This is a genomic window from Pseudomonas sp. FeN3W, assembly GCA_030263805.2.
GTDB lineage: Bacteria > Pseudomonadota > Gammaproteobacteria > Pseudomonadales > Pseudomonadaceae > Stutzerimonas > Stutzerimonas stutzeri_G.
This window is the reverse complement of the sequence record CP136010.1, coordinates 1336854-1562802: the sequence shown is the minus strand read 5'-3', so window position 1 is coordinate 1562802 and position 225949 is coordinate 1336854. Positions and strand designations below refer to the sequence as shown.

The following is a 225949-nucleotide window of genomic DNA, read 5'->3' as shown; positions in this document are numbered from 1 at the left end:
GTGCTGTGCTGTCCCAGATGCTTCATCGTTCTGTCACTGTAGCCTAGCCGGCTGCCCGCCCACGCGACGCTCTTCCTGCCATTCGGCCAGCGACGGCGCAGCCTGCTCGCCGGATAGGCGGTGGACGATTTTGAAATAGTCCTGTTTGAAGCGATCCTTGAGTACCTCTTCGCGTGGCTTTACCTGAATGGCGTAGACGGTCTGCACGTTCTGGTGGTCGAACTCGCGCCACTGCTGCTGACCCTTGAGCAGGTTGTAGCTGTGGTTTTCCAGGGCCATGATGACCTGCTCACTGCCGATGCTCTTGGCGCGAGTGGCGGCATCTGCCCACTGATAGACGATGCTGTAGGCCGAAGCGGCAGAGCTCGAAGGGTGCGTCTGGTAACGCTCACCGAAGTCGCGAACGAACGCCTTGCCGCGTTCGGAACCTTCGAGTTCGGGGACACGCCAGGTCCAGGGCTCCGTGCCGAGCACACCGCGCATGATGTCCGGGCCGGCGAGTTCGACCATGGACTGCGTCAGGTTGGGAACGGCAATCTGCATCTTCTTGTTCAGGTCGAGTTCGTCTGCGATGCGCATGGCCCGCACCATGTCTTCGCCAAACAGGACCAGTACCAGGACCTCGGCACCGCTGTTGGCCGCCTTTTCCAGTGCCGCGCGGTAGTCGGACAGTCGTGCGCCGGGGAAGGCCGTTTTGACTCCTTGATGCTTGCTCTGGTCGACGGTGCCGGTCGCCTGGCGCAGCGAGCTCTCGCTGGTGTGGCCCCAGGTGTAGTCGGAGGTGATGTAGAAGTAGGTCTTGCCGGGCATTTTCTCGTTCAGATACTGCCCCAGCACCCGCGCGCTCATCCATGCGTTATTGCACTCGCGGAACATGTAGCGGTGGCCATCCTTGCCAGTCGTATCGTTGGAGTAGGTCAGGGTGCCGAAGTAGAGCAGCCCACGCTCCTTGGCGCGCTTGCTCGCGGCGATGGCCACCGCGCTGGATACGCCGCCGAACAGCATGGCAACGCCTTCATCCGCCATCCTGTCTACGTTGGCAACGGCTTTTTCGGGGCGGGATGCGGTATTGCGGCTGATCAGGCGCAGCGGGCGGCCCCGAACCCCGCCCGCCTCGTTGATCTCATCGATTGCCAACAAGGCTCCGCGCATTTGCGCAAGGCCTTCTTCCTTGTAGCTGCCGGTACGGGGGTAGTTGAGGCCGAGCGTGATGGGGTCAGCAGCCTGCGCCGTAAGACAGAACCCTAGCCCTAGCGCCAGAAGGGTGATCCGGTTCATAGCATGTTCCTTGTTATAGCTTTTGTTATTGGTTTATTGGCAGTTAGCTTTTTTACCTTGCCACCGATGCGTGCGTCACTCTTTATGTGCGGCTCGAAGGCGGTGCCGGCATCAGTACGTGAGCCAGGTGCGATTATGACTAAAGGAGGGAGGGTCGAACTTGCGGTAGCGCAGTGATTTGGGGCGTTTTGCGGTTGACAACCATGAAGCCGTTTTCTAGGGTTCGGCGGCTACGCCATCCGGAAACAGCTCATGACTCAAGACGATCGCATCAGGCTGGAGGCTGGCTGGAAAGAAGCGCTGCGCGAGGAGTTCGACAAGCCATACATGCTCGAGCTTGGCGCTTTCCTCCGGCGAGAGAAGGCCGCGGGCAAGGTGATATTTCCGCCGGGTCCGATGATCTTCAACGCGCTCAATTCCACGCCGCTCGATCAGGTCAAGGTAGTGATCCTTGGGCAGGACCCTTACCACGGTGCCGGTCAGGCCCATGGGCTTTGCTTTTCGGTACAGCCAGGCGTGGCGCCTCCGCCGTCACTGCAGAATATCTTCAAGGAACTCAAGCGCGACTTGAACCTGGAAATCCCTCGACATGGCTATCTGCAGCATTGGGCAGAACAGGGCGTGCTCCTGCTCAATACCTCGCTCACCGTGGAGCAGGGTGTCGCTGGTTCGCATGCCAAGGCGGGGTGGCAGCAATTCACCGATCGAATCATCGAAGTGGTCAGCGAGCGGCGTCCGCACCTGGTGTTCATGCTTTGGGGCGCCCATGCGCAATCCAAATCGAAACTGATAGATGCCACGCGGCATCTGATGCTGAAGTCGGTGCATCCTTCGCCGCTCTCGGCGCACCGCGGATTCATCGGCAACGGCCACTTCAGTCGAGCCAACCAGTTTCTCAAGCAGCAGGGGCTGCAAGTGATCGACTGGCAGCTTCCGGCTGAGGTTTAGCCCGACACTCGGACGGTATCGGGCTAGGCTTGGGGTCAGTCGTTGGCGCCGTGCTTGGCCTGGAGGTCCTTGGCCTGCTTGAGATGCTCTTCCAGCTTCGGCAGCGTTTTTTGAGCGAACTGCTTCAGATCGGCGTTCTCGCCACCTTCCACATAGTCCTGATACATCTCGATGGTCTGCTCGTGAGCGACGACCTGGTTGTTGGCGTAGGCTTCATCGAAATTCTCGCCATCACGCAGCTTCAGGATCATGGCTTTGGCCTTGTCCATCAGCGTGGCTTCATCGGACATTTCCAAGTCTTTGGCCTGGGCCAGTTGCGCAAGCTCCTGATTGGCCTTGGTGTGATCGTCGATCATCTTCTGGGCGAATTGCTTCACGTCCTCCGACGTACCCTTGTCCAGGGCCATCTTCGCCGTTTCGATTTCTGCAATACCTTTGGCCGAAGCCTCGTCGACGAAGTTTTCGCCTTCGGCGGCAAGCGCCAGGTTAGCCGCTACTCCGAACAGCACGGCGAATGCACCCGAGAAAATTGTTTTGGTTGCTCTGGTCATTGCGTTCTCCTTTCTTCACCTGACTTGTGTTGGCCGCGAGGCAGGCACAAGGCACGATGCGGCGAGATTGCCGTCCCTTTTTGTGACTAGGTGCCACACGGGCGGTTCCTCGCTTTCGGGCGAACGGTGATGGCGCTACTGAAGCATGCTCATCGCTGCGTCCATGGCGGCTGACAGGTCCTCGTCTTCCTGCATCAGCGCGCTCGGGTCGAGCCCCAGCTTGGCGAAGGCCGGAACCTCGTTCCAGTTCAGCTGCGTATAAGGGTGCTGGGTGCCCATATAGCTCTGCAGGGTGGCGACTTGCACCACGTCTACATAATCCACTGCGGCCGAATTGCGCTGGAAATCGGTGTACTGACCAGCCACCGACACGATTGCCTCCGGGAAATCCCAGGTGCGCAGGATTTTTTCACCCACCATCGGATGAATCTTGTCGATGACGTGATTGAGGCTGAACGAGTCCGATAGCAGGGCGCTGTGCTCTTCTGCGTAGGTCAGGATCGGCAATATTCCGATCTGATGGACAAGCCCGGCCAGGGTCGCCTGGTCAGGCATCAGTCGTGTGTAATGACGGCAGAGCACATGACTGATGGCGGCGACTTCGGTGCTCTTGTTCCAGACCTCACGCATCTTGCGATCGACGACATCGGTGGTCGCTTGGAACATCTGCTCCATCGCCAGACCTGTGGCCAGGTTGCAGGTGTAGTTGATGCCGAGACGGCTGACCGCCATCTGCAGATCGTCGATCTCGCGACTGGTACGCAGCAGCGGGCTGTTGACCACCTTGATGATGCGGGCTGCCAGGGCTGCATCGGCGCCGATCACCTTGCTCAGTGCCGGAATGCTGATGTCCGGATTCTCGGCCGCCTCGCGGACGCGCAACGCCACCTCCGGCAGGGTCGGCAGAACCAATTCATCGTTCTCGATCGCGAGGGTCAGATCACGCTGGACTTTCTCGGCAAGGGTGCTCATGTCATTCCTTTATGGTGTCGGTCAGTGTCGCTAGGGCGCTTCAGGTCATGCAGGCGCTTCGCTCGTCGCCCATGGTGCACCTCTGAGGTGTTCTCTTTCTGGCTCCGGTTCGCACTAGCGCTGAATTTCCAGATCCGCATTCAGGCTATAGGGAAGCTCGAGCAGACTCATCGGCAGTCCGTCCGGTGAGCCCAGATGCAGGCGACCGTCAGCGGCGGCATCCTCCTGCAGGACGGCAAGCAGTTCGATTCGGTCGGTGTCACTGGACGCCAGTACGACCTCGCCGACACTGGAGCCATGCACCGGTGAGAAAATCTCAACGCCGGGGGCTGGCAGCTCGTCCTGACGGCCTTCGATCACCAGACGCTGCAGGCGGCGCTTGAGTTTGCCCAGGTACTGCATGCGCGCGACGATTTCCTGGCCGGTGTAGCAGCCCTTTTTGAAGCTCACGCCACCCAGCGCCTGCAAATTGATCATCTGCGGGATGAACAGCTCGCGAGTGCTGCCGAACACTTGGCCGATGCCGGCGCGAACCTGGTCGAGCAGCCAGCGATTGACCGGCGTTTCCTCAAGCTGCGCGGCCAGGCGCGTGCGGACCTGCTCGGCGTCGGCGCCAGGGGTCCAGAGTTCGACGCGGCCATCGGGCAGGCGGATCGCGATCATGCCGTTGCTCCGCACCACGCTGTCGGGGGTCTGCGGCAGATCCAGGCCCAAGCTGACCAGCGAGCCGTCTCCGCCCGCAAGGCCGAATCGGCACCAGTCGCCACTCTCGTCATTCAGGCGGGACTTGGAAAATACGGCGTACTTGTTCAGGTCGGCCTGTTGCAGTTGTAGCAGTTCGCTGGCCATCGCCAGCAGGTAGCCGTCGCCATCGAGCACGATGCGAAAACTCGACTGCATGCGCCCCTTGGGCGTGCAGCGTGCGCCGAGACTGGACGTCTCGGCGGTGAGATAGTTGAGGTTGCAGGTCAGCTGACCCTGGAGAAACTTGCTGGCATCCGGGCCGCGTACGGCAAGGACGCCTTCATGCGACAGAACGCAAAAATAAGCAGTGTCGGTCATGATCGGTCGTCGTCAGAATCCGGGTGGGCATCATAGCAGCCCGGCGGAAACGGTTGCGTGATGACAGGTTTGCAGCGCGACGAAAAAAGCGACTGATGAGTTCGGTGCAGTCGTTATAATGCGCGCCTTCTCAAAAGGAGCCGATGTATGGGCGAGCAATCCGAACTCAATCGTCTGTTTTGGCAGAGCCGTCGCGGTATGTTGGAACTGGACGTGCTGCTGGTGCCTTTCGTCAAGGAGGTCTACCCAGGTCTCGATGAGGAAGATCAGCGTCGCTATCGCAAGCTGCTGAATTGCGAGGATCAGGACATGTTCGGCTGGTTCATGCAGCGCGGCGAACCCGAGGATGAGGACCTGCGGCGCATGGTTCGCATGATCCTCGATCGTGTCCAGCCCAAGTAATCAATCATTCGAGTGTCGCTGGCAACCGTCCAACTGGTTGTTGGCACTCTATCTCGCGGTTCAGGCGCTCGCCTTGGCCGCCGTCTTGCTGTCGGCTGCGCCATTATGGTTGCAGCTGATAGCCCTCTTGTTTTCTCTGGCTCACGCACTGTGGGTGTTGCCGCGCGGGATCCTGCTGTCCACTCGGGATACCTGGTGTGGTCTGCGCCACGATGCGGCGGGTTGGCATCTGTGGAACGAGCGGCAAGGTTGGCAGGCAGTTCAGTTGCTGCCTGACAGCCTGGCCTTGCCGCTGATAGTCGTGCTGCGTTTCCGTGTGCCGGGTCGGCGGCTAGCTAGCAGCATCTGCGTGCCACGCGACGCACTGCCGCCAGAGCAGCATCGTCGGTTGCGGGTGCGGCTCAAGTTCAGTCGACGTAGGTGGGCGGCGCCAGAATAGTGTCGACCGCTTGCGGCAGCAGCTCCGGGTAGTCGAGGGTGTAATGCAGTCCTCGACTCTCCTTGCGTTGCATGGCCGAGCGAATCATCAGATCTGCAACCAGCGCCAGATTGCGTAGTTCGAGCAAGTCGCGACTGACCTTGTAGTTGCTGTAGAACTCGTCGATCTCGCTCAGCAGCAGGCGCACTCGGTGCTGCGCGCGCATCAGTCGTTTGTTGGTGCGCACGATGCCGACGTAATCCCACATGAAACGCCGCAGCTCGTCCCAGTTATGCGCGATGATCACGTCTTCGTCGGAGTCGGTCACTTGGCTGGCGTCCCATGCCGGTAGCGTGGCTACGTTGGTGACGTGAGGCAGTTCGCGCAGGATGTCCTGAGCGGCCGCCCGGCCGTAGACGAAGCATTCGAGCAGCGAGTTGCTGGCCATGCGGTTTGCGCCGTGCAATCCCGTGAAACTGGTCTCGCCGATGGCGTAGAGACCCGGGATGTCGGTGCGCCCAGCCTGATCCACGACTACGCCGCCGCAGGTGTAGTGCGCTGCCGGTACTACCGGAATCGGCTGGCTGGTGATGTCGATGCCGTATTCCAGGCAGCGCTCGTAGACGGTTGGGAAGTGGCTTTTGATGAACTCGGCAGGCTTGTGGCTGATATCGAGGTAGACGCAGTCGATGCCCAGTCGCTTCATTTCGTGGTCGATCGCGCGGGCGACGATATCGCGCGGGGCGAGTTCCTCCCGGGCATCGAAGCGCGGCATGAAACGCTCGCCGTTCGGCAGCTTGAGCAAGGCGCCTTCCCCACGCAGGGCTTCGGTCACCAGGAAGCTCTTCGCTTGCGGGTGATAGAGGCAGGTAGGGTGGAACTGGTTGAACTCCAGGTTGCCGACGCGGCAGCCCGCTCGCCAGGCCATGGCAATGCCGTCGCCGCAGGCGCTGTCCGGGTTGCTCGTGTACAGGTAAACCTTGGCCGCGCCACCGGTAGCCAGTACCACGAATCGTGATTGGAAGGTCTCGACCTCGCCGGTGCTGCGATTGAGCACGTAGGCGCCCAAACAGCGTCTGCCCGGCAGGCCAAGTTTGTGTTCGGTGATCAGGTCGACTGCAACGCGCTGCTGTAGAAGCTCGATATTGCTCTGCTTTCTGGCCTGGCCGAGCAGCGTATTGAAAATGGCTGCGCCAGTGGCGTCGGCTGCGTGAATGATACGCCGATGGCTATGGCCGCCCTCGCGGGTCAGGTGAAATTCGAAACTGCCGTCTTCGCGATCCGGGGCATCGTCCCGCGTGAAGGGCACGCCTTGCTCGATCAACCATTGGATGGCCTCGTTACTGTGCTCGACCGTGAAACGGACGGCGTCTTCGCGGCACAGACCTCCTCCGGCGATGAGGGTGTCGGCGACATGTGATTCTACGGTGTCGGTCGTATCCAGTACTGCGGCAACGCCACCTTGGGCCCAGTAGGTGGAGCCGTTGGAGAGATCGCCCTTGCTGAGCACGGCGATGCGAAGATCGGTCGGCAGGTTGAGCGCCAAGGTCAAGCCGGCGGCACCGCTGCCGATGACCAGCACGTCGTATCGTAGAACCTGGTTCATGTCCAATTCCGGCGGGAAAAACGAGCTCTAGTATATAGACGGTATGTAGCGCCAAAATAGGTGACTGTGTGTTTGTCTTCTAACGAAGGGAACTTTTCCTTCGTGGGGCGGCTCAATAGGCAGTTGTGAGTGCAAACCAGCTGGCCATCGTGAATGGGCGGTGCGAGTTTGCTATGGACACCAGGACGGCGTTGTCAGCAATCTGGCGTAACGCTGTGGTGCAATCGCCGTCAGGTATTGCAGGATAGCTTGCTAGGAGGGGGAGAACTTTTGCGTAAAGCCCGGGTCTATTCTGGCAGGTCGGTTCACTGGTGTGAGCGACGCTACTCCGCTACCGAGGAGGAGCGTTCATGCTGACTCAGGAGCAGGACCAGCAACTGGTTGAACGAGTGCAGCGTGGTGACAAGCGGGCGTTTGATTTGCTGGTAATGAAATACCAGCACAAGATCCTTGGGTTGATCGTGCGGTTCGTGCATGACTCTCATGAAGCTCAGGATGTCGCCCAAGAGGCTTTTATAAAAGCCTACCGTGCACTCGCCAATTTTCGCGGTGACAGCGCTTTTTATACCTGGCTGTACCGCATCGCCATCAATACGGCGAAGAATCATCTGGTGGCGCGCGGCAGACGCCCGCCAGATAGTGATGTGAGTTCCGAGGATGCCGAGTTCTACGAAGGCGATCACGCTCTCAAGGACATCGAGTCACCGGAACGCTCGCTGCTCAGGGATGAGATTGAAGATACCGTTCATCGAACCATCCAACTTTTGCCAGAAGATTTGCGTACGGCTCTAACACTGCGTGAATTTGATGGTCTTAGTTATGAAGACATTGCAAGCGTCATGCAGTGTCCGGTGGGCACAGTGCGTTCTCGGATCTTCCGGGCACGTGAAGCCATAGATAAAGCATTGCAACCCTTGTTGCATGAATCCTGAGACAGCGGCGACAGCCAAGAGAGGAACCGCCATGAGTCGTGAAGCCCTGCATGAATCGCTGTCCGCGGTGATGGATAACGAAGCGGACGAGTTGGAATTACGTCGCATGCTCGCAGGCGACAACCCGGAGCTGCGTGCTACCTGGTCGCGTTATCAACTTGCCCGTGCCGCTATGCACAAGGAGTTGATCGAGCCGCGCCTGGATATCGCTTCTGCGGTATCGGCTGCGTTGGCTGATGAAGCCGCGCCGGTCACGGCGCAACGTAACGGCTGGAAAGGCCTTGGCCGACTGGCAGTGGCTGCTTCGGTTACAGTCGCTGTTCTGGCCGGCGTACGTCTGTACAATCAGAACGAGGTTGCTGGTCCGCAGCTTGCGCAGCAGGCTCCGCAACCAAGCATTTCGGTGCCACAGACCAGTCAAGGGCCGGCGGTTCTGGCTGGTTACAGTGAGCAAACCGAAGCACCTGCACAGGCAACGGCAGATGGCGCTCCGGTAGAGCGGTGGCATGAAGAGCGTCTGCCTTCATATGTTCGCCAGCATGCGCAGCAAGCTGCCTTTGGTAATGGATCGGAAAGCGCGCTGCCTTACGCTCGCGCGGCCAGCATGGAAGAACGTTAGGGAGAAACATGCACGTATTACCGCTGTATGTGGTGATGGGGGGCTGGCTATCGATGCCGGCCCTTGCTGCTGATGCCGAGTCCTGGATGGAGCGACTAGCGGCGGCAGAGCAGAAACAGAGTTATACAGGTACGTTCGTTTACGAACGCAATGGTAGCTTTTCCAGTCATGCTGTTTGGCAGCAGGTTGAAGGTGCTCGGGTGCAGGAGCGATTGCTTCAGCTCGACGGAGCTCCGGCTGAGGTTCTGCTGGTAGATGGCCAGATGCAATGCGCGACTGATGACCTTGCGGCGCAGGTGCGTGAGGCGCAAGCCTGGCACGGGCAACGCCTCGATCCGAAAGCGCTCTCCGAATGGTACGAATTCCGTGAGATCGGGGATTCCCGAGTTGCGGGCCGTTCTGCCGTGGCGCTGGCTGTCGTGCCGAAGGATCAGCACCGTTACGGCTTCGAACTGCATCTCGACCGTGATACCGCATTGCCTCTCAAGTCGCTGATGCTGAACGAGAAAGGACAGCTGCTCGAGCGTTTCCAGTTCACCCAGTTCACGGCTGACAGTGTATCTGCCGAGCAGCTGAAGCCCGGCGCTGATTGCAATCCGGTGAGCGTAGACCGGCGCGAGGCGAATCCAGCATCGCCCTGGCGCTCCGACTGGTTGCCTTCGGGCTTCACGCTGCTGGATGCCAACGAACGACCCAGTCCCGCGTCCTCCGAAACTGTTTTCTGGTTGTCCTACGGTGATGGCCTGGCGAAGTTTTCCGTGTTTCTGGAGCCTCTGCGCGGCGCCTTGGTTGAGGATGCGCGAAGCCAGATGGGACCTACCGTCGCGGTGTCCAAGCGCATCAGTACCGCGGATGGCGATGTCATGGTGACCGTGGTGGGCGAGATTCCACTTGGTACGGCTGAGCGGGTCGCGCTGTCCATGCGAGCCAGTGCGGAACAGGCACAACGATGATCGAAGAGCCTGGGCGGGTAGTCGCGCTGGATGTCGGCGCCGTATGGGTCGAGACTCGGCGCAAAACTACCTGCTCTGGTTGCTCCGCGAAAAGTGGCTGTGGCCAAGGCTTGATGGATTCTCTCGGCGTGCGCGAACAGCGCGGTCTCATCAGGGCGCTCTGCGATCTCCACCTGCAAGTCGGTGACGGTGTCGTCGTGGGCATCCGCGAGGACGTGTTGCTGCGCGGTGCCGTCCTTGTCTATCTTCTCCCTCTGATCGTGCTGATAGCGACCGCTTCGCTGGCCGCTCAGCTGTCGACGCGTGAGCCGATTGTCATTCTGGCTGGTCTCGGGGGCTTCTTCATTTCCTGGCTATTCGTGCGTATGCGAAGCCGCCGTACCGCCGCTGACCCGAATCTACAGCCGGTGGTTTTGCGCGCCATGCTCGCGGGGCCTGCGAGTCCCTGAGCGTCCTTGTTTTGTCAGTGGGGAGACTTGTAGTCATGTTCAATCGAAACAGCTGCTTCGCCTTCGTGGCGGGCCTGGCATTGCTGGGCCATGCTGTCGTTGCCCAGGCGGAATTGCCTGATTTCACACCGCTGGTCGAAAGTGCCTCGCCAGCGGTAGTCAATATCAGCACCAAGCAGAAGGTGCAGAGCCGCGGTGCGACGGCGCAGATGCCGGAGCTCGAAGGGCTGCCGCCGATTTTTCGCGAGTTCTTCGAGCACAGCATTCCGCAGATTCCGGGTGCCCCGGGTCGCGGTCAGCAGCGTGAAGCGCAATCGCTCGGTTCGGGTTTCATCATTTCCGAAGACGGTTATGTTCTGACCAATAATCACGTGGTCGCCGATGCCGACGAAATCATCGTTCGCCTGCCGGATCGAAGCGAGCTGGAAGCCAAGCTTATCGGCGCCGATCCGCGTTCCGACGTGGCGGTGCTGAAGGTCGAGGGCAAGGGACTTCCGACCGTCAAGATTGGCCGTTCTGATGAGCTGAAAGCAGGGGAGTGGGTGCTCGCCATTGGCTCTCCGTTTGGTTTCGATCATACGGTGACCGCCGGTATCGTCAGCGCGACTGGCCGCAGCTTGCCCAATGAGAGCTATGTGCCGTTCATTCAGACCGACGTGGCGATCAATCCGGGCAATTCCGGTGGTCCGCTGTTTAACCTCGAGGGTGAGGTAATAGGCATCAACTCGCAGATATTCACGCGCTCCGGTGGCTTCATGGGACTGTCCTTCGCCATTCCGATCGATGTGGCAATGGATGTCGCCAATCAGCTGCGTACCGAAGGCAAGGTGAGTCGGGGCTGGCTTGGCGTGGTGATCCAGGAAGTGAACAAGGACCTGGCTGAGTCCTTTGGGCTTGAGCGTCCAGCGGGCGCCCTGGTGGCTCAGGTGATGGATGGCGGTCCGGCCGCTCGTGGTGGTCTGCGTGTCGGTGATGTGATCCTGAGCCTTAATGACAAGCCGATTGTCATGTCTGCTGATTTGCCTCATCTGGTCGGAGCGCTCAAGCCCGGCAGCACGGCACGAATGGAAGTGGTGCGCGACGGTGATCGCAAGATGCTCGACGTCAAGATCGGCGCCATGCCGGAAGAGGGCGAAGCAGTGGCAGCTTCTGGCAGCGGCCAGGAGCGCAGCGATAATCGTCTGGGTGTCAAAGTCACTGAATTGACCGAAGAGCAGAAGAAGAGCCTGGATTTGCCGGGCGGTGTGGTCATCACCGAGATTCTCAACGGGCCGGCTGCGATGATTGGGTTGCGCCCGGGCGATGTCATCACCCACCTGAATAATCAGGCTATAAATTCGGCGGCAACATTTGCCCGAGTGGCTGAACAATTGCCGAAGAATCGATCCGTTTCGATGCGAGTGCTGCGTCAGGGACGTGCGAGTTTCATTACTTTCAAGCTCGCCGAATAAGGCGCTGGCTGGCGAATGACGAAGGGCGGTTATTACCGCCCTTTTTCATTTTCAAGACGTAGCAGAACGTCTGTTGCGTTGCTCATCAGCTGCGGATGGCTTGTGCGTGGCACTGCAAGGGTTGATCAGTTACACTTCGCGGCTATTTTCGGCGGGCAATCGGCCCGCGACTTTTCCGAGTGTTGAGCTGTGAGTGACCTGAGTCATATCCGCAATTTTTCCATCATCGCCCATATCGATCACGGTAAGTCGACCCTGGCAGACCGTTTTATCCAGATATGTGGTGGTCTGACCGAGCGTGAAATGGAAGCCCAGGTGCTGGATTCGATGGATCTCGAGCGCGAGCGCGGGATCACCATCAAAGCCCACAGCGTCACGCTTTATTACACCGCGCGCGATGGCAAGACCTACCAGTTGAATTTCATCGACACGCCCGGTCACGTCGACTTCACCTATGAAGTCAGCCGCTCGCTGGCCGCCTGCGAGGGTGCGCTGCTGGTTGTCGATGCTGGCCAGGGCGTCGAGGCGCAGTCGGTCGCCAACTGCTACACGGCGATTGAGCAGGGCCTGGAAGTGATGCCGGTGCTGAACAAGATGGACCTGCCGCAGGCCGACCCGGATAAGGTCAAGGAAGAGATCGAGCACATCATCGGTATCGATGCGACCGACGCCGTGGCCTGCAGCGCCAAGAGCGGCATGGGCGTGGACGAGGTGCTCGAGCGCCTGGTCGCGGTGATTCCGCCGCCGACCGGCGATCTCGAAGCGCCGTTGCAGGCGCTGATCATCGACTCCTGGTTCGACAACTACCTGGGCGTCGTCTCGCTGGTACGGGTTCGCCACGGCCGTATCAAGAAGGGCGACAAGGTGCTGGTGAAATCCACCGGCAAGGTCCACCAGGTGGACAGCGTTGGCGTGTTCAACCCCAAGCACACCGCCACGGCAGACCTCAAGGCTGGCGAAGTGGGCTTCATCATCGCTGGCATCAAGGACATTCTCGGCGCTCCAGTGGGCGACACGCTGACACTGTCGAGCACGCCCGACGTGGAGATGCTGCCCGGTTTCAAGCGCGTCAAGCCGCAGGTCTATGCCGGTCTGTTCCCGGTCAGCTCGGACGACTTCGAGGATTTCCGCGAAGCGCTGCAGAAGCTGACCCTCAACGATGCCGCGTTGCAATACGAGCCGGAAAGCTCCGACGCGTTGGGCTTCGGCTTCCGTATCGGCTTCCTCGGCATGCTGCACATGGAGATCATTCAGGAGCGCCTCGAGCGCGAGTACGACCTGGATCTGATCACCACTGCGCCAACGGTGGTCTACGAACTGCTGTTGAAGAACGGCGACACCATCTACGTCGACAGCCCTTCGAAGCTGCCTGACATGTCCTCTGTCGAGGACATGCGCGAGCCGATCGTGCGGGCCAACATCCTCGTGCCTCAGGAACACCTAGGTAACGTCATCACGCTGTGCATCGAGAAGCGCGGCGTGCAGCGCGATCTGCAGTTCCTTGGCAGCCAGGTGCAGGTACGTTACGACCTGCCGATGAGCGAAGTGGTGCTGGACTTCTTCGATCGCTTGAAGTCGTGCAGCCGCGGCTATGCCTCGCTGGACTACAGCTTCGAATGTTTCCAGTCGGCCAACCTGACGCGCCTGGACATCCTCATCAACGGCGACAAGGTCGACGCGCTGGCACTGATCGTCCACCGCGACAATGCCCACTACAAGGGCCGCATCCTCGTCGAGAAGATGAAGGAACTCATCCCGCGTCAGATGTTCGATGTGGCGATTCAGGCTGCCATCGGCGGCCAGATTGTCGCCCGCAGTACGGTCAAGGCGTTGCGCAAGAACGTTCTGGCCAAATGCTATGGCGGCGATGTGAGCCGTAAGCGCAAGCTGCTGGAAAAGCAGAAAGCCGGTAAGAAGCGCATGAAGCAGGTAGGCAACGTCGAAATCCCGCAGGAGGCGTTCCTCGCCGTGCTGAAGGTGGACAGCTGATATGTCGATCAATTTCCCGTTGTTGCTGGTTATCGCCGTAGCTGTCTGCGGCCTGTTGGCGCTGAGCGACCTGTTGTTCTTCGCCCCCCGTCGCCGGGCTGCGATCGCCAACTACGAAGGACGCACCGGGGAAATCGATCCATCGACCCTTGAGGCGTTGAACAAGGAGCCGGTGCTGATCGAGTACGGCAAGTCGTTCTTCCCGGTGCTGGCCATCGTGCTGGTGCTGCGCTCGTTCCTGGTCGAGCCGTTCCAGATTCCCTCTGGCTCGATGATCCCCACGCTGGAAGTTGGCGATTTCATTCTGGTGAACAAATTCGCCTATGGCATCCGCCTGCCGGTAGTGGACACCAAGGTGATCGAAGTCAGCGATCCGAAACGTGGCGATGTCATGGTGTTCCGCTATCCGAATCAACCAAGCATCAACTACATCAAGCGGGTCGTCGGCCTGCCTGGCGACACCGTGCGTTACAGCAGTGATCGTCGGCTGTTCATCAACGGTCAGCCGGTTGCCGAGACGCTGGTCGGCGAAGAGCCCGGTAGCCTCGGCAGCGCCGTGCTATATCGCGAGAAGCTTGGTGAGGTCGAGCACCTGATTCGCAAGGAAATGGGCCGCTACCGCATCGAGCCGAGTCGGCAGTGGACCGTGCCGGCTGAGCATTACTTCATGATGGGCGATAACCGCGATAACTCGAATGACAGCCGCTATTGGCAGGACGAGTCGATTCCCGCGGAGCTGGCTGGCATGGTTCCGGACCGTAACATCGTCGGCAAGGCGTTCGCCGTATGGATGAGCTGGCCTGACCCGAAGCTCAGCAATCTGCCGCATTTCTCCCGCGTGGGCCTCATTCACTGAAAGCTGTGAATTGCGGCCGTCGCTGAGCGAACCGGGCTCGCTATATTTGTCCTGCCCCGATCGGTGGGTATCGTAACGACATAGAGGTCGACATGAGTTTTGCGCGTTCGCAAAAAGGGCTGTCCATGCTGAGCTGGATCATGGTCCTGGCAATCGTGGCGTTTGTGGCCAGCACGGGATTCAAGATGTTCCCGCATTACTTCGATTACATGTCCATGGATAAGATCATCCAGTCCGTGGAAACCGACGAAGCGCTTGAGATTCAGAGCGTCGGGGAGTTCTATAGTCATGTCAGCAAGGGGATGCAGGTAAACGGCATCCAGAACATCGACCTCAGGGAAGCGCTGAAGGTCGAAATCCAGAACAACGAATTCAGGGCGCACCTGAAATACGAAAAACGCGAGCCGCTGATCCGCAATCTCGATCTGGTGGCGAACTTCGATAAAGAATATCGCCTAAGGATGCCGTGAGCACTTCGTTAGCCCGTCTCGAGCGCAGGCTCGGTTATCAATTCAAGGACCAGGAACTGATGCTCCTGGCCCTGACCCATCGTAGCTATGCCGGACGCAACAACGAGCGTCTGGAGTTTCTCGGCGACGCCATTCTCAACTTCGTTGCGGGTGAGGCGCTGTTCAACCACTTTCCGCAAGCCCGTGAAGGGCAGCTGTCGCGTCTGCGCGCCCGTCTGGTCAAGGGCGAGACGCTGGCGGTGCTGGCGCGTGGATTCGAGCTCGGCGAATATTTGCGCCTGGGCTCCGGTGAACTCAAGAGCGGGGGTTACCGCCGCGAATCGATACTGGCCGACACCCTCGAAGCACTGATCGGCGCCATTTATCTGGATGCGGGCATGGACGTTGCTCGCGAGCGCGTCGTCGCCTGGCTGGCCAACGAGCTGCAAGGCCTGACGCTGGTCGATACCAACAAGGATCCCAAGACACGCCTGCAGGAGTTCCTGCAATCACGCGCCTGTGAGCTGCCGCGTTACGAGGTAGTGGATATCCAGGGTGAGCCGCACTGCCGCACGTTCTTCGTCGAATGTCAGGTGGCCTTGCTCAACGAGAAAACCCACGGGCAGGGCGCCAGCCGCCGAATTGCCGAACAGGTTGCCGCGGCAGCCGCTTTGATCGCCTTGGGCGTGGAGAACGGACATGACTGACGAACAGCTGCAATCCGAAGATGTCAGCCGTTGCGGTTACGTGGCGATCGTCGGCCGGCCGAACGTTGGCAAGTCGACGCTGCTCAACCATATCCTCGGGCAGAAGCTGGCGATCACCTCGCGCAAGCCGCAGACGACGCGGCACAACATGCTCGGCATCAAGACCGAAGGCGGCGTGCAGGCGGTCTATGTCGATACCCCGGGTCTGCACAAGAATGGCGAGACCGCGCTCAACCGCTACATGAACCGCACCGCGGCCTCGGCGCTGAAGGATGTCGACGTGGTGATTTTCGTCGTCGACCGCACTCGCTGGACCGATGAAGACCAGGCCGTGCTCGAGCGTGTGCAGTACGTCACCGGGCCGCTGATCGTCGCCGTCAACAAGACCGACCGCATCGAGGACAAGGCCGAGCTGCTGCCGCACCTGGGCTGGCTGGCCGAGCAGTTGCCGAATGCCGAGATCGTGCCGATCTCGGCGCAGCACGGACAGAACCTGGAAACGTTGGAAAAACTGGTCGCCGATCGTCTGCCCGAGGGCGAGCATTTCTTCCCGGAAGACCAGATCACCGACCGCTCCAGTCGTTTTCTCGCCGCCGAGCTGGTGCGCGAGAAGATCATGCGTCAGCTTGGCGCCGAGGTGCCGTACCAGATCACCGTGGAGATCGAGGACTTCAAGCAGGAAGGCCACGTGCTGCACATCCATGCGCTGATTCTGGTCGAGCGCGATGGGCAGAAGAAGATCATCATCGGCGACAAGGGCGAGCGCATCAAACGCATCGGCCAGGAAGCGCGCAAGGACATGGAGGTGCTGTTCGACTCCAAGGTCATGCTGCACCTGTGGGTCAAGGTGAAGGGTGGCTGGTCCGACGACGAGCGTGCGCTGCATTCGCTGGGTTACCAGTAAGCGCCGACCCGCAATCAATGGTGCGCATCGCGCACCTTCTGGGCTGCCATGCACCAACCTGCGTTTGTTCTGCACAGTCGTCCGTACAAGGAGAGCAGTGCGCTGGTCGACCTGTTCACCCCGCAGGGCCGATTACGTGCCGTCATGCGTGCCGCACGCGGCAAGGCCGGCAGCCTGATCCGCCCCTTCGTATCGCTGGAAGTCGAGCTGCGCGGCAAGTCCGAGCTGAAGACCGTTGCCCGTCTCGAAAGCGCCGGCCCTGCGCACTGGCTCGATGGCCAGGCGCTGTTCAGCGGCATGTACCTCAACGAACTGCTGATTCGCCTGCTGCCCGCCGAAGACGCGCACCCCGCGCTGTTCGATCATTACGTCGCGACACTGCCGGCGCTGGCCGAGCATCGGCCGCTGGAACCGTTGCTGCGGGCCTTCGAATGGCGGTTGCTCAGCGAGTTGGGCTATGGTTTTGCCCTCGATGTGGATATCGCCGGCCAGCCGATCGACCCGCAGCGGCTCTATCACCTACTGCCCGACGCCGGCCTGGAGCCGGTCGCGGGATTCCAGCCGGGGCTGTTCAACGGCGCGGAACTATTGGCCATGGCCGAGGCCGATTGGCAGGTTCCGGGGGCGCTGGCCGCGGCCAAGCGGCTGATGCGCCAGGCCCTGGCGCCGCATCTGGGCGGTCGACCGCTGGTCAGCCGCGAATTGTTCATGAATCTGAAGGAGGCCCCGCGTGACTGAAGCCAATCGAATTCTGCTCGGCGTCAACGTCGACCACGTCGCCACACTGCGTCAGGCCCGCGGCACTCGCTATCCGGACCCGGTCAAGGCTGCGCTGGATGCGGAGGAGGCCGGTGCCGATGGCATCACCGTGCACCTGCGCGAGGATCGCCGGCATATCCAGGAGCGCGATGTACTGATGATGAAGGACGCGCTGCAGACACGGATGAACTTCGAAATGGGGGTCACCGAAGCGATGCTCGCATTCGCCGAGCAGCTGCGTCCGGAGCACGTCTGCCTGGTCCCGGAAACGCGTCAGGAGCTGACCACCGAGGGTGGGCTGGACGTGGCCGGGCAGGAAGCACGCATTCGTGAGGCCGTCGAGCGTCTACGTGGCTGCGGTGCGGAAGTCTCGCTGTTCATCGATGCCGACCCGCGGCAGATCGAGGCGGCCGCTCGTGTCGGCGCACCGGCAATCGAGCTGCACACCGGGCGCTACGCCGATGCCCATAGCGTGGCCGAGCGGGCCTGCGAGCTCGCGCGCATTCGCGACGGTGTCGAGGCCGGTCTGAGTCATGGCCTGATCGTCAACGCCGGCCATGGCCTGCATTACCACAACGCCGAAGCCATCGCGGCGATCCGTGGCGTCAACGAGCTGAATATCGGCCACGCCATCGTTGCCCATGCGCTATTCGTCGGCTTCAAGCAGGCGGTCAAGGAAATGAAGCACCTGATCCTGAGTGCGGCGGCGCGGGGCTGAAAGAATCTGGGGTGTTTCAGTCGCGAGGACCCACGGCGGGCAGCAGGGTGCCCTCTGCGGGCAAACCCGCTCCCACGATAGTGCGGGGCACCGTATTCCACCTCAGCGGCGCAGCAGGTTGATCAGTACGGTCAGCACAACGCTGAGGATCACCATCGAGGTGATCGGGATGAACACCCGGCTGCGTTCGGACTCGATGCGGATGTCGCCGGGCAACCGACCGAACCAGTTCAGCAGCCAGGGAAAGTAGTGCCAGGCGAGCCCGAGCAGTAGCAGCGCGGCGCCGGCCACGATCATCCAGCGTGCCATCTGATCTCCTCGTTTCGCTCCAATCGCTTGGCCGGTCGTGCGCGGTACTCGGCAAAGGCGGCGATCACCTGTGCGGCCAGCACCTCAACCGCTTCGCTTCGATTGCTGCCACGTAGCAGCTTGATCTGATACTCGCCCAGTTGCGGCAACCCATACTGCCCATCCAGACGTTGCAGGGGCGGGCGAATCAGGCTTGATGGATAGGGCGCGATGGCGAGATCGGCAATCATCGCGGCCTCCTGTCCCGAAGCCTGTTCGCTTGAGTAGGCTACCCGGTAGCTGCGGCCGATGCGGCCGAGGGCATCCAGTGCCTGCCGTCGCCAGGCGCAATCAGGGCTGGCCAGCGCCAGCGGTAATGGCGTGCGCAGCGCGGCGACACCACCGCTGCGGCCGGCCCAGACCAGCGGTTCGCTATGGATCGGCTCGCCCCGCGAATCGTCCTGACCGAGGTTGCCGACGGTGATCAAAGCGAGGTCCAGTTCGCCTGCGTCGATGCGCTCGATCATGTCGACGCTGCGCGCGACCGACACATCCACTTCGACTCCGGGATGGCTGCGGGCGAATAACGCCAGCAGACCGGGCAGGATGCGCGTCCCGACATCCGCCGGCGTTCCGAAACGCACGCGACCCTGCAGCGCTGGCTGGAGGAAGTGCGCGATGGCCTCTTCGTTGAGCTTGAGCAGGCGTCGGGCATAGCCGAGCAGCGTCTCGCCGGCCGGCGTAAGGCGCACCTGCCGCGCTTCGCGGACGAACAGGGAGCGCCCGAGGGTTTCTTCCAGGCGCTTGATCTGCATGCTGACGGCCGAGGTGCTGCGATAGATCTGTCCGGCAGCACGGGTGAAGCTGCCGCTCTCGGCGATGGCAACGAAGGTGCGCAGAACATCGCTTTCCAGCAGGGGCGTCGTCGAGGGGCTAGTGGATCGCTCAAGCGGTTCGGGCATAGGCGAGGCTTCAGTTTTTCTGAACATAGGCTTTTATATTAGTCGTTTGTTTGAACGACTGGTGCCCGCTCATCCTGTAGGCAACCGGTGGCGCCACAACCCGTGGCCACCGTGAGCGAAGCGGAGGTGAGCATGTCTGGTGAACGACGCGATACCTGTGTACGGCAACCATCCGAGCCGCAGATGCCGGACTTCTATCTGCCGGCCATGTGGCCGCTGGGTCTGCAGCGCAGCCTGCATGACTGGTTTCGCGCCTGGCGGCAGCGGCGTCTGTATCGGCGACTGCTGAAGCTGGATGATCGCCAATTGGCGTCGCGCGATCTGGATCGGCGCCGGCTCGGTGAAATGGCTCAGGCACCGTTGCGCCAGTTGGTAGCGCAGCGGCGCAAGCGTTGCAGCCCTGCGTGCCCCGCTCGTTGAGCGGCAGACAGGCCGTCAGGGCTTTCGGGCGAGGAGCACGGCGCGCATGGGGGCCGGCAGGCCTTCGACCGTTTTGCCGTGGTCCTGCGGGTCGAGGAAGTCGGGCAACGACTGGTAGCGCATCCATTCGGTGCTGCGCTGTTCCGCGACGCTGGTCACGCTGACGTCAACGCAGCGCACGTCGACGAAACCGGCGCGGCGCAACCAGCATTCCAGCGCCTTCACCGAGGGCAGGAACCAGACGTTGCGCATCTGCGCATAGCGGTCCTCCGGCACCAGGGCGGTATTCTCGTCGCCCTCGACCACCAGCGTCTCCAGCACCAGCTCGCCGCCGCGGACCAGGCAGTCCTTCAGATCGAGCAGGTGATCGATGGGCGAACGGCGATGGTAAAGCACGCCCATGGAAAACACCGTGTCGAAGCCCTCGAGCCTGGCCGGAAGCTCTTCCAGGGCGAACGGCAGATGCCAGACCGGCATTTCCGGCAGGTAGCGCTTCATCGCATGGAACTGGCAGAAGAACAGCCAGTTCGGGTCGACCCCAACCACGCTGTCGGCGCCGGCACCGAGCATGCGCCACATGTAGTAGCCGTTGCCGCAACCCACGTCGAGGATGCGTTTGCCGGCCAGATTCAGGTGCGGTGCGACCCGGTCCCACTTCCAGTCCGAGCGCCACTCGGTATCGACATGCACGCCGAACACGTCGAACGGACCCTTGCGCCATGGCGAGAGCCCCATCAGCGCATCGTGGGTGGCCTGGCGCGTGGCGTCGTCACAGGGCGCGTCGAGGCGGAAGCCGTCACGCAGTTCGACCTGCTCGGGCGCCAGCGCAGGCAGCGCGTCGACGGCGCGCCGCCAGCGCGGCAGATCACCGTGACCGACCGCGAGTTTGCCGTCCAGCTGCTGCTGAACGCCGTTGGCCCAGGCGGCCAGCGGGGTGCCGGCCAGGCGCCAGGCGAGGGGAGTGAGGTCGAGGTTCATGGCAGGGCGATCAGCGAGGCGAAATTCAGGCATTGGAACCAGGGTACGACCTTGGAAAAGCCGGCATCCAGTAGCCGTTGGCGATGGGTTTCCAGACTGTCCGGTTTCATCACGTTTTCGATGGCGCTGCGCTTCTGGGCGATTTCCAGTTCGCTGTAGCCATTGGCGCGCTTGAAGGCGATGTGCAGGTCGGTCAGCAACTGTTGCTCGTCTTCATCTTCGAAGCGCAGCTTTTCCGACAGGATCAGCGCGCCACCGGGCACCAGTGCCTGGCGAATGCGGCTGAGCAGGGCCGGGCGCTGCTGCGGTGCGATGAACTGCAGGGTGAAGTTCAGCGCCACCAGCGAGCTGGGCTGGAACTGCAGAGCCAGGATGTCGCCCTCGATGACCTCGACCGGCAACAGCTCCTGGAACATCGAGTCCTGTCCGTGGAGGTATTCGCGGCAGCGCTCGACCATCGCCGCGGAGTTGTCCACGGCGATGACCTGGCAGTTGTCGGCAGTCACGTGGCGGCGCAACGCCTGGGTCACCGCGCCCAGCGAACAGCCGAGGTCGTACAGGCGGGTATTGGGCTGGGCGAACTGCGCGGCGATCACGCCGATGTTCTCGACGATGGTCGGGTAACCGGGCACAGAGCGCTTGATCATGTCGGGAAACACCCGCACCACGTCCTCGTTGAAGACGAAGTCCTGAATGCGGGGCAGGGGCTGGGCGAACAGACGGTCGGGATCGTGACTCACGGTGTCGGGCGGCGTGTGTGAAAACGGGGCGGCATTGTAGCCGAAACCACGCTCGCCGCGGGCTCCGCCCGACTCAGCGTACCTCGATACGGCAATCGAACATGCCCGCTGGCTCGGCGTCGGCCTCCCACGGACGTTGATAGGTGAGGTACAGCCGGCCGCTGCCGGACTCCTGTGCTTCGAAGCGCCAGGTCGACAGGCCATCCCCGCCGATCATGTCGGCTTTCGGATTGCTGAATACCTCGGGGCCGAGGCTGCGCAATTGCTCCGCGGCGGCTTCGTGCAGAATCCAGCGATAGCCGGTGGTCGGGTTGCTCGGCAGGCTGACGATGAGTTGCTGGCCGCTCTGCAGCGTTTGCGGGCAGCGGTTGTCGTCGCTGAGCACGACGCTGGAGGGCGTCTTGTCGTTGCTTGCGCAAGCCACGAGCAGGGCGAAGCTGGCGGGCAGCAATAGACGAGGGATGTCGAAAGGCATGATCGGCACCGGTCGGAAATGAGTTGGGAAGGATAGCCCAAAAGGGGGCGGTCGCAGGCGCGCACTCCGTCTGCGCCGGCCCAGGGGTGCAAGTGCAGCGCGACTTCCACCCCACGATTCAGCTGTTCTGCATCTTGTCCCGCGTCAGAACAGCACCTTGGCTACATCGGCGAAGCGCTTGGCGAAATGCACTGTCAGGCCTTCCTTGAGATAGTCAGGCAACTCTTCGAAATCGCCGCGATTGGCTTCCGGCAGGATCAGTTCGAAGATCTTCTGCCGCCGCGCCGCGATCACCTTCTCGCGCACGCCGCCAATCGGCAATACGTGGCCGGTCAGCGTCAGCTCGCCGGTCATGGCCACGCCTTTCTTCGGCGGCTGGTTGCGCGCGAGGGAGAGCAGCGCGCTGGCCATGGTGATGCCGGCACTGGGGCCGTCCTTGGGCGTGGCACCCTCCGGCACATGCAGGTGCACGAAGGCTTCGTCGAAGAACTCCGGGTCGCCCTTGAAGGCTTTCAGGTTCGAGCTGACGTAGCTGTAGGCGATCTCTGCCGATTCCTTCATCACGTCACCGAGCTTGCCGGTGAGCTTGAAGCCGCGGTTCAGCGTGTGGATACGCGTGGCCTCGATCGGCAGTGTGGCGCCGCCCATGCTGGTCCAGGCGAGGCCGGTGATCACACCGACGCCGGAGAGCACCTGTTCGCTGCGGAACACCGGTTTGCCGAGGTAGCTTTCCAGGTCCTTCGGCGTGATCTTCAGCTCCGCTTGCGGGTCTTCCAGCAACTGCACCACGGCCTTGCGCACCAGCTTGCCCAGTTGCTTCTCCAGCTGACGCACACCGGCTTCACGGGCATAGCCTTCGATCACCGCTTTCATGGCGCTGTCGCTGATGGTGAGGCGTTGCTTGGGTACGCCGGTCCTGTCCAGCAGTTTGGGCCACAGGTGGCGCTTGGCGATGGCCAGCTTTTCCTCGGCGATGTAGCCGGACAGGCGGATCACCTCCATGCGATCCAGCAGCGGGCCGGGGATCGAGTCCAGGGTGTTCGCCGTGCAGACGAACAGCACCTTGGACAGGTCCAGGCGCAGATCCAGGTAGTGGTCGAGAAATTCCACGTTCTGTTCCGGGTCCAGTGTCTCCAGCAGCGCCGAGGCCGGATCGCCCTGGTAGCTGCTGCTGAGCTTGTCGATCTCGTCGAGCATGATCACCGGGTTCATCACCTCGACATCCTTGAGCGCCTGCACCAGCTTGCCGGGCAGGGCGCCGATGTAGGTACGCCGGTGGCCCTTGATCTCCGCCTCGTCGCGCATGCCGCCGACGCTGAAGCGATAGAACGGCCGGCCGAGGGATTCGGCGATGGACTTGCCGATACTGGTCTTGCCCACGCCCGGCGGGCCGACCAAGAGCACGATGGAGCCGGCGATCTCGCCCTTGAAGGCACCGACGGCGAGAAATTCGAGAATGCGGTTCTTGATGTCGTCGAGGCCGGCGTGGTGCTTGTCGAGCACCTTGCGCGCGCGCTTGAGGTCGAGTTTGTCCTTGCCCAGCACGCCCCAGGGCAGGGCGGTGGCCCAGTCCAGATAGTTGCGGGTGACGGCGTATTCCGGCGAGCCGGTCTCGAGGATCGACAGCTTGTTCAGCTCTTCGTCGATGCGCTTCTGTGCGGCGGGTGGCACTACCTTGCCTTGCAGTCGCGCGCGGAATTCGTCGGCGTCGGCGCTCTTGTCGTCCTTGGTGATGCCCAGTTCGCGCTGGATGATCTTCAGCTGTTCCTTGAGGAAGAACTCGCGCTGGCGCTCGCCGATCTTGCGATTCACCTCGCCGGTCAGCTCCTTCTGCAGTCGGGCGACTTCCACTTCCTTGCGCAGCAGCGGCAGCACTTTCTCCATGCGCTTCAACACCGGCACGGTATCCAGCACTTCCTGCAGCTCTATGCCAGGCGCGGTGGTCAGCGCGGCAGCGAAGTCCGACAGCGGCGACGGGTCGTTGGGGCTGAAGCGGTTCAGGTAGTTCTTCAGTTCCTCGCTGTACAGCGGATTGAGCGGCAGCAGCTCCTTGATCGCATTGATCAGCGCCATGCCGTAGGCCTTCACCTCGTCGCGTGGGTCTTCATCGCTCTTCGGGTAATCGACTTCCACCAGATACGGCGGTTTGCGCCGCAGCCAGCCGCGGATGCGCACCCGCGCCAGGCCCTGGGCGACGAACTGCAGCTTGCCGCCCTCCTGCGACGCGTGGTGCACACGGACCATGGTGCCGTGCTCCGGCAGGCTGTCCGGGTCGAAGGTGGCCATGTCCAGCACTGGCGAATCGACGAAGAACAGTGCCACGCGCTGGTGCGGCGTCTTCGCCACGCGCTCCAGGGTCTCGGCCCAGGGATCTTCGTTGACGATCACCGGCAGCACCTGCGCCGGGAAGAACGGCCGGTTGTGCACCGGGATGATGTAGAGCTTGTCCGGCTGCTGTTGATCGGGCAGTACGAGACCGTTGGAGGAGATGATTTCCTGCTCGATATGATCCTGATTGACGTCGTCGTTCATGCGGCACCCGTTGCGAATACGTGCACCTTAGATGGGTGGTGGCGCGGATGATTTCAATCCCGTCGCATGGGGGTGTGCACCGTGGGGTGCGGTCCGGTAAAGTGCCGGCGGTCTGTTCCCTTTCGGCATGGCCTCCGAACGACGCGGCGACAGACTCAGCCTCAGGTGCCAAGCATGCTCAACGCCCGTCTGCTTCGTCTGGATGATCGGACTCACCAGCACGCCCACGACTATCACCAGCTGGTGATGTCGCTCTCCGGGCGCGCGGAATTCGAGGTCAATGGCTCGGGTGGCGAAGTCTGCCGCATGCGCGCCTGCCTGGTGCCGGGCGATGCCGACCACGGCTTCGCCGGCATGGGCGACAACCGCATGCTGATCATCGATCTCGACGAGCAGGATGTCGGCACCGATGACCCTGCGCTATTGGCCCGCCTGTTCGAGGCGCCGCGCTATCCCGCGCTGGATGCCGATTTCCAGAATCTGCTGGCCTACGCCGGTGCCGAGCTGGCGCGCTACGGCAGCGACCCGCTGCTGGCCCGCGCGCTGGGCGGCGTGCTGTTGCGGGCGCTGCACCTGCGGTTGTTCGGCGAATCCCAGCAGCGACCGGCCGGTCCGCTCGATCTGCAGCGGCTGGACAGCCATATCCAGGACAACCTGGCGCGACGCATCACCGTCGCCGAGCTGGCCCAGGTGGTCTGCCTCAGCCCCAGCCACTTTCACGCCCAGTTCAAGGATTGCGTCGGCCTCACGCCGCACCAGTACCTGCTCAAGACCCGCCTCGACCGTGCCGCCCGCCTGCTGCGTGAAACGCCGCTGCCATTGGTGCGGATTGCCGAGGAGTGCGGCTTTTCCAGCCAGAGCGCCTTGACCACGGCGACCCGCCGCTACCTCGGTCTGACTCCTCGCGGATTGCGCAAGTCGGATTCCTGAGCGTTCTTCTGAGCGCCCTGTTTTCGGGCTCTTCAGCTACCCCCCGCGCAGATTCCTGAGCCATTCTGGTGCGCTTTTATTGCCGCCGCGTTGCCGCATTCGGCTTTCGGAGTTTTTCGTAAAACTTCCGTAGCTTTGCGCAAGAACGACGCGTCTTGCTGCCCCTACATTCCGTGTCCCGACCTGGCTCTTCGTCTTGTGCTGCACCATCAGCCTGGCCGTGGACTAGACCTATAAGCAGACACAATCACAAGAGGAGCGGCGCATGTTCAAGGCCGGTCACGTGCTGGAAGGCGCCTTCGCCAACCAGAAAGCCGCGGAATTCTTTCCCGCCATCAGCGCCAACTACGCCGTTGACGAGGCGCAATATCTCACCGAACTGCTGCAGCTTGCCGATCCCGGCGAGGCGGGCATTGCCGCCATTCGCGAGCGAGCGCGCAGCCTGATTGAGGCGGTGCGCGGGCGTGACAATGCCGTCGATACCCTCGATGCGCTGCTGCGCCAGTACAGCCTGGACACCCAGGAAGGGCTGATGCTGATGTGCCTGGCCGAGGCGCTGCTGCGGGTGCCGGACTCGGCGACCGCCGATGCGCTGATTCGCGACAAGCTCAACGCCGCCGAATGGGAACGGCATCTCGGCCAGAGCGACAACGTGCTGGTCAACTTCGCCGCCTGGGGGTTGGTGATGACCGGCAAGGTGGTCGATCCGGAAACCGCCGACGGCCGGCCGAAGAACGTCATCGGCCGCTTGCTCAAGCGCTCCGGCGAACCGGTGATCCGCAGCGCGATGAACCAGGCGATGAAGCTGATGGGCAAGCAGTTCGTGCTTGGCCGTACCATCTCCGAAGCGCTGAAAAACGGCCGTCCCGAGCGCGAGAAGGGCTACACCTATTCATTCGACATGCTCGGCGAGGCCGCGCTGACCGCCGAAGACGCCGCCAAGTACATGGCCGACTATCGTCAGGCCGTGGAAACCGTCGGCGCCGAGCCGCAGGTCGGCAAAGGGCCGCGGCCATCGGTGTCGATCAAGTTGTCGGCGCTGCACCCGCGTTATGAAGTCGCCCAGCGCGAACGCGTGCTCACCGAGCTGTTCGCCAGTGTGCGCGAACTGGCCGTGCTGGCGCGTCAGCGCAATGTCGGGATCACCATCGACGCCGAGGAGGCCGACCGCCTCGAGCTGTCGCTGGAGCTGTACGAAAAGCTCCTGCGCGACCCGGCCATCGCCGGCTGGGGTGAGTTCGGCCTGGTCATCCAGGCGTACTCCAAACGCTGCTTGCCGGTGCTGGTCTGGCTGACGCTGCTCGGTCGCGAACTGGGCGAACGCATTCCGCTGCGGCTGGTAAAGGGCGCCTACTGGGACAGTGAGATCAAGCAGTGCCAGGTCCAGGGTCTGGACGGCTACCCCGTCTACACGCGCAAGGAAGGCACCGACACCTCCTACCTTGCCTGCGCGCGCTACCTGTTGTCCGAGCACACCCGTGGGGTGATCTACCCGCAGTTCGCCAGCCACAACGCGCATACCGTCAGCTGCATCCTGGCCATGGCCGAAGAAACCTCGCAGCCGCGCGAGTTCGAGTTCCAGCGTCTGCACGGCATGGGCGATGCGCTGTACGACACGGTGATCGAGAAGTACGCCCGCAACGTACGGATCTACGCACCGGTCGGCGCGCACAAGGACCTGCTGCCCTATCTGGTGCGGCGCCTGCTGGAGAACGGTGCCAACTCGTCGTTCGTCCACCAGCTGGTCGACCCGCGCGTGCCGGTCGAATCGCTGATCGATCACCCGGTGAGCCAGCTGCGCAAGTTCGCTGCACTGGGCAACCCGCGCATTCCGCTGCCGCCGGCGCTGTTCGGCAATCGCAAGAACTCCCAAGGGATCAACATGAATATCCAGAACCAATGGAACGACCTGGCCAGCGCCTACCAACCTTTCCTCGAGCGCCAGTGGCAGGCGGCGCCGGTCATCAGCGGGCAGCGGCTCGCCGGTACGCCGTCCGAGGTGCGTTGCCCCTATGACCTGAACAAGGTCGTTGGCCAGGCCCAGTTCGCCAGCGCCGAGCAGGCGCGCCAGGCCGTCGATCGCCTGGCGGCTTACTGGCCAATCTGGAATGCCACGCCGGTGGAAGCCCGTGCTGCGGTGCTGGAGCGCCTGGGCGATCTGCTGGAGCAGCACCGCGCCGAGCTGATGGCGCTGTGTACCGTGGAAGCCGGCAAGTCGCTGCAGGATGGTATCGACGAAGTACGCGAGGCGGTGGATTTCTGCCGTTACTACGCGCAGCAGGCGCGGCAGAAGCTCGGCCGCGAAGAGCTGAAAGGCCCGACCGGCGAGCGCAACGAGCTGTTCCATGAAGGCCGCGGTGTGTTCGCTTGCGTCAGCCCGTGGAATTTCCCGCTGGCGATCTACCTCGGCCAGATCAGCGCGGCCCTGGTGGCCGGCAACACCGTGCTGGCCAAGCCGGCCGAGCAGACCAGCCTCATCGCTGCGCGTGCGCTTGAACTGCTGTTCGAAGCCGGTCTGCCGAAAGAGGCGATCGCCTTCCTGCCGGGCGACGGCGCCACCCTGGGCGGCGTGTTCTGTCGCGATCCGCGGGTGGTCGGCGTGTGCTTCACCGGTTCGACCGATACGGCGCGCATCATCAATCGCCAGCTGGCCGAAAAGGAAGGCCCGATCGCCACGCTCATCGCCGAGACCGGCGGGCAGAACGCGATGATCGTCGACTCCACCGCGCTGCCCGAGCAGGTGATCAAGGATGCGGTCGGTTCCGCCTTCACCAGCGCCGGCCAGCGTTGCTCGGCGTTGCGCGTGCTCTATGTGCAGCGTGATATCGCTGATCGTGTGATCGAGTTGCTCAAGGGCGCCATGGCCGAGCTCAGAGTTGGCCCGACCCATCTGCGCGAGAACGACATCGGCCCGGTGATCGACCAGGAAGCTCGCGAAGGTCTGCTGGCGCATATCCAACAGCTCAAGAGCGAAGGGCGCCTGATCGCCGAGGCGACATTGCTGGCTGGCCTCAACGGTCATTTCGTGGCACCGGTGGCCTTCGAGATCGACGGCATTCACCAGCTCAAGAAGGAGCAGTTCGGCCCGGTATTGCACGTGGTGCGCTACGACGCGGCGGACCTGGAAAAGGTCGTCGCGGCGATCAACGGCACCGGCTACGGCCTGACCCTCGGCGTACACAGCCGCAACGAGGAAACCGCCGAACGCATCGAGCAACTGGCGCGGGTCGGCAACCTCTATGTCAATCGCAACCAGATTGGTGCCGTGGTCGGCGTGCAGCCGTTCGGCGGCTGTGGTCTGTCGGGCACCGGTCCGAAGGCGGGTGGCCCCAGCTATGTGCTGCGCTTCGCCAACGAGCGGACCACCTCCACCAACACCACTGCGGTGGGCGGCAACGCCTCGCTGCTTTCGCTCGGAGACGACTGAACGCATTCACGCTGTACCACCGGGTGAATGGTGTTGATCGTTCACCCGGCGCATCACGCTAAACCTCCCGACCGCTCAGGCAGCCGGAACACAACAACAATTGGACAGTCGGCGGACGCTCTTCCGCCACTGACGGGCCCGGTTGGGCCTGTCACAGGTGATGGCCTTTTCGCTATCGCCCTCTGCCAAGGTGCTGCGTGGGTCTTCTCGCGTTGCGCCGAACAACAACTAACGAGGGACACACATGAGCATCAGTACACCCACGCTGATCACCTTTCTGATCTACATCGCGGCGATGATCCTGATCGGTTTCATCGCCTACCGCGCCACCAAGAACTTCTCCGACTACATCCTCGGCGGCCGCAGCCTCGGCAGTTTCGTCACCGCGCTGTCGGCCGGTGCCTCGGACATGAGCGGCTGGCTGCTGATGGGCCTGCCCGGTGCGATCTTCGTCGCCGGTCTGTCGGAAAGCTGGATCGCCATCGGCCTGATCGTCGGCGCCTGGCTGAACTGGTTGTTCGTCGCCGGGCGCCTGCGCGTGCATACCGAGCACAACCACAACGCGCTGACGCTGCCGGATTACTTCTCGCACCGCTTCGAGGATGAGAGCCGCATGCTGCGGATCTTCTCCGCGCTGGTGATCCTGGTGTTCTTCACCATCTATTGCGCCTCCGGCGTCGTCGCCGGTGCGCGGCTGTTCGAGAGCAGCTTCGGCGTGCCGTACGAGTACGCACTGTGGATCGGCGCCGCGGCGACCATCCTCTATGTGTTCATCGGTGGCTTCCTCGCCGTCAGTTGGACCGACACCGTGCAGGCGACGCTGATGATCTTCGCGCTGCTGATCACCCCGGTGTTCGTCATCCTCGCCCTAGGCGACATGGGCGCCGCGATGGATACCATCGGCACGCAGAATCCGGCCGCGTTCGACATGTTCAGCGGGCTTTCCTTCGTCGCCATCATCTCGCTGCTGGCCTGGGGCCTGGGCTACTTCGGCCAGCCGCACATTCTGGTGCGCTTCATGGCCGCCGACTCGATCAAGACCATCCCCAACGCCCGTCGCATCGGCATGGCCTGGATGATCCTGACGCTGGCCGGCGCCGTGGCGGTGGGCTTCTTCGGTATCGCCTACTTCGCCGGACACCCGGAACTGGCCGGGCCGGTTAGCCAGAATGGTGAGCGTGTTTTCCTCGAGTTGGTGAAGATCCTGTTCAACCCGTGGGTTGCCGGCATCATCCTCTCCGGCGTGCTGGCGGCGGTGATGAGTACCCTGAGTGCGCAGCTCCTGGTGAGCTCCAGTGCCCTGACCCAGGACTTCTACAAGGCCATGCTGCGCAAGAGCGCCTCGCAGACCGAATTGGTCTGGGTCGGCCGGGCGATGGTGCTGCTGATCGCGCTGGTCGCCATCGGCATCGCCTCCAACCCGGACAGCAAGGTGCTGGGCCTGGTGTCCTACGCCTGGGCCGGCTTCGGCGCGGCGTTCGGTCCGGTGGTATTGATCTCGCTGCTGTGGAAGCGCATGACCCGCAACGGCGCGCTGGCCGGCATGCTGGTCGGTGCCGTCACCGTGGTGGTATGGAAGGAGTTCATCGGCCTGGGCCTGTACGAAATCATCCCGGGCTTCATCCTCGCCAGCATCGCCATCTATGTGGTGAGCAAGATGGGCGCCGAACCGGCCCCGAGCATCGTCAAGCGCTTCGAGGAAGCCGACGCGGATTATCACGCCGGCTAAGGCCAGTGTCGGAGTGTTGCCCCGGCTCGAAAGCTGAATTCGAAGCGGGGCGCACTTCCACAGGCTGCAGAGGGTTTCGCTGCGAGTACCTACAAAAAACCCCGGCTAGCCGGGGTTTTGCGTTTCTGCCGCAGATTCATTCGTCCGCAACCAGATTGGATCGGTCGTCCACCGCACCCGCGGCGATCAGGTGTTCGGCTTCGTCTTCCGGCACGTGGATGCTGGTGCCGTCGATATTCATCACCGACATGCGTGCCTGGGGATCGGTGGTGATGCGCACGTCCATCAGGGCGCTGCGGTGCGTGTTGCCGTTGATGACCACGGCGCAGGTGCCGGTGGTGGTGTCGATGTCTACGGTCATGATCTATCTCCCGAAGCGGTGCAAAAGCCGCGCGCGGTTCGCCCGGCGTTTCCATGTCGACCACGAACAGGGTGCATCCGTTGTGTCTGTTACTGGAAAAACAGACTTAAACGTTACGATATAACATGTTAGATTCTCGTCCCGCGAAGCTGACACCGCTACCGGATGCCGGCGCACAGCCGTCTTCGGTTGCTTTGGAAGGCAACCACCACTGTCTGGAGAGTCACATGAAACTGAAGCGTCATCCCCTGGCCTGGGCGATCAGCCTGGCCTTGGTTCCGGCTGCCTGGGCCGCCGAGCCGGTCGAACTGCAATCCGTCGTGGTCAGCGCCAGCGGCCTGGCCAAGCAGAGCCATGAGATGACCACACCGGCGGCCGTGATGGAGGGAGACGAACTGGTGCAGCGTCGTGAGGCGACGCTCGGGGAAACGCTGGAAAGCCTGCCTGGCGTGCGCTCCAGCAGCTTTGGCGCCGGTGCGGCGCGCCCGGTTATTCGCGGGTTGGATGGCGCACGGGTCAAGGTGCTGAGCGATGGCGTGGAACTGCTCGATGCCTCGACCATCAGCCCCGACCACGCAGTGACCAGCGAACCGCTACTGGCCGAGCGCATCGAGGTCCTCAAGGGGCCGGCAACCTTGCTCTACGGTGGCGGCGCCATCGGAGGGGTAGTCAATGTGATCGACAAGAAGATCCCCACCCGCGTCCCGGAGAAGGGCTACGAAGGCGAACTGGAGCTACGCGCCAACAGCGTCGCCAACGAAGGGGCGGGGGTGTTCGGTATCACTGCCGGCAGCGGCAACTTCGCCGTGCGCGCCGAAGGCACCAAGCGCCAGGCCGACCCTTACGAAATTCCCGGTTCGCCGGACAAACAGGAAGGTTCCTACAACGACACCGACAGCTTCAATCTGGGCGCCAGCTTCATCGGCGAGCGCGGCTACATCGGTGCCGCCTACGGTGAGCAGAACAACCGCTACGGACTGCTGGCCCACGAGCACGCCGATTGCCATACCCATGGCAGCGACTGGCACTGCGGTGGCCATGATGATCACGACGATGACGACGACCATGATCACGAACACGAACATGGCAGCGTGCCCTATGTCGACATGCGCCAGAAGCGCTGGGATCTGCGTGGCGAGCTGAGCGATCCGCTGCCGGGCTTCGAACTGGCGCGGCTGCGCATCGGCCACAGCGACTACCAGCACAAGGAGATCGAAGGCGGCGAAGTGGGCACCCGCTTCAACAACGACGCCACCGATGCCCGTCTGGAGCTGACCCATCAGCCGCTGTTCGGCTGGCGCGGTGTGCTCGGCGCACAGACCCTGCGTCGCGACTTCGAAGCCCTCGGCGAAGAGGCCTATGTGCCGCAGACGCTGACCCGCAACCACGGCTTGTTCCTGCTGGAGGAATACACCGCTGGCGCCTGGCGCTACGAACTCGGTCTGCGCCACGAATGGCAGGACATCGATGCCGACGGCCGTCCGGATACCGATCACAGCGGCACCTCGATGTCCGCCGGTGCGGTCTGGACCTTCGCCCCGCAGTACTCGCTGGGCTTCTCGCTGACGCGTTCGCAACGCCTGCCCAGCGCAGAAGAGCTTTACGCCAACGGCCCGCATGCAGCGACCCGCACTGTCGAACTGGGTAACGTCGACCTGGAAGAGGAAACCTCGCACAACGCCGAGATCACCCTGCGCAAGTTCGCCGGCCGCACGACCTTCAGCCTGAGCCTGTTCCGCAACGAGGTGGACGACTTCATCTACGCCGCCGACACCGGTAACGACATCGGTGGTGGCTACCGCGAGATCGAATACCGCCAGCAGGACGCCGTGCTCACCGGGGCGGAAGGGGAGGTGCGCTTCCAGGCGACCGACGCCACCGCCTTCACCCTGTTCGGCGACCACGTGCGCGGCAAGTTGCGCGACGGCGGCGGCGACCTGCCGCGTATCCCGGCCGATCGCCTGGGTGTGCGGGTGGAACAGAGCTTCACCCCGGCGCTCAACGGCCAGCTGGAGTTCTATCGGGTGCAGCGCCAGGACGAACTGGCCGACTACGAAAGCGAAACCGGTGGCTACAACATGCTGGGCGCCAGCCTGGGTTACAGCGGCGCGCTGAACCAGACCGATTACCTGCTCTACCTCAAGGCCAACAACCTGCTGGACGAAAAGGCCCGCCAGCACACTTCCTTCATCAAGGATGAGGTGCTGCTGCCCGGGCGCAATCTGACCGTAGGCGTGCGCCTGGCATTCTGAGGCGAGCAATTTTCCTGGCAGCAACTCACAAGGGCCGGCCGCTATTGCCGGCCCTTATTCGTCATGTAGTGGCGATGCGGCGCGCAGAACCTCGCGGTCACGCGCAAGTACGTGGATGACGCGCTATCCTTGCGCCCCTCGATTGTTCCGTTGCGGGTGTCGGTCGCTGTCCGCGCTGGCGATGGAACGTCAGGACCAACAAGGAAAACAAGTCCCATGAACGTCAGCACTCCCACTCTGATCACTTTCGTGATCTACATCGCGGCGATGATCCTGATCGGTTTCATCGCCTACCGCGCCACCAAGAACTTCTCCGACTACATCCTTGGCGGCCGCAGTCTCGGCAGCTTCGTCACCGCGCTGTCGGCCGGTGCCTCGGACATGAGCGGCTGGCTGCTGATGGGGCTGCCCGGAGCGATCTTCGTCGCCGGTCTGTCGGAAAGCTGGATCGCCATCGGCCTGATCGTCGGCGCCTGGCTGAACTGGTTGTTCGTCGCCGGGCGCCTGCGCGTGCATACCGAGCACAACCACAACGCGCTGACGCTGCCGGATTACTTCTCGCACCGTTTCGAGGACGAGAGCCGCATGCTGCGGATTTTCTCCGCGCTGGTGATCCTGGTGTTCTTCACCATCTACTGCGCCTCGGGCGTCGTCGCCGGCGCGCGGCTGTTCGAGTCCACCTTCGGCATGCCCTACGAGTACGCGCTGTGGGTCGGCGCCGCGGCGACCATCCTCTATGTGTTCATCGGCGGTTTTCTCGCGGTGAGCTGGACCGACACCGTACAGGCCACTCTGATGATCTTCGCGCTGCTGATCACGCCGGTGTTCGTCATCCTCGCCCTCGGTGACATGGGCACCGTGATGGCCACCATCGAAGCGCAGAACCCGGCCAACTTCGACATGTTCCGCGGGCTGTCCTTCGTCGCGATCATTTCGCTGCTGGCCTGGGGCCTGGGCTATTTCGGCCAGCCGCACATTCTGGTGCGCTTCATGGCCGCCGACTCGATCAAGACCATCCCCAACGCCCGCCGCATCGGCATGACCTGGATGATCCTGACCCTGGCCGGCGCCGTAGCGGTGGGCTTCCTCGGCATCGCCTACTTCGCCGACCATCCGGAGCAGGCTGGTGCGGTGAGCCAGAACGGCGAGCGTGTGTTCATGGAACTGGTGAAGATTCTGTTCAACCCATGGGTGGCCGGCATCATTCTCTCCGGCGTGCTGGCGGCGGTAATGAGTACCCTGAGTGCGCAGCTATTGGTCAGCTCCAGCGCGCTGACCCAGGACTTCTACAAGGCCATGCTGCGCAAGAACGCCTCGCAGACCGAATTGGTCTGGGTCGGTCGCGGCATGGTGCTGTTGATCGCGCTGATCGCCATCGGCATCGCCTCCAACCCGGACAGCAAGGTGCTGGGCCTGGTGTCCTACGCCTGGGCCGGCTTCGGCGCGGCGTTCGGTCCGGTGGTGCTGATCTCGCTGCTGTGGAAGCGCATGACCCGCAACGGCGCGTTGGCCGGCATGCTGGTCGGTGCCGTCACCGTGGTGGTGTGGAAGGAGTTCATCGGCCTGGGCCTGTACGAAATCATCCCGGGCTTCATCCTCGCCAGCATCGCCATCTATGTGGTGAGCAAGATGGGCGCCGCGCCTGCCCCGAGCATCGTCAAGCGCTTCGAAGAAGCCGACGCGGATTACCACGCCGGTTGATCTGCACGGCGCAGGTCGAGCGTGGCTGCTCGACCTGCGGTTGGATTCAGTGCCCCAGGTTCGAACCGCTCCACCCCATATCGATATTTGCGACTGTCGGCCTCTCCCAGAGGCTATCAGGCTTTCAATTCGTCACTTCCGACAAATCGATCCGCCGCCAGCGCTATTCGGCGAAGCTATACACGGCCAAGGTGAGCAGGCCGACGCCGATCGCCAGCAGCGCGTCATTCCTCTCTGTTGTCGCGCTGGCGATTATCGGCCGGTGCGTCGATAATCGCCCCGATGTCAGCGTCCGAGGGTGTCCTGCATGACCGATGAGTCGCGTGTTCTCAAGCCACCGATGGCACCGCCCATCGTTGCTTCGCCTGCCAAGCGCATCGAGGCGCTGACCGGCGATCCCAATTTCATGACTTCGCTGGCGCGCGGGTTGGCCGTGATTCATGCCTTCCAGGAGCGCAAGCGCCACCTGACCATCGCGCAGATCAGCCATCGCACCGAAATACCCCGGGCCGCCGTGCGCCGCTGCCTGCATACGTTGATGAAGCTCGGCTACGTCACCACCGATGGGCGTACCTATTCGCTGCTGCCCAAGGTGCTGACCCTTGGCCACGCCTATCTGTCGTCCACGCCGCTGGCAGTGACCGCGCAACCGATTCTCGACCGCCTCAGCGAGCAACTGCACGAAGCCTGTTCGATGGCGACGCTGGAGGGCGATGAAGTGCTCTATGTGGCGCGCTCGGCCACGCCACAGCGGCTGATATCGGTGGATCTGTCGGTGGGCAGTCGGCTGCCGGCGTATTGCACATCAATGGGGCGCATTCTGCTGGCGGCGCTGGATGACGCGGCGCTCGACGACTACCTGGGCCGCGCTGACTTGCAGGTAAAGACCAGCCGCACCTTGCACAGCCCGGAGGCGCTGCGCGAAAACATCGCCGAGATTCGCCAGCAGGGTTGGGTCATCGTCGATCAGGAGCTGGAAATGGGCCTGCGTTCGTTGGCCGTTCCGCTGAAGGATTCCGCCGGCCAGGTGCTGGCCGCGCTGAACGTCGGCACCCACGCCGGGCGCGTCTCGCGTCAGGAGCTGGAAACCCGATTCCTGCCCGTGCTGCTGGAGGCCAGCCGCGAATTGAGCACGCGACTGTTTCATTGATGGAAGCTCGCAAACCATCGGTGACTACGGTGCTCTGGGTAGCTTCCGCGCGCTGATGTCGGCATCGTTAATCACATAAGAATGGCGTCTAATTCGTTCGATAATCGAACGGTATGTCGATTATCGGATTGTTTGGCAGGGGATGGGCCGTTAACGTTTTCACAACGCAATCAGCGTACCGAAAACAACACGAGATCCGACTCATGGCTGAATTCCTCTCGCTCCGCGAAGCCGTCGAGCGCTTTATCCTGGATGGCGATACCGTCGCCCTGGAAGGCTTTACCCACCTGATTCCCACCGCAGCCGCCCACGAGATCGTGCGCCAGGGCCGCAAGGACCTGACCCTGGTGCGCATGACGCCGGACCTGGTCTACGACCTGCTGATCGGTGCCGGTTGCGCGAAGAAGCTGATCTTCTCCTGGGGCGGCAATCCAGGCGTCGGCTCGCTGCATCGTCTGCGCGATGCGGTGGAAAAGGGCTGGCCGCAGCCGCTGGAGATCCAAGAGCACAGCCATGCCGACCTCGCCAATGCCTATGTCGCCGGCGCCTCCGGTCTGCCGTTTGCCGTGCTGCGTGCCTACGCCGGCTCCGACCTGCCCAAGGTCAATCCGCTGATCAAGTCCGTCACCTGCCCGTTCACCGGGGAAGTACTGGCGGCCGTGCCCAGCGTGCGCCCGGACGTCACCGTGATCCACGCACAGAAGGCCGATCGCAAGGGTAACGTGCTGATCCAGGGCATTCTTGGTGTGCAGAAGGAAGCCGCCCTGGCCGCCAAGCGCTGCATCGTCACTGTCGAGGAAATCGTCGACGACCTCAATGCGCCGATGAACGCCTGTGTGCTGCCGACCTGGGCGCTGACTGCGGTCTGCCTCGTCCCGGGCGGTGCACATCCGTCCTATGCCCATGGCTACTACGAGCGCGACAACCACTTCTATCAGGCCTGGGACCCGATCGCCCGCGACCGCGAGGCGTTCGGCGCCTGGGTCGACACCTACATCCGTGGCACCGAAGACTTCGCCGAATTCCAGCGCAAGCTGGCCCAGCAGCAGGAGGCCAACTGATGAGCGCCTACAGCACCAATGAAATGATGACCGTGGCCGCCGCCCGCCGCCTTGGTAACGGCAGCGTCTGTTTCGTCGGCATCGGCCTGCCATCGAAGGCCGCCAACCTGGCGCGCCTGACCCATGCGCCGGAAGTCGTGCTGATCTACGAATCCGGGCCGATCGGTGCCAAGCCGTCCGTGCTGCCCTTGTCCATCGGCGACGGCGAACTGGCCGAGACCGCAGACACGGTGGTGCCTACCGGCGAGATCTTCCGCTACTGGCTGCAGGGCGGGCGTATCGATGTGGGCTTTCTCGGCGCGGCACAGGTGGACAAGTACGGCAACATCAACACCACGGTGATCGGTGATTACCACAAGCCCAAGGTACGCTTGCCCGGTGCCGGCGGAGCGCCGGAGATCGCCGGCAGCGCCAAGGAGGTGCTGATCATCCTCAAGCAGTCGCATCGCACCTTCGTCGACAGGCTGGCCTTCATCACCTCGGTCGGCTTTGGCGAGGGCGGTGAGCACCGCAAGCAGCTGGGGCTGCCCGGCAAGGGCCCGGTGGCGATCATCACCGATCTGTGCATCATGGAGCCGGAAGAAGGCAGCAACGAATTCATCGTCACCGCGCTGCATCCGGGCGTGACCCGCGAGCAGGTCGTCGAGAACACCGGCTGGGCGATCCGTTTCGCCGAGCAGGTAACCACCACCGAGGCGCCGCGTGCCGAGGAGCTTCAGGCGCTGCGCGCGCTGGAGGCCCGCACCGCTGCCGCCCACGGTCAGCCAGGAGGTGAGGAATGAGCCGTGACGTATTCATCTGCGATGCCGTACGAACGCCCATCGGCCGCTTCGGCGGCGTGCTGGCGGGCGTACGCTCTGACGACCTCGCTGCAATCCCGTTGAAGGCGCTGCTGGAACGCAATCCGCAGCTCGATCCTGCGGCGATCGATGAGGTCTTCATGGGCAGCGCCAACCAGGCCGGGGAGGACAACCGCAATGTCGCGCGCATGGCCGCGCTGCTCGCCGGCCTGCCGGATACGGTGCCTGGCGTGACCCTCAACCGCTTATGCGCTTCGGGTATGGATGCCGTGGGCACTGCGTTTCGTGCCATCGCCTGTGGTGAAATGGAGCTGGCGATTGCCGGCGGCGTGGAATCCATGTCGCGCGCGCCCTACGTGATGGGCAAGGCCGACACGGCGTTCGGTCGCACCCAGAAGATCGAAGACACCACCATCGGCTGGCGCTTCATCAATCCGAAGATGAAGGAAATGTATGGCGTGGATGCCATGCCGCAGACCGCCGACAACGTCGCCGACGAGTGGCAAGTCAGTCGCGATGATCAAGATGCCTTCGCCCTGCGCAGCCAGCAGCGTGCTGCTGCGGCCCAGCAGTCTGGCTTCTTTGCCGAGGAAATCGTCCCGGTGGTGATCAGGGGCAAGAAGGGCGAAACAGTAGTCGACACCGACGAGCACCCGCGTGCCGACACCACCGCCGAGGCGCTGGCCAGGCTCAAACCGGTCAATGGCGAAGGCAAGACGGTCACCGCCGGCAACGCCTCGGGCGTCAACGACGGTGCGGCGGCGATGATTCTTGCCAGCGCCGAGGCGGTGCAGAAGTACGGCCTCAAGCCGCGCGCCCGGGTGCTCGGCATGGCCAGTGCCGGTGTCGCCCCGCGCGTCATGGGGTATGGCCCGGTGCCGGCGGTGCGCAAGCTGTGTGAGCGCCTGAATGTCGCGGTAGGCGATTTCGACGTGGTCGAGCTCAACGAAGCCTTCGCCGCGCAGGGCCTGGCCGTGACCCGCGATCTCGGTCTGCCAGACGACAGCCCGAGGGTGAACCCCAACGGCGGCGCAATCGCCCTTGGCCATCCACTCGGGATGAGCGGTGCGCGACTGGTGCTGACTGCAGTCCATCAGCTGGAGAAAACCGGTGGCCGTCTCGGCCTGGCGGCCATGTGCGTCGGCGTAGGGCAGGGGCTGGCGCTGGTGGTGGAGCGGGTCTGAGCGAGACAGTGCACAGGCCACCGTGGCAGCGGTCTCGACCGCGACGCGTTGCGAGACGCAGTTGAAATCGCTTGCGCGGGTATGGATCTAAACGAGCCCTCTACGTCGTGCTGCCTATTGGGTCGAGGCGCGCGCAGAGTATCGGCGAAGCCGACGGTGATCGCTTAACTCTCCGGGTCAGACCGTGCTCGATCGAGCACACTGCCTGAACACAATGCGAGTGAGTAAAACAATGCCGAGCGTAAAACTGGCTGATGTAAGCCTGAACTATCGATTCGACGGTGCGGATAACGCGCCGGTGCTGGTGCTCTCCAACTCTCTGGGTACCAGCCTGGGCATGTGGGACGAGCAGATTCCCGCATTCTCAGAGCATTTTCGAGTGCTGCGCTACGATACGCGCGGCCACGGCGAGTCGAGCGTCAGCGCTGGGCCCTACAGTATCGAGCAGCTGGGATGGGACGTGCTGGCGCTGCTCGATGCATTGGACATCGCGCGTTTCTCCTTCTGCGGTCTCTCCATGGGCGGGCTGATCGGGCAGTGGCTCGGAATACATGCCGGCGACCGGCTGCAACGGCTGGTGCTGTGCAATACCGGTGCGAAAATCGGTACCGACGAAATATGGAACGCCCGCATCGACAGCGTCCTGGCCGGCCGCGAGCAGACCATGCGCGACATGCGAGATGCATCCATTGCTCGCTGGTTCACCGCAGGCTTTGCCGAGGCGAACCCAGCAACAGTGGCACGCATCACCGAGATGATCGCCAGTACCTCACCGGACGGCTACGCTGCCAACTGCGCGGCGGTGCGCGATGCCGACTATCGCGCGCAACTGGGCACGATCAAGGCGCCAACACTGGTCGTTTGCGGCGCCAAGGACCCGGTGACAACCGTCGAGCATGGCCAATTTATCCAGGCCAACATCCCAGGGGCCGAACTGGTCGCTTTCGAGGCCGCGCATCTGTCCAACGTCGAGGCGGGCGACGCGTTTACGCAGCGGGTGCTGACGTTTTTGCACGGCTGAGAGCCGAGGTGGGTTTGATGCGTAATAGAGCGTCGGTCGGAAAGCGTGACCATTGCGCGCTGCCCAACCAATGAAAAGGCCAGGCGTGTAAGCAGGGCCTTTAAGGCTGGAGCGGGCGAAGGGAATCGAACCCTTTTGCCTAGTGTGTCGTTCCGGCTCCGTGCGTGTCGTTATGCGGTTTCCGGGCTGAACGGTTTGCTCGATTCGTCGCTATTCGGCGCAGTGTTTTCGACACTTTATCGACAGCGAAAACGCTATCAAAGGGCCTATTCGCTAGGGCTACCGAGCACCGGTATATCTGTACCGCTGGGTAGCTCCTCGGATCTGGCTTGAGTCTTCCATACGATACTTGCGACCTCTCTAACCCTGTCAACAATGGGCTTAGCATCCTCACCAAGCTTCCCTAAAACTACACCTGCGTCTCCGATCAGTCCCCAAAATCTATCTAGGTCAGAAACTTTTTTATGGAGTTCGCTTTGGAGCTTCTCAAGTCGCGCCATTAGACGCTGTTTATGCTCTTCCTCTAGCACGGCATCACTTATCTGCTGCCTTATTTGATTAATTAGAAGCTGAAGGCGTTCAAGGTCACCCTGCGAAAACTCATAGCTAAATTCGGTGCTGAAATTCATTCTGAACCGGCTGCGCAGCCGTTCTAGCGAATTCTTGTCAACCCTTGCTTTGCATTGCCTGTACACAAAGTCAAGTGACTGGCTCATCATCTTGATGTCTGTATCGAACTGACCTCGTAAGTCTGGGATTTTGTGATCAACTTTTAATATCCCAGCATCTTTGAGTTCGATAATTAACGCGTAGGCTTCTAGAAGTACGTCGTATTCCTTTTGAGTCCAGCTGGTTCCGCTTTCTAGGAATGAATTTATCTTTTTTGTAAGTTCGCATATTCCTTTGTCGGGATCATTTTTAATAGCGTTAAGCATGGGTTCATCGATGAACATACAGCCCCACGGTAGGTTGGTGATATTGGTTATCCCATCGGATTAAAGCTACTAGCCGCTCCGCAATAGCGCGTCTTCATCCGGTCGCTATGGTCTTTTCGGTCGCTGTCGAAGCGTGCTCGCCATGCCCGGCATTGCTCGTGGAAGTGCTGTTTAGCGGCTTTGCGGCATTCGCGGTAGTCGATTGAGCCTCGGCGGTGATTGGCGCACACGCTGGTTCCGTCGATGTAGTTATTGACGGATACCCACTCGGCTAGATAGTCGATGCCGCCATTCCAGCCCTTGATCCATTTCGACGTACGTTCTCGGCTTACCGACCGCGACTTAGGTGCGCTACTGGTGGGCGTCGCTGCGGCAAACCGATGGGCCGCGGGCGGGGTGTAGATGCTGGCCGGCTGTTTTGGCGTGTAATTGCTATCGTTAAACGATGTTTGCCGGGACTGTATCGCTTCCGCTGTGCGCTCTTCGAACCAGTCGATTTCTTCCTGGCTCAGCTGTCGCTGCTGGGTCGCTGGTGTCGGTTCTGCTGCTGGAGCTTCGTAGCTTGCAACTGAAGGCTGGTCAATTGTCTGCATGGGCTGTGCTGGCTCTTGGTTAAACCAAGGCTTGCCGCCGACATGAATGCCTTGCTTGATCTGGTTTACGTCCAGTATGACCGGCTTGCCGAACGTAAATGCCAGTGCTGACAGCACCGCTGAACCGATACCTAGGATCGCCAGGAACCGCCAAGGGCTAGGTTTCTTTCTGTTGCGTAGGTAATCAGGTGCATCATCCCAGTCCGATCTCATTACGCCTTTGCTTCCTTGCTCGGTCATAGGAGTGTTAAATAAATCTACTTCATTTGTTCGTGGCTAATAATCTAGCCAAGTTCTTCGTTGTCTATGCTCTGAATTTCCTCCTCCAGTTCCGCATAAATCGCGGCATGGTAGTTAAATATGTATTTTCCAGTTGGCATAGGAGTTCCTTTAAATCTGGATCGTACATGAATGTTGAAGTCGTGGCGTGTTCCTGTGCTTGCATAAACTTGAAAGTCGGGGGCGCCGTCAGGGCTTTCCAAAACATCAACATATACATTTGGAACTTCGTCTAAATAAGGTGAAAAGTGACCGGTGGTTGTAAAGTTTGTTACGGGTCTCGCTAGTTCAATCTCAAGTAGTCCGAAGTTCTCTTCGGGGCTGGCCATGACGGCAGTTTGCTCAACTACATTTACCGCCTGTCCTGACTTTTCTCTAGCCTGGCCTATCGCTCGAATTTCTTCAACGATGCTCTGGTCAACCCGACTTCCTAAACGTTCGGATGCGTGCTGAATAAACTTAGTGGTCTGATAGATTAGAACTGTTTGTCCCGCAATTTCATTTATTTCTTTCAGGAGCTCCGGTCTGGGACCAACTATGTTCCCATAGTGCTCTTCCCACCAGTCCTCTTTTCTTTCAGATGTAACCAAAATGACTGGGCACTGGTTTTCTTTGGCATGGTTGAGAACTTGTTGCCAAAGATAAAAGTCCCCGTGGGATCGATCCGATTCTTTACCTTTATCCATGTATCCAGGCGGAATCTTGTTGTTTTTTCGGTCTTCCGCTGTCTTGGCTAATGCATCCTTTAGCTCTGGTGCAAAATCTGACCCTACCGATCCATCAAAAATATCGAGGAGTCTATTAAGAATAGGGTGGCGGTTGCAGGAGCTGAGTGCAACACGGTTATTGAATTGAAACCGGAGCATCATGCCGCATTGCCATGGCATTTTGCATGACCTCTCCCATCACCTCGATGGGGCATTTGAAGTCGAAGCGCTTGCGCGGTCGCATGTTCAGTTGCAGCGCAATGGCGTCCAGCTCCTCCTGGCTATGTACCGACAGGTCTGTGCCCTTGGGCAAGTACTGGCGAATCAGGCCGTTGATGTTTTCGTTGCTGCCGCGCTGCCAGGGGCTGTGCGGGTCGCAGAAGTAGATCGCCACGCCGGTTCTTTGGGTGATCTCGGCGTGTCGCGCCATCTCCCGGCCCTGGTCGTAAGTCATGCTCTTGCGCATCTCCAGCGGCATGCTATTGAGCGCGGCGCTGAAGCCTTCCAGCGCCGAAGTCGCCGTCGCGTCGTTCATCTTCACCAACATCAGGTAGCCACTGGTGCGTTCCACCAGCGTACCGACGGACGAGGCGTTGGCCTTACCCTTGATGAGGTCGCCTTCCCAATGCCCCGGCATCAGCCTGTCTTCAATCTCCGGCGGGCGCACATGAATACTGACCATCTCGGGGATCTGGCCGCGCCGATCCACGCCACCAGAGCGCGGCCGGCGCGTCGTCTTGCCTTGGCGCAGACAGATGATCAGCTCCTTACGCAGCTCACCCACTGGCAGGGCATAGATCGCGTTGTAGATCGTCTCGCGACAGACGTAGGCATCTCGCAGGTTGGGTATGTTCATGCTGCGCAGCTTGCCGGCAATCTGCTCGGGAGACAAACGCTCACGCAGCATATGGGTCACCAGTTCGAAGCGCTCGCTACCCGGCAACAGTTTTCGCATCGGTCGACAAACCTGGCGGCGGGCCTGCATTTGCTGCTGGGCCAGGCGGGCCGAGTAGCCACCGCAAGCACCTCGGTTACGGCGCAGCTCACGGCTGATGGTCGAAGGGGATCGGTTGATCAAGCAGGCAATCCTGCGCAGGCTGAAGCCTTGGGTACGACCGATTTGAATGGTGGCGCGCTCTTCAACGCTGAGTTCGGTATAAGACATAGGGGCAGCACCGTACCGGAAAGGTCAGGTGTTGCACTCAGTTTTTGCCGCCGCCGGTCTTCATTCAAAAAGTTTGGGAAGTCTTGTTCTATTTTGCGAATTTGGTTTAGTGCCTCATTGGCAGCTGTTCGTATGGTTTTATCAAGTTGGTTTGTAATTTCAGAGGGTATGAGTCTATTCCCAGCTAATTGAGATATGTTGTTCTGAAGCGACTGTTGTAGCTTTGATATGTCCTCTGCGGCCTGCTGAAATCCTTTTGAAGAGGATACGATTACTCTCTTACGATTTCTGAAAAATTCGGTGGCTGCTTGATGTGAGAGCCAAACTCGACCATCAAATGCAGCAATGCTTTCTAGCAGGCTGTTTCGAGTGTTTTCATGATACCTGTATAAGTCAAGAAGTACATTTGTATCGACGGTAAGCACACCATTATCCCAAGCCTTCTTAATCTCCTCTTCCGGTAGAGGTAAATGCCATCCGTATTGGTTTTTCATATGTATCATCCCTAGCTTGGCAATGGGCTGTTAGGTATTTTTCGACTACACTAGCGCTTTGTATACCAGCGTTCTACCGCGTTTTTCGTAATTGCTATCCCGCGCTTTGATTGGGCAATTTTGAATTTGCCTCGTCGTAATCAGGGCTACGGTGACCATTTTCAGGCTCTATCCGACCACTAACAAGCCATAGGGCGTATTCAGGAAATGCTTCGGCCAGGATGCCTACTTCCTCAGTTCCAATCCTGATCTTGTTGCTGCTGATGTTTCTCCAGCGGTCATAGTTCTTCCCGCCTTTCTCGCTCAATCGCTTCGGACCGGCAGTTCGTATCAATTGAAGCGCTCTATCCTTCACGGCATCCATATAGAAAATCTTTTTGTTGCGTAATCTTTACGCAGGCGAGACCTTGTGTAATATTTACGCAGTTGCCTGCAGGGTAATGCCACAAATAGTGACGGAACGAGCATGGAACTGGAAGAGCTAGAACCTTCAAAGCTGATCGGCCCCCAGCAGGACGTGGAAACCGTCGAATGCTGGGCTGACCGTAATGGCATTAGTCCCGGCATGGCCCGCGCCTGGGCGTCGCGCGGTGTGATACCGACCGTAAAGCTCGGCAAACGGCGCATGGTGAACAGCGCAATGCTTCGTCACTGGCTGCTGGAACAGGAGTGGGCCGCATGATCCGCACCGTCTACGGAAGCCAGGGGAGGGGATGACCCATGCAGAAGCCGGCCAGCTATCAACGCCTTCCGCACGCCCAGGACTGCGACTGCTCTGTCTGCTGGTCCAGACGCGAAATGGCGAAACCCGCTCGCTCCCGGTCCACACAATGCGCCCAATGCCGCCCCGTCTAGCGGTCACGGCAAGCGAGGCGGGTCCAGGGTCATCTACTACCACTTCACGGCGGCTTCGCAGATCGCATTGCTGCTGATCTATCCGAAGAACGAGAAGGACGACCTGACGGCGGACGAGCGCAAGGTGCTCAAGCAAATCATCGAGCGGTGGAGGTAATCACCATGAGCAAATTCTTCGAAGATCTTCTAGAAAGCGTCCAGCAGATGGACGAGATTCACCGTGGCGAACGTCAACCCTCGCGGGAGTTCGTCGTCGACTCGCTGCAGGTGAAAGAGATCCGCAAAGCAACCGGTCTGACCCAGGCCAAGTTCGCGGCGATGATCGACGTTCAACTGGGTACGCTGCGTAACTGGGAACAAGGCCGACGCGAGCCGACCGGACCGGCAAAGGCGCTGCTGCGCGCCATCCATAACGATCCCAAACACGTCATCCAGGCGCTTTCTTCCGTCTGATCACAGCCTGTACGGCTGGACCTTTTCGACACTTCTTCGACACCTCCAAAAGCCAGAAACGAAAAAGCTCTGTAAAAACAGGGTCTTAACGTTAGGTGTCTGGAGCGGGCGAAGGGAATCGAACCCTCGTCATGAGCTTGGGAAGCTCAGGTAATGCCATTATACGACGCCCGCTCAGGGGTGCCTTTTTACCAGAAGGCTTGGGTGAAATGAAGGGCGCCGCCGGGCTTTTTCTGGCAGGTGGGCGAAAAGGGCTTAGATTTGAGCGATCTCGTGCGCGGTCAGTGGTCGATACCGGCCAGGTTCCAGTGCTGGGTCCAGCGTGAGAGGGCCCATGCTTTCGCGATGCAGGGCGGTGACCTTGTTGTTGAAGTGGCCGAACATGCGCTTGACCTGATGGTAGCGTCCCTCGTGCAGGGTCAGGCGCGCGCGGCGGGGGGCGAGTAGCACGAGTTCGGCGGGCAGGGTGGTGAGGTTTTCGAAGCGGAAGTATATGCCTCGGGCAAAAACATCAACGCAGGCTGGGTCGATCTCGTCTTCGGTTTCGACCAGATAGACCTTGCCCTGCAGGCTGGTCGGCTGGGTCAGGCGGCGAGACCATTGGCCGTCGTTAGTGAGCAGCATAAGGCCGGTGGTGTTGAAGTCGAGGCGGCCGGCGATGTGCAGGTCCTGCTTGTCCGGCTCGTCGATCAGATCGAGCACGGTTCGGTGTGTCGCATCCTGGGTAGCGCTGACGCATCCGGTCGGCTTATGCAGCATCAGGTAGCGCGCCGCTTTGCCTGCTTGCAGCAGTTCTCCATCCAGCTCGATTCGGTCGAATACGCGAACTTCCTGATCCATTATCTGGCTGGTTTCGCCATTCACCTGCACTCGGCCGTCGGCCAGCAGGCGTTGGACGTCCTGACGACTGAGACGTGCGCGGTTGGCAAGGTAGCGATCAAGGCGCATCTGGCGGCGTGGTTTCGCTGCGAGCGCAACGCTGGCAGATGCAGGCCTGATTTCGGAGCGTGGCCGGAATGCGCTCGAGCACGCGATCGGGGATGGGGGTCGTGAAGCACCAGCAGGGCTGGGCCGTTGTTGGATCGCACTCGCCGCACTGATTGGGCTGACCGCAGAGCGGGCAGCGGGAAGGATCTACAGGCTCGCTCATGGCGTTTCCGTTAGCGTCGAGCTCGCGTGCCGGTCGAGAGGCCAGCACGCGAACGCCGGGTTACATGACGCGCTGACCCGGCTTGGCGCCGTTGTCGGGGCTCAGCAGGTAGATCTCGCTACCTCCCGGGCCAGCCGCCAGGACCATGCCTTCCGACATTCCGAACTTCATCTTGCGCGGCGCCAGGTTGGCGACGTAGAGGGTCAGACGACCCTCCAGCTTGCTCGGGTCCGGGTAGGCGCTCTTGATGCCGGAGAAAACGTTGCGCTTGGCATCGCCGATGTCCAGGGTCAGACGCAGCAGCTTGTCGGCGCCTTCGACGAACTCGGCCTTTTCGATCAGCGCAATGCGCAGATCGACCGCGGCAAAGGCGTCGAAGTTGATTTCCGCGGCGATGGGCTGCTTGGTCAGTTCGCCATTGCCTGCCGGGGCAGCTGCGGCTTCGCTGGAGGCGAGGTCTTCTTTGGATGCTTCGATCATGGCCTCGATCTTCGCTGGCTCGATGCGAGTCATCAGTGGTGTGAAAGCATTGAGCTGGTGGTTGGCCAGCGGCGTCGCATGGTCGTTCCAGGTGAGCGGCTCGACATTGAGGAAATGCTCGGCAGCTGTGGCAAGGTTCGGCAGCACCGGCTTGAGGAAGATGACCAGCTGGCGGAACAGGTTGACGCCGAAAGCACAGATTTCCTGTACCTCGGCCTGCTTGCCTTCAACCTTGTTCAGCGCCCACGGAGCCTTGTCGGCAATCCAGGCGTTGGCACGGTCAGCGAGCGCCATGATCTCGCGCATTGCACGGGCGAAGTCGCGCGCTTCATAGGCCTCGGCGATGCTCGGTGCGGCGGCCTGGAAGGCAGCCCACAGTTCCGGTTCGGGGTTGGCATCGACCATCACCCCGCCATTGCCTTTGTGGATGAAGCCGGCGCAGCGGCTGGCGATGTTGACCACCTTGCCGACCAGATCGGAGTTGACCTTCTGCACGAAGTCCTCGAGGTTCAGGTCGAGGTCATCCACACCGCGACCCAGTTTGGAGGCGTAGTAGTAGCGTAGGTATTCCGGGTTCAGGTGATCGAGATAAGTGCGCGCCTTGATAAAGGTGCCACGCGACTTGGACATCTTCTGCCCGTTCACGGTCAGGTAACCGTGCACGTTGACGGCGGTCGGCTTGCGGAAACCGGCGCCTTCCAGCATGGCGGGCCAGAACAGGGTGTGGAAGTTGATGATGTCCTTGCCGATGAAGTGGTACAGCTCGGCGGTCGAGTCCTTGCTCCAGAAGGTGTCGAAGCTCAGTTCCGGGCGGCGTTTGCACAGGTTCTCGAAGCTGGCCATGTAGCCGATCGGCGCGTCCAGCCAGACGTAGAAATACTTGCCCGGCTCGCCCGGAATCTCGAAGCCGAAGTAGGGTGCGTCCCGCGAGATGTCCCATTCCTGCAGGCCTCCGTCGAGCCATTCGGCGATCTTGTTGGCGACCGATTCCTGCAGCGCACCGCCGCGGGTCCATTGCTTGAGCATGGCCTCGAAGTCCGGCAACTTGAAGAAGAAGTGCTTGGAGTCCTTCAGCACTGGCGTCGCGCCGGAGATTGCCGAGCGCGGATCTTTCAGCTCGGTTGGCTCATAGGTGGCGCCGCATTTCTCGCAATTGTCGCCGTACTGGTCCTCGGCGGCACACTTCGGACAGGTGCCCTTGATGAAGCGGTCGGCGAGAAACATACCTTTCTCGGGGTCGAAATACTGGGTCACCGAGCGGGTTGCGATGTGGCCGGCGTCGCGCAGGCGTGTGTAGATCAGTTCGGCAAGCTCGCGGTTCTCTTCCGAGTGGGTGGAGTGGAAGTTGTCGAAGTCCACCAGGAAGTCGGCGAAATCACTGCCGTGCTCGGCCTGCACGTTGGCGATCAATTGCTCGGGCGTGATGCCTTCTTTCTCGGCACGCAGCATGATCGCCGAGCCGTGAGCGTCGTCGGCGCAGACATAAATGCACTGGTTGCCGCGCAGTTTCTGGAAGCGCACCCACATGTCGGTCTGGATGTACTCGAGCATGTGACCGAGGTGGATCGAACCGTTGGCGTAGGGCAGGGCGCTGGTAACGAGAATCTGGCGAGCTTCGGACATGGGAAATCTGCAGTCGGAATTGCGAAAGAAAGTCTGCAACTATAAAGGCCCGGCGTGTATTTTTCATCCGCGCTGCCCTTCCCCGGTTTCGACGGCACCCATTGGTGTTGGGCTCGGAAGCGGCGTGCGGGGTAAGATGCCCGTCTGATTTGCTCGGTCTTTCTAGGAGTAACCATGTCCGTCACTCGCGAAGCTGTGGAAAACGTCCTGCGCCAATACACCGATCCCCATTTGAATCAGGATCCGGTGAGCGCCGGTTGCGTGCGTTCGATCGAGGTGCAGGGTGATCGGGTCAGTGTGCAGCTGGAGTTGGGCTATGCCGCTGCGCTGTTTCGCAGTGGCTGGGCACAGATGCTGGCGATGGCTATCGAGCATCTGGAGGGTGTCAGTCGCGCCGATGTCCAGGTCGATTGCGTGGTTCGCCCGCACAAGGCTCAGGACCAGGTGCCGGCACTGGCCAATGTGAAGAACATCATCGCCGTGGCATCCGGCAAGGGTGGCGTGGGCAAGTCGACCACGGCCGCCAATCTGGCTCTGGCCCTGGCGCGCGAAGGCGCGCGGGTAGGCGTGCTCGATGCCGACATCTACGGTCCGAGCCAGGGCATCATGTTCGGCATCGCCGAAGGCACGCGCCCGGAGATTCGCGATGGCAAGGCGTTCATCCCGCTGGAGGCCCACGGCGTGCAAGTCATGTCCATGGCGTTCCTGTCAGATGACAAGACGCCGATGGTCTGGCGCGGGCCGATGGTTTCCGGTGCGCTGTTGCAGCTGATCACTCAGACCGCCTGGAATGATCTCGATTATCTGGTTGTGGACATGCCGCCGGGAACGGGCGATATCCAGCTGACGCTCGCGCAAAAAGTGCCGGTTACGGGGGCGGTGATCGTCACCACGCCGCAGGATCTGGCGTTGCTCGATGCGAAAAAAGGCGTGGAGATGTTCCGCAAGGTGAACATTCCGGTGCTTGGTGTGGTGGAGAACATGGCTATCCATATCTGCTCGAATTGCGGCCATGCCGAACATCTCTTCGGCGAGGGCGGCGGTGAGAAGCTGGCGGCGCAGTACAACGTCGATCTGCTGGCCTCGTTGCCGTTGTCTATGGCGATCCGTAGCCAGGCGGATGCGGGCAAGCCGACTGCGATTGCCGATCCGGAAAGCCAGATCGCGATGATCTATCAAGAAGTCGCACGCACCGTGGGTGCTCGTATCGCCCAGAGCGGGCAGATCATTGCGCAGTCGATGCCGAAGATCGTCATCTCCAAGGACTGAGTGCAAGCGGCGGTGGCGCCAGGCGCCACTGTCGGCAACCGGACATAAATCGCAGGCACAAAAAAGCCCCGCCGAAGCGGGGCTTTTTCAGAGAAGACTCAGGTTAGATAACCTGAACTTCCTCAGCTTGCATGCCTTTCTGGCCGCGGGTAGCGACGAAGGAGACTTGCTGGCCTTCTTTCAGGCTCTTGAAGCCGTCACCTTGAATGGCACGGAAGTGTACGAAGAGGTCGTCACCGGATTGCGGAGTGATGAAGCCGAAGCCTTTCTCATCGTTGAACCACTTAACGGTACCGGTTTGGCGATTGGACATTTGATGTCTCCTTGAACCAAGTTTTGAAGAATAAAGTGCGGACCGAAAAGATCCGAACATCACTGTGTGCAAGGAGATAGGAGATCGTATCGATATTTGGATCGAAATCTAAACATGTAGCGATTCACGGTGACACATGCAGCAGCAGCCCAGTAACAATACCTTTTTTCTGGAGCAAAGCGAGCTTTATTTTGGATTTCTTCTCCGAGCGGCGTGGTTGAGGTGTGAGCTGCTCTGCGGTGCGCATCGCGACCATGCTTTTACACGCGCACGAGGCTCGGTAAGATGCGCGTCTTCGCACGCCCATTTCCCCAAACAGGACGCCAGCCATGAGCATCAAATCGGACAAGTGGATTCGCCGCATGGCCCAGGAACACGGCATGATCGAGCCCTTCGTCGAGCGCCAGGTGCGCACCGAGGGCAATGATCGGCTGATTTCTTACGGCGTCTCCAGTTATGGCTACGACGTGCGTTGCGCCGATGAATTCAAGGTGTTCACCAACATCAATTCGGCGACGGTCGATCCGAAGAATTTCGACGAGAAGAGCTTCGTCGACATCAAGAGCGACGTCTGCATCATTCCGCCTAACTCCTTCGCCCTGGCGCGTACCGTCGAGTACTTCCGCATCCCGCGCAACGTGCTGACCATCTGCCTGGGCAAGAGCACCTACGCGCGTTGCGGCATCATCGTCAACGTCACGCCGCTGGAGCCGGAATGGGAAGGGCATGTGACCCTGGAGTTTTCCAACACCACGACGCTGCCGGCCAAGATCTATGCGAACGAGGGGGTCGCGCAGATGCTGTTCCTCGAGTCCGACGAAGAGTGCGAAGTGTCTTACCGCGACCGCGGCGGCAAGTACCAGGGCCAGCGCGGCGTGACGCTACCGAAGGCCTGATGGCGAAGAGCGAGACGAAAAAGCCCTGACCACTGGTCAGGGCTTTTTTGCATCGGTGGAGCGTGCAGGGTACTGGGCCGATACACCTGCCAAGCACTCGTTACCCTTACCAGCCCGGGACCCCTCTCATGTCCGGCAGCTTGTGGGCGATGCCCTTGTGGCAGTCGATGCAGGTTGCCTCGCCGCTGGCCAGGGCGGTGGAGTGGAACTGCGCGGCGCGCTTGCTCTGGCGGGTGAAGTCCATGGAGTCGAAGGCATGGCAGTTGCGGCATTCCAGCGAGTCGTTGGCCTTCAGCCGCGCCCACTCGTGCTCGGCGAGTTCGCGGCGTTTGTCGAGGAACTTCTCGCGGGTGCTGATGGTGCCAAAGATCTTGCCCCAGACTTCCTTGGAAGCCTGCATCTTGCGCGCGATCTTGTCGGTCCACTGGTGCGGGACGTGGCAGTCCGGGCAGGTGGCGCGCACGCCGGAGCGGTTGCTGTAGTGGATGGTCTCCTTGATCTCCATGAACACGTTGTCCTCCATTTCGTGGCAGGAGATGCAGAAGGCTTCGGTGTTGGTGGCTTCCAGGGTGGTGTTGAAGCCACCCCAGAAAATGATGCCGGCGATGAATCCGCCGAGCACGAGCGCGCCCAGGCTGTAGTGCACGCTGGGCCGGCGCAGCACGGCCCAGTAGCGCTTGAGGAACGACAGTAGCGACTTCATCCGGGCCTCCTCAATTGCCATGGCTGGATGGCGAGATTTCCCGGTACAGCAGCTCGTCGATGTTCTGGAACCGGTTTTCCACCAGTGGCTTCACATCCTGCTGCGGCACGTGGCACTGGGTGCAGAAGTAGCGCCGTGGCGCGACGGCGGCCAGGGTCTGGCTGTCGCGGTCGGTGTAGTGGGTGATGCTGATCATCGGTGCCTGGGCGCGGATGCTGTTGGCGCGGCTGTGGCAGGCGAGGCAGCGGTTGCTGTTGCGGTCGACCTGGTAGCCGCGGATGGTGTGGGGGATGGTCGGCGGCTGCTCGGGGTAGTTGCGTTCGCGGCGGATGTCCTTGTTCTCTTCGTCGTGCAGTGGCGGTGGGGTGAATTCGTGGGTGAGGGTGCCACCCGGACGGAGTCCGGCAGGGGCGGGAGCGTCCAGCGGATAGTCGGTTTCGGCGGCTATGGCCAGGCCGAATACCGCGAGCAGGACCAGCGGCAGTAGGCGGAATTTCATGACGGCTCTCCTCAGGCGATGCTGACCACTTCGATCTTCACGGCGCATTTCTTGTAATCGGTCTGCTTGGAGATCGGGTCGGTGGCGTCGAGGGTGACTTTGTTGATCAGTTTGTTGGCGTCGAAGAACGGCACGAAGATCAACCCCATCGGCGGCTTGTTGCGCCCCCGCGTCTCCACTCGCGCCTGCATCTCACCGCGTCTACTGATGACTTTCACCACACTGCCACGGCGCGCGTTGAGCTTGCGGGCATCCTCCGGATGCATGTAGACGAGGGCATCGGGCACTGCCTTGTGCAGCTCATCGACCCGCTGGGTCATGCTGCCGGTGTGCCAGTGTTCCAGCACGCGGCCGGTGCTGAGCCAGAACGGGTAGTCCTGGTCCGGCACTTCCGCCGGGACCTCGTAGGGCAGGGCGAAGATGATCGCCTTCTTGTCCGGGTAGCCGTAGAACTGCACGCCGCTGCCTTTTTCCACGTAGGGGTCGTGGCCCTCGCGGTAGCGCCAGCGGGTTTCCTGGCCGTCGACCACCGGCCAGCGCAGGCCGCGCGCCTGGTGGTAGGCGTCGAACGTGGCCAGGTCGTGGGCGTGGCCGCGGCCGAATTCGGCGTATTCCTCGAACAGTCCCTTCTGCAGGTAGAAGCCGAAAGCTTCGGCCTCGTCGTTGGCGTGGCCCTCGGCGATGTCGCTGTTGGGGAAGCGGTCGACCTGGCCGTTCCTGTACAGCACGTCGAACAGGGCCTTGCCCTTGAGCTCCGGCGCCTGGTCCAGCAGTTCGGCCGGCCAGACTTCGTCGGTGGTGAAGCGCTTGGAGAATTCCACCAGTTGCCAGAGGTCGGAGCGCGCCTCGCCCGGCGCCTTCACCAGCTGGTGCCAGAACTGCGTGCGGCGTTCGGCGTTGCCATAGGCGCCTTCCTTCTCCACCCACATGGCGCTGGGCAGGATGAGGTCGGCGGCCTGGGCCGAGACGGTGGGGTAGACGTCCGAGACGATGACGAAGGTGTCCGGGTTGCGCCAGCCGGGAAGGATCTCCTGCATGACGTTGGGGCCGGCCTGCATGTTGTTGGTGACCTGGGTCCAGTAGACCTTGAGCACGCCGTCTTTGAGCATGCGGCTCTGCTCGACGGCATGGAAGCCGGGCTTTTCCTGGATGGTGCCGGGTGGCAGTTTCCAGATCTTCTCGGCGGCGGCACGGTGCTTGGGATTGGCGACGACCATGTCCGCCGGCAGGCGATGGGCGAAGGTGCCGACTTCCCGCGCGGTGCCGCAGGCCGAGGGCTGGCCGGTGAGGGAGAACGGGCTGTTGCCCGGCTCGCTGATCTTCCCGGTGAGCAGGTGGATGTTGTAGATCATGTTGTTGGCCCAGACACCGCGGGTGTGCTGGTTGAAGCCCATGGTCCAGAACGACATGACCTTGACCTTCGGGTCGGCATACAGCTCGGCCAGGGCCTCGAGGCGTTCGGCCGGTATGCCGGTTTCATGGGCGGCATGTTCCAGGGTGTAGGGCTCGAGGAATTTCGCGTATTCCTCGAAGCTGATGTCGCTCCAGGTGTTGGCGACCGCGGCGTTCTCGGCCTGCAGTTCGCGCGGGTCGGTCGGGCGCAGGCCGTAGCCGATGTTCTGCGCGCCCATGGCGAACTTGGTGTGCTTGTCGACGAATTCCTTGTTCACTGCGCCGCTCTGGATGATGTGGTTGGCGATGTAGTTGAGGATCACCAGGTCGGTCTGCGGGTTGAAGATCATCGGGATGTCGGCCAGTTCGAAGCTGCGGTGCTCGAAGGTGGACATCACCGCGACCTTCACATGCGGCGCGCTGAGGCGGCGGTCGGTGACACGGGTCCAGAGCACCGGGTGCATCTCGGCCATGTTCGAGCCCCAGAGTACGAAGGCGTCGGCCGCCTCGATGTCGTCGTAGCAGCCCATCGGTTCGTCCATGCCGAAGCTGCGCATGAAGCCGAAGACCGCCGAGGCCATGCAGTGGCGGGCGTTGGGGTCGATGTTGTTGGAGCGGAAACCGGCCTTCATCAGCTTGTTCGCCGCGTAGCCTTCCCAGACGGTCCACTGACCGGAGCCGAACATGCCCAGCGCCTGCGGGCCGCCTTCCTTGAGCGCGGCCTTGTATTTCTCGGCCATGATGTCGAAGGCCTGGTCCCAGCTGACCGGCTGGAATTCGCCCTGCTTGTCGTACTGGCCGTCCTTCATGCGCAGCAGCGGCTGGGTCAGGCGGTCCGAGCCGTACATGATCTTCGACAGGAAGTAGCCCTTGACGCAGTTGATGCCGCGGTTGACCTCGGCCTTGACGTCGCCATGGGTGGCTACGACGCGGTTCTCGCGGGTGGCCACCATGACGCTGCAGCCGGTGCCGCAGAAGCGGCAGGGCGCCTTGTCCCACTTGAGGTTGGTGGCATCGGCTTCGGTGATCAGGTTGCTGGCGGCCTGGCTGGCGATCGGCAGGCCGGCCACGGTGGCAGCGATGGCCGCAGCGTTGGCCTTGGCGAATTCACGGCGGGTAAGGCTCATCAGGCGTCTCCTTCGAGGAGTTCTTCGTGGTAGATCAATGCGGCATTGAGCACGCCAGGCAGGTGCTGGATGTGCTCGATCGCATCGAGGATGCGGCTTTCATGCTCGGCTTCCAGTACGACCACCAGCTTGCCGTTGGGGCTTTGCTGGTGCAGTTCGAGCCCCGGCAGCAGGCTCAGGTTGGCCTTGACCGCGGCCAACAGTTCCGGGCGGCAGTGCACCAGCAGGCTGGCGATATGCAGGGTTGCGTTCATCGATGGGCTCCGTCTCGGGCGGTGAAAACAGGGCAGCCGCTCAGGCGAATGGCCGGCTCAGGAGGGTCCCGGCGGACCGAAGATCATCTGCAGAATCCAGACAGCGAAGCCATAGCTGCTGACCAGCAGGACGCTGAGGATGGGAAACAGGAAGACGATGAGGAATACGAAGAGGCGGGTCTCTTCCCGCTTGCTCGATACCTCGGCGGGATGGCTGTCATTCGGTGCTGCTTTCATTGTTCTACTCCGACTGGCATATAGGGAGTCTAGCCACAGACCAGAATAGGACAATGTTCGTTTCGGCTCTTTACCGGCGGCTGGAGTTAGGCCGATCAGCGGACTACTTCCTCCTGCCCGACAAGCTGCAGGACGCTCAGTCGTGCTAGCCTGCGCGGCTTTTTTGCTGGCCTGCGCATGATCCGAGGGCGCCAATGACCGCCGAACACGCACATATTTCACGGGGTACTCCGGCCTACCGGCGCGCCACGCTTGCGCTCTTCTGCGCCGGCTTCGCCACATTCGCATTGCTGTATTGCATTCAGCCGTTGCTGCCCATGCTGGCCGCGCATTTCTCCGTATCGGCTGCCAGCAGCAGTCTGGCGTTGTCGCTGACGACGCTCTCGCTCGCCCTCTGTCTGCTGATCTCGGGTGCGCTTGCCGAAAGCTGGGGACGCAAACCGGTGATGGCAGCGGCGCTTGGTTTGGCCAGCCTGCTCGGGATGGCCAGCGTACTGGTCGATTCCTGGCAACTATTGCTGGTGCTGCGCGCGTTGCTGGGGCTGGCGCTCAGTGGGTTGCCGGCGCTGGCGATGGCGTACGTCGGCGAGGAGTTCGAGCCGGAGTCGCTGCCCGCCGCGATGGGGCTGTATATCGGCGGCACAGCGCTGGGTGGGATGCTCGGGCGCCTGCTTTCGGGGCTGCTGAGTGATCTGGGTGGCTGGGAGCTGGCGCTGGGTGGCATTGCTTCGCTGGGGCTACTGGCGCTGGTGGTGTTCGTCTGGTTGTTGCCGCCGTCGCGACATTTCATGGCGCAGCCGCTCTCGCTGCGCGTTTTGCTGGCGAACTTCCGGCTGCATCTGGGCAACCCGGTGCTGCGTGGACTGTTCCTGCAGGGCTTTCTGCTGATGGGCGGCTTCGTCGCGCTGTTCAACTACATTGGCTTCCGCCTGGCAGGCGAGCCGTTCGGCTTGTCCTCCACCTTCATCGGCCTGCTGTTCGTCGTCTATCTCGGCGGGATTTTCAGCGCCGGCTGGGCCGGGCGTCTGGTGCCGCGCTTCGGTGCTCGGCAGGTGCTGCGCGGCGGGGTCGCGCTGATGCTGCTTGGCGTGGGGCTGTGCGCGACGCCGTGGCTGGTGAGCATCGTGCTCGGTCTCGGGTTGTTCACCCTCGGCTTCTTCGCCGCGCATGCCGTGGCCAGCGGGCAGGTTGGCAGCCATGCCAGGGGTGCTCGAGCGCAGGCATCGGCGCTGTACCTGTGTGCCTACTATCTGGGATCGAGTGTGGTTGGCTATGGTGCCGGTTATGTCTGGGATCACGCCGGCTGGTTGCCGTTGATGGCGCTGCTCGCAGCGCTGTTCGTCATCGCCGGTTGGCGGGCGAGGGCGCTCTAGCAGGCGCTGCCGTCATTCGATGCGTTGTTCGCCGCTGAAGGCGAGGGTGGTCTTGCAGCGACGGCAGTAATAACGGCGCCCCTTCGCCACCAGCGCATGGCGTTGGGGCGTGAAGGCGAAATCCTGATCCACGCAGCTGCAGCGGTAGACATAATGGGTAACGGACCGGCGACGAATCGCATAGGTGTGGCAGCGATCCGGCGGCAGCTCGTAAACGCCACGCATGATCAGTTGCCACTCCTCGCCGTGAGGCTGAATCCGTGCGCCGAACATCTGATGGGCGATCAGGTGCGCGACCTCATGGGCGACGGTCTGACGCAGGAAGTGCTCGGTATTCTCCCGATAGAGCTGTTCGTTGAAGCGCAGGAGATTTTCCTGCAAATGCGCCACGCCAGCTTTCTGCCCGCGCAGCTTGAGGCTCACCTGGGGGCGGGTGAAGCCTCGCTTGAAAAACTGCTCGGCCAGTTCGTAACAGGCTTCGACGCGGGCATTGAGGCGCTCGGGCATTGGGGTACTCCTGCAAGCGCCGCATTATGCCAAACCGCCTCTGGCCGAACAGCTTCGTTGGTCACTCGTTAGGCCGTTCGTTGAAGCGCCGTTCGTTGTCTACACCGCCCGGTTCTTCCTGCGGGCGGTTCTCTTCGAAGCCGTAGCTCTGGTTCTGCGGCGTATCGCGCTCGTAGGTCGGGTCGAGCGCAAGCATCCAGAACAGGATCATCGGCACTTTCAGGTTGACCAGTACCAGCAGGCCGACTCCCCAGGTGCAGGCGCCATACAGAAAGGTATTGCGGTTATCGATGCGCATGAACGTTGGCAAGCCGACGAACAACAGATAGGTCGAGTATGCCCCGGCCGCCACCAGGACGAGGATGGCCAGCCAGCGCGACGGGTAGAGCGCGCCCAGTCCGGCCAGGAAGAACGGCGTGATGACATAGGCGATGAAGCCTACGCACTGATTGAAGGTCGGGCGTGCATCGAAGGAGCGCGACATCCAGCGCAGGAAGAACCCCATGATGAAGGTGCCGGCGACGATGGTGATGTAGATCAGCGCGCTGAGCTGGAAGGCACTGCGGGTATCCAGCCAGATCCGTTCGGCTTCGACCAGGCTCCAGCCCACATAGCGCGTGCCGATGAACATGCAAACCGCCGGCAGCAATGCCCAGAGCAGCAGATGGACAAGGTAGTTGGAGCTGTTCTTTTCTTCATCGCGGCGAATGTCTGCCCACGCCCGGTCAGGCCGGGTGAGCAGTGTTACAAAGTGCGGGATCATACCGAGTCTCCGTCTGCTTTGAGGGCCGCTCAGGAATGCAGTTGCAGCGGCGTTATGGCTTTAGAACGGCAGATGCGGTGAGGGTTTCCCTCGTCGATCCAGACGATTCGTCGCGGGATGATGCACGGGGATACGAAAAAGGCCGCCCGCAGGCGTAATGCTGTTCACTTAAGCAGAGCAGCCTTTCGATCCACTGGGTAGCGGGTCTTGGAAATCTTCACCGTCCTTGGCCTTGATGGCCTCGGACGGTGGTCCAGGAACAGCCCGCCGATTCCCGCCCTCAACTCCGACAACCGCCTTCCGGTTGCTGAAATCGGGTTGGCCGCAGCCATCACGATCAATTGCACAGCGATGTATTGGGCCACGGGCTTGAAGCGGATGTCGCATGGCCAAGGGCGACTGCCGCCTGACCGGCTTCACGGCGGATGATGTTGTAGGCCAGCAATAGCCCCCAGACCTCCTGGTAAATCAACTCCTTGGGCATCGTAGCGCTCGCGACCCCACTGGCTACCCGTTTGGCGGAACAGCCACTCCACCGGATTGGCCCCCAGTCGTTTGCGCGCCTCCGTAATACGGCTTCTGGCCAGCAAGTCGTGAGAAGCCAGGCCCTGAGCGCAGATGTTCAGGCGCCGCGCTACTTCATGGACTGGCTCGTCGCGAAACAAAGCCATGCCAAGCAGCAACCAGAGCACCTGATCGCCGGGCAGACGCCGCCGGATCGAGGCCTGGGCGGAGAGGTCCAGCGCGGACGCGACCCACTGATTGGAATGTTCTGAGTGAAGGTGCTCAGATCGGCGAAGTTGAACAGTTCACCCAAGTCGAGCAGTTGCTGTTGGAGAGACATAAAAAATCCGATGCCAGAAGCCTGGCATCGGATTTCGGGGCAGCCCCGCTGGGGCTCAAATGCTTAAGTGAACAGCATTACGCCCGCAGGCGGCCTTTTGAGGTGCGGATGGGTTAACGAACGTAGACCGGACCGATGCCCATGCCCCAGGTGATGACCGACAGCGCAATGATCGCCACCAGCACCACCAGGCCGACCGCCAGCACCGAGCTGGAGAACATGAATCCCTCGTCCTCGTGGATGTTCATGAACTTGGGCAGCCCCACGTAGAGCAGGTAGGCCGTGTAGCAGACCGCCGCGGTTCCCACCAGCATGCCGAGCCAGAGGTGCGGATAGAGACCCGCCAGCCCGCCGATGAACAGCGGCGTCGCCGTATAGGCGGCAAAAACGATGCACTGGGTGAGGGTCGGATTGGCGTCGTAGGTCCGCGCCATCCAGTGAATGAAGCCGCCCATCACGGCGACGCCGGCCAGCATGGCGAAGTAGGAGAGTATCGCCAGCTGCATGCAACTGGCCTGGGTCAGCTTGACCGGCTCTCCACCGCCGATGCTCCAGCCCACCTGGGTCGCGCCGATGTACGCCGATATCGCCGGTATCGCAGCGAGCAGTAGCACATGCGTGAGGTACATGTGGCTGACGGTTTCTTCCTCGCCGCGGATTTCAGTCCACTCCTGACCGGGGTGGGTGAACAAACCCCAAACGTGATTGATCATGCCAGCGTCTCCTCAATTTATGGAGGTCGCCTCGCCTGGCGGTCGTCATCGAGGACGGCGCGTGCGACCTTATGTCGCAGTATAGGAATGCCAATCGGCAATGCATCAGCGGGGTTAGAGCGTTTCGAAGCTATATCGTCAGCGGTAATAGCGCCCGAGTATTTCCATCGCCAGATTGATTGACTGCAAGCGCTGGGTACTGCCCCCCCGATCCGGGTGGTGCAGGCCGACCAGCTGACGATAGCGACGCTTGATCAGTTCCAGCGTGAGGGGCTGTGCGGAGCGATCCAGTTCGAACAGTTCGAGAGCGGCACGCTTCTCGTCGCTGCCCTGCATGCGCGTCCAGAAACTCGCCAGCAGGCGTTCGACATCGTCTTCGTCGGTATCCCGCAGGTTGGAGAGGTCCAGGTAGTACGCGCGCAGGGCGTCCTGTTCGGCGAGGCCGGCGTTGGCGCTGGCATACGGCAGCAACCGAATGTGCAAGGGACTGATCTGCAGATGCCCGCTGCCCTCGGCCCAGAGTCGGTCGCGCAGCAGATACAGCGCGTTGAACACCAGGAAATGCGTGCGGAACAGCACCAGTTTGTCGGTCAGCGGCAGGTTGGGCACATGCGTGCTGTGCCGGCGCTTGAGCTGTTGAATCAGCTCGTATTCGCTGCAGCCTTCGGGGTTTTCCTGCAGCAGTACGAGCAGGTGGTCTGGCAGATCCAGTGCGGGGGAGAAGTCGTCCATCGGGCGAGACTAGCACAGCACGGCGGTTGTCCATTCGGTGCTGGTTCACATCGGAGCAGGCGGCGAACGGGCTGCGGTCGGGCGTGCTTTGCGCGTAAAATGCGCGCCTTTCGCATCTCACCCGGACACCTGACATGGGCAACCTCTCGGTCAACCAGAACAAACTGCAGAAGCGCCTGCGCCGCCTGGCCGGCGAGGCCGTCACCGACTTCAACATGATCGAGGACGGCGACAAGGTCATGGTCTGCCTGTCCGGCGGCAAGTTATAACCAAAAAAATATTTGTAAAGCCTATAAACCTGTAGACATTGCCTGTAAGCCCCGCCTTCCGTCGCTTTTTCTTTCCTCTCGTTTGACAGAACTCATTTGTGGGCTAGTTTGTAACTAAATCGGTTATTGGACTAGCTTTTTTGTCAATCATGAAAGTCAAGCGATACCAATTCAATTCGTTGCCCTTCGTGTCGATAGTGGACGAAGCGGATTGTCCTATTGATCCTTATGTCTCGTGCTATCTCAATGGTCCCTTGGCTGCTAAGTCTGCTAATACGAGGCTTAGGTATGCAAATGAATTGATATTCGTCTTGCAGTACTTTTCGGCAAAAAAAATCAACCTGGTTGAGCGAGTTGCTTCTGGAGAATTTATTTCGCAAAAGGAGTATATGCAGTTTTATGAAGCGTGTTTTTTAAATAAGGGCTATAAGGATGAAGCTTCAAAAATAAAGTCCTTTGATATGAATAATAAGCATCTTAGGAATGTTATAGCTGCAAATCAGAAAGGTATAGCTAGGGTGGCTGGTGAGACCTTACAGGGACGAGTTAGGAGGCTTAGGCAGTTCCTTGTTTGGTTGTTTGAACAATTTCATGATGTCATAAATGTGAGTGAGATCGTACGCAATAAGTTTACTCGGTTGGTCTCAAAGATAAGGTTGGATGAAGAAGGTATTGGGAGAAATAGGTCTCAAAAGGTCGGCGATCCTGAAGAGTCTGTGATTCCAGATGATGTTTTCATACGGCTGTTGGAGATGGTGCAGCCGTCTTCCCCGAATAATCCATTTAAGGCATCAAAAATTAGAAACTATTTGATTTTAAATTTACTGGTGCAAAGTGGAGTCAGAAGAGGCGCGTTAGCAAAATTAAAGGTTTCAGATTTCAATTTTTTCGGAACTTGTGACCAGATTTCTATCTATAGATCTGGGAATGACTCGACAGATACGAGATCTGAAAAGCCGAATCAAAAAACAAAGGCGCATATGGCAACGGTTGAAAAAGCTCTGATGGAACATACTAGATTTTATATTGATCATGTTAGATCTGTATTTTTACGCGCGCAAACTCATGACTTTTTGTTTGTTAGCGAGAATGACTCCAAGGGCACCGCTGGGCTTCCCCTTTCTTTAAAAGCAATAAATGCAATATTTCAGAAACTCAGCAGAGTTTTAGGCTTTCATGTGCATCCTCATATTCTGCGCCATAAATGGAATGAAATAATCGATGAAAAGGCGGAGAAAATTGGAGTTGACCCTTTTCTACTTGAGGATATGAGAAAATACGCTATGGGGTGGTCTCAAAATACAACTATGACAAGCGTTTACAATGATAAACGGCTCGCCTTAAAGGTAAGAAATTTAACAAGATCTCATCAAGATAAAGTGGATAAGAAATAATGATTACATGTGATGAGCAAAATGCGTCAGATGGCAATGAAAGAGAGTCTTCGTTTATTAGCGCTAAGTCCGGCCTAGTCGTCAATGTCGCTGATGATGTTTGGGTTGTACTTCCGAATAATGGTAAAGGACAACGGCTTTGCGTTGATTGGATTTATTCGAATAGTATTAATGGTGAGGATAGAAAGTTAATTTTAGATGTTGTTATTTATTATGTTAGGACGAAGGCTGCGAGTACTGCTTCGGGGGTTATTAGTAATACGAAACCTTTCTTAGGAAATGGTATTCCTACGTTGACGAAGATCAAGAGTATATGGGGAGGATTAAGGACAAATAATAAAAAGGGGCTTAATCAGTTTTTTGGTACTTTATGTAAGCTTGGGGAGTCAAGATTTGATGAGTATCATGCATTTACAAAATCGCATTTAGATAAAACCAGAAGTAATGCGCTTGATGTTTCAAGGGGTGCGTTTGATGATGCTGAATTTGACTGTTTGGCTAGGCAAATAAACCTAAGTATTGGAGGATTTGAATGGGGGGTCAGTCGTCCGATATCATTCTATAGGTCGAAAAATCAATTTGGCAGCCTTAGGAATCTGGTTACTAATAAATTGTTGCTTTCGATTGTAAGGCGGCCTGTTCAGATTGCTTTGTTAAAGTGGTCAGATTTAATTCCGTCAGGGGCGTCGTTTAATGATTCGAATATTCGCAGCTCTGACGAGGTTAAGTCGATAGGGGCAAAGACTCTTCAGCTTCGGGTATTTGTCGCTAAGTCGAGTAGGGTACTCAATTCGAGAGGCTTTCCCGAACGCTATCCAATACATCTTTCAGAAACTCTCTCAAAAATACTTGGTGACTATAAGAAGGTATTTTTAGATGGTGTTTCATTGTTGCTGGATTCCTTGGGAATAGGATATGAGCAATCTGAGCTGTTGGGTGTTTTAGATAATATGCCAATATTTCCAGATACTAGTTTCTTTGATTTACAGTTTGACTCATTCGATTTTTTTAGTCGCCTTTTTACTCCTCACTCTACTGCATATCATGTGTCTGAATCCGCAGTTGCGATGGCTGTGAGATGGGTTTCGATTAGCTCTAGCCGAACTGCTGACTGTATTGCTACCTCCAATCGAATTCGTCACACAGTATTGACTCGCGGAGCTCAAGAGGGACTGCCAGCTGCTCATTTAGCAAAGATAACCGGTGTTACGGTGCCAGCAGCCAGGCACTATATAGATTTGGATTATAAATCTAGGAGAGAAATTGATGTTAAATATCTTGGTAACGATTTTTTGTCCGATATTTTTGGCGGTGTTTTAACGGTAGTGTCAGAAGGTGATGATGTTATATTCGATAGAAATTTTAACCCTATAGGTGGGGCTAGAAAGAAACTTTCATGTAATAGTTGTTCTGCAGTGTCCGGCAGACCGTTGGGGTGCTATGGATGTCCGAATTTTCGACCGATACTCGAAGCAGATCATAGGTTGATTTTGAGGGAAGCTGAAGAAAAGCTTCTGATAAATCGCAGTTCTCTAATTAATCCTCTCTATACCCGGAGCGTTGAGAAGCTGGAACTCCAAGTTGCCTGGATCAAGCTAACTATTGACGTTTGTGATGAGGCTATTTTAAGGCGGCGAGCGTTAAATGATTAATTTTTACTTAAGCCGTCTGGAGCAGCTAACTCTTGAGATTAGAAATTTTGATCTAGAGCAATTTGAAGGGCAGTCTGGTAAAAGAGCTGAACTTGATGATCTGATTTGGTATTACATTGATCCAAATACAGGTAGACGTACTAGATATTTATGTGGGCTACATGGTCGCAAGGGGAAGGGTAATGCAGGGGGACGTCCTAGTGACGCTCTTCCTTATCCTTACTCATACCTAATTAAAGGGTGGATTATAGAGTTAGCGGCTACATCACTATCTGCTGGCGAAAAAAAGGCTCGGGTGGCGATTGCTAGAAAATTCTTGTCGCACATGGATGGTGACTTGCATGCTCAGTCAGAAGCTACCATTCGTGCTCTTAATTTGGGTGATAGTTCTTCAAGTCGTTTACGCTACTTTCTCTCGTTTTGTCATTCTAAAGGCTTAATTCGTGCGATTAATATCAAAAGCTCTGATAAAAGAGACAGGACAGGTCATGCTCAGCTTGATAGTTCATTAGATAAACTTCCGAATATTGAATCCTTGCTGGCATTGAGCTCTATTTTTTCGAAAATTTTTGAGAGTGTTAGTGATGAAGGTGTTCCTAAGCGTATTGAAAATATAAAAATGCATGATGCGCTAGTTGTAACATTTGCGCTTCTGTCTTTGGCCTCTCCTAATCGGATGGCAGCTGAAATACCTCTTCTTACTAAGCAGCGGTTGAACTCTTATTCTGAAGTTGGTGGAGAGTCGGTTTATTATCTAAATTGGGTTGGTAGTAAAGGATATCCTGACAATAAAACTCACCTGCTTGCAGTCTTGGCTAGGCATGCAAACAAAGCTATAAATTTTTTTTATAATGCATGCGAGCCTGCAAGGATTCTATGCCGCTTTTATGAAAAGCCAAGTCGTAGTTTGAGGGATTTGCTTGGGGATTTCAAGATATCACCTGAGCTAGAGTGTAATCTGCCTCTAGATCTAGCGCCAAATCTTTTTACTTTAGGCTACGCTTTAGGATTTTATAACCGCCATGATCGTGTCCCAGTGCTAAAAGAGGGGGTTGATCTTGCTGCTATTAAATCTTACAACCGGTGGAGGTTCTTCGAGGATAAGCCGATATGTTCGCTGTTGGCTGACGATCGTCTATCCGTGTCTCAGGTTAGAAGTGCTAAATTGTCTGCGTTGCCATACTTATTTGACTACGTATACATGCCTAAAGTTTTTCACGATAAGGTCACTGTTACTGTCAGGGAAGTGCAGGAATGGTGGATATCTTATTATAAAAAAACATTTTTGCCAGAGTTCCCTCTTTCCTACTCATCCGGTGACTCATGTATTAGCCTGAAAGACGCAATGTTCTGCTTCCTAGGTAGTTGGCTATATGGGGCGTCCAACGGCGTGCAGAGCGGGAGTAAGTCATTTTATACAACAAAGTATGCAGTAGTTCCTTTAGCGTCGCTAGGCTCGTCGGTTGCGCGTAGGTTAATTGGTCGGTCGTATGATTATTTATCAATCTTTGAAGATTACGGTTTTTCGGCAGAGCTACGTCTCACACCGCACAGCCTTCGACATTTCTCAAATACCCTTGCTGACCAAAGTGGCATTCCGGTAGAAATAATCACTGCTTGGTCGGGCAGAAAAAGTTCTGAGCAAACTCACACTTACATTCACACGAGTCATGAGGACAAGGTGAGTAGGGTTAGTGCAATAATGAATCCCTCAGAAACTGACATTAGTTCAATTCGAGTTGTTTCCCAAGAGGAGCTTATAAAGGCCACGAATCTGCCTGCATCTATCACATCTACGGGGCTATGTACTCAGAATCTAAATGTTTCCCCTTGTAATTATTTAAATGATTTTGTCTCGCAATGCTTTATGTGTTCGGAGGCATGTCATGTGGCTGGTGATGAGAAGGCAGTAGCTCTATTTGAAAAAGATTTATCTTTTCAAATGGCGAGGTTGAATGCAGTTGAATGTGACACGCGCTTGGCCATCTCCCGAGCAATGCAGCAATGGTATGTTATTCACTCCCAGAATGTTTGCATTCTGTCTTCTTTGATTGAATTAATGAGGGATTGCCCCGTGGGGACAGTCATTCGTTACTCTAATAGTGGTTCGGAGTTTTTCTTGACTGACACAAGTACAATGGAAGTTAAAAGAGTTGCAAGTGCTATTCCTGATTATGAAGCACACTTGAAGGGTATCATTGAAGAAAAAAATCCGAGCGTTACTCCTGAGGTAAATCCTCAACTGCGTTCTCTTTTATCGTCTTTTGGCCTGTCTGAAGGAGAGGTGTGACGTGGTAGTGCCAAAAATATCTGCTCAGCAGCAGCGTAAAATTGAGATTATGTTGGCCAAGTGGGTAGGTAAACTGACGTGGGATGCTCTGGTGGCTAAGGTCGAACTTGAGATCGGCATAAAAACGACTAGGCAAACCCTCTGCACTTATGTGGGTATAAATACATCATATAAGAACAAAAAAGCTCAACTTCGTGGCGCAACGCCTTCCCTTTACACAAAGATAACTGCTTCTGAAGTAAAGCTGGTGGAGCAAATAGAGCACTTGAAGGCTGAGGTTGCGGTACTCAGAAAGAATAATGCAGAGCAACTCCGTATGATTGAGAGGATGCTATTGAACGCAAGTGCAATTCCCAACCTAGATCTCTATGCCTTGGTTAAGAAAAGGCCGGAAGAGATACATAATGGCTAAAACTATTGCACACCGCCGTCGACTATGACGTGGCAAGCACGCATATACTCTGCAGCCCGGGGCATCCGGGCAAATAGACTGGCTTTCGCCCGGATTTGATCATCACGATTTAGCTGCGCCTTAGCTGACCAGGCGAGCCGTTTGCGGGTCATACGCTACACCGGTAATCGATCCATCCCGAATACGCTCAACTGCTTCATCAATCACATGCAGTGGTACTAGGAACCATTCCCTCGGCTTGACCGGATTGCCGAAGCGGTCTTCGATGGTCAAGTCCAGCTGCGCTGCGCCGAACAGGCGATGGAAAATATTTTCCAGCCTCGTGCGGTTCAGATTGTGCAGCTTGTAAGTAGCGACCACCTCCACATCGGCCAGCAGGTAGGTGGCATCTTTCGCAGCTGCCGCGATGCGGGTTTCCACCTTGCCACCGGTCACGCCAATCTTGTGGATCAGCTCGCGGTGTTTGGATACGAATGGGTGGCTGGACTGGCTGCGCAGCACATAGATAGTGCCAGTCTCGATGTCGTCCGGCTCGGTTATGTCGCTGAACAGCGGGCCGGAATCTACCTTGATAAGCCGAGATCCGGCACGCCCGTCACTGTCTTTGTAGAGCGCCCGCTGCAAGGATCGTAATAGCAGATCGCTTTCCGTCTCATTTGAGTAGATGACGCGCAAGCGCCCATTCATCTCCGCATTCGGCGTCTTGTAGGTATCGCCCACCTCGGCGACATAGGCAATGAGTCCGCTCAAAATGAAGAAGTCCCCGGCCTCGATGCTCGCGTTCTTGCCAAAGGGCTTGGTTACCCACAATTTCTTCTTGAGGCCCGATTCCACCTCATCAAACAGTGGCTTGAACTTCTCGAAGTCTTTACATGGGTTTCGAGCGGCAATTTCTTCTGCCGCCTTGATTGCCGCGCTGGAACGCACATGTCGCAGCACTGTGATATCGTCCTGGTCGACGGACTCACTGCCTATGCCCAGCTCGGCGAGCAAGGCGTCCTCATCCAGGTCATCCACATTTACAGCGGCGACCGCACTGCCTGACAGTAGGCCGTGACTATCCAGGCCGGCCAGTAGGGTTTGTGCCTCCGGCAGCTTGCGCAGCTGATCCAGGCGTACGGCATACAAGCGCTCGAAGATGTCGCGGTCTTCGCCATGCAGTGGGGCGCGGTGGTGGGTCTGGTAGAAGCGCTGAATGTCCTCGAAGCCAGCGATGATGCGTTCTTCGCGAGGGGTTCGAGTGGTTGTCTTGAGCGTGGGGACTTCTACCCCCAACGCATCCAGCAGGTCGTCATCGTTCATATCAGCCATTGGCGGGTTCCCCCTGTGCCGCTTTGGCCTGGGCGCGGTAGCGTGCCAACGCAGCTACACCTTCGGCCATGCGCTTTTCCCAGGCATCAGCAGAGTTTATGTCGGGCAGGCGGCCACGCTCGTTCTTGAACTGCAGAGCACGTTTTGCCAGTTCTCGTGCTTCGTCTTCGGGAATGCTCACCTTCTTGGCAGCAATGCTTGCCTGCACCTGGCGAAGGGATTTTTCATCCATCGCCTTCGCCAGTACCGCATAGGCGGCATCGAAGGGGTTGATGCGGTCGATCAGATCAATGTCCAGCTCGCGCACGTTAACGAACTTGCGCACGCCATCCAGCAGTGCGGTACTGCCCTGCACGTTGTCGCTACCGTTAGCATCAGCCTGCGCTAGAACCAGCTTGGCCTGTTGGGTAATGTTCATGGCTGCGATGGCGTGTTGGCGGATGGCTTCCTGGTCGACGTCGCTCAAGTCGGGATAACGCTCGCGAACGATCTTGCCCATGCGCAGCTGGGTCAGTTCTTCCGGCAAGGTGTTTTCCTTGTCAAACAGGCCACGCTCCAGCACGGTTTTATCCTGCAGGAAGCTGGTCACCACTTCGTTCAAGTCTTCTTTGCAAATGCGCGTGGCTTCTGTGCTTTGCGGTGTGGTCAGGCCATTGATCTCGACATGGAACTGGCCCGTGGTTTCATTCACACCCAGGTTGGTGCCACCCTTTTGATACCCCTCCGGTCCGTAATTGAAGCCTTCTTTCGGGCCGGTATCTTTCGGTGTGAACTCATAGCGCGGGGCCAGCACCTGTTCCATCAGCAGGCTGGCGGAAATGGCCTTGAGCATATCGTTCACTGCCTCAGCAACGGCTGCTTGATCTGCCATAGGTTCGGCGATCAGGTTGGTGAAGCGCGAGCGCTCCTTACCCTCGGCATCGCGGGTGGCGCGGCCAATGATTTGCACGATTTCGGTCAGGCTCGAACGGTAGCCTATGGTCAGAGCATGTTCGCACCAGATCCAGTCAAAGCCTTCTTTCGCCATGCCCAGCGCGATGATCACATCCACGTTGTCACGGTTGTTCTTCTGCGCCGGATCTTTCAGCGCGCCGAGCACTTTGGAGCGTCTGGCTGCGTCGCTGTCATCCACCAGGTCGGCCACTCTCAGCGTGCGGCCGTCCTTGGCATTGATAAGGTGAAAGCCGGTGGCCGGGTCTACACCCTGCCACTCACCGAGCGCGCTCATGATCTCGTTAACCTCGCGCTCCTTGTCCTTGAGGCTCTCGCGGGCATTTACGTTTGGAATGTGGACGATGGTTTTCAGCGCCGGGTCCAGCACCTTGGCGACCGCATCCACGTACCTTCCGGTGTAGAAGAAGTAGCCAATATCCAGCGACTTGAGCCAGCGATAGCCGTTGAGCTGCTCGTAGTAGGTGTACGTCACTGTCTCAAATTTGTTCTCTTCCGACGGTGCCAGCACGGCCTCGCTGTCGCCACGGAAGTAGGAACCTGTCATGGCCACCAGATGCACCTTGTCGCGGTTGATAAACGCGCTTAGTTGGCTGCCCAGCTTGTTGTCCGGGTTGGCGGAAACGTGGTGGAACTCGTCGATGGCAATCAGGCGGTTGTCGAAGGCGTCAATGCCCAACTCTTCCACGGCAAAGCGGAAGGTGGCATGGGTGCAGACCAACACCCTGTCGCCGCTATTCAGGAAGGCGCGCACGGCATCAACCTTGGACTTGGCCACACGCGGCTCATCGATGCCAGGGGCATTGCACAGGTTCCACTGAGGGGCCACCTGCCAGTCCCAGTAGAAACCGTGCTGGCTCAACGGCTCATCGGCAAAGCTGCCACCAATGGAGCGCTCCGGCACTACGACGATGGCCTGTTGCAGTCCTTGGTTATGGAGCTTGTCCAAGGCGATAAACATCAGGGCGCGGGACTTTCCAGATGCCGGTGGGGATTTGATCAGCAGATACTGTTCGCCGCGCTTGGTATAGGCGCGTTCCTGCATGGTACGCATGCCCAGCTCATTGGCCTTGCTGGATGCCCCAGTGTGCGCAGTGGCAATGGATACCGATGGCACCGTGTAGCTGTTGGTCGGGTTGGTAGTGTTAGTCACTGTGATTCTTCCTCCATGAGAGTGCCGTCGCCTGGGCATTTTGGATGCGGCCTTTGAGATCAGCTAACTACTCGCCGTAGCCTTCGGGGGGGGGTGGTCTGGCTAGCAGGGGTATCGCTCATGCCTTTTTCCCTCTTGGCTTTTTCGGCGAGGTTTTTGCGGTGTCTGCTGTCATTTTGGTGTAGAGATCAAACAGCTTTTCCAGCCGTTCGGTGTCGTTTCTAAACCGACGACCGATATAGATGCGTTCCAACACTTCATCGTTGCGCTCGTGCGCGCGACGCAGGTTGTCCGGCATGCTGTCCGGGGCGTACAGGTCGGCGATGGTGGCGGGGAAGTGGGCTTCGCGGGCCAGCAGTATGTCCTCGGCGCAACGGGTCAGATCGGCCTTGTTCTGTTCGGTGAGCAGTGGAACTGGAAAGGTATTCCAGCCGAGGGTATTGGAGTACCTAAAGTCAGTTCGCATTCTTGAACACACGGTTCCTATCCAAACCCAGTGCATTCGTGAAGCAATTAACGCCAAATTCCATAGTGGTGCGTCGTAAAGGGCGAAAGCTAGGTTGCTAACAATGGTATTTGCCGATACAAAACCAACCGGGAGATACTCGCGCAACTCGGATGAAACAGCGGCCACCACGATTGCGTCTCTATCAGCAAACCCTGCAATTTGGACGAAGCGATGAGGCTTCTGAGCAAATTGACGGGTGGATTCCGCATCAGACATGCTGCGGTTATCGACAACTAACTTCAGGCGTTCTGCAATGAAATCGATTTTCTTTGCAGATTCGACCTTGTCGTCACCAATCCATAGGCAATATCGCTGTTTACCGTTTATGAGTTCATCAGAGCCCATAAAACCTTTTACGTAAGGCCGAACTGTGTCGTTCGCCGTCATCTGCGAGCCCAAGTCAGACCCCATAAGCAGATGCCCCCCATCACGCGGCATATTGCCGAATAACATAGGAAATTGCTCGCCGATGGGTTCGCTAGCTTTCAGGACGTAGGCCAAGCTGTTTGGTACCAAATACGGGCCAATGGCTGAGCATTGCTTGAGCAAGTCATCCTGATACAGCTTTTTCGGCACTGCAGATTTCTTGCCTAAGCCAACAATCACCACGGTAACCCCCGCATTGTGGCTAGCAAGGTTGGCCCATGTGAAGGATGTATGCGCAAAGCGAATTTCGCAGTCACGTTCAAAGGCCACTGGCCATATATCAATTGCCTGCTGCCCCTGGCAAATGCTGTTGGTGGCCACAAATGCGCCGACGGCATTAGGCTCGCTGTCAACGTAGTCTAGAAGCTTTGCGAACCAACCTGTGACGTAGTCTGTCGTCTTGGCGAGCTTCGGGTGTCTCTGCCAGGCATTAGCCATATCCCTTTTCTGCTCGTCGGTTTGCCACTTACTTCCTTTGTACGGGGGATTACCGCAGATGTAGGTTTCACCACCTTCGTTCTCGAATGCAATTTCCGCTTGTTGAAGAGGTGTTCCAAACAGGTCATCACTGACAAGCTTTACCCCTGTGCCGGTCGGTGGGCACACGCTCAGCCAATCCAGCTGTAAGGCGTTATGGCAAACAATCCAGTTCTGCGCGTCTAACGGTAGAAACTCTGCCAGGGCATCCTGCTGCCCTCGATGAAGTACATCGCACTGAAACTCGGCGATGATCAGCGCCAGGCGGGCAATCTCTGCCGGGAAGTCACGCAGCTCGATGCCGCGGAAATTGGTCAGCGGTATTTCGGACTTATTGTGAGCTTCGCCTCGGCGGCGATTGATCTCAGCCTCAATCTCGCGCATCTGTTTGTAGGCGATAACCAGGAAGTTGCCGGACCCGCAGGCAGGGTCAAACACGCGGATGCGCGCCATGCGCTTGCGCAGGTTCAGCAGCTTGGCTTTGTTGTCGCCCGCAGAGTCTAGTTGAGCACGCAGGTCATCCAGAAACAGCGGGTTCAACACTTTCAGAATGTTGGGCACGCTGGTGTAGTGCATGCCGAGTGCGCCGCGCTCTTCATCATCGGCCACGGCCTGGATCATGCTGCCGAAGATATCTGGGTTGATTTTTTGCCAGTTGAGGTTGCCGGCGTGCAGCAGGTAAGTACGGGCCATGCGTGTAAAGCGCGGCACTTCGGTGTTGCCTGAAAACAATCCACCATTTACATAGGGGAAGATGTTGGCCCAGCTGGGCAGGCGCGGTTGAGCGGTGGCGCGCTCGGCCAGCTTGATGTTCATGGCGCGGAAGATTTCTGACAGCAACTGGTGGGTATTGGCGCCGTCGCGCTCGCTGTACTGCTCCACCGTCCTAGTAAATAGACCATCGCCAGCGAAGATATCGGTATCTTCGGCAAAAAAGCAGAACACCAGGCGCGCCATAAAGTGGTTCATGTCGGCGCGGCGCTCGGCTTTTGCCCAGTCCGGGTTCTCGTTCAACAGCTCGACGTACAGCTTGTTCAGGCGGCTGGTGGCGCGCACGTCGATGGGGTTGTCCTTGATCTCCTTGATGGTGGAGATGCCGGCCAGCGGCAGCAGAAAACCGAAGTGGTTGGGAAAGTCAGGGTAGTCGCAGGCGATGGTTTCGCCCGTGATCAGCTCTTCGGCTTCCAGCGTTTGCCCGTCGGTAGCGAGGATGAACTTGGCTTTGGCTTTTGTGGTGGCCGGGCTAGCACGTAACGCCTTGAGCGTTTCGCCCACAGTGCCGGCCTCGCATGCGGCGATATGAATGTTGCTGCGCAGCAGTACGCCTCCGGGTACGTCCGAGGCGTTGTTGTTGCCGGCGCGCAGGCGCTTGAGCGCGGTTTCCTTGTTGCCGAACGCGGCCAGGAAGGTGAACGGGAACTCCGCCGCGTCAAAGGGCTCAAGGGCCAGGTCCGAAATGGCGGACTCAATTTCTACTGCATTCATGGTTTACCACTGTCCAGATCGCTGATGCGCGAAGGCGGCGGTTTTAGCCGCTAGGATTTTGGGTAATGGCTACATCCCCCCCGGCCGGCACATGCTGCTCTGTCGGCTTGGCGTTAGCATCAGCAACTCCGCTCTGCTCAGCAGTATTGACGTATGCCTAATGCCATTGACAGCGACAGCCGGGTGTCCTGAACCAGTAACGGGGAAATCAACCACTACACGATGCCGGGGATGATAAAGGAAGGCGCTTCTGTAATGCGAAAAAGCCGCAGACCTCCAAGTATTGTCTGCAGTAGCAGGGGGGGGCATCCGAGAGCGAAATTAGGCCCGGATCTGGTCAGGCCTTCTTGGACACCGCTCTCGATCAGATGCGGAGCTACAGCTCTGACAACTGAGGCATAAGGCAGGATGGATCGCAGGCAAGCTCGCTTGCGATCCGATACAGCTTCTCGACGGTGATGTTTACTTCACCACGCTCGATACGCCCCATATAGCTACGGTCGATACTGCAGGCCAGCGCTAACGCATCCTGAGAAATCCCACAGGCCTTTCTCTGCGTCCGGATGCGTTCCCCTAACGCTTTCGCCAACTTCTCCATGACCGTCTCAATTCCACTTGAGGCGGCACTATCGTGTGTTTGCGGATGCAGGGGCCACGGATTATAATCCGCATTTCTGCTGCGTTAACTCTTCTGGTGCCTCAATGAAATCGGCCTCGTTTATCTTCGACAGGCGTCTGTATGAGCTGCTTCAGGAGGAAGGGCGTGCAAGGTTCACGACGCGTGAACTGCGTGACGCCTATGCTGCTCGCCTGAAGGGCACACAGTTCCGTATCGCCGATGTGCGCCACTACGTGTATGAACAGATCCGCAGAATGCTGCGCATGGGCTGGGTTGTGCTCGATGAAGAGCGCCGTTCGCGGGGACAGGTCTACCACCTGCTGCCGATTCCGGCACATCTGCAACTGGAGCTGATCGACAACGGGTTCGAGAACAGCCATAAGACCGCTTGTGAGTCAGAGCAGGAGCCGTCAGCGTTCGATAATGCGGCGGCACCGCAACCATCAGCCGATGTGGATCAGCACCTGGAAGCGCTCCTCAAGGAAATCAGGCTGGACTTCCTGGCATCGATGGGCGAGGCGGAGCGATACAAGCTGCTCCTCGATGATATGCCGCATCTCCGGGATAAGGTCGAAGGCGAGTACCTGGAAGCTAGAGACCGAAGCTCGCGCCTGCTGGGCCATCTTCGCGCCATCGAGAAGACACTCAAGACGCTTGCCTCCGCACGATGACCACACTGCTTCGAGACTGGCAACGCCGCTGCATCGACACGGCACTAGAGCACTTCACTACCACGCCGCACTTCTTCTGCCAGGCAACGCCGGGCGCCGGCAAGACGCGCATGGCGGCAGAGCTGGCCAACAGACTGCTTGAGCAGGACAGAATCGATCTGGTGCTCTGCTTCGCTCCGTCCTGTCAGGTTGTCGAGGGCTTTCGCTCGTCCTTTGCTGCGGTGCTCGGCAGACGCTTGGATGGCCAACTCGGCGCAGTTGGGGCAGCGTTCACCTATCAAGCCATGGAATACCGAGATGAGGCGTTCTGGCGACTCCTCGATGACTACCGTGTTTTCGCGGTTTTTGACGAGATCCACCACTGCGCCGGCCATGATGTACTCCTGAGCAACGCCTGGGGCCAACAGATTCTTCAGCGGGTACAGGACAGGGCCACCTTCACCCTGGCCCTATCCGGCACCCCATGGCGTTCGGACGACCGGGCCATTGCTCTGGCCCGCTACTCGACGCCCGAGGGGTACCTGATCTGCGACTACCGCTACGGATTGAAAGAGGCCATTGCTGATGGTGTGTGCCGCTCCCCTCGCATTGTCCTGCTCGACAACCAGAAGGTGAAACTTACCGAGGAGCTGGACACTGAGAGCACTGTCAGGATGTTTCCCAGCATTGCCAAACTATTGGGGGAGTCCCCTGTCACCTACGAAGAGCTGTTGCGTCATGACGAGGTGATTGATCAGTTACTCGGTCTCGGGTGCAGCAAGCTGGATGAGCTTCGCCTGATCAAGCCTGATGCGGCAGGCTTGGTGGTTGCCACCGACATCGAGCACGCCCAGCAAATTGCTTTGGCCCTGGAAACCCTGGGTGAAGGTTGCCGCATCGTCACCAACAAAACCCCGGCTGCGCAGCAGGTTATCAATGCGTTCAGACACAGCGCCTGCCGTTGGATTATCGCAGTTGGAATGATCAGCGAAGGCACGGACATTCCTCGACTCCAGGTGTGCTGCTACCTCAGTCGAATCCGCACTGAGCTGCATTACCGACAAGTGCTTGGGCGAGTGCTGCGGCGCACAGGTGAGCCCGATAATCAGGCGTGGCTTTTCATGTTAGCCGAGCCGACACTGCAGTGCTTGGCAGAGAGAATTGCAGATGATCTACCGGATGACCTGGCGGTGCTGAACGAGGTAGAGATGCCAGCCTCCACTTCAGGTTCAATATCTGGCTGGATTGGGGCTGCTGGCAATATCGATGTCCTGGATGACAGTAATGGAAGTGGCATTGCGCAGGTAATTGGGGCAGGTGCTACATGCACCTTATCCCTGGGGGGCTCTGCCGCTGAGCCAAATCATCTGGTCAGCTTTTCCAAGCACTACCGGCAACAGTTGCTGGCTTGCTTTTGATGTTTGTATGGAGGCCAGAATTCAAGCGTCGGCAGACGTGGTTGACTGAATCAGGAGATAGCCGCATTGACCCTTCCTCACGAAAGAACCCGCAGCGTCATCAAGACCGAAGCGTTCCTGCGAGAGCTCGCCCGTAACACTGAGCTGCCTCAGGATATCCGCAGCTATGCGAAAAGCCTGCTCAGGCACTACCCGTCGGCCGACCAGATCCTCTCGTTGGGGCGCCTTGAAGAGTGCCTGGTGAGCGATGCACCAGATGATGAATATCGACGGCGGGTGATCGCTTTTCATCAGCCGCTGTTCAGCTCGTCATTGGACTTCACTCGATAGAAATGAGAGCCGCAATGTCCAGCACTGATTTTGCTCTGTCGGTATCCACCCGCATTGCGCAACGGGTCAAGCGCTTACCCAAAGGGCAACCCTTCTGCATCAGCCGCTTTGCGGCGCTTGGAGCGCGTGGCGCCATATCCAAGGCAGTAGCTCGGCTGGTCAGCCAAGGCGAACTTGAACGGGTGCATCGAGGAATTTACATGCGCCCGAAATCCAGTCGATACGTTGCACGGGGCCGCCCCAATGTATGGGAAGTAGTGAGCTTGATCGCTAGGCAGAACCGCCATGTTCTTCAGATTCATGGCGCTCATGCGGTCAGGTTGTTTGGACTGAGCACCCAGATGCCGCTCATTCCGATCTATTACACCAGCGGACCCAGCCGATCATTTTTTATAGGTAAGGGTGAGGTCCGGTTGGTACATGCGGCACCAATGGTCATGCAGCGTGCCGGGACCGAGGTAGGGACGGCTATCAGCGCACTATTTTATCTCGGTAAAGACGGCTCGACCCCGGAATGCATTGCCGCGATCAAGAAGGTGCTCAGGCCTGAAGACCTAACCACATTAATGGCCTGCAAAATGCCGAAATGGATGCGCATGGCGTTGGAGCAGTCAGCGCGCATACACACCGTCAACACGCTTGCTCCTTAACGCTCTGTCAGGCAGATTTCCGTTGCTGGCCGAGTCCGACCAAGCGACATCGGCGGCATCCCTTCACCCCTTGACCAAACGAAGATGGGCACCTGATTTCCCACCAGAGTCGGATGGGTTAGCGCTCTGCCCCTTCAACACGTTCAACATCAATCCGAACGTCAATTCATTGATCTCCTCAGGACTGATTGCCAGTTCTCCCGCGACGCCAGCTTTCCCAACCCCATCTGCACGTAACGCGGCGAAAATCTTCTCCAGGATCACTGAACGCTCATGAGTAATAGATTCCGGCTCTTCGGTGCGATAGCCCTCTTGAGCAATCTGAATACACAGCGTTCGGTAAGCCCACTCCGTGGAAAGCCCCAGGCTATGAAGCCGGTAATTTAAGGCTGCCACGGAAACGGACCAGAGCTTCTTGTATTTGATGAGGCTTTTGATAGTGATCGAACGTGGAGCCATCGCTAGAACGCTTGCACGTGGCATTAGAAAAGCCGACGCAAAGGCATTCGCCTCACGCTCTAAATCAGGTCCTTGTGGGTGGGCATGCTGGTGCATAACCAAATGTCCTAATTCATGAGCTGCGTCAAAGCGGCAACGCTCGGCCGACTTAAAGGTATTCAAGAACATAAAGGGGCGGCCGCCACTCCACATCGAGAACGCGTCGACCTCCTTTGCATCAATTGCAAGTGAGTAGACACGAACGCCTTTCGACTCAAGAAGCGCAATCATGTTCTTAACCGGCTGCTCACCTAAACCCCAGTGTGCCCTCAGCATCTCCGCAGCGGCCTCTGGCGCTTGGGCACTGCTTGATAGTTCCAGCTTATCGAGCGCCTCAAAATTCGTCAGTGCAGCGCGTTCGGACCCCAGGTCCGGAAGATCCGGCTCTGGCAAATCGAAACGTTGCTCGATCCAGTCATTCAGCAGGAGCGCAATTGCGCCTGCACCGAGAGCTGAATCCCTAAGGCCAGCAGTCATCTTTGAGAGCGACCGGAAACTGGCAACATCCGGCGTTGGCACCTCAGGATCATCACCAAAGAAAAACGCTTCGGGGAACCGAAGCGTTTTAGCGATTTTTGCCAGGGTTCCAGGCTCAGGCTCCTGCGTGCCACTCTCGTAGCCGGAGACCGATCGCTCCGTTACTCCTATATGAGTGGCAAGCTCACGCTTTTTCATACCTCGCCGGCGACGGGCGAGCGCAAATCGTTGTGGATTAAACATGATCTATCACGAGCTTTTACGGCGAATTTCGATGTCGATATCCGGACCGCCTGGGGAGGTAACCTCAAAGAAATCATCATCAAGAGCAAGGGTGCCAAGCATGATGCGTTCAGACCAGAAATTGATCTTGCCGCCTTTACCCATTCCCGATGGACGTGAGAGCTCGATGCGGATTTCCTTCTTCACCGTGTCGGTGTGGTGGAGCAGGATCCAGGTCTCATGAGGGCCTGATTCAGGCAGCTCCTCCGGATCGGGCAGCAAGTCAGCAAACATGTCGAACTGGCAATTCCGCTCAACAGCATCAACTGTATTTTTACCCTTCCTGGATCGGCTGCTCGGCATCCCCAGCAGATTTCCAACATAGCTATCCCCCGATGCGACCGCAATCGCGAGATTGAGCGCCGAGTGAACGGTAAGCGGGTAGTTCGACTGTTCATGCGCGACCCACCCTAGTGGGCGCAGCTGATCGCGCACCGCTCCTACCAACCAGCCCCACATTTCAAGGCCGGGAAAAATGCTGGGATGGTTAGGAGTCAGGCGAACCCGCTGTAGGTGGGCTTGATTGATAGCCTCACGCAGTGGCTCGCGCTCCAGACTCAACTGTTCAAGACGGGCGGCGATTTCATCCTGATCGCTGAATACCTGGCAAGCCTGCATCTGAGGACTCCTAACGCAACGGTGACTTCCGGTTATTCTTCCTCAATTGAGGTTAAAAAACAAGAAGAACACGTCGCGAAGGGAGACCGAGAGGACGTTGCAGCATGCGTGTTGCCGCCTGTGCACTTTCCACCCACATGCCGGAATTTCATTGACCCAGTTTCGAGCACCAAACGAGTTGTAGAATTTCGCTTTCAGACTGCTGGGATAGGGCAGAATAGCGTCGGCACCTGGGTTAAAAATGCACTGGCGATAACATTTGATGTTTGCGGCAGTACCGCTTCCCGTTCCGGATTGGCACAGTAATAGATTTGATTCAAATTCGGAGGAAACATGGGTATTTCGTATTACCTCGCATGTTTGGAGACCCGGCAATATGTCTGGGTTGGCAGGCTTGACCCACGGGGGGAGGTGCCGGCGGTGGACGTCGAAGGCTCCATCGCCATGTTCGCGCTGGAGAATCGGAACAAACCGTTGATCGTCGTTAGTGAAAGCCATCCGATCCTCGAAGAGGGAATGGAGTGGTCGCCGCCGGCAACGCAAGAAACGTGCAGCGGACAACCATGACGAACCAACGCCAACCGCATCTGTCGAAGACCTGCTATATCCACCGCTGGCATGGCGCACCAGACCATGCTTGAGCTAACGCAGCGGGGCTGGAGAATTGGCAAAAGACGCTCCGTTGCGCAGTGCCCTCGGTTACTCTCTTTAATACGAAGATGAGGTCTGCCCGGTGACAGAGAGCCATAAAGACACCATTTGCGATGTATGCGCTACCAGTACGAGGGTGCCGGGGTACGGCGAGCAGTTCGGGACGCTTCAGGCGCTCTGGGGCTATGGCGCAGGGCATGATGGCGAACGCTATCGAGTCAATCTATGCGAAAGCTGCTTTTTCGCGGCACTAGCGTTTTTGAAGCAGGAGCGCCGCACGCAGAATCTGTTCAGCGATGAGCAGCCCTGCGAGGAGCGCCCATTCGGACTAGTCGCCCGCGATGACTACTTGGGTGATTCGTAGCCATATCGCAGAGATGAGGTTATTGGCTCGCCAGCATCGAACTCAGGCCATGTCAGCACGACTTCTCGGTACAATGGCGTCACCCGCAATCGCTCTAGGGATCTCGCTTGACTGACGCAAAACTCACTGAAGTCGAGATGCGGCGCGCGCTTGGCCTAGACCTCGCGCCTTCGAAATCGAAGCAGCCCATACCCAAACAGCACTCTACCGTCACACTCGTTGAATTGAGCGTGCGTAAGAACGGTGGTTCGCCATTCCGCTTCGAGCACCGCTCCCGTTCCATCAGTACTCTCGCTGCCCAACTCGAGGCCGAGAAAGCGGCACGGGAGAAAGGGTATGAGGTCTGGGTCGTGTTGGATATCAGGCAGGTTTCATCATAGAGCCGCAACAGCCGTCAGTCAGTCCACGCCTCGCTGATTGCTCTGGGGCAATGAACGCTTGAGTCAACTAGATCGAGTCAGTTCGCACTCGGGCTGCTCTTGGCCGGCACCTGTCTCTTCCAGGGTAAGCCGCCTCAAGCCCTTACGTTACCGTCCATAACTGATCAATCCGCGTCGTATAGCTCGGGCTCATCATCTCCCGCCGCATGCCCCAGTCCGGTTTCGCCGGCACCCCTGCAGGTCGCATCGTTCCACGCCCCCATCGTGCATTGATCGCATCCATCACCCCCATCACCCGTTCGGCAGCCATCGGCGGTGTCGCGACGAACAGGTCATCGGTGAACTCGCCACGCTGGCGCAGATCGAGCAACAGGATCTCCGCCTTACTGAATGCAAAGCCGGCCCGGAAGATCAGTTCCAGCCCCGCGGAGGCGGCCTTGGTTATCTGTCGGGTATCGTCGGTCGGATAGGGCAACTCACAGATAATGCCCTTGGTGAACTTCGGCTCGTCCGGGTTGAACATGCCAGTGCGAATGCTGATCCGTACCTTCTTGCACAGTGAGCGCTGCGCGCGCAGCTTTTCACAAGCCCGAGCGGTGTAGGAGGCCACCGCTTCGCGGATCGGCGGCAGTTCATGCAAACGCTTGCCGAACATCCGGCTGCAGCAGATCTCTTGCTTCGGCGGTACTTGCTCCTCGAGCGCCAGGCAGGATGTGCCGCGCAGTTCACGGGCCGTCTTCTCCACCACTACCGAGAACTTGCTGCGCAGTGTCCAGGCGTCGGCCTGGGCAAGATCCCAGGCAGTACGAATGTTCATGTCGGCCAGGTGGGCGGTCATCTGCCGGCCGATGCCCCAGACCTCGCTGACATCCATCACCTGCAGGAGCCTGTTGCGCTTTTCGGGCTTTCGGATGTCCACGACCCCACCGGTCTGCCGTTGCCATAGCTTCGCCGCACGATTGGCCAGCTTGGCCAAGGTCTTGGTCTGGGCAATGCCCACCCCCACCGGGATGCCAGTGCAGCGCAGCACCCGTGCACGCATCTCCCGCCCCAACCTCTCCAAACTGCCAGGCATACCGGTCAGGTCGGCGAACGCTTCATCAATGCTGTACACCTCAAGCACCGGAGCCATCCCCTCGAGGATGGTCATCACCCGCTGACTCATGTCGCCATTTATGTGTAATAGAAAGTCAATAAGAACCGGGCCATGCTCGCCCTTGGAGCTTCTCATACCCAACCGGTATGGCTGTAGCTTCTGAGGAGATCGCCGTCGCTCACCGGATCATCCGGTCATCCTGTTAGTAACCGGTCAAAGCTGATCTGTTACATCGAAGGCGGACACCTGTCCATCGACAACACCCCTGCCGAGCGGTGAACCGCCCTCCCATGTACATATGACCAAAACGTCGCCGTTATCCTACCGTTCTGTCATGCCTACCCACGACGGAGTATTGACGGTCTCCGTCCTATAACATAGCTTTTCCGAAAGGCGCTCAAGTACATATCGTCATGTGCATACGAGCCTCGTGTCGTTAAAAGAAATGGTTGGTGCCGCATGAAAGTGCTCTTCATGATGCCGTTCGGCGTGTCGAGCTTCTCCGCCCCCATCAAGATCAAGGCTTCGTCTTGGTGTTAGTGCCAGATGCACGTCACCTTGCGGTGCAGGAATGGAGTGTGAACATGAAAGCAGAAACGGAATCGCGGATTTTTTCGGTGGACGAATATGTCCGTCCGTCTAACGGCGAACCGATCCGTTCAGTTGTGCTGTTCCACCCAGTGCGCATCACTGTAAACGTGCGCTGAGCCCCCTCTTTTGATCTCTACTCCTCTAAAAATGCGGGTTTAAGGCTGGTGTTTTGGTGGATCAGTTTCTTTCGTTAAGAGCTGGCAGGGGAAAATGTAAACCGTGCGCCTCTAATTGGGCCCATCGTTTACATTTTGGATTTGGGGGGCGACCCCCAGTGTTTCAGATACTCATCGCCATTAGGTCATGATGCATAGGCAAGGTAAAAGCCTCAATGCTTTTTGCGCCTGAGGCTCACCTGGGCCTAGGTTTGAGGTCTTACAGGGACGGTCTCAGGCTGGGGTTTTCAGTTTTCTACCTGTGTCGATCTGACTGCGGCGGTTTTAGATCCTGCCTTGGGTTTTAATTCAACGTGCACCAAGGTTGCTTTGATGGACATCTAACTCAGCTTGGATCTGCGAAAGTAACGCCTGCGCATCAAGCGAGGGGTCCTTTCTCAGGTAGGCGAGAAGAAGGAGTGTTGCGGGATGAAGGGTCAAAATTCCTGCGATTTGCTCCACCTTATCTAGTGATGCTTTCCACTTCCCTCGCTCAAGCGCACTGATATAGCTCTGGCTTGGGCCAAGGCCCTCCTGTGGCAGCCCGCGCGATTGCCGAATGTCTTTCATTACCAATCCAAGTGCTTTGTTCAGTTCCACTTTGCACTCTCGCAAAGGGAACGATGAAGCCTTCTTGGTGATAATTCGGCTATGCTATATATAGCTTAATTTCGAGTATCCACAGATGTTTACTACCTATAGGCATGCTGAAATCCCGTTCGAGCCTCTATTTGGGGACCACTATCAAATGTGGCAATACGTGGAGCACAGGCAGCATCGTCCATGGTTCTACGTGACGGTTCGCGAAGCCAGCGATGGTGTGTCCTGGGACACGATGCTCTTGATCCCGAACGAGGATGCTTTTGAGTCACTTCTTGGGGAGCAGTCTCCAGATCTGCAGATTGCGTCGGTCGCATTGGTTGTACCTGCGCGCTTGAACGGGACGGACAGCTGGAGCATGGAGCCGCTAACCGAGCTGGTGAAAGTTCACGATCAAGCAAAGCAGGTGTTTGGCTATGAGTTCAAAACCGGCACGGGGAGGTGTTACGTGGAGAGTCGCCACGAAGGGGCGGTAGGGGGAACTAAGGCGAGAATATATTGTTCGGCAGCGCCTAGCGCGGTCGCTGAATCTTGAAGCAGCCCATGCTTAGGCATGACACAGGGTCCCGTCATGATTCTGACTGATCTCTTGAACTGCACGATTCGGATTGTTCTCGGCGCCGGAGAGTTGTTAGCAGCGGAATGTGAGCTTGCATCGGGTCCACGTGGATATGGGGACAAGGCGGAGGTCGACGTAGAGATTGAAGCCCTGCTGAGAGAGAGCTTCTGGCTGCTCTGGACTGCGATTTTTGGGGGAGGAAACGGGCTCAACATTGACTGGTGCTGAGTATTGTTGGGTAGTTGATCCTAACGACGGCACCCGGGATTTCCTTCGGGGCTTCAGAGGGACAGCGCTCTCTGTCGGCCTATTGAGGGGGGCAGAGCCTGTCCTCGGCGTGGTTCATGCGCCGGTCACGAACGGGAGAGGACCAGACTGTATCGCTTGGTGCGAGGGGCTGGCCGGCATCAGTAGAAATGGACAGATTTTGAAAAGCTCGATTAGTACACTCCAGCTAGGAGCGGACAGCAACGTGCTGGTAAGTACGGGAGCTTTGGCGAGGCCAGAGGTCAACGCAGCGCTTTGCGCTCCTTCTGTGTGCTTACCGATGCCTAGTATTGCCTACCGACTGGCTACGGTCGCCGTTGGAGATGGTGTTGCGGCAGTCTCAGTTGTTCCTGTATCTGCTCATGATGTGGTGGCTGGACACGCAATTCTGCGGGGAGCTGGCGGCGTCCTGATCAATCAATCTGGCGAACCTATTACCTATGACTCTGTTGCGAAGCTCTCAAAGGTTTCGAGTCGATGTTTCGGTGGAGCGCCGCAGGCATGCACTGTCCTAGTAGATAGAGATTGGAGTCAGGTTTTCGCTTAGACGGTGAGATTAGGCATCGCGGGCGCGTAGCTGATAACAGCTTCTAGCGAGTTGTAGCTATCGGCCAATAAGTGCCGCACAAATCCCGGCGGGTGCAGATTTCCGGGCGGTTTGCGCCAGATCAGTTGGAGACGCTTTTCAAGCCCCGGGATGGGAAGAGCTACCAGCGCGCCACTGCGAACTTCGTCTTGTACTGCGGAAGCCATCACCAACGACACGCCGAGTCCCGCCCTGACTGCTTGTTTGACTGCCTCGGTGCTGCCTAGCTGCATACCGCTGCGAGGCACGCCCAGCTCGCCAAAGTATTCGGTCAGAAGCCGTCCGGTACCGCTACCCGGTTCACCTCCCAGCATCGGCAGGTCCACCAGACGATCGCGTTCTATGCACCCTGCTTCAGCCAGCGGATGGTCGGGCTGACGATAAGTACCAGCGGCTCGACCCGCCAGAGGCGGTGTTCGAAGTCGGGGTGAGGTAGCCACCATTCCATGATCGCGGCGTCGAGCTGGCCCGCCAGTAGCTGGTCGGCCACATCCGGGTTGGCGGCGATGCGCAGATCCACCTCGCCCCTCTCATTTGCGGTCGTCGGATAGCTGCGCACGAATGGCTGGAGAAGGTAGGTGCCGATGTTGGAGCTGGCCCCGACGCGCTCACTATTTCCATGCAGGGCTTCTAGCGCCCGGGCGTGCATGTCGAGCAAGGCGGTCGCATGCGGCATGAAGGCCAGCGCACGTGTGGTAGGCTGGCAGCCTCTACGACTGCGCTGCACCAGCGTTACGCCGACCTGCTCTTCAAGCTTCTGCAAGTGCTGCGACACCGTCGGCTGGGCCAGCCCCAACGCCCTCGCCGCGCTCTGAAAACTGCCTGTTTGAACGATCGCTACCAGGCTCTTCAGCCAGACCGGATTCAACATGCGGCAGGCTCGGCCTGGGGCAGACGGTTCGCAGCGTTGATTGGGCGCGCACCTGCCAACGCCTGGATGATGCTCTGCGCTGCACAACGTTCAATCTCCAGGCGCACCGCGCGCACTGCCGACCCTATGTGCGGAGTGAAGAGCGTATTCGGATGCGCGAGCAGCGCAGGATCGATCAGCCGCGGCCGGTCCGCGCGAGCCCAGTCTTCCATTTCGAATACATCCGCCGCATACCCGCCGAGCTGGCCTCGCTCAAGCGCCGCGAGCACGGCGGCTTCATCCACTACCGAACCACGACAGGGGTTTACAAGCAGAGCGCCCGGCCGTACGAGGGCAAGCAGCTCGGCGTTGACCAGATGCTCAGTATCGGCATTCAAGGGAAGCGCCAGCAGGATGAAGTCCGAGCTGGCGAAGAGTTCGCTGCACGCCACCTGGCGCAGGCCGAGCCGTTGCTCGGTTTGTGTATCCAGAGCCTTCGCCTCGTGGTACTGCAGGGTCGCGCCCCATCCCTGCAAGCGCTCAGCCATGGCCTGTCCGATGGCGCCCATGCCAAGGATGCCGACCGTCGCGTTATCCAGCCCCGTGCCGTAGAACTGTGGTTGCCAGCCCTGGAACTCGCCAGAGCGGACGAACGCATCTGCTGCGCGCAGATGCCGCCCCAGCCCCACCGCCAGTCCGATCGCCAGCTCGGCAGTCGGGACCGTCAACAGATCAGGCACGAAGGTCAACCAGACCCCGCGGGCAGTACAGGCGTCCACATCGAAATTGTCGAAGCCCTTGAGCGCGCAGCCGACCACACGCAGCTCGGGGCAGGCTTGGAGAAATTCTGCATCGACCCGATCGGGCATGAACGCCATCATCGCCTGAGCATCGCGGCAGCGGCGCAGAATTTCCTCGCGCGTCAGCGTGCTGTCGCTCTGGTTGGTCATCAGCTCGCAATGTGGCGCCAGCAGTTGCAGGATCTCATCGTGTACTCGGTGAGTTATAACGAGTTTCGGCAGCATGGTTTGTCCTATTTGAAACGTTTGCGCAGCACGCCACTGAAGGCGTCTACTAGCGTGACCATGGCCAGGATGACCAGCAGGATTGCTGCAACCTCCTGGTACTGCATGATGCGCAGCGAGCCCATGAGTTCGAAGCCGATACCGCCGGCGCCAACCATGCCCATCACGGTGGAGGCGCGAAAGTTGTATTCCCAGCGGTAGATCGCCACGTCGGCGAACTGCGGAGTCACCTGTGGCAAAACCGCGTGCAGCAGCACTTGCATCGGCGTAGCCCCCGCCGCCCGAGCGGCTTCCACCGGCGCTTCGTCGACGTGCTCGATGGCCTCGGCGAAGAACTTGCCGACCATGCCGATCGAATGCAGACCCAGGGCAAGCACGCCCGGCAAGGCGCCGAACCCTACGGCTGCAACGAAGATGATGCCCATGATCAGCTCCGGCACCGACCGCAGGGCATTGAGCAGCACCCGGGCAACACCGAACACAAGGGGGTGCGGCGCCGTATTGCGCGCTGCAACGAAGGCCACCACCAGCGAGAACACCACTGCGATGGCCGTGCCGGCGATGCTCATCGCCAGCGTGTCGATCAACGGGCGAATCCAGCTTCGATAGCCCGAAAAGTCTGGCGGCATGGCCTCGCCTGCCAGGGTCGCGATGGAGGGCAGCCCGTTCAGCAGCGTGGTGGCATCGAGCAGCCCCACGTACCAGCAGGCCAACAGCACCACTCCGAGTACAATTGCCACCTGCCCCAGCTGGCGCCACCAACCGAGGCCGAAGCCTCGAAGGATGTGCTCGCGTTGCTCTGCAGGCAGCGCCTGCACGTCATGATGAGTAGACATATCGGTGCTCACATCGTGGCGAAGTCGAGGCCGAGCAGCGATCCCATGTTGCGAATCACATCGTAGTCGGCGTCGGTGATTGGCGCGAAGGCCTCGGCTTTGAAGTTGCGCAGCACTTCGGGATCGTCGATACCGACGAATACATCCCGCACCTTGGTTTTCAGCTCGGGGCTCAGGTTCGAGCGCATCGCCCAGGGTATCGGGGATATTCGCCGCTGTAACCAAGTACTTTCACCTTGCTCGGATCGATTAGGCCACGTTCGGCTACTTGATTGAAAATTACCTCCGACAGCCCACCCGCATCGGCGTTTCCGTTCGCCACGTTGACGGCAACGGCGTCATGCGTGCCCACAAAATGTTGTTCGTAGTCCTGCCCACCCGTCAGCTCGGCCGTCTCAAGAAGCACGGTTTTGGGAATCAGATGGCTGGACGTCGATGCCCGGTCACCATAGGCCATCTTCTTGCCCTTAAGGTCGGCATACTCATTCACGCCTGACGCCACATTGGCGATAATCACTGAGCGATAGGTCGGCTTGCCGTCGATGACCATGGCAGCGAAGGGCTCGATGTCGCTTTTGCTTTTGGCCATGACGTAGGACAGCGGACCGAAATACGCCAGGTCGATACGGCCAAAGCGCATCGCCTCAATCATCGAGGAATAGTCGGTGGTTACGATCAGCTGCACCTTCTTGTCCAGATGCTCTTCCAGATAATCCTTCAGCGGCTGGTTTCGCTTGATCAACTCCGAGGCGTTTTCGTCCGGCAGCAGCGCAACCTTTAGCACATCCGGATCGGCATCGGCCGCTACGGCGGACAGACTTGAAACAGCGGACAGCAAACAGGTCAATAAGAGAGCGGATAAGCGTTTCATCGGGACATCTCCAGTGAAGGTGCGAGCATGACAGGGGTTTCAGCCGGAGCAGTTGCTGGCTGAGTCGTAGAGCGGCCTGCATAGATGCGCTCAAGCTGCGCATCGGTGAGTTCCGAGGGCGCGGCATCGAAAACGATCTGAGAATCGGCCAGCCCGACGACGCGATCGGCGAAGCGGCGGGCATATTCGAGTTGATGCAGCGAAACGATGGCGGTGATGCCGTCTTCCTTGCAGATGTCGCGCAGCAGTCCGAGAACACGGACCGAAGTGGCCGGGTCGAGACTGGCTACCGGCTCATCGGCAAGAATGATCGCGGGCTGTTGCGCTAGCGCACGCGCGATGCCTACCCGCTGCTGCTGGCCACCGGACAGTTTGTCCACCCGGCTTAGCGCCTTGTCTGCCAGACCGACCCGAGCGAGGCAACTGAGCGCAATCTCCTGATCGGCACGCGGCAGAGGAAACAGCGAGCGGAGCGTGTTGTGAAAGGCCAGCCGACCGGTAAGCACATTAGCCAGTGCACTTTGACGTTCGATTAGCTGGTGGTGCTGAAGATCATGGCGGTACGCCGACGATGCTGACGCAAGGCCGAGCCGCTGCCGAGCTCACCGAGCTCGCTGGTGACACTGCCGCGAGTGGGCGTGACGAGTCGATTGAGGCTACGGAGCAAGGTCGACTTGCCTGCGCCCGAGAGACCAAGCAGCACGGTGAACTCACCACGCCGAAATGCAATCGAGGTATCGCGTAGGGCTGTCACGCCGCCTGGGTAGACGACGCTCAACCGGTCGACCCGCAGCACGGCGTCCTGTATCGGATGGGGCGTCATTTGATCACCTTTCGCAAATTTGCTGGCCGCACAATTGCGGTTCGCGATGCAAAGGGTAGAAATTCCTTGTTAACGCACTGCTTCTAAATGATGACATTTCGATGAATGCTTCGAATCTGCCGTAGCGGGGCGGCAAGCGAAGCCGTGGAAGAACGGGCGCAACGTAGCGTCTTTCTTCACGCGGGATACAGGAGGCTTTGATTGATACTGCTGCGGATTCGCTACAGTAACGTTGGGCCAGAACGTAATGCCATCCAAGCAAGAGAGCGCACACTAGCGGCCAGAAGCAGTCATACCCCAAGAGCTGTTTCGGCCCCAAGATGGCGGATCTATAGATGCGTACCTACCGCTGCGCGAAAGCCAACCTCCGTGAGGACTTGGCTTGCGCCCAGCTTACATTTAAATCAAGGCCCGGAAAGATATCTGCATTATTGAATGCGCTGTTTCCAGCTCCCTGCTTGCGCAGTGACGCCATCTTCAGTCGGCACGAGCGTCCAGATCTTGGCCTCAATTCCGTCGTTTTGCAGCTTGCGCATGAAGTAACGAGCCTGCAGAGCATCATGGGTAGCGATAACGACCTGGAAACCATGATCAACGATGTAGTCACGCAGCAAATCGAAAACCGCAGAGGCATGTACCAGGTCGTGATGCTGAGTCGGGTCATCCAATAACAGTGCTTTCCAAGGAGACCACTGATGACTCATCGCCATTGAGAGCAGGAAGGTCAGTTGAAGATCCGTCAACTGTGCCTCACTCGCGATATCAGGTACCGGTACCGCTTTATTGCCAAGCGGTACAGAAACGCCGGCACGATCCTTGTTATACGAGTTGAAGAATTTCAGGCTTGCCTCGTGGAACCTGGACTCTCGCACGACACGCTTTAGCAGCGCCTGCCAGCGGGGTACCACCTTGCCGACATGCTTCTGAACATTCTCAATTTCTTTCTTGAGTGAGCCGTCCAGCAAATCCATCGCGTCCGAGATCAAGGACAACTGCAAGAAGCTGGAGCGTGCCGCGTTGATGCTGTCATTGAGGTACGCTTCGAAGGCCTCTTCTGATCGGTCAAGACGCTGAGCATCAATCAACCGCTGAGCCAGTTGTGAATCGTTCAGCTTGGCCCAAGCAGAGATCTCCACCCCAATGCCTTCGAGTGCTGAAACATACCCCTCCAGGAGGGTCAACGTAGCGCGCAGTGTCGCTTCACGGGCCTGCGCAGCTTCCGCAAGTGGGTCGCCGGTCAAATCCTGCTCTTGCCAGCTCGCGCGGATTTGAAGAAGGAGCGTTTGAACCCTTCGGATTTCTTCCTCGATCTCCTTGACTGCGGTTAATGACTCAACCAACTGATGCTGCTGGGTGTCTAGGGCGGATTGCACAGTCTCAACCTTCCCGTTCAGATCGCTGATCTGCTGTTCCAGCTGCGCTTTTTCTGCAGTGAGTTGCTCAAGCGTACGAGCCAGCGGTTCTCCAGAGGTGAGCGCGGCCAGTGCGGCAACTGCTTGATCCAGCCGCGTAGACGCTTCGCTCTGTTGAACTCGGGCCAAGTCGAGCATCTGCTGTGCCGAGTTGAAGGCCCCCTCGGTTTGTTCAAAGGCTTCAGGGGAAGGGAGAGCGTCCAAAGCCGCTCGCTGATCAGTCAAACGCTTTTTGGCAGGAGCAATACTATCGAGTTGCTGCCTGAGCGACTCCCTTGCCAATGGGAGCGAGTCACTAGCCAAAATCGGATCGGTACGAAACTGCGCAACTCGTCTTCCCAGATCCTGGCGGCTGGACTCCAAAGCACCCAGCTCCATTCGGCTGAAGTCTAGTGCTTGCTGCGCTTTCTCAACCGCGACCTCACTGGCCGTCAACGCTTCCACAGCAGCTCGCAATCGCTGCTCAGCTGCAGTCAAACTCGGATTGATCGCTTCAAGGGCTTGAGCCACACGGGACTGAAGCTTGGTTGCACCATGCGGCTCCAGGCAAAGCGGGCATTGATCTTGGTCAGCGGGAAGATGTTGCGCTATGGATGCAACGGCCTGACGGATTGCGTCGGCGGAAGAACTGAGCATCTCATAAAATGATCGGGCAGTGGCCTCCGCAGCTTTACACGTCTCATACGAGGAACGTTCGGCATCCCGATCGATGCTCTGTTTATCGATGAGCACTCCGAGATCCGTGATTTGCTGAACAACCTCGCTGATTTGCTGCTCAGTGGCCTGCCAGTCGGCAAGCATTAGACGGCTCGCCTCCAAGCGCTGCTCAGTCTGGTTGATGCCATGAAGCTGGGCGTCAATCTGAGCATGCTGGTTGCGAACCCGTTGGTTGCGCTCATGCTGCTCGCGAAGTACACGAGAATTTTCTTCAGCCTCGCGTAGGGCAGCAATCGCTGACGTCAACGCGTCATTTCGGTGAGCGATCTCCTGTTTTGCAGTGGTTTCTCCAATCAGACGCTCAAGTTGCTGCCCGATGCTGGTAAGTTCTTGCTGTGCAGAGTGGATACTGGCCTGATGCTCCTGCAAGGCGGCATTGCCGTCAGCCCTCGTGTTCGCGTGTTTATCGAGTGTCTGACTAGCTGCCGCGAGGTCTTCATTGAGCTTTTCGAGCTGCTCCTGCGCCGCAACAAAGCTTTCAACAAGATCGTTTACCAAGGCAAGGCTTGAAATATGCGCCCGAGTCCGTTCGACCTTCCCTTGCAAGATCTCGGTCAGTGCGGAGTGTGCAATCGTCAGCCCCTCCTGGCTTGCAGGCCCGGTCAATAAGCCAGGTGGAATCTGGCTCAGGCTTTGCGTCTGGTTTGCAGCGTCAGAGAGAGCGTCGGCAATTCGATCGAGCGGTCGTAATGCACCTACTGCACCGGCAGCAGCTATGTCACGCTCCTGAAGTAGGCGAGTCCACTCGCTCAAATCAGTCTCATGCCCAATCAACACTTCTTCCGCACGGGCTTTTTGCTCCGTCAGCGACCGTCGAACGGCAGCGAGGTTGGCGCGAGCTTTAGAACCGTCGCGACCAATCGGCAGCTTCGCCAACTGGGTTCCGGCTTCCTTTTCTTCTGCATTAACGATCCACCCGTTCTCCCTCTGATCCAAGAGGTGAGTTAGACGCAGCAAGAATGGGATGTCATTTGCAGACACATTAGGGAAGACGCTGCTCAAGTCTCCGTCCCGGCTGACCTCGCCCGCTGCAGTCACGCGTGATGTCGCAGTTAACTCAGAAAAACTCAGACTGACTGTCGCTGCCGCCTGATCATCACGAATGATGTGGGCAAGGTCGTCACGGAGACGCGCGATTTTCCCGGTTAGGCCAAACTCGATCGCCTCAAATACCGTTGTTTTGCCAGTACCATTGGGCGCGAGCAAAATAGTCGCTCCGGGACTCAGCTCGATGGTGACTTCCGACCCGAATTTGCGCAGGTTCGACAGGGTGATTGAATTCAACTTGCTCACGACTGAACCTCGCTTTCACCCAGCGAGTCGGTAAGAACACGCACCACATCCGCTCCGTTTTGGTTGGTCAGAAACTGCGTTTTCCAAGCAGCGATGTGTGGAGCAGACCAAGGGTATGCATTGGACAGCGTGTTCAGCGCCGACACCAATGGATCGCTCAGCGTCTCGACATCGCCAGCGGGATCCAAGGCCGCCAAGAATGTCCGGTTAAGAAAATCACCAGCTGCTTCAGATTCGCGCACAACAACCTTGCGGCAAAATCTGTCATCCGTCTCAATCCGTGCAGCGTCATCCTTGGCGATACCGCTGATCATCAGAAACATATAGAGGTCTGCAGTCTCAGGTTCGGGCAGCACATCCCGGACATCGGCTGCCCACTGGTTGGCTGCCTGAAGGGCCGTCAGTGGAAGCTCGATGAGCAGAACCGTCCGCCAGCCCGCCCGTTCGATGTGGGAGCGCTTGAGTCGAAGAACATGCGAGTCGTAGTCGACCTCAGGCAGCATTAGCTCCGTTACGTCCCGGGGACACACGTCATACCGACCCTCTACACGCTGAATGATTGCGCCAGCCACTTCCTGCAGTGTCAGCATGATTAGTGTCCTTCCCTATAAGCTTCGATTGCTGCTTCACGCGCGTCGCGCCAAGCATCCCAATGACGTTGGAATTGCTGCTTTAGCTGGGCGAGTGTCCCGTTACGCAAGTGCTTGAGCACCCCAAATCGTGTCACCAGCAATCTGGGCTGGCGCTCAGCCGCCATGCTGTTACTGGTCTCAAAATCATCAGCCATACCGGACTCGAGTAGGCTCGTGGGAGACCCTTCGACTCCCGCGAGAATGACTACCGACGCTGGCGAAGGCCCCAAAATGGCCATCAGGTCATCGGCAACAGGCCTGGCGCCACTGTGATCGCCTGAAGCGCCTGACCAGTTCTGCAATGCAATGCTGAGAACATCCCCAACGTCAGGGATTTCGCGCCAATTGCCATCGTCGTTACCGATTGCGACGCAAACCAGAAGCAGCATCAGAATGGCGGTTTCCAGCAGGTCTGCAGTACGAGGCCCGACGCGCAGCGCGTGTTTCCCGTCTAAGCCTTCTGTTTTGGGGTACATGAGTTGTTCTAACAGTGACTCACGCGCAGCGGCGTCGGCTGTTAGCTCAGCGGCCCAAGAGCGCCACTTCGGTTCCAATGCTGCCAGTAATGGCATGTCGGATACCGAGTTCAACCTGGCCGTGATGCGGGCTTGTAGCTGCTCCCACACAAGATTGTTCATTGCCCGGTGAAGTGCTGAAGATTCATCTCGCGCCTCCAGGATCGACGAGATTTCGCGACCCGACGCGCAGGACAGCGCCTCTGAATTGTCTATCCAAGGAAGCTCATCAAGATCACTCTCGCTGATCCCAAGCGTTCTACCCAACTCGTTCCCAGCGCCTTGGCGCCAAAGCGGCTCACCCAGAAGCAGGCAATGGCTCCCGCTCTTCAAGTGCAGGGCCAGCCGAAGGATGGCCGAGTGGAGGGCCACGGTATTTGGCGTAGGCGGGCAATAGGTAGCGTGCAACCGCAGCCTTCTGTTGTTACCGCCCGCTGTCCAGTGGTGACCGACAACTTCCGCGGCAGCATGGGCCGCTGGCAAGCTCGTCGTACCATTCAAGCTGTGGGTACCGGCGACCATCCAACTGGATCCAGCCTGCGGCCTCATGAGGTATTGCGTCCAAGTCACAGCATCTGACCGGCGTGCGTCTTTGAGATGGTTAGCCATCGCATGACAGCTGATGGCGTTAACATCCGTGGTACTTGTAGAAATGTACCCCACTAGCTTCTCAAGGGTTGCCCGCGAATCATTAAAGTGCCGTCCTAACGACTCGCACGCACGCTCTTCAAGGTTCTCTTCGCTCCCTACGGCATGGATCGTAAGTGTCCGCATGGTTTGTCGAACATGATCCCAGTCGGTAAAGCCACACCAGGTCGTCAACCATTTATAGACGTTTTGCGTTGGGGTATCGGGGCGGCTAGATAGGGCAGCCAGATCAAGACCGTCCTGCTTGCAGAGTCGACAAAACTCGTGCAGGTGATTGGCGGTGATGGAGTCACTTGGCTTGCCCTTGATGACAACTTCCAGGCCGAGCAGGATGAGTGAAAAAGCGCGGACTGGCGGCTGCTTGGACTGGGGTGTGAGACTCCAGGCAGACAAGCTCTTCATGGCCTTATCGAGCTCAGAGTCGATGGCGCTATCGGACGGGACAACTGGCGTTGCACTTGCTGCTGCCTTGTTGCCGGCCTTGGGTTTATAGGACTTTATGTAGTCGGCTTTATCGATGTGCTTATCGCTGAAGGGGGTCGTCTGCCGCTTGATCTGGAAGTGCTCATAATGCTCATCCGCATGGTAGATGACCACGTCATCCCATTCGCCGATACCACCTTGTTCGGCACCGATCAGCAACGGTGCAGGGCGCCCATCCAGGTAGTTGTCCACCATGTCCGACAAACGTTGAGCTATTACCAGCTTCTCGTAGCGGCCTTTTTGCTCAAGCCGGAACCTTCGGATCATTCTGAATCCCTTCAAACATTTCGGCACCCAAGGCACCAGTGGCAGGTGTCCACATACTAGCGAGACGGTTTGGCCGAAGAAACAGGGCTCCCGCCGTCTCCCCGTATTCAGTGGCAGCTGGCTTTAGAGTCCAGCCGGCGAGCAGTCTGTAAGAAAGCTGCTGGTTCAGGCTTGTTACGACAGGCTGCTTTTGGCCGGTGGCGGACGCTAGTGACACGCAGCTATCGGCCAATTGCGAGCAGTCAAGAACTAGCTTGGCTGGTCGGACTGGTGAGGCATGCAGGCTATTTTCTGGGCTTGAGCTTTTTCTTTGGCTCATGGACTGTAGGGAGCGGGGTCATGAGTCTCTCTCGTGAAAGTCCTGCTATAGATGCGTTATAGATAAGTCGGTTGGCGAGTTCAGCCATTGTGGAAAGTTGTGCCTTCAGAGCGTCATTCTCAGCTTGAAGTCGGGAAATTTTTTTCATCGCATCTAGTGTGCTTCTTGGTTTCGACATCCCATCGAGTTTTGTTTCGACGGACTTGAGTTGACCTTTCTTTGCTTTGTAGGCGCTTTTAATCAGCAGTTTTTTATTGAGTGCTTGACGAGTTGGTGGGGCTCCCCAGCCTAAAATTTCTTGAGCACCAAGGCAGATGCTGTTCCAGTTCAGTGAATGATCAGTCGGCCAGTTTCTAACAAGTTGCGCGATCTGCCTTTCATTCTTGTCAGAGATGATCTTAGGCATTGTCGGTGCTCCGGAGAAGTTCTAGGCAAGCTAGAAGGTCATCGCCATAAGTTATTCCAAGCATTTGTTTGTCAGGCAGCCTGATCGCGGCTGCTTCGGCTTTTTCGGAAACAATTGTCTGTTCATGGCTGAAGTCCCTGCCCTCTATTTCGATGGGACTCCCATCCGGGATCGATATATCATTCAAAATTGAAAGCAAATTAGTGATTTGCTTAATTTGTGCGGCCGTAACAAGCGTCCAGCGCGACGCCGACCTTTCTCCATCTGATATCGCCTGCTGTGCGGCATCGTACGTCTGTCTAAGGCTATCTAGATCATGTTGAATCGTATCAGTGGCCAGCCTATCTCCTTTACACATCAATAGCTCAGAGCAATTAAGACAGTCTGCGAATTTGTTGCAAGGGCCAGCTCGCCAGCTACGACGACAAATACCGTAGCGGCTGCGATGGAATGGACCATGGCCATATTTTTCTGCATGTTCTTCAGTAACCGGTTGAAGTGGCTCATTTTTCTGGACCGTACCTAGTATGTCTGCTCCTTTGGCGACGAACGTGAGCGGGTCATCATTCAAATATGTGCGCGTCTGCCGACTGGTGGCGCGACTGCTCCACTCCGTGATCAGATCCAATGAAATGCCGCTGCTGCGAGCGAGTCTATTAATTAGGTGGCGAATGCTGTGTGACTTTAACTTAAATGCCTTGTATCCGTGATAGGCGAAAAAGTTAATGGACTCGGCCGCGGCGTTTCCAGTGTCCAGGCGCTTCCCATAAAAACTAGGATCAAATGGCGCTAACAGAACGGGACTTGCAGTGCTCCGCAAGCGCAATTGGTTGCGACGAAGGCATAGCAGTGACTCAGACATTTTCAATGGAGGATTGGTAGATCCCTGGTGTGGCTCCTGGTAGGGGAAATATGGGTTGGTGGCTTTGTGCTCTATTAGTATAAGTTTCCAAAGCGAGTCTAGAGTAAATCCGGACAATGACCAACTACCGGTTAGTCTATGGATAAGGGATTGGCAGCAGGTTCGATCGGTAAAACCTAGAGCCTGCATTACTTGCTTTACCGAGAGTGGCTCGTTGTCTTGAACATTAGGGCAATTGGCGTGGCGGTAGAATCTCGATGGGTTGGTTTCCATGTAACGGGCCAAGGAGCGGCCTTCGTCAGTGATTTTTACTAGCCGATTTATTGCGTCTGTAGTGATATTTATTAGTGTTTTCGGAATTGGTTTGCGTGCAAACTCTTTGGTCTTTGGGACCCAGTAGACTAAATAGTATTGAATCTCCCCGTTTTTGTCGTGATCGTCTCGCAAGCAATCAATGCGAAAGCGCAGGGTCTCACCTATACGCATGGGTGCACTTAGTAGTAAAGCGGTAATGCAAGTGACCATAACGTCATTATCAATCTGCACTTCATAGGCGCCACGTGAGAATACCTCTGCAATCGCAAGTAGCGCATCCTGATCAGGAGCTTTCTGAGCCTTTACTTCAGCAGGTGCTTGAGAACCATTTAAGTAATCGTAACTGCGCGCACCTAGGTAAGGGTGCCTCCAAAAACGCGGGTCGACCTGTATTATGAAGAGATCTGATAACGATTTTAGAATGGAAAGCACTATGTTGCAGAGCGATTGCCGTATAGTGCTTGACTCCAAAGTGCAGACGATTATTTCCCAATGCCGCTGGTCAAATTTAGTGATGTCGGGTGTTGCCATGTTTTGGCGCAACGAAAATTCGATCAGTCGTAATGCAGCGATGTCTCTGCTTATTCCCTTGGTTGGGTGCAGGGTGTGTTTGTATCGGAGAAATGCCTTGGCGAATTCGATAAAGGATGGATGCATCAAATGGATTGGCTGGCTTCGGGACTTGGGTGGTAGGTCTTTATTTTCAAAGTTTATAAAACGGATGCCCGTGTGCGTTGTTTGCCACCTATCAGCTGTCCAAGTAAAGCCGCGCAGGTCGGACCAAAGCGTTAATTCGTTATGAGCAAAATTGATGAAGTCGTCTAGGTTCTGATTGGCTGATATTTCGTGCTTTGGAATAAATTGGATAATCTGGGTCATTGAGTTAGCCCCAGTTCGACAATTCGGTTGTTGCAGCGGGTAATGCAATTTTTTACTGCAAGAATGTCGGCAGAGAGATCAATGGGAATAAGTAGATTTCGCTGCCCGCCAATTCTTAACGCTTGATTCTCCTCAGACTGCCTCTGTAGCAGAGCATCTAGTACTTCATGGTGTGGCGCATGTACGAGAGGTTCGAAATGCTTGCAGCGGTAGCAGGGTATAGGAACCGAGGTCGTAGCGCAGAAGCTGTGCTTGCCACAGCGTCCGACGCTAAGTAGCTCTCCAGGGCGTGAGAACTCGAGTTTGCTAGTCGGATCGGTGGCTCTTGTGGCCTGCTCATCTGAATCGATCAAAGCTCCAGCAAAAGCCATTGCTAGCGGTGCCAAGGCCGGACCCATGGCCTCGTCTATGACACGGGCCTGTTCCGCTGGGTCGTTATAATAGGCTTCGAGTGCTCTTTCTGTTGTGTGGCCCAGCCAGTGCGAAAGCAAATTTTTTGGTACGCCCTTTCGCGCAAGTTGACGTGCTCGTGTATGACGCATTCGGGTCGCATTAATAATCATTACCCGACTGGTGCGGGGGCTGATTGGTGCCTTCGGGCATTTAGAGTACTGACCCTTAGCTGCGCCATATGCGCAGGACGGGGTGTTTCTCTTCCATCTTAATATCTCAGTAATTGAATGCCGTTCAAGATGGAAATGAGGAGAGTCTAGGCTGTCAAGAAGCTCTAGTTTGAGGTGGGTTTCAATCAGGCTGCGGGCTTCTTTAATGCGTTCTTCACTGCAGAAGAAAGGTAGTAGATTTAGTTGGTCGTCCGTGAGAGAGGCCGAGAGTATGCTCATAAAGTTCTCTGACTTCTTGGCGCTGAATTTGGCAAAGCCCCCATACGTGATCTGCCAGTGGGTGTGGTTCGAATTTGCTGTCTCGAAAGCCAGTCTCGGCTGCTTGGTCTTTGATTCCTGGGAAATCGATGATTCGGCCCGTTAGTCCGATTTCTTTTGATTCATCAAAGCCCCTTATATCGCCAGCTTTTAGTAGCGCGATTTGATTTGGCCTTCGCGCGTATTGCATAGACAAGATTTTAATTAGTGTTACTTGGGTGTCAGAGACTCCTGTGTCGTAGTTGTTCCAAGTGGACATCAACAAGGACTCGTATTCATCCTCGGTTAGCCAGCTCTTCTCAGGGTCGTCTGAGAGCACGTTACGTGGGCCGTTAGGGCGAGCAGCTGTTTCTTGCAGCAAGTGCAATGCGTCTATCTTAATGGCTGAATCGTAACGCTCCTTCCAGTGCAGGAAAAATTCGATGGCGACTCTTTTCGCGCCATGGAATCCCGGTCTGGCAATGGAATGCGCTATCCAGCCTGCGTTGAATTCTTCAGGAGGGTTGGAGTTCAATGCTGCCCTGAAGTTCATGAAGAAAGTCGTGCAGGAGGTGGCTGAATAAGTTCCCTGTTTGCTGAAGGAGATTAGGTGAAGTTTGAAGGAGGTCTTGATTGATGAGAGTAATCGCGACAGGCCATGGGTCATGTCGATCCGTTTTTGACCTGTTCTAACTAAAGTGTCATTATCCCAATAAAACAAATCTCCATGAGGCTCAGGGCGATCCGTGCGTTGTAGATCGATGTCAAGCTCTGTTGAGATGTTTGCATGTGTTGGCGTGCTATTCACTGTAGGCCCCTCGCTGAGTCAGATGCAATGGATAAGCCGACTTCGAGCGATTTTTCTTGCACATGTCGATAGTTGTAGCGGTTTGACATGGCTGAGCCGGGGGCCCAGCCCATTAAATACTCTCTTAATTGTCGTTCTTCTTCAAATGACATGCCGATCGCATCTACTTTCATTGAGAATCGATAGTTCCAATCGTGGCGTAAAAGGTGCGGGTGAATCGGTGTTAGTGCCGGAAAGGATTTTTTGAGGTTAGAAAGTCCGGAGTCGAAAGAACTTTTAGGGAGTGCTTGGCCTAGGGTTCGCCCGGCTCGATGGATTACAAAAATGAAGTCTTCGTCAGAGAAACCGACACCTTCGACTTCAGCTCGCCAGTTGTTGCAGTATTCATCAAGTTGTGCCTCGAGGCTTTCCGATATTGGAAGCGTACGGCCGAGTGTTTTAGCAACTGGCTGGTTCAGTCTTGAATCGAATTCATCATGGTGATTGCGGGTGATCTCTAAGGTGGCACTATCCTCGCCAGTTGCATTGCTAAAGTTTTTTAGCTTGAGGCCTAGTAGCTCGCCGACGCGCATGCCAGTTTCGTAGAGAATACGGAGCATTACGATATTCCGTATCCTGGATCCTAGATCTTGAGTGCGCGTTATGCCTTCGAATGGTTGCTCGAACAGGCTCAATAATTTGCCGCTGGAGGCAGTGGTCAGGCTTTTGGTAACTACACGACGGTTTTGCGAGGATTTTGAACCGCTTTTTCGGATTTTCTTTTTAAGAGCATATCGCTTTGAGCTTCGATTGATGCTCTTACGTTTACTGTGTTCCAGTCCGTAATAACCTCTTGGGCAAGCCAGCGAAGATACTCTGTTGCATAGGCGACATAGGTGTTGTACTTCGGGCTTCCGATGACTTCGCCTTTTCCTCCGAGCTTGCTGGCTCTTAGATGGTTAGCAAGGTCATCAATCTGGGCACAGGTGAGAAACTTACTTCTATGGAAACAGTTGGCGAGGTCCACCTGTTTGGTAAATTCCCATTCGCAGATGCGCTTGATCACGGCCAGATAGACTTTCTGCGTCTCGTGAGTGGCTGAGCGGAGGAAGCGAGCGACAAAGGCTGTCGGGTAGAATAAAGGGAGGCCTGGCGTCTCTGTGTCGTAAAGCTGGGAAAACCGCTCGCCGGACCTTGTCATGAAGGTTTTGATTGTGTAGGGCATGTTTACATTTTTGCGCAGTTGAGTGGAAGACGATTTTTGGTTTACATCTTTGCGTTGGGCATCGCGAGCAATTTTGAGCTGGATGCCAGTGTTTGTGACTACTTTGGGGCAAGTGCGCTATGACGATTTACAAATCGAATACTGACAGGGTGGTAGTTCTGGAGACCAACGATTCTGTCGTTGTAGTTTGGCACGCCTACCCTAGGCAGGAAATAGCTGCCCATGTCCATCCTCACGGCCAAGATACTTGGACGGTTATCTCAGGTGAGGCCAAGTATTATCAAGGCAACGGCGTAGAAATTCATCTTAAAGCTGGAGATATTGCCATTGCAAAACCTGGGCAAGTACATGGTGCCGTGAACTCTGGTCCAGGACCTTTCATATTTGTCTCCGTGGTTGCGCCGGGCAGTGCAGGTTTTGCGTTATCTGAGAAATAGGCGAAAGGCCTGAGAGGAACCTGATGAATACACGAGTATTTACGTTCGCTGGTGGAGAAACGGGGGTTTGGCGCGTTGTTGCGATGAATGCCGTGGCAGGAGCCCCTCTCCCTGGAATCCCACGGCTCAACGTAGCCGCTGGCTCTGTTTCGCCGCAGCCTCCGGGCACCAAATGGCTCCTTCGCGGGATAACGAGTAACGAGCGCTATGTCGTGCGTGAAGAGAAGGATCGTCTCGTGGCGAAGCAGCCAAGCTTGGGTCGAGCAGAGGCTACCTGCGCCGCCCTGATCCCTATCCGGAAAAACCCCTCATGGTGGGGACTGTCTCAAGACGAACGCCGGAAGATTTTTGAGGAACAGTCCCGTCACATTCACATCGGGCTCCAATATCTCCCTGCTGTGGCCCGCCGCCTCCACCATTGTCGGGACCTGGGCGAGAACGAACCCTTCGACTTCTTGACTTGGTTCGAATATTCCCCGTCTGATGAGACGGCCTTTAACAGGCTTCTGGCCGAACTCCGAGCCTCGGTGGAGTGGCAGTATGTCGACAGAGAAATCGACATCCGGCTAGTGCATGAGCCGGCCTAGCATCAGGTTTAACTTCGATCTACGTGCGGCACACTCCTGCGACACCCGCAGCCCAGCAAAACCCCGAAAAATCTAGTGTGTCGCATAACTTAGGAGTAACGCGACAGGTATGTCTAGCGAGCCACTAGTCGCTTAAGAACTTTTCTACTTATAGCCTCCTCTTTCTCTCATCGATCTCCTCGGCATCCTGCCGTCTAGAGCCGGCACATTGTCCAGCTTTCGAATGAGGCTCTCCAGCTTTTCCAAGTCGCCCTCGGCAATGGCTCGCTCGTCGGGAGTTAAAGGCACGGCCTCCAAGTACCGTCCGATAGACGATTTGCTTTCCAATGCTTGGGCCCTTGCGCTGGCTTTCGGCAAGTTGAAGTCACACCCCGCACAGGCCATGCGATGTGGGCAGCTGCTCCAGAAGGGATTTGAACAATACGAGTCGCCCAAGTCATAGAAGGTGTAGGGGGCATCTGAATGGCGAACAATTACGTCATGATCGATCAAAACGGAGACCATATGTGTTGCTGCTGACCGAAAACTGACCCAGTAGAGGCTGTTCTGCCGACTGAAAACTGACCCAGGTGTTCAACTGCTTCTGCTCAATTTTTGAGCAGGAGAACACAGGGTGATCAGTATGGAAATGATGGGCAAAATTCGCCGGATGTATTTCCGCGACAAGCTGTCGCTGCATGAGATAGCCAAGCGCACCGGGTTGGCGCGCAACACGATTCGCAAGTGGGTCAGAGCACCTGAGGCCAAGCCGCCGGTCTACCAACGCCGCGCGATCTTCAACAAACTCAGCCCTTTTCACGCCACGCTGGAGCAGGCGCTAAAAGCCGATTCGCTGCGGCCCAAGCAACAGCGGCGCAGTGCCAAGGCGCTGTTGGCGCAAATCAAAGCCGAAGGTTATGACGGTGGCTACAGCCAGCTCACCGCGTTTATCCGTGCCTGGCGAGGGGGACAGGGCAAGGCGTCGCAGGCCTTTGTGCCGCTGACCTTTGCTCTTGGCGAGGCGTTTCAGTTTGACTGGAGCGAGGAAGGCTTGCTGGTCGGCGGCATTTACCGGCGTATGCAGGTGGCACATCTGAAGCTGTGTGCCAGCCGTGCGTTCTGGCTTGTGGCGTATCCGAGCCAGGGCCATGAGATGTTATTTGACGCCCATACACGCTCGTTCGGCTCCTTGGGCGGCGTGCCGCGCCGGGGCATCTACGACAACATGAAGACCGCCGTCGACAAGGTCAATAAGGGCAAAGGCCGGGCGGTGAATGCGCGCTTTGCGGTGATGTGCGCGCATTACCTGTTCGATCCGGACTTCTGCAACGTCGCCGCTGGTTGGGAAAAGGGCATCGTTGAAAAGAACGTGCAAGACAGCCGCAGGCGTATCTGGCTAGACGCCCAGGACTGCCAGTTTCACTCCTTCGAGGAACTCAATGCCTGGCTGGGCCAGCGCTGCCGCGCGCTTTGGAACGAGCTGACGCACCCTCAATACAGCGGGCTCAGTGTGGCCGAGGTACTGGAGTTGGAGCGCGCCGAACTGATGCCTATGCCCGCGGCCTTCGACGGTTACGTCGAGCGGCCTGCGCGGGTCTCCAGCACCTGCCTGGTCAGTGTCGGGCGCAACCGTTACTCGGTGCCGTGTGAGTACGCGGGTAAGTGGGTCAGCAGCCGTTTGTATCCGACCCGCATCGAGGTGGTGGCCGATGATGCGCTGATTGCCAGCCATGCGCGCTTGCTGGATCGCGAACAGGTCAGCTACGACTGGCAGCACTACATCCCGCTGATTGAGCGCAAGCCCGGCGCGCTGCGCAACGGAGCGCCCTTTACTGATCTGCCAGCGCCGCTGCGTCAGCTTAAGCACGGTCTGGGGCGTCATGCCGGCGGTGACCGGATCATGGCGCAAGTCCTGGCTGCCGTACCGGTCGCCGGACTCGATGCCGTGCTGGTAGCCGTTGAGCTGGTACTGGAGAGCGGCAGCCTGAGCGCCGAACACATCCTCAATGTCGTGGCACGGCTGACAGCATCCGAACCGCCGCCCAGCGTCGAAACCCACTTGTCGCTCAAGGAAGCCCCCGTCGCCAACACGGCGCGCTACGACCGCCTGCGTGGCCAGACCAAGGAGATCGGTCATGCGTGATTTGATGGCGGAACTCAAGGAACTGCGCCTGCACGGCATGGCCACGGCCTGGGCGGAGTTAACTGCACAGGGTGAGTCGAACACAGCCTCATCCAAGTGGCTGCTCGAACACCTGCTGGAACAAGAGCACACAGATCGCGCCATGCGCTCGGTGAGCCACCAGATGAACATGGCCAAGCTGCCGATGCACCGCGATCTGGCCAGCTTCGATTTCAACGCCTCTAGCGCCGACGCACGCCTGATCAGCGAGCTGGCCAGCCTGGCCTTTACCGACACCGCGCAGAACGTGGTGCTGATCGGTGGGCCAGGCACCGGTAAAACCCACCTAGCCACCGCGCTGGCCGTGTCCGGCATCACCCGGCACGGTAAGCGCGTGCGCTTCTACTCCACGGTCGATCTGGTCAATCTGCTGGAGCGCGAAAAACACGACGGCAAAGCCGGGCGGATCGCCCAGGCACTGCTGCGCATGGATCTGGTCATCCTCGACGAACTGGGTTATCTGCCGTTCAGCCAGGCTGGCGGTGCGTTGCTGTTTCACCTGCTGTCCAAGCTGTACGAACACACCAGCGTGGTGATCACCACCAACCTGAGCTTCGCCGAATGGTCGAGCGTGTTCGGCGACGCCAAGATGACCACCGCCCTGCTGGATCGGCTGACCCACCACTGCCACATCGTCGAAACCGGTAACGAGTCCTATCGCCTGCAACACAGTAGCTTGGCGGCCCAGGCCAAGATCAAATCACGGGAGCGAAAGCGTAAGGGCGGCCAGGAACCGGAGGACGATGAGCCGTTCTGATTTCATGGCGACGACGGCCTGCTACATGGCTGCGTGTGGCAGGTCTTAAACAACTGAACTGGGCTAGCGAAGGAGTGGGGGCAACAGCAGCTGCGCTGGTAGACTTATCCACAGTTGCTGGTAACAAAATCAGCAATCCGCCCTGGGTCAAATTTCAATCGGCAGGGTGGGTCAATTTTCCATCAGCGCCAACACACTAAGCAACCATCAGAAAATTTTGACTGTACGCCAAAAAATTCGCATCTACCAGCATCTAAACAGGCGTTGTTGATTATCATAAAACACTGACACTGTATTATATAATCGTGCTTTTGTGTTATTTTTTTAATATTTACTGATTACGTACTTGCTTAACCACTCAGTTGCGCTAGAATTAATAGACGCGAAATTTAAATCTCTAATTTTCCAACACTTAGTAAAACCTCGTTTGCCATCCCACTACCATTGTAGGAGCAAATCAGGAGACATAAAAAATTAGCGGTAGCGTGCCTGGCCCTCTAGATAAGTATTGGAGACTGTAATGAAGTTTGAAAAGTCACAGACAGCAATCGACCACCTGACTCCCGAGCAACACCGAATTACCCAGGAGGCGGGCACCGAAAGGCCCTTCACGGGCGAGTACAACGACAACAAGGAGCCTGGCATCTACGTCGACATAGTGTCGGGAGAGCCACTGTTCGCTTCGACGGACAAGTTCGATTCGGGTACTGGCTGGCCCAGCTTCACCAAGCCGATCGTTTCGGCAAACGTGAACGAGGTGCGGGACAGCGCACACGGCATGGTCCGGACGGAGGTCAGGTCAGTACACGCAGACAGTCATCTCGGCCATGTGTTCCCCGATGGTCCTTCCGACCGCGGCGGTCTGCGGTACTGCATCAACTCAGCGTCCCTTCGCTTCATCCCGCGCGACGAGATGGAGTCCGAGGGATACGGTGAATATCTCGATCAAGTAGAGGAGGCTTAACATGCATCAGCGCGCTGTTCTCGCAGGAGGATGTTTCTGGGGCATGCAGGATCTGATCCGCAAGCGGCCCGGCATCATCTCGACCCGTGTGGGTTACACGGGCGGCGATATTCCGAACGCCACGTATCGTAATCACGGCACGCATGCCGAGGGGATCGAGATTGTCTTCGACCCGACAGTGACGAGCTACCGGAACATCCTGGAATTCTTCTTCCAGATCCACGATCCGACGACGCTGAACCGCCAGGGCAATGATCGTGGGCTCTCCTACCGGTCGGGCATCTATTATGTCGACGAGGAGCAGAAGCGCGTCGCCGAGGATACGATCGCCGATGTGGATGCCTCGGGGCTGTGGGATGGCAAAGTGGTGACCGAGGTCCAGCCGGTCGGCGAGTTCTGGGAGGCCGAGCCCGATCACCAGGATTATCTGGAGAAGCGCCCGGGCGGCTACACCTGCCACTTCGTCCGTCCCGGCTGGGTGCTTCCGAAGCGCCAAAAGGTTGACGACGTACAGCCAGCGGCCGGGACCGCGGCGGAATAGGCTTCACTGCCGTTGCCACTGCGCCGGTCCGGTCCGCAATCTTCGTGACCGCGTCGTTCAGCGACGCGGTCATCGAACCCTACTTCAGAGTGACGGCTCGTTCCAGTCAGTCGCCATCGCAACACCAGGATCGCAGATTTATGCCAGACCTCTCGTCCTTTCCGATCACGCAGCGCTGGCCGGCATCTCATCCCGATCGCCTGCAACTCTACGCAGCCCCTACGCCCAATGGCGTCAAGGTCTCGATCATGCTTGAGGAGACTGGCCTGGCGTACGAGCCCCACCTGATCGACATCTCGAACAACGAGTCGAAGGATCCGGCGTTCGTGTCGCTGAACCCGAACGGACGCATACCGGCGATCATCGATCCGGCTGGCCCTGACGGTAGACCCATCGCCTTATGGGAATCCGGTGCGATCCTCCTCTATCTGGCCGACAAGACGGGTCAGTTCATCTCCACCGAACCAGGCCAGCGTTACGAGACCCTAGCGTGGGTGTTCTTTCAGATGTCGGCCATCGGGCCGATGTTCGGTCAGCTCGGCTTCTTCCTGCGATTTGGCGGCAAGGACTATGAGGACAAGCGGCCGCAACAGCGCTTTATCGACGAATCCACGCGTCTGCTGGGGATTCTGGATCGCCGGCTGGAAGGCCGCGACTGGATCGTCGACGACTATTCGATCGCGGACATCGCGACGCTCGGCTGGGTGAATGCGCTGGTGGAATTCTACGCTGCGGGTGACATCCTTGGCCTCAGCAGCTTTTCGAACGTCCGCGCATGGCTTGGACGCGGGCTGGCTCGACCGGCCGTCCAGCGTGGCCTCCACATTCCCGCGAGGCCAGCATGAGCATCATCGCCGCCTATTATTACAACGAAGGCAAGCGAGTTCGCGAAATCGCGCTCGATGAGCACGTCAAGTTGGGCGAGAGTCGCTCGGGCTTCTGCTGGATCGCGCTTAGCGAACCCACCCCCGAGGAACTACTCGCGATCCAAAGGACATATAATCTTCATCCGTTGGCGATCGACAACGCGATGCACCCGCTGTGCCCGCCCAAGCTCGAGGTCTACAACGATGAGTTGTACGTCGTCGCGCAGACCGCCGAGCTGGTCGGCGACCGGATCAGCTACGGCAAGATGGCGATCTTCACCGGTCACAATCACCTTATCACCGTGCGGCACGGCAATGCCGGAGCGCTGGGCAAACTTCGGGAGCAACTCGAGGCATCGCCGACGCAGTTCGGCAAGGGTGTCGACTATGTGCTGCACGCGATCTTGCATCGCGTGGTCGACCAGTATCTGCCCATCTTCGAAATGATCGAGGACGACGTCCTGGCGATGGAGCGACGGTCGCTGCACGATTTCCTCGGGCCAGAAGAGGTGGCGCGAATCTTCGAACTAAGGTCCGAACTCACGCGGTTCCAGCGCACGCTCAGGGCTATGGCCGAGCTGGTGCGAAAGCTCGTTCGCGGCCACTTTCCCTGCATCAGCGCCGAAATGACACCATATTTCCACGACGTCGCGGACCATGTCCACCGCGTGCAGTCCATGGTCGACGGCCTCCTGCTTGTCCTGTCCACGGTCTTTGAGGCCAGCAGCCTTCTGGAAGCGCAAAGGATCGGTGTGGTCACCCGCCAGCTCGCGGCCTGGGCGGCAATACTGGCAGTCCCGACGGCGATCGCTGGAATATACGGCATGAACTTTAAGCACATGCCGGAGCTGGACACGGCCTACGGATACTTTGTCGTGCTCGGAGTGATAGCGATATCGTGCGTTTTCCTATTTGTGCGCTTCAAGAAGGCTAAGTGGCTGTGAATACTGCCCATCGTTTTCTTCGCCGTCATCTGACGGTTACAGCGGGCCTTATACGGAAGCTTGTCCAATCCAACTCAAGATGAAGGTGCGTCCATGACATAGCAGCTGACCGACGCTCTACAAGCAGTTCAGTCCTTCATCGCCAAGGGCTAAGACCGCGAATAGCGCGTCAAGGACAGCAATCTCGTCGATCTCGAGCCAGGATCAACCATCGGTCCGTGCGGCATCTGCGTCGACGCGGCGTTTCGCCTCGGAAGCGGTGATGATGGCGATAACGCCTCCACCCTCTACGCGATCACCGATCCGGCGACCGAGCATAAGGGCCTGTTGATCGACGTGTTCGATGAAATCTGCTACCGCGACCCAGTTCAAGAGTCGGGACCTCAATGTAGAAGAAGTTGACTAACGAGCATTCGCGTCATCCGATCAAGCAAGCTGGAGACATTTATGAAAGCCATTGGTTACAAGGTTCCGGGACCCATCGCCGCGGATGCCGCGCTGGTCGACATCAATCTGCCTCGGCCTGTCGCTGCAGGATACGATATCCTGGTTGAGGTGAAGGCCGTCTCGGTCAACCCGGTCGACTACAAGGTCCGCAACAGCACGCCGCCGGCAGATGGCGATTGGAAGGTGCTGGGATGGGATGCCGCCGGGATTGTGCGCGAGGTCGGCCCCGACGTCACGCAGTTCGAGTTAGGCGACGAGGTCTATTATGCCGGATCGATCACACGGCCCGGTACCAATGCGGAGTTCCATCTCGTCGACGCCCGGATTGTCGGTCACAAACCTGCGTCGCTCTCCTGGGCGGAAGCGGCGGCGCTGCCGCTGACGACGTTGACGGCCTGGGAGGCGATGTTCGACCGCCTGGACGTGGCGAAGCCCGTACCCGGTGCGGCGGAGGCGATCCTCATCATCGGTGGCGCGGGCGGGGTTGGGTCGATCGCCGTCCAGATCGCGCGACAGCGCACGGACCTCACCGTCATCGCCACAGCCTCTCGACCGGAAACCCAAGAGTGGGTAAGAGGGCTTGGAGCTCACCACGTCATCGACCATTCTCGTCCGCTCGCGCCACAGATCGCCGAACTCGGCATCGGTGCTCCCGCTTTCGTCTTTTCGACCACACATACCGAGCAACATGTCGCCGACATCGCCGAACTGATCGCCCCACAAGGACGGTTCGGACTGATCGACGATCCCAAGGCATTCGATATCATGGTTTTCAAGCGCAAGGCGGTGTCGATCCACCACGAGCTGATGTTCACGCGGTCGATCTACGGCACGCCCGACATGAATGAGCAGGGCGAGATTCTGGATGCGATGGCAGCGCTGGTTGACGACGGCAAAATCCGCACGACGCTGACCCGGCGACTGTCGCCGATCAATGCCGCCAATCTGAAGACGGTGCATGCACTGATCGAAAGTGGCGCGGCTAAAGGCAAGATCGTCCTCGAAGGCTTCTAACGACCGCGATCGCCAAACATCTTGTCCAACCTCAAAAAGCCGAACGGGTTATGCCCCAGCGATGAGAATCCCATGACCAAATCTATTGCCACCGCCTCGATCAACCGCGAAACCGCAGTCGCCCTCATCGACGCGGCGCTCGCTGCGGCCCGTGCCATCGGCATCCCGGCTGCCGTCGCCGTCGTCGACGCCACCGGTAACCTGCGCGCGTTCGAGCGCACCGACGATGCGCCGTTCCTTACCGTCGATGTTGCCATCGACAAGGCCTGGAGTTCCGCCTCGTTTGGGTTCCCGACCCATGTCTGGAACGACTATGTGACCAACGATCCAAAAGTGGCGCCGCTAGCCTATCGCCCTCGGATGGTCGCTGTCGGCGGCGGTTATCCGATTCTGGAGGATGGGAAGTTGATCGGCGGCATAGGCATCTCCGGAGGCAACTATCAGCAGGATCAGGATGCGTGCGTCGAGGCACTCATGAAAATCGGGTTCCAGTTGCCAGCCTGACGACTGTGAGGCCATCACCGGTGGTAATGGCCAACAGATCCAACCTTTGAGAGGCCTAATGATGGAAGCGTTCGTCGTCTTTACGCGGGAAGAAACCAGCGACCCACATGCACTCGCAACCTATTCTGCAGGCGTCGGACCATCGTTCGATGGTCACGACGTTACCTTTCTCGCCGCTTATGGCGCGATCCAGCATTTGGAGGGGCCGCCCATCGAAGGGGCCGTAATCTTGCGTTTCCCGACGATGCAGGCCGCTCGCGACTGGTATGACAGTCCCGCCTACCAAACCATCGCTGCTCATCGCTTTGCCGGTTCCCGTTACCGCGCCTTTATCATTGAAGGGCGGCGGTGACATACCGACAGAAGCACTTCGGCGCTGACCACGAGGTATCGGCGTGTGAACTCGCATCTTGGGAATCTGTGGGGGGGACCAAGACAGCGGCGCTAGGGGCTCATATCGTCGATCGGATCAGAGAGTTGCTCGGCGAGAATGGGTTATCTATTGCCGAGCTGACGGAGCGGAGCCGCCCTCTCCCAACGGATTGATTCAATCGTTGACGCTCCTCCTATCCGGATCCGGGTTTTCGCACGCTGATCAACAGAGTTACAGCGCGCAACGCCTGTAGTGGGCATCAGGGGATGGGTGGCAATCAGGATGATTGCCCACCTTCCAACGATTAACCTTGCTCAAGTTGCTTCACTAGTCGCTCCGCGTCGAGATGGAAGTCCGAGAAAACAATGCTACCGCCAGCGTCGATAACCGTAAACCACGGAGTTCCTCGTGTGCGGTAGTCTTCCATGAAGGTTGGAAACGGCGAGCCGGTCGGTTGCTCGTCGTGACCGAAAACGATAGGAAGCTCATACTTGAGCTGGTTCACGCGCAACTTCTCGAAGGTATTCTCATGCGTTCCTTCGAAGACGGTCTGGATCACTGCGAACCCCACGTCTTTTGAGCTCAACGCTGCATGCAACTTTTGTAGCGTCGGAAACCCATGCAAATGGCAACCTTGGCACCAATGCTGGAAGGCAAACAAGATTTTCGGGCCGGGCCCGATATCTGACAGTTTGAACGGCGCGATACTTTCCCCATCTTTGCCAATCCATTTTTGCACCCGCAGCTCAGGCGCTTGTCGTTCGATCTCGTTCATCTGATCCTCCAACCCCGATACAGAAGCTTAGTGGATGATCGCGCGTCGCGACGGTGCGCGAACGTCCGACCTTATTTTCCCTATTTCCTGAAGCCAGAATAGATCAGATCGACATTTCGTCCTTAATATACTCAAGCTGCCGGCGAGCGCGAACTGGGCAACCATGCGCTGGTGAGCCTTGAGCTTTGCACGCTGCCCATCCGTTTGAGAGCGAACCTGCAACTTCCGCTCCGCATACCGCAGATCAGCGTACGCAGCCTTGGGGTTATCTACCCTATAGCCATTGGGTATTGGGAATCATGCTGGCCTGACGCTATGTTCGATACGCGATTTTTTACGATGATAGAGCATCTGTATCTGATTTTTAGTCGATTGGCTTATTCGGCGGATGTGCGGGCAAATGCTTTACGCAGAGTACTGAAATGAAGGCCGGCTTCGGTCTGCCGTATCGAGCAAGAGGGGTCACTATGGTCACCAGAGGTTTCACCGGTCGCGGTTCAGGCGACCAGTCCGATCGGATTCCGCCAGGTCAGCATCTGGTGGAGGATTTCCCTGTTCTGTCGGCCGGCCCTACGCCGAGGGTAGAGCCCTCCGACTGGAAATTCACAGTCAAAATTGGTCCGAAGCCCGTCAAAACGTGGAATTGGGGCGAATTCAACACTCTACCAAAGACCCAGGTGACAAAGGATATTCACTGCGTCACCTCTTGGTCCAAACTGGATACCGTTTGGGAGGGTGTACTCATTGAAGACATCCTTGCAGATGCAGAGCTTGATCGGCCTACCGATTTCGTCTTGGCGCACTGCTACGATAATTATTCGACAAACGTCCCTCTGACGGATCTGCTTTCCGGGAAAGCGATGGTCGCCCTCAGTTATGCGGGCAAGCCACTTTCCCGCGATCATGGGGGGCCGGCGCGTCTTCTAGTGCCGCACCTTTACTTCTGGAAATCCGCCAAATGGGTGAATGCGCTGCAATTCACGACGCGTGACGAGGCCGGCTTTTGGGAGCTGCACGGCTATCACATCTACGGCGATCCGTGGCGCGAACAACGATACACCCATGACTGAAAACGAAGCGCAAGTCCGTTCGTGGCAATCATGCGTGATCGACGACATCATCCAGCAAACACCGAGTATCAAGAGCTTCTTCCTTCGGTTGAGCAAGCCGTTCGCGCACACCGCAGGTCAGCACGTCGATATCCGGCTGACCGCGCCCGACGGCTACAGTGCAATGCGCAGCTACTCGATCGCGTCATCGGCAGTTTCGACCCCGATCGTCGAGATAGCTATCGAGCGCATGCCGGATGCCGAAGTTTCGCCGTTTTTTCACGACATCGCGGCGATTGGTGACGAAATCGAAGTTCGCGGTCCGCTCGGTGGCCATTTCCTTTGGCCTGAGCCTGCCATAGATCCGGTTCTGTTGATCGGGGGAGGCTCCGGCCTCGTGCCGTTGATGGCAATGATCCGGCAGCGCCGCGCATTGGCCCAAGCCGTTCCGACAGCGTTGCTCCTGTCCGCACGAACCGCCGAGGACGTTCTCTTCTCAGAAGAACTTCATTGCATCGAAATCAGCGATCCGGCGTTCGTCCTGGCGCTCGCGATTACGCGCGAGAAACCGGTTCGCGCATCGGACTTTGCGCGACGGATCGACGGCATGATGGTCCAAGAAATTCTAACCAGGCTTCAGGGAAAGCCGACGCAAGTGTTCGTCTGCGGGTCTAACGGATTCGTCAACATCGCAACCGATAGCGCGCTGCTGGCGGGCTTGGACGCCTCCATCATCAAGACGGAGCGCTACGGGGGCTAGCGGCGCGAGCTATCTCACGTCGCGCCGATCGTAGACGTGCGCCCTGGGAAGCTTTGGCGATCAACGTGAACCGTTTTGCCGAACACAGTCTTCGTACCCCCCGGCCTCTAGAACGCCTTCGCTCGCGATACCTGGCTCGACATCAAGCTCAATTTGAAAGTTCCTGCACTATCCGTCGTCCTGATATGCTCGACCAGCATGATGGGCGATTCGAGCGGGACCGCTTCCGTCCCAATCGAGGCTCGGTTACCTTAGAGCATCGGCTCGGCGCTACAGGAGGCGCGTGCGGCCTCTGCCTGGCGGTGAAAGCACTTTGGGCCATGTCGCCTGGATAGCGGCCAATCGTCAGCATCTGCTCCGATGTCGGCCAAGGTGCAGTCGCCATCTTTGAACGCCGCGAATTGGAGATCAACGCCATGACAGCGATCCGCGTGCAACTGCCGGAGATGCAATATGACAACTGATGTATTGCTGTACACCACGAATTGGTGCCCGTTCTGCCGCCGAGCGAAGGCGCTCCTCAAGGAAAAGGGCGTGCGATGGAAGGAGCTCGATATTGAGGCGGATCCGGCTCACCGGCAGGCCATGGCGGAAGCGTCGGGGCGAAGCTCCGTGCCGCAGATCTTCATCAATGGCACCCTTATCGGTGGCTCCGATGAGCTATTCGCGCTCGATGTCAGAGGCGAGCTCGACAAACTTCTCGGGCGCAACCCGCCTGCCACCTGAGGAGGTGCGGCTTGGGGCAGCCAGCCCGCGAGCCTTCGCCGGTTGATGAATACAAAAGGAGAGTCCGTTGGTCTCAGCCATCTGGAAAGACACTACTATCGCCACAAGCGACGAAACAGTCATCGTCGAGGGAAATCACTACTTCCCACCGTCAGGAGTCGACCTGAGCCTGCTTGAGTGCGGATTCCACACCATCCGGCCACCCAGTCCACGCTCATCTGGCCAGGCATTCCACGGCCATCTGGCCACCTGTTCCACGGCCATCCGGCCGGGCAGTCGGAGCGCAGCGACGCAGGGGTTGCATTGTTAGTCTGAGGTGCCCGGTGTCGTCAATTTCTTCGTCTGTTTGCGCATCGATTCGCCCTTGAGGTTGATCCGATAAGCGTTGTGCACCAGGCGGTCGAGGATGGCATCGGCCAGGGTCGGATCGCCGATCAGTTCGTGCCAGTTGTCCACGGGCATTTGGCTGGTCACGAGGGTCGAGCGCTGGCCGTAGCGGTCGTCCAGTAGCTCCAGCATGTCACGGCGCTGTTCAACGGTGAACGGGGCCAGACCCCAGTCATCAAGGATCAGCAGGTCGGTCTTGGCATAGCCGCTCATCAGCTTGGCGAAGCGCCCGTCGCCGTGGGCTAGGCCCAACTCTTCCAGCAGGCGTGGCAAGCGCAGGTAACGCACGCTGTAACCCTCTCGGCAGGCCTGGTGGGCCAGGGCGCAGGCCAGCCAGGTTTTACCCACGCCGGTGGGGCCGCCGATGATCAGGTTGAGGCCGTCGCGTAGCCACTGGCCGCCGCTCAGTTGCAGGATCAGCGCCTTATCCAGCCCGCGCGGGCTGCGGTAGTCGATGTCTTCGAGGCAGGCGTTGTGCTTGAGCCGGGCCTGGCGCAGGCGGCTGCTGAGGCGCTTGTCGTCGCGTTCGGTCAGTTCGCGGTCGACCAACAGGCCGAGGCGTTCCTCGAAGCTCAGGCTGTTGATGTCGGGGGTTTTCAGTTGCTCGGCGAGTGCCTTGAGCATGCCGGTCAGGCGCAGGGTCTGGAGCTTGTCCAGGGTCGGATGGGGCAGCATGGTGGGATTCCTTGGGGTCAGTGGTAGTAGGCGGGGCCGCGCAGGTTGGCGTGGTCGTCCGGCAGCGGGGCAGGTTGGCTTGAGCCAACGGCAGGTTTTCCAGCCCCTGGCGCAGGATCGATTCGAGGCTCTTGTAGCTGCACGCGCCGAGGCTGAGGGCGCGACGGCAGGCCAACTCCAAGCGCACTTCGCCATGGGTCTTGCCCAGGCGCAGGATGCCCAGGCAGGCCCGGTAGCCCTGCTGCGGATGGATGCGCCGTTCGAGGATGTGCCGGATCACGCCGGCCGTGTTCGGCCCGGTCTGCTCGGCCCAGCGGATCAGCCGCTGCGGCGTCCACTCGGCATGCTCGCGATGGCTCTTGGGCATGTGCTCGGCCTGCGTGCTGTGCCTGCCCTTGTGCATTGAGCGAAGGTGACTGGCCACCCGCTGATTGGCGTGGAAGCACTCCACCGTGCGCGCTGTCAGGCGTACTTCCAGTTGTTTCTTCACCAGTTGGTACGGCACCGAGTAGTAGTGCCCATCGACCTCGACGTGGTAGTCGATGTGCACCCGCGCCTTCTTCCACTCGGCGTAGACGTAGGGTTGCTCCGGCAGGGGGCGCAGCGCCGGACGATCCAGAGCTTCGAAGGCCGACTGCCGGGAGCCCGGCAGCTTGCGAAACGGTCGTCGGTTGAGCCGCTCCAGCAATAAGGCGATGGCGCTGTTGAGTTCATCCAGGAGAAGAACTGCCGATTCCTCAGCGCGGCGAGGATCCAGCGCTCGACCACCTGCACGCCGACCTCGGCCTTGGCCTTGTCGCGCGGTTTACGCGCCCGCGCCGGCACCACCGCCACGCCATAGTGCTCGGCCAGATCGCGGTAGCTCGGGTTGATGTCCGGCTCGTAGCGATGGCTCTTACTCACCGCGCTGCGCAGGTTGTCCGGCACCACGATCTCCGGCACGCCGCCGAGGAAGGCAAAGCAGCGGGTATGCGAGCCCAGCCAGTCCGGCAGCTGCTGCGACCAGGTGGCTTCGGCGAAGGTGTAGCTGGACGCACCGAGCACCGCGACGAACACCTGCGCCTGGCGGATCTCGCCGCTGTGGCGGTCGATCACCGGCACCGTCTGCCCGGCGTAGTCGACGAACAACTTCTCGCCGACGCGGTGCTCCTGGCGCATCACCACGTCCAGCTTGCCCTGCCAGGCCCGGTAGTGCTCGCAGAACCAGCTGTACTGAAAGCCTTTCGGCTGGCTCAGGCGATACTCCTGCCAGAGCAGCGCCAAGGTCACGCCCGGCCGGCGTAGCTCGGCATGCACCCAAGACCAATCAGGCAGTGGCCGCTGCTCGCTGGGCACTGCCGGCGCCGGTGGGAACAGCTGCTGTTCCAGCTCGGAATCGGACAACGAACAGGGCCAACTGAGGCCGCTGGCGGCAAAGCGGTTGAGGTAATCGCCGACGGTGACACGACCGATCTGCACGCTGACCGCAATCTGGCGAGCCGATAGCCCGACCTCGAACTTGAGACGAAGTACTTCGCGAATCTTACGCATGGATAAACGCTCCACGACGACCTCTCTGCTTCGAAAAAGAGGTCGATGGTAGTGAAGAAATCCTGCGTAGCTGCCTACCCGGTTGGGTGGCCGGATGGCCGTGGAATCAGTGGTCGGATACGCGTGGAATGGGTGGCCGGATCACCGTGGAATCGGTGGTCAGATGCTCATGGAATGGGTGGCCAGATGACCGTGGAATCCGCATGAACGCCGCTTGGACCTATCCCGCCCCCACTCCGGATGCCGAGGGTATCCGGGATTACATCGCTTTCTGGAAAGGCGTGGACGTTGCCTAGCAGACTGGACGGACGACTTCGCTGATAGCCATGCGGGCGCCGACATCTCAATTATCCTGCCCACCCCGGGCCTCGTCGGCTGCAGGAATCTGCCCGGCACCTTAGCGCGACCCGGCACTGGCGGTCTCGCACCCGCCGCGCCTCTGTTCTATCAATAAGGATGGATGACATGGAGCATTCCGAGTTCGATGCCGCTTTCGCGAAGCTTGCGGAGGGATACAGAGAAGGGACTTATGAAGGCCGGCGTTTCAGCTTGATCGTCCGGCGATCTGGGGACGGACGTCGCAACAGTCTGTTCGCCAGGGAGTTGGACGGGACTGACATTGTCAGCTTCAACCTCTTCCGCGTTACATCAGATAGGACATTGTTGAAGCCGTGCGAAATGTCCGCCGAAAAGGTCGTAGCGTTCGTGCTGGAGTTCCGACCGGACACCTGACGGGCAGAAGAAGATCCCGGCCAACCGGCGCGCCTGCGACGGCCGGCTATCTAAGGCTGCGCAAGCCTATAGCCGCAGCTCATTGCACTTCGTCTGGCGAGGAATTCAACATCGATACGTCGCCATCCGCGGGGATATCGGTACAGGCGCCCGTGTAAGCCAGATTGAGAAATCCTAAGCGATGACTAACACCAATGACGCCACCCTTCCGACACATTCTATTCTTGAGGAATGCACAGCGATGGCTGTCGTCAACGCTCTGAAGATTATTCTGAAGAACAGCTACGCGATCTACCTTAAGACAAAAAATGCCACTCGGGCGCATCCCGCCCCTACTTCAGGGACTTTCACTTGCTTCTCGCTCTGTCACTCACAGCATCGGCACGCCCATGACGCATGGTATCCAGGCCTCATAATTTTCCCATATAACCTTCTTGTCTTTTGCGCACCCAGAAAGACTCGAGGCTTTAACTGGACAGATGAGCCCTCGAGGGTAGTGTTCACCTGATTGGCTTTCTCATATCTGATGTTGATTCGCACAGTGTGCCAACCAGGTGATAGTTTCAAAAAACCTGCGCTTCAGAGCGAATTAGACGATCTTCGATAAGAGCGATCCGCCTCAAAATCCAAAACATCTAACATTGTCCTAGAGCCATATTTGTACCTAGTACTATGGCGCTCCCATTAACACATTTGATGATGCACAGAAAACTTAGCTCATGATAGCTTTCAGCTAACAGCTATTCGGAAGCCCGAAAGGATTCAACCGTTTAAGCGTGAACCGTCGATTATAAATACTTTCGTAAGTTAGCTTTAAAGGACGCTTTTAGTCCTTGTAAATACGCATTACGACTCCACAGCTACCAAATCCATACGGCGCCAGCAACCATTAAAACACCCGACACTACTAAAACAATAGTAGAGGCGCGATTGCTGCCTTTCAAAGTATGACCAACACCCACATCCATAACTAGGTGTCGAATTCCGGCTACGAGATGATAAATAAATGAAGAGTATACCAACCAGAAACTAACTTTGCCGAAAGGTGAAGAAAAAATCTCCTTGACTTCATTAAAACCCTTTTCTGACTCCAACGATTTGCTCAGCATATACAGTATCAGTCCCAGAAAAATAAAGAGCATAATTCCTGAAATCCGGTGCAGAATCGATGTAAGCGCCGTGAGAGGAAGCTGAATGGTTCGAATATCAAGATTAACCGGCCGCTTTTTATTCATTTTGACTCCAGTCAACAATTCTAGTGGGGGCGGTTGCAGGAGCTGAGTGCAACACGGTTATTGAATTGAGGCAGGAGCATCATATTGCATAGCCAAGGCTTTCTGCATCACTTCGCTCATGACTTCGATAGGACATTTGAAATCGAAGCGCTTACGTGGACGCATGTTCAGTTGAAGTGCAATGGCATCCAGTTCTTCTTGGCTATGTACCGACAAGTCAGTGCCCTTGGGCAGGTACTGGCGGATCAGGCCATTAATGTTTTCGTTGCTGCCGCGCTGCCAAGGGCTGTGCGGGTCACAGAAGTAGATCGCCACACCGGTTCTCTGGGTGATCTCGGCGTGCTGTGCCATTTCCCGGCCCTGGTCGTAGGTCATGCTCTTGCGCATCGCCAGCGGCATGTTATTGAGGGCGGCGCTGAAGCCCTCCATTGCCGAGGTCGCCGTCGCGTCGTTCATCTTCACCAGCATCAGGTAGCCACTAGTGCGCTCCACCAGCGTACCTACAGACGAGGCGTTAGCCTTACCCTTAATAAGGTCGCCTTCCCAATGCCCCGGCATCAGTCGGTCTTCAACTTCCGGCGGGCGCAAGTGAATGCTGACCATCTCTGGAATCTGCCCGCGCCGATCCACACCGCCAAGGCGTGGTCTACGTGTCGTCTTGCCTTGGCGCAAACAAAGGATCAACTCCTTGCGCAGCTCACCGACGGGCAGGGCATAGATCGCGTTGTAGATCGTCTCGCGACAGACGTAGGCATCTCTAAGACTGGGTATGTTCATACTGCGCAGCTTGCCGGCAATCTGCTCGGGAGACAAACGCTGGCGCAGCATATGGATCACCAGTTCAAAGCGCTCACTACCTGGCAGCAGCTTTCGCATGGGCCGACAAGCCTGGCGGCGGACCTTCATCCGCTGCTGAGCCACGCGGGCCGAGTAGCTGCCAGCTGCATCTCGATTGCGGCGCATCTCTCGGCTGACCGTCGAAGGGGATCGGTTGATCAAGCAGGCAATCCTGCGCAAGCTGAGGCCTTGGGCATGACTAACTTGAATGGTGGCACGCTCTTCAACGCTGAGTTCGGAATAAGACATAGGGCAGCACCGTACCGGAAAGGTCAGGTGTTGCACTCAGTTTTTGCCGCCGCCGGGGGATTTCAGTTTTCGATCTCATTCATCATAGCAGCTGTAACTAAGGCTGGCGGCGACAATAATGGAGATATTCGGGGCTTACGTTGCATTTTGAGGTCGCAAGTGCATGTGCGTAAATTGAAGCAAATTGCAAGGTTATGCCCAATAGGTAGCTAGCTTATTAATTTAACAAAAGTGACGTGTGTCGTTCTGCAGGGCATGCTGTTCCCCAACCCTGGAAAACCTATCCTCTTTAACACGTCAAAGTCGATTGATAGGCTTGCTGCAACAGCTATCTGCCCGGTTGAAGTCGAAGATCGATGTATCTGTAGGGTTTGGAAATAAATGCGGGCGCCCACCGCACTCACGGCTCAGTTACCATTCTTTGTGCATCGCGGCCGCGCGGCTAGTTGGTAGCTGTTCTAAGCCTAGTCAGTGCCGCCCTTCGCCCCAAGCCCCATAGTCAGATTTGAGAAATGACAGTAGGCGATGCCGCAACGCGCTTCATCGACCTATGTAAAACGACTCCTTTATCGAAATAGTGCACTCATCGCTCTCCACGGCGATCCCTTCATCGCGAATTGCACCGCCCAAGACGATCTGCACTGAAATCAATACTTTCTGATGCCTCTTGATTAGAGATGCCAGCCATAATCATCTCATCGCCAACGCATACGGCGTTCGGCAGCCAACACACTCTCACTCACTACTGGAAGCTCAGACATGAAAACCATAGGCATTGAAAACTCGAAGTCCAGCGTACAGGCCCACTTAACGCTTGGAACCAAAACTATGGGGCTAGGTATCTATGGCGCGTACTTGGCTCTCGCTATTATTTACTTCTGGTTCGGCGGCATGAAATTTACCCACTACGAGGCCGAGGGCCTGGTTCCACTGGTGAGCAACAGCCCGCTTTTGGGATGGGTGTATAGCATTTTTTCGGTCGACATGTTCTCCAGCCTGCTCGGCATACTAGAGATTTCGATCGGCACTCTGATCGCAGGCCGCATGCTGTCGCCCAAACTATCCGTGGTAGGAGGCGCTCTGTCTGCAGGCCTGTTCTTCACAACCCTTAGCTTTATGTTTTCCACTCCGGGCGTCATTGAGCCTAGTTTAGGGTTTCCGGCGATTTCCGTTGCGCCAGGTCAGTTTCTGCTTAAAGACTTAGGGTTGCTTGCTGTTTCGATATTTGTGGCAGGCCATTCGCTGGTTGAACTGGAAAAACGTAAAATTAATGCATAATTTTTTCAATGGCTTAAGGCAGTAATGCCTTAGGCCTTTTTGCCATCATTTTCCCCCGCCAGATCTTTCAACCAGTCACGAGGGCTCAACCCCGTCTTGCGTCTAAATGCGCGAGACAGCGCCGAAGGACTTTCGTAGCCGACTTGAGCTGCAATCAGCGTAATCGAGCGCCCTTCTCGCATCAGCTTCTGAGCCAGGCTAACTCGCCAACTCAACAAATAATCAGCAGGCGTCTGTCCGATGACACTCTTGAAATGCACGGCATACGCAGCGCGTGACATATTTGACTCACTGGCCAGCTCTGCTATTGACCAGGCATGTTCCGGGGAGTTGTGCATCTGTAAAAGCGATCGGGCAAGCCGCATGTCGGCCAGTCCAGCCATCATTCCGGTGCGCAACTGGTGATGATCGAGCAGGTAACGGAGCAACAGAATGATTAGGAGCTCAAATAAGCGCTCAAGCGCGGCTTCCCTTCCACAATGCACATTTGCCGCCTCGGCAAACATCCACTCCAACGTGTCTGCCAGCATGGGCAGATCATCGAGTGCGAGCACCAAACAGTCCGGTAATGAAGCCGACAAAGGATTATCAATTCCGCCCTCAAACTCCATGGAAGCACACAACAACTTTGCGCCATCGGACTCACCCGCAAACAATTGATGCTTGGCGGGGCGTGGCATAAAAATCAAGCTAGGGCGAGTGAGCTGCAAATCCTTGCGATCGGGACCAAGCAACGTCACGCTGCCGGCCTGAAGCAGATGGATATAACCTCGCCGCTCGGCGCCATCGTAAGATGCAGAGCCGCATAGGTCGCCGTCATAGAACAGATTGGCCCGCACGCCGAACCGCGAGAGCAAATTAGACAAACGATCCATTGGCCGATCCTTGACGAGTCAGAACGCACAGACCATACCATCTGCGTTGTCGTTCAGTGCCTGTAGCGAACATGCCGGCGTAAATCAGCCAACGGATAAAGTGATCACTGAGCAGCTCAGCCTCCCTTTCCAGTTCGGCTGTTAAAAAAACAACACCGTTGTTTGAAAGCACCAGCAAATCAAGTGCTCACTCTTCTATTTTACAGTACCTGGCAACAGCACTTTGCGGTGCAGTCGATCAGATATCCGGAAGGTTGATCGTAAGCTTCAGCCTAGCGCTCTTCGAATTTAATGTCGTCGAGCTTCGGCCCAACCATTCCCCCGACCTACTCTTCCCTCCCCTAGAGACCCTAGCAGTCACTTGAATCGCGGCTGTCTGCGATAAGGTGTTGCTGGTAACAAAATCAGCAATCCGCCCTGGGTCAAATTTCAATCGGCAGGGTGGGTCAATTTTCCATCAGCGCCAACACGTACCTATCAGGGTCGAGCCAAGGCCCAAGGAATCGAGCTTGTTAGCGTGCAGATCTATCGCCCCCGAGTGATAGACGTGAACGCGCCGTTGACTGAGATCGAAGGATAACGACTCGATACCTTCCAGTCCCTCCAAAGCCAAGCGAATCATGCGTTCTTCAGAGGGACAGTCCATCTTGGGTACAGAAAACTCACTGACCCACGCAGCCCCATTGCTTCGGGTGGACACCTCATTCGACGGTGCAACGCTATTCGCACAACCACAAGCTTTGTCACCACTCATCCCGTTCACCTCCTAACAAGTAGGCAGCCTAAATACACCCTGTAGCAGGTACAGGGTCAACCATTGATCCCAGTCAGGCTATGCCAAAAATTGAGGTCTATATTGGAAAGTAGTGATTCACCCTCGATCAATCACCCGCTGCAAGGAGTAGAAGATGAAAGCATCCCAACTCGCCGCCGTCGCTTTGGCGGCAGCGCTTTTCCCCGCATTAGCCTCCGCGCAGCAGGACTCAACCGCTGCTAAATCGGCCCAACAGCAACCGATAAGCGTTGAGCAATTCGACCAAGAGATGGCGAAGGCACAAGAAAATCTCAAGAAAATGCAGGAGCAAATGAGCCAAATCCAGAAAGCTAGCGACCCTGCACAGCGTCAGAAACTGATGCAAGAGCACCAAACCATGATGCAGCAAGGAATGCACATGATGAACGGAATGCGTGGCGGCGGAATGATGGGGTGCTGCGGAGGGGGCATGATGGGTGGCCATATGATGGGTAACGGTCAGATGATGGGAGGTGGCCACATGATGGGTGACGGTCAGATGATGGGAGGTGGTCACATGATGGGCTGGGATCAAATGGGCAGCCACTACTCCCAGATGACGCCTGAGCAGATGAAGCAGCATCAATACATGATGGATAGGTACATGGGCATGCAGCAAATGATGATGGATCAGATGATGCAGCATCAGCAACACATGGGCACACCGCCTCGCTAAGCCCTCACGTCGACGCCACGGGGGGCATCCTATTCCACCATGAGTTAGGCAGGCCCCCACCGATGCGGCAGCAGTTACCCCGGAGTGGAACATGAAGCACGAGGTGCTGAGCCCCAGCTATACAACCAGGATCGATCAGCTACGGATGGTGAAATAAGCCCCTGGGGCTACTTAGCCCCAGGCTTCGGTGCTAGCGTAACTACCTTACCTTGGGCAACGCCATCCAACTGGGCCAGCTCAATCATGAGGCGCTGGTTCACCGACGCGAGCCTGGCTAACTCCTCAAGAAGCAGGCTGTTCTCCGCCCGGAGCGCCTTGTTCAGTTCTTTCTCCTTCATCAGTGCTTGATGCTTGGAGTCACGCTGGGCGCGCACCGACTTGCCCATAAGGTTGCGAATACGTTCCGCCACCGCAGGGTAGGTGTTATGGATAAGGCCCGGCGTGACTCCTGCGGCCCTGGCAACTGAGGAGATGCTGAGCTTTTGGTTGCCCTCGACCATGCCATCGATGACCTTGTCGAGTGCATCGGTTGTCTTTGGCCGAGATCGTCCAGTGGAGCGAGGCTCCGTCGCTTGCTTAGTCATTCACAGCCCCTTCTTGCTCGTCGTCATGGGGGGATATGCCTAGGCTGTTGATAACATCGAGCGCGACTTTCAAATCACGCTCGGCACGCTGTCTTACTGCTGGGCCTGCATCCTCAATTTTCATCAGCTCCCGCTGTTGCGAGTAGAGGGTATACGGATTTAATGGTTGATGGGGCACCTTCACCCCATCAATCTGATACCACCCTCAGATGGTTGATAGATCGACTCCGTAGTTGAGTTCCTCTGCGAAGTCCGGCAGTCCGTAACCGATGGTTTTCTTGTAGAAAGGAGAGACCTTCGCAGTCGGTGCCTTCTTCTTGTGCTTCGTGGTGTAGAGCATTCGTGCCCGCATCACCTCGAAGGAGTAACCGCGCCCTTCACGGTTCTTGTCCTTGGCCAGTCGGTTGATGGACTCCGTGTAAGCGTTGGTGACGGGCATGTCCGTCTCGAAGTAGGTCATGGTCTCTTCGCGCCAGTTTCCCACTGCCCTGACCAGATCGCTCCAGACTTCCTTTTGGCCCTTCGGGATGGTGGCTATCCACTCGTCCAGGGCGGCTTCTGCCTGGAGCCGTGTGGTGGCGTCCCAGATGCCGTAGAAGCGCTCCTTGTGCTCGTAGGCGGCCAGCAGTTGCGGGAACGCGCCTGTCCAGGTCTCCATGATGAGGCGCTCCCGGTCTGAGACTTCGTGAGCGCGTTTCAGCAGGATTTTCCGGTCTCCCTTGAGAGTCCGGCTCTGGGACGGTTTCGGCTCCTTTCTGAGGCCCTTGCGCACTCTCTCTAGGGCATCGTTGGCCATGCGCACCACATGGAACTTATCGACCACGATACGGGCCTGGGGCAGCACAGCCTTGACCGCTGCCCGGTAGGGGTTCCACATGTCCATGCTGACGATCTCGACCTTCTGCCGGTCTTTCAGCTTCATCAGGTAGTTGGTCACCACGTCCTGGCGGCGGGTGGCCAGCAGGTCGAGCAGGGTTCGCTCCTCAATGTTGGTCAGAATGCAGCGGTAGCGCTTGTTCAGGTATAGCTCGTCAATGCCCAGGATGCGGGGCGTCTCGAAGCGGTGCCAGCGCCCCAGGAACTCGGCGCGGGCGTTGAAGATGTCGCGCACCGTCTTCTCGTCCAGGCCGGTCTGTGCCGCCACAAAGGTGTAGGGGTGGTTGAAGGATTCCTTCTCCACGTACTCATGCAGCCGCAGTGTCATACGGAATCCGTCCACCATCTCCGGTAGCTGGGGCCTGAATGTTGTCTTGCAGGCCCGGCAGGTGTATCGGCGGCGGACCACCCAGAGAGTGACCCGCTTGCCGTGGATGGGCAGATCACGATAGGGAACGTCACGCTTGCCGAACCGCACGAACTCACCCTGCACGCCGCACCCCTCGCAGGCTACTGGTGTAGGTGCTTCAAGCCGAAAATGTATGTCTTCATTCTGCTCATCAGAATCCACCAACTGGTACCCAGGAAGGCTTAACGAATTAATCATCTCCCGCCTTGATCAGAAAAACAGGTAGGTGGCGTAACCGGCAATCATCGCCATAGCAAAAATGACTGCTAAAAACGCCGCTAAAAGCTTCAGCGTGAACAAAGAGCGCAACAGAATGAGCTCAGTCAGGCTGGCTCCGGCACTGCCGATGATCAACGCTAGCACCGTCCCGGCACCCACGCCTTTGGCCATCAGAGCCGCTGCCAGAGGTATGACGGCTTCAGCGCGAATATACAACGGCACGCCGATGACAGCGGCAACTGGAATGGCAAAGGGATTATCTGGGCCTGCATACTGCTCCAATAAGTCAGTGGGCATGAAACCATAGATCACGCTGCCAATCGCAATACCGATGAGCAGGTAAGGCAACACATCGATAAAGTCCGACCAAGCTTCCCGCCACACACCACTGTACTTCCCTTCTTTCTTAACCGTGACAGTGGGTTGACTGTCACAGCATTCGCTAGACGTAGAGACTGTTGTCTTCCTATCAGCCCCGCAAGAAGCCGTCTTCGGAGTGGTGTCGCAGCTGTTGGTGCCGCAACTCGATGCGGTCGATGTAGCACTGCACGGGCTTGCTGATGAACTACATCCACTGCTCTCTTGTGTCGCCGTCCGGCGCACATAACGCTCGAAGCCAAGCGTGTGAAGCAGCCATCCGGCACCTACCGCGACCACCAAAGCGGCGAGCACATAGATAGCAGTAAGTGTCCATCCAAACGTGGCAACCAGCAGGCCGACGACGATAGGATTCAGCAACGGAGATGAGAAAGAAACACCATCATCGGCCCAAAACCGGCCCGTGCCCGAATCAACCCTTTCAACATGGGGATAGTCGAGCAACTACAGAAGGGCGTTATAGCTCCTAAACCAGCAGCAAGAAAATAGCCTCGCTTCCCACTGGAAGTCAGTAACGCTTCCACCTTGGATGGTGGGATGTGACGTTGAAGAACTCCGACCAGCAAGCTAATGCCAATGAATAAAACCGATAGCTCGATAGCGAGAAAGGCGAACATGCCTAGAGCGTCTTGGAGTTGAGATGACATTCAATATTACTCCTATATTTCTAGTATTGTCGAAATGATGTACGCAGCCTACTTGCGTTTATCCGACCTGTCAACTATAATTCTAGAAACATCGAATTATTGGGGCGTGCTATGGATCACGAAAAGGTTGCAGCCAGCTTAGCTGAGCTAGGGAATAGTCACCGACTGTCCGTGTTCCGCTTTCTGGTCAAAGCTGGCCATGATGGGGCTTCGGTCGGAGATATCCAGAAGGGGCTGGGTATTCCTGCTTCGACGCTATCACATCACCTTGCGCGCATGGCCAAGGTAGGGCTGATCTGGCAGGAGAAACATAGCCGCACGATTGTCTGTATACCCGAGTATGGGCACCTAGAGAATTTGATCGGTTTCTTACAAGAGGAATGTTGTGCAGGTGTTCGGATTGCGCATGAACCAGAACCGCTTTGACGCTTGCCCAGCTCTCGCTGTCCTCCCTAGTCAGCATCGCTATGAAGACTCAGGCGAAGGTGGAAACAGAAAATTGGCAGTAGAGTAGGCTGAAGAGGATCAATCAGATAATCCGCTGAGAAAGATTTTCTTCTTTACATCTTTGGCATTTTATCAACCAGAAATTCCGGATACCCCGAGTAGATAGCATGCCAAGTGCCGGCGAATGTCTCATCAATTACCGAATGCTTGCACCCAGGGCACCGTGTCGCCTCGTATAAGCCCGCACCTCCGCATCCGCGCTCTGTGGCAATGCACCAGCCATGGCCAGTCGCCCGAATATTCGCATGAGGCGCAGTTTGGGCCAGTAGAGCGGCCCTGTTCTTGACCGGAATAGCCCGCAACTCAACGATCCTCTCTCCTGCGCCTCCGGCCAATGGCTGATCGTCGAGCCAAGATTCAATCAGGTCGATTTTGAATTCGGTCATCTGCTGGAGGATCTCATCGAACAACGTGAGATCCTGAAGGGGGTTGGAGGCATAGAGCTGAGTCATGCTCATACTGCTGTGTTTGAACTGCCACTTGAGGAATACAAGCGAAGCACGCCCCATACGAGACTCTACAAAGCACCGGGCATAGGTGCGACGGCACTGGTGAGTCCGCAATGGCCAATCACTTCCAGCGGCTTTTGCGAGCCGCTTGAAGGCCTCATTGGAACCTGCGGCGCTGAGCACTTCGATGTGTCCAACACGCTCGGTTTTGTTGCCGCTTCCATTCAAGCAGAGGAACAGTCTCTTCGAGTCTTTTCTGGCCTTCTCCAATCGAAGCAAAAGATCAGCGGAGTCAGTTGAGTTGGGCGACAGTTCAAGGTCGCTCAACTCCGCCTCAAGCTCTCTTCTCATTGGGGTTGAGCACATGGCAAAGAGATTTAACGCATCCAGCGTAAGCTCAGGGACAAGATATTCGACTCGCCCCTTTCCTGTTTTATGCTCGGTCGTGATTACCCAGCAGTAAGTAACACCATCCACCACCTCTTTTCGCCATGCACCGACTTCAATTCCGATGACTTCTTCGTTACGCATGCCGCTGGTAATTGACGCGATGTATAAGACAGCATCACGACAATTAATCATTTTGGAGCTGCGGCGAGTAAAGGTGCCAATGCCGGTGACCATCAAATCTTCTTTCGCCTCATGGACGACCTGCTCGCAGTAATTAAATATCTTCGCCTGATCGTCTGGTGGAATTATATCCGTCCTACCGGTGTTCTTATTAGCAGCTGAACTGCCCCTTGTTTCTCCAATTCCGCTAACTCGCCACAGGGACGACTCTCCCCATGGAAAATACTGAAGAGGGGAAATGGTTTCGACAGAGAAAATCCATAAAAAATCAATTATCCGCAGCCTGGAATAAAGAGGCATCGGCCTCAATGATTCTGACTTGCAATGATGTATGTAATTGCTGATATGTATAGGCCGAACATCGGAAAACCGTTCAATTCCCAAGCCACTAAGCCAACGAATGAACGGAATTACGCTGGCGCTGACGAGAGTTGTGATCCCCCTGGCGACAGGTGGCTTTGACCCTGGGAGCCCTCTCTTGAACCATGCATACGCGACTGCCTTGCAGTCATCAATCATCTCAGGTGGGAGATTAAAGTCCCAACTGACATACTTGTGCCCCTCGCTTACGTTAGATTGATCAAAGAATGGCCGAAGATCCCACCGAGCATCACCAAATCTGCTTAATACAAAAGTTTCGCCATGATCATTAACAATCGCACTAACAACTATCGCATCTCGCTCAGCCTTGCTTAGGCCCGAGGCTGTTACAGGTTGCGCGAACAGTACATCATAGGCCTTGAGAGCTGCCTTGGAGTTCCTATTAGCCGACAAGATCGCCCCCTCGAATTTTCCGCATAAACTCAATCTTGCATCCCCAGAACGGATGAGGGGACATTTTCGCTTTGGCTTTAGCCGCCTCGATCAGTTCAATATTAAATTTTCTCGACGTAAACTCGTCAATGAGCCTGATGAAATCGCCTTGGCGTTTGCGCCATCCCGCCCACTCATCCGTTAAAAAATACTCCATCTCCGCGCGCAGAAACTGCTGATAGCTGAACAGTCGATACAAGTCATCAAGAGTACCGACAATTGCGTAACTAGGACATGTCAAGCAATGAATGAACTCGGAACAATGGGTGACACCATCTTTGGGCGCCAGGCTTCCATAGAGGCTATCTTTACAGCCTCCTGGGGGTGTCGGTGTGACATTGATGCCACGCAGCTGATCGGTGAAAGCCGATCCGACGAAGATCGCTCCCTCAACCCTGATCTCGTCATTTATCTTCAAATAATGGTTATCAGCGACGCTAGGGGACTGGCCCATCACGGCGGACACTTCCAGTAGGTCGCCGCCGCTGAGCTTCCAAAGCCTACTTTCCATAGTCTTTCGAAGACGACTGAGATTAACGATCAGCGGCTTGCCCTGATCATCCTTCAAAGAGTGTCGCGCACAAATACTCTTCGTTGATTGAAATAACGTGCTGGAAGCAAGCGCGACTATCTTATGACCATGCCCATTCTGTCCGGATCTATATAGCCAAACATGCGACTTAATATTCTCAGGTGCAAACCCAACCAGTGGTTCAGAAATTGACAAAGCCTTATTTACAACAGCAACCCCATCTAAAGGAATTGAGTTGTATTCGTCATGCAGTCCCGTCTGTCGAATGGTTTTGCTCTGAGCACCCTTTCCGCGTCTTTTTACGGTGTTCAAAAGTCGAAGATTAGGGATGAATGGGTGTGGCTGGAGCGCATCTCTAGACATTTCTAGGAGCGGCGTAGTGTTAATGCCAGATCTGGCGGCTGTAATCAGTAACAAGACCGTCATTGCTTCAGCGTCATTCCCAGGGAATAACCCCTTATGAATAGCTATTAAGTCTGATTTTAGTGCAGTTATAAGACCCTGCATTTCCGAGAGGCTGAGCGGCTTCGCGTCATTGGTGGATTTCGCGTTATTCGGGAAAGGAACAACTGGAAGAAAATTATCTTTGTCTGTCTCAATGAATCCGTATTCAATTAGACTGATGATCAATGACCTCAGTGAAGTGTAATAGTTCTTTGCAGTCGACCCGTTTGGATATTTTAGCTTCAACCAAGAAACATATCGATCAAGATGCCGTCTAGTTAGACTGTTGGGGGATGACGGTGGTGAATCAATCGCTCCGCTTTTCAAGAAGGCCATGAAATATCGAAGGCCATAGCTGGAGTACCCTACAAGAGTAGCCAGAGAGAAGTTCCCTCCATTGACCAGCGCCCTGATTACATGAGTGCTCTGAATGGCCCATGCGTCAAAGCCAAGCCCAATGTACTGAGTGTGATCAATTTTAGTTACATTCCGAGGATTTTTCGGGAGATCGATTACAAGCTTATTCTCTACGGTCTCGAATCCTTTAGTGACCGAATGCATCTCGGCCTTATAGCTTTTCTTTCGGGCCAACAGTAGTACCTCAGGCGCTTGGAGTAGAGCCGGCCATAAACATCATGTCTATCTCATCCTCATGGGCAAGAACAGACTGAGCCTCTAGCTGATTAATTAGATGCAGATACACCATTGTTGTTTGAATGTCGGAGTGCCCCATTCTGTCTCGGACATAGAGTAACGGCTCGCCTTTAAAATCTCGGCTTTTTCGCAATGCAAGAAGGGTATAAGTTCCATAGGTATGGCGAAGCATATGGGCCCTAACATAAAAGCCGCACTTGCGCTCATACGCTTTCATCACGTCGACGATAGAGTCTTTCGCGTATTGCCGCCCCTCCTTGGTCAGCACCAAGGCCGTGGTGCGTCCGTTGCCGGTCGCTTTCCGTACTTCGCGCTTATGAAGCGTGTACGACCACATTTCCTCCATCAGCGACCAAGGCACGTCAATTGTCCTCGGACGGTTGTACTTGAGATGCATGTCCGATGGTTCAAGAGCCACGCTGATCATTTGCCCAGGACGTAGGCCCTTCTTCAGCCGAGGATTAAAGATGTACTTGAGAGGGAAAGTGCGAGCCTCGCAGGAGCGAAGGCCAGTACGAACCATTAGATGGAACAAGATCCGGTGACTCGGATCTGCATCAAGGGCGAGGCAAACCTTTGCCTGATCTTTGGTCAGGAATTTGGTCAATCGCTTACGCTCTCGCACCATCACTGAGGGTTTGGTACTGGGGTTTGGGGAGCAATGGAACCAAAAACCAACGTAAGCCCTACCACCTGCGCTCGGTGCCTTCTTCCCAGGCATCCGCCTCGATGAAGCAGTTGCGCATGTCGGCTTCCTGGCTGATCTCGGTCAGCAGGTCGTGCACGGTCTTGTCCAGCTCGTCGTCGCTTCGATACGAAATGGCCAACTCGTAGTGGCCCGACTCCAGCCGTTTCATGCCGTAGGGTTCCAGGCAGTAGCGCTCGATGTTCTCCTTGGCCCGTTTCCGGCCGCGCACGAACTTGCTGTTATTCACCACCGCCAGGCGCAGGGTGACGGTGGCCACCCGCTCGACAGCGGGCGGCTCTGCCGGCGATGACGACGAGGCCGTGATCTGCTGATCGCGTGACCGGGCGCTCTTCTGGTATGCGCCGATCTCGACACCCCGGTGGCGCAGGTAGCTGTACAGTGTGCTCTTGGAGATGTGTAGCTTCTCGCCGATGGCGCTGACGCTCAGGCGACCCTCGCGGTACAGCGTTTGCGCCGCCATGGCGGTGGCCTCGGCCTTGGCGGGCAGACCCTTGGGACGGCCACCGATCCGGCCCCGCGACCGTGCGGCCGACAGGCCCGCCTGAGTCCGCTCGCGGATCAGCTCGCGCTCGAACTCGGCCAGCGAGGCGAACAGGTTGAACACCAGGCGGCCTTGGGCATGGGTGGTTCGATGGGGTCATTCAGGCTCTGCAAGCCGACCTTACGCTCTGCCAGCTCGCCGACCAGCTCGACCAGGTGCTTGAGCGAGCGCCCGAGGCGATCCAGTTTCCAGATCACCACGGCATCACCCGGACGCACGTTGGCCAGCAGTTTGTCCAGTTCCGGACGGGCGCTTTTCGCGCCGCTGGCGATGTCTTGGTAGATGCGTTCGCACCCGGCCTGTTTCAGGGCATCGACTTGTAGGTCGGCTTTCTGATCCCGAGTGCTCACTCGCGCATAACCGATCTTCATCAAAAGTACCGTTTACTCGACTACGTTAGTAATAGTTGAACTTTGATAAAGCGTACCAGTTATTTGAACCGTAGCGTGGGGAGCTTAACGAACCGAGCCATTCCTCGATAGAGTTCGGCAAAACCTTGGTTTTCCCGAACTAACCAGACGCCACAAGGGTTTGCGGGCAGGCGCTGGGCTTAAGTGCACTTTCTGTTCCGTTGCTCCCCAAACCCCGATATCACCCAGGTCGACAAACTGCTGCACGGTAACGAGAACGTCGTCTGCGCCGATGCCGGCTACACCGGCGTCGAAAAGCGCCCCGAACATGCGGGCCGCGAAGTGATCTGGCAGGTCGCAGCACGCCGCAGCACCTACAAGAAGCTCGATAAACGCAGCGCCCTGTACAAAGCCAAGCGCAAGATCGAGAAGGCCAAGGCACAAGTGCGAGCGAAGGTCGAGCACCCGTTTCGAGTGATCAAGCGCCAGTTCGGTTACGTGAAGGTGCGCTTCCGTGGCCTGGCCAAGAACACCGCTCAGCTGGTGACGCTGTTCGCGCTGTCGAACCTATGGATGGCGCGCCGACATTTGCTGACTACCGCAGGAAAGGTGCACCTGTAATGCGGAAAATGGCTGCTGCGAGGTGCTCGCGGCGGCCAAAAACGGAGAACTGAGCGGGTTACCTGGTCGATTTTGATCGACGGCCCGCTTTCAAAAGCAGCAAGGGCTGAAGTCGACCGGAAATACAGGGTTACTTCAGACCTTCCCTTATTGAGATAGGACGGCCGTTTATTATTCAGCTGTGGTCACTGGCCGTTTCCTATCATTGCTGCCGAAAACTAACCGGAGCATGAGTAACTCATTACGATTCTGAAAGGTTGCCCGGCCTATGCCGGGCAACGCAACAACTCAGCTTTCGTCCAACCCCCATATCCAGTGGGCATCGATCAACAGCGACAGATGGGTGCGCAGCGTATCCGCGTGGGCCTGCAGGGCGCTGGTAGACGATGCGACGGCTTGCCGGCGAGCCAGCAACAACGACTGCAGATCCACCTCGCCCAGTTCGTAGGCACGCTGCATCTGTGCTTCGTTCTGGGTCATGGCAGCGGCGCCATCCTTCGCGATCAGGTAGCTCTCGTAAGCACCTGAAGCCAGTTCGACGTCACGGGCAATCCCGGCTTCCAGCTCGCGTTTGGCCAGGTCGACATCCTCGCGAGCCGCATTCTCCTGGGCCAGCGCCTGGCTGTAGCGAGCACTGCGCGACCCGCTGGGGATCGGCATGCTGAAGCTGACACCGTAGATGCGCTCACGGTTGCCCTGCTCGGAGGCGGTGAATACCCCCAACGTAGGATCCGGCACCCTGTCAGCCTTCGCCCGGGCCGATTGCCCCTGATTTCTCAGCAGAGAGGCTTCGACCCGACGCAGCACATCGCTTTCGGCCAGGATCCGCTCGCGCCAGGTGTCGTACTGACCGAGTTCGGCCGAAGGAATGGGCAGATCAACCACTTTGCGCTCGATGCCAGGGAAGCGCCGCGACAGTGTTGCCCAGCTCGCAGCGGCTTTTATCTTGGCTTCGTTGCCTTGTCGCAGTTGCTCGGCCACTTCCGCCTTGACCAGGCTTACATCCAGCTTAGAGGCGTCACCCGCACGGTTGCGTTTTTCCGCCGCCGCCAGGCTTTCCTTGGCTGAGGCCAGGCCTTTATTGGCGATGGTGAGCGCGTGCTCCGACACCAGCCAATCCAGCCACAGGGTCATCAGTTCCCGCGCGGCTTCATGACGGACTTCGCCATAGGTGGCATCTGCCAATCGCAGCGTTGCCGAACTGATGTCCTGGTCGGCACTGGCCTTGCCAGGCAGGCGCACCGTGCGCTCGATACCCACGTTCCATTCGTTGTAGTTGGGGCCAGCGTCGGTACGCCGTTGCTGGCCGATTGCCGTGGCCGTCCATTCATAAGGCGAACGCCGGATGATGCCAGCCTCCAGCATGGCGGCATCCATGCTGGAGCGTGCCGAGGCCACGCGGGGATCGGCGTTGAGCAGCGACACCACCAGCGGCTTGGGCAGAATGTTTGCCGGAGCGGCAGGTTGCGCCACGGCCGTGCCACACACACTGATCAGCAGAGCCAGGGGAACAAGGCGCTTCATCACACGAACTCCCCAAAGTTACTGACCTGGACCGTCCAATAGCGCAGCCCGGTATTTGGAAACTCCTCCTTGAGGATTGCAGCACCTCCGTGAGTTGCTGCCGTTCCACCACGAGTTGGATCTGCACAGCCTTGGCCCGCCCCATGACACGCTCCATCGGATTGAGTGCCGCGGTGGACAGCCCGTGCGCCGCAACCGGTGTGCTGGTGAAGATCTGGTTCCCCGTCACGACCAGGAGGTGGTCGATGAGCTTCTCCTCCAAGCTTGGGGTGCAGAGCAGCGTCAACCAGGTATCAGGCATCTTTGGCCTCCTTTTTCGCGTGGGCGAATCGCAGATGAGAATCGGGAGCAACATGAGGGTGAGCGCGGTGACGGTGATCAAACCGCCGATCACCACGATGGCCAACGGCCGCTGGATCTCGGAGCCGGGCCCGGTAGCGAACAACAGTGGGACCAGACCGAAGGCGGTGATCGAGGCGGTCATCAGTACCGGGCGTAACCGGCGACGGGCACCCTGGAGCACCACTTCCCGCAGTGGCAGGCCTTCGCCATGCAACTGGTTGAAGTAACTGACCAGCACGATGCCGTTGAGCACCGCGATACCCAACAAAGCGATGAACCCCACCGACGCTGGCACCGAGAGGTACTCGCCAGTGACCCACAGCGCGACGATGCCGCCCACCAGGGCGAAGGGGATGTTGCTGAGGATAAGCAACGCCTGGCGCACGGAGCCGAAGGTCGAGAACAGCAGGACGAAGATCAGACCAAGCGCCACGGGAACGACGATGGACAGCCGGGCAGCCGCACGCTGCTGGTTCTCGAACTGGCCGCCCCAGCTGATGCGATAGCCGTTGGGCAGTTCCACCTGCTGAGCCACCAGCGCCTTGGCCTCCTCGACGAAGCCGACCAGGTCACGACCGCTGACGTTGGCGATCACCACGCTGTAGCGGCTGCCCATTTCCCGGTCGATCTTCACCGGGCCATCGGCACGCTCCAGTCTCGCCACGCTGCTCAGCGGAATGGTCTGGCCATCCGGCGTGGTGATCCGCACCGCGTTGAAGTCCGCCGGCGACGTGCGCACCGACTCGTCCGAGCGAATGAGGATCGGCGTGCGCTGGTTGCCTTCGATCACCAGGCCGGCCTGCTGGCCTTCGATCTGCACGCGCAGTGCATCCTGGATGGCCTCGACGCTCAGGCCGAAACGGCCAGCCTGCAGCCGGTCGATCTCCACGCGCAGATACTGCACACCGTCGTTCTGCACGGTGTAGACGTCCTGGTTGCCCTGCACAGTCTTGAGCAGCGACTCGATCTTGCCGCCCAGTTGGCTCAGGGTGCCCAGGTCAGGGCCATAGATCTTCACGGCGAGGTCGCCGCGCACACCGATGATCATCTCGGAGACGCGCATCTCGATGGGCTGGGTAAAGCTGTAGCCGATACCCGGCATTGGATCGAGCACCTTGCGGACCTCGTCCATCAGCTCTTCCTTGGTGTCCATCCGCCATTCGCTCATGGGCTTGAGCAGCAGGTAGGTATCGGTCTGGTTCAGGCCCATGGGATCAAGACCGATCTCGTCGGAACCGGCCCGCGCCACGATGCCCCGGATCTCCGGGACCGCTGCCATCAGCGCGGTCTGGATCTTCTTGTCCAGCTCGGCCGTCTGTTCGAGGCTGACCGATGGCAGTTTCTCGATACCCACGATCAGGTCGCCTTCATCCATGGTCGGCATGAAGGTCTTGCCCACCTGGGTGTAGACCAGGCCAGCGACGACCAACATGGCGCCAGCGATGATCGCGATCAGTTTCTGCCGGCCAAGCCCCCACTCCAGCACCGGGCCATAGATGCCCAGCAGCTTGCGGGCAAGCCAGGGGTCTTCGTGCTTGACCTCGCGCAGCAGGTAGGAGGACAGCACGGGGATCACGGTCAGCGACAGCAGCAACGATCCCGCCAGAGCGAAGACGATGGTCAGCGCCACCGGGACGAAGAACTTGCCTTCGAGGTCCTGCAGGGTGAGCAGCGGCAGGAACACCGTGATGATGATCAGGATGCCGGACGTCACCGGTACCGCGACCTCGCGCACCGCCCGGTAGATGATGTGCAGACGCGGCAGCTTGCCACCGGAAGGATCGGTGGCCAGACGCTGGACGATGTTCTCGACCACCACCACCGCGGCATCCACCAACATGCCGATGGCAATGGCCAGCCCTCCCAGACTCATCAGGTTGGCGGACATGCCGACGAAGCGCATCAGGATGAAGGTGATCAACGCCGCCAGCGGAAGTACCAGGGCAACCGTCAGCGCTGCGCGAACGTTGCCGAGGAACAGGGCCAGCAACACGATGACCAACACGGTGGCCTCGATCAGCGCCTTGGACACAGCCCCTACCGCTTTATCGACCAGCGACGAGCGATCGTAGAAGCTGGTGATGGTGATGCCTTTCGGTAGTGTGGCCTCCAGTTCCTTGAGCTTCAGTTGCACACCGGCGACCACTTGGCGGGCGTTGGCGCCAGCCAGGCCGAGCACCAGGCCTTGCACAGCCTCGCCCTTGCCATCCTGGGTCACCACGCCGTAGCGGGTCAGGGTGCCAAGGCGAACCTCGGCCAGGTCGCCAACCCGCACCGGGCTGGAGCTGTTGGAATTGACCACAACGGCCCGCAGGTCATCCAGGGTGCGGATGCTGCCCTCGCTGCGTACCAGCAGGACTTCGTCACCTTCACCCAGTCGGCCGGCACCGTCGTTACGGTTGTTGGTGTTGACCGCGTTGGTCAGCTGCTCAAGGCTCACGCCGCTGGCAGCCATGCGGATGGGATCTGGCAGTACCTCGAAGGTCCTGACCTGGCCACCGAGGGAGTTCACATCCGCCACGCCAGGTACGGTACGCGGCGCCGGCCGGATCGCCCAGTCGAGCAGGCTGCGACGTTCGACCAGAGACAAGGTTGTACCGTCCACCGTGAACATAAACATCTCGCCCAGCGGTGTGGTGATCGGCGCCATGCCGCCACTGATGCCGTCCGGCAGGCTGTCGCTCAGGTTGCCGAGACGCTCGGAAACCTGTTGCCGCGCCCAGTAGATGTCAGTGCCATCCTGAAAATCGATGGTGACATCGACCAGGCCGTACTTGGTGACCGAGCGCAGGATCTTGGTCTTGGGAATACCGAGCATTTCCACTTCGATCGGCACGGCAATCCGGCTTTCAACTTCTTCCGGGGTCATCCCCGGTGCCTTCATGATCACCTTGACCTGGGTGCTGGCCACATCAGGGAAGGCATCGATGGGCAGCCCACGGTAGGCATACCAGCCCGCGCCGGTCAGCAACAGCGTCGCCAGCACCATGAACAGGCGCTGGGACAAAGAGAATTGGATAAGACGGCTCAGCATCACTCACCGTCCTCTTCAAGCCAGGCGCCTTTCAGCGCAATCACGCCGGCGACGGCAACCTGGTCCTGTTCGCTGATGTTGCCCTGGACACGGACCAGTTGCCCCGCGCTGACTTCGACCTTGACCGGGCGGGCTTCAAAACCGTCGGGCGTGCGGACGAACACCACGGAGTCGGTCTTGTTGCGAGCGACGGCAGACAGAGGGATGTCCCAGGATTTGCCAGCGGCCTGAACCGGGATCTCCACGGTGACGAGCTCGCCGGGACGCAGGGCGCCGTTGGCATTTTCGATTTCGGCGCGCAGCACCACGAACTGGCTGGTAGCCGAGAGGGTCGGGCTCAGGTTGATGACACGCCCATTAATGCCCTTGTCGACCACCGTTACGCCCGCGCCCGGCTGAATGCCAATACTGGCCGCGGCCGGAATCTGCACGTCCAGCCACAGCGCATCGACCTGGGTGATGTTCAGCAGCGACGTGGCACCGTCGACCCGCTGGCCGGGCCGGACCGAGATGTTGCTGACAATGCCGTCCTGAACGGCGCTGAGGGTGATCCTGTCGGAAGGAATCCCGGAGCGGATGACCTGCTCGATCATGGCCGGGGTCATTCCCGCCAGGGCCAGTTCGGCCTTGGTCTGCACCAGAGTCGCTTCCGCTTCCTTCAGCGTTGCCTGGGCTTCCTGCGCCCGACGCTGCGGAATGATGCCCTCATCGAACAGCTTCTGTTCCCGGGTGTAGGCCTGCCGGGCCAGCGTGGCGCGGGCAGATGCCTGCAACAGCTGGAGCTGGAGCTGGCTCATCGCCGGACTGGACAGGCGCACGACCGGCTCGCCTTTGCGAACGGCCTGGTACTCGCCCACCAGCAGTTGCACCACCACACCTTCAAGTGGGGAACTGACGATCTGCTCCGCTTTCGGAGGCACGACAACCTGGCCGGGATATCGCGTGCTGACCGTCTGTTTCATGCTTTGCACAGCAGACGTCTTGATACCCAGCGCTTGAATCTGTTCATTGGCGACAGAGAACTTCTCAGCACTCATGGCAGGCCCTGAAATAATAAAAGCGATGGCGAAGAGAGCCCCTTTACACTGCGCAGATAATGTTCGTTATTCATCGAAAGTTCCCCGTGAAGCGCCATGACATGGGCATGCTTTAGACCTGTCTTTGAGGATTTTTAAATCGCAAGGCGAGCGCGGTCGCAGGACACACATGAGTAACCCACTCGTCTGCTGCACCCTTTGCATGGAAGGAGATTGTCGTAGACTCCTCTACAGGTTCGATTCTAGAGGGGGGTGACTATCAGGAACGTTACCGCTGAATTACAAATTTGAAGGATTCCACCTCCCTCCTGATTTTCGTTTTAAGATTGATTCATCGATGATCACCATGCTGGTTCGGTGCATGAGGCAATGACACTTCAAGAAATAAATGAATATTTTTTTATTTGACACCCGAATACTTTTTTAATTTGAGATAAACAAATAATGCGTGTTCTAGTAGTGGAAGACGAAGCCAAAACTGCCGAATATCTTCAGCAAGGGCTTACCGAAAGTGGCTATATCGTTGACCGGGCAAGTAATGGTGTCGATGCGCTGCACCTGTTCCAGCACAACACCTACGGCCTGGTCATCCTGGATGTGAACCTGCCCAAGGTGGACGGCTGGGACGTGCTCGACACGATCCGCAAGACCAGTCGGGTTCGCATCATCATGCTGACCGGTCGTGGCCGCCTGCACGACAAGCTGAAGGGCCTGGACGGCGGCGCCGACGACTATCTAGTGAAGCCGTTCGAGTTTCCGGAACTGCTTGCCCGCATCCGCTCGCTGCAGCGGCGTGGCGACAAGGTGGTGGACCACCCGACCTTGCGGGTCGCAGACCTTGAGCTGGATCCGGGTCGCCACCGCGCGTTCCGGGGTGACCTGCGCGTCGAGCTGACTACCAAGGAATTCGCCCTGTTGCGCCTGCTCATGAGCCACCCAGGGGAAGCCCTGACCCGCTCGCAGATCATTTCCCTGGTCTGGGACATGAACTTCGACTGCGATACCAACGTGATCGACGTGGCGATCCGGCGCCTGCGCGCCAAGATCGACGATCCGTTCGAGAACAAACTTATCCACACCCTGCGCGGTGTGGGCTATGTGATCGAGGAGCGTTCATGAAGCGCTTCAGCCTGGCCGCCAGGTTGGGACTCAAAGTCGGCTTGATGAGCGTGATACTGCTGGTGCTGCTCTCTATCGTGGGCTACCTGATGCTCGGCCAGGCGCTGGAGCGCACGGCGCAAAGCAGCCTGATCACCAAGATGGGTGGCATGGCCCATAACCTATCGACCGTCGCGGATCTGTCCGAGGTCACCGCAGACTCCCACCAGTTGGTCGACCTTGCGATGGGCCACAACAACCTGTTCGTCAGCATTTTCGATACGGCAAACAGCCGAATCCCCCTGCTGACCATCGGCTCGAAAAAGATAACCACCGAACTCACCAGCTTTCCTGCCAACGATCAAGTGGAGTTCTACGAGTGGAACAACGAACTGGGCATGCCCATGCTCAGCGTTTCCCAGCTCATGCGTCTGGCTGACGGTACCCAGGTCGGTGTGTACATGACCGTGGATGAATCCTCCGATGCCGAATTGCTCCGGGCGATGCTGAGCTGGGCCCTGATGGCGTCACCCTTCATCCTGGCGCTGATCATGGTCGTGGCCTGGTGGACGGTACGCCGGGGCTTGCTGCCGCTTACGCGCTTTCTGAAAGTCGCGTCGAAGATCTCCACCGACAACATGCAGCATCGGCTGCCTACCGACCGCTTGCCGATCGAACTGCTGGAGCTCGCGGACGGCATCAACTTTATGCTGCACCGCCTGGACGGTGGCGTGCAGCAGCTATCGCAGTTCTCGGACGACCTGTCCCACGAGTTGCGTGCTCCGCTCACTAACCTGATGGGCGGAGCAGGTGGCCCTGTCACGACCACGCAGCTCGGAGGAGTACCGTGAGGTGCTGGAATCCTGCGCCGAGGAGCTGGATCGCATGAAAAGCATGGTGGCCGACATGCTTTTCCTGGCACATGTCAGCCAGCCTGCAGCCTTGGTGCAATTCGAGACGGTGGCACTGGTCGACGAGGTGCAGAGGGTCAGTGACTTGTTCAGCCTGAGTGCCGAAGAGAGCGGCGTTCGGCTCGATGTGTCAGGCAGTGTCGATGTGATCCAAGGCAATCGCCTGATGATTCAACGGGCAGTGTCCAATTTGCTCTCCAACGCCATTCGCTACTGCCCACAAGGGCAGGCTGTAGTGGTGAAGGTTCACCGTGAGCAGGAGCACATCAGGCTCAGCGTAGGCAATCCAGGCCAAGGTATTCCGGAAGAGCACCTGCCTCATCTGTTCGAACGCTTCTATCGGGTCGACAAAGGGCGTGCGCGCAGCGAGGGAGGCACAGGCCTCGGGCTTGCCATCGTGCGATCGATCATGAGCCTGCACCAAGGCGTGGCGAAGGTAGAAATAACGGGCTCGGGCTTTACCTGGTTCCACCTGAGTTTTCCGGTGAACCGTCTCTGAGCCCAAGGCGTCTTTCAACATTGTAATTCGCGCCTCACGTTGTCGTCAGAGACGCTTCTTAAGCTTCAGGGGTATCGAAAATCTCACGATCCATTGAGATCCAAACCCCTGGAGTTTCTGAAAATGCGACTGACCCAAGCGCTTCTCATCGGTGTACTGGCTGTTGGTGTGACGACACCGGTATTTGCCGAAGATGGCTACGACCGCTCGATCGAATTCAACAAGAAATTCCGCGAGGACCAGAAACGCCTCTGGGGTGAAAAAGACACCGCAGACAAAGCCAAACCGGCAGAGACCAAAGAAAAGGAAAACGCTAAAAGCCCATCCTAGGCTCATGGATGTGCTGTTTCTCTACTTCCTCCTTCCCCCTCGATCTTGAGGCAGGCGCTTGACCGCCTGCCCCGGATCACCCTCAAACGGCATCCTCCTCAACGCATCGACAGCTGGACCGCCAGCCCCGCCAGTGCACTCATCACCAGCACCTGGATCACACCGCGCTTGAAGTAGAACAGGGCGATCGCGGCGGCCGCGGCGATAAGTGCGGAGGCCCACTCGAATCCTCCCCCAAAGCCGTTGGGCCAGAGCACGTGGTAACCGAAGAACAACGCCAGATTCAGGATCACACCTACCACGGCGGCGGTGATCCCGGTCAGCGGCGCTGTGAACTTCAGTTCGTTGTGCGTCGACTCCACCAGCGGACCGCCGGCAAGGATGAACAGGAACGAGGGCAGGAAGGTGAACCAGGTGACCAGCACAGCCGCCACCGCGCCCGCCAGGAACGGATGGTCGGTGCCGAACATCGGGTGGATGTAGCTGCCAATGAAGCCGACGAAAGTCACCACCATGATCAACGGCCCCGGCGTTGTTTCCCCAGGGCCAGGCCGTCGATCATCTGCGTGGGCGACAGCCAGCCGTAGTGACCGACCGCACCTTGGTAGACATAGGGCAACACCGCGTAGGCACCGCCGAAGGTGAGCAACGCAGCCTTGGTGAAGAACCACCCCATCTGGGTCAGAGTGCCTTGCCAGCCGAAGATGACGGTCAGCAACCCCATGGGGAGCATCCATAGCGCCGCACCGATCAGGATCAGCTTGAGCAGATAGCTCCAGCGGAAACGGGCATGCGCGGGTGGCGGTGTATCGTCATCGATCAGCGCAGGCCCGTAACTGGCCTTCCGGAGCCATGCTTGCCAGCGGTCACGAACTTGTCCGGCAGCACTTTTCCGCCGATGTAGCCCAGCACGGCAGCGGCCAGAACGATCAGCGGGAACGGGACGTTCAGGGCAAAAATGGCGACGAAGGATGCTGCGGCGATCGCCCATAGCCAGCCATTCTTCAATGCCCGGGAACCGATGCGGTGCGCCGCATGAACGACGATCGCGGTGACCGCCGGCTTGATGCCATAGAAGATCCCGGCAACCACCGGAACGTTGCCGAACTCGATATAGACCCACGACAGCCCGATCAGGATGAACAGCGACGGCAGCACGAACAGCCCGCCAGCAATCACCCCGCCCCAGGTCCGGTGCATCAACCAACCGATGTAGGTCGCGAGCTGCTGGGCCTCGGGCCCGGGCAGCAACATGCAGTAGTTCAGGGCATGCAGAAAGCGCTTCTCGCTGATCCAGCGGCGACGCTCCACCAACTCCTGGTGGAGGATGGAGATCTGTCCTGCCGGCCCGCCAAAGCTGATGAAGCCGATCTTCAGCCAGAACAGCAACGCTTCGAACAAGCCCACCGGGGTCGCTGGCTTGAGGGGGGCTTCGCCCGTGGCCAGCGTCGTCGTTTCAGCCATGACCGTTTTCCTCGTTGGCAAAGGCCGCCAGCAGCCCGTCGAAGATGCCGTTTGCCGCTGCCATCAGTTGGTTGTCATCGGTAATGCTCTCGCGCAGGCCCGCCAGGACACGCTCGATGCCGGACGCTTCCGCAGGCTGGCTGCCACCGACATCGAGGTAGTGAACCAGCGCGGCGATGCGTGAAAGGCCTGGAGCCTGCAGCACGAAGCTGTCGATCAGGGTTTCGAAGGTGACGCGGTGCCCGACATGGCTGAACGCGGCGCCATCGAAGTCAAAGCCCAGTGCATCGGCGGGGCAGTCGCTGGGGATTCCAGCCAGAGGATTTCCGCGCCGCTGTCGATGAAGCGCTGGATGAGCCAGGCACAGGCCAGCCGGTCGACCCAGGGACGTCGACGGGTTGCCCAGCGACGCCCCTGGTAATGACTGTGGTCCAGCAGCGTGACGGGATGATCCTGAATGTGCGGTTCATCAGGTGAGAGGGCACGGCTGATTGCCGTCTCCAGCGCTTCCAGCGCGGTCTCCGTCTGCTGCTTCGCAACGCCGGGGAAGAAGTCGATCAGGGCCAACTGGGCGAAGCTCTTGCGCAGTTTTCTGACCTGGCGAGCGACCTGCAGGGCGTTCTCGGGAAGCAGTCCCTCCCTGCACGCGGCGACTTCGTCGCGCAGCTTGCTGTACTCCTCACTCCGGTCGAACAGGCCGGCGAAGCGAGTTTCTTCGTCCGGGAATGCCAGCAGAAACGCAGTGCCGCCGCTGACCGTCACATCGCGCTCCACGGACTCGAACGCCTCGCGGCCCGCGTCCTGCTCAGGCAACAGGTACACACCGTCGCGCAGCACGGCAGCGCCGCAAGCCTTCAACGCCCGCCAGGCACGCATACGTTCGGTCGCGTTGGCCGTGGGGAGTGCCAACACAAGAAGAAGCCAATTTTTCATGTAGAGAATCAAACATAAAATGTATGAATCTCTACTTTAGCTCTGTTCTCAGGAAAATGCACTGCCGGGATGAGGGTTCGATTCACTCACGTTGACCGTATCCCCCAGGGGGGATACGCTAGAACATGAATCACCCGCACTACCCGGAGGTAGCGCATGCTATCCGTTCTAAAAAATCGTACTTATCGACACCTCTTTCTGGCCCAGGTGATCGCCCTGGTGGGCACTGGTCTGGCGACGGTTGCCCTCGGGCTTCTGGCATTCGACCTGGCCGGCGCCCAGGCGGGAGCTGTATTGGGTACCGCGCTCGCCATCAAGATGGCGGCTTACATCGGCGTTGCACCGGTTGCCGCCGCGTTCGCCGAGCATCTGCCGCGCAAGGCGATGCTGGTCACCCTCGATCTGGTCAGGGCAGCGGTCGCGCTGATGCTGCCCTTCGTCACCGAGATCTGGCAGGTGTACGTGCTGATTTTCGTGCTGCAGTCGGCCTCTGCGGCGTTTACGCCAACCTTCCAGGCCACCATCCCTGACATCCTGCCGGATGAGCGCGAGTACACCCGGGCGCTTTCCCTTTCGCGCCTGGCCTATGACCTGGAAAGCGTGATCAGTCCGATGCTGGCCGCGCTGTTGCTTACGGTGGTCAGCTTCCACAGCCTGTTCGCGGGCACGGTGGTGGGCTTCCTGGTGTCCGCCGCGATGGTCGGTACCGTGGTGCTGCCCCTGGCGGCACGAGGACCCAAACGCAGCATCTATGAACGCACCACCAAGGGCATGCGGATTTTCCTGCGCACCCCGCGGCTGCGTGGCCTTCTTGCACTGAACCTGACGATCGCAGCCGCCAGCGCCATGGTCATCGTCAACACCGTGGTACTGGTGCAATCCAAGTTCGCGCTGCCCCAGAGCTCTACCGCCATGGCCTTGATGGCCTTCGGCGGTGGCTCGATGGTGGTCGCCCTGATGCTGCCCAAGCTGCTGGAACGACTGGACGATCGCAAGGCGATGCTGGCCGGCGGTGCCGTGCTGGTAGCCGGTTTGATCCTGGGTACCTTCGTCTCCAGTTACCCGGCGCTGATCCTGTTGTGGCTGGTGTTGGGTGCCGGCTACTCCCTGGCACAGACACCGTCCGGACGCATTCTGCGGCGCTCGTCCTCAGCCCAGGATCGACCTGCGCTGTTCGCCGCCCAGTTCGCCCTTTCACACGCCTGCTGGCTGATCACCTACCCGCTCGCGGGATGGTTGGGGGCAAGCGTCAGCCTGACGGCTTCGTTCATCGGACTGAGTCTGGTTGCCGCCGTAGCCTGGCTGGTGAGCAAGCGGATCTGGCGCCCGGAGTATGAGGAAGACGTGGTAGCGCACAATCACGATGACCTGCCGGAAGACCACCCGCACGTGGCCAACGGCAATGCGCATGCGCACTCGTTCGTCATCGATGACGATCACCGGAAATGGCCAAAGCCATAAAGCCCGCGTTGCACGGGTTCTATCGATGATCTTCGCGTAATCCAGAAAGAAACAGGGCCGCTTTAGCGGCCCTGTTTGCATCACTCGTGCGAGTGGCCGTGACCCGCATCGCCAGACTTCGATTCGGTATCAGTACCACCGCAGGCAGCCAACAGGCCGAGGAAGCTCAGCACAACGAGCGATTTGAGGATTTTGGTAGTCATCTTCAGCTATTCCAATTGAGATCAAAAAGTCGGGGCGAACAACAGGTTCGCCCCGGCGGATTACTTCTTCACGTTCAGGTAGTCGCCAGTCGTGTTCAGCACGATGGTGACATCGGCGTTGGTGCGGTTACGCCAGAACCAGCCATGGGTGCCATCGAACAGCGCGGTCAGGTCGCCCTTGTCGCCTTTCACCTGACGCCCTTTGCTGTAGCTGTGGAAATCGCCTTGGGCGGCGTTGTAGATCTCACCGTGGGTGTCGTGGTTGACCGGGCCGGATGCGGTCCATTCATAGCTCACAGTGCTGCCCTTGAGCATTTCCAGCTTGATCTCCCGACCTTCGCCTGGCGTCAGGGTTACGGTGACCTGATCGGACTTGGCGTTGGCAGCAGGTTTGCTGGATACGGGAGCCGCGGGCTGAGGGGCTGCTGCCACTTGCTGTACGGGTGGCGCTACCGGTGCAGGTGCCGGTGCAGCAGCAACGACAGGAGCTGGGGCCGGAGCAGCTGCCGCTTTCGACGCAGCCTCGTCAGCCAAAGCCTCGGCAGCGAGGGTGATCTTGATCTCGCCCATTTGCGTCAGGCCCATGGCGCGGCCCAGGCCGGTCGGGTCGACCGCGTATTCCGAAGGCATCACCACGGTGACCAGCAGGCCCATGGCGACAGCCAGGGCAATGACGGTGGAACGAACGAGTTGGCGGCTGCTCGGCAATTCGCTTGCCGATGGGAGTGGAGAATTGAACATGATCAGGAGTCCTTAAGCGGTCAGAAACAGGCCGGAGATCTGGTAACCCATCAACAGGAAACCAGCACTCATCATTGCGACGTTGGCGGTATAGGCATGACGCCAGAAGCTTGGGGTCTGCCTCCAGAAGCCCATCAGGATCAGAATGGCGCTCAACGCCATCAGCTGACCGATCTCCACCCCTACGTTGAAGGCGATCAGGTTGGGGATCAGCCCATCGGGAGAGATCTCGTATTCCTGGATCTTGGTTGCCAGGCCGAAGCCGTGCAGCAGGCCGAAAATCAGCGTGGCGGCCTTGGTGTTCGGCTGATAGCCGAACCAGCGCTGGAAGGCGCCCAGGTTATCCAGGGCCTTGTACACCACCGAGAAACCGATGATTGCGTCGATGACGTACGAGCTGATGCTGACTTCCGTCAGCACGCCGATCAGCAGCGTCACCGAATGGCCGACCGCAAACAGCGTGACGTACAGGCCGACATCCTTCAGCCGGTAGAGGAAGAAGATGACGCCGAACAGGAACAGCAGATGGTCGTATCCCGTGACCATGTGCTTGGCGCCCATGTAGATGAAGGGGATCAGCATGACCCCGGTGCTTTCCTGGATGAAGCCCTTGTCACCCTCGGCCACGGCATGGGCCAGAGCTTCTGGCATGCCGATGAACAGCGAGGCGACGAGCAGGAACAGCAGATACAACAGGTGGCGTGAACGCATGGCGAACAGGCCCCCACCCTTTAGGGAGTGCGAATGCATGGATCAATCCTTTCTTGCAGTGATTGTTGGCCGCAGAGCGGCCTTGGTCAGGAAGCAAGCACAGGACGGGGTGGGCGTTCGATACGGAAGATGGGGGGCCAAGGCACGGAATCGCCCAGCATGGCCAGGTGTACCGAGGCTTCGAAATGACTGGAGAAGTGGATTGCAGCTGGTATCTGAGGCGTTTCGTGCTGGTGATCGGGCGTCAGGGGGGAGTGGTAGTGATCAGAGCACTGCGCACAACTCAGGGACGAGTCGTGGGAGTGATCATGAGTCAGGCTCTGGGCGCTCTTTGCCGTGATTTGCGAGAGGACGGAAAGTGAATAGGCATGACCGGTCCAGGCCAGCAGAAAGGCCATTGCCAAAGCCACGATCATGGTCGCTGAAAGAAAACGACGAGACATCCCAATGCTTATCCGGTTGAAACACGGTGTGAAATAGCGCGTTTGACCCAACCCCCCCAGGGGGATAGCATGCAGAGCGTAAAGTATCGCCGTCTGAGACTCAAGTCATGTCAGAACACGTTCACGACCAACCGCATGGTCACGCTCATACCCACCAGACTCACGACGCCATCATCAAACGCCTCAAGCGAGCGGACGGCCACCTGCGCAGCATCATCACCATGATCGATGAAGGACGTGAATGCGTGGACATCGCCCAGCAGCTCCATGCTGTTGAAAAGGCCGTGTGCCAGGCGAAGCGGACACTGATCCAGGACCACATCGACCATTGCCTGGAAGACTCGGTGACAGCCCTGAGCAAGGGCGACCGTTCGGCACTGGACGAATTCAAGCAAATCACCAAATACCTGTAGGCACGGTGCTCGGTTGTTGAATGTTTGAGTACGGCGGTTACCTCGGCCTGTTTCTGGCTGCATTCGGCGCGGCAACCCTGCTGCCCATGCAATCGGAGGCAGTGCTGGGCGGACTGCTGATATCCGAGCGTTTTTCCACAGCCATCCTGCTGGTGGTGGCCACCACAGGCAACGTACTCGGATCGGTTGTGAACTGGCTGCTGGGACGAGGTATCGAGGCTTATCGCGAAAAGCGCTGGTTTCCGGTAAAGCAAGCGGCCTTCGAAAAAGCCAAAGCCTCCTATGAACGTTACGGGTACTGGTCGCTGCTGCTCAGTTGGGTACCCATCATTGGAGACCCGCTAACCGTGATCGCCGGCGTGATGAAAGAGCCGCTCTGGCGGTTCGTCCTGATCGTCACGCTCGCCAAGGGCGGACGGTATCTGGTCCTTGCGATTCTCATCCTGGAGAACCTGAGTTGAGCGCGTACGAATCACCACCTTCGCGGGTTGAACGACACAACGGACAGGACCTCATCAAGTGGATCGCCCTGCTCACGATGGTGCTCGACCACATGCGTCTGGCATGGCCATCACTGGATAACCTGTTCATTCTGGGACGCCTCTCGTTCCCGCTGTTTTGCCTGGCGATCGCCGTGAATGTCTGTCGAACGGAAGTTGGCGCGTTGTTCACTCGCAGCAATGGCCGCTACCTAAGGAAGGTCTGAAGTAACCCTGTATTTCCGGTCGACTTCAGCCCTTGCTGCTTTTGAAAGCGGGCCGTCGATCAAAATCGACCAGGTAACCCGCTCAGTTCTCCGTTTTTGGCCGCCGCGAGCACCTCGCAGCAGCCATTTTCCGCATTAGGGGGCATGCCGAGATAAGGCAAAAATTAGGACATTCGTTCTGTAACCTGCTGTATCTAAAGGATTAACTTTGAGAGGCGCTGCTCAGTAGTGGCGGCTAAATATTGATCAATTATCTATGCCGAGATAATTGCAGATAATTCCCGCCGTCCGTACCCAGCGCGAGTTCATAAGATTGGAGAAATGCCGAGTTAGAGGGCCTGCGAACAGCTTTGGTCGAGGCTTTGCGCTTCGACGCATAACGGCTGCTTAGTACTGGGGGCTCTCCCAGAAGCGACAAAGGCGGCCTCAACGAGACCGCCTCAAACCAAGTTTCATCACCGGTACACGCACCCGGGAGAGGAAGCTCTTGGGCAGGTTTCAATAATAACACCGATCAAAGCGTCACTGCCAAAGCCCTCTCGCACTGCCGAGTAGCCTTCAGATAGTGTTCATTCGCTCTCTCTCGAAGCTACGGTGCGGATGGTTCGAGACCATCATGCGCAAACTCGGGGCCAAGATGACATTATCAAATGGCCAATTATCCTGGAGGCAGTTATGGAAAGGCTCCGCGAAAAACTGGATTTGCCGAGAGGCCACTACTATCTGCACGTCGCCGTACTGGCGGGCCTGCCGGTGTCGTTGATCTCCGATTTGGCAAGCGAGTTGGAGCGATCGCCAGCGCAGATCGCGCAGTGGATCACTGCGTCCCCCGGCAGTGCCGTGATGTCTATACAGGCTGGTGAGGTGTTCTGTCGTCTTATCGAGATCCTCGATGCGCTATTGGAGCTGTACGATGGGGATCTAGGAGGTGCGCTCCACTGGCTAACGGCACCGAATGTCGTGCTGTCCAATGAGAGGCCGGTCGAGGGGGTTTGGGGAGCAACGGAACAGAAAGTGCACTTAAGCCCAGCGCCTGCCCGCAAACCCTTGTGGCGTCTGGTTAGTTCGGGAAAACCATCGTTTTGTCGAACCATTGCATCGCCCTTTGTGATTGGCGTATAAACACACAAACACCTATTAGCGGAGAACGCTATGAATACCATTCGCTGGAATGTCGCCGTCTCGGCCGACACCGACCAGTCGCTTCGGATGTTTCTGGCCAGCCAGGGCGGCGGCCGTAAGGGCGACCTGTCGCGCTTCATCGAAGAAGCGGTACGGGCACACATCCTGGAGCTGAGCGCTGAGCAGGCCAAGGCCGCTAACGCCCATCTGAGTGAGGCAGAATTGACCAACGCGGTTGACGAAGCGCTCGACTGGGCACGTAAGCGCTGATGCGGGTCGTGTTGGATACCAACATCCTGTTCAGCGCCCTGATCTCGCCACATGGCGCGCCCGATGCGATCTACCGTGCCTGGCGGGCGGCGCGTTTCGAGGTGGTGACCTCGCGGATGCAACTCGATGAAATTCGTCGAGCCAGCCGCTATCCCAAGCTTCAGGCCATCCTACAGCCCGCCAAGGTGGGCGCCATGATCAATAACCTGCAACGGGCTGTGGTACTGGAGCGCCTGACCATCGAGGTCGAAGCCGATGATCCGGATGACTCGTTTTTGCTGGCCATGGCCTTGGCGGGCGATGCGGACTACCTGGTAACCGGTGATCGCCGCGCCGGCCTGCTGCAACGCGGGCACATCGAACGCACGCGGATCGTCACGCCCGCCGTGTTCTGCGTCGAGGTGCTGTGATCAATGCCGGTCGGTTTTCTGACTCAAGAGCAACGCGACGGTTTTGGCCGCTATGTTGATTCGCCCAGCCGTGAAGAGCTGGAACGTTACTTCCACCTGAGCGATGAAGACCGTGAAGCCATCCAGGTGCTGCGGGGTAACCATAACCGTCTGGGTTATGCCGTTCTGCTGACCACCGTCCGCTTCGTTGGCGTTCTGCCGGACAAGCCCGCCGCCGTGCCGGTGGAAGTCCTGCAGGTGCTTTGCCGACAACTGGCGATTCCAGACCCCGACTGCCTCCAGCGCTATAGCGATCATCGCCGCTGGATACATGCCACCGATATTCAGAACCGCTTTGGCTATCGTCATTTCACCGATCCGGGCATCGGCTTTCGCTTGAGCCGCTGGCTGTATGCCCTCTGCTGGACGGGCACCGACCGGCCGGGAGTGCTGTTTGAGCGAGCCACCTCGTGGCTGTTCACACAGAAAGTCCTCCTGCCTGGTGTGTCTCAACTAGAGCGCTTTATCGCCCAGTTGCGCAGTCGGGTCGAAGAACGCCTCTGGTTTACGCTGGGCCGCAGCGTGACTGAGGAACAGCGATTGCAACTGCAAGACTTGCTGACGGTGGCCGAAGGCAACCGCAGCTCCCGGCTGGATCAATTGCGCTCCGGCCCGGTCATGGTCAGTGGCCCCGCGTTGATTCGGGCACTGCGCCGGCTCGATGACGTGCGCGGCATCGGCATCACCTTGCCGGCGGCGGCGCACATCCCTCCCAGCCGTATCGCCGCCCTGGCCCGCTTCGCCAACACGGCCAAGGTCACCGCGATTAATCGGCTGCCGGCGTCGCGGCGGATGGCGACACTGGTGGCCTTCGCACTCTGCCTGGAGGCGACTGCGCACGACGACGCACTGGAAGTCCTGGAGGCCTTGCTGCGCGACCTGTTCAGCAACGCGGAGAAGGCCGACAAGAAAGCCCGCATGCGCAGCCTGAAAGACCTGGATCGGTCGGCCGCGACGCTCGCCGCCGCGTGCAAGGTCGTGCTGGACAGCTCGATCAGCGATGACAACGTGCGCGCCCGGCTGTTCAACGACCTGCCGAGGACCACCCTGGAAAAGGCCCTGGAAGAGGTCAACGCGCTGATCCGCCCGGTAGATGACGTCTATTTTCTTGCATTGGAAGCGCGCTACCGCAGCGTGCGCCGCTTCCTGCCCGACCTGCTCAAGCACATCCGCTTCGGCTTCAGCCCGGCCGGCAAGGGCGTGGCGGCTAGTCTGGAGTGGCTGCAACTGAACCTGCCGCGCCGGAAGCCAGAGGATGACGCGCCGCAGGAGATCGTGGCCAAGGCTTGGCAGAAGCACATCACCCGCGAAGATGGCTCCCTCGACATGGGTGCCTATGTGTTCTGCACGCTCGATGCGCTGCGCACGGCCCTGCGCCGCCGCGATGTCTTCGTCTCGCCCAGTTGGCGCTATGCCGACCCGCGCCTTGGCCTGCTCGACGGTGCCGAATGGCTGGCGGCGCGACCGATCATCTGCCGGTCACTGGGCCTGACCATCGACGCCAAAACCACCCTGGACGCCTTGTCCGTCGAGCTGGATGCAACCTGGCTGGCAGTAGCCGCGCGCCTGCCCGACAACCCGGCGATTCAACTGAGCGAGAACACCGAGGGCAAGACCGAACTGTCGCTCGGGGCGCTGGACAAGCTGGACGAGCCCTGCTCGTTGCTGCAACTGCGGGCGGCCGTGTCTGACCTGATGCCGCGTGTCGATCTGCCGGAAATCCTCTTGGAAATCGCCGCCCGCACTGGCTTTTCCGAGGCCTTCACCCATGTCTCCGAACGCAATGCACGCGCCGACAACCTGGTCACCAGCCTCTGCGCGGTGCTGTTGGGCGGGGCCTGCAACACCGGCCTGGAGCCCTTGATCCGCACCGACAACCCGGCGCTGCGCCGTGACCGGCTGTCCTGGGTCAGCCAGAATTATATCCGCGACGACACCCTGTCAGCGGCTAACGCCATCCTGGTCGGAGCGCAAAGCCAACTGGAACTGGCCCAAGTCTGGGGTGGCGGCGAGGTCGCCTCCGCCGATGGCATGCGCTTCGTCGTACCGGTGCGCACCGTGCATGCCGGCCCCAATCCGAAGTATTTCGGCACCGGCCGGGGTGTCACCTGGTACAACCTGATTTCCGACCAATTCTCCGGCCTCAACGCCATCACCGTGCCCGGCACGCTGCGCGACAGCCTGGTGTTGCTGGCGGTCGTGCTGGAACAGCAGACCGAGTTGCAGCCGACGCAAATCATGACCGACACCGGGGCCTACAGCGATGTGGTGTTCGGGCTCTTCCGCCTACTTGGCTACCACTTCAGTCCGCGGCTGGCCGATGTCGGCGGTACCCGCTTCTGGCGCACGCGCCCGGACGCGGACTACGGCAAGCTCAACGGGCTGGCCCGCCAGTCGGTCAAACTCGACCTGATCGCCGAGCACTGGGACGACCTGCTGCGCCTGGCCGGCTCGCTCAAACTCGGCCGGGTGCCGGCGACTGGCATCATGCGCACGCTGCAAACGGGAGATAGACCCACCCGGCTGGCCCAGGCGCTGGCCGAATTCGGGCGGATCGAAAAGACTCTGCACACGTTGACCTATATCGACGACGAGTCCAAGCGCCGCGCCACCCTGACCCAGTTGAACCGAGGCGAAGGCCGGCACAGCCTGGCCCGCGCCGTGTTCCACGGCAAACGCGGCGAGCTCCGCCAGCGCTACCGCGAAGGCCAGGAAGACCAGCTCGGTGCTCTGGGCCTGGTGGTGAACATCATCGTGCTGTGGAACACCCTCTACATGACGGCGGCCGTGGAACGGCTCAAGCAGCACGGCTATCCAGTGCTGGAAGAGGATTTGGCCCGGCTATCGCCGCTGATCTACGAGCACATCAACATGCTCGGGCGGTATTCCTTTGCGGTACCGGAAGAAGTTGCGCGCGGCGAGCTGCGGCCACTGCGTAATCCAGACGACGACCTGTGATCCCCCTAAACGCTATGAGCAACACCCAAGCTGCTGCTGGATCGGCGGGCACTTCACCGAGCCGAACGAACAGAAAACGCAGCAATCCCCTGGGTTGGGGCGCAGCAGCGCCTTGCAGTTGCTGCACTCGTAATAGAACTGGCAGGCGTCCGTGGGCATGGTTTCCGGCTTGGCGAAGCCGCAGCGCGGGCAAGTCAGCACGGACTCAAGGACAATGGCGCTCATCGTGACCTCACTTCTGCACTGTGGAGGGGTATCCCGCGTTCGCGGTCGCCTCAGTCAGTGCCTCGGGCTGGGCCTTATCGGGATCGTAGGTGACGGTCGCCGTCTTCTGGTCGAAATTGACCTGGACGTCACTCACGCCGGACACCTTCTCCAGCGACTTCTTGACCGTGATCGGACAGAGTCCGCACGTCATGTTCTGCACGTCGAGCGTGACGGTTTTCGGGGGAGCCGCCAGCGCCACGAAGGGCAAGGCGAAAAGCACGGCGATCAGCAGTTTGCGCATGGTTAATCTCCTTCAGTAGAACAGCGGGGCGAGCCACGGCACGGCCAATAGGCCGAGCAGCAGCACGCTGACGATCCAGAACACGAGTCGCTGTCGCACGAGCGTGCGCGGATCGGCGCAGGGTGTACCTGGCGTACAAACCTGTGGCACCAGGTAGAGCTTGCGGAATGCCAATCCCAGGAACAGTAGAGTCAACCCGATGAAGAGGGGGCGTAGTGGCTCCATCATGGTCAGAGCGCCCACCCACGTACCGCCGACACCGAGTGCCAACAGCACCAGTGGCCCGACACAGCACACCGACGCACCGATGGCGGTCAGCGAACTCGCGACCAGCGAGCCTTTCCCGGTGAGTTGCATCCCCATTCCCATCTCCTGAGCCTGATTGCCTAGGTGCTATTCTAAACTCCGTACCAAAGTACGGAATCAAGGAGAAAGTGATGGCCACAGAGCTGACCATTGGCAAGCTGGCAGACGCCGCCGGGGTGAACGTCGAGACGATCCGCTACTACCAGCGACGCGGGCTGCTGGATGAACCAGCCAAACCCTTGGGTGGCCATCGGCGCTATCCGGTGGACATGGTGAAGCGACTGCGTTTCATCAAGCGGGCTCAGGCGCTGGGTTTCACGCTCTCGGAAGTCGGTGGACTGCTGACGCTGGATGAGTCGTGCGCCTGTGCCGAAACGCGAGCACGGGCTGCACGCAAGCTCGCGTTGATCGAGCAGAAGATGGCCGACTTGGTCGTCATGCAGCAACTGTTAGGCGAACTGGTGCAGCAATGTGATGCGGGAGACGGCGGAACGATCTGCCCGATCATCGAGGCACTGATCAGAGAGTAATGCCTGGCGGGTGAGCTGGAGATCGGAAAGCCCCTTTACGGTGGGATTCAGAGCTTACGTTGGTTTTTGGTTCCATTGCTCCCCAAACCCCGTACTCGCGGCGTTAGGACGCGCTACGTGACTGAGAAAGCCAGAGTGCGGAGTCGCTCTGACCCTTCGCTCGCCAAAGGGTAGAACTGCGATCAGATCACGCTGCTTGGCCCATTGGTAGAACCTCACAATTAGGTTCAGTCGCTTATTCAGTGTGCTGGGATCTAGCTCCAGCTCACCGCTCGACCAGTCTCTATATCGCGACAGGACGCTCAGGCCATCTGCCTGACTCTCCTCATTCCAGGCCAGGCCATTAGCCTCCAGGAAGGCGAAGTAGTCGAACAGACGGCGACCATAGGCCTCCCACGTCAGAACACTGAGTGCCTCACCTGACTCGACTAGGATGTGCCATAGGAATGATTGAGCCGGTTCCACAGGCCAGCCATCTGAACCAACCAAGAGCGGGAAACCTTTGAAGGATCGACCGGCTACCGTCAGGTCTTTTGTCGCGAGCACTAACCTCATTCCACAGCCTTCAAGCCCCTATTAGTGATCTCCCATCAAGAGCCGGGACAAACCTCGATCAGGGGGGGGCGGACTGTAATGGATTAGCTAACAGTTGGCACCCTTCAGATCGTTGTTCGACAGCACGACGATAGGCGTACGCAGCAGGTCCGGGCGAAACACCCGCTCGCAACTGGCGTAGAACGAGTTGCAGTCGATCAGGGCAATTGCCGACTCAGCCTGGGGCATGGCAGCGCACGCTGTGGGTGACCACGCCCCAGATCAGTAGCTCATCCCCCTCGAGTACGTAGCGCGGCGCGTAGGCCTGGTTCTCCGCCCGCAGAACGATCTGTTCGCCTTCCTTGGCCAAGCGCTTCACCAAGGCATCGCCGTTGAGCGCAGCGATGACAATCAGGCCAGGCCGCCCCTCCATCGCCCGATTCACGATAGCCAGGTCGCCATCGAACATCCCTGCGTTGATCATGCTGTCGCCGCTGATGCGTACCAAATACATATGCGGCGCGCGGAGGTCGAGAAGCTCGTCGAGGGATATCTCGGCTTCGATGTGATCCTGCGCCGGCGAGGGAAACCCGGCCGGGACGCGGAAGGAATACAAAGGCAGGCACGCGGAGCTGCTGCTAAGTGGCCCGAGGATTGTGCAGTACATGGTACACCCGTAATAATGCTGTGTTTATATACAGTATAGGGCAAAGCAACCAGCCTACAATCAGAATGAGGAAGGCGATGACGAGCGGACGGTCATGTGCGGACGATTTGCGCAGTATCAGGGGATGGCGGATTACCTGCGGGAGCTGAACAGCAAGCAGGAGGTGATCAGCAGCTATGACAACCTGCCGATCGAGCGCTACAACGTGGCACCACATACCACCGTGCAGCTACTGCACGCGGAGGGAGGCGGCCTGACGATCGCCGCGGTGAGATGGGGGTGGGCACCGCACTGGGCGAAGAAGGGAACGATGCCAGCACCGATCAACGCCCGCGCCGAGACGGTGGCGAGCGGCAAGTTCTTCAGGCAGATATGGCCGTACCGCGCGCTGGTCGCAGCTGACGGCTGGTATGAATGGGTGAAGGACGAGACCGATCCGAAGCACAAGCAACCCTACTTCATCCGCCTGCGCAGCGGCGAGGCGATGTTCTTCGCCGCCATCGGCCAGCTCCCAGACGCCGGCAGCGAGATTCGCGAAGACGATGGGTTCGTGATCATCACCGCCGACGCCCAAGGTGGCATGTTGGATATCCATGATCGCCGGCCAGTGGTACTACCAGCGGACTTGGCCCGAGAGTGGATAGACCCGAACACAACTTCGCAGCGTGCCGAGCAGATAGTGCAGGAACTGGGCCTGCAGTCCGAGGCATTCGAGTGGTACCAGGTCAGCAAAGCGGTGGGCAACGTGAAAAACACCGGGGCAGCGCTGATTGCCACCCTTGATTCCAAGGAGTAACCCGATTGGCACTGATCGACCGGAGGCGAGATGCGCCAGTCAGCTGCGACCGGCGGGAAGCGGCCAAAAGCAGCCGTTAGCTAGGTGCTACTTCCGGCCCGAAGCATCCTATCCAAGATGATTCAAAACACCTGTGCAGCCAGTCAGAGTGAAAACGGCCAGCTCCACTCACAGCAACATGGGGCTTAAGTCTAACTATCGAGGGCTCTACGATAGCTGGACCTGTTTGCGGGTACGGCCAAGCCCGCCACTTTATCTCGGCGCAATTGGTTGGCATAGTCCAATTACTACCGCGTGACAATGGGGAAGCGTCCGTCTGGCTGATCCAGTAGGCTGAAGAAGCGCCCAAGGGCCAGGGGGTTGCCGTCGATCGACACCTGATCGGAGCTGAGCAGGGCTGCGGCGCCGGCTTGCCCACTGATTATCTGCAAGAAGAAGTCCTTACTCAGGTTGAGGCTGGCGTCGGCCTCGGCGACTTCGCCTTCATTCATACGGCGGTGATGCAGCACGGCGTTCTCGATCCACAAGTGATAGCGCGCGCCGCTGTCGGTGAAGTTGAGGTTGATACGCAGCGCGCTGTCGGCTGCCGCCGTGCCATTGAGCTTGGTGGCCATCACGTCCAGGAAGCGCTCGGGAGCGGTGTGTTTGAGCATATCGAGCATCATTACCGGAGTGAAACCCTCTTCCGGCAGGCCGTGGCGCAGCTCATAGGTGCCACTCAGGTAGAAGTTGCGCCAGGGCCCCGACTCGGCCTGATAGCCCAGTTGCTCGAAGCTGCGTGCCTGCAGATCGCGGGCGCCCTGGTTGTCCGGATCGGCATAGAGCAGATGTTTGCCCAGCTCCGCGGCCCAGCGGTAATCGCCCTCGGCATAGGCTTGCTCGGCGGCTGCCAGCAGCGGCTCACGGCCGCCGGCCAGGGCCACGTACTTGGCGGCGGCGGCCACCGGCGGCAGTGGGTCGAGGTTGGCCGGGTTGGCGTCGAACCAGCCTAGGTAGAACTGATAGATGCCGCGCACGTTGTGCTTGAGGGTTCCGTAGTAGTCGTGCACGTTCAGATGGCGGTCGAGGCTGGGCGGCAGGTGCAGTTGCTCGGCGATCTCCGGCGCGGTGAGGCCGGCATTCATCAGGCGAACAGTTTGATCGTGCAGGTAGCGGTAGGCATCACGCTGGGTGGTGAGGAAGGTCTGGATGTTGTCCTGCCCCCACACTGGCCAGTGGTGCTGGTTGAACAGCACCTCGGCGCCAGCGGCTTGCGCGCGGCTGGCGTCGATGTAGTTGGCCCACTGCAAGGCATCGCGTACCTTGGCGCCGCGTAGGGTGTACAGGTTGTGCAGGGTTTGCGAGAGTAGCTCGGCGCCGCCAAAGGCGTTCAGCTCCGGCAGGCTGAAGGTCATTTCCGCCGGGGCTTCACTCTCGGGTACGTTGTAGAAGACGAAGCGCACTCCATCCACGTCCAGCGTCTGTTCGCGGCCGTCGATCAGTTGGGTGGGCGGCAGAATGCCCATGTGCCCGAAGGCAACCGCCTTGCCCAGGCCGTTGTCTACCAGGCCCTCGGCGCTGCGCGGTAGGCGCTTGCCGTACATGAAGGTGGCACGGCGGGCCATGGCGATGCCCATCATCAGGTTTTCGCTGGTGGCCTCTTCCATAAACCCAGCCGGGGCAATCACCGGTAGCTGACGCACCTTGGCGTCTTCGGCGCTGATCACGCCGAGAGCACCGCCAAAGTGATCGACATGGCTGTGGCTGAAGATCATCGCGCTCACCGGGCGTGAGCCCAGATGTTGTGCAACGAAGTCCATAGCGAAGGCGGCGGTTTCCCGGCTGGTTAGCGGGTCGATGACAATCCAGCCGCTGTCGCCTTCGATCAGCGTCATGTTGGCTAGGTCGAAGCCGCGTAGCTGATAGATTTTGTCGCTGACTTTGAACAGCCCAACCTGGTTATTCAGCAGCGCTTGCCGCCACAGGCTGGGGTTGACGGTAGTGGGGGCCTCACCTTGGATAAACGCAAAGCTATCGAAGTCCCAGATCACTTCGCCTTCGGCATCGCGCACCTGGCCCTGAGGCGTGGCAATTAGGCCGCGGCGTGCCTGGGCTAGGCCCTCGACATGGCTCAGGTCATAGCTCTGCGCCACCTCGGCCTGGGCAGCTTGCGTGCGTGGCGTGGCGGCGCTGTGACTGGGCGCAGGGCCGTCGCTGCATGCACTGAGTAGCAACAAGGTGCTGGTTAGCATCCAGCGATAGGGCAGGTTCATCGGCGTTCTCCAGAGAGTGTCTGGTCAGAGCATGGCGTGCGATCTACTATGCGTCCAATGCAATCAAATCATTTAATTGATGAGCAAAAGACATGAATATAGAGTTCCGTCACCTGCGTCATGCCTTGGCCCTGGTCGAACATGGCAACTTTGCCCGCGCCGCAGAGGCGCTGCACCTCTCCCAGCCGGCGCTGACCCGCAGCCTGCAAGCGCTGGAAGCTCAGGTTGGCGAGCAGCTGTTTGATCGCAGCCACCGCGAAGTGACCCCCACAACGATGGGCGAACTGTTATTGCAGCATGCCCGGCAACTGCTGCTGCACGCCCAGGACTTGCAGCGTGACCTACAATTGGCGCGCGGCCTGGAGCAAGGTGAGTTGCGTGTGGGAGTAGGTCCGTTTGCCGGCGCCGCGCTTGTCGCCCCGGTGCTGGCCATTTTGAACCGCGCGCACCCCGGCGTGCATTTGGAGGTGGTGTTGGCACCCTGGCAAGAACTGCCCGCGCGTTTGCAACGCCGGGAAATAGATCTGCTGGTGGCCGACTTGCACGAGATCGAGGACGACCCCAGCTATACGATACAGGCCCTTGGTGAGCACCACACGCTGCCGATGTGCCGCGCCGGTCATCCCTTGCTTGAGCACCCCGAGCCTAGTCTGGAGATGCTGTTGAAGTATCCACTGGCCGGACCCAACCTTCCCGAGGATATTCGTGAGCAGCTGCTCAAGCGCCTACCTAGAGCCTTACAGAACACCTGGCGTGAGCAGTGGAAGCTGGCCATCACCTGCGATAGCTCGGCCATTATCAAACAGCTCCTACAGGGCTGTGAGGCGCTGGCAATATTGCCTTGGTTTATGGTGGAAGACGAACTGCGGCGCGGCGACTTACAGGCTTTACGCAGCCTTGACCCTGGCCTGCGCGGGCGTTTCGGGATTGCTCATCTGCGCGGCAGACGCCTATCACTTGCTGCGCAATGCTTTATCGAGGTGCTTCTGGCCCACGATACCACCGTGCGCCAGCGCCAAGATGCTTGGTTGGCCCGTTAGGGAAGGGCATGGCAAGGCGGTCAACCTGCAGCAGATCGTCGTCCGACGCCGGTGGCTGACTCGCCGAAGACCGATCCTTCAGTTCTTCCCGCCCAAGCGGCGCAAGGCATCTGGCTTGAAGTCTTGGCGCAGAGCCTCATGGCCGAAGCTGGCCTCGCTCGGGGTCTCATTACTCAGGCCGCTGACCAGATAACGGCGAGACTGCAGATCATGAATAGCCTCGGCGGTCATCCAGGGCACCAGGTCGTTGTAGAAGTTCAACTGGTAGGCTGCCGATACTCGCCATAGCTCACCACGGGCGTCGTAATGGTCCGCTAGGGCAATCTGCCAGGTGTCCTCATCAATGAAAAACGTGCGCTTGTCGTAAATGTGGCGCTGGCCTGCTTTGAGCTTTCCCTCTACCTCCCAGACCCGATGCCGCTCATAGCGCACGTAGTCGCTATTCAAATGCGCAGGCTGGATGATTTGTGCGTACTTCAGCCCTTTGTCGTGCAGTCGGTAGTTGTTGTAAGGAATCAACAGTTCGCGCTTGCCTTTGAGGGTCCAGTCGTAGCGATCGAACGCACCGTTGTACATATCCATGTTGTCCGATGTGGCCAGGCCATCCGAGCTGTTCTGTGGTGAGTCGTAGGCCAGTGTAGGGGCTCGCCGGACACGCCGCTGTCCGGCGTTGTAAGCCCAGGCCTGGCGTGGGGTTTGTACCTGATCCAGGGGCTCGTGAATCAGGGCGATGTTGCCGGCCTGGCGCGCCGGAGCCAGGGTCTGGCCGATGAAATAGAAGAGCAGATTGCTGTCTGGCGTGTTGTCCCGGACATTGCTGGCAAAGACCTGTGTCTGGCGGATGAGGCTGGCCTGATAGGCACCGCTGGTTTGCACCGGCATGCGGTGAACCTCGCGCTTGACCGCCCCGCCACGGTAGCGGGTGACATGGTTCCAGATAACCTCTTCGGCACGCAGGGGGACGGGGAACGGCACGCCGCTGGTGTAGCCACCCTCCAGGCCACTACCACTGGCGTTCAGTCTGATCCGGGTGGCGTTTTGCCGGCTCTGTTTCAGGATGGACTCGGGATAGGCCGCGCTGCGGTGCGAGGGATACAGTTGCAGATGGAAGCTCTGCGGGTACTGACGGAGCATGGCTTGCGTGCCTGGGCTCAGCCACTGGGCGAATTGCGCCATGTTGCCGGAGTCGATGCGCTGTAGCGGTTGCTCGGCGGCATAGGGATCGACCAGCGCTCCGCCTGAGGTCGATGGCTTGTATCCGCCGTCCCAGGCGGGGATGCTGCCGTCGGTATTGCCAGCACGTTCGGCGCCCATGGGCGTTAGTTGCTGGTCTAGCTGTGCCGCCTGTTCGGCCGAGACGGCACAGAAAGCGGGCATGCTGATCATCAGGCTTAGTGCCAGGAGTGTGTGGCGGGAGATTGGGCTATTAAGCATGGATAAGTCCTCAGAACTTGGCGCCAAGGGTGAATGAGATGAAGTCGCGGTCGGTCTGCGGATTGAAGTCGCCACCGAAGAAGTCGGTGTAACTGACGGCGGCGTTGTAGCGCTCCAGATAGTCGAAGTTCACGGCCAGTGTGACGGCCTGGCGGCCTTCGACGAATTGCGGAGCCGGAGAGGGGGCATAACCTTCGACGTCATAACGCCAGGCCAACGATGGGGTGACCACGGTGCCCGGCAGCAGGTCGTTGTAGGTCAGGTTGGCTCGGGCTGCATAGCCCCAGGACCAGGGCGTGGTATATCCCTCCCGTTGGCAGTAGTCCTGCTTCAACGCCGGGTTCTTGCAGGCAATGGCGGCACCTTCTACGCCGGAACCGTAGACGGCGTCGCGGCCATAGGCCAGGGTCTCGACCGGCTCCAGATCCGCCACGTGCACGGTGCCGACTTCGGCAATCAACAGCAGGTTATCTGCGCCCCAGATGTCGCTGAAAGTTTGCATGGCCGTCAGTTGCAGCTGGCTAACCGGTTTGCGCCGATAGCCCTGCACCTGTGTCCCATAGAGGCCGGCGGCTTTGGCCAGAATAGGGCCGCTTCCCGGGGCTTGAATGTCCAGGCCAAACAGTTCGTCGACGATGGGTGACTCGGTGTCGAGAAAGCCGCTGGCGTAGAGAAAGTCCTGACCGTTGATGGCGATCGGCTGGTTGGGCCTGTGGCTCAGCTCGCCGGACATAGAGATACCCCAGGGTCCTGAGGTGTTGAAACTGATGCCGTACAGCCGGATGTCTTCGGGGAAGGCCATCTGGTAGAGCGGCGCCTGGGCCAGCGGCTTGGCGTTGCTGCCACCATAGAGCGGGTTGTTGGTAACTCCGGGTAGGAAGAAGCCGCTGCCCGGACGCTTGGAATAGTCGGCGGTGATCGCATTGGTATAGGGCAGCCGGCTGTGATAGTTCATCACGTAGAAGGCAAGCTCGGTGCTGTTCAGCTCTTCGGCGAAGTAGTCCAGGCGCACCCCCCACTGCCCGGCATCTGCGGGGGTATCGTCGCTGATTCGCGGAATAACCATGTTGGCCCCGGCCGGCAGCAGCGGATTGACCAGCTGCATGTTCTCCTGTTGCGCTTCCGTTCGACCTGAAACGGCATACAGTGGGCCGCAGCCTGGCTGACTGGCATCCGACTGGGCGAAGAAGGTGCCGCAACCTGGCTGTACCGTGGCGCGCCATTCCAGTTGGTAAAAGGCGCTGGTCGAGAGATTCTCGCTGATGCCAAGCGACAGATTGAACAGGTTGACCGGAATCAGCGCTTCCTTGATCTCGACCCCGGGCGTGGTTAGGGCGTTGGCGTCGATCGGGTTGATCACATTGAGGCCGCCCTGGATGAAGGTGCTTTCCCCCCAGCTCAGGACCTGCTGACCGAGACGGAGATCCAGCGGCCGGTCATTGAGCTGGAATTCGCCCCAGACGTAGGCATCCATCAGTTCGGCGCCGGAAAACTTGGCCAGCGAATCGAAGCCCGAGTCGTCGAAGTCCTTGAAGCGGGCGTCGCCGTTTTCCAGCAGGTCGTCGTGCCAGAATTTGCCGCTGATCTGCAGCCCGAGGTTGTCCCGGCTAAGCGCCAGTTCGGTGGTACCTTTGACCACCCTTGATATGGTGTCTCCGGCTTTGAAGTTCATGCGCCCGTCGTTACCGTTGATGCCGGCGGCGCGTCCGTCATAGACAGTGGGCAGGAGATTCCTGTCTGGATCGCTGGTGCTGATGCTCATGCCAGTTGACAGGCTGGTGTCCCAGCGGCCGCTGATGCCGTTGTCGAGTTCGAAGGTAGCGGCGTGGCAGAGCGTGCTGTTGACGGCCAGCAGTGTAAACACAAGGGCGCCATGGCCTCTGCGTAATTGGTGCATGGTATGCCTCGGAAACTGTTTTTGTTGTTGTGAGTGCAAACGGTTGCCCCGCTTGCCGGGGGGCTTAAGATAGGCCGCGTAAGTCCCTTGTTTCTTGGCGCGCACAGCCGCGTTTTTGACAATTTCAGACAGGAATTCGGATGAGCAGTCCGCCCCACGAACTAGCCCATACGACCATTGCCACCTGGGCGCTGGCTATTCAGCGAGCGCTGCAGGGGTATGGCATCGAGGCGGTGCCGCTGATGCTGGAGGCCGGTATCGATCCCAGGGTGATTCGTGATCCAGAGCTGCGAGTTGCCGTGGTCAACATGTGGAAGCTCTGGCGGCTTTGTGTCGAACGGACCGGCGATGACTCTTTTGGTCTTCAGGTCGCTGCCAATCTCTATCCGACTCACCTCAATGCCCTGATCTTTGCGCTGCAGGCCAGCTCCACCCTGCGAGAGGCGCTCGATCGGCTGCAGCGCTATGTGCGGGTGGTCACTACCATCGCGGCAATCGAGGTGGTCGAGAGCCCTGTGGGGGTGGCATTGATACTGGGCTCTGATAGCTCCGGTTCGGCACAGCGGCCATTTTTCCCTGTTGATGCCTTCATGGGGGTGTTGTTCAGAACCTTTCGCGAGTTACTTGGAGCCAGTGCTGCCGAAGGGCTGCTCGAGGTTCGTTTGTGCCGTCCGGTACCTCACCGCTTAGAGGCTTTTGAACAGTTTTTCGGCGTGCCCGTGTACTTTGGCGCCGAGGCGAATGTCATGCTGATGGCTTCCGGCGTGCTGGATCGGGAGCTGCCGGCGGCCAACGCCATGATTGCTGGAATGAACGAGCAGTTGTTGCGCGATTATCTGGGGCGAATGCGCCACGAGCAGGTCAGCCTGCAAGTGCGCAAGGAGATCATCGCCTTGCTCAGTAGCGACAAGCTTGGGCTAGAGCACATTGCCGAGCGCCTGAACATGAGTGGCCGCAACCTGCATCGCAAGTTGGCCGAGGAGGGCACATCATTCAAAGAACTGCAGGATGAGATTCGACAGGACCTGGCGCTGCGCTATCTGGGCATGTCGGGGATGAGCCTGAACGAGATTGCATTCAATCTGGGTTTTATCGACCAGAGCAGCTTCAACCGTGCCTTCAAGCGCTGGACCGGTGGCAGTCCCGGACAGTACCGGCGCGCGCTCAGGGAGCGCCACTGAGTCAGCCGGGGCGAGAGGGCGCCCCGGCATGTTGGGCTCAGCTGCGCGCCTGGGGTTGGATGGGCGGAATGAACTGCTGCAGCGTCTTTGGATTGCGCGTCTTCTCATCGGGCAGATAGATGCGGTAGTTCAAACGGAACAACCCTTTATCAGGTGAAGGCAGCCAGTTGCTTTCGAGCCCGGTGGGGGGCTGGTGCTGGATATATAGCGTCAGTGAACCGTCCGGGTTGTAGGTCAGTCCCGGGGTCCGGTCACCGATGGAGTAGCGGTCGATGGCATTGTCCACCAGCTGGAAGTTGGTGCCGTACAGGGTGATGGACCAGAAACCCTTGTCCTGAAGCTGGGGCAGTGCATCACGCTCGAAGTGCAAGATGTAGCGCTGCTGGCCATCAAGCAACTGGCCGGTGCCATCTTCATAGGTGCTGAAGTACACCCCTTCTTCGCGGTCATGCACCATCAGACCTTCGAGCGCACCCTCTGCGCGGTTGATGAAGTGGAAGCCGTAGCTGCCCTCGTGCAGGTTGTTCCAGCGGGTCGGGTAGGGCGTGCCGCGGTACTTCACCTTCCAAGTCATCAGGTCCTGGCTGTCGGCCAGTGCACGCTTAAGGCCAGCCACCGTGGCCGGGTGCAGCCGGCTGGCATCGAAGGGCTTGCCAAGCTCGATGCCGATGCTCTGGAACATGGACACGGCAGCGCGCTGCTCCGAACGCGGTGGGTTCTCATTCAGCAGATCGACCATGCGCTCGAAGAGGGCCAGGTCGCCGCTGTATTCCTTGCGGGACATCTTCACGGTGGTCACCTTGCCAAAGCCATCGGGCTTGCCCCAATTGCTGAGCGAGGTGGTGTGCACCTGTTTCTGCAGTTCCAGCACGCGGGGCAGGTCCTGAGGATCTTCCTTGCTCACCCCGTAGCGCAGGGCGAGGGCGCCGGAGTTGGTCGACAGGCGCCGCAGTTCGACGCCTGTGGGTACTTCGCCCTGCCAGTCAGGGCCGGCGAACAGATAGTGACCGCCCTTGCCCTGGGTCGCCCGGGTGCCGATATAGGGCAGGTTCTCCAGATAGGCATCGGCGACCTGCACGCTCCAGTAGCGGTCCTGGACATCCGGCAGGCTGAGGATCACCGGATCATCCTTGAGCTCCAGCATGACGCCGCTGTAGATCGTGTCGTTGTTGGGTGTATAAGGCAGCTCATCCTGCGAGGTAGCCAGCTTGGTCATGTGGCCAATCTGGTTGATGGGGGCGCAGGGGCAGATCTGGCGCTCGGTGACGAATTTCAGCTTGCGCTCATTCAGTCGCAGCAGGCGTTCACGGTCGGTGATGGTCAGCGGCAGGCCCCAGACATAGGCCTGCAGCCCCAGTGAGTAGGCCCAGTTCTCCTGCGCACGTTCATCGCGCTGCCGGATTTCATCACGGCTGAGGCCGGCGTCGGGGTCTTTCTTCTGCAGGTCGGGGACGGCAAGGTACTGATACCCGGCGGTCAGAGCGGCGCCCACTAGAACCGTCGCCAAGAGTTTGAGTTTCATACGCATTCCCTGTTATTGAAAGTATCGGGAATACCACTCTAGGGTTGGTTGGCTGGTGGGTCTCAACTCTGGTTGCCAGTTTTTTGACCTGCGCAGACAAGCCTAAGCAAGCCACAGCGCCCAAGTCTCTCATCAAGGCAGCTGCATTGGTGAGGTTCGCGCAGCTGCAGGCTAACCGATTCAATCCTGAGCCAAGGGTCGCTTCAGACCTATTGCAACCAACTGCCATGGACGGAGACATTGTTCGGTGGCCGTCAGCTCCTGACCTTTTACGCTGCCTGCTACAGGCCGCTTTTGGCCGGTTTCGGCCCGTGGCCACCGGCAGCTATGGATTGAATCCGGCCAGTCGTGACTGGCAACAGCCGAACCATCGTGGACCACTGAGAGCTAGATGAGTGGAAGCTTCGAATCGTCACCGCCAATCAGCTACTGCCGTTTTGTTGTAATCAAAGGGGAGACTTCTTCTTTCTATGCAGAGACTTTTCGGACTGCGTGGTGGTGGCCGTCCACCACGCTCCCGGCGACCATCCAGCCGGCAAGCAGGGCGATGTGTTCGCGGTCGAGATCAGGGTAGCGCATGTCCTGCCTTGGCCTGAACGACGACCCGGTGTTCCAGTACAAAGAGCCTCTTTCGTTCCAGGTCGCGACCGATGATCAGGCTGAGACGGACCACTTGTGAGCGCGATCATTAACAATGTGGCCAGGTGAGCGCGTATGGCTGGCACAGGGACGAGTGGGTGTTTCGTGGTAGATCTCCCTACATATCCTGACGGCTGCAATACCCAGCCCTGATCGAGCGGCAGCAACGCGTTCGTTCGAGGCCATTGATGGCAGGACGAAGATCGACTTTGCCGCGATCGAGGCTGCGCTGAAGGCTTAATCTCCAGCGTCTGAATCCAGCCCCAATGACTGAGCCTGCCTCACACCACATGTGATTCTGAGGCTGCTGCGGCCTCTCCGCGTGACTCGCAGAGTTCCGTGCTGTGATCCTCCTCTGTTGCGACTCGGTCAAGCTAAATGCAATCGTTGGTCAGGAGCTTCTATAAAACGCAGGCATAATCTTGTTATGATATAGCTGGCTTCAAACTCGGCAGATGATACTGACTTATAGATTTACTTAAGAGTGTATGTCGTATATTAAATACGTGGCCTCAATGTTGTGCTTTGCTTCGAATTGTTTATGCGTCCGATTTTGGTAGTGTCTAACTATCTCAATTCTTCGCAAGTGGTGCGGGATGTTGCAAGGTGGGCGAGGTTTTTATAGTAAACTGGGCTTGTAAATATTTAATTGGAAGCTAGTGTATATGATGATGGGCGAACAGGTATCTCAGATTAATAAAGCTGCGGAACTTCGTCGTAAAAAGCTGCGCGGCAATGTGGGCAAGGCTGTTGTAGATTATGCAATGATCGAAGATGGCGACAAAGTTATGGCCTGCGTAAGTGGTGGCAAAGATTCATTCGTTATGCTTGACGCTTTGCTGCACTTGCAGAGAGTTGCGCAAATAAAATTCAGTGTTGTGGCGGTTAATCTTGATCAGAAGCAACCTGGCTTTCCGGAGCATATATTGCCTGAGTTTTTCGAGGCTAAAGGGATTGATTATTATATAATCGACAAGGATACTTATTCCGTTGTCAAGAGTAAGATCCCAGAAGGTAAGACTACTTGTTCTCTTTGCTCTAGACTCAGAAGGGGCACGCTTTATAGTTTTGCTGAGGAAATTGGGGCTACTAAATTGGCACTCGGTCATCATATGGATGACATGGTTGAAACTTTGTTTCTGAACATGTTTTTCCAAGCGCAATTGAAAGGGATGCCTCCTAAGCTTCTTAGCGATGACAAGAGGAATATAGTCATCCGGCCACTCGCCTACTGTCGCGAGAAAGATATAGCAAAGGTCGCTGCCGATAGCGCATATCCAATCATTCCGTGTAATCTCTGCGGATCGCAAGAGAATTTGCAGAGGAAAAAAATCAAGTCGATGATTGCGGAGTGGGATTCGGTAAATCCTGGCTGCGTAGAAAACATCTTTCACAGCTTACAAAACGTAAGTCCTTCCCAGTTAGCTGATCGCAGTCTCTTCGATTTTATAGATCTATCCATTGATAGATCGGATGTCCGGCCGCCCTACGAATTCGAAGCAGCCGAGGTTTCATCATCCAGTGTTGAAGGCCGGATTGATGTCGTTCGGATTTTGTAAAGGTTGAAGGTGGTTTTTCGGGAGGTATGAGGGTTTTTAGAGCTCAGGAAGACGCCAAATTTACATTTTTGCCTTTTTCTGTAAAGCCTGAATGCTATTTAATTTATTTAAAATCAATAGGTTACGTTTATGGTGGTGCTGTAAAATTTTGTTTCTTAGCCTATAAGGCAAGGACAGCTACACCATGCTCGATGTGCTGCTCTATCTGCAGAAGGTCGCGCCGATCAAGTTCGAGATCGTTGCCGTGAACATGGACCAGAAGCAGCCCGGCTTTCCCGAGCATGTCCTTCCCGAATACCTTAAGTCCATCGGCGTCGAGTACCACATCATCGAGAAGGACACCTACTCGGTGGTGAAGGAGAAGATTCCGGAAGGCAAGACCACCTGCTCGCTGTGCTCACGCCTGCGCCGCGGCACGCTGTACACCTTTGCCGACGAGATCGGCGCGACCAAGATGGCGCTCGGGCATCATCGCGACGACATCCTGGAAACCTTCTTCCTCAACATGTTCTACGGCGGCACGCTGAAGGCCATGCCGCCCAAGCTGCTCTCCGACGATGGCCGCAACGTGGTGATTCGCCCGCTGGCCTACTGCAACGAGGCGGACATCGAGGCGTACTCGCAGATGAAGGAGTTTCCGATCATCCCGTGCAACCTCTGTGGTTCGCAGGAGAATCTGCAGCGCCAGGTGGTCAAGGAAATGCTGCAGGAATGGGAGCGCAAGTCGCCAGGCCGCACCGAGATCATGTTCCGCGCGCTGCAGAACGTGGTGCCTTCGCAACTGGCCGACCGCAACCTGTTCGATTTCAAGAGTCTGCGTATCGACGACAGCGCCACGCCGCGCTTCGTCGATGTGATGAGCTTGTAGGCAGGGGCGGGCGGCGCTCCGCTGGGGCGCGTAGCGGCGAACCAATATAACGCCGAGGTTTGCCTGGGCGTTCGCGTGTTGGGCTTCGCGGAACTCACTCCAATCTATGTATGAACTCACTGCCACTGTGATGCACGCCGAGAGATCTACCGGGTGCGCTGCTTGTGGTTTCGGCGCACGCTTATGGCCTTTGCCCCCGATGTCGGTGGTTATCGTATGGCAATGGTTTGGATGGATCGGCGTGGCCATTGCGGGGGCATATTTACCGCCGCCTATGTGAACCACCGGCTGGAGAGCGTTGGCTCGCCATGAGCGCCTCCCAACCGGCCCTTCGGAGTCCGGAGGTGGCGTCTAGACAAAAACTGTCGGGAGAGGTTTTTGGCGTCGTGCAGCGGGCGGCTACTAGGGACGGTGGACCACAAAAAACTCCCCTGGGAGCTCAGGGGAGTGGCTCATCGCCGACACGGGGATTTCAAACCGTGCATACCCGTGCCGCACCTGGACTCTGAGCCCTGGTGTGGCGTGGAATATCGAGCCCCATCGCGGCAAGCCCAATGCCCATGGGGGGATTCAGATCGGTCCGCGCGCTTCGCGACGATGGGCGACGGTGCGGCCGAGGGCGGCCTCGTAGCTCAGCGTCTCCAGCTTCGGCCGGTAGTCCTTGAGCGCGGCGTAGACGGTGAGCACCTTGTCCTCGGCGCTCTGGCCCTTGAAGTCCTCCTTGTCCAGCCGCAGGTCGTCGGCCAGGGTGTTCCACACCGCGCCTTCCTCGTGCGCCTGCAGCAGCAAGGTCACGCCGTCGAGCTCGGTGTACAGCGACTGGCCGAGGTTCTCCACGTAGAAGATCACCGGCGCGCCGTCGGCCAGGTCGCCGCGATAGCGTTCGATGAACAGCGGCAGGTGGGCCAGTTCGATCAGGGCCCCGGCCATCATCGCCAGTTTTCCCTGCTGCTCGAGCATGACCGCCTGCTTGACCACGGCGGTCGGTGGCAGGCGGCGGCCGGAGGCATCGGCGATCTCGCCTTCCTCGAGTACCAGGTCGCCGCGGAAGGCGTAGGTGTCCGGCTTGGTGGTCGCGCCGTTGACGCTGACGTTGCACAGCAGGTTTTGCGTTTCGTAGGTTTTCAACAGCATGGTCATGCTCTCTCGTGGGAAAAACGGGTCAGGCCACCTGCGGGGAACCTTCGGCCAGGCCGAGCAGGTCGTGCCAGTCGGCCTCGACCAGTTCCAGCTGCTTGCGCAGGCAGACCTTGCGGTCCTTCGCGGTGGGCGAGGGGATCAGCGCCCAGCCGGCGGGCGTGGCGGCATCGTGGATCAGGTCGCTCATCACCATGCGTTCGGTATCGCGGTTGAACTGCATGCCGAGGAACAGGTAGCGGCGGTTCTTGCGCCGCAGTTTGAGCCAGGCGGGGATGGCGAAGCCGCCCATCAGTTCGGTGATGTAGTCGACGAAGTCGGCGTCGCTGGCGACGTAGGAGGGCGTCGGCAGCGGCGTGCCCAGCGGCTTGAACAGCACCGGCAGGTCGGGGTCGACCTCGCTCTGGTCGATGCGCCGGTAGCGGCCCTCGTCGAAACGGTAGATATCGAACCGATAGGGGCTGGCGGCGATGCGCGCGGCGCCGACCACCAGGGTATGCGGGCGGTCGGCATAGCAGCGCTGCAGCTGGGTGTCGCGGTTGCAATCGATGATGTAGGGCAGGTTCAGCCCGGCCAGCCAGCGGTGCAGGGGCGCGGGCGTCCAGTTGTCGCCGCCGTAGGTCTGGGTCAGGAAGCGCTCGATGAAGCTGCGGCCCTTCTTGTTCTCCAGGTGCATCGCGGCGCGGGGGAACTCGTACATCAGTCGCGGCGCCATGGGTTGCCCGCCGGTCATGGCGAGGATCAGGCTTTCGCTGTCGGCCGGCAGCGGCTGGCCAGTGTCGCGGTCGACCACGCCGCGCAGCACGCCGGGGCCCAGGTAGGGCACCAGTTCGTGGGCGCTGAGGCGGGCGGCGATTTCCTTCAAGGGATCGTTCACGGCAAATCTCCTGCGGCCGGGTGGGTGTGCCGGTAGCCGATCGCAATAACCGAGCCAGTTCCAGGGTGTCGCGCAAACCCTTGATATATAGGGCGTTGGTGTCGAGATAGTTGCCGTTTTCGGCAAGTACGAAGAGTGCTGAATACGACAATTGTCATGTTCGCAACAGAGTCAGGCGAGCAAAGAAATCCCGCTCCCCAGGCGTTCGTTGTTTGTAGTCATTGCAACAGGGACGACTGTCGATTGTTAACTATCGAACTGCCGCAGATCATTTCCGATAATCAATTAAATTCAATTAAAACAGATAGATAGCTCATCAGCTCGGCACTGGCACAAAGGCTGCTACTGCTCTGTTGCGCAGGCTTGTTCGTGCCTATAGCCCACGTCAAGTGGTAACGAAACCTGAGGAACTTAATTATGGCAATGCGTCAATGCGCTATTTACGGGAAAGGTGGAATCGGCAAGTCCACCACCACCCAGAACCTCGTGGCGGCCCTGGCCGAGCTCGGCAAGAAGGTGATGATCGTCGGGTGCGACCCCAAGGCCGACTCCACCCGCCTGATCCTGCACTCCAAGGCGCAGAACACCATCATGGAAATGGCCGCCGAGGCCGGCACCGTGGAAGACCTGGAGCTCGAGGACGTGCTCAAGACCGGCTACGGCGACATCAAGTGCGTCGAGTCGGGCGGTCCGGAGCCGGGCGTGGGCTGTGCCGGTCGCGGCGTGATCACCGCGATCAACTTCCTCGAAGAGGAAGGCGCCTACGAGGATGACCTGGACTTCGTCTTCTACGACGTGCTCGGCGACGTGGTCTGTGGCGGCTTCGCCATGCCCATCCGCGAGAACAAGGCCCAGGAGATCTACGTGGTCTGCTCCGGCGAGATGATGGCGATGTATGCTGCCAACAACATCTGCAAGGGCATCGTGAAGTACGCCAACTCCGGCAGCGTGCGCCTCGGCGGGCTGATCTGCAACAGCCGCAACACCGACCGCGAGGACGAGCTGATCATGGCCCTGGCCGACAAGCTGGGCTCGCAGATGATCCATTTCGTTCCGCGCGACAACGTCGTGCAGCGCGCCGAGATCCGCCGCATGACCGTCATCGAGTACGACCCCGCCGCCAAGCAGGCCGACGAGTACCGGACCCTGGCGAAGAAGATCGTCGAGAACAAGAAACTGGTCATCCCCACCCCGATCAGCATGGACGAGCTGGAAGCCCTGCTCATGGAGTTCGGGATCATGGACGAGGAAGACATGACCATCGTCGGCAAGACCGCCGCCGAGGAAGTCGTTGCCTGATCGCTTCAGCAGAACGGGGCAGGGCGGATGGGCCCTGCCGGAGCGTCGCACTGCGCAGTGTGCAGTGCGGGGCGTCCGTGACCCGCACATGAACGCAAGAGGAGGTCAATCATGACCGGTATGTCCCGCGAAGAGGTGGAATCCCTCATCCAGGAAGTCCTGGAAGTCTATCCGGAGAAGGCCCGCAAGGACCGCGCCAAGCACCTGTCGCCCAACGACCCGACGCTTGAGCAATCGAAGAAGTGCATCACCTCCAACAAGAAATCCCAGCCGGGGCTGATGACCATCCGTGGCTGCGCCTACGCCGGCTCCAAGGGTGTGGTCTGGGGGCCGATCAAGGACATGATCCACATTTCCCACGGGCCGGTGGGTTGTGGCCAGTATTCGCGCGCCGGGCGGCGCAACTACTACATCGGCACCACCGGGGTGAACGCCTTCGTCACCATGAACTTCACCTCGGATTTCCAGGAGAAGGACATCGTCTTCGGTGGCGACAAGAAGCTGGCCAAGCTGATCGACGAGATCGAGACGCTGTTCCCGCTGAACAAGGGCATCTCCGTGCAGTCCGAATGCCCCATCGGCCTGATCGGCGACGACATCGAGGCGGTGGCCAAGAAGAAGGCCGCCGAGCACGAGACCACCGTGGTGCCGGTGCGTTGCGAAGGTTTCCGCGGGGTGTCGCAGTCCCTCGGCCACCACATCGCCAACGATGCCATCCGTGACTGGGTGCTGGACAAGCGCGACGACGACACCAGCTTCCAGACCACGCCCTACGATGTCTCCATCATCGGCGACTACAACATCGGCGGCGATGCCTGGTCCTCGCGCATCCTGCTCGAGGAAATGGGCCTGCGCGTGGTGGCGCAGTGGTCCGGCGACGGCACCCTCTCGGAGATGGAGCTGACGCCCAAGGTCAAGCTGAACCTGGTGCACTGCTACCGCTCGATGAACTACATCTCGCGGCACATGGAAGAGAAGTACGGCATCCCGTGGATGGAGTACAACTTCTTCGGTCCGACCAAGACCGCCGAGTCGCTGCGGGCCATCGCCGAGCACTTCGACGACAGCATCAAGGCCAAGTGCGAGCAAGTCATCGCCAAGTACCAGCCGGAGTGGGAGGCGGTGATCGCCAAGTACCGCCCGCGCCTGGAAGGCAAGCGCGTGATGCTCTACGTCGGCGGCCTGCGCCCGCGCCATGTGATCGGCGCCTACGAGGACCTGGGCATGGAAGTGGTCGGCACCGGCTACGAGTTCGGCCACAACGACGACTACGACCGCACCCTCAAGGAAATGGGCAACGCCACGCTGCTCTACGACGACGTCACCGGCTACGAGTTCGAGGAGTTCGTCAAGCGCATCAAGCCCGACCTGATCGGTTCCGGCATCAAGGAAAAGTACATCTTCCAGAAGATGGGCATTCCCTTCCGGCAGATGCACTCCTGGGATTATTCCGGCCCGTACCACGGCTTCGACGGCTTCGCCATCTTCGCCCGTGACATGGACATGACCCTGAACAACCCGTGCTGGAAGAAGCTGCAGGCGCCCTGGCAGAAGGCCGAGGAATCGGCCGAGCAGGTCGCCGCCAGCGCCTGATGGTCCGCAGTCGTACGCAACGTCCGCGGCGGCCGGCGCAGGCCGGTCGCCGCCGATATCCGTGATCGCCGTTCACAGATGAGTGAGGCGAAGGAGAGAGTCATGAGCCAGCAAGTCGACAACATCAAACCCAGCTATCCGCTGTTCCGCGACGAAGAATACAAGGACATGCTCGCGCTCAAGCGCGACGCCTTCGAAGAGAAGCATCCGCAGGAGAAGATCGACGAAGTCTTCCAGTGGACCACCACCCAGGAATACCGGGAACTCAACTTCCAGCGCGAGGCGCTGACCGTCAACCCGGCCAAGGCCTGCCAGCCGCTGGGCTCGGTGCTCTGCGCCCTGGGCTTCGAGAAGACCATGCCCTACGTGCACGGCTCGCAGGGCTGCGTGGCCTACTTCCGCACCTACTTCAACCGCCACTTCAAGGAGCCGGTGTCCTGCGTGTCCGACTCCATGACCGAGGACGCGGCGGTGTTCGGCGGCCAGCAGAACATGAAGGACGGCCTGGCCAACTGCAAGGCCACCTACAAGCCGGACATGATCGCCGTGTCCACCACCTGCATGGCCGAGGTCATCGGCGACGACCTCAACGCCTTCATCAACAACTCGAAGAAGGAGGGCTTCATCCCCGAGGACTACCCGGTCCCCTATGCCCACACCCCGAGCTTCGTCGGCAGCCACGTCACCGGCTGGGACAACATGTTCGAGGGCATCGCCCGCTACTTCACCCTCAACCACATGGACGACAAGGTGGTGGGCAGCAACCACAAGATCAACGTCGTTCCCGGCTTCGAGACCTACCTGGGCAACTTCCGCGTGATCAAGCGCATGCTCAAGGAAATGGACGTCGGCTACAGCCTGCTCTCCGACCCGGAAGAAGTGCTCGATACCCCGGCCGACGGCCAGTTCCGCATGTATTCGGGCGGCACCACCCAGGACGAGATCAAGGACGCGCCCAATGCCCTGAACACCCTGCTGCTGCAACCCTGGCAACTGGAGAAGACCCGCAAGTTCGTCGACGGCACCTGGAAGCACGAGACGCCCAGGCTGAGCATCCCCATGGGCCTGGACTGGACCGACGAGTTCCTGATGAAGGTCAGCGAGATCAGCGGCCAGCCGATTCCCGAAAGCCTGGCCAAGGAGCGCGGCCGCCTGGTCGACATGATGACCGACTCGCACACTTGGCTGCACGGCAAGCGCTTCGCGCTGTGGGGCGATCCGGACTTCGTCATGGGCATGGCCAAGTTCCTCCTGGAACTGGGCGCCGAGCCGGTGCACATCCTCGCCCACAACGGCAACAAGCGCTGGAAGAAGGCCATGGACGCGATCCTGGAGTCCTCGCCCTACGGCAAGAACTGCACCGTGTACATCGGCAAGGACCTCTGGCACATGCGCTCGCTGGTGTTCACCGACAAGCCGGACTTCATGATCGGCAACAGCTACGGCAAGTTCATCCAGCGCGACACGCTGCACAAGGGCAAGGAATTCGAGGTGCCGCTGATCCGTCTCGGCTTCCCGATCTTCGACCGCCACCACCTGCATCGCCAGACCACCCTCGGCTACGAAGGCGCCATGCAGATGCTGACCACCCTCGTCAACGCCGTGCTCGAGCGCCTCGACGACGAGACCCGTGGCATGCAGACCACCGACTACAACTACGACCTGGTCCGTTGACCGCGAGCGGGGAGGGCGACCTCCCCATCCTGGCCGGCCGGCGCACCGCAATGGTCGTCGGCCGGCCAGCCCCATTTTCAGGAAGCCTCCCATGCCCAGTGTCATGATCAGCCGCAACAAGAATGGCCAGCTGACCTTCTACATCGCCAAGAAGGACCAGGAAGAGATCGTCGTCAGCCTGGAACACGACAGCCCCGAGCGCTGGGGCGGCGAAGTCGCCCTGGCCGATGGCTCCAGCTACTACCTCGAACCCCTCTCGGCGCCGCCGAAACTGCCGATCACCCTGCGCGCCAAGCGGGCCGGCGAGGGCTGAGCGATGGCGCCCAGCAACGGACGGGCTCCGCTGCCGGCTCACCTGGCCCTGCGCATCGCCCTGGCGGCGCGCGAGCTGAACGGCGTGGATACCGCGCAACTGCTGCGCACCCTGCTCAGCGTCACCGGCGAGCCGATCACCGAGGCGCGCCTGGCCAGGCTGCGCCTCAACCGCCTGCGCAACCGCCTGCGCAACCGCCTGCTGAACACCCTCGATGGATCGCCGCCAGCGCTCAGCGAACGGCAACTGCAACGTGCGCTCGGCCTGCTCAAGGGGCGCGGCGTGCGGATGCCCGAGGAACCGTTGCCGGTCGTCGAGCCCTACCAGGAAGGCGAACTGCCGGATTCGGTCCGCATCGCCTGCAGCTCCGACGGCGGCGAACGCCTGGACGGCAGCTTCGGCAGCTGCGCGCGCTTTCTCGTCTACCAGATCTCGCCGAGCGCCAGCCGCCTGGTCGCCCTGCGCGAGCCGGGGCCGGTCGCGCCCCACGAGGATCGCCATGCCCGCCGCGCCGAACTGCTGCACGACTGCCAGCTGCTCTACACCCTGAGCATCGGCGGGCCGGCGGCGGCCAAGGTGATTCGCGTCGGCACCCACCCGGTCAAGGTCATGCGGCCGATACCGGCCCGCGAGGTCGTCGAGGAACTGCAACAGGTACTGGCCACCGCGCCGCCGCCCTGGCTGGCCAAGGCCATGGGCGGCGAACCGCTGGGCCGCCGCGACGCTTCGATCGACGAAAAAGAGGACACCCCATGATCAGCCAGACCCAGCTCGAGGACGTCATCCGCCAGGCCGAAAGCGCCCCGCTCGACGCAACGCTGCTCGCCAGCCTGCGCAGCGCCCACCCCGGCGTGCACTTCACCTGCTGCATGGACGACGACGTGACGGTCAATGCCAGGCCCATCGCCGAGCGGCCGGGATTCAACGTCTACCTGGTCAACTCCAGCCAGCACTGCTCGGTGCTGAGCAACGACCTGGACGCCGCCTCGGGCATCGTCCTGGCCGAAGTCGTCGCCGACTGAGCACGCCCATGCACAACGATGGTGGCGAGGACATCACCCCCCTGGCGGACTGCCGCGACTGCAGCTTTCGCGGCGACCTGCTGCCCAGCGGCCGCTGCACGCCGGGCGACCGCTGCGTGGCGATCCACAGCGGCCGGCAGATCGACCGTTTCTTCCGGCAGAATCCGCAGCTGGCCGTGCATTACCTGGCCGATCCGTTCTGGGAGCGACGCGCCATCGCCGTGCGCTACGCCCCGGTGGAGGCGCTGCTGCCGATGATCCACGACGTCGACGAGGCGGTGCGCCGCGCGGTGGCCTACCGCCTGCCGCGCGAGCGCCTGGGCGAACTCATGCGCGACCCGGATCGCGAGGTGCGCATCACCGTCGCCGATCGCCTGCCGGCCGAGCAACTGGAATGGATGGCCACCGACCCGGACTACCTGGTGCGCGCCTACGTGGTCCAGCGCATCGCCCCGGGGCGGCTGTTCCGCTTCATCCGCGACGAGGACCGCCAGGTGCGCAAGTTCGTCGCCCAGCGCCTGCCCGAGGAAAGCCTCGGGCTGATGGTCATGGACCCCGAACCGGAGATCCGCCGCCTGGTCGCCGCGCGCCTGCACGGCGAGGACGTCGTGGAACTGCTCCACGACCCCGACTGGACGGTACGCCTGGCCGCCGTGGAAAACGCCCCGCTCGATGCCCTGCGCGGCCTCGACGAAGACGACCCCGAGGTCCGGGCCGCGATCGAAGAGCGATTGGGGTAGGTTGGGGTAGGTTGGGTTGAGCTCCGCGAAGCCCAACGAGCGAGGCACCGGGCAACGCAATCGTTACGGCGTCGAGCTTCGGCACGTCGGAGATTCGCCTTGGCCCCGGAGTGATGTTGGGCTTCGCCGCTTCGCGTCTCAACCCAACCTACGGGTTCGGTGCCAGTCGTAGGTCAATCCGGAGGCAGGTCGATTGGCCTCGCCGCACACGTTTCACCACCCCAATCGACCGACATCACGCCATCCTTGATGTATCGATGAATCGAGGAATACGACCAATCGGCGGCGCGTGAAACGTATCTATGCTTGACCGGGTTGAAATGGATGTAATCGATATGCCGCTGCAGATCCTCTTCGTCCCGGATCCGGTGCTCCCAATAGCGCCGTTGCCAGACGGCGCGCTCGCGTTTGCGTCGGCGCGACAACGGAATCGCCTCGTGTGCGGGCAGGCGGCGGGAGAAGCTGCTCTTGATCAACGCCCAGCGCAGCGGGTAGTCGGCATCGCCTTCGGGCAATTGCCATACGCTGTGCAGATGGTCCGGCAACACCACCTGCGCGACGATCTCGAATGGATGTTGGGTCTTGACCTGGCGAAAGGACGCGCGAAGTGCTTCGATGTGTTCGGTAAGCAGTGACTGGCCGCGATCGGCCAGCGCGAGGGTGAAAAAGAAGGTGCCTCCCGGCACGAAAGCGCGTCGATAGTGCATCTCATCGTCCTTGATGGATAGGGCCTGTGGACTCTAAGGCAGCGCGTTAGCGAAAAATGTGATTCAGGTCTGTTGGTTGGTGAGTGTAGGTTGGGTTGAGCCGCGTAGCGGCGAAGCCCAACATCGCTTCTGAGGGCGCCACGCTTGTCGGGCTTCGCTCAGACCGCGCGCCCCGACCCAACCTACGGTCACCTGCCGAATCCTTTGTTGCGAACCCGACATCCGGATGCGTTTGCGACAATCCGATTTCAATACAAATCCATATGAATCAATGAGTTGCCTTTTGGTACAGGCCTTGCACCCGTCTCGTTGCGCATGACCACGACGATCCGGAGGGTGCGATGAAAGCCAAGGACATTGCCGAACTGCTCGACGAACCCGCCTGCACGCACAACAAGAAGGAGAAGTCCGGCTGCGCCAAGCCGAAGCCGGGCGCCACCGACGGTGGCTGTGCCTTCGACGGCGCGCAGATCGCCCTGTTGCCGATCGCCGACGTGGCGCACATCGTCCATGGGCCGATCGCCTGTGCCGGCAGTTCCTGGGACAACCGCGGCACCCGTTCCAGCGGCCCGCAGCTGTATCGCATCGGCATGACCACCGATCTCTCCGAGCAGGACGTGATCATGGGGCGCGCCGAGAAGCGCCTGTTCCATGCCATCCGCCAGGCGGTGGAGAGCTACGCGCCGCCGGCGGTGTTCGTCTACAACACCTGCGTGCCGGCGCTGATCGGCGACGATCTGGACGCCGTGTGCAAGGCCGCCAGCGAGCATTTCGCCACGCCGGTGGTGCCGGTGGACGGTGCCGGCTTCTACGGCACCAAGAACCTCGGCAACCGCATCGCCGGCGACGCCATGTTCAAGCATGTGATCGGCACCCGCGAGCCCGACCCGCTGCCGGCCGGCAGCGCGCGCGCCGGCATCCGCGTGCACGACGTCAACCTGATCGGCGAGTACAACATCGCCGGCGAGTTCTGGCACGTGCTGCCGCTGCTCGACGAACTGGGCATCCGCGTGCTCTGCACGCTGTCCGGCGACGCGCGTTTCCGCGAGGTGCAGAGCATGCACCGCGCCGAGGTGAACATGATGGTCTGCTCCAAGGCCATGCTCAACGTCGCGCGCAAGCTGCAGGAACGCTTCGGCACGCCCTGGTTCGAGGGCAGCTTCTACGGCATCACCGACACCTCGCAGGCGCTGCGCGACTTCGCCCGGCTGATCGGCGACGCCGACCTCGCCGCGCGCACCGAAGCGCTGATCGCGCGCGAGGAAGCGAAGATTCGCGCGGCGCTGGAACCCTGGCGCGAACGCCTGGCCGGCAAGCGCGTGCTGCTCTACACCGGCGGCGTCAAGTCCTGGTCGGTGATCTCCGCGCTGCAGGACCTGGGCATGAAGGTGGTCGCCACCGGCACCAAGAAGTCCACCGAGGAGGACAAGGCGCGCATCCGCGAGCTGATGGGCGACGAGGTCAAGATGCTCGAGGAGGGCAACCCGCGCACGCTGCTGCGCACGGTGGAGGAATACCGTGCCGACATCCTCATCGCCGGCGGCCGCAACATGTACACCGCGCTCAAGGGGCGCATTCCCTTCCTCGACATCAACCAGGAACGCGAATTCGGCTATGCCGGCTACGACGGCATGCTGGAGCTGGTGCGCCAGCTCTGCCTGACCCTGGAGAGCCCGGTGTGGCCGGCGGTACGCCAGCCGGCGCCGTGGGAACGGTGTGCCGTGCCGACCACGGTGCCGGCCCGCGCGCTGGCGAACGCCTGAGGAGGTCGGGATGGCGCAGATCATCAATCGCAACAAGGCGCTGGCGGTCAGCCCGCTGAAGGCCAGCCAGACCATGGGCGCCGCGCTGGCCTTCCTCGGCATGGCGCGCAGCATGCCGCTGCTGCACGGCTCGCAGGGCTGCACGGCGTTCGCCAAGGTGTTCTTCGTCCGGCATTTCCGCGAGCCGGTGCCGCTGCAGACCACGGCGATGGACCAGGTCAGCTCGGTGATGGGCGCCGACGACAACGTGGTCGAGGCGCTGCGGGTGATCTGCGACAAGCAGCGCCCGGCGGTGATCGGCCTGCTCACTACGGCGCTGGCGGAAACCCAGGGCTGCGACCTGCACAGCGCGCTGCACGAATTCCGCCGTGCGCACGACGAATTCAAGGATGTCGCCATCGTGCCGGTGAACAGCCCGGACTTCAGCGGCTGCTTCGAAAGCGGCTTCGCCGCCGCGCTCAAGGCGATGATCGAGACGCTGGTGCCCGAGTGCCGCGACCGGGTCGGCCAGCGGCCGCGCCAGGTCAACGTGCTGTGCAGCGCCAGCGTGACGCCCGGCGACCTGGAGTTCGTCGCCGAGAGCGTCGAGAGCTTCGGCCTGCGGCCGCTGCTGATCCCCGACCTGTCCGGCTCGCTGGACGGCCACCTCGACGAGGCGGCCTTCAATCCGCTGACCACCGGCGGGCTGACCCTCGACGAACTGGCCAGCGCCGGGCAGAGCGCCGCCACCCTGGTGATCGGCCAGAGCCTGGCCGCCACCGCCGATGCGCTGGCCGCCCGCAGCGGCGTGCCGGACCGCCGTTTCGGCCTGCTGCTGGGCCTGGAGGCGGTGGACGCCTGGCTGATGGCGCTGAGCGAGATCAGCGGCAACCCGGTGCCGGAGCGCTGGCAGCGCCAGCGCCGGCAACTGCAGGACGCCATGCTCGACACCCATTTCATGCTCGGCGACGCCCGCCTGGGCATCGCCGCCGACCCCGACCTGCTGCTCGGCTTCGACGCCCTGGCGCGCGGCATGGGCGCGCAACTGGTGGCCGCGGTGGTGCCGGCACGCGCGCCGGCGCTGGCCGATGCGCCGCTGGCGCGCATCCAGGTCGGCGACCTGGAGGACCTGGAGCAGGCCGCCCGCGATGGCGGCGCCCAACTGCTGCTCGGCAACAGCCATGCCTTGGCCAGCGCCCAGCGCCTGGGCGTCCCGCTGCTGCGCGTGGGCTTCCCGCAGTACGACCTGCTGGGCGGTTTCCAGCGCTGCTGGAGCGGCTACCGGGCCAGCGCGCAGGCGCTGTTCGACCTGGCCAACCTGCTCACCGAACATCACCAGGGCATCGCGCCGTATCGCTCGATCTACGCGCAGAAGCCCGTATCCGAACATTCGCAACGGAGGCACTGAGTCATGGCCAGCCCGATCCGACAACTGCAGGTACTCGGCGGTGAGAACGACGGCACGCTGCTCAAGCTGGCCTTCGCCTCGTCCGACCGGCGCACGGTGGATCAGCATTTCGGCTCCTCGCGCTCGTTCGTCTTCTACGGCGTCGACCCCGAGCGCGCCGAGCTGCAATCGGTGGTGGAGTTCGGCGAACTCGACCAGGACGGCAACGAGGACAAGCTGGCGTCCAAGCTGGAACTGCTCGACGGCTGCATCGCGGTGTACTGCCGCGCCTGCGGCGCCTCGGCGGTGCGCCAGTTGCTGGCGATCGGCGTGCAGCCGGTCAAGGTCAGCGAGACCGAAAGCATCGCCGAGCTGATCGCGACGCTGCAGGCCGAGCTGCGCGAAGGCCCTTCGGCCTGGCTGGCCAAGGCGATCCGGCGTACCCGTGGTACGGCGGACCAGCAGCGTTTCGAAGCCATGGCCGGCGAGGCCTGGGACGAATAGCCCGACAATCGAGGACAGCGTTATGTACGCAGTGGAAGAACAGCAGGCGGTCGTCCGCGACGACGACCCGGCCCTGCAGGACCCGGTGATCAAGCAGATGGTGGTGCAACTGCGCGCCATGGACAGCTACGGCACCTACGACACCTGGAGCGACGCGCGGGTGCTCGACCCGCTGGTGCTGACCCGCGAGCGGCGCCGGGCGATCCCCATCGTCGGCGATCCGGACGAGGTCACCCTGTCGCGGGTCAGGGCCTTCTACAACGCCCTGGCGCAGATGATCGAGCGCGAGACCGGGCTGCTCGCGGTGCCGGTGATCAACATCACCCACGAGGGCTTCGGCCGCGCGCTGATCCTGGTCGGCAAGCTGGTGGCGCTGGACAAGACCCTGCGCGACGTCCACCGCTTCGGCTTCGAATCGCTCGAGGCGCTGACGCTCGAGGCGCAGAAATTGTTGGGCAAGTCGACCGCGCTGGTGGCTGAACACCGCGCGGTCGCCGAGTTGTAGGAGGAGCCGATGACCGAAGAGGAGCTCAAGGCGCTGAAGAAGGAAGTCAGCCAGAAAAAGCGCATCGCCACCGAGTGGGCGTCGCAGATCCACGATCTGGTCGAGGACCGGCTGCTGATCGACTACCGGCAGTTGCCGGAGCTGGCGGCACAGGCGCACCAGGCCTGCCTCGACTGGGCCGAGGCCAGTGCCCGGCTGGAAGCGGCCGGCAGCGCCTGAAACCGGCACGACACATGCGCAAGGCGGGTGAAACCCGCGTGGTCGTTGCACATGACGGGCATCGCCATGGCGGGTTTCACCTGCCCCGCGGTCGGCAGCCCATGCAACAGATACAGAGCGGGCCCGAGCCCGCCATATCCCTAACCGTAGGCCGCCCGCCGCCAATGTCGTTGGCGGGCAGGAGATGACAGATGGAAGCAGTGATAACCGGGCGTACGCGCGGCGGCAGCGAATGGGTGCCGCAGTTCGTCACCGCCGTCGATGCGCAGAAGTGCATCGGTTGCGGGCGTTGCTACAAGGTGTGCCCGCGCGACGTGTTCGAACTGGTGGAGCGCTCCGGCATGGTGGACGAGGACGACGACCTCTACGACGAGGACGACGAGATGATGGTGATGGCCATCGCCGACGGTCTCGACTGCATCGGCTGCAAGGCCTGCGCGGCGGTCTGTCCGAAGCAGTGCCATACCCATCAGGCCCTGGCGGGTTGAGGAGCTGCGGACATGCCGAGACCCGAGCACCATATCTTCGTCTGCATGCAGCGCCGCGCCGAGGGACACCCGCGCGGCAGTTGCGTGGCCAAGGGCGGCGAAGCCCTGTTCGACGCCTTTTCCCAGGCGCTGATCCGGCGCAACCTGATCGGCCGCATCGCATTGACCAGCACCGGCTGCCTCGGCCCCTGCCAGGCCGGCGCCAACGTGCTGGTCTACCCGGGCGCGCTGATGTACAGCTGGGTGGAACCGGCGGACGCCGACGCCATCCTCGCGCACCTGCTCGAGGGCGTCCCCTTCACCGACAAGCTGACCCCCGCGGAGCTCTGGTGACGCATGGGTGAAGTGCTGCTGCTGGAGCCCGACCGGGCGTTCTTTTCCGACCGCACGCCGACCGGGCTGCGCTACCTGCTGACTTCCGCGCGCAACCTGGAACATCCGGATGCGGTCGAGGCGCTGCTGCTCGAAGCCCGGCGGCGCTGGGTCGAGGAGCCGGACGCGCACATTGGCCTGTACAAATTCTATTTTCGCCAGGCCCGCTATGCCGAGGCGGAAGCCGCGGTGTGGGAAGCCCTGCGCCGGGCCGCGGCCTGTGCCGGCTTCAGCCGCAACTACCGGCGCCTGCACCCGGCCAGCGCCGACTGGCAGACGCGCCGTGGCGCCGAACGGCTGTACCTGTTCAGCCTCAAGGCACTGGGCGTGATCCGCCTGCGCCGCGGCAAGGTGGATGATGCGCGGCGGGTGCTGGAGAAACTGCAGGAACTTGACCCCAGCGATGAGATCGGCGGCGAGGCCTTCCTGCAGATCGCCCGCGCCTTCGAAGAGGAAGATGACTGATGGAGACCACGGTCGAAGCGCGCCTGCACGCGGCGCGGCCGGTGTTCGGCGAAATCCAGAGCGTCCTGCAGGCGTGCCTGCAGCGTTCGGCCATCCGGCTGCAACTGCCCGACGAGGGTGAACCGACGCGCAGCGAAGTGCGGATCGATCCGTTCGATCGCAGCGAATGCTTCTACAGCGAGTGGCGCAGCGCCCGGGGCGACTTCCTGGGCAGCATGCAGATCAACGGTGACGGCCAGGTCTATGCCGAATTCGACGTGCTGCTGGCGCACCCGCACCAGCCGGCCTGGATGGTGGAAGCGGTCGCCGTCTGGGGCTGGCCGGGGGCGCTGAAAAGCGAATTGCGTCTGTTGCCGGTGCTCGAACATGAATGAACTCTACGACTGGCTGCTGGCCAGCGCCGCGCAGGCGCGGCGCGTCGAGCATCTGTGCCTGGGGCTGAACTGGACCCTGGCCGAGGTCGATGGCAGCCAGGGCTTCGCCTTCAGCCCGCGCCAGGTGCCGCGCACGCTCGACTGGTCGGGCACGCTCGCCGGGCAGGACAATGCCGCATTGCTGCCCTGGCTGCTGTCGTGGAACGACGCCGAAGCCGCGATTGGCCTGGCCGTGCTCAACGCCAGCGTGAATACCCCCGATGGCTGCCAGCGCGAGGCGCTGGCGTTGCGTTCGGCGGCGCCGGGGCATTTGCGGGTGTTCGCGCACTTCCGTGCGCGGCTGGCGGGAAAGCGGGTGGTGGTGATCGGCCATTATTCCGGCCTCGAACGGCTCTGGCAGGACCAGCCCTATCGATGCCTGGAGCGCCATCTGCAGGAGGGCGACCTGCCCGATTGCGCCGCCGAGTACCTGCTGCCCGAGGCCGACTGGGTGTTCGTCAGCGCCAGCAGCATCGCCAACAAGACCCTGCCGCGCCTGCTCGAACTGTCGCGCCAGGCCCGGGTGGTGCTGATGGGGCCGAGCCTGCCGTGGCTGGAAGGCTGGCGGCGCTTCGGCGTGGACTACCTGGCCGGCGTCCGCGTGGTCGACCCGGACGGGGCGCGGCGGGTGGTCGCCGAGGGCGGCGGCACCCGGCTGTTCGCCGGGCCGGTGGAGTACGCCCTGATGGCATTCGGCGAATGACCGGGAAAGGTCGGCTGGGCTGGCGGGGCCTGATCTGCCACAAGCATCCGGTCAGCGCGCGCCTGCATTTCCTCGTGCCGCAGCGCGGTGGCGTGGTGCTGCCGCAGCCGCTGCCGGCCCTCGCGGTATTCGCCGAAAGCACGGAACGGGGCGATCTGCTGGTGCACCCGGCCTGCGCGCTGCGCAGCCTGCAGCGCGAACTGGGGATCGAGAAGCCGCTGGAACTGGTGGCCGATTACCGGGTCGGCCTCGAAGTGGCGGGCGGCGTTCTACCGGTATTCCTCGCCGCGCTGGACGGGCACGACCCGTGCCGGGCGGCCATCGGAACCCATTGGATCGAACTGACGCAGAGCATCGGCATGCCCTGGCTGGATCGCGAACTGCTCAGGCGGGCCTATGAGGTGCTGATCGGTTGAGCGCTCGCGCGAACGCATAGGCGTAGGTTGGGTTGAGGCGCGAAGCGGCGAAGCCCAACGAGACACCGGGCCTTGCCCATGCCCAGGTTTGGTGTGCCGAAACTCCAACGCCATGGCGAATGCATTGCCCGATACCGCGCTTGTTGGGCTTCGCGGAGCTCAGGCTGCGCGCCCGACCCAACCTACGACTGGCACCGAACCCGTAGGTTGGGTTGAGGCGCGAAGCGGCGAAGCCCAACGAGACACCGGACCTTGTCCACGCCGAGGTTTGGTGTGCCGAAACTCCAATGCCATGGCGAATGCATTGCCCGATACCGCGCTTGTTGAGCTTCGTTGCGCGCCCCGACCCAACCTACGACTGGCACCGAACCCGTAGGTTGGGTTGAGGCGCGAAGCGGCGAAGCCCAACGAGACACCGGGCCTTGCCCATGCCCAGGTTTGGTGTGCCGAAACTCCAACGCCATGGCGAATGCATTGCCCGATACCGCGCTTGTTGGGCTTCGCGGAGCTCAGGCTGCGCGCCCGACCCAACCTACGACTGGCACCGAACCCGTAGGTTGGGTTGAGGCGCGAAGCGGCGAAGCCCAACGAGACACCGGACCTTGTCCACGCCGAGGTTTGGTGTGCCGAAACTCCAATGCCATGGCGAATGCATTGCCCGATACCGCGCTTGTTGAGCTTCGTTGCGCGCCCCGACCCAACCTACGACTGGCACCGAACCCGTAGGTTGGGTTGAGGCGCGAAGCGGCGAAGCCCAACGAGACACCGGGCCTTGCCCATGCCCAGGTTTGGTGTGCCGAAACTCCAACGCCATGGCGAATGCATTGCCCGATACCGCGCTTGTTGGGCTTCGCGGAGCTCAGGCTGCGCGCCCGACCCAACCTACGACTGGCACCGAACCCGTAGGTTGGGTTGAGGCGCGAAGCGGCGAAGCCCAACGGGACACCGGGCCTTGCCCACGCCGAGGTTTGGTGTGCCGAAACTCCAATGCCATGGTGAAAAACGCATTGCCCGATACCGCGCTTGTTGGGCTTCGCGGAGCTCAGGCTGCGCGCCCCGACCCAACCTACGGTTCAGTGCTTGCCGGATATCAGGCGCGTAGCAGCGCCTTGGCCATCTTCGGCGACAGCTGGGCCTCGCTGAATTGCGGTTCGTTCGGCGGGTAGAGCAGGTCCTCGATGATGCTGTAGTCATGTTCCTTGCCGAGGGCGATCACGTCGCGGACCTTTTCGCAGGCTTTGAGTTTTTCGCCAAGCACCGGGTCGTTCATGGCTTGGCTCGAGAAGGCTTGGATTTCCTTGATGGACATAGGGTTCTCTCTGTTGCTGTGGCTGGAACCAGCGTCGAACGGGCTGGCGAGGCATCCCGTAGCAACTTCGATGCCTGAGATCTTTCCATTGAATATCAACGGCTTATGAGATTTTTACGGGTTGCCGATTGTCGTATTGGCGACAATCGAACAACCGCTCGCTTACCCTAGCAGCGCCACGGCCTTGATCTGCGCCCACAGCGGCAGGCCGGGGGCGAGGCCCAACTGGTCGGCCGAACGGCGGGTGATGCGCGCCAGCAACGGCGTGCCGCCGGCATCCAGGCGCACCAGCACGTGGGCCGGGGTGTCCGCCGCGGCCAGCGCCTCGACCCGTGCCGGCAGCAGGTTGGTGATGCTGCTGCCTTCGGCGCGCGTCAGCGCCAGGCTGACGTCGCGGGCATGCACGCGAAAGCGCAGGCGCTGGCCGGGCGCTTCCGGCCGCCGCGCCACCAGCACTTCGCCGCCGGGAAAGGCCAGGCGGGTGAGGTGATAGGCATCGTCGTGTTCGGCCACCATGGATTCGACCACCACGCCGGCGTCCTCGCCGAGGGCGGTGGGCAGGTCGAGGCGGGCCAGGGTTTCGCGCAGGCCGCCCTGGGCCACGACCCGGCCCTGGTCGAGCAGCACCACGTGGTCGGCCAGCCGTGCGACCTCGTCGGGCGAGTGGCTGACGTAGAGCACCGGGATGTCCAGTTCCTCGCGCAGGCGTTCGAGGTAGGGCAGGATCTCGTTCTTGCGCTTGAGGTCCAGGGCCGCCAGGGGTTCGTCCATCAGCAGCAGGCGCGGGCTGGTGAGCAGGGCGCGGGCGATGCCGACGCGCTGGCGCTCGCCGCCGGACAGCGTGCCCGGCAGGCGCTCCAGCAGGTGTTCGATGCCCAGCAGCTTCACCACGTGGTCCCAGTCCACCCGGCGCTGTGCGGCCTTGACCCGGCGCAGCCCGTATTCCAGGTTGCGTCGCGCCGACAGGTGCGGGAACAGGCTGGCTTCCTGGAACACGTAGCCCAGGGCGCGCCTGTGGGGCGGGACGAAGAGCCCGCTCGCGCTGTCCTGCCAGCGTTCGCCATTGATTTGTAGGGACGCCTCGCCGGCGCGTTCCAGGCCGGCGACGCAGCGCAGGCAGGTGGTCTTGCCCGACCCCGAATGGCCGAACAGCGCCGTCACGCCGTGGCCGGGCAGGTCCAGGTCCACGTCCAGTTCGAATCCGGGCCAGCCCAGGCGAAAGCGGGCGAGGATCTGCCCGGCGGGTGACGAATCGGTCATGCGAGTCCTTTCAGTTGAAGCCGGGCTTGAAGCGGCGGCCGGAGTAGAGCGCCAGCAGCACGAAGAAGGAGAACAGCACCATGCCGCCGGCCAGCCAGTGCGCCTGGGAGTATTCCATGGCTTCGACGTGATCGAAGATCTGTACCGAGACCGTGCGGGTGACGCCGGGGATGTTGCCGCCGATCATCAGCACCACGCCGAACTCGCCGACGGTATGCGCGAAGCCGAGGATCGAGGCGGTGACGAAGCCCGGCCTGGCCAGCGGCAGCACCACGCTGAAGAAGGTGTCCCAGGGGCCGGCGCGCAGGGTGGCGGCCACTTCCAGCGGCCGCTCGCCGATGGCCTCGAAGGCGTTCTGCAGCGGCTGAACGACGAACGGCATGGAGTAGAACACCGAGCCCACCACCAGCCCGGCGAAGGTGAAGGGCAGGGTGCCCAGGCCCAGCGCCTGGGTCAGCCCGCCCACGGGGCCGTGCGGTCCCATGGTGACCAGCAGGTAGAAGCCGAGCACCGTGGGCGGCAGCACCAGCGGCAAGGCCACCACCGCGCCGACCGGCCCCTTGAGCCGCGACCGCGTGCGCGCCAGCCACCAGGCGATGGGCGTGCCGATGAGCAGCAGCAGCAGCGTGGTCAGCGAGGCCAGCTCCAGCGTGAGGCGGACGGCGGCGAGATCGTGGCTGGACAGCGACATGGATGGCGGCTCAGTTCTCGTAGCCGTACGCGGTGATCACCTTGGCGGCCTGCGGCCCTTTCAGGTAGTCGACCAGGGCCTGTGCCGCCGGGTTGTCGGCGCCCTTCTTCAGGATCACCGCGTCCTGGCGGATCGGCTCGTACATGTCGCCCGGGATCATCCAGGAGGAGCCCCCGGTGATCTTGCCATCCTTGTACACCTGGGAGAGGGCGACGAAGCCCAGCTCGGCGTTGCCGGTGGCGACGAACTGATAGGCCTGGGTGATGTTGCCGCCTTCGACCAGTTTCGCCCGGACGCTCTCGCTCAGGTCGAGTTTGTCCAGCACCTGGGTGGCGGCCAGGCCGTAGGGGGCGGTCTTCGGGTTGGCGATGGACAGGTGCTTGAAGTCGTTCTTCTGCAGCACTTCGCCCTGTTCGTCGACGTAGCCCTCTTGCGGCGACCAGAGCACCAGCTTGCCGATGGCGTTGGTGAAGCGCGAGCCGGGGACGATCTCGCCTTCGCTCTCCAGCTTCGCCGGGGTGCTGTCGTCGGCGGCGAGGAAGATTTCGAAGGGCGCGCCGTTCTTGATCTGGGTGTAGAGGCCGCCGGTGGGGCCGAGCGAAGTCACCACCTTGTGCCCGGTCTCCTTCTCGAAGGCCTCGGCGATTTCCTTGATCGGTGCGGTGAAGTTGGCCGCCACGGCGATGGTCACTTCGGCGGCCTGGGCCGAGCAGGCCAGCAGGCCGGCGCCCAGGGCGACGAACAGGCGGGACAGGTTATTCATGGTCACACTCCTTGCTGTTGGGATGGTATCGGGTCACGGGTGAAGCGTGGTTCTCGGAATCATTCGTATACCGCCAGGATCACGCTGGACGCCTTGAAGAAGGCGCCGGCCTGGACGCCCGGCGCCAGGCCCAGCGCATGGCAGCTCTCGGCGGTGACCACGCAGGTCACGCTGCGTCCGGACGGCAGCGTCAGGGTCACCTCGCTGTTCACCGGGCCTTCGTGGATCGCCGAGATCTCGCCCCAGAGCTGGTTGCGCGCGGTGAGCTTCACCGTGTGGTCGGTAACCAGCATCACCGAGGACGACTTGACCAGCGCACACACCTCGCGACCGATGGCCAGGCCCAGGTTCTCCGCGCTGGCGCGGGTGATGATGGCGGCGATCTCGGTCTGCGGGTCGAGCTGGATGCGTACCTCGTAGTCGACGCCGCCGACCCGCAGCCCGGTGACCGTGCCGGAGAACTGGTTGCGGGCGCTGGTCTTCATGCTCATGCGCTGCATGAGTTTCTGGAACGACTGGACATCGCCACCGTTCACCTCCTCGAGTCGTTCGGTCAGCCGGTCGAGCGTGGCCTGGTATTCGATTTCCAGGGCGCGGTACATGGCCACGATGCGCCGCCCGTAGTCGGTGAGCTGGGTGCCGCCGCCCTGGCGGCCGCCAGCGACGCGCCTGACCAGAGGCTCGGGCGCCAGGTTGTTCATGGTGTCGATGGCATCCCAGGCCGCCTTGTAGGACAGCGGTACGGCCTTGGCGGCGCGGTTGATCGAGCCTTCACGCTCGATCGACTCCAGCAGGCGGATGCGGGTATCGCTCAGGGCCGTGCCGACGTCGGTTTCCAGCGACATGCGGGCGAGGAAGCGGGTCGCGTTCATGGGCTTCATCCATTCTTTATCTGTCACCGTTTATATAAAGCAAGCGGTATGCCATCGCCGGGTTTCCTGTGGTTTCGCCGCTATAACCCATGCGGGTACAGTTCATCCGTTGGTGCAGGTCCACTTTCCGACAATTCTATGTAGTTAATCATATAACGATGTCGCAAAGGCGACACGGAGGTTTTGATATGAAGGTAAGTGCTCGCAACGTATTCAAGGGAACCGTCCTGGCGCTGCAGCCCGGTGCGGTCAATGCACTGGTGACGATCGATCTGGGCCAGGGCGACAGCCTGGCCTCGGTCGTCACCATGGAGAGCGTGTCGGCTCTGGAACTGGCCGTCGGCAAGGACGTGCTAGCCATCGTCAAGGCGCCCTGGGTCATGCTGGTCTGCGAGGGCGACGACGTGCGCCTCTCCGCACGCAACCAACTGCGCGGCGTGGTGAAGCATGTGGAACCGGGCTCGGTGAACAGCGAGGTGATCCTGACGCTGCCGGGCGGCACCGAGGTGACCTCGGTGGTCACCCGGGACGCCGTGAAGGAGCTGGGGCTCGAGCCGGGCGTGAATGCCACGGCGATCATCAAGGCGTCGAACGTGATCCTCGGCGTGCCGGCCTGAGGCATGGCCAGTTCCTGGTGTCGTTCAGCATCGACGCCTCTGTAAATGCTCTGGTGTACTGCCCGTTGGGCTTCATGGGGCTTGGCCCAACCGGGCCAGATCGACAGCCACTGGGGGGTACACCGAGATATCTATCGGGTGTACTGCTTGCGGTTTCGGCGTACGCTTTTGCATGGAATCGCCCTCGCTGCCGGTGGTTATCGTAGGGTGCCACCGTGGCGCGCTCGGCGCCTCGGCGAGGGCACCCTTACAATTACAGTCCCGCGTATCGACAACGACGCTCCGCCGCTCTTGTGCCGAGGTGATCGTGGGTTGCGGTCGAGGCGCGTAACGCCGAAGCTCAACATACGCTGGCCGGTATTTCCCGAATATGGCGGTTGAAACACTGAAGTGCGCTGGAGTATGGTTCGGCACATATATCGGAGAACAGCATGCCCGTCAGCCTCGCTTCCCTGTCCCTCGCCAACGCTGGTGTCGCACGCGCCGCGCAGTTGCGTGGTCAGGTTGTCGCGGCTGGCGGCTATTACTTTGGGTATTGGTTTAGCCACAGGCGCGCCTGATACCCCACAGGCGCCCTAGCAAGCAGGGTCGCCACCAGAGCAGTTTTCGAACCCCCGGTCGGCCACCCGACCGGGGGTTTTGTTTTTTCGGCCACTCTGGCCCAACGCAACGAGGAACCACGCCATGACTACTTACCGCACCGATCGTTATTACCGCTACGACTGGCGATTTAGCCGCTTCGACGCCGAACAGACAGCACGCGAACGAACACCCGACTAGCGCCGCCGCGGACTACCCGCGTCGGCAGAAGGAACCGCCAGATCATGAATGCATCCGCCACCGTACTTGCCCAAAAAACCGCCGCCACCGCCGAAGCCAGCATTGCCCGCCGTAGCGCGCAGCCGCTGCCCAGCCCCGCCGTATTGCGCCAGCGTCTGCCCTCGAGCGACGCCCTTGCCGCACGCATCCATAACGACCGCAACGCCATACGCGCCGTGCTCGACGGCCGCGATCCGCGCCTGCTGGTCGTCGTCGGACCCTGTTCCCTGCACGATCCGGTCGCCGCGCTCGAGCACGCCGAGCGTCTCGCCGCGCTTGCGCCCGAAGTCAGCGACCAGTTGCTGCTGGTGATGCGCGCCTATGTGGAAAAGCCGCGCACCACCGTCGGCTGGAAAGGTCTGGTCTACGACCCGCACCTGGACGGCAGCGGCAACATGGCCGAGGGGCTGCACCTGTCGCGCCGCCTGATGCTGGATATTCTCGAAACCGGTCTGCCGATCGCCACCGAGCTGCTGCAGCCGCTGGCGGCCGGGTACTTCGACGATCTACTCGGCTGGGCTGCCATTGGCGCGCGCACCAGCGAATCGCAGATCCATCGCGAGCTGGTCAGCGGGCTGGACCTGCCGGTGGGCTTCAAGAACGGTACCGATGGCAGCCTGGGCATCGCCTGCGACGCCATGCGCTCAGCGGAACATCCGCACCAGCACTTCGGCATCGACGATCTCGGCCATCCGGCACTGCTGCAGACGCGCGGCAATCCGGATACCCATCTGGTCCTGCGCGGCGGCCACGGAGCGCCCAACTATGACGCGGACAGTGTCGCTGCTGCCCGTCGTGCGCTGGAAAAGCAAGGCATCGCCCCGCGCATCATGGTCGATTGCAGCCACGCCAACAGCGGCAAGGACCCATTGCGTCAGCCGGCGGTGCTGGAGTCGGTGATCGAGCAGCGCCTGGCTGGCGACATGAGCCTGCGTGGCGTCATGCTGGAGAGCCATCTGTTCGATGGTTGCCAGCCGCTGTCCGGTGAATTGCGCTACGGCGTGTCGATCACCGACGGCTGCCTTGGGTGGATGGCGACCGAGCAGATGCTGCGTCAGGCGGCGCAGCGGCTGCGCGGCTGAGCCGGCTCGCACGCGAACGACGTTCTGCTCGTAGGGTGGACAACGCGAAGCTTGTCCACCGTCTGCGCGCCTGGCGTCAGGGCAGATAAGACGCGCACCAAGCGGTGCCACCCGACCGCTGCCGCCCCGCTGCGTCAGTGGCGGTGGACTTGCGAGGCCGGCTCGTCAGCGGCACCCTGTGCCGCTGCCGTCACCATCGGATCCGAACCATGCAAGACTACAAATGGCTACACGAATACTGCCTCAACCGCTTCGGCTCGGCCGCGGCGCTGGAAGCCCGCCTGCCGCAACCGCGCAGCGCCGACGAACTGCGCGGCGTTTCCGATGATCGCTACCTCTCGTTGATCAGCCTGCGCATCTTCCGCGCCGGTCTCAAGCACAGCCTGGTGGATGCCAAGTGGCCGGCGTTCGAGCAGGCATTCTTTGGTTTCGATCCGGAAAAAGTCGTGCTGATGGGCGGCGAGCACATCGAGCGACTGATGCAGGACACCCGGCTGATTCGCCATCTCGGCAAGCTCAAGAGCGTGCCGCGCAACGCTCAGTTCGTGCTCGACGTGGTCAAGGAAAGGGGCAGCTTCGGCAAGCTGCTGGCCGATTGGCCGAGCAGTGACATCGTCGGCCTGTGGCGTTACCTGACCAAGCACGGCAGTCAGCTCGGCGGCCTGTCGGCCCCGCGCCTGCTGCGCATGGCCGGCAAGGACACCTTCGTCCCCAGCAATGACGTGGTAGCCGCGCTCAAGGCGCAGGAAATCGTCGACAAGGTGCCCAGCAGTCAGCGTGACCAGGCTGCGGTGCAGGCTGCGTTCAATCAGTGGCACGCGGAAAGCGGCCGTCCGCTGTGTCAGCTCTCGGCGATGCTGGCGTTCACCGTCAACCACTGAGGCCGCTGCGACGGTTTGGCGCAGCGCCGTCCAGAGGCGTGCGGTGTAAAGTCGAAACATGACCATCGTCAAAGACAAGCGTGCGCAGATCGTATGGGTGCTCTTCTCCTGCATCCTGCTCAATGCCTTTGTCTGCAGTCTGAACCACGCCACCCATGTGGGCTTCGGACTCGCCATGGGGCAGGACGCGTTCTGCGTCACCGGCGACGATGGCGGCACCGGTCTCGGCGCGCTTCCCTCCGATTTACATGACCTGTCGCAGCATGCCCTCGACTGCCCACTGTGCAGTTCGGTTTTCCTCGCCATCGTCGCACTGTTCGCCTTGGCCTGGCTGGGGCGGCGCACGACAAGCGCGAATCCGCTACCACCGATTGAGCGTTATGGCCCGCGCCACCACTGGCCGGCACTGAATCCGCGCGCGCCCTGAGATTTCCTGATTGACGTGATTCGCCGTCCTTCCGCCCAGTAGCAGCGGACGAGACGGCTACCTGTCGGAGCCTTCCGACGGCCCAGTCGATCCAGGGGATTTCACCATGACCATGATGGAACGATTCACCCGCGCCGATAGCCGCGTGAGCTATCGGCTGCCTTTTCCCGACTACCCCAGCAACGCCCGCAGCTTCGTGCATCTGGATGCCAAGTTGCTGCCGTACTGGCATGCGCTGTTCGATGTCTGTCCGCGGCTGCTCAAACTTGACCCGCCAGAGGGACTGGAGATCTTTCGTCAGTTCATGACCTGGGCCTACGGCTGCCAGCTGGCGCTGGACTGGACCTTCCACCTCGGCGTCTGCCGCTGGTTGCTGGCCTCTGACTACCGCGAGCTGGTCGAGCCGGAGCATATCGAGGCCATGATGCTCGCCGCCGCAGCGCGTTGGGTCGCCAGCGATGACAGCCCGGCAATCGGCATCGTGCTCGGCTGGCGAGGCGACAGCGAGCATGTGTTCGACTGGAAGCCACGGGTGCGCCAGGGCGGCCGCCCGCTCGCCGCCGAGGCGGAGGAGCTGCCGCTGGCGCCCTGGGACTTCGCCTGGAGCCCGCTCTCGAGCACGGCCGGCAACGGATTTCGCCGCTGGCTGCGTGTGCCATGACTGCGACAGGGCGCCGCAGCGTGGCGATCGCGTCGCGCCTGACCCGGCGTCGCTCGCCGGTGTCACTTCTTGTTTGGAGCGCAGCGCCGCTCTGGCACAGATTGCCGCGAGTGGGTGGGGCAGGCTGTCGCAGTTGTCCGCTTGCAGGGTGCGCCGGACACTTTGCCTGCCTCGAACCAGAGCAGCTTCCACGGGTGGTTCGGGGTACCGCGATTGAGTCCAGGCGTCGCGCCCGGATGTCGGCCCCCACCCCAAGGGGGCCTTCAATCGCAACATGCTGCCGGAGCGCCAGGCGCTCGGGCGGTCACGCAAGGAGGTAGGCATGTTCAAGTCATCGCTCAGGCGAGACGTCGTGCTGGTAGTGCTGGTCAAGGTCGCGATCCTCATGATTATAAAAAACGTCTGGTTCGATGCTCCCAGCATTCCCGAGAACGGTTCGGTGCGCGTTGCCGACCATTTGCTTGATTCGCGGGGTTCGATCCCCGAGGGAGGGCCGAGATGATCTCGGAAAGCGTTGTCGATCTATCACGCCTGCAGTTCGCCATGACGGCGATGTATCACTTTCTCTTCGTGCCGTTGACCCTGGGGCTGGCGTTCCTGCTGGCGATCATGGAATCGGTCTACGTGATGACCGGCAAGCAGGTCTACCAGGACATGACCAAGTTCTGGGGCAAGCTGTTCGGCATCAACTTCGCCCTAGGCGTCACCACCGGACTGACCATGGAATTCCAGTTCGGTACCAACTGGGCCTACTACAGCCACTACGTCGGCGACATCTTCGGCGCGCCGCTGGCCATCGAGGGGTTGATGGCGTTCTTCCTCGAGTCCACCTTCATCGGCCTGTTCTTCTTCGGCTGGGACCGGCTCTCCAAGGTGCAGCACCTGGCGGTGACCTGGCTGGTGGCGCTGGGCTCGAATCTCTCGGCGCTCTGGATCCTCATCGCTAATGGCTGGATGCAGAACCCGGTCGGCTCTGAGTTCAACTTCGAGACCATGCGCATGGAGCTGGTGGACTTCGGAGCGCTGCTGTTCAACCCGGTGGCGCAGGTCAAGTTCGTCCACACCGTGTCCGCGGGTTATGTCACCGGGGCGATTTTCGTGCTGGCGATTTCTTCCTTCTATCTATTGAAGAAGCGCGACCTGGGCTTTGCCCGCCGTTCGTTCGCCATCGCCGCGGTGTTCGGCCTGGCATCGACGATCTCGGTGATCATTCTTGGCGACGAATCCGGCTACGAGATTGGTGACGTGCAGAAGGTCAAGCTGGCGGCCATCGAGGCCGAGTGGGACACCCATCCGGCGCCGGCCGGCTTCACCCTGTTCGGCCTGCCCAATCAGCAGGAGATGCGCACCGATTACGAAGTGAAGATCCCCTACGCACTGGGACTGATCGCCACGCGCTCGCTGGATGAGGAGGTCAAGGGCATCAAGCAGCTGGTCGCCGAGCATGAGCTGCGCATCCGCAACGGCATGCTCGCCTACGAGCGGCTGCAGGTGCTGCGTAGCGGCGACAAGTCGGCCGAAGCCATCGCCGCGTTCAATGAGGTCAAGCAGGACTTGGGCTACGGGCTGTTGCTGAAGAAGTACACCGCCGATGTGGTCGATGCTAGCGAGGAGCAGATCAAACTCGCCGCGCTGGACACTATCCCCAATGTGTTCAGCCTGTTCTGGACCTTCCGCGTGATGGTCGCCGCCGGCTTTCTGATGTTGCTGCTGTTTGCCCTGGCGAGCTGGGCATCGATCAAGCGCAATGCCGAGACCAAGCCCTGGCTGCTGAAGTTTGCGCTGTTCAGCCTGCCGCTGCCGTGGATCGCCGCGCAGACCGGCTGGTACGTCGCCGAGCATGGCCGTCAGCCATGGTCGATCGCCGAGGTACTGCCGACCCATCTGTCCACCTCGACGCTGGCGGCGGGCGATATCTGGGGCTCGCTGATCGCCCTGGTGGCCTTCTACAGCCTGCTGCTGGTGATCGAGATGTTCCTGATGATCCGCTTCGCACGGCTTGGGCCGAGCAGTCTGCACACCGGTCGTTATCACTTCGAACGGGACGTACGTGAAGCACGGGTGGCGTCGGCGCAGCCGAGCGGCCTGTCTTCCCAACCTGGCAGCGTCTGAGGGAGATACGAGATGTTCGATTACGAAGTGCTCAAGCTCATCTGGTGGGTGCTGATCGGCGTGTTGCTGATCGGCTTCGCCCTGACCGATGGCTTCGACATGGGCGCCATGGCACTGATGCCCTTCGTCGGCAAGACCGACAACGAGCGACGCGTGGCGATTAACACCATCGCGCCACACTGGGATGGCAACCAGGTGTGGTTCATCACCGCCGGTGGTGCGCTGTTCGCTGCCTGGCCGATGGTCTATGCGGTGGCATTTTCCGGCCTGTACTGGGCGATGCTGCTGGTGCTGTTCGCGCTGTTCTGCCGCCCGGTGGGCTTCGACTATCGCAGCAAGGTGGAAGACCCGCGCTGGCGCAGCGCCTGGGACTGGGCGTTGTTCGTCGGCGGTGCGGTGCCGGCGCTGGTGTTCGGCGTGGCCTTCGGCAACCTGTTCCTCGGCCTGCCGTTCCAGCTGGACGAGCTGATGCGCTCGACCTATCAGGGCTCGTTCTTCGCGCTGCTCAACCCGTTCGCGCTGCTCTGCGGCATCGTCAGCCTGAGCATGCTCAGCGCCCACGGTGGCGCCTGGCTGATGCTGCGCACCGACGGCGCGTTGGCTGAGCGCTCGCGGCAGGCCACGCGCCTGTGCGTGCTGGTGTTCCTGTTCGGCTTCGTCGCGGCGGGTGTCTGGCTGGCGCTGGGCATTCAGGGCTTCAGCCAGCTGTCGGTCAGCGATCCGGGCGCCGCGCTCAATCCGCTGCTGGACAAGCAGGTGGCCCAGGACAATATCGGCTGGTTGGCCAACTACGGCCGCTATCCGGTCACCTTGATCGCGCCGGCCGCGGGCATCCTCGGGGCGTTGCTGGCGCTGCTCGGCTCCAGCCGCAACAGCGGTGGGGTGAGCTTCGTCGGAACCAGTCTGATGATCGTCGGCAGCATCTGTACCGCGGGCTTTGCGCTGTTTCCCTTCGTCTTCCCGTCGAGCCTCGATCCGGCCTCGAGCCTGACCATCTGGGATGCGGTCTCAAGTCAGAAGACGCTGGGCATCATGTTCGTTGTGGCCTGCATCTTCGTGCCGTTGATCCTCTGCTACACGCTGTGGAGCTACGTGCGCATGTGGGGCCGGCTCACCCAGAAAACCATCGAAGCCAACCCCCACGGGCTGTACTGACCGCGCGGGCGGGCCGCCGTGCCCGCCCGCCAAGGAGAGACGACTATGTGGTACTTCACCTGGATTCTCGGCGTGCTGCTGGCCAGCAGCTTCGGCATCATCAATGCGCTGTGGCTGGAAGCCACTCAGGACTTGGACGCCGAGCCGTGAGCAGTCGCGCGCAGGGGCGCTGCTACGGCGCGTTCGGTCGCGTACTTTCTCTAGTGCTGGCCGCGCCGCTGGCGCTGGTCCTGCTGATCCATCCGGCGGCGATGCTGGACGGGCAGGGAGGCTACAGTCACCCGCAGCTGATGCTGGTGATGTGGGGTATTTCCGCCGGCTTCGTGCATGGCGTCGGCTTCGTGCCGCAATGGTGGGGCTGGCGCTGGCTGCTCGGCCCGCTGCCGGCCTGGCTGTTGTGTGCTTTGGGCTACGCGGTGCTGTTCCAGGCCCAGCTGGGCTGAGCGGGGGCGAATGCCTTTGCAGTCAGGCGCGGCTATTCGTAGGCTGATGGCCGTGGTCGCGACGCGGCCATCGGTTCCCCGCACGATCGGGGGGAGTGCCACCGAAACGGGTTCGCGACATTCATGGATATCGACAAGGCCGCCCAGGCGCTGAGCGGCGCCGAACGCATTCTGATCATCACCGGGGCCGGGCTGTCGGCCGACTCCGGGTTGCCCACCTACCGTGGCCTCGGCGGCCTCTATAACGGCGAAACCGAAGACGGCCTGCCGATCGAGGTGGCGCTATCCGGGCCGACGCTGCGGCGTGATCCGGCGTTGTGCTGGAAGTACCTGGCCGAAATCGGGCGGGCCTGCCTGCAGGCCGAACCCAATGCCGGCCACTTCGCCATCGCCGAGCTGCAGCGGCGCAAACCCGGCACCTGGGTGCTCACGCAGAACATCGATGGCTTCCACCGCCGAGCCGGCAGTCCGCCCGATCGCTTGATCGAGATTCACGGTCAGCTGGCGCCGCTGTCGTGCATGGGCTGCGGCAAGGTCGACGGACGTCCACTGCGTTCGCTGCTGGATCAGCCATTGCCGCCGCGCTGCCTGACTTGCGACGGGGTGTTGCGTCCTGCCGTGGTGCTGTTCGAGGAGATGCTGCCGGAATCCGCCCTGACTGCATTGCAGCAACAGGTGCAACTCGGCTTCGACACCGTGCTGGTGGTTGGAACCACGGCGAGCTTCGGCTACATCCTCGAGCCGGTATGGCGGGTGCGTCAGGCCGGCGGCTCGGTCGTCGAGGTGAACCTGCAAGCCACCGAAATCAGTCCGCTGGCGGACGTACTTCTGCAAGGGAGGGCCGCAGACGTTTTGTCGCAGCTGGTTCGTCACATTTCGTCCGATTGAATTTGATCATCGAAGCAATAGCGGGCATAGTCGCCGGCACTTTGAAATCACCGACACGGCTGTGCCCATGCGCCAACGCTTCGCACCCCTCGTGCCTCTCGCACTCATCGCCCTGCTGACCGCCTGCGCCGGCCAGCCTGTACAGACCGAGCAGCAAGCCGACGCGCCTCGTCTGTCGCAACACCATCCCCTGGCCGGATTCGACTTCGACGCGCTCGAAAAGAGCGAAGAGCAGTCGCTGGCAGAGCTTACCGATGAGCACGACTACCAGCTGCCGCAGCTGGCTGACAGCATTCTCGAGCGTGGCTTCACCCTGGTCGGTACCCCGTATCGCTACGGTGGCAGCTCGGTGAAGAGCGGTTTCGACTGCAGCGGCTTCGTTGGCTTTCTGTTCCGCAAGGAGGCAGGTCTCGAGCTGCCGCGCTCCACTCGCGAGCTGATCAATCTCGACGCACCGGTGGTCAAGCGCAACGAGCTGGAACCCGGTGACGTGGTGTTCTTCAACAACCGTGGCCGTGGCCGGGTCAGCCACGCCGGCATCTACATCGGCGATGACCAGTTCATCCACGCCTCCAGCAGCCGCAGCGGTGGAGTGCGCGTCGACAGCCTGGATGACCGTTACTGGCGCGCCAGCTACATGGAAGCAAAACGCGTGCTGGCCCTGGCGTCCGATCTGGTTCCGCACACAGCCCAGCACTGATCCCGCGACCTGCGGGGGTTGCGTCTTCCCGCACATGCCGGCAGAGTGATGGCTCATTTGCCTGGACCGCTCTGCCATGCACTATCCGGCTCGTCTCACGCTCGTTGTTCTGACTGTGCTGCTTACCGCCTGTGCCGGAAAGGCACCCACGTCGCCTGTCGTGCAGACACCCAGGGTCCACCAACAGCCCGTACCTGGCGCCGCTGAAGACGTGCTGTTCAGTGCGATTGGTCTGGTCGGCACCCCTTATCGCTGGGGTGGCAACACGCCGGATAGCGGTTTCGACTGCAGTGGCCTGATCGGCTACGTCTACCGCGGCGCAGCCGGCATCCAGCTCCCTCGCACCACTCAGGCCATGAGCAATCTGCGCGGCCCCTCCGTACGGCGCGACGCATTGCAGCCCGGTGATCTGGTGTTCTTCGCTACCAGCGGTGGGCGCCGGGTCAGCCACGCGGGCATCTACGTTGGCGAAGACCGCTTCGTTCACGCGCCATCTTCTGGCGGCACGGTACGCCTGGACAGTCTTACCGCCGGCTACTGGAATAAGAGTTATCTGGGCGCCAAGCGCGTGCTCGACCAGGAGCAACTGGCCCGCAACCCCTGAGCGTCATCCGCATAGAACCCCCGTCGTAGACGTCCTGTCTTTAGTCGTACTCACATGCTGAAACACTCTCCGTTTGACATGCGGTGATTTCGCTCGCCTGGCGCTTTGGCTACCATGCGCATCCCCAATTTCTCCCCGTGCGTCGTTCGGTCGCGCACAGCCCCTTTTTCCCCACTTCCCATTAGGTGAGATATGCCTGAATTGCTGACGTACGTGCTGATTGCACTGGCGGTCGCGGCGCTGCTTGGCGTCGTGCTCGAAGAAATTACCCACGTGAACAAGGCCAAGGTGACGCTGTTCTTCGGCACCTTGGCCTGGCTGCTCTTGTTCATCTTCACTCCGGTGGGCGAGGCGCGCGAAACCGTGCTGGAAAGCCTCAACGAGAACATCGCCGAGATCGCCGGGCTGTGGATCTTCCTGGTGGCGGCCATGACCTTCGTTGCCTACCTGAACAAGAAGGGCATGATCGAGAACCTGATCTATCTGGTGTTGCCCAAGCGGATCAGCGAGCGGGCCTTGCTGTTTCTCACGGCGACCTTCTGCTTCGTGTTCTCGTCGCTCGCCGACAACATCACCGCGACGCTGGTCTCCATCACCCTGATTCTCTCGCTGCAGCTGGATCGGGCGAAGACCATCAAGTTCGCTACCTTGGTGGTTTTCTCCGTCAACTCCGGTGGGGTCGCGCTGATTACCGGCGACGTCACCACGCTGATGATCTTCCTCGCCGGCAAGGTGGCGATCCTCCAGCTGCTGGCACTGGCCGTGCCGGCATTCGTCGCGGTGATGGTGCTGGCCGCCATGCTGTCGATCGGCATGAAGGGCGAGGTGGTGGTGCAGGGCCAGCGCAACGATGTGCGCGGTGTCGACGTGGCGATTGCACTGATCTTCCTGTGCACCATCCTCAGCACCATTGTCGGCAACTTCCTGTTCCAGATCCCGCCGGTGCTGACATTCCTCGCCGGCCTCTCGGTGATGTTCCTGGTTGCGCGCTTCTTCAGCGACGACAACGACTCCGATCCGATTCTCGAATACGTGCGCCAGGTGGAGTTCGAGACGCTGTTCTTCTTCCTCGGCATCCTCCTGCTGGTAGGCATGCTCAAGGAGATTCGCGTGCTCGACGGGCTGGTGCACATCTATGACCAGGTGCCTGCAGTGATGGCCAACTACCTGATGGGTGTGATGTCGGCGGCCATCGACAACGTGCCGCTGACCGCAGCGCTGCTGAAATCAGGGCTGGAAATGGGTGTCGCCGAATGGATGGTGCTGACCTATGCGGTCGGTGTCGGCGGCTCGCTGCTGGTGATTGGTTCGGCGTCGGGCATCGTCGCCATGAGCAAGGTGCCGGGGCTGACCTTCGGCAGCTACCTGCGCTACATGCTCTACCTGTTCATCGCCTTCAACATCGGCTTCGCCGGTGTCTATCTGGTCGGCCTGTCGGTGGGCTGACCGCGGTTCGCGTGCGAGCGCGGGTCACCAGCTCAGGTTGAAGTGCGATCCCAGCACGAAGCGACCGTCGAGCAGGTCCCAGCGCTCGACGCAGACCTTCTTCTGTTCGCCGGGATGCAGCTTCAACCGGTTGAAGGAGTTTGGCGAGGTGCCACGCAGGCGGGTCGAGAGCGTGGTGCCGGCCTGCACCATCCAGATCTCCCGCGCGAGACCGCTGTACTGCTTGGACAACGGCAGCACGTAGGGCAGATGGATGTGCCCGCCCATGACCAGGTCCAGCCCGTGCTCGGCCCAGCGCTGCAGCGCGGGTTCGGCGCCGTGCTGCAGGTTGCTCAGATCGCTCGGCACCATCGCGCCGAATGGCTGGTGGGCGACCACGATGCGAATCTTGTGCGGGTTGCCATCGGCCAGCCGCTGCGCCACACGCTCCACTTGTCGCCCCGTCACCACGCCGTCCTTGTGCCGGCGCGGATGGGTGGTATTGAGCCCGATCACCAGCATGTCGTCGTTCTCGAATACCGGCTCCAGCTCATCGCCGAAGTGTCGCCGGTAGTTGCCGTATGGCGTGAACAGGCGGGCGAAGAGGTTGTACAGCGGGATGTCGTGATTGCCCGGAATCACCAGCGTCTCACCGACGCCATCGGCCTGCACGCGGCGCACGAAAGCGGCGGCACTGGCGAACTGCCCGCGACGGGCGCGCTGGGTGATGTCACCGGAGAACACCAGCAGGTCGGCCCGGTGTTCGCGTACATGGTCCTCCAGGGCCTGGACCACGGAAGGTTGTTCGGTACCGAAATGGGTGTCGGAAATCTGCACGATGCTGGTCATGGGCGTCGGATATGGGTCCTGGCTGATTGCTGGCATTGTTGCATTCGAAGCCTTTTGGCGTCCGCCGTTCCGAGCGCCGAGATGCAAGCGGAAATTGCAGGGCGCTGCGGCAACCCCGTGGTTGCGCCAAGCCCGGCCTTGGACTAACCTCCGCGTCGCCTCAGGTGCCCCCTCTTCAGCGAGGGGGTGAAACAGGGAAGCCGGTCCATTCTCACGAAGATTCCGGCGCTGCCCCCGCAACGGTAGGCGAGTCGAGAAACCCTAATAGCCACTGTGCTCAACGCATGGGAAGGCGCGGTTTCGGGACGCCGCAAGGCGTACGCTCGCAAGCCCGGAGACCGGCCTGTCGCATTTCACTGACAGTGCGGCGGGCGCTGGGCGGGTGCATATCCCTCGCGGTATTCACTTCCTTTTGCGGTTCCTCCGTCTGTCTTCGTCGACTTTCAGTCGTGCGGGTGGGCACGACGGAGACCTGTACCTTGACTTGCAAGCCCCGTTTCAAGCCAGCGGCCTATGTGCTGTTCGGCAGTTTTCCCCTTTCCATTGGCCAGCTGGCCGCAGCCCCGCTGGATCTCCAGCAGCAGGTGGTGACCGCCACCCGCACCGCGCAGACGGCTCAGCAGAGCCTGGCCGCGGTGACCGTGATCGACCGCGAGCGGATCGAACGCAGCCAGGCCAGTTCGCTGCCCGAGCTGCTCAAGCAGGTGCCTGGCGTATCGCTGGCCAACAACGGCGGGCCCGGCAAGTCCACCTCGCTGTTCATGCGCGGCACCGAATCCGATCACGTGCTGGTGATGATCGACGGCATCAAGATCGGATCGGTCTCGGGCGGCGGCGCGGCCCTGCAGGATCTGCCGCTGGAGCTGATCGAGCGCATCGAAGTCGTACGCGGCCCACGTTCCAGCCTGTATGGCTCGGAAGCCATCGGCGGGGTGATCCAAATATTCACCCGCAAGGGCCAGGGGCAGGGCGTCAAGCCGTTCTTCTCGGCCGGTTACGGCACCCATGACACCTACACGGGCAGCGTCGGCGTTTCCGGTGGTGACGGTCGTGGCTGGTACAGCCTGGGCGTCAGTGGCTCGGACACCGACGGCATCAACGTCAAGTCGGCGGACACCAGCGGCTACGAACGTGATGCCGATGGCTATCGCAACCTGTCCGCGACGCTGAGCGCCGGATACCGCTTCGACAACGGCCTGGAGCTGGACGCCAACCTGCTGCAGGCCAAATCCCATAACGACTACGACAGCGTAAATCGGGCCCGCACGTCCGGTTTCGGCGCCAATGCCGATGGTGAGTCGAGGGTCTTCGGCACCCGTGCGCGCTTCAGTCCGCTGGAACCCTGGCTGGTGACGCTGCAGGCCGGGCGCAGCGAAGACAAATCCGATGCCTATCAGGACGGGCAGTTCTATTCACGCTTCGACAGCCGTCGCGACACGCTCAGCTGGCAGAACGATATCCAGCTGGCCGCCGGGCATACGCTGATCCTGGGTGCCGACCACCAGCGCGACGAGGTTAACGGCACCACGCTGTATGCCGAGGACTCCCGGGACAACGACGGCTATTTCGCTCAGTACCTGGGCGAGGTCGGCCGCCATGACTGGCAGCTGTCGCTGCGACGTGATGATAACGAGCAGTTCGGCCAGCACGACACCGGCAACATCGGCTACGGCTATGCGCTGACCGACTGGTTGCGCGGCACCATCAGCTATGGCACGGCATTCAAGGCGCCGACCTTCAACGAGCTGTATTTCCCCGACTACGGCAATCCCGAGCTGGATGCTGAAACCTCCGAGAGCCTCGAAGTCGGCCTTGCCGGGCAGCATGGCTGGGGCCACTGGGTGGTGAATGCCTATCGCACCGTGGTCGATGACCTCATCGCCTATGACGCCAGCATTTCCGCGCCGGCCAACGTGCAGGAAGCGCGTATCCGCGGGGTCGAGCTGGTGCTCGGCAGCCAATTGTTCGGTTGGGACTGGAACGCCAACTACAGCCTGCTGGAGCCGGAGAACCGCTCCGCCGGGGCCAACCGCGGCAACGAGCTGGCGCGCCGGGCCAAGCAGCTGTTCAACCTTGACCTCGACCGTCGGCTCGGTGCCTTCAGCGTCGGCGCCAGCCTGCACGCCGAGGGGCAGCGTTATGACGACCTGGCCAACACCCGCGAGCTGTCCGGCTACGCCACGCTCGACCTGCGTGGCGAATACCGCATCACCCCGGAGTGGCGCCTGCAGGCGCGCGTCGCCAACCTGCTGGACGCCGACTTTGAGACCGCCGAGGGCTACAACCAGCCCGGCCAGGCCGCTTACCTGACCGTGCGCTACCAGGCGCTGTAAGACCGCGGCGCGGGCATGTCGCCCGCGCCCACAGAAGGAGACTGCAATGATCAAGCTTGCCCCGAGATACCAGCTGCTGGTCGGCCTCGCGCTTGCCGCGCTGCTGGCCATGACCCGCGGACAGCACTTCGCCAGCGTCAACCTGCCGAGCGCGTCCTGGGCGGTGTTCTTCCTCGCCGGCGTGCTGGTGCGGCCGAAGTGGGTGTTTCCGGCACTGTTTCTCGAGGCTTCGCTGCTGGATTTCGCCGCCATCCAGTGGGCCGGGGTCAGCGACTGGTGCATGTCGCCGGCGTACTGGATGCTGGTGCCGGCTTACGGTTCGCTGTGGCTGGGCGGCCGCCTGTACGCCCGTCTGCATCGTGACCAGTTCAGCAGCCTGGCGACCCTGGCGCTGTGCGTGATGGCCAGCGCCTTCGTCTGCTACCTGTTCTCCGGCGGCGGCTTCCTCTATTTCTCCGGGCGCTATCCCGAGCCGACCCTGGCGCTGCTGGCCGAGCGCATCGCCACCTATTACCCGCGCTACCTTTCGACCCTGGCGCTGTATGTCGGCGTCGCTGCGCTGCTGTTCGTCGGCCTGCGCGCCTGGGCCGGGCAGCGTGACGAGGCCCGCGCATGAGCGAGTCCAGCGAACGCGACGATCGCCACAAGGCACGCATGCAGCGCAAGAAGGCGCTGATCGACGAGAAGATTGCCGAGGCGCAGGACGAGTACGGCTTGCTGCTGGTGCACACCGGTAATGGCAAGGGCAAGAGCAGTTCGGCTTTCGGCATGGTGGCGCGTGCGCTCGGCCATGGCATCAAGGTCGGCGTGGTGCAATTCATCAAGGGCGCGGCCAGCACCGGCGAGGAGGCATTCTTCCGGCGCTTCCCGGACGAGGTGCGCTACCACGTGATGGGCGAGGGCTTCACCTGGGAAACCCAGGATCGCCAGCGTGACATCGCCAAGGCCCGCGAAGCCTGGGCGGTTGCGGCCGAGCTGCTGGCCGATCCCGAGATCGGCCTGGTGGTGCTCGACGAACTGAACATCGCCCTGAAGTACGGCTACCTGGAGCTGGCCCCGGTGCTTGCCGACATCGAGTCGCGGCCGCTGCTGCAGCACGTGGTGGTCACCGGCCGCGGCGCCCCGCCGGGTCTGGTCGAGGCGGCGGATACCGTCACCGAGATGGCGTTGGTCAAGCATGCGTTCAAGGTCGGCGTTAAGGCGCAGAAAGGCGTCGAATTTTGATGCCAGCGCTCAAGACATTCACGGACCGTTGCATAGGGTGGATGACGTCTGTTTCATCCACCACCGGAGTGGTCGGTGGATGGGTGAAGCGCCATCCAACCTACGATGCTGATGAGAGACCGCGATGACCAGTAGAAACTGCCCGGCGCTGTTGATCGCCGCACCTGCTTCCGGCCAGGGCAAGACCACCGTCACTGCCGCTCTGGCGCGGCTGCATGCGCGGCAGGGTAAGAGCGTGCGGGTGTTCAAATGCGGGCCGGACTTCCTCGACCCGATGATCCTCGCCCGTGCCAGCGGCAAGCCGGTCTATCAGCTCGATCTGTGGATGGTCGGCGAAGAGGAGTCGCGGCGCCTGCTCTGGGAAGCGGCGGGCGAGGCCGACCTGATCCTGATCGAAGGGGTGATGGGCCTGTTCGATGGTTCGCCCTCGGCGGCTGATCTGGCGCGGCGCTTCGGCGTGCCGGTGCTGGCGGTCATCGATGGCTCGGCCATGGCGCAGACCTTCGGCGCCATGGCGCACGGGCTGAGCAGCTTCCAGCCGGACCTGCCGTTCGATGGCGTGCTGGCCAATCGGGTCGGCAGCGCCCGGCATGGCGAGATTCTGCGCGACAGCCTGCCGGAGTCGATCCGCTGGTACGGCGCCTTGCCGCGCAGTGCCGAGGTGGAACTGCCAAGCCGGCACCTGGGGCTGGTGCAGGCCGAGGAGCTGGCTGATCTGGACGCCCGTCTGGATGCCGCGGCAGATGCCCTGGCAGTCAGTGCGGACACCGAGTTGCCTGCCCCGGTCACTTTCGCCGCGCCGGCCAGTACGCCGCTCGAACCGCTGCTGGCGGGTGTGCGCATCGGCGTTGCACGCGATGCGGCCTTTGCCTTTCTCTACCAGGCCAATCTCGACTTGCTGCAGGCGTTGGGCGCCGAGTTGCTGTTTTTCTCACCGCTGCGCTTCGCCCGCTTGCCGGCCGTGGACAGCCTGTACCTGCCCGGCGGCTATCCCGAGCTGCATCTGCGCGCATTATCGCGCAATGGGCCAATGGCCGAGGCGATCCGTGCGCATCATGAGTCGGGCAAGCCGATCCTCGCCGAGTGCGGCGGCATGCTCTACCTGCTCGACGGGCTGACCGACCGTGGCGACGAGCGCGCGCAGATGCTCGGCCTGCTGCCCGGCGAGGCGCGCATGCACAAGCGCCTGACCGCGCTGGCGCTGCAGGAAGTGGAGCTGCCGGAAGGGCGGCTGCGCGGCCACACCTTCCATCATTCGGCGCTGGAGTCGCCCCTCGAGCCGCTGGCTCGCGGCGAATGCCCGAACTACAAGCGCACCGCCGAAGCGGTCTACCGCCGGGGGCGGCTGACGGCGTCCTATATCCACCTGTACCTGCCGTCCGATCCGGCAGCCGCCGCGGCGCTGTTCCGGCCATGAGCGCGCATGCCTTCAGCCCGCAGGAGCGCGCGGCGGTCTATCGGGCCATTGGCGAGCGCCGCGACATGCGCCATTTCGCCGGCGGCGAGGTAGCGCCGGAGCTGTTGTCGAGACTGCTCAACGCTGCGCATCAGGCACCCAGCGTCGGCCTGATGCAGCCGTGGCGCTTTGTCCGCATCACCCGCCCCGAGTTGCGCACGGCCATCGCCGATCTGGTCGGTGAGGAGCGCCAGCGCACGGCTCAGGCGCTCGGCGAGCGTTCCGCCGAGTTCATGCGGCTCAAGGTCGAGGGCATCGAGGATTGCGCCGAACTGCTGGTCGCCGCGTTGATGGATGGCCGCGAACAACATATCTTCGGCCGCCGCACGCTGCCGGAGATGGATCTCGCTTCGCTGGCCTGCGCGATCCAGAATCTCTGGCTCGCGGCACGAGCGGAAGGCCTGGGGATGGGCTGGGTGTCACTGTTCGATCCCGACGCGCTGGCCGCCTTGCTCGGCATGCCGGGCGGTGCCAAGCCGGTGGCGATCCTCTGCCTCGGGCCGGTGCAGGAGTTCTATCCGGCACCGATGCTGGCACTGGAAGGCTGGACCACGCCGCGACCGCTGCACGAACTGGTTTTCGAGAATGCCTGGGAGGCGAAATGAGCAAGGGGCCGCAGCGCATCGTCTGCCTGTCCACCGAGACCTGCGAAACGCTTTACCTGCTGGGCGAGCAGGCGCGCATCGTCGGCATCTCCGGTTTCACCGTGCGCCCACCGCAGGCGCGCAAGGAGAAGCCCAAGGTCAGCGGCCTCACCAGCGTCAAGCACGAGCAGATTTTGGCCCTCGAGCCGGACTTGGTGCTCGGCTACAGCAACCTGCAGGGCGACATGCTCGCCGAGCTGGCGTCATTCAAGCGCGCCAAGCAACGCATCATCGAGGACCCGCAGGAAGTGGTGCGCCGCGCGCCGGAGCTGATCGTCGGTTCCTGGTGCGGGCGCCGTCTCCGCCCGGAGCAGGTGGTAGCACGGCCAGGCTGGCAGGCGATTCTGGCGGTGCGCACGGGCCAGCTGCACGAGATCAAGTCGGCGGACATCCTCAACCCCGGCCCGGCGGTGCTGACCGGCGGCGTACGCCAGCTGCATGCGCTGATCAGTGCCTGCGCGCAGAGGGCCAAGTGAGTCTGTTCCTCACCGTCAGCGCAGCGCTGCTGCTGGATGCGCTGCTCGGCGAGCCGAAGCGGGCACATCCACTGGTGGCCTTCGGACGCCTGGCCGATCGCCTGGAGCAGTATCTGAACGGGGCTGCGGCGCGCGGCTGGCGCAGCCACGGGGTGACCGCATGGTGCCTGGCGGTGCTGCCCCTGACCGTGCTCGCCTGGCTGCTCAGCCTGTTGCCCAGCGTCGGCTGGCTGGTGGAGATCGTGCTGCTCTATCTGGCCCTGGGCCTGCGCAGCCTGGGCGAGCATGCGCTGCCGGTGGCGCAGGCACTGTGGCGGCACGATCTGCCAGAGGCACGTCGCCGCGTCGGCTGGATCGTCAGCCGCGACACCACGCAACTGGACGAGGAGGGCGTGGCCCGCGCGGCTACCGAGTCGGTGCTGGAGAACGGCAGCGACGCGGTGTTCGCCGCGCTGTTCTGGTTCATCGTCGCGGGCGCGCCGGGTGTGGTGCTGTATCGCCTGAGCAACACGTTGGACGCCATGTGGGGCTATCGCAACGCGCGTTTCGAGCGCTTCGGCTGGGCCGCGGCGCGCATCGACGACGCGCTCAACTACCTGCCGGCACGGCTGGTCGCGCTGACCTATGCCTTGCTCGGGCGCACCCGCCGCGCGCTGCGTTGCTGGCGCGTCCAGGCGCCGCTGTGGGATAGCCCCAACGCCGGTCCGGTGATGGCATCCGGCGCCGGAGCGTTGGGCGTGGTGTTGGGCGGCTCCGCCATTTATCACGGTGAGGTGCATGCGCGGCCCGAGCTGGGGCGCGGCAAGGCCCCGCAGGCGCGGCATATCGAGCATGCGCTGGACCTGGTCTGGGGTGGCGTCGGCGTCTGGCTGCTGGCGCTACTGTTCGGTGGCTGGCTCTATGCTTGAGCACGGTGGACGTCTGCGCGCAGCCGCACAGCGCTACGGCATTCCGCTCTCGGATTGGCTCGACCTGTCTACCGGTATCGCGCCGTATCATCCGCCGTTGCCGAGCATTTCCAGCTACGCCTGGACACGTCTGCCGGAGCCCGATGATGGCCTGGAAGCGGCGGCGCGGCAGTACTACGACGCGCGCGCGGTGTTGCCGGTGGCCGGTTCGCAGAGTGCGATCCAGGCCTTGCCGCGCCTTCGCGGGTTGGCGCGGGTCGGCATCGTGTCGCCCTGTTATGCCGAGCACGCCGAGGCCTGGCGCCGCGTCGGCCATCGGGTCGTCGAACTCTGCGAAGCCAGCGTGCCGCGTGCGCTGGAGCAGCTCGACGTGCTGGTGGTGGTCAACCCGAACAATCCCACCGGCCAGCTGATCGCGCCGCAGCGCCTGCTGGAATGGCGCAGCGAGCTGGCGGCCTACGGCGGCTGGCTGGTGGTGGACGAGGCATTCATGGATTGCACGCCCGAGCACAGCCTGGCCGTGCACAGCCACCTGCCGGGGCTGGTCGTGCTGCGCTCGTTCGGCAAGTTCTTTGGCCTGGCCGGCGCGCGACTGGGCTTCGTGCTGGCCCATGCCGGCCTGCTGCGTTCGCTCGCCAGGCTGCTCGGACCCTGGACGGTGAATGGCCCGACACGGCAGCTCGCTGTCGAGTTGCTGGCCGATCAGCCCGCGCAACAGCGCCAGCGCGAATGCCTGCACTGCGACGGCCAGCGTCTGGTTGATCTGCTGCGACGCTATGACCTTGTGCCGCTGGGCGGCTGCGCACTGTTCCAATGGTGGGTCAGCGCCGACGCCGCGCTCTTGCATGACTTTCTCGCCCGTCGCGGCATTCTCACCCGGCTTTTCGCTCAGCCTTCCAGCGTTCGCTTCGGTTTGCCGACCGATGTCGGCTGGGCGCGCCTGGATCAGGCGCTGCGATCCTTCAGGGAGCAACATCCATGACCACGCTGATGGTGCAGGGCACCACCTCGGATGCCGGCAAGAGCACGCTGGTGACTGCGCTGTGCCGCTGGCTGGTGCGCCAGGACGTTGCCGTCGTGCCGTTCAAGCCGCAGAACATGGCGCTCAACAGCGCGGTAACCGCGGATGGCGGTGAAATCGGCAGGGCTCAGGCCGTACAGGCGCAGGCGGCGAACCTCGCGCCGCACACCGACATGAACCCGGTGCTCTTGAAGCCCAACAGCGACATCGGTGCTCAGGTGATCATCCACGGCCGCGCCGTGACCAGCATGGATGCCGCGGCCTACCACGACTACAAGCGCGTGGCGCTGCAGGCGGTGCTCGACTCGCACCGCCGGCTGTCCGCGGCTTATCGCGTGGTGATGGTCGAGGGCGCCGGTTCGCCTGCGGAGATCAATCTGCGCGCCGGCGATATCGCCAACATGGGCTTTGCCGAGGCGGTGGACTGCCCGGTGATCCTGATCGCCGATATCGACAAGGGTGGGGTGTTCGCCCATCTGGTCGGCACTCTGGCATTGCTCTCGGCAAGCGAGCAGGCGCGGGTTCAGGGCTTCGTCATCAACCGCTTCCGTGGCGATATCGCCCTGTTGCAGCCCGGCCTCGACTGGCTGGAACGATGCACCGGCAAGCCGGTGCTGGGCGTGCTTCCATACCTGATGGATTTCCATCTGGAGGCCGAGGACGCCATCGACGTGCGCCAGTCCGGCAAGGTTGGCGAGGCGCTGAAGGTGGTGGTGCCGGTGCTTTCGCGCATCAGCAATCACACCGATTTCGACCCGTTGCGCCTGCACCCGCAGGTCGATCTGCAATTCGTCGGTGCCGGGCAAGCGATCCCGGCTGCCGATCTGATCATCCTGCCCGGCTCGAAAAGCGTTCGCGCCGACCTTGCCTGGCTGCGTGCCAATGGCTGGGAAGCGGCGATCCGGAAGCACCTGCGCTACGGCGGCAAATTGCTGGGTATCTGCGGCGGCCTGCAGATGCTCGGCACGCGCATTGCCGATCCGCTCGGGCTGGAAGGCGCAGCGGGCGAAAGCACCGGGCTTGGTCTGCTGGACTTCGCCACCGTACTCGAAGCCGACAAGCAGCTGCGTAACGTGCAGGGCCGGTTGCTGCCGGAAGGCGTGCCGGTAAGCGGCTACGAGATTCATGCCGGTGTTGGCAGTGGCCCGGCCCTCGAGCAGCCAGCGGTGCAGCTTGATGACGGGCGCGGCGATGGCGCCATCAGCGTCGACGGCCAGATCCTCGGCACCTATCTGCACGGCGTGTTCGAAGGCCCCGAGGCCTGTGCCGCGCTGCTGCGCTGGGCGGGCCTGGATGCGGTGCAATCCGTCGATTACCACGGCTTGCGCGAGCGCGACATCGAGCGCCTCGCCGACCTGGCCGAGACACATCTGGATACCGCGCGGTTACGCGCGCTCTGCGGGCTGGAAGACTGAGCATGCTGGAACTGATCCTTGGCGGGGCCCGCTCGGGCAAGAGCCGCTTCGCCGAGCGTCTGGCTGCCGACAGCGGCCTGGCGGTCAGCTATATCGCCACCAGCCAGGCGCTGGACGGCGAGATGACCGAGCGCATCGCCCATCACCGTGAGAGGCGCCCGGCGCACTGGGCACTGGTCGAAGAACCCCTGCAATTGGCGCGGGTGCTGCGCGAGCAGGCTGCCGCTGATCGCTGCCTGCTGGTCGACTGCCTGACCCTCTGGCTCACCAATCTGCTGATGCTGGATGACGCGGCGCACCTCGCCGAGGAACGCGATGCCCTGCTCGAATGCCTGGACGGGTTGCCGGGCCGAATCCTGCTGGTCAGCAACGAGACCGGCCTCGGCGTGGTGCCGCTGGGTGAGCTGACCCGTCGTTATGTCGACGAGGCCGGCTGGCTGCACCAGGCCGTGGCGGAACGGGCGCAGCGGGTGACCTTCATGGTCGCCGGGTTACCCATGACATTGAAGGAAGCGCATTGATGCATGATTGGTGGAACGAGACTTGTCGAGCGTTGGACGAAACCGTTCGCGCCCAGGCATTGGCGCGACAGGACCAGTTGACCAAGCCACGCGGCGCGCTCGGCCAGCTCGAAGCCCTGGCGGTGGCGCTGGCAGCCATGCAGGGCAGCCAGCGGCCGCAGGTCGAGTGCCTGCATGTCAGCGTGTTCGCCGGCGACCATGGCGTGGTGGTGGAGGGCGTTTCGGCGTATCCGCAAGCGGTGACGGGGCAGATGCTGCGCAATTTCGTCGGCGGCGGTGCTGCACTGAGCGTGTTGTCGAAGCGGCTGGGCGCGCCGCTGGAAGTGATCGACCTGGGCACGGTGGAGCCGCTGCATCTGGATGGCGTAAGCCATTTGCGGCTTGGTCCTGGCACGGCGAACCTGGCGCGCGAAGCGGCGATGACTGACGAACAGTTGCGTCAGGCTCTGCTGGTCGGCCGCGACAGCGCGCAGCGGGCCGCCGAAGGTTCTGCCCAGCTGTTCATCGGTGGCGAAATGGGCATCGGCAACACCACCAGCGCCAGTGCCCTGGCTGCCGTGCTGCTGCCGCGCTCGCCGTTGACGCTGGTCGGGCCGGGCACCGGGCTCGATCTGGCCGGTGTTCGACACAAGGTTCAGGTGATCCAGAGTGCGGTCCGGTTGCATGCCGCACACTGTGGTGAGCCGCTGGAAGCCTTGCGCCGTCTAGGCGGATTCGAGATTGCGGCCTTGGCAGGTGCCTATCTGCGCTGTGCGCAGCTGGGCATTGCAGTACTGGTCGACGGTTTTATCTGCAGCGTTGCCGCACTTTGTGCGGTGCGGCTGAATCCGGCCTGTCGGCCGTGGCTGATGTTCGCCCATCGCTCTGCCGAGCCGGGGCACCTGGCCGTCCTGGAAGCGCTCGGTGCCGTGCCGCTGCTCGATCTCGGCCTGCGCCTGGGGGAAGGCAGCGGCGCTGCGCTGGCGGTGCCGTTGTTGCAGCAGGCGTGTGCGCTGCACAACGAAATGGCGACGTTCGCCGAAGCCGCAGTTTCGGACCGAACGGCATGATCACGAGCATCGATCTGCTGCGCCATGGTGAGACCGAGCAGGGCGGCGGTTTTCGCGGCAGCCTCGACGATGCGCTGACTGAGCGTGGCTGGCAGCAGATGCGCGATGCGGTTGCTGGCGCCGGTCCCTGGGACGTGCTGGTCAGCTCGCCGCTGCAGCGCTGTGCCGCCTTCGCGCGGGAGCTCGCCGCACAGCACGGCCTGCCGCTGCAGCTGGAATCGGACCTGCGCGAGCTGCATTTTGGCGACTGGGAAGGCCGTAGCGCCGCCGATCTGATGCAGGACAGTGCCGAGGCGCTCGGCCTGTTCTGGGCCGATCCCTACGGTTTTTCACCACCTGGTGGAGAACCGCTGGTGCAGTTCGAGGCGCGTGTGCTGGCTGCCATCGACTGCCTTCGGCAGCGCTTTGCCGGCCAGCGGTTGTTGGTCATCTGTCATGCCGGCGTCATGCGTCTGCTGCTGGCGCGTGCGCGGGGCTTGCCAAGGGAGCGGCTGCTGGAGGTTGTGGTGGCCCACGGCGAACTGCTGCCGCTGGACGCTTGTCCGGCGGGCGAACCGGTCGCCGTCGAGGAATAGGACCTGCCGATGCTGCCGCTACTGATCGCCCTGCAATTTCTCACCAGCCTGCCGGTCCGCCTGCCCGCCATGCCCACGCCGGAGCAGCAGGGGCGCTCGTTGCTGTATTACCCGCTGGTGGGTTTGCTGCTGGGGGGGCTGCTCTGTCTGGCCACGTTTGTGCTGGATGGGACGCCGCCGTTGTTACAGGCGGCCTTGCTGCTCACCCTCTGGGTCGCGCTGACCGGCGCCCTGCACCTCGATGGCCTGGCCGACAGCGCCGATGCCTGGCTCGGCGGTTTCGGCGACCGCGAACGCACCCTGACGATCATGAAGGACCCGCGCAGCGGTCCTGTCGCCGTGGTGGTGCTGGTACTGGTGCTGCTGCTCAAGTTCGCCGCGTTGCTGGCGCTGCTGCAGGCCCAGCAATACGTGGCCCTGCTGCTGGTGCCCGTGCTGGGGCGTGCGGCGCTGCTGGCGCTATTCCTGACCACGGTCTACGTACGGCCCAATGGCCTCGGCCAGGCGCTGGCGGCGAATCTGCCGCGACCCTGGGCGCGCGGGGTGCTGGCCGCGGTCGTCCTGAGCTGCCTGCCGTTCGGCATGGCCGGGCTGATCGCCCTGCTGATGGCCGCGGCGACATTCCTCCTCGCGCGCCGCGCCGTGCTCCGCCGCCTCGGCGGCACCACCGGCGACACCGCCGGCGCCCTGCTCGAACTGGTGGAATGCGCGGTGCTGGTGGGCCTGGCATTGCAACTGGGGTCGTAGGTTGGGTTGAGCGTAGCGAAGCCCAACATACGGAGCATCGGGAAACACGCCCGCCGCGCCATTGTTTGCTCGCCGTCGCCTATGGGCGAGACGTTGGGGAGCGTTGTTGGGCTTCGTCGCTGCGCTCCTCAACCCAACCTACGGAACATCGGGAAACGCGCCCGCCGCGCCATTGCTTTGCTCGCCGTCGCCTATGGTCGTGACGTTGGGGGGCATTGTTGGGCTTCGTCGCTGCGCTCCTCAACCCAACCTACGATCTGGGGCTGTAGGTTGGGTTGAGCGCAGCGAAGCCCAACATACGGAGCATCGGGAAACACGCCCGCCGCGCCATTGTTTGCTCGCCGTCGCCTATGGTCGTGACGTTGGGGAGCGTTGTTGGGCTTCGTCGCTGCGCTCCTCAACCCAACCTACCCAGGGTCGTAGGCTGGGTCGAGCGCAGCGAAGCCCAACATACGGAGCATCGGGAAACACGCCCGCCGCGCCATTGTTTGCTCGCCGTCGCCTATGGTTGAGACGTTGGGGAGCATTGTTGGGCTTCGTCGCTGCGCTCCTCAACCCAACCTACGATCTGGGGCTGTAGGTTGGGTTGAGCGCAGCGAAGCCCAACATACGGAACTCGGGAAACACGCCCGCCGCGCCATTGTTTTGCTCGCCGTCGCCTATGGTCGTGACGTTGGGGGCATTGTTGGGCTTCGTCGCTGCGCTCCTCAACCCAACCTACCCAGGGTCGTAGGTTGGGTTGAGCGCAGCGAAGCCCAACATACGGAGCATCGGAAACACGCCCGCCGCGCCATTGTTTGCTCGCCGTCGCCTATGGTCGTGACGTTGGGGGAGCATGTTGGGCTTCGTCGCTGCGCTCCTCGACCCAACCTACCCAGGGTCGTAGGTTGGGTTGAGCGCAGCGAAGCCCAACGAGCGTGGTGTCAGGCCACGGATTCGTCACGTCATCGGTCTTTTCGAAGCCCCGAAGACCATCTTCGCCTCGGCACGCTCAGCCTATGCTCGCCCCACCTTAGGTTTCCGGCGCGAGGGCGGCATCGAGTTGCGCCGCCAGGCTGCCGTCGGCTTCCAGGCCGAGGATGATGTCGCAGCCGCCGACCAGCTCGCCGCGCAGGAACAGCTGCGGGTAGGTCGGCCACTGCGAGATCTTTGGCAGCTTCTCGCGGATGTGCGGCGCCAGCAGCACGTTGACCGTGGCGAACGGCCGGCCGCTGTTCTTCAGCGCCGCCACCGCGGCGCGGGAGAAGCCGCACTCCGGGGCGTCCGGCGTGCCCTTCATGTAGAGCAGCACCGGATGCTCGGCAAGCTGCTGGCGAATACGGGCTTCGGTATCGAGAACCTGCATGTGTTCACTCCATTGCCAGTGCGTAGTGGGCGCCGTGGACGCCTGGGTTGGGCCGGGCCCGTTGCGGGCGGGCCTTCCAGGCCTGGTAGCCGCCATCCAGGCTGTAGCAGTTGACGAAGCCGAAGTCGCTGAACAGCTGTGCCATGTCGCGGCTGGCATGGCCGCGTTCGCAGCAGATGATCAGGTGAACATGGGGCGGCGTGCTTTTGAGCAGGGTGCGCAGGTTCAGCTCGCTGAGGCGGGTGGCGCGCGGGTCGTGGCCCTGGCAGTAGGCGCGGGCATCGCGCATGTCCAGCAGCATGGTGTTTTCGGTCGCCAGCAGCCGTTGGGCCTGCTCGACGCTGATGCGTTGGTAATCGCTCATTGCTCTTCTCCAAAACAATCGTGGTAGGTCGGGCAGGTATCGCAAGAGGGGGCGCGGCAGACGTAACCGCCGCCCTGTTCGCATAGTTGTTTGTAGAAGAATTTCTTCCAGCGCATGTCCTGGGTGTTGCGCCGGGCCAGGTGCGGGAAGTTGTACATCAGCAGGGCGCGCAGCTGCGCCCGGGAGTCGAGGCCCAGGTCGCGCCACAGGTGCTCGCTGCCGAGGCAGGCGGCGGCGACGATGGCGGCCAGCGCCGGCTCGCCGAGGTCGTCCTGCCCGGCCAGCAGCAGGTCGTGCAGTGCCTGCCATTCCTCCTGGCGCAGTGCCAGCAGTTCCTCGCGCAGGGCATCGCGTTCGTCGAGCAGGCGGTAGTTGGCTCTGCGGACCGCCGGCTGCAGGCCATGGCGCGCCAGCAGCCCGGCATATTGCGCGGCGTCGAGCCCGAGGTGCTTCGGCAGGCAGCTGCGGCCATCGCGCTGGGCCCGGACGATCTGTGCCAGCCAGGTCGTATTGGCTTCGGCCTCGACCTGCAGACGCAGCGCTACCTGGCTCATTGCGAGGCGCTCGCGGCGGGGCGGCAGCCGAGCGCCGAGCTGGTGCCCAGCGAACAGCCGCTGATGTTCGGCGCCAGCGCCGGCAGGCGGCCGTGGCACGGCAACCAGGCGTTGATGCCCACCAGGTCGAAGTCGACCATGTAGTGCATGCCGCAGCGGATCAGCGGGCGGCGGATCAGCAGCGGCTGGGCCACCATCAGATCCAGCGCCTGTTCGGCGTTCAGTTCGCTTGGATCGAGCTCGCCATACTTGATCGCCGGGGCCGACGGGTTGAACCACTCGGCCACCGGCAGCCCGCCGAAGAACGGCCGCAGGCGTTCCGGCGTCCAGGTCTCGCGCAGCAGGTCGCGTACCTCCAGCTCGATGCCCGCCGAGCGCAGCAGTTCCTTCTGCAGGCGGTTGGTGGCGCAGCCGGGTTTCTCGTAGAAGATGATGCAGGACATGGGGACCTCCTCAGCGGGCCTGGATGGCGCGCATGGCTTCGGCCAGGCGCTCCGGAGGGATGCCCGTCAGCGAGCCGGCCGGGTTGGCCGGGCTGCCGTCGGCGAACAGGATCGCGCCTTCGATGGGGCAGATGCTCGCGCACTGTTGCTCGGCATAGTCGCCGTCGCACTCGGTGCACTTGTGCGCGCTGATGCGGAAGTGCGTGGCGCCGGGGCTGATCGCCTCGCTCGGGCAGACGTCCAGGCAGGCCCAGCAGTTGACGCAGGATTCGACGATTCGCAGTGCCATGCTTCACCTCCTCATGCCGTCAGGCATTGCTCCGCAGCGTGTGCCGACGCATCGAGACGGCCGTTGGCGATCATTTCCTGGTACACCGCCAGCACCGCTTCCTCGATGGGCTCCATGGCGTGCTCGCCGTTGGGCTGGATGCCGGCGGCCTCCAGCTCGCCCCAGGGCTCGAAGCCGATCTTCGAGCAGAGCACCGCCTCGCAGCCCTTGAGAGCGCGGAGGCTGCCCGACAGCGCGCTTTCCTTGTCGCCGCAGCTGTCGTTGCCGACGCAGTACTGCTCGACCTTGCGATGGCCGATGAAACGCACTCCGGCCGGCGAGGCCTCGTAGACGAGGAACTCGCGGGCATGGCCGAAATGCTGGTTGACCAGGCCAGCGCCGCTGGTGGCGACGGCCATCAGCACCGGGCGATGGCGCGTGTCCGTCACGCCCGTGAGCGGTGGCGTGGCCAGGCGCGCCTTCTTCGCCGCGCGCTCGTCCAGTTCTTCCTTGATCGCCGCATGGATGGCGGCGCGCTTGACCATCGCCGCGTCGTAGTCGATGTCCATTGTCTCGATCTTGTCGAGGGTGAACTCATCGCCGCGGTCCTCGCCGAGCAGGCCCACCGCATCGGCGCGGCACTGACGGCAGTGGCGCATCATGTTCATGTCGCCGGCGCAGGCGTCCTGCAGGTCCTGCAGTTCCTCCGGCTCCGGGCTGCGCTGGCCCATCACGCCGTAGAAGGTGCCGTGCTCGGCCTCGGCGATCAGCGGCATGACGTTGTGCAGGAAGGCGCCCTTGGCCTTGACGATGCGGCTGACTTCTTTCAGGTGTTCATCGTTGACGCCGGGGATCAGCACCGAGTTGACCTTCACCAGGATGCCGCGCTCGACCAGCATCTCCAGGCCCTTCTGCTGGCGCTCGATGAGGATCTTCGCCGCCTTGCGCCCACGGATGCGTTTGTTGTTCCAGTAGATCCAGGGATAGATCTCGGCGCCGATGTCCGGGTCCACGCAGTTGATGGTGATGGTCACATGGTCGATGTTGTGCTTGGCCAGCTCGTCGACGCAGTCGGGCAGCGCCAGGCCGTTGGTGGAGACGCACAGCTTGATGTCCGGCGCCTGCTCGGAGAGCATGCGGAAGGTCTCGAAGGTGCGCTGCGGGTTGGCCAGCGGGTCGCCCGGCCCGGCGATGCCGAGCACCGTCATCTGCGGGATGGTCGCCGCCACCGCCTTGACCTTCTTCACTGCCTGGACTGGGTCCAGCAGCTCGGAGACCACGCCGGGGCGCGACTCGTTGGCGCAGTCGTACTTGCGGTTGCAGTAGTGGCACTGGATGTTGCAGGCCGGCGCCACCGCCACGTGCATGCGCGCGAAGTAGTGGTGCGCCTCCTCGGAGTAGCAGGGGTGGTTGTGCACTTTCTCGCGGATATGCTCGGGCAGGTGCGCGAGCTGGTCGTCCGAGCTGCCACAGGAACCCGCTGAACAACCGCCCCCGGCGGCATGCCCGGCCTCGCTCTGGCCCAGTACGTTCAGTTCCATGTTCGGTCTCCGAATAGAGGTCTGTCGCGGATACCTGGAGCAAGGGCCGTGCCTGTTTTCAATACATTGTTTTTGAACGGTTTTTTCAGCGCGTAGGCGGGATTCGTTGTTTCGCAACGAACAAACTGGCGGAGTGGGGTGGGGCAACTGTCGCAAAGGCGACAAGGTGCGGCGCCCCGGTCCGCTGGTGCCGGGCTACTCCTCGAGGCGCCCGCTGGCGTCGCGATCGTGCGCATAGCCTCTCTTGAGCGGAAACGCCGGCAACCAGGACTCGCGGCGGACGGTCCAGAGCTCGTAGGTGGGCATCAGCAGGTCGGGGACATCCAGGGCTCCCAGGCTCACTTCGATTTCGTCCGCGGGGCGCGCGAAGACGGACGAGCCGTAGCGGGGACAGAAGAACCGCCCGGGATAGTCGCGTGCCTCGCCCGTGACCGTCACCGCCGCTAGGGGGAATATCGCCGAGGCGTGGAACAGGGCCCTGTGATGCTTGCGGCAGTCGAGACAATGGCAAGGCTGACCTGATATGGGCGGCGCGACGCCACGATGCGGACGTCGCCGGACAGGCAACCACCGCTGAATCGCGTCATGGCGCAGCTTCTCTGAGTCAAATGGCGCTGGGCTTTGCGCGCCTGCCTGTGTCGTGAAAATAGCAGTTCAAGGTATAAGCATGCCGACTTCGCCCACGCGCCAGGGCGGTGCATCGGTTAAAGGCCCCGCTGGCTCACCTTCAAGCCACCCGGCGACCGACGTGAGGGCGCCGGCCATCGTTTCGCCGGCGACCTCCAGGCGGGCCGTTCTTGTGAACGCTAGCGGCGTTACGCCCCGCCCGGCCCCGCGACACGCAGCGCTTCGGCGACCAGCGAGAAGGCCGGCGACGGCTGCTTGCGGCTCGGGTAGTAGAGGTAGTAACCCTCGAACGGCGCACACCAGTCCTCCAGTACGCGCACCAGCCGGCCTTCCTCGATATGCGGGGCGAATTCGTCTTCCGGCAGGAAGGCGATGCCCAACCCTTCGAGCGCCGCCTGCACGATATGGGGCGTGCTGTTGAGGACCAGCTGGCCATCGACGCGGACGTTCAACTGCCGGCCCCGGCGCTCGAATTCCCAGACGTACAGGCCGCCATGGGTGGGGAAGCGCAGGTTGATGCAGCGGTGCGCCATGAGGTCGCCCGGTGCCTTCGGTATGGGGTTGCGGGCGAAGTAGGAGGGTGACGCGACCGCGGCCATGCGCAGCTTGGGGCCGATGGGCAGCGCGATCATGTCCTTGTCGATGGTGTCGCCCAGGCGCACGCCCGCGTCGAAGCGATCCGCCACGATGTCCCTGAATCCGTAATTGACGTCGAATTCGACGTTGATGTCGGGAAACGCGTGCAGCAAGGGGGCGAGCTTCGGCAGCAGCGTGGTGCGCAGGACGTGATCGGCGCAGGTGATCCGCACCGTCCCGGCCGGCTTGTCGCGCATCTCCGTCAGCACGTCCAGCTCCGCCTCGATCTCGTCGAAGCGGTGGCCGATCGCATGCAGCAGCCGTTCGCCCGCCGCCGTGGGCGAGACGCTGCGCGTGGTACGCGTGAGCAGGCGGATCTGGAGCCTTTTCTCCAGGCCGCTGATCGCCTGGCTGAGCGCCGATTGCGTCACGCCCAGCTGGGCGGCGGCGCGCGTGAAGCTGCCCGCACGCGCCACCGTGACGAAGGAGAGGAGATCGTTGAGGTTGCGTCTGACCATGGGGCGCAGTTTCGCATGAATGATTGATTAGTAGTTCTTATATCCGTTTTAAGGATTGATTAGCTAGTTGCGGGTGCATTCTTGCGGGAACATTATCCGGCATGAAAACGAACGGAACAGAGTGGCAACGGATGCCACCGCGACAGTGGACATCATGGCAATGAAGAAAAAGCCTTTTCCTCTCTCCTGGCCTTCGTTGCGTCGCTCGGCCTTGCCGCTGTTCGCCAGCTCGTTGCTGGGACTGGCGGCTTGCTTACCCGGCAACTCGGTGGCGCAGCCAGCCACGCCCGCGAAGGAATTCCCCATGAAGATTCGCCTGATCGTCGATGGCCAAAGCGCCACCGCCACGCTGTACGACAATGCCACCGCGCGTGATTTCGCCACGCTGCTGCCGCTGTCGCTGACGATGGAGGACTACGCCACCATCGAGCGCGTATCCAGCCTGCCGCGCAAGTTGTCCACGCAAGGCGCGCCGGACGGCATGGCGCCGGTGGCCGGCGAGCTGACCCACTACGCGCCCTGGGGCAACCTGGCGATTTTCGTCGAGGGCCGACCCCATGCGCGGGGCCTGTTGCCGCTGGGCAAGGTGGAGGAAGGCCTGTCCATCCTGGCCAGACCCGGGCCGTATCAGCTACGGATCGAGCGAATCGGGAACTGATGCCACGGCTGCGCGCCTGGACGGCGCAGCAGCTCCGTTCGTTTCCCGTTCCTCGTGCGATGCACGCCCTAGCTGGCCAGGCACGACCTTTCACTCTCGGATCGAAGCACAGACAAGGCTTTCATGACCGCTCGAACATCCGCCGCGCCCATGGCCGGCACCGACACCCCATACGAAGCCGGACAAGCGGCCTCCTGGAGCGGCGTCTTCGCCCTGTCGTTCTGCGCGTTCGCGCTGATCGCATCGGAATTCCTGCCCGTCAGCCTGCTGACGCCCATGGCGAATGACCTCCGGGTCAGCGAAGGTATGGCGGGGCAGGGCATCGCGATCTCCGGCGCATTCGCCGTCCTGACGAGCCTGTTCATTTCGACGCTGGCCGGCAACCTGAACCGCAAGACGCTGTTGCTCGGGCTGACGGCGGCGATGGGTGTGTCGGGCGCCATCGTCGCGCTGGCGCCGAACTATTTCACCTACATGCTGGGCCGGGCGCTGATCGGCGTGGTCGTCGGCGGTTTCTGGTCGATGTCGGCGGCCATGGCCATCCGCCTGGTGTCGTCGCGCGATGTGCCGCGCGCCCTGGCCATCGTCAACGGCGGCAACGCACTGGCCACTGTGGTGGCCGCGCCGCTGGGCGCCTACTTGGGAACCGTCATCGGTTGGCGCGGCGCTTTCCTTTGCCTGGTGCCGGTAGCCCTGATCGCCCTGGCCTGGCAATGGAGGACGCTGCCTCCCATGCCGGCCGCGGCGCGGGCGTCGGGCAGCGCCAGTGCGTTCAAGGTGTTCACGCTGCTCGGGCGTCCTGGCGTCGGCGTGGGCATGCTGGCCAGCAGCCTGCTGTTCATGGGGCAGTTCGCGCTGTTCACCTACGTGCGGCCGTTCCTGGAAACGGTCACGGGCGTACAGGGAAGCGCGATATCGCTCATTCTGCTGGTGATCGGCGCGGCGGGTTTCATCGGCACCGTGCTCATCGGCCGGGTCCTGCAGCGGGGTTTCTACCAGACGCTGATCGCCATCCCGCTGTTGATGGCCGTGACGGCCCTGGCGCTGATCGCCTTCGGCAGCTGGCTGGCCATCGTCATCGTGTTGCTGGGCCTGTGGGGGCTGGCCGGCACTGCCGCGCCCGTGGGCTGGTGGTCCTGGATCGCCAGGGTCTTTCCCGGGGATGCCGAGGCGGGTGGTGGCCTGTTCGTCGCCGTCGTGCAGTTGTCCATCGCGCTGGGTTCGACCCTGGGTGGCCTGCTGTTCGACCACAGCGGCTACCGGAGCACGTTCATCATGAGCGCCGTGTTGCTGGCGAGCTGCGCCGCCCTGGCGGCCATGACGGCGCGCGGAGCGGCGGCGCGTGCCTGACGGGGGCTTCCGACGACATTGGAGAGCCGATCATCAAGCCGGCTTATGACTTCCAGGGCCGTGTCTCACTGAAAGAACGGGAGAAATAGCTTGAACAAACCCTGCGTCATCATTCACGCGCTGACGTCGCTGGACGGGAAGCTCGACCGTCCTGAATGCGACTCGGCGGCCCTTCAATGCGAGCAACCGGGCTGGCGTGAACTTCGGCAAAAGGTGAACGGAGGGCGGTCCTGATGAAGAAAGTCATCGTACTGGGCGCCAACGGCCGCACAGCCAGGGAAATCGTTCCACGCCTGCTGGAGCAGGGCGATGTGGAGCTGATGCTTTTCGCGCGCCACGCCGAACGCCTGCATGATTTCAAGAGTCCGCGCGTCCAGGTGGTCGAGGGCGACGCCCGCAGTCCAGATGCTCTGAAAAAGGCCCTCCAGGGTCAGGATATCGTCATCAGTGCGCTGGGCGGCATGGACCTCGGCGACGTCACGCAAGCCTTGGTCGAGACGATGGAGGCGCTTGGCGTTCGCCGCATCATCGCCATCAGTGCCGGAGGCATCTACGACGAACTGCCCGAGCCGTTCAATTCCTGGGACAAGAGCGTGGTAGGGCAGACCCGACCCACCAATCTGAAAACGGCCGAGGTGATCGAGAGTTCCTCCCTGGATTACACCATCCTGCGCCCGGTCTGGCTGACGGATGAAACCACCGAAGAGGTCCAGCTGACGCACAAGGGGGAGATCTACAAGGGCACGGAGACCTCGCGCGCCAGTCTTGGGCGCTTCGTGGCCGATCTCGTCGAGCATCCCGAGCGCCACGTCAACGAAAACCTCGGCATCAGCCAGCCTCATACCGAGGGGAACAGGCCCGCTGCCTATCGCTAGGAAACCACGATGAGCACCTGTCCTGGCGCATCACGGCCCCGTACGCCCCGAGAACACCAGAACCTCCAACGCCAAGGAGAAAACCATGAACGAATCCAACCCGAAGATCGCCACCAGCGGGCAGCCCGGCTCCCGCAGAGCGTTCATCCAGGGCTCCCTTCTCGTCGGCTCGGCAGCGCTTCTCGCCGGGCCGGCGGCCCTGGCGGCAGCGACTTCCAGCAGCAGCGAGGCAGGCACCATGCAACTGACACAGGAATGGGACAAGGTCTTCCCTCGAAGCGAGAACCTTGACCACCAGAAGATCACGTTCACTAACCGCTACGGCATCACCCTGGCGGCCGACCTGTATCTGCCGAAGAAGCGTAGCGGCGAGCGGCTTCCCGCGATCGTCGTCAGCGGCCCGTTCGGCGCGGTGAAGGAACAGTCGTCCGGCCTGTACGCGCAAACCATGGCCGAGCGCGGCTTCGTCACCCTGGCGTTCGACCCGTCCTACACCGGTGAGAGCGGCGGCGAGCCGCGCAACGTCGCCTCGCCGGACATCAATACCGAAGACTTCAGTGCGGCGGTGGACTTCATCGGCCTGCGCCCGGAAGTCGATCGCGAGCGCATCGGCATCATCGGTATCTGCGGCTGGGGCGGCATGGCGCTGAACGCCGTGGCCGTGGACAAGCGCGTCAAGGCCGTCGTGGCCAGCACCATGTACGACATGACGCGGGTCATGTCCAAGGGCTACAACGACAGCGTGACCCTCGAACAGCGCACGCAGACGCTGGAGCAACTGAGCCGGCAGCGCTGGCAGGACGCGGAAAACGGTACCCCCGCCTACCAGCCGCCCTACAACGAACTGCAGGGTGGCGAGGCGCAGTTCCTGGTCGACTACCACGACTACTACCGGACGCCGCGCGGCTACCATCCGCGGGCGGTCAACTCCGGCAATGCCTGGACGATCACCACGCCGCTGTCGTTCATGAACATGCCGCTGCTCACCTACATCGAGGAAATCTCGCCACGCCCGGTCCTGTTGGTCCACGGCGAGAACGCGCACTCGCGCTACTTCAGCGAAACCGCCTACGAGGCGGCGGCCGAGCCGAAGGAACTGCTGATCGTCCCGGGCGCCAGCCACGTCGACCTGTACGACCAGTTGGACAAGATCCCCTTCGACAGGATCACGGCGTTCTTCGGCGAACACCTGCGCTAGGGACTGGATGATTCGGTGCGGATTCATGACATGCCGGGCGGCGAAGCCCCGCGGGCGTGCTCTTCGCTCGATACGCGGCAATGGCACGTGCGATCCGTGGTGCCCTTGCCGCGCCGGATACAACGGTTATCGTTGCTGGCAAACGTCGCAATCTTGATGCGTGCGCCTGCTTCGAGCCGATGATTCGCCTGGCAACGACACGCCGCCACAGGTCATGTTGAATCTGGCGGCCAGAACCGGAAGACACGCCCATGGAGCGTCGAAGATTTCTCACCGCAGGCGCTGAGCTGGGGGCTGTACTGGTCGCAGGATCGCTCCTGCCCGCTACCGCATGCTGGGCACAAACGCCACCGAATCCACGTAAGGAGACCTCCATGCCCAGGGCACAACGAGGTGCCGGCAAGGCCCGTGTGTTCATCACCGGTTCGGCCGATGGACTGGGCCATGCCGCGGCGCGGACGCTGCTCGCCGAGGGGCACGAGGTCGTCGTGCACGTCCGTTCCCGGGCCCGGCTGCCCGCCGTCGAGGAACTGCTGGAGCAGGGCGCCATCGCCACGATCGGCGATCTGTCGGACGTTGCGCAAATCCGTGATCTCGCCAGCCAGGTCAATGCGATCGGCCGGATGGATGCCGTTATCCACAACGCCGGCATCATTTCAGGCTCGCAGTTGCTGGTGGTCAACGTCGTCGCGCCATACCTGCTCACGGCCCTGATCCAGCGCCCCGAGCGCCTGATCTACCTGAGCAGCAGCATGCACCGGGGCGGGCGCGCCGACCTAGCCGGCATGGACTGGGCCGGCCGCACGTCCACGGGGAGCTACTCGGACAGCAAACTGTTCGTCACCACCCTGGCCGCAGCCGTCGCGCGCTTGTGGTCGGAGGTGTACAGCAACGCGGTCGATCCGGGTTGGGTACCGACCAGGATGGGTGGCCCGGGCGCGCCCGACGACCTGCGGCTGGGACACCTGACCCAGGAGTGGCTCGCGACCAGTAATGACCTCGAGGCATTGACCAGCGGCGGCTATTGGCATCACCAACAGCGTGAGCAGCCGCATCCCGCCGTCAACGACGCAGGACTCCAGGACCGACTGCTGGCCGATCTCGCCCGCGCCACCGGCACGAAGCTGGCGTGATGGCGGCGCGGAGTTGCGTCGTCGCCTCGGGCTTCCCCGCAGCCGGCCGACAGCCCGCCAGACACCAGCCGACACGCATCGTATCGAGAACGAAAGGAGGCAACCGCCGAGACGCGGTTGGAATCATGAAATCCCGGATTGACGACAGGATGACCGGTCAGTGCATCCGTAGCGTGCCGTTCTCACCTGCGCCGTGCCACGCGCACGTCAGCCAGTCGGGCGGCGAAGCGAGAGTGCGGATTACTCCTGTATGAAAAAATTCTGCTCGCGTTTCCTGATGGTATGCGCCGGTATTGTCGTTCTGGGCGGTATTGGCATCGCCGCCTACCTGCAGCACCCGCTGTTCGGCGCGCTGCCGAGCGGCGAGTGGCTGGAGCGTATCGCGCGCTCGCCCAACCATGCCGATGGCGCATTCCACAACCAGATCGACACGCCGATGCGGACGACGGAGCAGCCCGAGTGGTCGATGTGGCTGGAGACGATCTTCGGGGAAAAGGGCCAGCCACGTCCGCCGGGTTCGATTCCCGCCATCAAGACCGATCTCGGGGCGCTCGATCCTGCGCAGGACCTGGTGATCTGGCTCGGCCACTCCTCCTACTTCGTGC

The 225949-nt window shown here is 60.3% G+C and carries 221 protein-coding genes, 1 tRNA gene, 23 pseudogenes and 1 riboswitch (1 of these 246 running past the window's edge); of the genes and pseudogenes, 138 read left to right on the top strand and 107 right to left on the bottom strand.

Features of this window, described 5'->3' with window-relative positions; translation table 11 throughout:
• Window positions 1-33 precede the first annotated feature (33 nt).
• Window positions 34-1278: an ABC transporter substrate-binding protein gene (locus tag P5704_007385; protein ID WOF80285.1), complete on the bottom strand. Its 1245-nt coding sequence runs from the start codon at window positions 1276-1278 to the stop codon at window positions 34-36.
• Window positions 1279-1530: 252 nt separating this feature from the next.
• On the opposite strand from P5704_007385, the gene ung reads away from it, so the two are divergent.
• Window positions 1531-2226 carry a uracil-DNA glycosylase gene (gene ung / locus P5704_007380; protein WOF80284.1) on the top strand — a complete coding sequence of 232 codons (696 nt, stop codon included), beginning with the start codon at window positions 1531-1533 and terminating at the stop codon, window positions 2224-2226.
• Window positions 2227-2261: 35 nt separating this feature from the next.
• Here ung and P5704_007375 read toward each other — a convergent pair whose 3' ends face one another.
• The 3 genes from P5704_007375 to P5704_007365 form a co-directional block, all read right to left on the bottom strand.
• Window positions 2262-2777, bottom strand: coding sequence for a DUF4142 domain-containing protein (locus tag P5704_007375; protein WOF80283.1), 516 nt, complete (start codon window positions 2775-2777; stop codon window positions 2262-2264).
• A 135-nt stretch (window positions 2778-2912) separates the two neighbouring features.
• Window positions 2913-3749, bottom strand: a complete 837-nt coding sequence (locus P5704_007370; protein ID WOF80282.1) for an HDOD domain-containing protein — start codon at window positions 3747-3749, stop codon at window positions 2913-2915.
• 114 nt (window positions 3750-3863) lie between these two features.
• The gene (locus P5704_007365; protein ID WOF80281.1) at window positions 3864-4811 is read right to left on the bottom strand and encodes a folate-binding protein YgfZ; all 948 of its coding nucleotides are present in this window, start codon (window positions 4809-4811) and stop codon (window positions 3864-3866) included.
• Window positions 4812-4958: 147 nt separating this feature from the next.
• Between P5704_007365 and P5704_007360 the strand changes: the two genes are divergently transcribed.
• Window positions 4959-5213 (top strand): succinate dehydrogenase assembly factor 2, encoded by a 255-nt coding sequence (locus P5704_007360; GenBank protein WOF80280.1) that lies wholly within the window; start codon window positions 4959-4961, stop codon window positions 5211-5213.
• Window positions 5197-5652, top strand: a complete 456-nt coding sequence (locus P5704_007355; GenBank protein WOF80279.1) for a protein YgfX — start codon at window positions 5197-5199, stop codon at window positions 5650-5652. The genes P5704_007360 and P5704_007355 overlap by 17 nt, the downstream gene beginning before the upstream one ends.
• Here P5704_007355 and nadB read toward each other — a convergent pair.
• The gene (nadB, locus tag P5704_007350; protein WOF80278.1) at window positions 5621-7237 is read right to left on the bottom strand and encodes an L-aspartate oxidase; all 1617 of its coding nucleotides are present in this window, start codon (window positions 7235-7237) and stop codon (window positions 5621-5623) included. The two genes, P5704_007355 and nadB, sit on opposite strands and share 32 nt — an antisense overlap.
• A 350-nt stretch (window positions 7238-7587) precedes the next feature.
• Here nadB and rpoE point away from each other — a divergent pair, with 350 nt between their 5' ends.
• From rpoE to pdxJ, 12 genes are all read left to right on the top strand, one after another.
• Entirely contained in the window at window positions 7588-8169 is a 582-nt protein-coding gene (gene rpoE / locus P5704_007345; protein ID WOF80277.1) for an RNA polymerase sigma factor RpoE, read from the top strand.
• Window positions 8170-8200: 31 nt separating this feature from the next.
• A complete protein-coding gene (locus P5704_007340; GenBank protein WOF80276.1) occupies window positions 8201-8788 on the top strand; it encodes an RseA family anti-sigma factor in 588 nt (195 codons plus the stop codon).
• An 8-nt stretch (window positions 8789-8796) separates the two neighbouring features.
• Window positions 8797-9741: a MucB/RseB C-terminal domain-containing protein gene (locus P5704_007335; protein WOF80275.1), complete on the top strand. Its 945-nt coding sequence runs from the start codon at window positions 8797-8799 to the stop codon at window positions 9739-9741.
• Window positions 9738-10190 carry a SoxR reducing system RseC family protein gene (locus P5704_007330; GenBank protein WOF80274.1) on the top strand — a complete coding sequence of 151 codons (453 nt, stop codon included), beginning with the start codon at window positions 9738-9740 and terminating at the stop codon, window positions 10188-10190. The genes P5704_007335 and P5704_007330 overlap by 4 nt, the downstream gene beginning before the upstream one ends.
• Window positions 10191-10225: 35 nt before the next feature.
• Window positions 10226-11641, top strand: coding sequence for a DegQ family serine endoprotease (locus P5704_007325; GenBank protein ID WOF80273.1), 1416 nt, complete (start codon window positions 10226-10228; stop codon window positions 11639-11641).
• A gap of 189 nt (window positions 11642-11830) precedes the next feature.
• The gene (gene lepA / locus P5704_007320; GenBank protein WOF80272.1) at window positions 11831-13630 is read left to right on the top strand and encodes a translation elongation factor 4; all 1800 of its coding nucleotides are present in this window, start codon (window positions 11831-11833) and stop codon (window positions 13628-13630) included.
• Between the two features lies 1 nt (window position 13631).
• Window positions 13632-14486, top strand: coding sequence for a signal peptidase I (lepB, locus tag P5704_007315; GenBank protein ID WOF80271.1), 855 nt, complete (start codon window positions 13632-13634; stop codon window positions 14484-14486).
• A gap of 92 nt (window positions 14487-14578) precedes the next feature.
• Window positions 14579-14956 carry a DUF4845 domain-containing protein gene (locus tag P5704_007310; GenBank protein ID WOF80270.1) on the top strand — a complete coding sequence of 126 codons (378 nt, stop codon included), beginning with the start codon at window positions 14579-14581 and terminating at the stop codon, window positions 14954-14956.
• Complete coding sequence (rnc, locus tag P5704_007305; protein ID WOF80269.1) at window positions 14953-15642, top strand: ribonuclease III; 690 nt, start codon at window positions 14953-14955, stop codon at window positions 15640-15642. Before P5704_007310 ends, rnc begins: the two co-directional genes overlap by 4 nt.
• Complete coding sequence (era, locus tag P5704_007300) at window positions 15635-16546, top strand: GTPase Era (GenBank protein WOF80268.1); 912 nt, start codon at window positions 15635-15637, stop codon at window positions 16544-16546. The genes rnc and era overlap by 8 nt, the downstream gene beginning before the upstream one ends.
• Window positions 16547-16594: 48 nt before the next feature.
• Window positions 16595-17284, top strand: coding sequence for a DNA repair protein RecO (recO, locus tag P5704_007295; protein ID WOF80267.1), 690 nt, complete (start codon window positions 16595-16597; stop codon window positions 17282-17284).
• A complete protein-coding gene (gene pdxJ / locus P5704_007290) occupies window positions 17277-18023 on the top strand; it encodes a pyridoxine 5'-phosphate synthase (GenBank protein ID WOF80266.1) in 747 nt (248 codons plus the stop codon). Before recO ends, pdxJ begins: the two co-directional genes overlap by 8 nt.
• 102 nt (window positions 18024-18125) lie before the next feature.
• Here pdxJ and P5704_007285 read toward each other — a convergent pair whose 3' ends face one another.
• Window positions 18126-18332, bottom strand: a complete 207-nt coding sequence (locus P5704_007285; GenBank protein ID WOF80265.1) for a DUF2905 domain-containing protein — start codon at window positions 18330-18332, stop codon at window positions 18126-18128.
• Window positions 18317-19273 carry a LysR substrate-binding domain-containing protein gene (locus P5704_007280; protein ID WOF80264.1) on the bottom strand — a complete coding sequence of 319 codons (957 nt, stop codon included), beginning with the start codon at window positions 19271-19273 and terminating at the stop codon, window positions 18317-18319. Before P5704_007280 ends, P5704_007285 begins: the two co-directional genes overlap by 16 nt.
• A 132-nt stretch (window positions 19274-19405) precedes the next feature.
• Here P5704_007280 and P5704_007275 point away from each other — a divergent pair, with 132 nt between their 5' ends.
• The gene (locus P5704_007275; GenBank protein WOF80263.1) at window positions 19406-19693 is read left to right on the top strand and encodes a hypothetical protein; all 288 of its coding nucleotides are present in this window, start codon (window positions 19406-19408) and stop codon (window positions 19691-19693) included.
• A gap of 15 nt (window positions 19694-19708) precedes the next feature.
• Here the strand turns inward: P5704_007275 and cmoB are convergent, their stop codons facing one another.
• The 4 genes from cmoB to lon all read right to left on the bottom strand — a co-directional run bounded on the left by cmoB (window position 19709) and on the right by lon (window position 24418).
• Complete coding sequence (gene cmoB / locus P5704_007270) at window positions 19709-20671, bottom strand: tRNA 5-methoxyuridine(34)/uridine 5-oxyacetic acid(34) synthase CmoB (GenBank protein ID WOF80262.1); 963 nt, start codon at window positions 20669-20671, stop codon at window positions 19709-19711.
• Window positions 20668-21411, bottom strand: a complete 744-nt coding sequence (gene cmoA / locus P5704_007265; GenBank protein ID WOF80261.1) for a carboxy-S-adenosyl-L-methionine synthase CmoA — start codon at window positions 21409-21411, stop codon at window positions 20668-20670. The genes cmoB and cmoA overlap by 4 nt, the downstream gene beginning before the upstream one ends.
• A 73-nt stretch (window positions 21412-21484) precedes the next feature.
• A complete protein-coding gene (locus P5704_007260) occupies window positions 21485-21886 on the bottom strand; it encodes a protease inhibitor I42 family protein (protein WOF80260.1) in 402 nt (133 codons plus the stop codon).
• Window positions 21887-22030: 144 nt separating this feature from the next.
• Window positions 22031-24418, bottom strand: coding sequence for an endopeptidase La (gene lon / locus P5704_007255; protein WOF80259.1), 2388 nt, complete (start codon window positions 24416-24418; stop codon window positions 22031-22033).
• A gap of 174 nt (window positions 24419-24592) precedes the next feature.
• On the opposite strand from lon, the gene P5704_007250 reads away from it, so the two are divergent.
• The 3 genes from P5704_007250 to putP (P5704_007240) all read left to right on the top strand — a co-directional run bounded on the left by P5704_007250 (window position 24593) and on the right by putP (P5704_007240) (window position 30504).
• A complete protein-coding gene (locus P5704_007250) occupies window positions 24593-25348 on the top strand; it encodes an AraC family transcriptional regulator (GenBank protein WOF80258.1) in 756 nt (251 codons plus the stop codon).
• 265 nt (window positions 25349-25613) lie between these two features.
• A complete protein-coding gene (gene putA / locus P5704_007245; GenBank protein WOF80257.1) occupies window positions 25614-28775 on the top strand; it encodes a bifunctional proline dehydrogenase/L-glutamate gamma-semialdehyde dehydrogenase PutA in 3162 nt (1053 codons plus the stop codon).
• Between the two features lie 244 nt (window positions 28776-29019).
• The gene (gene putP / locus P5704_007240) at window positions 29020-30504 is read left to right on the top strand and encodes a sodium/proline symporter PutP (protein ID WOF80256.1); all 1485 of its coding nucleotides are present in this window, start codon (window positions 29020-29022) and stop codon (window positions 30502-30504) included.
• Window positions 30505-30640: 136 nt separating this feature from the next.
• Here the strand turns inward: putP (P5704_007240) and P5704_007235 are convergent, their stop codons facing one another.
• Entirely contained in the window at window positions 30641-30865 is a 225-nt protein-coding gene (locus P5704_007235; GenBank protein WOF80255.1) for a DUF3203 family protein, read from the bottom strand.
• Between the two features lie 227 nt (window positions 30866-31092).
• On the opposite strand from P5704_007235, the gene P5704_007230 reads away from it, so the two are divergent.
• From P5704_007230 to pcaD, 7 genes are all read left to right on the top strand, one after another.
• Window positions 31093-33117 carry a TonB-dependent receptor gene (locus P5704_007230; GenBank protein ID WOF80254.1) on the top strand — a complete coding sequence of 675 codons (2025 nt, stop codon included), beginning with the start codon at window positions 31093-31095 and terminating at the stop codon, window positions 33115-33117.
• A 216-nt stretch (window positions 33118-33333) separates the two neighbouring features.
• A complete protein-coding gene (gene putP, locus P5704_007225; protein ID WOF80253.1) occupies window positions 33334-34818 on the top strand; it encodes a sodium/proline symporter PutP in 1485 nt (494 codons plus the stop codon).
• 307 nt (window positions 34819-35125) lie between these two features.
• A complete protein-coding gene (locus P5704_007220) occupies window positions 35126-35968 on the top strand; it encodes an IclR family transcriptional regulator C-terminal domain-containing protein (GenBank protein ID WOF80252.1) in 843 nt (280 codons plus the stop codon).
• Window positions 35969-36171: 203 nt separating this feature from the next.
• Window positions 36172-37029 carry a CoA transferase subunit A gene (locus tag P5704_007215; GenBank protein WOF80251.1) on the top strand — a complete coding sequence of 286 codons (858 nt, stop codon included), beginning with the start codon at window positions 36172-36174 and terminating at the stop codon, window positions 37027-37029.
• Window positions 37029-37811: a CoA-transferase subunit beta gene (locus tag P5704_007210; GenBank protein WOF80250.1), complete on the top strand. Its 783-nt coding sequence runs from the start codon at window positions 37029-37031 to the stop codon at window positions 37809-37811. Before P5704_007215 ends, P5704_007210 begins: the two co-directional genes overlap by 1 nt.
• Window positions 37808-39013 (top strand): 3-oxoadipyl-CoA thiolase, encoded by a 1206-nt coding sequence (gene pcaF, locus P5704_007205; protein ID WOF80249.1) that lies wholly within the window; start codon window positions 37808-37810, stop codon window positions 39011-39013. The genes P5704_007210 and pcaF overlap by 4 nt, the downstream gene beginning before the upstream one ends.
• A gap of 232 nt (window positions 39014-39245) precedes the next feature.
• Window positions 39246-40034 (top strand): 3-oxoadipate enol-lactonase, encoded by a 789-nt coding sequence (gene pcaD / locus P5704_007200; protein ID WOF81185.1) that lies wholly within the window; start codon window positions 39246-39248, stop codon window positions 40032-40034.
• Window positions 40035-40300: 266 nt separating this feature from the next.
• Here pcaD and P5704_007195 read toward each other — a convergent pair whose 3' ends face one another.
• From P5704_007195 to P5704_007170, 6 genes are all read right to left on the bottom strand, one after another.
• Window positions 40301-40987: a hypothetical protein gene (locus P5704_007195; GenBank protein WOF80248.1), complete on the bottom strand. Its 687-nt coding sequence runs from the start codon at window positions 40985-40987 to the stop codon at window positions 40301-40303.
• 29 nt (window positions 40988-41016) lie between these two features.
• Window positions 41017-41775 carry a hypothetical protein gene (locus P5704_007190; GenBank protein WOF80247.1) on the bottom strand — a complete coding sequence of 253 codons (759 nt, stop codon included), beginning with the start codon at window positions 41773-41775 and terminating at the stop codon, window positions 41017-41019.
• A 71-nt stretch (window positions 41776-41846) separates the two neighbouring features.
• Window positions 41847-42710, bottom strand: coding sequence for a PIN-like domain-containing protein (locus P5704_007185; GenBank protein ID WOF80246.1), 864 nt, complete (start codon window positions 42708-42710; stop codon window positions 41847-41849).
• Entirely contained in the window at window positions 42685-43713 is a 1029-nt protein-coding gene (locus P5704_007180; protein ID WOF80245.1) for an IS30-like element ISPsp7 family transposase, read from the bottom strand. Before P5704_007180 ends, P5704_007185 begins: the two co-directional genes overlap by 26 nt.
• Window positions 43623-44207: a PIN-like domain-containing protein gene (locus P5704_007175; GenBank protein ID WOF80244.1), complete on the bottom strand. Its 585-nt coding sequence runs from the start codon at window positions 44205-44207 to the stop codon at window positions 43623-43625. Before P5704_007175 ends, P5704_007180 begins: the two co-directional genes overlap by 91 nt.
• Before the next feature lie 94 nt (window positions 44208-44301).
• Window positions 44302-44571 (bottom strand): DNA-binding protein, encoded by a 270-nt coding sequence (locus tag P5704_007170; GenBank protein ID WOF80243.1) that lies wholly within the window; start codon window positions 44569-44571, stop codon window positions 44302-44304.
• Between the two features lie 102 nt (window positions 44572-44673).
• On the opposite strand from P5704_007170, the gene P5704_007165 reads away from it, so the two are divergent.
• From P5704_007165 to P5704_007150, 4 genes and pseudogenes are all read left to right on the top strand, one after another.
• Window positions 44674-44889, top strand: a complete 216-nt coding sequence (locus P5704_007165; GenBank protein WOF80242.1) for a helix-turn-helix domain-containing protein — start codon at window positions 44674-44676, stop codon at window positions 44887-44889.
• Between the two features lie 38 nt (window positions 44890-44927).
• The gene (locus tag P5704_007160) at window positions 44928-45062 is read left to right on the top strand and encodes a DUF5447 family protein (GenBank protein WOF80241.1); all 135 of its coding nucleotides are present in this window, start codon (window positions 44928-44930) and stop codon (window positions 45060-45062) included.
• Window positions 45058-45219, top strand: a pseudogene (locus P5704_007155) (type II toxin-antitoxin system RelE/ParE family toxin). Before P5704_007160 ends, P5704_007155 begins: the two are co-directional and overlap by 5 nt.
• Window positions 45220-45224: 5 nt before the next feature.
• Window positions 45225-45515 (top strand): helix-turn-helix domain-containing protein, encoded by a 291-nt coding sequence (locus P5704_007150; protein ID WOF80240.1) that lies wholly within the window; start codon window positions 45225-45227, stop codon window positions 45513-45515.
• A gap of 100 nt (window positions 45516-45615) precedes the next feature.
• Here P5704_007150 and P5704_007145 read toward each other — a convergent pair.
• The 4 genes from P5704_007145 to metG form a co-directional block, all read right to left on the bottom strand.
• A tRNA-Gly gene (locus P5704_007145) sits at window positions 45616-45689 on the bottom strand.
• An 81-nt stretch (window positions 45690-45770) separates the two neighbouring features.
• Complete coding sequence (locus P5704_007140) at window positions 45771-46463, bottom strand: pseudouridine synthase (protein WOF80239.1); 693 nt, start codon at window positions 46461-46463, stop codon at window positions 45771-45773.
• The gene (locus tag P5704_007135; protein ID WOF80238.1) at window positions 46453-46665 is read right to left on the bottom strand and encodes a cysteine-rich CWC family protein; all 213 of its coding nucleotides are present in this window, start codon (window positions 46663-46665) and stop codon (window positions 46453-46455) included. Before P5704_007135 ends, P5704_007140 begins: the two co-directional genes overlap by 11 nt.
• Before the next feature lie 60 nt (window positions 46666-46725).
• Window positions 46726-48768, bottom strand: coding sequence for a methionine--tRNA ligase (metG, locus tag P5704_007130; protein ID WOF80237.1), 2043 nt, complete (start codon window positions 48766-48768; stop codon window positions 46726-46728).
• Window positions 48769-48942: 174 nt separating this feature from the next.
• Between metG and apbC the strand changes: the two genes are divergently transcribed.
• Window positions 48943-50037 (top strand): iron-sulfur cluster carrier protein ApbC, encoded by a 1095-nt coding sequence (gene apbC / locus P5704_007125; protein ID WOF80236.1) that lies wholly within the window; start codon window positions 48943-48945, stop codon window positions 50035-50037.
• A gap of 103 nt (window positions 50038-50140) precedes the next feature.
• Here apbC and P5704_007120 read toward each other — a convergent pair whose 3' ends face one another.
• Window positions 50141-50350: a cold-shock protein gene (locus tag P5704_007120; GenBank protein ID WOF80235.1), complete on the bottom strand. Its 210-nt coding sequence runs from the start codon at window positions 50348-50350 to the stop codon at window positions 50141-50143.
• 329 nt (window positions 50351-50679) lie between these two features.
• On the opposite strand from P5704_007120, the gene dcd reads away from it, so the two are divergent.
• A complete protein-coding gene (dcd, locus tag P5704_007115; protein WOF80234.1) occupies window positions 50680-51246 on the top strand; it encodes a dCTP deaminase in 567 nt (188 codons plus the stop codon).
• A 106-nt stretch (window positions 51247-51352) separates the two neighbouring features.
• Here dcd and P5704_007110 read toward each other — a convergent pair whose 3' ends face one another.
• From P5704_007110 to napE, 5 genes are read right to left on the bottom strand one after another with little or no spacing between them, the layout of a single operon-like run.
• Complete coding sequence (locus P5704_007110) at window positions 51353-51949, bottom strand: cytochrome c3 family protein (GenBank protein ID WOF80233.1); 597 nt, start codon at window positions 51947-51949, stop codon at window positions 51353-51355.
• A 10-nt stretch (window positions 51950-51959) separates the two neighbouring features.
• Window positions 51960-52448: a nitrate reductase cytochrome c-type subunit gene (locus P5704_007105; protein WOF80232.1), complete on the bottom strand. Its 489-nt coding sequence runs from the start codon at window positions 52446-52448 to the stop codon at window positions 51960-51962.
• Window positions 52449-52459: 11 nt separating this feature from the next.
• Complete coding sequence (napA, locus tag P5704_007100; GenBank protein WOF80231.1) at window positions 52460-54967, bottom strand: nitrate reductase catalytic subunit NapA; 2508 nt, start codon at window positions 54965-54967, stop codon at window positions 52460-52462.
• The gene (locus P5704_007095; protein WOF80230.1) at window positions 54967-55221 is read right to left on the bottom strand and encodes a chaperone NapD; all 255 of its coding nucleotides are present in this window, start codon (window positions 55219-55221) and stop codon (window positions 54967-54969) included. The genes napA and P5704_007095 overlap by 1 nt, the downstream gene beginning before the upstream one ends.
• A gap of 57 nt (window positions 55222-55278) precedes the next feature.
• The gene (napE, locus tag P5704_007090; GenBank protein ID WOF80229.1) at window positions 55279-55458 is read right to left on the bottom strand and encodes a periplasmic nitrate reductase, NapE protein; all 180 of its coding nucleotides are present in this window, start codon (window positions 55456-55458) and stop codon (window positions 55279-55281) included.
• A 194-nt stretch (window positions 55459-55652) separates the two neighbouring features.
• Between napE and P5704_007085 the strand changes: the two genes are divergently transcribed.
• Complete coding sequence (locus P5704_007085; GenBank protein WOF80228.1) at window positions 55653-56831, top strand: MFS transporter; 1179 nt, start codon at window positions 55653-55655, stop codon at window positions 56829-56831.
• A 12-nt stretch (window positions 56832-56843) separates the two neighbouring features.
• On the opposite strand, the gene P5704_007080 is transcribed toward P5704_007085, so the two are convergent.
• The 5 genes and pseudogenes from P5704_007080 to P5704_007060 all read right to left on the bottom strand — a co-directional run bounded on the left by P5704_007080 (window position 56844) and on the right by P5704_007060 (window position 60390).
• Window positions 56844-57338, bottom strand: coding sequence for a SprT family zinc-dependent metalloprotease (locus tag P5704_007080; protein ID WOF80227.1), 495 nt, complete (start codon window positions 57336-57338; stop codon window positions 56844-56846).
• A gap of 61 nt (window positions 57339-57399) precedes the next feature.
• Window positions 57400-58101, bottom strand: coding sequence for a Yip1 family protein (locus P5704_007075; GenBank protein WOF80226.1), 702 nt, complete (start codon window positions 58099-58101; stop codon window positions 57400-57402).
• 164 nt (window positions 58102-58265) lie between these two features.
• Window positions 58266-58945: pseudogene (locus P5704_007070) on the bottom strand (transposase domain-containing protein).
• Window positions 58946-59058: 113 nt separating this feature from the next.
• The gene (locus P5704_007065; GenBank protein ID WOF80225.1) at window positions 59059-59658 is read right to left on the bottom strand and encodes a Yip1 family protein; all 600 of its coding nucleotides are present in this window, start codon (window positions 59656-59658) and stop codon (window positions 59059-59061) included.
• Window positions 59659-59796: 138 nt separating this feature from the next.
• Window positions 59797-60390, bottom strand: coding sequence for a DNA-J related domain-containing protein (locus P5704_007060; GenBank protein ID WOF80224.1), 594 nt, complete (start codon window positions 60388-60390; stop codon window positions 59797-59799).
• A gap of 134 nt (window positions 60391-60524) precedes the next feature.
• Between P5704_007060 and P5704_007055 the strand changes: the two are divergent.
• The 5 genes and pseudogenes from P5704_007055 to P5704_007035 all read left to right on the top strand — a co-directional run bounded on the left by P5704_007055 (window position 60525) and on the right by P5704_007035 (window position 66407).
• Window positions 60525-60653: pseudogene (locus P5704_007055) on the top strand (tRNA 2-thiocytidine(32) synthetase TtcA).
• A gap of 203 nt (window positions 60654-60856) precedes the next feature.
• Entirely contained in the window at window positions 60857-62053 is a 1197-nt protein-coding gene (locus tag P5704_007050; protein ID WOF80223.1) for a site-specific integrase, read from the top strand.
• Window positions 62053-63705, top strand: a complete 1653-nt coding sequence (locus tag P5704_007045) for a hypothetical protein (protein ID WOF80222.1) — start codon at window positions 62053-62055, stop codon at window positions 63703-63705. The genes P5704_007050 and P5704_007045 overlap by 1 nt, the downstream gene beginning before the upstream one ends.
• Window positions 63698-65995 carry a hypothetical protein gene (locus tag P5704_007040; protein ID WOF80221.1) on the top strand — a complete coding sequence of 766 codons (2298 nt, stop codon included), beginning with the start codon at window positions 63698-63700 and terminating at the stop codon, window positions 65993-65995. Before P5704_007045 ends, P5704_007040 begins: the two co-directional genes overlap by 8 nt.
• 1 nt (window position 65996) lies before the next feature.
• Window positions 65997-66407 (top strand): hypothetical protein, encoded by a 411-nt coding sequence (locus P5704_007035; protein ID WOF80220.1) that lies wholly within the window; start codon window positions 65997-65999, stop codon window positions 66405-66407.
• Between the two features lie 120 nt (window positions 66408-66527).
• Here P5704_007035 and P5704_007030 read toward each other — a convergent pair whose 3' ends face one another.
• The 4 genes from P5704_007030 to P5704_007015 form a co-directional block, all read right to left on the bottom strand.
• On the bottom strand, window positions 66528-67718 hold the full coding sequence (locus P5704_007030) for a GIY-YIG nuclease family protein (GenBank protein WOF80219.1): 1191 nt from the start codon (window positions 67716-67718) through the stop codon (window positions 66528-66530).
• Complete coding sequence (locus P5704_007025; protein WOF80218.1) at window positions 67711-69861, bottom strand: DEAD/DEAH box helicase; 2151 nt, start codon at window positions 69859-69861, stop codon at window positions 67711-67713. Before P5704_007025 ends, P5704_007030 begins: the two co-directional genes overlap by 8 nt.
• Window positions 69862-69940: 79 nt before the next feature.
• Entirely contained in the window at window positions 69941-72718 is a 2778-nt protein-coding gene (locus P5704_007020; GenBank protein ID WOF80217.1) for a DNA methyltransferase, read from the bottom strand.
• Window positions 72719-73094: 376 nt separating this feature from the next.
• Window positions 73095-73316: a helix-turn-helix transcriptional regulator gene (locus P5704_007015; protein WOF80216.1), complete on the bottom strand. Its 222-nt coding sequence runs from the start codon at window positions 73314-73316 to the stop codon at window positions 73095-73097.
• Window positions 73317-73420: 104 nt separating this feature from the next.
• Between P5704_007015 and P5704_007010 the strand changes: the two genes are divergently transcribed.
• The 4 genes from P5704_007010 (at window position 73421) to P5704_006995 (ending at window position 76385) form a co-directional block, all read left to right on the top strand.
• Entirely contained in the window at window positions 73421-74008 is a 588-nt protein-coding gene (locus P5704_007010; GenBank protein WOF80215.1) for a hypothetical protein, read from the top strand.
• Window positions 74005-75405, top strand: coding sequence for a DEAD/DEAH box helicase family protein (locus P5704_007005; GenBank protein WOF80214.1), 1401 nt, complete (start codon window positions 74005-74007; stop codon window positions 75403-75405). Before P5704_007010 ends, P5704_007005 begins: the two co-directional genes overlap by 4 nt.
• 66 nt (window positions 75406-75471) lie before the next feature.
• Complete coding sequence (locus P5704_007000) at window positions 75472-75735, top strand: BPSL0761 family protein (protein ID WOF80213.1); 264 nt, start codon at window positions 75472-75474, stop codon at window positions 75733-75735.
• Window positions 75736-75749: 14 nt separating this feature from the next.
• On the top strand, window positions 75750-76385 hold the full coding sequence (locus P5704_006995) for a DUF6088 family protein (protein WOF80212.1): 636 nt from the start codon (window positions 75750-75752) through the stop codon (window positions 76383-76385).
• A 63-nt stretch (window positions 76386-76448) separates the two neighbouring features.
• Here the strand turns inward: P5704_006995 and P5704_006990 are convergent, their stop codons facing one another.
• A complete protein-coding gene (locus tag P5704_006990; GenBank protein ID WOF80211.1) occupies window positions 76449-77603 on the bottom strand; it encodes an XRE family transcriptional regulator in 1155 nt (384 codons plus the stop codon).
• A gap of 6 nt (window positions 77604-77609) precedes the next feature.
• The gene (locus tag P5704_006985) at window positions 77610-78260 is read right to left on the bottom strand and encodes a hypothetical protein (GenBank protein WOF80210.1); all 651 of its coding nucleotides are present in this window, start codon (window positions 78258-78260) and stop codon (window positions 77610-77612) included.
• Window positions 78261-78593: 333 nt separating this feature from the next.
• Between P5704_006985 and P5704_006980 the strand changes: the two genes are divergently transcribed.
• The 3 genes from P5704_006980 to P5704_006970 all read left to right on the top strand — a co-directional run bounded on the left by P5704_006980 (window position 78594) and on the right by P5704_006970 (window position 79655).
• Complete coding sequence (locus P5704_006980; GenBank protein ID WOF80209.1) at window positions 78594-78827, top strand: hypothetical protein; 234 nt, start codon at window positions 78594-78596, stop codon at window positions 78825-78827.
• A 166-nt stretch (window positions 78828-78993) separates the two neighbouring features.
• Window positions 78994-79275: a hypothetical protein gene (locus P5704_006975; protein ID WOF80208.1), complete on the top strand. Its 282-nt coding sequence runs from the start codon at window positions 78994-78996 to the stop codon at window positions 79273-79275.
• Window positions 79276-79382: 107 nt separating this feature from the next.
• Window positions 79383-79655: a hypothetical protein gene (locus P5704_006970; GenBank protein WOF80207.1), complete on the top strand. Its 273-nt coding sequence runs from the start codon at window positions 79383-79385 to the stop codon at window positions 79653-79655.
• A gap of 142 nt (window positions 79656-79797) precedes the next feature.
• On the opposite strand, the pseudogene P5704_006965 reads toward P5704_006970, so the two are convergent.
• Window positions 79798-80832: pseudogene (locus P5704_006965) on the bottom strand (DUF4113 domain-containing protein).
• Between the two features lie 503 nt (window positions 80833-81335).
• Here P5704_006965 and P5704_006960 point away from each other — a divergent pair.
• Window positions 81336-81422: pseudogene (locus tag P5704_006960) on the top strand (cupin domain-containing protein).
• Between the two features lie 384 nt (window positions 81423-81806).
• Here P5704_006960 and P5704_006955 read toward each other — a convergent pair.
• Window positions 81807-82097 carry a helix-turn-helix transcriptional regulator gene (locus P5704_006955; GenBank protein ID WOF80206.1) on the bottom strand — a complete coding sequence of 97 codons (291 nt, stop codon included), beginning with the start codon at window positions 82095-82097 and terminating at the stop codon, window positions 81807-81809.
• Window positions 82098-82182: 85 nt separating this feature from the next.
• On the opposite strand from P5704_006955, the gene P5704_006950 reads away from it, so the two are divergent.
• Genes P5704_006950 through P5704_006940 form a run of 3 tightly spaced genes read left to right on the top strand, consistent with a single transcriptional unit; the run spans window position 82183 to window position 83470 of the window.
• Window positions 82183-82632: a hypothetical protein gene (locus tag P5704_006950; protein ID WOF80205.1), complete on the top strand. Its 450-nt coding sequence runs from the start codon at window positions 82183-82185 to the stop codon at window positions 82630-82632.
• Window positions 82633-82668: 36 nt separating this feature from the next.
• Complete coding sequence (locus P5704_006945; GenBank protein ID WOF81326.1) at window positions 82669-82884, top strand: hypothetical protein; 216 nt, start codon at window positions 82669-82671, stop codon at window positions 82882-82884.
• On the top strand, window positions 82847-83470 hold the full coding sequence (locus P5704_006940) for an inositol monophosphatase family protein (protein WOF80204.1): 624 nt from the start codon (window positions 82847-82849) through the stop codon (window positions 83468-83470). Before P5704_006945 ends, P5704_006940 begins: the two co-directional genes overlap by 38 nt.
• On the opposite strand, the pseudogene P5704_006935 reads toward P5704_006940, so the two are convergent.
• The 14 genes and pseudogenes from P5704_006935 to P5704_006870 form a co-directional block, all read right to left on the bottom strand.
• Window positions 83467-84380: pseudogene (locus P5704_006935) on the bottom strand (LysR family transcriptional regulator). The gene P5704_006940 and the pseudogene P5704_006935 overlap by 4 nt on opposite strands.
• Window positions 84374-85384, bottom strand: a complete 1011-nt coding sequence (ptxD, locus tag P5704_006930) for a phosphonate dehydrogenase PtxD (GenBank protein WOF80203.1) — start codon at window positions 85382-85384, stop codon at window positions 84374-84376. Before ptxD ends, P5704_006935 begins: the two are co-directional and overlap by 7 nt.
• 8 nt (window positions 85385-85392) lie before the next feature.
• The gene (gene phnE / locus P5704_006925; protein WOF80202.1) at window positions 85393-86220 is read right to left on the bottom strand and encodes a phosphonate ABC transporter, permease protein PhnE; all 828 of its coding nucleotides are present in this window, start codon (window positions 86218-86220) and stop codon (window positions 85393-85395) included.
• An 8-nt stretch (window positions 86221-86228) separates the two neighbouring features.
• Window positions 86229-87091 (bottom strand): annotated as a pseudogene (gene phnD / locus P5704_006920) (phosphate/phosphite/phosphonate ABC transporter substrate-binding protein).
• Window positions 87088-87914: pseudogene (gene phnC / locus P5704_006915) on the bottom strand (phosphonate ABC transporter ATP-binding protein). Before phnC ends, phnD begins: the two co-directional pseudogenes overlap by 4 nt.
• A 428-nt stretch (window positions 87915-88342) precedes the next feature.
• The gene (locus P5704_006910) at window positions 88343-91336 is read right to left on the bottom strand and encodes an AAA family ATPase (protein WOF80201.1); all 2994 of its coding nucleotides are present in this window, start codon (window positions 91334-91336) and stop codon (window positions 88343-88345) included.
• Window positions 91333-91926, bottom strand: a complete 594-nt coding sequence (locus P5704_006905) for an ABC-three component system middle component 1 (protein WOF80200.1) — start codon at window positions 91924-91926, stop codon at window positions 91333-91335. Before P5704_006905 ends, P5704_006910 begins: the two co-directional genes overlap by 4 nt.
• Window positions 91927-91928: 2 nt before the next feature.
• Window positions 91929-93881, bottom strand: coding sequence for an ABC-three component system protein (locus P5704_006900; GenBank protein ID WOF80199.1), 1953 nt, complete (start codon window positions 93879-93881; stop codon window positions 91929-91931).
• 284 nt (window positions 93882-94165) lie between these two features.
• Window positions 94166-94606 (bottom strand): hypothetical protein, encoded by a 441-nt coding sequence (locus P5704_006895; protein ID WOF80198.1) that lies wholly within the window; start codon window positions 94604-94606, stop codon window positions 94166-94168.
• Entirely contained in the window at window positions 94599-96662 is a 2064-nt protein-coding gene (locus P5704_006890; protein ID WOF80197.1) for an integrase, read from the bottom strand. The genes P5704_006895 and P5704_006890 overlap by 8 nt, the downstream gene beginning before the upstream one ends.
• Window positions 96659-97225: a hypothetical protein gene (locus P5704_006885; GenBank protein ID WOF80196.1), complete on the bottom strand. Its 567-nt coding sequence runs from the start codon at window positions 97223-97225 to the stop codon at window positions 96659-96661. The genes P5704_006890 and P5704_006885 overlap by 4 nt, the downstream gene beginning before the upstream one ends.
• Window positions 97226-97439: 214 nt before the next feature.
• A complete protein-coding gene (locus tag P5704_006880; protein ID WOF80195.1) occupies window positions 97440-98330 on the bottom strand; it encodes a hypothetical protein in 891 nt (296 codons plus the stop codon).
• Window positions 98327-98929 carry a site-specific integrase gene (locus P5704_006875; protein ID WOF80194.1) on the bottom strand — a complete coding sequence of 201 codons (603 nt, stop codon included), beginning with the start codon at window positions 98927-98929 and terminating at the stop codon, window positions 98327-98329. The genes P5704_006880 and P5704_006875 overlap by 4 nt, the downstream gene beginning before the upstream one ends.
• A gap of 113 nt (window positions 98930-99042) precedes the next feature.
• Window positions 99043-99534, bottom strand: a complete 492-nt coding sequence (locus P5704_006870; protein ID WOF80193.1) for a hypothetical protein — start codon at window positions 99532-99534, stop codon at window positions 99043-99045.
• 119 nt (window positions 99535-99653) lie between these two features.
• Between P5704_006870 and P5704_006865 the strand changes: the two genes are divergently transcribed.
• Both P5704_006865 and P5704_006860 read left to right on the top strand, forming a co-directional pair.
• On the top strand, window positions 99654-99971 hold the full coding sequence (locus P5704_006865; GenBank protein WOF80192.1) for a cupin domain-containing protein: 318 nt from the start codon (window positions 99654-99656) through the stop codon (window positions 99969-99971).
• Between the two features lie 23 nt (window positions 99972-99994).
• Window positions 99995-100558 carry a chlorite dismutase family protein gene (locus tag P5704_006860; protein WOF80191.1) on the top strand — a complete coding sequence of 188 codons (564 nt, stop codon included), beginning with the start codon at window positions 99995-99997 and terminating at the stop codon, window positions 100556-100558.
• A gap of 144 nt (window positions 100559-100702) precedes the next feature.
• Here the strand turns inward: P5704_006860 and P5704_006855 are convergent.
• Window positions 100703-101068, bottom strand: a pseudogene (locus P5704_006855) (integrase).
• Between the two features lie 112 nt (window positions 101069-101180).
• On the opposite strand from P5704_006855, the gene istA (P5704_006850) reads away from it, so the two are divergent.
• The 6 genes from istA (P5704_006850) to P5704_006825 all read left to right on the top strand — a co-directional run bounded on the left by istA (P5704_006850) (window position 101181) and on the right by P5704_006825 (window position 106791).
• Entirely contained in the window at window positions 101181-102680 is a 1500-nt protein-coding gene (gene istA, locus P5704_006850) for an IS21 family transposase (protein ID WOF81184.1), read from the top strand.
• Window positions 102673-103476 carry an IS21-like element ISPst3 family helper ATPase IstB gene (gene istB / locus P5704_006845; protein ID WOF80190.1) on the top strand — a complete coding sequence of 268 codons (804 nt, stop codon included), beginning with the start codon at window positions 102673-102675 and terminating at the stop codon, window positions 103474-103476. Before istA (P5704_006850) ends, istB (P5704_006845) begins: the two co-directional genes overlap by 8 nt.
• A gap of 520 nt (window positions 103477-103996) precedes the next feature.
• The gene (gene msrB / locus P5704_006840) at window positions 103997-104440 is read left to right on the top strand and encodes a peptide-methionine (R)-S-oxide reductase MsrB (GenBank protein WOF80189.1); all 444 of its coding nucleotides are present in this window, start codon (window positions 103997-103999) and stop codon (window positions 104438-104440) included.
• 1 nt (window position 104441) lies between these two features.
• Entirely contained in the window at window positions 104442-104981 is a 540-nt protein-coding gene (gene msrA / locus P5704_006835) for a peptide-methionine (S)-S-oxide reductase MsrA (GenBank protein ID WOF80188.1), read from the top strand.
• Window positions 104982-105121: 140 nt separating this feature from the next.
• Window positions 105122-105826: a glutathione S-transferase N-terminal domain-containing protein gene (locus tag P5704_006830; protein WOF80187.1), complete on the top strand. Its 705-nt coding sequence runs from the start codon at window positions 105122-105124 to the stop codon at window positions 105824-105826.
• Window positions 105823-106791, top strand: coding sequence for a magnesium and cobalt transport protein CorA (locus P5704_006825; GenBank protein ID WOF80186.1), 969 nt, complete (start codon window positions 105823-105825; stop codon window positions 106789-106791). The genes P5704_006830 and P5704_006825 overlap by 4 nt, the downstream gene beginning before the upstream one ends.
• A 204-nt stretch (window positions 106792-106995) precedes the next feature.
• Here the strand turns inward: P5704_006825 and P5704_006820 are convergent, their stop codons facing one another.
• Window positions 106996-107163: a hypothetical protein gene (locus P5704_006820; protein WOF80185.1), complete on the bottom strand. Its 168-nt coding sequence runs from the start codon at window positions 107161-107163 to the stop codon at window positions 106996-106998.
• Window positions 107164-107238: 75 nt separating this feature from the next.
• Here P5704_006820 and P5704_006815 point away from each other — a divergent pair, with 75 nt between their 5' ends.
• From P5704_006815 to P5704_006805, 3 genes are all read left to right on the top strand, one after another.
• Complete coding sequence (locus P5704_006815; protein ID WOF80184.1) at window positions 107239-108252, top strand: zinc-binding alcohol dehydrogenase family protein; 1014 nt, start codon at window positions 107239-107241, stop codon at window positions 108250-108252.
• Window positions 108253-108324: 72 nt separating this feature from the next.
• The gene (locus P5704_006810; protein ID WOF80183.1) at window positions 108325-108756 is read left to right on the top strand and encodes a heme-binding protein; all 432 of its coding nucleotides are present in this window, start codon (window positions 108325-108327) and stop codon (window positions 108754-108756) included.
• 58 nt (window positions 108757-108814) lie between these two features.
• Window positions 108815-109108, top strand: a complete 294-nt coding sequence (locus tag P5704_006805) for a DUF1330 domain-containing protein (GenBank protein WOF80182.1) — start codon at window positions 108815-108817, stop codon at window positions 109106-109108.
• Between the two features lie 325 nt (window positions 109109-109433).
• Here P5704_006805 and P5704_006800 read toward each other — a convergent pair whose 3' ends face one another.
• On the bottom strand, window positions 109434-109904 hold the full coding sequence (locus P5704_006800) for a TlpA family protein disulfide reductase (protein WOF80181.1): 471 nt from the start codon (window positions 109902-109904) through the stop codon (window positions 109434-109436).
• Between the two features lie 422 nt (window positions 109905-110326).
• On the opposite strand from P5704_006800, the gene P5704_006795 reads away from it, so the two are divergent.
• The 4 genes from P5704_006795 to P5704_006780 all read left to right on the top strand — a co-directional run bounded on the left by P5704_006795 (window position 110327) and on the right by P5704_006780 (window position 112749).
• Complete coding sequence (locus P5704_006795; protein WOF80180.1) at window positions 110327-110974, top strand: sulfite oxidase-like oxidoreductase; 648 nt, start codon at window positions 110327-110329, stop codon at window positions 110972-110974.
• Window positions 110967-111713 carry a ferredoxin reductase gene (locus tag P5704_006790; protein WOF80179.1) on the top strand — a complete coding sequence of 249 codons (747 nt, stop codon included), beginning with the start codon at window positions 110967-110969 and terminating at the stop codon, window positions 111711-111713. Before P5704_006795 ends, P5704_006790 begins: the two co-directional genes overlap by 8 nt.
• A 453-nt stretch (window positions 111714-112166) precedes the next feature.
• On the top strand, window positions 112167-112439 hold the full coding sequence (gene grxC, locus P5704_006785) for a glutaredoxin 3 (GenBank protein ID WOF80178.1): 273 nt from the start codon (window positions 112167-112169) through the stop codon (window positions 112437-112439).
• 67 nt (window positions 112440-112506) lie between these two features.
• Window positions 112507-112749 carry a DUF427 domain-containing protein gene (locus P5704_006780; protein ID WOF80177.1) on the top strand — a complete coding sequence of 81 codons (243 nt, stop codon included), beginning with the start codon at window positions 112507-112509 and terminating at the stop codon, window positions 112747-112749.
• On the opposite strand, the gene istB (P5704_006775) is transcribed toward P5704_006780, so the two are convergent.
• Together istB (P5704_006775) and istA (P5704_006770) are read right to left on the bottom strand one after the other, a co-directional pair.
• A complete protein-coding gene (istB, locus tag P5704_006775; GenBank protein WOF80176.1) occupies window positions 112746-113501 on the bottom strand; it encodes an IS21-like element helper ATPase IstB in 756 nt (251 codons plus the stop codon). The two genes, P5704_006780 and istB (P5704_006775), sit on opposite strands and share 4 nt — an antisense overlap.
• A 17-nt stretch (window positions 113502-113518) precedes the next feature.
• Window positions 113519-115031: pseudogene (gene istA / locus P5704_006770) on the bottom strand (IS21 family transposase).
• Between the two features lie 128 nt (window positions 115032-115159).
• On the opposite strand from istA (P5704_006770), the gene P5704_006765 reads away from it, so the two are divergent.
• Window positions 115160-115327, top strand: coding sequence for a DUF427 domain-containing protein (locus tag P5704_006765; GenBank protein ID WOF80175.1), 168 nt, complete (start codon window positions 115160-115162; stop codon window positions 115325-115327).
• A gap of 169 nt (window positions 115328-115496) precedes the next feature.
• Window positions 115497-115763 (top strand): hypothetical protein, encoded by a 267-nt coding sequence (locus P5704_006760; GenBank protein ID WOF80174.1) that lies wholly within the window; start codon window positions 115497-115499, stop codon window positions 115761-115763.
• A gap of 860 nt (window positions 115764-116623) precedes the next feature.
• Here P5704_006760 and sdhC read toward each other — a convergent pair.
• Together sdhC and P5704_006750 are read right to left on the bottom strand one after the other, a co-directional pair.
• On the bottom strand, window positions 116624-116998 hold the full coding sequence (gene sdhC, locus P5704_006755; GenBank protein ID WOF80173.1) for a succinate dehydrogenase, cytochrome b556 subunit: 375 nt from the start codon (window positions 116996-116998) through the stop codon (window positions 116624-116626).
• Window positions 116999-117055: 57 nt separating this feature from the next.
• Window positions 117056-118084, bottom strand: a complete 1029-nt coding sequence (locus P5704_006750; protein ID WOF80172.1) for an IS30-like element ISPsp4 family transposase — start codon at window positions 118082-118084, stop codon at window positions 117056-117058.
• Window positions 118085-118843: 759 nt separating this feature from the next.
• Here P5704_006750 and P5704_006745 point away from each other — a divergent pair.
• Window positions 118844-119362 carry a DUF417 family protein gene (locus P5704_006745; GenBank protein WOF80171.1) on the top strand — a complete coding sequence of 173 codons (519 nt, stop codon included), beginning with the start codon at window positions 118844-118846 and terminating at the stop codon, window positions 119360-119362.
• 29 nt (window positions 119363-119391) lie between these two features.
• On the opposite strand, the gene P5704_006740 is transcribed toward P5704_006745, so the two are convergent.
• Window positions 119392-120237, bottom strand: coding sequence for an AraC family transcriptional regulator (locus P5704_006740; GenBank protein WOF80170.1), 846 nt, complete (start codon window positions 120235-120237; stop codon window positions 119392-119394).
• 478 nt (window positions 120238-120715) lie between these two features.
• Window positions 120716-120910 (bottom strand): annotated as a pseudogene (locus tag P5704_006735) (heavy metal-associated domain-containing protein).
• Between the two features lie 235 nt (window positions 120911-121145).
• Between P5704_006735 and P5704_006730 the strand changes: the two are divergent.
• Window positions 121146-121706 (top strand): hypothetical protein, encoded by a 561-nt coding sequence (locus P5704_006730; GenBank protein ID WOF80169.1) that lies wholly within the window; start codon window positions 121146-121148, stop codon window positions 121704-121706.
• A 167-nt stretch (window positions 121707-121873) separates the two neighbouring features.
• On the opposite strand, the gene P5704_006725 is transcribed toward P5704_006730, so the two are convergent.
• From P5704_006725 to P5704_006715, 3 genes and pseudogenes are all read right to left on the bottom strand, one after another.
• Window positions 121874-122290 (bottom strand): TetR family transcriptional regulator, encoded by a 417-nt coding sequence (locus tag P5704_006725; protein ID WOF80168.1) that lies wholly within the window; start codon window positions 122288-122290, stop codon window positions 121874-121876.
• Window positions 122291-122495: 205 nt separating this feature from the next.
• Window positions 122496-123773 carry an ISL3 family transposase gene (locus P5704_006720; protein WOF80167.1) on the bottom strand — a complete coding sequence of 426 codons (1278 nt, stop codon included), beginning with the start codon at window positions 123771-123773 and terminating at the stop codon, window positions 122496-122498.
• A 12-nt stretch (window positions 123774-123785) separates the two neighbouring features.
• Window positions 123786-124789: pseudogene (locus P5704_006715) on the bottom strand (permease).
• 141 nt (window positions 124790-124930) lie between these two features.
• On the opposite strand from P5704_006715, the gene P5704_006710 reads away from it, so the two are divergent.
• Window positions 124931-125245 carry a helix-turn-helix domain-containing protein gene (locus tag P5704_006710; GenBank protein ID WOF80166.1) on the top strand — a complete coding sequence of 105 codons (315 nt, stop codon included), beginning with the start codon at window positions 124931-124933 and terminating at the stop codon, window positions 125243-125245.
• Window positions 125246-125379: 134 nt separating this feature from the next.
• On the opposite strand, the gene P5704_006705 is transcribed toward P5704_006710, so the two are convergent.
• The 4 genes and pseudogenes from P5704_006705 to P5704_006690 form a co-directional block, all read right to left on the bottom strand.
• Window positions 125380-126645 carry a site-specific integrase gene (locus tag P5704_006705; protein ID WOF80165.1) on the bottom strand — a complete coding sequence of 422 codons (1266 nt, stop codon included), beginning with the start codon at window positions 126643-126645 and terminating at the stop codon, window positions 125380-125382.
• 463 nt (window positions 126646-127108) lie between these two features.
• The gene (locus tag P5704_006700) at window positions 127109-128725 is read right to left on the bottom strand and encodes a hypothetical protein (GenBank protein WOF80164.1); all 1617 of its coding nucleotides are present in this window, start codon (window positions 128723-128725) and stop codon (window positions 127109-127111) included.
• A 10-nt stretch (window positions 128726-128735) separates the two neighbouring features.
• Window positions 128736-129434 (bottom strand): annotated as a pseudogene (locus P5704_006695) (site-specific integrase).
• 40 nt (window positions 129435-129474) lie between these two features.
• A pseudogene (locus tag P5704_006690) lies at window positions 129475-130409 on the bottom strand (recombinase family protein).
• Window positions 130410-130625: 216 nt separating this feature from the next.
• On the opposite strand from P5704_006690, the pseudogene P5704_006685 reads away from it, so the two are divergent.
• A pseudogene (locus tag P5704_006685) lies at window positions 130626-131009 on the top strand (transposase).
• Between the two features lie 288 nt (window positions 131010-131297).
• Here P5704_006685 and P5704_006680 read toward each other — a convergent pair.
• The 3 genes from P5704_006680 to P5704_006670 are packed head-to-tail and all read right to left on the bottom strand — an operon-like array spanning window position 131298 to window position 136946.
• Entirely contained in the window at window positions 131298-132434 is a 1137-nt protein-coding gene (locus P5704_006680; GenBank protein ID WOF80163.1) for a TolC family protein, read from the bottom strand.
• The gene (locus P5704_006675) at window positions 132337-135909 is read right to left on the bottom strand and encodes a CusA/CzcA family heavy metal efflux RND transporter (protein WOF80162.1); all 3573 of its coding nucleotides are present in this window, start codon (window positions 135907-135909) and stop codon (window positions 132337-132339) included. The genes P5704_006680 and P5704_006675 overlap by 98 nt, the downstream gene beginning before the upstream one ends.
• The gene (locus P5704_006670; GenBank protein WOF80161.1) at window positions 135909-136946 is read right to left on the bottom strand and encodes an efflux RND transporter periplasmic adaptor subunit; all 1038 of its coding nucleotides are present in this window, start codon (window positions 136944-136946) and stop codon (window positions 135909-135911) included. Before P5704_006670 ends, P5704_006675 begins: the two co-directional genes overlap by 1 nt.
• A gap of 444 nt (window positions 136947-137390) precedes the next feature.
• Between P5704_006670 and P5704_006665 the strand changes: the two genes are divergently transcribed.
• The 3 genes and pseudogenes from P5704_006665 to P5704_006655 all read left to right on the top strand — a co-directional run bounded on the left by P5704_006665 (window position 137391) and on the right by P5704_006655 (window position 139784).
• Window positions 137391-138065, top strand: a complete 675-nt coding sequence (locus tag P5704_006665) for a heavy metal response regulator transcription factor (GenBank protein WOF80160.1) — start codon at window positions 137391-137393, stop codon at window positions 138063-138065.
• Window positions 138062-139454: pseudogene (locus P5704_006660) on the top strand (heavy metal sensor histidine kinase). Before P5704_006665 ends, P5704_006660 begins: the two are co-directional and overlap by 4 nt.
• A 123-nt stretch (window positions 139455-139577) precedes the next feature.
• A complete protein-coding gene (locus P5704_006655; GenBank protein ID WOF80159.1) occupies window positions 139578-139784 on the top strand; it encodes a hypothetical protein in 207 nt (68 codons plus the stop codon).
• Window positions 139785-139882: 98 nt separating this feature from the next.
• Here the strand turns inward: P5704_006655 and chrA are convergent.
• Together chrA and P5704_006645 are read right to left on the bottom strand one after the other, a co-directional pair.
• Window positions 139883-141248, bottom strand: a pseudogene (gene chrA / locus P5704_006650) (chromate efflux transporter).
• A pseudogene (locus P5704_006645) lies at window positions 141241-142181 on the bottom strand (chromate resistance protein). Before P5704_006645 ends, chrA begins: the two co-directional pseudogenes overlap by 8 nt.
• Before the next feature lie 156 nt (window positions 142182-142337).
• Between P5704_006645 and P5704_006640 the strand changes: the two are divergent.
• Window positions 142338-143642, top strand: coding sequence for an MFS transporter (locus P5704_006640; protein WOF80158.1), 1305 nt, complete (start codon window positions 142338-142340; stop codon window positions 143640-143642).
• An 80-nt stretch (window positions 143643-143722) separates the two neighbouring features.
• On the opposite strand, the gene P5704_006635 is transcribed toward P5704_006640, so the two are convergent.
• From P5704_006635 to P5704_006625, 3 genes are read right to left on the bottom strand one after another with little or no spacing between them, the layout of a single operon-like run.
• Window positions 143723-143845 (bottom strand): hypothetical protein, encoded by a 123-nt coding sequence (locus tag P5704_006635; GenBank protein ID WOF80157.1) that lies wholly within the window; start codon window positions 143843-143845, stop codon window positions 143723-143725.
• 60 nt (window positions 143846-143905) lie between these two features.
• Window positions 143906-144586 carry a hypothetical protein gene (locus tag P5704_006630; GenBank protein ID WOF80156.1) on the bottom strand — a complete coding sequence of 227 codons (681 nt, stop codon included), beginning with the start codon at window positions 144584-144586 and terminating at the stop codon, window positions 143906-143908.
• 12 nt (window positions 144587-144598) lie between these two features.
• Window positions 144599-145336: a HupE/UreJ family protein gene (locus P5704_006625; protein WOF80155.1), complete on the bottom strand. Its 738-nt coding sequence runs from the start codon at window positions 145334-145336 to the stop codon at window positions 144599-144601.
• Window positions 145337-145847: 511 nt separating this feature from the next.
• On the opposite strand from P5704_006625, the gene P5704_006620 reads away from it, so the two are divergent.
• The 7 genes and pseudogenes from P5704_006620 (at window position 145848) to P5704_006590 (ending at window position 151658) form a co-directional block, all read left to right on the top strand.
• Window positions 145848-146153: a metal-sensing transcriptional repressor gene (locus P5704_006620; GenBank protein ID WOF80154.1), complete on the top strand. Its 306-nt coding sequence runs from the start codon at window positions 145848-145850 to the stop codon at window positions 146151-146153.
• A 20-nt stretch (window positions 146154-146173) separates the two neighbouring features.
• Window positions 146174-146614, top strand: coding sequence for a YqaA family protein (locus tag P5704_006615; GenBank protein WOF80153.1), 441 nt, complete (start codon window positions 146174-146176; stop codon window positions 146612-146614).
• 77 nt (window positions 146615-146691) lie between these two features.
• Window positions 146692-146847 (top strand): annotated as a pseudogene (locus P5704_006610) (TraX family protein).
• Between the two features lie 687 nt (window positions 146848-147534).
• Window positions 147535-147981 (top strand): hypothetical protein, encoded by a 447-nt coding sequence (locus P5704_006605; protein ID WOF80152.1) that lies wholly within the window; start codon window positions 147535-147537, stop codon window positions 147979-147981.
• 30 nt (window positions 147982-148011) lie between these two features.
• Window positions 148012-148251 carry a ribbon-helix-helix domain-containing protein gene (locus P5704_006600; protein WOF80151.1) on the top strand — a complete coding sequence of 80 codons (240 nt, stop codon included), beginning with the start codon at window positions 148012-148014 and terminating at the stop codon, window positions 148249-148251.
• On the top strand, window positions 148251-148661 hold the full coding sequence (locus P5704_006595) for a putative toxin-antitoxin system toxin component, PIN family (GenBank protein WOF80150.1): 411 nt from the start codon (window positions 148251-148253) through the stop codon (window positions 148659-148661). The genes P5704_006600 and P5704_006595 overlap by 1 nt, the downstream gene beginning before the upstream one ends.
• A gap of 3 nt (window positions 148662-148664) precedes the next feature.
• A complete protein-coding gene (locus P5704_006590) occupies window positions 148665-151658 on the top strand; it encodes a Tn3 family transposase (GenBank protein ID WOF80149.1) in 2994 nt (997 codons plus the stop codon).
• Window positions 151659-151670: 12 nt separating this feature from the next.
• On the opposite strand, the gene P5704_006585 is transcribed toward P5704_006590, so the two are convergent.
• The 3 genes from P5704_006585 to P5704_006575 are packed head-to-tail and all read right to left on the bottom strand — an operon-like array spanning window position 151671 to window position 152529.
• Window positions 151671-151883: a GDCCVxC domain-containing (seleno)protein gene (locus tag P5704_006585; protein ID WOF80148.1), complete on the bottom strand. Its 213-nt coding sequence runs from the start codon at window positions 151881-151883 to the stop codon at window positions 151671-151673.
• A gap of 7 nt (window positions 151884-151890) precedes the next feature.
• Entirely contained in the window at window positions 151891-152166 is a 276-nt protein-coding gene (merP, locus tag P5704_006580; GenBank protein WOF80147.1) for a mercury resistance system periplasmic binding protein MerP, read from the bottom strand.
• A 12-nt stretch (window positions 152167-152178) separates the two neighbouring features.
• The gene (locus tag P5704_006575; protein WOF80146.1) at window positions 152179-152529 is read right to left on the bottom strand and encodes a mercuric transporter MerT family protein; all 351 of its coding nucleotides are present in this window, start codon (window positions 152527-152529) and stop codon (window positions 152179-152181) included.
• 74 nt (window positions 152530-152603) lie between these two features.
• Between P5704_006575 and merR the strand changes: the two genes are divergently transcribed.
• Window positions 152604-153002 (top strand): Hg(II)-responsive transcriptional regulator, encoded by a 399-nt coding sequence (gene merR, locus P5704_006570; GenBank protein ID WOF80145.1) that lies wholly within the window; start codon window positions 152604-152606, stop codon window positions 153000-153002.
• 90 nt (window positions 153003-153092) lie between these two features.
• Here merR and P5704_006565 read toward each other — a convergent pair.
• The 3 genes and pseudogenes from P5704_006565 to umuD all read right to left on the bottom strand — a co-directional run bounded on the left by P5704_006565 (window position 153093) and on the right by umuD (window position 154203).
• Window positions 153093-153557, bottom strand: a pseudogene (locus P5704_006565) (site-specific integrase).
• An 87-nt stretch (window positions 153558-153644) separates the two neighbouring features.
• Window positions 153645-153785 carry a hypothetical protein gene (locus P5704_006560; GenBank protein ID WOF80144.1) on the bottom strand — a complete coding sequence of 47 codons (141 nt, stop codon included), beginning with the start codon at window positions 153783-153785 and terminating at the stop codon, window positions 153645-153647.
• On the bottom strand, window positions 153772-154203 hold the full coding sequence (gene umuD / locus P5704_006555; GenBank protein WOF80143.1) for a translesion error-prone DNA polymerase V autoproteolytic subunit: 432 nt from the start codon (window positions 154201-154203) through the stop codon (window positions 153772-153774). The genes P5704_006560 and umuD overlap by 14 nt, the downstream gene beginning before the upstream one ends.
• Before the next feature lie 94 nt (window positions 154204-154297).
• Between umuD and P5704_006550 the strand changes: the two genes are divergently transcribed.
• A complete protein-coding gene (locus P5704_006550) occupies window positions 154298-154999 on the top strand; it encodes an SOS response-associated peptidase family protein (protein ID WOF80142.1) in 702 nt (233 codons plus the stop codon).
• Window positions 155000-155286: 287 nt separating this feature from the next.
• Here the strand turns inward: P5704_006550 and P5704_006545 are convergent, their stop codons facing one another.
• Window positions 155287-157251, bottom strand: a complete 1965-nt coding sequence (locus P5704_006545; GenBank protein ID WOF80141.1) for an alkyl sulfatase dimerization domain-containing protein — start codon at window positions 157249-157251, stop codon at window positions 155287-155289.
• A 92-nt stretch (window positions 157252-157343) separates the two neighbouring features.
• On the opposite strand from P5704_006545, the gene P5704_006540 reads away from it, so the two are divergent.
• Window positions 157344-158291, top strand: a complete 948-nt coding sequence (locus tag P5704_006540; GenBank protein WOF80140.1) for a LysR family transcriptional regulator — start codon at window positions 157344-157346, stop codon at window positions 158289-158291.
• A gap of 78 nt (window positions 158292-158369) precedes the next feature.
• Here the strand turns inward: P5704_006540 and P5704_006535 are convergent, their stop codons facing one another.
• Together P5704_006535 and P5704_006530 are read right to left on the bottom strand one after the other, a co-directional pair.
• The gene (locus tag P5704_006535; protein ID WOF80139.1) at window positions 158370-159725 is read right to left on the bottom strand and encodes a DUF1329 domain-containing protein; all 1356 of its coding nucleotides are present in this window, start codon (window positions 159723-159725) and stop codon (window positions 158370-158372) included.
• A 10-nt stretch (window positions 159726-159735) separates the two neighbouring features.
• Window positions 159736-161589, bottom strand: a complete 1854-nt coding sequence (locus P5704_006530; protein ID WOF80138.1) for a DUF1302 domain-containing protein — start codon at window positions 161587-161589, stop codon at window positions 159736-159738.
• A 275-nt stretch (window positions 161590-161864) separates the two neighbouring features.
• Here P5704_006530 and P5704_006525 point away from each other — a divergent pair, with 275 nt between their 5' ends.
• On the top strand, window positions 161865-162803 hold the full coding sequence (locus tag P5704_006525) for an AraC family transcriptional regulator (GenBank protein WOF80137.1): 939 nt from the start codon (window positions 161865-161867) through the stop codon (window positions 162801-162803).
• A gap of 37 nt (window positions 162804-162840) precedes the next feature.
• Here P5704_006525 and P5704_006520 read toward each other — a convergent pair whose 3' ends face one another.
• Window positions 162841-164325 carry a DUF1254 domain-containing protein gene (locus tag P5704_006520; GenBank protein ID WOF80136.1) on the bottom strand — a complete coding sequence of 495 codons (1485 nt, stop codon included), beginning with the start codon at window positions 164323-164325 and terminating at the stop codon, window positions 162841-162843.
• Between the two features lie 1304 nt (window positions 164326-165629).
• Between P5704_006520 and ttcA (P5704_006515) the strand changes: the two genes are divergently transcribed.
• Complete coding sequence (gene ttcA, locus P5704_006515; GenBank protein WOF80135.1) at window positions 165630-166523, top strand: tRNA 2-thiocytidine(32) synthetase TtcA; 894 nt, start codon at window positions 165630-165632, stop codon at window positions 166521-166523.
• Between the two features lie 166 nt (window positions 166524-166689).
• Window positions 166690-167391, top strand: a pseudogene (gene ttcA, locus P5704_006510) (tRNA 2-thiocytidine(32) synthetase TtcA).
• A 570-nt stretch (window positions 167392-167961) separates the two neighbouring features.
• Here ttcA (P5704_006510) and P5704_006505 read toward each other — a convergent pair.
• A complete protein-coding gene (locus tag P5704_006505) occupies window positions 167962-168531 on the bottom strand; it encodes a hypothetical protein (protein ID WOF80134.1) in 570 nt (189 codons plus the stop codon).
• Window positions 168532-168553: 22 nt separating this feature from the next.
• Window positions 168554-169405, bottom strand: coding sequence for an SIR2 family protein (locus tag P5704_006500; protein ID WOF80133.1), 852 nt, complete (start codon window positions 169403-169405; stop codon window positions 168554-168556).
• 417 nt (window positions 169406-169822) lie between these two features.
• On the opposite strand from P5704_006500, the gene nifH reads away from it, so the two are divergent.
• From nifH to P5704_006465, 7 genes are all read left to right on the top strand, one after another.
• Window positions 169823-170704 carry a nitrogenase iron protein gene (gene nifH / locus P5704_006495; protein ID WOF80132.1) on the top strand — a complete coding sequence of 294 codons (882 nt, stop codon included), beginning with the start codon at window positions 169823-169825 and terminating at the stop codon, window positions 170702-170704.
• A 111-nt stretch (window positions 170705-170815) separates the two neighbouring features.
• The gene (nifD, locus tag P5704_006490) at window positions 170816-172297 is read left to right on the top strand and encodes a nitrogenase molybdenum-iron protein alpha chain (protein ID WOF80131.1); all 1482 of its coding nucleotides are present in this window, start codon (window positions 170816-170818) and stop codon (window positions 172295-172297) included.
• Window positions 172298-172399: 102 nt separating this feature from the next.
• Entirely contained in the window at window positions 172400-173971 is a 1572-nt protein-coding gene (nifK, locus tag P5704_006485; protein WOF80130.1) for a nitrogenase molybdenum-iron protein subunit beta, read from the top strand.
• A gap of 91 nt (window positions 173972-174062) precedes the next feature.
• Window positions 174063-174284 (top strand): putative nitrogen fixation protein NifT, encoded by a 222-nt coding sequence (nifT, locus tag P5704_006480; protein ID WOF80129.1) that lies wholly within the window; start codon window positions 174063-174065, stop codon window positions 174282-174284.
• 3 nt (window positions 174285-174287) lie between these two features.
• Window positions 174288-175040, top strand: a complete 753-nt coding sequence (locus P5704_006475) for a dinitrogenase iron-molybdenum cofactor N-terminal domain-containing protein (GenBank protein ID WOF80128.1) — start codon at window positions 174288-174290, stop codon at window positions 175038-175040.
• Window positions 175037-175306, top strand: coding sequence for a DUF6129 family protein (locus P5704_006470; GenBank protein WOF80127.1), 270 nt, complete (start codon window positions 175037-175039; stop codon window positions 175304-175306). Before P5704_006475 ends, P5704_006470 begins: the two co-directional genes overlap by 4 nt.
• 8 nt (window positions 175307-175314) lie before the next feature.
• Window positions 175315-176046 (top strand): 4Fe4S-binding leucine-rich repeat protein, encoded by a 732-nt coding sequence (locus tag P5704_006465; GenBank protein ID WOF80126.1) that lies wholly within the window; start codon window positions 175315-175317, stop codon window positions 176044-176046.
• Window positions 176047-176219: 173 nt separating this feature from the next.
• Here the strand turns inward: P5704_006465 and P5704_006460 are convergent, their stop codons facing one another.
• Window positions 176220-176753 (bottom strand): transposase, encoded by a 534-nt coding sequence (locus tag P5704_006460; protein ID WOF80125.1) that lies wholly within the window; start codon window positions 176751-176753, stop codon window positions 176220-176222.
• A 341-nt stretch (window positions 176754-177094) separates the two neighbouring features.
• Between P5704_006460 and nifE the strand changes: the two genes are divergently transcribed.
• The 11 genes from nifE to P5704_006405 all read left to right on the top strand — a co-directional run bounded on the left by nifE (window position 177095) and on the right by P5704_006405 (window position 183967).
• Window positions 177095-178516, top strand: a complete 1422-nt coding sequence (nifE, locus tag P5704_006455) for a nitrogenase iron-molybdenum cofactor biosynthesis protein NifE (GenBank protein WOF80124.1) — start codon at window positions 177095-177097, stop codon at window positions 178514-178516.
• Between the two features lie 10 nt (window positions 178517-178526).
• A complete protein-coding gene (gene nifN / locus P5704_006450) occupies window positions 178527-179903 on the top strand; it encodes a nitrogenase iron-molybdenum cofactor biosynthesis protein NifN (GenBank protein ID WOF80123.1) in 1377 nt (458 codons plus the stop codon).
• 3 nt (window positions 179904-179906) lie between these two features.
• The gene (locus P5704_006445) at window positions 179907-180386 is read left to right on the top strand and encodes a NifB/NifX family molybdenum-iron cluster-binding protein (GenBank protein WOF80122.1); all 480 of its coding nucleotides are present in this window, start codon (window positions 179907-179909) and stop codon (window positions 180384-180386) included.
• A gap of 22 nt (window positions 180387-180408) precedes the next feature.
• Window positions 180409-180891 (top strand): NifX-associated nitrogen fixation protein, encoded by a 483-nt coding sequence (locus tag P5704_006440; GenBank protein WOF80121.1) that lies wholly within the window; start codon window positions 180409-180411, stop codon window positions 180889-180891.
• A gap of 9 nt (window positions 180892-180900) precedes the next feature.
• Window positions 180901-181110, top strand: coding sequence for a CCE_0567 family metalloprotein (locus P5704_006435; GenBank protein ID WOF80120.1), 210 nt, complete (start codon window positions 180901-180903; stop codon window positions 181108-181110).
• A 191-nt stretch (window positions 181111-181301) separates the two neighbouring features.
• Entirely contained in the window at window positions 181302-181598 is a 297-nt protein-coding gene (gene fdxB, locus P5704_006430) for a ferredoxin III, nif-specific (protein ID WOF80119.1), read from the top strand.
• A 12-nt stretch (window positions 181599-181610) separates the two neighbouring features.
• Entirely contained in the window at window positions 181611-181931 is a 321-nt protein-coding gene (locus P5704_006425) for a (2Fe-2S) ferredoxin domain-containing protein (protein WOF80118.1), read from the top strand.
• A gap of 3 nt (window positions 181932-181934) precedes the next feature.
• Window positions 181935-182435 (top strand): hypothetical protein, encoded by a 501-nt coding sequence (locus P5704_006420; GenBank protein ID WOF80117.1) that lies wholly within the window; start codon window positions 181935-181937, stop codon window positions 182433-182435.
• Window positions 182435-182809 carry a hypothetical protein gene (locus P5704_006415; GenBank protein ID WOF80116.1) on the top strand — a complete coding sequence of 125 codons (375 nt, stop codon included), beginning with the start codon at window positions 182435-182437 and terminating at the stop codon, window positions 182807-182809. The genes P5704_006420 and P5704_006415 overlap by 1 nt, the downstream gene beginning before the upstream one ends.
• Window positions 182802-183551 (top strand): DUF364 domain-containing protein, encoded by a 750-nt coding sequence (locus P5704_006410; GenBank protein ID WOF80115.1) that lies wholly within the window; start codon window positions 182802-182804, stop codon window positions 183549-183551. The genes P5704_006415 and P5704_006410 overlap by 8 nt, the downstream gene beginning before the upstream one ends.
• Window positions 183548-183967 carry a hypothetical protein gene (locus P5704_006405; GenBank protein ID WOF80114.1) on the top strand — a complete coding sequence of 140 codons (420 nt, stop codon included), beginning with the start codon at window positions 183548-183550 and terminating at the stop codon, window positions 183965-183967. The genes P5704_006410 and P5704_006405 overlap by 4 nt, the downstream gene beginning before the upstream one ends.
• A 1090-nt stretch (window positions 183968-185057) precedes the next feature.
• Here the strand turns inward: P5704_006405 and P5704_006400 are convergent.
• From P5704_006400 to P5704_006380, 5 genes are all read right to left on the bottom strand, one after another.
• Entirely contained in the window at window positions 185058-185276 is a 219-nt protein-coding gene (locus tag P5704_006400) for a Nif11-like leader peptide family natural product precursor (protein WOF80113.1), read from the bottom strand.
• A gap of 162 nt (window positions 185277-185438) precedes the next feature.
• Window positions 185439-186536, bottom strand: coding sequence for a molybdenum ABC transporter ATP-binding protein (gene modC, locus P5704_006395; protein ID WOF80112.1), 1098 nt, complete (start codon window positions 186534-186536; stop codon window positions 185439-185441).
• A 10-nt stretch (window positions 186537-186546) separates the two neighbouring features.
• A complete protein-coding gene (modB, locus tag P5704_006390; protein WOF80111.1) occupies window positions 186547-187227 on the bottom strand; it encodes a molybdate ABC transporter permease subunit in 681 nt (226 codons plus the stop codon).
• 10 nt (window positions 187228-187237) lie between these two features.
• Entirely contained in the window at window positions 187238-187990 is a 753-nt protein-coding gene (gene modA / locus P5704_006385; protein WOF80110.1) for a molybdate ABC transporter substrate-binding protein, read from the bottom strand.
• A 59-nt stretch (window positions 187991-188049) separates the two neighbouring features.
• Window positions 188050-188862 (bottom strand): TOBE domain-containing protein, encoded by an 813-nt coding sequence (locus P5704_006380; GenBank protein WOF80109.1) that lies wholly within the window; start codon window positions 188860-188862, stop codon window positions 188050-188052.
• A 188-nt stretch (window positions 188863-189050) separates the two neighbouring features.
• On the opposite strand from P5704_006380, the gene P5704_006375 reads away from it, so the two are divergent.
• The 14 genes from P5704_006375 to nhaD all read left to right on the top strand — a co-directional run bounded on the left by P5704_006375 (window position 189051) and on the right by nhaD (window position 200697).
• Window positions 189051-189479: a TOBE domain-containing protein gene (locus tag P5704_006375; GenBank protein ID WOF80108.1), complete on the top strand. Its 429-nt coding sequence runs from the start codon at window positions 189051-189053 to the stop codon at window positions 189477-189479.
• 824 nt (window positions 189480-190303) lie between these two features.
• Complete coding sequence (locus tag P5704_006370; GenBank protein ID WOF80107.1) at window positions 190304-191380, top strand: 3-deoxy-7-phosphoheptulonate synthase; 1077 nt, start codon at window positions 190304-190306, stop codon at window positions 191378-191380.
• Window positions 191381-191589: 209 nt separating this feature from the next.
• Window positions 191590-192261 (top strand): DNA-3-methyladenine glycosylase I, encoded by a 672-nt coding sequence (locus P5704_006365; GenBank protein ID WOF80106.1) that lies wholly within the window; start codon window positions 191590-191592, stop codon window positions 192259-192261.
• Window positions 192262-192319: 58 nt separating this feature from the next.
• A complete protein-coding gene (locus P5704_006360) occupies window positions 192320-192688 on the top strand; it encodes a DUF2946 domain-containing protein (protein ID WOF80105.1) in 369 nt (122 codons plus the stop codon).
• Between the two features lie 106 nt (window positions 192689-192794).
• Window positions 192795-193349: a putative natural product biosynthesis protein gene (locus P5704_006355; GenBank protein ID WOF80104.1), complete on the top strand. Its 555-nt coding sequence runs from the start codon at window positions 192795-192797 to the stop codon at window positions 193347-193349.
• 322 nt (window positions 193350-193671) lie between these two features.
• Window positions 193672-193851, top strand: a complete 180-nt coding sequence (locus P5704_006350) for a hypothetical protein (protein ID WOF80103.1) — start codon at window positions 193672-193674, stop codon at window positions 193849-193851.
• On the top strand, window positions 193848-195461 hold the full coding sequence (locus P5704_006345) for a cytochrome ubiquinol oxidase subunit I (GenBank protein ID WOF80102.1): 1614 nt from the start codon (window positions 193848-193850) through the stop codon (window positions 195459-195461). The genes P5704_006350 and P5704_006345 overlap by 4 nt, the downstream gene beginning before the upstream one ends.
• A gap of 12 nt (window positions 195462-195473) precedes the next feature.
• Window positions 195474-196616 (top strand): cytochrome d ubiquinol oxidase subunit II, encoded by a 1143-nt coding sequence (cydB, locus tag P5704_006340; protein ID WOF80101.1) that lies wholly within the window; start codon window positions 195474-195476, stop codon window positions 196614-196616.
• 45 nt (window positions 196617-196661) lie between these two features.
• Window positions 196662-196766 (top strand): cytochrome bd-I oxidase subunit CydX, encoded by a 105-nt coding sequence (gene cydX / locus P5704_006335; GenBank protein WOF80100.1) that lies wholly within the window; start codon window positions 196662-196664, stop codon window positions 196764-196766.
• Window positions 196763-197059, top strand: a complete 297-nt coding sequence (locus tag P5704_006330; protein WOF80099.1) for a cyd operon YbgE family protein — start codon at window positions 196763-196765, stop codon at window positions 197057-197059. The genes cydX and P5704_006330 overlap by 4 nt, the downstream gene beginning before the upstream one ends.
• 123 nt (window positions 197060-197182) lie before the next feature.
• A complete protein-coding gene (locus P5704_006325; protein WOF80098.1) occupies window positions 197183-197947 on the top strand; it encodes an NAD-dependent deacylase in 765 nt (254 codons plus the stop codon).
• A 67-nt stretch (window positions 197948-198014) separates the two neighbouring features.
• The gene (locus P5704_006320) at window positions 198015-198647 is read left to right on the top strand and encodes an NlpC/P60 family protein (GenBank protein WOF80097.1); all 633 of its coding nucleotides are present in this window, start codon (window positions 198015-198017) and stop codon (window positions 198645-198647) included.
• A 76-nt stretch (window positions 198648-198723) separates the two neighbouring features.
• Window positions 198724-199251, top strand: coding sequence for a C40 family peptidase (locus P5704_006315; GenBank protein WOF80096.1), 528 nt, complete (start codon window positions 198724-198726; stop codon window positions 199249-199251).
• A 192-nt stretch (window positions 199252-199443) separates the two neighbouring features.
• On the top strand, window positions 199444-200697 hold the full coding sequence (gene nhaD, locus P5704_006310) for a sodium:proton antiporter NhaD (GenBank protein WOF80095.1): 1254 nt from the start codon (window positions 199444-199446) through the stop codon (window positions 200695-200697).
• Window positions 200698-200721: 24 nt separating this feature from the next.
• On the opposite strand, the gene P5704_006305 is transcribed toward nhaD, so the two are convergent.
• Complete coding sequence (locus P5704_006305) at window positions 200722-201525, bottom strand: metallophosphoesterase (protein ID WOF81183.1); 804 nt, start codon at window positions 201523-201525, stop codon at window positions 200722-200724.
• Window positions 201526-201670: 145 nt separating this feature from the next.
• A riboswitch (cobalamin riboswitch) is annotated at window positions 201671-201887 on the top strand.
• 117 nt (window positions 201888-202004) lie between these two features.
• On the opposite strand from P5704_006305, the gene btuB reads away from it, so the two are divergent.
• The 13 genes from btuB to P5704_006240 all read left to right on the top strand — a co-directional run bounded on the left by btuB (window position 202005) and on the right by P5704_006240 (window position 213894).
• Window positions 202005-203858, top strand: coding sequence for a TonB-dependent vitamin B12 receptor (gene btuB, locus P5704_006300; protein ID WOF80094.1), 1854 nt, complete (start codon window positions 202005-202007; stop codon window positions 203856-203858).
• A gap of 46 nt (window positions 203859-203904) precedes the next feature.
• On the top strand, window positions 203905-204474 hold the full coding sequence (locus P5704_006295) for a hypothetical protein (protein ID WOF80093.1): 570 nt from the start codon (window positions 203905-203907) through the stop codon (window positions 204472-204474).
• On the top strand, window positions 204471-205082 hold the full coding sequence (gene cobO, locus P5704_006290) for a cob(I)yrinic acid a,c-diamide adenosyltransferase (protein WOF80092.1): 612 nt from the start codon (window positions 204471-204473) through the stop codon (window positions 205080-205082). Before P5704_006295 ends, cobO begins: the two co-directional genes overlap by 4 nt.
• 124 nt (window positions 205083-205206) lie before the next feature.
• Window positions 205207-206499 carry a cobyrinate a,c-diamide synthase gene (locus P5704_006285; protein WOF80091.1) on the top strand — a complete coding sequence of 431 codons (1293 nt, stop codon included), beginning with the start codon at window positions 205207-205209 and terminating at the stop codon, window positions 206497-206499.
• On the top strand, window positions 206496-207143 hold the full coding sequence (gene bluB, locus P5704_006280) for a 5,6-dimethylbenzimidazole synthase (GenBank protein WOF80090.1): 648 nt from the start codon (window positions 206496-206498) through the stop codon (window positions 207141-207143). Before P5704_006285 ends, bluB begins: the two co-directional genes overlap by 4 nt.
• Window positions 207140-207658, top strand: coding sequence for an ABC transporter substrate-binding protein (locus tag P5704_006275; GenBank protein ID WOF80089.1), 519 nt, complete (start codon window positions 207140-207142; stop codon window positions 207656-207658). The genes bluB and P5704_006275 overlap by 4 nt, the downstream gene beginning before the upstream one ends.
• Window positions 207655-208566 carry an adenosylcobinamide-phosphate synthase CbiB gene (gene cbiB / locus P5704_006270; GenBank protein ID WOF80088.1) on the top strand — a complete coding sequence of 304 codons (912 nt, stop codon included), beginning with the start codon at window positions 207655-207657 and terminating at the stop codon, window positions 208564-208566. The genes P5704_006275 and cbiB overlap by 4 nt, the downstream gene beginning before the upstream one ends.
• Window positions 208559-209548 (top strand): threonine-phosphate decarboxylase CobD, encoded by a 990-nt coding sequence (cobD, locus tag P5704_006265; GenBank protein ID WOF80087.1) that lies wholly within the window; start codon window positions 208559-208561, stop codon window positions 209546-209548. The genes cbiB and cobD overlap by 8 nt, the downstream gene beginning before the upstream one ends.
• Window positions 209545-211002: a cobyric acid synthase gene (locus P5704_006260; protein ID WOF80086.1), complete on the top strand. Its 1458-nt coding sequence runs from the start codon at window positions 209545-209547 to the stop codon at window positions 211000-211002. Before cobD ends, P5704_006260 begins: the two co-directional genes overlap by 4 nt.
• Before the next feature lie 2 nt (window positions 211003-211004).
• On the top strand, window positions 211005-211523 hold the full coding sequence (gene cobU / locus P5704_006255; protein ID WOF80085.1) for a bifunctional adenosylcobinamide kinase/adenosylcobinamide-phosphate guanylyltransferase: 519 nt from the start codon (window positions 211005-211007) through the stop codon (window positions 211521-211523).
• Window positions 211523-212572, top strand: a complete 1050-nt coding sequence (gene cobT, locus P5704_006250; GenBank protein WOF80084.1) for a nicotinate-nucleotide--dimethylbenzimidazole phosphoribosyltransferase — start codon at window positions 211523-211525, stop codon at window positions 212570-212572. Before cobU ends, cobT begins: the two co-directional genes overlap by 1 nt.
• A complete protein-coding gene (cobC, locus tag P5704_006245) occupies window positions 212569-213147 on the top strand; it encodes an alpha-ribazole phosphatase family protein (protein WOF80083.1) in 579 nt (192 codons plus the stop codon). Before cobT ends, cobC begins: the two co-directional genes overlap by 4 nt.
• A 9-nt stretch (window positions 213148-213156) precedes the next feature.
• Complete coding sequence (locus P5704_006240) at window positions 213157-213894, top strand: adenosylcobinamide-GDP ribazoletransferase (protein WOF80082.1); 738 nt, start codon at window positions 213157-213159, stop codon at window positions 213892-213894.
• A gap of 1012 nt (window positions 213895-214906) precedes the next feature.
• Here P5704_006240 and grxD read toward each other — a convergent pair.
• The 9 genes and pseudogenes from grxD to P5704_006195 all read right to left on the bottom strand — a co-directional run bounded on the left by grxD (window position 214907) and on the right by P5704_006195 (window position 220436).
• Window positions 214907-215239 (bottom strand): Grx4 family monothiol glutaredoxin, encoded by a 333-nt coding sequence (gene grxD, locus P5704_006235; GenBank protein ID WOF80081.1) that lies wholly within the window; start codon window positions 215237-215239, stop codon window positions 214907-214909.
• 4 nt (window positions 215240-215243) lie between these two features.
• Window positions 215244-215603 carry a thiosulfate sulfurtransferase GlpE gene (locus P5704_006230; protein ID WOF80080.1) on the bottom strand — a complete coding sequence of 120 codons (360 nt, stop codon included), beginning with the start codon at window positions 215601-215603 and terminating at the stop codon, window positions 215244-215246.
• A complete protein-coding gene (locus tag P5704_006225; protein WOF80079.1) occupies window positions 215600-216157 on the bottom strand; it encodes a nitrogen fixation protein NifQ in 558 nt (185 codons plus the stop codon). Before P5704_006225 ends, P5704_006230 begins: the two co-directional genes overlap by 4 nt.
• Window positions 216154-216600: an ArsC/Spx/MgsR family protein gene (locus tag P5704_006220; protein WOF80078.1), complete on the bottom strand. Its 447-nt coding sequence runs from the start codon at window positions 216598-216600 to the stop codon at window positions 216154-216156. Before P5704_006220 ends, P5704_006225 begins: the two co-directional genes overlap by 4 nt.
• Window positions 216601-216610: 10 nt before the next feature.
• Window positions 216611-216889 carry a 4Fe-4S binding protein gene (locus tag P5704_006215; protein WOF80077.1) on the bottom strand — a complete coding sequence of 93 codons (279 nt, stop codon included), beginning with the start codon at window positions 216887-216889 and terminating at the stop codon, window positions 216611-216613.
• 11 nt (window positions 216890-216900) lie between these two features.
• Entirely contained in the window at window positions 216901-218409 is a 1509-nt protein-coding gene (gene nifB / locus P5704_006210) for a nitrogenase cofactor biosynthesis protein NifB (GenBank protein ID WOF80076.1), read from the bottom strand.
• Between the two features lie 195 nt (window positions 218410-218604).
• Window positions 218605-218996: pseudogene (locus P5704_006205) on the bottom strand (GFA family protein).
• 228 nt (window positions 218997-219224) lie between these two features.
• A complete protein-coding gene (locus P5704_006200; GenBank protein WOF80075.1) occupies window positions 219225-220130 on the bottom strand; it encodes a LysR family transcriptional regulator in 906 nt (301 codons plus the stop codon).
• A 63-nt stretch (window positions 220131-220193) separates the two neighbouring features.
• Entirely contained in the window at window positions 220194-220436 is a 243-nt protein-coding gene (locus P5704_006195; GenBank protein WOF80074.1) for a hypothetical protein, read from the bottom strand.
• Here P5704_006195 and P5704_006190 point away from each other — a divergent pair.
• The 6 genes and pseudogenes from P5704_006190 to P5704_006165 all read left to right on the top strand — a co-directional run.
• Window positions 220435-220788 (top strand): cyclophilin-like fold protein, encoded by a 354-nt coding sequence (locus P5704_006190; GenBank protein WOF80073.1) that lies wholly within the window; start codon window positions 220435-220437, stop codon window positions 220786-220788. The genes P5704_006195 and P5704_006190 overlap by 2 nt on opposite strands.
• A 150-nt stretch (window positions 220789-220938) precedes the next feature.
• A complete protein-coding gene (locus P5704_006185; protein ID WOF80072.1) occupies window positions 220939-222138 on the top strand; it encodes an MFS transporter in 1200 nt (399 codons plus the stop codon).
• 233 nt (window positions 222139-222371) lie between these two features.
• A complete protein-coding gene (locus P5704_006180) occupies window positions 222372-223013 on the top strand; it encodes an SDR family oxidoreductase (protein ID WOF80071.1) in 642 nt (213 codons plus the stop codon).
• Between the two features lie 85 nt (window positions 223014-223098).
• On the top strand, window positions 223099-224211 hold the full coding sequence (locus tag P5704_006175; GenBank protein ID WOF80070.1) for an alpha/beta hydrolase: 1113 nt from the start codon (window positions 223099-223101) through the stop codon (window positions 224209-224211).
• A gap of 374 nt (window positions 224212-224585) precedes the next feature.
• Window positions 224586-225344 (top strand): SDR family NAD(P)-dependent oxidoreductase, encoded by a 759-nt coding sequence (locus tag P5704_006170; GenBank protein WOF80069.1) that lies wholly within the window; start codon window positions 224586-224588, stop codon window positions 225342-225344.
• Between the two features lie 250 nt (window positions 225345-225594).
• Window positions 225595-225949: pseudogene (locus P5704_006165) on the top strand (MBL fold metallo-hydrolase) (it continues 539 nt past the right edge of the window).

Bases quoted from the DNA above. Each gene is read 5' to 3' on its own strand.
- P5704_007385 (WOF80285.1), bottom strand. From the start codon at position 1,278: ATGAACCGGATCACCCTTCTGGCGCTAGGGCTAGGGTTCTGTCTTACG.
- ung (WOF80284.1), top strand. From the start codon at position 1,531: ATGACTCAAGACGATCGCATCAGGCTGGAGGCTGGCTGGAAAGAAGCG.
- P5704_007375 (WOF80283.1), bottom strand. From the start codon at position 2,777: ATGACCAGAGCAACCAAAACAATTTTCTCGGGTGCATTCGCCGTGCTG.
- P5704_007370 (WOF80282.1), bottom strand. From the start codon at position 3,749: ATGAGCACCCTTGCCGAGAAAGTCCAGCGTGATCTGACCCTCGCGATC.
- P5704_007365 (WOF80281.1), bottom strand. From the start codon at position 4,811: ATGACCGACACTGCTTATTTTTGCGTTCTGTCGCATGAAGGCGTCCTT.
- P5704_007360 (WOF80280.1), top strand. From the start codon at position 4,959: ATGGGCGAGCAATCCGAACTCAATCGTCTGTTTTGGCAGAGCCGTCGC.
- nadB (WOF80278.1), bottom strand. From the start codon at position 7,237: ATGAACCAGGTTCTACGATACGACGTGCTGGTCATCGGCAGCGGTGCC.
- rpoE (WOF80277.1), top strand. From the start codon at position 7,588: ATGCTGACTCAGGAGCAGGACCAGCAACTGGTTGAACGAGTGCAGCGT.
- P5704_007340 (WOF80276.1), top strand. From the start codon at position 8,201: ATGAGTCGTGAAGCCCTGCATGAATCGCTGTCCGCGGTGATGGATAAC.
- P5704_007335 (WOF80275.1), top strand. From the start codon at position 8,797: ATGCACGTATTACCGCTGTATGTGGTGATGGGGGGCTGGCTATCGATG.
- P5704_007330 (WOF80274.1), top strand. From the start codon at position 9,738: ATGATCGAAGAGCCTGGGCGGGTAGTCGCGCTGGATGTCGGCGCCGTA.
- P5704_007325 (WOF80273.1), top strand. From the start codon at position 10,226: ATGTTCAATCGAAACAGCTGCTTCGCCTTCGTGGCGGGCCTGGCATTG.
- lepB (WOF80271.1), top strand. From the start codon at position 13,632: ATGTCGATCAATTTCCCGTTGTTGCTGGTTATCGCCGTAGCTGTCTGC.
- P5704_007310 (WOF80270.1), top strand. From the start codon at position 14,579: ATGAGTTTTGCGCGTTCGCAAAAAGGGCTGTCCATGCTGAGCTGGATC.
- era (WOF80268.1), top strand. From the start codon at position 15,635: ATGACTGACGAACAGCTGCAATCCGAAGATGTCAGCCGTTGCGGTTAC.
- recO (WOF80267.1), top strand. From the start codon at position 16,595: ATGCACCAACCTGCGTTTGTTCTGCACAGTCGTCCGTACAAGGAGAGC.
- P5704_007285 (WOF80265.1), bottom strand. From the start codon at position 18,332: ATGGCACGCTGGATGATCGTGGCCGGCGCCGCGCTGCTACTGCTCGGG.
- P5704_007280 (WOF80264.1), bottom strand. From the start codon at position 19,273: ATGCCCGAACCGCTTGAGCGATCCACTAGCCCCTCGACGACGCCCCTG.
- P5704_007275 (WOF80263.1), top strand. From the start codon at position 19,406: ATGTCTGGTGAACGACGCGATACCTGTGTACGGCAACCATCCGAGCCG.
- cmoB (WOF80262.1), bottom strand. From the start codon at position 20,671: ATGAACCTCGACCTCACTCCCCTCGCCTGGCGCCTGGCCGGCACCCCG.
- P5704_007260 (WOF80260.1), bottom strand. From the start codon at position 21,886: ATGCCTTTCGACATCCCTCGTCTATTGCTGCCCGCCAGCTTCGCCCTG.
- lon (WOF80259.1), bottom strand. From the start codon at position 24,418: ATGAACGACGACGTCAATCAGGATCATATCGAGCAGGAAATCATCTCC.
- P5704_007250 (WOF80258.1), top strand. From the start codon at position 24,593: ATGCTCAACGCCCGTCTGCTTCGTCTGGATGATCGGACTCACCAGCAC.
- putA (WOF80257.1), top strand. From the start codon at position 25,614: ATGTTCAAGGCCGGTCACGTGCTGGAAGGCGCCTTCGCCAACCAGAAA.
- putP (WOF80256.1), top strand. From the start codon at position 29,020: ATGAGCATCAGTACACCCACGCTGATCACCTTTCTGATCTACATCGCG.
- P5704_007235 (WOF80255.1), bottom strand. From the start codon at position 30,865: ATGACCGTAGACATCGACACCACCACCGGCACCTGCGCCGTGGTCATC.
- P5704_007230 (WOF80254.1), top strand. From the start codon at position 31,093: ATGAAACTGAAGCGTCATCCCCTGGCCTGGGCGATCAGCCTGGCCTTG.
- putP (WOF80253.1), top strand. From the start codon at position 33,334: ATGAACGTCAGCACTCCCACTCTGATCACTTTCGTGATCTACATCGCG.
- P5704_007220 (WOF80252.1), top strand. From the start codon at position 35,126: ATGACCGATGAGTCGCGTGTTCTCAAGCCACCGATGGCACCGCCCATC.
- P5704_007215 (WOF80251.1), top strand. From the start codon at position 36,172: ATGGCTGAATTCCTCTCGCTCCGCGAAGCCGTCGAGCGCTTTATCCTG.
- P5704_007210 (WOF80250.1), top strand. From the start codon at position 37,029: ATGAGCGCCTACAGCACCAATGAAATGATGACCGTGGCCGCCGCCCGC.
- pcaF (WOF80249.1), top strand. From the start codon at position 37,808: ATGAGCCGTGACGTATTCATCTGCGATGCCGTACGAACGCCCATCGGC.
- pcaD (WOF81185.1), top strand. From the start codon at position 39,246: ATGCCGAGCGTAAAACTGGCTGATGTAAGCCTGAACTATCGATTCGAC.
- P5704_007195 (WOF80248.1), bottom strand. From the start codon at position 40,987: ATGTTCATCGATGAACCCATGCTTAACGCTATTAAAAATGATCCCGAC.
- P5704_007190 (WOF80247.1), bottom strand. From the start codon at position 41,775: ATGAGATCGGACTGGGATGATGCACCTGATTACCTACGCAACAGAAAG.
- P5704_007185 (WOF80246.1), bottom strand. From the start codon at position 42,710: ATGATGCTCCGGTTTCAATTCAATAACCGTGTTGCACTCAGCTCCTGC.
- P5704_007180 (WOF80245.1), bottom strand. From the start codon at position 43,713: ATGTCTTATACCGAACTCAGCGTTGAAGAGCGCGCCACCATTCAAATC.
- P5704_007175 (WOF80244.1), bottom strand. From the start codon at position 44,207: ATGAAAAACCAATACGGATGGCATTTACCTCTACCGGAAGAGGAGATT.
- P5704_007170 (WOF80243.1), bottom strand. From the start codon at position 44,571: ATGGATGCCGTGAAGGATAGAGCGCTTCAATTGATACGAACTGCCGGT.
- P5704_007165 (WOF80242.1), top strand. From the start codon at position 44,674: ATGGAACTGGAAGAGCTAGAACCTTCAAAGCTGATCGGCCCCCAGCAG.
- P5704_007160 (WOF80241.1), top strand. From the start codon at position 44,928: ATGCAGAAGCCGGCCAGCTATCAACGCCTTCCGCACGCCCAGGACTGC.
- P5704_007150 (WOF80240.1), top strand. From the start codon at position 45,225: ATGAGCAAATTCTTCGAAGATCTTCTAGAAAGCGTCCAGCAGATGGAC.
- P5704_007140 (WOF80239.1), bottom strand. From the start codon at position 46,463: ATGCGCCTTGATCGCTACCTTGCCAACCGCGCACGTCTCAGTCGTCAG.
- P5704_007135 (WOF80238.1), bottom strand. From the start codon at position 46,665: ATGAGCGAGCCTGTAGATCCTTCCCGCTGCCCGCTCTGCGGTCAGCCC.
- metG (WOF80237.1), bottom strand. From the start codon at position 48,768: ATGTCCGAAGCTCGCCAGATTCTCGTTACCAGCGCCCTGCCCTACGCC.
- apbC (WOF80236.1), top strand. From the start codon at position 48,943: ATGTCCGTCACTCGCGAAGCTGTGGAAAACGTCCTGCGCCAATACACC.
- P5704_007120 (WOF80235.1), bottom strand. From the start codon at position 50,350: ATGTCCAATCGCCAAACCGGTACCGTTAAGTGGTTCAACGATGAGAAA.
- dcd (WOF80234.1), top strand. From the start codon at position 50,680: ATGAGCATCAAATCGGACAAGTGGATTCGCCGCATGGCCCAGGAACAC.
- P5704_007110 (WOF80233.1), bottom strand. From the start codon at position 51,949: ATGAAGTCGCTACTGTCGTTCCTCAAGCGCTACTGGGCCGTGCTGCGC.
- P5704_007105 (WOF80232.1), bottom strand. From the start codon at position 52,448: ATGAAATTCCGCCTACTGCCGCTGGTCCTGCTCGCGGTATTCGGCCTG.
- napA (WOF80231.1), bottom strand. From the start codon at position 54,967: ATGAGCCTTACCCGCCGTGAATTCGCCAAGGCCAACGCTGCGGCCATC.
- P5704_007095 (WOF80230.1), bottom strand. From the start codon at position 55,221: ATGAACGCAACCCTGCATATCGCCAGCCTGCTGGTGCACTGCCGCCCG.
- napE (WOF80229.1), bottom strand. From the start codon at position 55,458: ATGAAAGCAGCACCGAATGACAGCCATCCCGCCGAGGTATCGAGCAAG.
- P5704_007085 (WOF80228.1), top strand. From the start codon at position 55,653: ATGACCGCCGAACACGCACATATTTCACGGGGTACTCCGGCCTACCGG.
- P5704_007080 (WOF80227.1), bottom strand. From the start codon at position 57,338: ATGCCCGAGCGCCTCAATGCCCGCGTCGAAGCCTGTTACGAACTGGCC.
- P5704_007075 (WOF80226.1), bottom strand. From the start codon at position 58,101: ATGATCCCGCACTTTGTAACACTGCTCACCCGGCCTGACCGGGCGTGG.
- P5704_007065 (WOF80225.1), bottom strand. From the start codon at position 59,658: ATGATCAATCACGTTTGGGGTTTGTTCACCCACCCCGGTCAGGAGTGG.
- P5704_007060 (WOF80224.1), bottom strand. From the start codon at position 60,390: ATGGACGACTTCTCCCCCGCACTGGATCTGCCAGACCACCTGCTCGTA.
- P5704_007045 (WOF80222.1), top strand. From the start codon at position 62,053: ATGATTACATGTGATGAGCAAAATGCGTCAGATGGCAATGAAAGAGAG.
- P5704_007040 (WOF80221.1), top strand. From the start codon at position 63,698: ATGATTAATTTTTACTTAAGCCGTCTGGAGCAGCTAACTCTTGAGATT.
- P5704_007030 (WOF80219.1), bottom strand. From the start codon at position 67,718: ATGGCTGATATGAACGATGACGACCTGCTGGATGCGTTGGGGGTAGAA.
- P5704_007025 (WOF80218.1), bottom strand. From the start codon at position 69,861: ATGCCCAGGCGACGGCACTCTCATGGAGGAAGAATCACAGTGACTAAC.
- P5704_007020 (WOF80217.1), bottom strand. From the start codon at position 72,718: ATGAATGCAGTAGAAATTGAGTCCGCCATTTCGGACCTGGCCCTTGAG.
- P5704_007015 (WOF80216.1), bottom strand. From the start codon at position 73,316: ATGGAGAAGTTGGCGAAAGCGTTAGGGGAACGCATCCGGACGCAGAGA.
- P5704_007010 (WOF80215.1), top strand. From the start codon at position 73,421: ATGAAATCGGCCTCGTTTATCTTCGACAGGCGTCTGTATGAGCTGCTT.
- P5704_007005 (WOF80214.1), top strand. From the start codon at position 74,005: ATGACCACACTGCTTCGAGACTGGCAACGCCGCTGCATCGACACGGCA.
- P5704_006995 (WOF80212.1), top strand. From the start codon at position 75,750: ATGTCCAGCACTGATTTTGCTCTGTCGGTATCCACCCGCATTGCGCAA.
- P5704_006990 (WOF80211.1), bottom strand. From the start codon at position 77,603: ATGTTTAATCCACAACGATTTGCGCTCGCCCGTCGCCGGCGAGGTATG.
- P5704_006985 (WOF80210.1), bottom strand. From the start codon at position 78,260: ATGCAGGCTTGCCAGGTATTCAGCGATCAGGATGAAATCGCCGCCCGT.
- P5704_006980 (WOF80209.1), top strand. From the start codon at position 78,594: ATGGGTATTTCGTATTACCTCGCATGTTTGGAGACCCGGCAATATGTC.
- P5704_006950 (WOF80205.1), top strand. From the start codon at position 82,183: ATGTTTACTACCTATAGGCATGCTGAAATCCCGTTCGAGCCTCTATTT.
- P5704_006945 (WOF81326.1), top strand. From the start codon at position 82,669: ATGATTCTGACTGATCTCTTGAACTGCACGATTCGGATTGTTCTCGGC.
- ptxD (WOF80203.1), bottom strand. From the start codon at position 85,384: ATGCTGCCGAAACTCGTTATAACTCACCGAGTACACGATGAGATCCTG.
- phnE (WOF80202.1), bottom strand. From the start codon at position 86,220: ATGTCTACTCATCATGACGTGCAGGCGCTGCCTGCAGAGCAACGCGAG.
- P5704_006905 (WOF80200.1), bottom strand. From the start codon at position 91,926: ATGCTGACACTGCAGGAAGTGGCTGGCGCAATCATTCAGCGTGTAGAG.
- P5704_006900 (WOF80199.1), bottom strand. From the start codon at position 93,881: ATGATCCGAAGGTTCCGGCTTGAGCAAAAAGGCCGCTACGAGAAGCTG.
- P5704_006895 (WOF80198.1), bottom strand. From the start codon at position 94,606: ATGCCTAAGATCATCTCTGACAAGAATGAAAGGCAGATCGCGCAACTT.
- P5704_006890 (WOF80197.1), bottom strand. From the start codon at position 96,662: ATGACCCAGATTATCCAATTTATTCCAAAGCACGAAATATCAGCCAAT.
- P5704_006885 (WOF80196.1), bottom strand. From the start codon at position 97,225: ATGATTATTAATGCGACCCGAATGCGTCATACACGAGCACGTCAACTT.
- P5704_006875 (WOF80194.1), bottom strand. From the start codon at position 98,929: ATGCTCCGTATTCTCTACGAAACTGGCATGCGCGTCGGCGAGCTACTA.
- P5704_006870 (WOF80193.1), bottom strand. From the start codon at position 99,534: ATGCCCTACACAATCAAAACCTTCATGACAAGGTCCGGCGAGCGGTTT.
- P5704_006865 (WOF80192.1), top strand. From the start codon at position 99,654: ATGACGATTTACAAATCGAATACTGACAGGGTGGTAGTTCTGGAGACC.
- P5704_006860 (WOF80191.1), top strand. From the start codon at position 99,995: ATGAATACACGAGTATTTACGTTCGCTGGTGGAGAAACGGGGGTTTGG.
- istA (WOF81184.1), top strand. From the start codon at position 101,181: ATGGAAATGATGGGCAAAATTCGCCGGATGTATTTCCGCGACAAGCTG.
- istB (WOF80190.1), top strand. From the start codon at position 102,673: ATGCGTGATTTGATGGCGGAACTCAAGGAACTGCGCCTGCACGGCATG.
- msrB (WOF80189.1), top strand. From the start codon at position 103,997: ATGAAGTTTGAAAAGTCACAGACAGCAATCGACCACCTGACTCCCGAG.
- msrA (WOF80188.1), top strand. From the start codon at position 104,442: ATGCATCAGCGCGCTGTTCTCGCAGGAGGATGTTTCTGGGGCATGCAG.
- P5704_006830 (WOF80187.1), top strand. From the start codon at position 105,122: ATGCCAGACCTCTCGTCCTTTCCGATCACGCAGCGCTGGCCGGCATCT.
- P5704_006825 (WOF80186.1), top strand. From the start codon at position 105,823: ATGAGCATCATCGCCGCCTATTATTACAACGAAGGCAAGCGAGTTCGC.
- P5704_006815 (WOF80184.1), top strand. From the start codon at position 107,239: ATGAAAGCCATTGGTTACAAGGTTCCGGGACCCATCGCCGCGGATGCC.
- P5704_006810 (WOF80183.1), top strand. From the start codon at position 108,325: ATGACCAAATCTATTGCCACCGCCTCGATCAACCGCGAAACCGCAGTC.
- P5704_006805 (WOF80182.1), top strand. From the start codon at position 108,815: ATGATGGAAGCGTTCGTCGTCTTTACGCGGGAAGAAACCAGCGACCCA.
- P5704_006800 (WOF80181.1), bottom strand. From the start codon at position 109,904: ATGAACGAGATCGAACGACAAGCGCCTGAGCTGCGGGTGCAAAAATGG.
- P5704_006795 (WOF80180.1), top strand. From the start codon at position 110,327: ATGAAGGCCGGCTTCGGTCTGCCGTATCGAGCAAGAGGGGTCACTATG.
- P5704_006790 (WOF80179.1), top strand. From the start codon at position 110,967: ATGACTGAAAACGAAGCGCAAGTCCGTTCGTGGCAATCATGCGTGATC.
- grxC (WOF80178.1), top strand. From the start codon at position 112,167: ATGACAACTGATGTATTGCTGTACACCACGAATTGGTGCCCGTTCTGC.
- istB (WOF80176.1), bottom strand. From the start codon at position 113,501: ATGCTGCCCCATCCGACCCTGGACAAGCTCCAGACCCTGCGCCTGACC.
- P5704_006765 (WOF80175.1), top strand. From the start codon at position 115,160: ATGGGTGGCCGGATCACCGTGGAATCGGTGGTCAGATGCTCATGGAAT.
- P5704_006760 (WOF80174.1), top strand. From the start codon at position 115,497: ATGGAGCATTCCGAGTTCGATGCCGCTTTCGCGAAGCTTGCGGAGGGA.
- sdhC (WOF80173.1), bottom strand. From the start codon at position 116,998: ATGAATAAAAAGCGGCCGGTTAATCTTGATATTCGAACCATTCAGCTT.
- P5704_006750 (WOF80172.1), bottom strand. From the start codon at position 118,084: ATGTCTTATTCCGAACTCAGCGTTGAAGAGCGTGCCACCATTCAAGTT.
- P5704_006745 (WOF80171.1), top strand. From the start codon at position 118,844: ATGAAAACCATAGGCATTGAAAACTCGAAGTCCAGCGTACAGGCCCAC.
- P5704_006740 (WOF80170.1), bottom strand. From the start codon at position 120,237: ATGGATCGTTTGTCTAATTTGCTCTCGCGGTTCGGCGTGCGGGCCAAT.
- P5704_006730 (WOF80169.1), top strand. From the start codon at position 121,146: ATGAAAGCATCCCAACTCGCCGCCGTCGCTTTGGCGGCAGCGCTTTTC.
- P5704_006725 (WOF80168.1), bottom strand. From the start codon at position 122,290: ATGACTAAGCAAGCGACGGAGCCTCGCTCCACTGGACGATCTCGGCCA.
- P5704_006720 (WOF80167.1), bottom strand. From the start codon at position 123,773: ATGATTAATTCGTTAAGCCTTCCTGGGTACCAGTTGGTGGATTCTGAT.
- P5704_006710 (WOF80166.1), top strand. From the start codon at position 124,931: ATGGATCACGAAAAGGTTGCAGCCAGCTTAGCTGAGCTAGGGAATAGT.
- P5704_006705 (WOF80165.1), bottom strand. From the start codon at position 126,645: ATGCCTCTTTATTCCAGGCTGCGGATAATTGATTTTTTATGGATTTTC.
- P5704_006675 (WOF80162.1), bottom strand. From the start codon at position 135,909: ATGCTGAGCCGTCTTATCCAATTCTCTTTGTCCCAGCGCCTGTTCATG.
- P5704_006670 (WOF80161.1), bottom strand. From the start codon at position 136,946: ATGAGTGCTGAGAAGTTCTCTGTCGCCAATGAACAGATTCAAGCGCTG.
- P5704_006665 (WOF80160.1), top strand. From the start codon at position 137,391: ATGCGTGTTCTAGTAGTGGAAGACGAAGCCAAAACTGCCGAATATCTT.
- P5704_006655 (WOF80159.1), top strand. From the start codon at position 139,578: ATGCGACTGACCCAAGCGCTTCTCATCGGTGTACTGGCTGTTGGTGTG.
- P5704_006640 (WOF80158.1), top strand. From the start codon at position 142,338: ATGCTATCCGTTCTAAAAAATCGTACTTATCGACACCTCTTTCTGGCC.
- P5704_006635 (WOF80157.1), bottom strand. From the start codon at position 143,845: ATGACTACCAAAATCCTCAAATCGCTCGTTGTGCTGAGCTTCCTCGGC.
- P5704_006630 (WOF80156.1), bottom strand. From the start codon at position 144,586: ATGTTCAATTCTCCACTCCCATCGGCAAGCGAATTGCCGAGCAGCCGC.
- P5704_006625 (WOF80155.1), bottom strand. From the start codon at position 145,336: ATGCATTCGCACTCCCTAAAGGGTGGGGGCCTGTTCGCCATGCGTTCA.
- P5704_006620 (WOF80154.1), top strand. From the start codon at position 145,848: ATGTCAGAACACGTTCACGACCAACCGCATGGTCACGCTCATACCCAC.
- P5704_006615 (WOF80153.1), top strand. From the start codon at position 146,174: ATGTTTGAGTACGGCGGTTACCTCGGCCTGTTTCTGGCTGCATTCGGC.
- P5704_006605 (WOF80152.1), top strand. From the start codon at position 147,535: ATGGAAAGGCTCCGCGAAAAACTGGATTTGCCGAGAGGCCACTACTAT.
- P5704_006600 (WOF80151.1), top strand. From the start codon at position 148,012: ATGAATACCATTCGCTGGAATGTCGCCGTCTCGGCCGACACCGACCAG.
- P5704_006595 (WOF80150.1), top strand. From the start codon at position 148,251: ATGCGGGTCGTGTTGGATACCAACATCCTGTTCAGCGCCCTGATCTCG.
- P5704_006590 (WOF80149.1), top strand. From the start codon at position 148,665: ATGCCGGTCGGTTTTCTGACTCAAGAGCAACGCGACGGTTTTGGCCGC.
- P5704_006585 (WOF80148.1), bottom strand. From the start codon at position 151,883: ATGAGCGCCATTGTCCTTGAGTCCGTGCTGACTTGCCCGCGCTGCGGC.
- merP (WOF80147.1), bottom strand. From the start codon at position 152,166: ATGCGCAAACTGCTGATCGCCGTGCTTTTCGCCTTGCCCTTCGTGGCG.
- P5704_006575 (WOF80146.1), bottom strand. From the start codon at position 152,529: ATGGGGATGCAACTCACCGGGAAAGGCTCGCTGGTCGCGAGTTCGCTG.
- merR (WOF80145.1), top strand. From the start codon at position 152,604: ATGGCCACAGAGCTGACCATTGGCAAGCTGGCAGACGCCGCCGGGGTG.
- P5704_006560 (WOF80144.1), bottom strand. From the start codon at position 153,785: ATGCCCCAGGCTGAGTCGGCAATTGCCCTGATCGACTGCAACTCGTTC.
- umuD (WOF80143.1), bottom strand. From the start codon at position 154,203: ATGTACTGCACAATCCTCGGGCCACTTAGCAGCAGCTCCGCGTGCCTG.
- P5704_006550 (WOF80142.1), top strand. From the start codon at position 154,298: ATGTGCGGACGATTTGCGCAGTATCAGGGGATGGCGGATTACCTGCGG.
- P5704_006545 (WOF80141.1), bottom strand. From the start codon at position 157,251: ATGAACCTGCCCTATCGCTGGATGCTAACCAGCACCTTGTTGCTACTC.
- P5704_006540 (WOF80140.1), top strand. From the start codon at position 157,344: ATGAATATAGAGTTCCGTCACCTGCGTCATGCCTTGGCCCTGGTCGAA.
- P5704_006535 (WOF80139.1), bottom strand. From the start codon at position 159,725: ATGCTTAATAGCCCAATCTCCCGCCACACACTCCTGGCACTAAGCCTG.
- P5704_006525 (WOF80137.1), top strand. From the start codon at position 161,865: ATGCTGGAGGCCGGTATCGATCCCAGGGTGATTCGTGATCCAGAGCTG.
- P5704_006520 (WOF80136.1), bottom strand. From the start codon at position 164,325: ATGAAACTCAAACTCTTGGCGACGGTTCTAGTGGGCGCCGCTCTGACC.
- ttcA (WOF80135.1), top strand. From the start codon at position 165,630: ATGATGATGGGCGAACAGGTATCTCAGATTAATAAAGCTGCGGAACTT.
- P5704_006505 (WOF80134.1), bottom strand. From the start codon at position 168,531: ATGACCATGCTGTTGAAAACCTACGAAACGCAAAACCTGCTGTGCAAC.
- nifH (WOF80132.1), top strand. From the start codon at position 169,823: ATGGCAATGCGTCAATGCGCTATTTACGGGAAAGGTGGAATCGGCAAG.
- nifD (WOF80131.1), top strand. From the start codon at position 170,816: ATGACCGGTATGTCCCGCGAAGAGGTGGAATCCCTCATCCAGGAAGTC.
- nifK (WOF80130.1), top strand. From the start codon at position 172,400: ATGAGCCAGCAAGTCGACAACATCAAACCCAGCTATCCGCTGTTCCGC.
- nifT (WOF80129.1), top strand. From the start codon at position 174,063: ATGCCCAGTGTCATGATCAGCCGCAACAAGAATGGCCAGCTGACCTTC.
- P5704_006475 (WOF80128.1), top strand. From the start codon at position 174,288: ATGGCGCCCAGCAACGGACGGGCTCCGCTGCCGGCTCACCTGGCCCTG.
- P5704_006470 (WOF80127.1), top strand. From the start codon at position 175,037: ATGATCAGCCAGACCCAGCTCGAGGACGTCATCCGCCAGGCCGAAAGC.
- P5704_006465 (WOF80126.1), top strand. From the start codon at position 175,315: ATGCACAACGATGGTGGCGAGGACATCACCCCCCTGGCGGACTGCCGC.
- P5704_006460 (WOF80125.1), bottom strand. From the start codon at position 176,753: ATGCACTATCGACGCGCTTTCGTGCCGGGAGGCACCTTCTTTTTCACC.
- nifE (WOF80124.1), top strand. From the start codon at position 177,095: ATGAAAGCCAAGGACATTGCCGAACTGCTCGACGAACCCGCCTGCACG.
- nifN (WOF80123.1), top strand. From the start codon at position 178,527: ATGGCGCAGATCATCAATCGCAACAAGGCGCTGGCGGTCAGCCCGCTG.
- P5704_006445 (WOF80122.1), top strand. From the start codon at position 179,907: ATGGCCAGCCCGATCCGACAACTGCAGGTACTCGGCGGTGAGAACGAC.
- P5704_006440 (WOF80121.1), top strand. From the start codon at position 180,409: ATGTACGCAGTGGAAGAACAGCAGGCGGTCGTCCGCGACGACGACCCG.
- P5704_006435 (WOF80120.1), top strand. From the start codon at position 180,901: ATGACCGAAGAGGAGCTCAAGGCGCTGAAGAAGGAAGTCAGCCAGAAA.
- fdxB (WOF80119.1), top strand. From the start codon at position 181,302: ATGGAAGCAGTGATAACCGGGCGTACGCGCGGCGGCAGCGAATGGGTG.
- P5704_006425 (WOF80118.1), top strand. From the start codon at position 181,611: ATGCCGAGACCCGAGCACCATATCTTCGTCTGCATGCAGCGCCGCGCC.
- P5704_006420 (WOF80117.1), top strand. From the start codon at position 181,935: ATGGGTGAAGTGCTGCTGCTGGAGCCCGACCGGGCGTTCTTTTCCGAC.
- P5704_006415 (WOF80116.1), top strand. From the start codon at position 182,435: ATGGAGACCACGGTCGAAGCGCGCCTGCACGCGGCGCGGCCGGTGTTC.
- P5704_006410 (WOF80115.1), top strand. From the start codon at position 182,802: ATGAATGAACTCTACGACTGGCTGCTGGCCAGCGCCGCGCAGGCGCGG.
- P5704_006405 (WOF80114.1), top strand. From the start codon at position 183,548: ATGACCGGGAAAGGTCGGCTGGGCTGGCGGGGCCTGATCTGCCACAAG.
- P5704_006400 (WOF80113.1), bottom strand. From the start codon at position 185,276: ATGTCCATCAAGGAAATCCAAGCCTTCTCGAGCCAAGCCATGAACGAC.
- modC (WOF80112.1), bottom strand. From the start codon at position 186,536: ATGACCGATTCGTCACCCGCCGGGCAGATCCTCGCCCGCTTTCGCCTG.
- modB (WOF80111.1), bottom strand. From the start codon at position 187,227: ATGTCGCTGTCCAGCCACGATCTCGCCGCCGTCCGCCTCACGCTGGAG.
- modA (WOF80110.1), bottom strand. From the start codon at position 187,990: ATGAATAACCTGTCCCGCCTGTTCGTCGCCCTGGGCGCCGGCCTGCTG.
- P5704_006380 (WOF80109.1), bottom strand. From the start codon at position 188,862: ATGAACGCGACCCGCTTCCTCGCCCGCATGTCGCTGGAAACCGACGTC.
- P5704_006375 (WOF80108.1), top strand. From the start codon at position 189,051: ATGAAGGTAAGTGCTCGCAACGTATTCAAGGGAACCGTCCTGGCGCTG.
- P5704_006370 (WOF80107.1), top strand. From the start codon at position 190,304: ATGAATGCATCCGCCACCGTACTTGCCCAAAAAACCGCCGCCACCGCC.
- P5704_006365 (WOF80106.1), top strand. From the start codon at position 191,590: ATGCAAGACTACAAATGGCTACACGAATACTGCCTCAACCGCTTCGGC.
- P5704_006360 (WOF80105.1), top strand. From the start codon at position 192,320: ATGACCATCGTCAAAGACAAGCGTGCGCAGATCGTATGGGTGCTCTTC.
- P5704_006355 (WOF80104.1), top strand. From the start codon at position 192,795: ATGACCATGATGGAACGATTCACCCGCGCCGATAGCCGCGTGAGCTAT.
- P5704_006350 (WOF80103.1), top strand. From the start codon at position 193,672: ATGTTCAAGTCATCGCTCAGGCGAGACGTCGTGCTGGTAGTGCTGGTC.
- P5704_006345 (WOF80102.1), top strand. From the start codon at position 193,848: ATGATCTCGGAAAGCGTTGTCGATCTATCACGCCTGCAGTTCGCCATG.
- cydB (WOF80101.1), top strand. From the start codon at position 195,474: ATGTTCGATTACGAAGTGCTCAAGCTCATCTGGTGGGTGCTGATCGGC.
- cydX (WOF80100.1), top strand. From the start codon at position 196,662: ATGTGGTACTTCACCTGGATTCTCGGCGTGCTGCTGGCCAGCAGCTTC.
- P5704_006325 (WOF80098.1), top strand. From the start codon at position 197,183: ATGGATATCGACAAGGCCGCCCAGGCGCTGAGCGGCGCCGAACGCATT.
- P5704_006320 (WOF80097.1), top strand. From the start codon at position 198,015: ATGCGCCAACGCTTCGCACCCCTCGTGCCTCTCGCACTCATCGCCCTG.
- P5704_006315 (WOF80096.1), top strand. From the start codon at position 198,724: ATGCACTATCCGGCTCGTCTCACGCTCGTTGTTCTGACTGTGCTGCTT.
- nhaD (WOF80095.1), top strand. From the start codon at position 199,444: ATGCCTGAATTGCTGACGTACGTGCTGATTGCACTGGCGGTCGCGGCG.
- P5704_006305 (WOF81183.1), bottom strand. From the start codon at position 201,525: ATGACCAGCATCGTGCAGATTTCCGACACCCATTTCGGTACCGAACAA.
- P5704_006295 (WOF80093.1), top strand. From the start codon at position 203,905: ATGATCAAGCTTGCCCCGAGATACCAGCTGCTGGTCGGCCTCGCGCTT.
- cobO (WOF80092.1), top strand. From the start codon at position 204,471: ATGAGCGAGTCCAGCGAACGCGACGATCGCCACAAGGCACGCATGCAG.
- P5704_006285 (WOF80091.1), top strand. From the start codon at position 205,207: ATGACCAGTAGAAACTGCCCGGCGCTGTTGATCGCCGCACCTGCTTCC.
- bluB (WOF80090.1), top strand. From the start codon at position 206,496: ATGAGCGCGCATGCCTTCAGCCCGCAGGAGCGCGCGGCGGTCTATCGG.
- P5704_006275 (WOF80089.1), top strand. From the start codon at position 207,140: ATGAGCAAGGGGCCGCAGCGCATCGTCTGCCTGTCCACCGAGACCTGC.
- cobD (WOF80087.1), top strand. From the start codon at position 208,559: ATGCTTGAGCACGGTGGACGTCTGCGCGCAGCCGCACAGCGCTACGGC.
- P5704_006260 (WOF80086.1), top strand. From the start codon at position 209,545: ATGACCACGCTGATGGTGCAGGGCACCACCTCGGATGCCGGCAAGAGC.
- cobU (WOF80085.1), top strand. From the start codon at position 211,005: ATGCTGGAACTGATCCTTGGCGGGGCCCGCTCGGGCAAGAGCCGCTTC.
- cobT (WOF80084.1), top strand. From the start codon at position 211,523: ATGCATGATTGGTGGAACGAGACTTGTCGAGCGTTGGACGAAACCGTT.
- cobC (WOF80083.1), top strand. From the start codon at position 212,569: ATGATCACGAGCATCGATCTGCTGCGCCATGGTGAGACCGAGCAGGGC.
- P5704_006240 (WOF80082.1), top strand. From the start codon at position 213,157: ATGCTGCCGCTACTGATCGCCCTGCAATTTCTCACCAGCCTGCCGGTC.
- grxD (WOF80081.1), bottom strand. From the start codon at position 215,239: ATGCAGGTTCTCGATACCGAAGCCCGTATTCGCCAGCAGCTTGCCGAG.
- P5704_006230 (WOF80080.1), bottom strand. From the start codon at position 215,603: ATGAGCGATTACCAACGCATCAGCGTCGAGCAGGCCCAACGGCTGCTG.
- P5704_006225 (WOF80079.1), bottom strand. From the start codon at position 216,157: ATGAGCCAGGTAGCGCTGCGTCTGCAGGTCGAGGCCGAAGCCAATACG.
- P5704_006220 (WOF80078.1), bottom strand. From the start codon at position 216,600: ATGTCCTGCATCATCTTCTACGAGAAACCCGGCTGCGCCACCAACCGC.
- P5704_006215 (WOF80077.1), bottom strand. From the start codon at position 216,889: ATGGCACTGCGAATCGTCGAATCCTGCGTCAACTGCTGGGCCTGCCTG.
- nifB (WOF80076.1), bottom strand. From the start codon at position 218,409: ATGGAACTGAACGTACTGGGCCAGAGCGAGGCCGGGCATGCCGCCGGG.
- P5704_006200 (WOF80075.1), bottom strand. From the start codon at position 220,130: ATGGTCAGACGCAACCTCAACGATCTCCTCTCCTTCGTCACGGTGGCG.
- P5704_006190 (WOF80073.1), top strand. From the start codon at position 220,435: ATGAAGATTCGCCTGATCGTCGATGGCCAAAGCGCCACCGCCACGCTG.
- P5704_006195 (WOF80074.1), bottom strand. From the start codon at position 220,436: ATGGGGAATTCCTTCGCGGGCGTGGCTGGCTGCGCCACCGAGTTGCCG.
- P5704_006185 (WOF80072.1), top strand. From the start codon at position 220,939: ATGGCCGGCACCGACACCCCATACGAAGCCGGACAAGCGGCCTCCTGG.
- P5704_006180 (WOF80071.1), top strand. From the start codon at position 222,372: ATGAAGAAAGTCATCGTACTGGGCGCCAACGGCCGCACAGCCAGGGAA.
- P5704_006175 (WOF80070.1), top strand. From the start codon at position 223,099: ATGAACGAATCCAACCCGAAGATCGCCACCAGCGGGCAGCCCGGCTCC.
- P5704_006170 (WOF80069.1), top strand. From the start codon at position 224,586: ATGCCCAGGGCACAACGAGGTGCCGGCAAGGCCCGTGTGTTCATCACC.